This window comes from Roseibium sp. AWQ4_290 (assembly GCF_056160985.1).
The window spans coordinates 1-226299 of record NZ_JBSWYG010000008.1; the positions used below are offsets into that span (position 1 = coordinate 1).

Sequence of the window (226299 nt, forward strand, 5' to 3'; positions counted from 1 at the left end):
GCTCGCAACGGCCTTGCCGAAGGCGGTCCCGGTGCAAATGACGACGACAATGATGATGGCTCCGATGATGGTTCATCATTTACGCAGCGCTTCCGAAGCGTGGACCTGGATGCTTTCGCGGTCGATAGCACGATCGATGATGATACCGATGGCGGTGACAGCAATATCTCTGCTGAGCTGGATGAGTGGCTGGACCGCGATATTGGGGGTGCCGACCAGCAGGCAGGTGCCAATCAACAGGCAAATGCTGGTCCGCGAGATGCGCAACCTCAAAATCCGGCCCAAAACCCGCCGCCTCCTCCGCCAGGGCCCAATGCCGGCAGATCCGAGTTGGCACGGCTGATCAAGAATGCACGGCACCTGCAAGGCAACCCGGTCGTTCCGAATCTAATGCGTGACGTTCGCAATGCCTTGATGGAAGGAGACAAAGATACGGCAACAGCGCGTGCACGGGAGCTTGCAGAGGCGCTTTTGGGTGGAATGCCCGAGGAAACGCATTTACGTAGGAATTTCCAAAACGAGGTCAGGGAAGTTACCGAAATGATCTTGCGGGAATTGCGGGCGGCGCTCGGGGAGGATCTGAGAGAAGCGGATGCGGCCCGAAAGGGTAATGACAAGGGCCCTGATCGCGATCCTGAAGGCGGTACACCGGGTGGCGCTGATGCCGATAATTCCGATGGAGAATACGACAGGTTCACCCTTGATCGCATTGATCGCGAACGGGAACAGGATCGCAATTCCGACAACCTGTGGCCAGATGGCGCTCATCCGGCACGTTATGTTGCCGATGAAATCAGAGCGACCACAAGATTGATTGTTGAAGGAGAGCTCAAGGCGGCGCAGGCGCGTGCCGTTGCCCTTTCAAAACTCATGCAGAAGTCCAATGGTGAAGTTCCGAAGATGTCTGCTGCGGATATCCTTAAACTTGCCCATGGAAAGGCAAAGCCGAAGCTCATGTCGGAGGTGAAGGAGCGGTCTGATGCTCGTGCTGCGGGCGAGACGGTTGAACCTGTGACGGCCAATGGACAGCCACTGGATGCCCGGCTGATCAAACTGGTGAAGTGGGATCAATTCTGCGAGGTCTATGAGATCGATGAGGAAGAGATCGATGCGATCAAATTGGCTGCCCGTAAAGCGATCCAGAATCCGGACAAGGCGCGCGCCAACTGCCGGGACATTCTCTCCCGTCGGTCAAAGAAGACCAAGGTCAAGATCAAGAATGATCTCTATCTGGCAGAGGCGATCCTGCATGCCATGCGCAAGAGAGCCGAGAAGCAACCTTTGAAGAAGCCATTGAAGCTTTCCGAGGTTCCGGACGAAGTCTAGGTTCTGCAATTCGAAACAAGACAAACCCGCCGCCTGGCGGGTTTGTCATAAGCGCAGGCCTCTTTCGCCTTTTTAGCCGTTTCAATGAACCTTTCTCAAGTGTGCGGGCACTAAAGAACAGGAAAGGCCAGTCGGGCAGATCGATCCGTTTGATTGTCTGGCCTCTGATTTACCGCATCGTAGGAGATGATTTATGGCGAAGGAAATCGACGGCGTTAAGTATCGGACAAGCGTCCTCAAAATCGTGACGAATAAGAAGGACACTTTCTGCAAGGCCTATTGCGCCTTTGCATCGGCAAAGGGCCAAAAGCTGGGCATGGATTTCCTTAAGGACACCGGCAAGGTCGATCCAAAGTCTCAGTTTGAAATCTATTTCTCGCCCAAACCGAAGAAGAAAATTTCGGCAATTCCTTCCAGTGTTCGTCAAAAGGCGGACACACTGGCCACGTTGGGTGAGTGGAAAGACAAGGACTGGAAGAAGATCTATGAAGATGCCCGCGAGGCTGTTGCCAAGGACATCGAAAAGACCATCACCGACAAGTTCTTCAAGTCCGAGGTCTTTGAAGCTGTTCACAAGCGCTATGCAAAGAAGAAGGGTGAGAAAATGGCCGCGAAGCGCAAGGAAATGGAGGAAATGGCCGCGAAGCGCGAGGAAATGGCCGCGAAGCGCAAGGGTGTTCGCTTTGTCGGCAATCCGATTAAAAAACTTGCAAACACTCCGCCGCGCCATGGTGTTCGGTTGACAAAGGGTAGGTGACGTCTGGATCTGGCTCCAAGCCATTTCATTAAAACGAACTGGTCTGAAAGATGTGCTGTTGAAGCTGCATTTTTCAGATCATCTGCCATGATTTTCTGCCGCGCCACGTCGGCTTTCCCTCAAGCCGGGATCGCTCGTGTTTTTGAGTATGAGGCGGCGACGCATTTTTGAGTATGAGGCGGCGACGCATTTTTGAGTATGAGGCGGCGACGCATATGGCCGAGACTGCCAAGGGATCAAAGGTCGAGCCCGGCAGCGACTACGTCTAACCAACGGAATCCAATATGCGCAATTCTATAGAAACAAATCCGCCGGCCAGCGTGGCAAGTCCCGTCCAGACGATGATCCGCGTTGAACGTTATCCGGCGACGTCACGCATTCTTCATTGGGCGATCGCCGCACTCGTCCTTGCAACATGGCCGCTCGGCTTTGTGATCCATCTTGTCAAAGGCGACTCTCAACCGATCTTTTATGCATTGCATGAGGGATTCGGCTTTCTCGTGATCTGGTTGATGCTGATACGTGTCGGCAACAAGATCCTGACACGCAGCCCTCAAGCGGACGGACCAAGACTTGAAACGATAGCCGCTCATACAGTGCACGGGCTTCTTTACGTGTTCTTGATCATACAGCCTGTCAGCGGATTCCTGGCCACGAATGCGCACGGCTTCCCTCTTAAATGGTTTGGTCTTGTTTCCGTCTGGAGCCCGATTGGAAAGAGCCCGGATATCGCATGGACCCTCTCGGCTATCCACACGTGGTCCGGGTGGATTCTTTTAGGCTTGCTTGCATTGCATGTCGGCGCCGTTTTGATGCATCACGTCTTCAAGCAGGATGAAACCCTCTATAAAATTCTTTAGTGAATTGCCTGGAAACGCTTAGCATTTTCCGGACGTTTTCTGGTTCTGTTCGAATTCGAAGGAACACAACGTTTCGATCCAGGCGCGTATAAGCTTCGGGCTTTTGAAAATTTCAATGTAACCTAGCGTAATCGGCCATCAGCCTTCGTGTTTTGTGGTTCGCTGGTGCAACCTCCCTTCCGGACAGGTTGAAGGCATTTTAAGCATCTTTGTTGTCGACTGCGATGCTGACCTGCCACACGTGGGTGATACGATTTGATTGTTTGTGCATGACTGGGCCGCGGTCCATCTGGACGATGGTCTCCTCAGCGGTGTGGTTTGTGCAAAACCACTGTTGAGACCTGTGACCGGTTATGGCCATCCGCTGCACTATGTGCAGGGCTGCGCTGGAGGCCATAACCTATCAACAGCGTATATTCCCGCCGTGCTATGGCCCTAAGTTCGTGGCTGTGCCTGTCCAGGACTGGATCAAGGCCGTCGGTGCAAAAATAGCCTACACTGAGCCACGCTTACCTTGGAAGAACGGATACTGCGAGAGCCTCAATACCCGGTTCCGGGATGAACTGCTGGACGGTGAGATCTTCTGTAGCCTGAAGGAAGCACAAATCCTGATCGAAAAATGGAGGAAACACGACAACACCAAATGTCCGCTAAGCGCATTGGGCTGCTGCCCACCGGCACTGGAAACCAACGTCCCGATGGACCAACCGTCGGCCCTGCACTAACAATCAAATTGGACCGCTCAAGCCAGGCTGATCACGGGTAGAGCAGATTAAACGAGGCCTTGAGCGGTATAGGCAGTTACACTTTGAAAAATCGAGCCAAATGCTTCACATATTACATCAACTGGCAGCGTCAGTCCGTCCAATCTCGATGAGGTTTGTGAAGTTCTTGTAAATGTTTGAAAATAATAAGATATTTTCCGTCGCGCCGATGATGGAGTGGACGGACCGCCATTGCCGGGCATTTCACCGGCAATTGTCGCGCCATGCGCTGCTCTATACGGAAATGGTGACCACGGGCGCGGTTATTCACGGCGACAGGGACCATCTGCTCGGCTTTTCGCCCCAGGAACATCCGATTGCCTGCCAGCTGGGCGGGTCGGACCCGCAGGAGATGGCAGCGGCGGCGCAGATCGTGGCGGATTATGGCTATGACGAGGTCAATATCAATGTCGGCTGCCCGTCTGACCGGGTCCAGTCCGGCCGCTTCGGCGCCTGCCTGATGCAGGAGCCGGACCTTGTGGCCGCTTGCGTTGGGGCCATGAAGGCGGCCGTGGACAGTCCTGTGACCGTCAAATGCCGGATCGGTGTCGATGATCAGGACCCGGAAGAAGCGCTTGACCGGATGGCCGAAGCTGTCTTTGCCGCTGGCGCGGATGCGCTTTGGGTGCATGCGCGCAAAGCCTGGTTGAAGGGGCTGAGCCCGAAGGAAAACCGGGACATTCCGCCGCTTGATTATGACCGGGTGCTGCGGCTGAAACAGCGTTGGCCGGACCGGTTCATCGGTCTGAATGGCGGGCTGCAGAGCCTGGATCAGGCCGAGCCCTTTCTGGAGACCCTCGACGGGTTGATGATCGGCCGGGCGGCCTATCACACGCCCCAGATGCTGGGAGAGGTGGACCGGCGGCTTTATGGGAGCGGGGCAGGAGATGTCTCACCCTGGCAGGCGGTCCGCGCCCATAAGGCCTATCTGGAAGCCCAGCTGTCGAAAGGCGTCAAACTGGCGCATATGACCCGCCACATGCTGGGGCTCTTTCATGGCCGCCCCGGAGCCCGGTCCTGGCGGCGGATACTCACCGTGGACGCCATCAAGCCCGGTGCAGGGCTTGAGGTGGTCGACCGGGCCCTGGCTGCAGTCAGCCCCGCTGGAGCGGACATGGCCGCAGCCGAGTAGGCAGCGCTTGCCCGAAAGAGCACCAAACCGGTTAGATGAGTTTCTATCAATCGCGCTAGGTATTATGACCGCCTGCGACATTCAACTGGTCTGATGCCGTGAAAATTTTGGCCGTGCCGGCTGCCTTGCTTGGGTTGACCGGCAAGCCAAACGACAGAAAGCTTGCCTTGTTTGGACTTTGTGAAACCGGATTTTTTTCTGCTTAAGGTTCAGGTTTGGAGAAATGCAGTAAAGAACTGTGTTCACAGCCGAGAGCGTGGCGCATTCAGTGGGGGGGTGACCGTTTTTCCTTTGCGTCGGCATCTTTGATGTCAGACCGGGAAAGACAAATCCCATCAAGCGCGATGTGTTCCAGATCATATCATGCCCGTTCAAGGGGTCATGAAAAGCTTGTCGCCTTCTATGCGCCAGCTCTTCAACTGGTCGAGGGCGGTGAGGCCAAAAAGGCTGCCCTCAAGAGATCCTGGGCGGGCGACAAAGCCGCGAATATCGTGAAGGGTGTGAGAGCCCACGCTGATTTCGTCAATGCGTACCGGCGCGACCATGGTGCGGCCATTTGCGGTGGAGACCGGCGCTGTGAACGACAGATCATTCGGGTGAAATCCGGCACGTCTGGCATCTTCCGCTGTCAGGACAACGGCGCTGGCGCCTGTGTCGAGCAGAAAGTGTGTGTTTGCCCCGTTGACCCTGGCATCAAGCACAAAATGCCCGCTGGCATCGCGGACAATCAGGATCGAGCCATCCGGCTGCGAGACCGCCATGCCCGGAGCGAGCGCGCCCAGAACCCGGTAGCCTGCTTGAACCAGATCGGTCCGGAAGGTGTAGCCGGTCACCAGCAGCGCGCACAGGCCGCCCCAGAACACGGTGCCCTGCAGGATATCCCGGACCTTCGGTTGCCCGAACACAAAGCTTGCAATAAAAACAAAGGCAATGGCGGACAGGGCGACAACCCGGGGGCCGGAATCGTCAAAATGGATATTGTCCGGATCTGTAGGATTGCCAAAGAAGTAATAGAACGCCATGCCCCCCATGAGGATCACGAGGGCGGCCAGGACCAGCCCCCGGATCTGGCTTGGTCCACCCATCACGAGGCCTCCTTTGCGGCGGCGTTCAGGCGGCGCAGAGGCAACTCGGACAGGATGCGGGTCCGGTCCGTGGCGCTATAGGACGCCCAGCCGGCAATCTCTTCCAAGGTCCTGAAGCAGCCGATGCACAGGCTGCTTTCCCGGTCGATCTGACATACTTTTGTACAAGGGGACTGCATAAGGGCGGATATGGCTTTAATTTGTGGCTTTTCCAAGTGCGTAGTGCGGCACACGGCACCGCCTGACCCGCAGACGTCAGCCGCCGCCTGCATGAAACGGCGCCGTGATGATGTTGATCGGCAGGGCGACCGTATTGCCGACAAAGCTTCCGAGACTGTCCCCGAGTTTCGCCCCTCTCGCCGCATCTGACGTTGACCGCAGACCGGACTGGCCAAGGGTTTGCCGGAACTTTGGACTGAGCTGGGCCAGTTGGGCAAACTTGGAATGGTTGGAGGCATCAAGGGAATCGAGGTCGGTCACATCGATCACGATGGCCCCAAGTTCTGCCAGTTCCTTGTCATTGGAATAGGCCCCGACCCGTTCCTTGCCCCCGGCAATGGCCCGGGAAAGGCGCAAGGCCCGGTCATCCCGGGACACGACCACGACATATGGATTCCGCATGCGGCCAATTTTTTTAAGCTGCGCCTTGAAGAGGTCAATATCGATGTCCGGTGCGGCCAGAATGACAACATCTATCTTGCGGGCCAGATCCTTACGTTTTGCAGGGGACGATTGCGCCGCAGTTTCCATCAGCAGCCAATTGCCCATGGAGTGGGCCATGATGGTGACCTTCTCCGCCTTGGAATGGGCAATCAGCTCAAGGGTCTGGGCCAGAGCCTGCCGCGCAATTGCCGCACTGTTGAGGTCGTAGATATAGTCCTGAACCTTGCCACGCGATGCCCAGGTGAACAGCACCGGCACAGCCTCGATATCACCGTCATGAGCCACCTGGACAAACCGGTAAAGAGCTTCCGGAAACAGGGTGTTGTAGCCGTGGATGAACAGGAACACTTCCCGCTTGCCTTTCGGCAGCTTTGACAGGCGGCTGTTGAGTTGTGCCTTGAAGGCCGTTTGGGTTTCGAGATAGCCCGCACTTCTGGCCACAAAGTCCGTTTCCGGATTTCCGGGCAAGGATTTTGGCCACTCGATCTCACTTGCCTTATGGCTCGGAGGGACGGAGATATCCGCATAGGCGTAGCTGATTTGTTCGGACCGCTCGCCATTGAAATAGGTGTCCGGGCGGGCGTCCCGCGCCCGGGTGGTGACCACCAGAATGTCGTGGGTCTTTGCGCCGGGGGCGGGCACATTTGTCAACGCCAGTGCGCCGGCTTCCGGACGGCTGGCGCAGGACGCCAGGCAGAAAAACAGGACAATCAACACTGCCGGGTGGACGATCCGGGCCATTGCCGATGCTGAAGTCATGGAAAACTGCGTTGTCATGAAGTGTGCCCGCATCTACCCTTGTCAGGGCACCATAAGCATCCCGGTCAGGAATCCAAGCCCAGAAATCTGTTGGATGGCACCGAGAACATCGCCCGTGACCCCGCCGATTTTGATGCGTCCAAGGGAGCCGATCGCATAAGCTGCTGTGGTTGCGATGAAAAGCGCCAGAAACAGGGCGGGCAGGGGCAGGAGCAGCCAGGCTGGAAGAAGAAACGGCAGCGTCAGGAGCGCGGCGTGTCCAGCCACTCGGGCATTCGGTTTGCCGAAGCGGGCGGCCAGTCCATCAGGGCTTGCAAGCTGGCGCTGCTGCCATTGCCAGACCATCAGACAGCGGCTCACCGCTTCTGCGGCAAGGAACAGAAGCGCGGCATCCGCCGGACTGAACCGGTGCCAGAGCGCTGCAAGCAATGAGACCCGTAAAACAACGCTAAGAGACAGGGCCAGCGCACCAAAGGCCCCAATGCGGCTGTCTTTCATGATCTCCAGCCGTTTTTCGCGGGTTGCACCGCCAAAAAAACCATCCGCCACATCGCTCAGCCCGTCCTCGTGAAGTGCACCGGTTGCCGCGCTGAGGACGGCGGCGGTCAGAGCTGCCGCGGCAAGCGCGGGAAGGGCCGTATACCCGAGCATCGTGCCAAGGGCGGCAGCGGGCAGGGCAATCGCGGCCCCTGCCAGCGGAGCCGCACGGGCAATCCGGGAAAAGTCGGGCGGTGCGGCGGGCGTGTCAGCGTTGTTGACCCTGGCAATTGGGAGTCTGGACAAGAAACGGATACAGGCCGCTGTGTCAGCTGCCAGGCAAGACAAAGACTTCTTGAGCCGGGGGAGGTGGGCCGAAAGAGAGCGAGAGCGCTCCTGCGGCCGGTAATCTGGGGGTTGCTCGGTTTCGCGGCTCATAAATCCGGTCCTGTGCTTGTCTTTTCGCAGGCCGCCGTTATAGATCAGGCCTTTAACAGGACCAAGTGCCGGGTCGAAGACCTGCCGAATGACCGGAAAACCAGCATGTCCCTCTCAGAAACCGCGCTTCCCTTTGACGATATCCGCAATCTGGTGAAATCCATGCCGGGACCGGATGAAGACGCGGCCGCGAAAGTGAGAGAACGGGACTGTCAGCTGACCAAACCGGCCGGATCCCTTGGCAAGCTGGAAGAGATTGCCGAATGGCTGGCGGCCTGGTCCGGCAAGGCGCCACCGAAAGTGACCCGGCCTCTGGTCGCAATTTTTGCGACCGCCCATGGGGTTGCCGATGAAGGCGTGTCCGCGTTCCCGCCAGAGGTCAACAAGCAGATGGTCGAGAACTTTGCAGCGGGCGGCGCTGCCATCAATCAGGTGTGCCGGGCCTATGATATCGGTTTGAAAGTGTTCGATCTGGCTGTGGATCTGCCGACCCCCAGTATCACGTCAGAAGACGCCATGGACGAGGCCAATTGTGCGGCGACCATGGCCTATGGCATGGAGGCGCTGGCCGGCGGCATTGATCTGATCTGCCTTGGAGAAATGGGCATCGGCAACACCACGGTCGCAGCTGCTGTCCTGAACGCCCTGTTTGGCGGCGCGGCGGGAGACTGGGCGGGGCGTGGCACCGGAGTGGATGAAGACGGGCTTGCCCGCAAGACGGCGGCCATTGAAAAGGCAGTCGCACGGCTTGGCACAGAGAAGGATCCGCTGGAAATCCTGCACAAGGTGGGTGGCCGCGAGATCGCGGCCATGGCCGGTCTGATCATCGCTGCCCGGCTGCAACGGGTGCCGGTAATTGTCGATGGCTTCGTGACCACCGCGGCTGCGGCCGTGGTCTATGCTATGGACCCTGAGGGGCTGGACCACTGCCTGTTTGCCCATGTGTCGGCAGAACAGGCCCATGCAAAAGCGCTGCAACAAATGGGCAAGACCGCTTTGATTGACCTTGGGATGCGCCTTGGCGAGGGTACGGGGGCGGCAATTGCCGCCGGGATCGTCAAGGCTGCTGCCGAGACCCATTCAGGCATGGCAACCTTTGCGGATGCCGGGGTTGCGGAAAAGGGCTGAGGCCCCTGAAAAGCCCAAGACCCTTGAAGGCTCTTTGTTTTGGGACCCGCTAAGGCCGGACAGTCTGACCTATGCGCTTTGGGCGACCGGCCCTTTGACTGCTTGGGCAGAGAGATCCGGGTCTGAATAGTTCATGTTCCGCGACGGCGGCAGACTGACGGTCACTTCAGTGCCTTCCCCAAGTGTGGACCTGATGGCAAAAGCGCCGTCATGCATGGAGACGAGTGCCTGCACGATGGACAGACCCAGGCCGGTGCCGGGCTCTGCGCTTTTGATTGCATGCGAACCCTGACCGAACGCTTCCAGAACTGTCGGAATTTCCTCATCAGGAATGCCCGGACCTGTGTCCCGGATGGAAACATACTGGCCGCCATCGGAGGTCGGCCCCAGATGGATCCGCACATCCCCGCCCGCCGGGGTGAATTTGACCGCATTGGACAGCAAGTTCAAAATGACCTGGCGCAGCGCGCGCTCATCTGCCCAGACTTTCGGCAGGTCGGACTGGTGGGCATGGTGCAAGGTGATCGCCTTGGCGGTGGCCCGGACCTTCATCATGGTGCCGCACTCGGCAACGATGTCTTCCAGGTGGACCGGTTCTTCATGCAGCTCATGACGGCCCGCTTCGATCCGCGACAGATCCAGGATTTCGTTGATCAGATTGAGGAGATGCTCGCCCGAGCCATGAATATCCTCCGCATAGGAGCGGTAATTCTCGTTGTGCATCGGGCCCAGAACCTCATCCTTCATAATCTCTGAGAAGCCGAGGATGGCGTTGAGCGGGGTCCGCAGTTCATGGCTCATGGTGGCCAGGAAGCGGGACTTTGCCAGGTTCGCGGCTTCTGCCCGGCGGCGGGCCTCATCGGACATGGAATTGGCCGTTTCCAACTCAGCGATCAGGTGATCCTTTTCTGCCCGGTATTCCAGCATGGTGTTGGCGTTTTTCAAAAGCTGGTTGCCCAGGATCAGAAAGAACCCCTGCGCACCGATGGCCATGGCTGCCAGCGTGTAGTGAATGGCGCTGGATTGCTGGAGAAAAATAAAGGTGACGACAAGCGTGCTGGGCAGTGTGCTGGCCAGAAGGCATTTGGGCAGATTGGCCGATTGCATCGTGTTCATGGCGATCACGATCAACAAAGTGGCAAAGTGAAAGATCACAAAGCCGTCGCCGGTGCCGCTTGTTTGCGGCGCAAAGAAAAAGAGGGCCCAGCTGCTGCCATAGATCAGGTCGCCAATCATGAAGCGGCGCCACCAGATGATCCTGACCTTCTGTTCGGTTGGGGCCTTTTGATAATTCTGACTGATGACAACCATCAGGAAGTGGGTGCAGACCGTCACCACGAACCAGGCTCCCATCAACTGGGGGCTGATCCAGACGGAGGAAATGGCTGCAACAATCAACGCCAGGAGTGGTGCTGCGAAGGCCGCATTGATGCGGGTATCGGCAAAAAGATGCTGGCGTTCATGCTCAAACGTCGATTGACGGGCCTCAGGGGCCCCCAGGCGGCTGCGGATGGGCGCAGCAGAGCGTACCATCTCACGGCGCCTCAGGGCGCGTTGCCTGTCCATCGAGAGCGTGTCAGTGCTCTTCACTCGTGACGCATGCGACTTCATTGCCCGCCCACACAGTTTTGATTTCATTATTGTGATATTGCGTGTTTCCTCACACTGACTCACCATTCCTTAAGGCCGTCCTCAAGAACGTGGTAAGGAATGTGTTAAGTGGTTGTTTCAAGGTGCAACTCTTTGTCAGAAAAACCGGATTCAGACAGTTCAGCCCCTGACCGGCCAGCCCCGGACCGGCTGGAGACACTCGCAAAGCGCATTCGCGCCTGCCGGGAGTGCGTGGATCAGCCTCAAGGCGTGCCTTTGCCCCATGCCCCCCGTCCGGTTCTTCAGGTCTCCTCAACGGCCCGGCTGTGCATTTGCGGCCAGGCGCCTGGAACACGGGTGCACGCAAGCGGCAGACCTTTTACCGATCCGTCCGGCGACCGGCTCCGGGCCTGGATGGGAGTAGACGAAACCGTCTTTTATGACGCAACCCGGGTTGCCATCATTCCCATGGGCTTCTGTTTTCCGGGACTGGATGCAAAAGGAGGTGATCTGCCGCCGCGCAAGGAATGCCGGACGCTTTGGCATGACCAGCTCTTTCAAAACCTGCCCGGGCTCGAACTGATCCTGGTGATTGGTCAATATGCGCAAGCCTATCACCTTGGGCCGGCGCGCAAGGCATCGCTGACAGACACGGTCGCGCACTGGCAGGACTATCTGGGGCAGACGGGTTTGAGCGAACCGCCGGCACCGTCCGGCCCTCCGATAATCCCGCTGCCGCATCCCTCCTGGCGGAACAATGCCTGGCTCAAGAAGAACACCTGGTTTGAGCGGGAGCTGCTTCCGGTTCTCAGAGCCATGGTCGCGCAGTTGGTTTGACGACAAACGCTCTGGACGTGTGAATGATTTTCTTCCGAATAGCCATGTGAGGGGTGATTGCGAAAAAAATTCTGGCCCAATATATGGAAAGTTAGAAATGATTTCCATTTAGGGTGAGCGCTGGCGACATTGACAGGCGCTGCCAGGAGCTGAACCATGATTGACAAGATTGACCGCCGCATCCTCTCCATCCTGCAGGAAGACTGCACGGTGCCCGTGGCTGAGATCGGCCGCAGGGTTGGTCTGTCGACGACCCCTTGCTGGCGGCGGATCCAGAAAATGGAAGAAGACGGGGTGATCACGGGTCGCGTCGCTTTGCTGGACCCAACCAAAGTGAATGCGAAAGTGACGGCCTTTGTGGCGATCACCACCAATCAGCATTCCGAAGACTGGCTCAAGAAATTTGCTGATGTGATCCGGGAGTTTCCTGAAGTGGTTGAGTTTTACCGCATGGCGGGACAGGTTGACTATCTGCTGCGGGTCGCCGTTCCGGACATTGAAGCCTATGACGCCTTTTACAAAAAGCTGATCGCAAAGATCGATATTTCAGACGTTTCGACCACCTTTGCCATGGAGCAGATCAAAAACACCACTGCTTTGCCGCTGGCGTATGTCGCGACAGAGAAATCCAGATCTGACAGCTGAGGACTTCAGGGCGACGGAACTGCGCAGACCTTGGATGTTTCCGGTACAAATGTCAGGATGTACGGGGTGTGAAACAGGCCGTTTAACCGCAATTTCACCTCGGAAGGGTAGGCTTTTGCTCCTGCATTTTGATTTCTTGATGGGGTTGGTTTGGAAAACACCGCATTCCCGTTGCGTTCGGCGGCTGCAAAAGGGGCCGAAAGGGGAAGAAGCTGGATTGCCAGCTCTCTGAAGACGGGCGACCTGAGCGAGAAGCTTGGAGGCCCCGTCTTTGTCTTCGTGCTGATCTTTTCATGCGCTTTTTTTGTCTTGTCTTGCTTTTTGGGCAATTGGGGAGACCTGTTCCACTTTCCAATGGATACGTCTCAGGTCAAGCGGGAGGACTTTCTTGCATTTTACAGGGCCGGAGAGCTGGCCCATGCGGGCCGGGCCGCTGAAGCCTATGACCCGGCAATCTTCGGCCGGGGCTTTTCTGAAGACAACAAAGACCTGCTGTTCCTGAACCCGCCCCATGCTTTGCTGTTCTTTGAGCCCTTGGCTGTACTCAGCTATCCGTTCGCCAAACTGACCGGTATGGCGGTGTTGTTCGCAAGCTTCGTGTTCATGGTCAAAATGGTGCGCATGGGGCTTGGGGCTTGGCCGTATATTTTCATGATCGCCTCTCCCGGGGCGATGTATGCTTTCCAGTTGTTACAGTTGTCCCCCCTGACCGTTGCGTTGCTTCTGTTCGTTCTGCTTCACAGCCGAGACAAGCCGGTGCTGAGTGGACTTGCTCTCACGCTTTTGACGATCAAGCCGCAATATGGCCTTCTCATGCCTTTGTTTCTGATCTTGAACCGAGACTGGCGTTGCTTTTTCTACGCATCCTTGGGAACGGTCGTGATCCTTGGGCTATCGGTTGCGGTCCACGGGTGGGGCGTTTGGGAGAGCTTTTTTTCTTCCATCCAGCATGGCGCGCATGCCCTTCAGTTTTCTGCGAATTTCGGGATCATGTCGACATTCGCCAGTTCGATGGGCAAGTGGGGATTTTCTGAAACGGGGAAGATGACCGCGCAGCTTGTTGCGGTCGGCCTCGGGGCTTTGGTTCTTATCGCAGGTGTCCGCCGCTTGCCGCGCAGCAGAGCGGTGCCGGTTTCGCTTCTGGCCATGGGGGTCGCCGCACCGTCCTTCATGTTCTACGACTGGCTTTTGTTTTCCGTTGTTCTTCTTCTTGTGGCGAAAGAAGTTCCGCATTGGCCGCTGGCCCTGCAAATCTCGGCAAGTGTTCTCTGGATTGCACCCGCCTTGCTGGGGGTGATCTGGGCCATAGATACCTCTGCGGCCATGCTCTTCTCCAGCCTGTTTCCTTTAATTTCAGTGCTTGTTCTGCTCCAGATTTTTGTCCTGTTTTTACAAGACAGGTCTGTGGGCGCTGAGGCCAGGCAGGCGTGAGCTGGAACAGCAGTTCGGAAAAAAGAGGAATCCGGATCCCGTTTGAAATTGTCACTGAAGTTGCCCGTGCCCAGTATGGCCTCCTTGGCACTGAATGAGGGAAGAAGGCGTCTTATAAATCCATGGGCTATTCAGTCTGCCTTCTGGATCTTCGGCAAAACGATACGATGTGCCTGATCTCCCACTGTCTTCTGGAGTGAGAACCGCGCAAGTCTGATCGCGTTCATAAGACGCGGCGCAGAACTGACGCTATTTGATCTTTGACCATGCTCGTTCGTTCCAAGTTGGACCAACAGAGTGGTTTTGGACAGTGTATTTTTTTGAAGATAAAAAGTGCGATTCGAAACTGTATTGAAGGAAATTCCAATAAAACTCAGTGGAAAATTAAGGGTCAGGCAATTATAGTTTCAACCAATGATAGAGTTTTTTGATATTTTTGTTTTTGAAAGTGTTCTCGGTTATTATTTAAATATAAAAAGAAACTTGAATTTGATGTGGCGTCCGTTAAACATGTTGTCAATCCCGTTGGGGAAGAAATTCTTTCGGAGGTGATGGTATTGCGGGTGTCTCAGGATGATGAGCAGAGGTCGCTGAAACAGCGGCTGAACGATCTGGCATTCCGTTCCAATCTGGCCTCGATCGCAGTATCTGCTTTATCCGGATTTGTTCTCGTCGCGGTTCTCTGGCAGTTCCAGTCCATCCGGCCGTTTCTGTTCATTTGGGCTGGTGCATTGACCCTGGTGTCAATCGCTCGTGTCGCTGCGCATTTTTATTGCGCGGCGGGCGCCAGGAAAACCGTTCGTCTTGATTCCAGAAAAAGCGATTTTTGGAGCGCACAGATTTCAGCTTCTCTGGCGATTTCCGCAGGCTTATGGTCGTGCTTGACCATCGGACTGGCCAACCGGATCCCGGTAGAATTTCTGTTTTCAATTGTTCTGGTGATATTCTGTCTGTCGACCGGGGCCACTGGCACGCTGGCGCCGCTCAAACGCCCCGCCAGGCTGTATTTTGTTTTTATGCTGATCCCCACAAGCCTTGCCCTGATCCTGAAATCCGATCCCCACTATGTTCTGGGTGCGGCAGGCTTTGTCTTTCTTCTTTTGAATGTGCTGTTTCATAACGCAAATCACCAGCGGGTGGTCGAATTTGAAGAGTTGCAGGCGGTCAATGGCACCTTGCTGAAGCATTTGGCCAGGGAGCAGTCGAGCCTGGCCAGTCTCAATGAGCATCTGGAAGAGCAGGTGAAGGAGCGCACGGCTTCCTTGCGGTTCCTGGCGCATCATGATGCACTGACCGGATTGTACAACCGGGCGGGTCTGATGAGCTGGGTAAAAAAAGCAGCCGATGGGGCAGCGGAAACCGGCTGGCTGGCAGTGCTCTTTATCGATCTGGACCGGTTCAAGCAGATCAATGATGCACTTGGCCATGAACCGGGAGACCTGGTGCTGAAAGAAGTTGCCCGCCGCCTTTCCGTCAGCGCACCGGACGGTGCCGCGATCAGCCGCTGGGGCGGGGACGAATTTGTGGTGTTGCTGCCCCAGTCGGCGGACACCGCCATGATTGCCGGGCGGGAGGTGGCCGATGATCTGCGCAAACACACCGAGCAACCAATCTCGATTCAGGGCCGGGAGCTGCATGTGAGTTTCAGTGCAGGCGTGTCTGTGTCCACGCGCACGGTTGAAGCCGTCACGGCCTCCATCAAGTCAGCCGATTTGGCGATGGGGGAGGTCAAGCGCAGCCACCGGGGCGTGACGCGCATCTATTCAGACGAATTGGCAACCAAGCAGGAACGTCTGCTGAGCATCGCCCAGGCCTTGAAAGAGGCGGTGCCCGAAAAGGAATTCCACATTGTGGCCCAGCCGATTGTGGACGCAAGGACCTTGCGGCCCGGATCGCTTGAGGTTCTGCTCAGGTGGAAGAATCCATTGCTTGGCCCGGTCGGGCCGGACGAATTCGTGCCGATTGCCGAAGACACGGGCAGCATCGTCCGGATCGGGGAATTTGTTCTGGAACAGGCCTTGAAGGAGTTGTCTGCTTCCGACTATGGCCGGTCTGGTGGCCGGATCGCAATCAATGTCTCGGTACGCCAGCTTGTCGACGACCGGTTTGCCCCCTCCCTGCTGACGGCGCTTCAAAAACACGGAGTTGATCCGGGCAAACTGGTGGTAGAGGTTACGGAAACTGCCCTGGACAGCTATGACCTTACCGATATCACCGCCTCTCTGCGGACCCTGGCCGATCAGGGCATTGAGATCCAGGTGGATGATTTCGGCACAGGCTATTCGTCCCTGTCACGGCTTCACCGCCTGCCGGTTTCAGCGCTCAAGATCGACCGGTCCTTTGTCAGGAACATGGACAAGAGCAGCCTTGCAGTGATTGAGGGCAGTGTTCTGATCGCCCGCAAGAGCGGGTTGAAGGTGATCGCCGAAGGAGTTGAGACGGGCCGCCAGGCTGACATTATGCGCGATCTCGGGGTCGATTATCTTCAAGGGTATTATTTTGGAAGGCCTGAGGCGGGCCTTGATGTCAGTGTCACCAAGGCTGCCATTGCAGCGCCGGACGCCGTTTCCTGAAAAGGAATGAGGGCGCTTGAGGTGGTGCCTTCCGTTAAGGAGCAATCAGCTGAACTTGCGATTTGATGTTCAGGCCTTTTCTTCCGTGTTCAGCCGGGCGATCAGGCTGGACGTGTCCCAGCGGCTGCCACCCATAGCCTGCACGTCGGCATAGAACTGATCCACCAGAGCCGTGACCGGAAGACGGGCGCCGGTCTGGTTGGCCGTCTGCAGGCAGATCCCGAGATCCTTGCGCATCCAGTCAACGGCAAAGCCGAAATCGAATTGACCGGCCTGCATGGTCTCCCAGCGGTTTTCCATCTGCCAGGACTGGGCGGCTCCGCCGCTGATCGCAGCGATAACCTTGGCAATGTCCAGATCGGCTTTTCCGGCAAAATGGATTGCTTCTGACAGGCCCTGAACAAGACCGGCAATGCAGATCTGGTTGACCATCTTTGTCAGCTGGCCGGCGCCGCTTTCCCCCATGAGACCGGCGAATTTCGCAAAACACTCGATCACGGGCCTGGCAGCCTCGAACTGGTCTGCATCGCCGCCGCACATCACTGTCAGAACACCATTCTCAGCTCCGGCCTGACCGCCGGAAACAGGAGCGTCAATAAAGCCGCAGCCTTTGTGCCTGGCTGCCGCATAAAGCTCACGGGCGACTTCGGCGGACGCCGTTGTGTTGTCGATAAAGATGGCCCCTTGCTTGAGGCCGTGAAAGGCACCGTTTTCGCCGGTGGTGACGGCGCGCAGGTCATCATCATTGCCAACACAGGAAAAGACAAAGTCGCAGCCTTCGGCCGCTTCTTTGGGGGTGGCGGCAAACGTTCCGCCAAACTCCTTGGCCCATTGTTCTGCCTTGGCAGCGGTGCGGTTATAGACCGTAACGTCATGACCGCCCTTTGTCTTGAGGTGCCCGGCCATTGGATACCCCATGACGCCCAAACCGATGAATGCAACCTTTGCCATGACGATGCTCCCTTTTCAGACCAAGGCCCGGCGCGAAGAGCCGGGCCTTTATTTGATAATGTTGATCATGGTTCTAGGGCATTTGCCTGTGGCTGTCAGCCGGGGCGGGAAAAGAGTTTCAGCTCACACCCAATACGGGCGTCGCCACCAGACACGTTCAGCCTGTTCTTTGTAAAGCGCATTGGCTGCCGCGCGTTTACGGATGTCTGGTGGGGTATGAGACTTGGAGGAGCGTGTGGCTTCCAGAAGGCTGTTGGCATAAATATGTAACATCTCGTTTCACTCCATGCGTTGCTATGAAGCGGAATATGGCGAATAGTGTCTGTTGATGCGAGTCAGGAAGATTTTCAGTCTGTAAGGAAAAGTAACATATGAATTGGCGTTCGCTGCCTCCGGTCAACAGTTTGAAAGTCTTTGCCGTTGTGGCCGAAAGCCGCAGCCTGTCAGCCGCTGGACGGGAATTGAATGTGACCCATGCGGCCGTCAGTCAGCAGATCCGGAATCTTGAGAAATTCCTGGGAAAGGAGCTGGTTGTCCGGGAGGGGCGCGGTGTCGGGCTGACGGCGGATGGGGAGCTCCTGTTCAAGGGGCTCCGGGACGGTTTCTCGGTCATCATGGACGCGGTCGAAACGCTGCAGCAGGAGGACAAGTCACGGCCGCTTCACATCACGATGACCCCGTCCTTTGCGGTCAGTTGGCTGATGCCGCGGATCAATGATTTCCGCCTACAAAACCCGGATATCGAGCTGGTTCTGGACCCGACCGCTCAAGTGGTGGACATGAAGCCGGGCGGTGTGGATCTGGCCATCCGCTTTGGCAACGGGGACTGGGCCGGGCTTGAGTCTGAATTGCTCCTGCCGACGAATTTTGCCGTTGTCGGTGCCAGCTGTCTGATCGGCGACAAGGTCATCGCCAGTCCCGAGGACATTCTGGAATTTCACTGGCTGCAGGAGTTCGGCACCAATGAACTGGCGATCTGGCTGGAACGCCAGGGCGTGGTGCCGACCAACAAACTGAATGTGACCCATCTGCCGGGCTATATGGTGCTGGAAGGGCTTCGCCGGGGTGACGGCATATCTGCCACCGCCAAGGCCTTTATCGAGGCGGATATTGCCTCAGGCACGTTGCAGGTGCTGTTTGAGGATGGCTATTATCCCGGCACCGGCTATCACATGGTGACCCGCCCCGGGTTGAAAAGGCCACCCTTGAAAGCATTCATGCGCTGGCTGCGCGTCATGCAGGCGGAAAACGGGCAGGGCTGAGGCACGCGTCACCGGGAGGAGCGCGGTCAGATCGTTGCCAGAGCCTGGTCAAAATCGGCTGTCAGGTCGGCGGCGTGTTCGATGCCAACGGACAGCCGCAGCAGGGTCTCCGGTATGCCGGAGCTATCACCTTCGATCGAATAGCGGTGCTCGACCAGGCTTTCCGTGCCGCCAAGAGAGGTTGCCCGCTGGAACACGTTCAATGCTCCGGCGGCTTTCAGCGCGTCTTTTCTGGTGCCTTTCACGCAGACCGACAGAAGTGAACCGAACCCTTCCGTCATCAGACGTTTGGCAACCTCATGGCCTGGATGGCTTTCCAGACCGGGATAGAGAACCGTTTCGATCTTGGGATGGGCGGCCAGAAATGTAGCCAATGTCATGGCATTGGCATTCATCCGGGCAACCCGCAATGCCAAGGTCCTAAGGCCGCGCAGCAGCAGCCAGGTTTCAAAAGAGCCGAGCACCGCACCTGCAATTTGACGTTCCTCACAGATAAAGGCCCAGGTGCTGCTGTCCGCATCCGCTGTGGTGACGACACCGCCCAGAAGATCCGAATGGCCATTGAGGGCCTTTGTGGCCGAGTGCATAACGAGGTCGGCCCCCCAGGAAAGCGGTTTGAGGATCAGCGGTGTCGCGGCTGTTGCATCCACGGCCAGAACGGCTGAAGCCTGTTTGCACACCTTTGAAATTTCCGCGATGTCCGCGACTCTCAGGAACGGATTGCTGGGCACCTCCAGCCAGACCATCGCCGGTTTGGTAATGGCAATCTCCTCCTTCAAGGTCGGCAGATCGGCCGCATCGGTTTCGACCAGAACGATGTTGTTCTGAGCGCAGTGTTTGCGCAGGAACAGGGTCGTGCCCCAATAGATGCCCGACTGGGCAATCAGGGTCGCACCGGGGGCGAGACTGCGCACAACCGCTGCAATGGCAGCCATGCCGGAGGCAAACAATCGGCTGTCCGCGCCGCCCTCAAGGCTTGCGATCAGGGCCTCGGTCTTTTTATACAGCGCGTTGCTGTCCCGGCTGTAGATGTGGCCAGGCAGAACCGGGTCATAGTCTTCGTCGCGCACGAAGGTGGTTGCGGTCTGGATCGGCGGCACGATGGCGCCGGTCGCCGGGTCGAACCCGCCCCCCGCATGGGCCAGAAGACTGTCAGTGTGGAGGTCTTTGGGCTTTTCGGGAGACTGTGACATGACAAACGGTCCGGGCAGGGCGGCCAACGGGACTGCAGGCCGAAGGGGAGGGGTCAGCGCTTCAGGTGACGGGTGAGGCGCTGTTCAATCTTATCCCAGACCCGGCGCAGGGTTTCAACGATGAAGAGATACATCACGGCTGCCCAGATATAGGCCTGAAAGTCATAGGACCGGGAATAGGCCCGCCGGGTTTCGCCCATCAGGTCATAGATCGTCACAATCGAAGCAATCGCCGACCCCTTGATCATCAAAATGATCTCATTGCCATAGGGCCTGAGGGCAACCACCAGAGCCTGGGGCAGGATGACCTTGAAAAAGGTGACGGGTCTCGACAGTCCGAGGGCCTGAGCCCCTTCCCACTGACCGCGAGGCACGTTCAAGATCGATCCGCGAAGAATTTCAGCCTGATAGGCGGCCGTGTTCAGAGAAAATGCAAAGATCACGCAATACCAAGCTTCGCGAAAGAATGTCCAAAGCCCCAAGTCCGTCAACTCCTCTCTGAAGGCCCCGGCGCCGTAATAAATCAGGAATGTCTGGGCCAGCAGAGGGGTGCCCCGGAAGAAATAGACATAGGCATAGGCAGGCCAGGAAAGCAGCTTCCACCTTGACCCTCGCGCCACGGCAATTGGCAGGCTGAGCAAAGCTCCGATGAGCAGCGAGACGCTGACAATTTGAATCGTAACGAGAAAACCATCGGCGAATTTGGGCCAGTATTTGGCAACAAACGGGCTCGCAAGATTGTTGCCGAGATAATAGAGCAAGGAAACGCCGGACACGAGCCACAGAGACATCAGAACATGGCCGAGAATGCGCGCATTGGTCCAGGCACGTGGCGGCAGAGGCGGCGGCGTGGCGCCGGTTTCAGGATTTGCAGCAATCATCTCGCAGCATCTCCTTTTTTGGTCCAGCGGTCTATCCATGTCAGTCCGGCGGAGGACACCATGGCCAGCACAAGATAAATCAGACAGGCAACACCGAAGAACAGAAACGGTTCCTTGGTCACCCTGGCAGCGATACCTGCTTCGCGCATGAGGTCAGGCAGGCCGATCACGGACACAAGAGAGGTCTCTTTCAGCAGGATGAGCCAAAGGTTCGCGAGCGCGGGAAGCGCGAGGCGGATCAACTGGGGCAGGATCACGAGTGTTAGGGTTTGAAACCGGGACAGGCCAAGCGCATGACCGCCTTCATATTGTCCCTGTGGAATGCCCTTGAAGGCAGACAAAAAGGCTTCTGACGCGTAGGAGGAAAACACAAGGGAAAGTGCGACCATCCCTGCGACAAAGGAATTCACTTCGAAATAGAAATCAAAACCGGCGAGTTTCAGGGCAGCCTGGAGGCCTATCTGGACTCCGAAATAGACGAGAAACAGCGTGAGAAGTTCCGGAAGCCCCCGGAAGATGGTCGTGTAAATATCTGCCGCGAGCTTGAGGCTGGCTTCGCTTGAGTTTTTGGCAACTGCCAGCAGAAAACCAAGCAGTAGCCCAATCGGCAAGGACGCCAGGGCGAGGGCCACTGTGACAAGCGTACCGTACGCGATCTCGTCACCATAGCCTTCCCCTCCGAAGGACAGCAGCGTCAGAGCGTCATTCATGAGCTGGCGCTTCTTTCCGTTTTGTTTGAAGCTCCGCCCGATGGGGCGCGCCCACCGGTGAAGTTTTGTCCCCTTTGGCAAAGCGCGGCGCTGATGAGCGCCACGCTTCCTCGCGTTTCAACGGAAGAGAAATCAGCCGCCGTAAACGTCGAACGAGAAATACTTGTCGTTGATCTCTTTGTATTTTCCGTTCGCCAGAATGGCTTCGATGGCTTTGTTGAACATCTCTTTCAGCTCGCCGTCATCCTTACGGATCGCAATGCCGGCGCCCTCGCCGTTGATGACTGGATCGGGGGTCAAGGTGCCGAGCAGCTTGCAGCAGGCACCATCTTCCGTGGCCAGCCAGTCGGACAGAACCACGACATCGTCGATCACCCCGTCGATCCGGCCGCTGGCCACATCAAGCTTGTACTCATCCGGGGTCGGATAGAGCTTCAGTTCCGCAGAGGGAAGTTTTTCCTCCGCATAGTTGGAATGGGTCGTGGAGGACTGGGCGCCAAGAGTAAAGCCCTTCAAATCCGCATCAGCGGTTCCGGCAATCTTGGAATCCTTCGGCACGGCGATCGCCGGCGGGGTGTTGTAGTATTTGTTGGTGAAATCCACCTTTTGCTTACGCTCTTCGGTGATCGACATGGAGGCGATGATCGCGTCGAACTTCCCGGCTTGCAGGCCAGGAATGATACCGTCCCAGTCAGAGGTGACGAATTCGCACTCCACCTTCATTTCCTCGCAAAGAGCTTTTGCGATATCGATGTCGAAGCCGACCAGCTGACCGTCAGCGGTCAGGGAATTGAACGGAGGGTAGGCGCCTTCGGTTCCGATTCGAACCTTGGACCAGTCTTTCGCCTCAGCGGCACCAACGGCAGCCAGAACAGCAACAGCAGCGGCAGCCATACGCAAAACACGCATTTATTTTCCCCTTGATTATGTTTGCGGCGCAGGAAAAACAGTACTCCTTTGCCAGAAGGCTCTATTCCATACACTTCCGCCCAGATTTCAAGCATGCACAGAAAAAAAACACAGCCTAATTCATGCCGCTACAACGTTTGGGAGGTGTTCTTTCAGGAAGGACATGCTCAGGGCTGTATTCGTGTGCGCGTTTGAGGGGACATATTTCAACAATGCAGACCGGCACGGATCGAAAACCCTTATGAATTGGATGAAATGATTGAATTGGAGCAGGCGCGCGCGCCGGGCTAACAAACGTTTGAGGAATTTGTTGAAGGGCCTCACGGGGATGTCCCGTGGCGCCTTGTCCTGAAACCGGAGGCCCCATGGCACAATTTGAACTCTTCATCGGCAACAAGAACTATTCGTCCTGGTCCTTCCGGCCCTGGATCGCTCTTCGGCAAAAGGCCATTCCCTTCACCGAAACGCTGATTCCATTTGATTTTGACAACGGCAATCCTGAGTTCAAGGCTTTCTCGCCGAGCATGAAGGTGCCGGTTCTGAGGGACGGCGACCTGACGGTTTGGGATAGTCTGGCGATCCTCGAATATGCCGCCGAGTGTTGTCCCGAAAAGCGGCTTTGGCCGGAAGACCAAAAGCTCCGCGCCCATGCCCGCGCCATAAGTGCGGAAATGCATTCCGGCTTCGGCGCCTTGCGGGGAGCATGTCCGATGAACATGAAGCGTCCGGTTGAAGTCTTGTCCGTCAATGAGGGCGTCAAAGCCGATGTGAACAGGATCCTCGACATCTGGGGCGAATGCCTGGACGTGTCGGGCGGGCCGTTCCTCTTTGGCGATTTCACCATTGCCGATGCCATGTATGCCCCGGTCGTCAGCCGGTTTGCCACTTACAGCCTGAGCGTTTCGCCGGTGTTTACGGCCTATCACGCGGCCATGACGGCCACTGGCGCCTGGCAGGAGTGGGAGGCGGCCGCTCTGAAAGAAACCTGGTATGTCGCGGTCGATGAAATCTGATCAACCCGCGCGCTTGACCGGGGCATGGCCGAGCGCTTCCAGCGCGCCCCGGTCTTCAAAATAGCTCCGCAAACGGTCCACAAACCGGCGCACTTTCAACGGGATGAACCGGTTGGACGGATAGACTGCATGGATGGGATGCGGCGGGTAGCGCCAGTCCGGCAGCACCAGCTCCAGCTCCCCGGACTGGAGCTGCGGCTCCACCATCCAGCGGTTGGCAATGGTGATGCCGAGCCCGGCAAGCGCCGCGCGGCGCAAGGTCGCCGAGTTGTTGATTTTCATGGACGGGCAGATCTTGATGGACAGTTTTTCGCCCAGGGTGCTGAGGAACGGCACCCGGTCGCCGGTCGAGATGTTCTTGTAGAGAAGATAGTCGTGATCGGGTAGATCCGCCGGATGCTGGGGCCGTCCGCGCCGGTTGAGATAGTCCGGTGAGGCGATCAGGCAGCGCTGCGCCACGCCCAGCCGTTTGACGATGAGCCGGTCATCCTTGATGTCTCCCATGCGAATGGCAATGTCGAGTCGTTCCTGGATCACGTCGACAAATTCATCCGAAAGCGAAATATCCAGCAGCAGGCAGGGGTGTTCTTTCTTGAAGGCAATCAGGAATTCCGACAGGATGCTCTCGGCAAAGCCAAGTGGCAGGCCGATTGAGAGCGGACCGGACATTTGCGCGTCTTCGCTCTGCACGGACCGGTCGGCCTCCTCCAGACGCTCCAGAATGTCGCGTGCATAGCTGAAATAGCGCTCACCGGCCTCCGTCAGGTGCAGCTGGCGGGTGGTGCGGTTCAACAGGCGCACGCCAAGATCGGTCTCCAGACCCCTAACCTGCTGGCTGACCGCAGGCTGCGAGATGCCGAGATGCTTTGCGGCTGCGGAAAAACTGCCGAGATTGACAGACTGAACAAAGCTGGCGAGGGCACTGAACCGATCCACTAGAGGCTCCATTTATCGCAAAGACGCTTTAGATATAAGCGTAGATTATGAGTTTTATAAGTTAGGGTCCTCTTCAAAAATAATTTGAATGAAACATTTTCTAAAAAGCCCGGCCGGGTCACCGGTCAGGCCAGTCAAATCGACCATTCTCAAGGACTAAGCAGGAGGCAGACTTATGACCTTGTCCAACATTTCCTTTTCCCGACGCTCTTTCCTTGGAAGCTCCGCCGCTGCCGGGGCCCTGTCCGCAGCGGGGGGGCTGGCGCTGATTTCCAGCCAGGCCCACGCATCGGCACCCCAGTCGGGCGCGCCGATGGCTGGCGCCTTGCGCTACAAGGTTGGCAGCATGGAGGTCACCGCACTTTTGGATGGCTATCTGGATGTCACGCCGGAGATTGTTGTCGGCTATGACGACGCCGAGGGCCAGCGCTTGCGAGACAAGGCGCTGATTGACGGTAACGCGCTCCGCATTCCCGTCAACGCCTTTCTGGTGAACACCGGAGAGCGTCTTGTTATGGTTGATGCGGGGACATCCGATGCCCTGGGGCCGACCATGGGGCGGTTGCCGCAGGCTCTGGCGGCTGCGGGCGTGTCTCCAGCCCAGATTGATGCGCTTCTGATCACCCATATGCACCCGGACCATCTGTTCGGGGCGGTTGACGGAGACGGCAAGAAGGTCTTTGCCAATGCGGAATTGATCCTGCCGGAGACCGACCATGCCTTCTGGCATGATGATGCGATGATGAATGGCGCTCCGGAGGAGTTCAAACCCTTCTTTGAGGGCGCGCGCCGGGCCGCGGCTGCCTATGAGGGCAGTACGACGCTTGTCTCAGGTGACGAAGAGGTGCTTCCCGGCTTCCGGACGATGGCGCTGCCGGGTCACACACCCGGTCACACCGGTTTCCTCATCGAAAGCGATGGCGAAACGCTGGCGGTTGCCGGGGACATTTTGCATATGAGTGCGTATCAGTTCGACAGGCCGGACTGGGGGATCGGCTTCGACATCGATGCCGCTCAGGCGGCGGCGACCCGCAAGGCCTTCTTCGATCAGGCTGCCAGCGAAAAGCTGCTGTTTGCCGGCGCCCATGTTCCGTTTCCCGGACTTGGCCATGTGGCTAAGGAAAAGGACAGCTACCGGTTCGTGGCCGCCAGTTGGCCCTATGCCTATTAAGGCCATGCTGGTCTTGTTGACCAGTGCCTGACGAGAGCCCGGCGGACCGCCGCCGGGCTCCTTATCGGATCCCAAATCCGGAAAAGGGCAGATAGCGGACCATGTCACCTGCCTTGATGCTTGTGACCTCTTCCGGGATCTCGATCAAGCCATCGGCTTGGCGTAGTCCCGTGATCAGCCCGGACCCGTCTCGCATGAACTTGTAGGCGGCTGGGCGTCCCGCCGCATCAAGGCCGGTATAGCCACGGTAAAACTCCCGCCGATCGGGCTTTTTCTTTGCAATCTCGAAGGCTGCCGGCATCTCGAAGCGTTGCGGCTCCAGAAATGGCCCGCCGGACAGACGGCTGATAACGGGCCGAACATAGAGCAGGAAACAGACCATCGCGGCCACCGGGTTGCCTGGCAGTCCAAGAAACACGCAGGATTTAATCGTGCCAAACATCATCGGCCGGCCGGGCTTGATGGCCAGTTGCCACATATGACGCTGCCCCAGCGCATCCAGCGTTGACAGGATATGGTCCTCTTCGCCCCGGCTGGCGCCTCCGGTGGTCAGAATCACGTCAAATCTTTCAGCGGCCTCCGACAGCACCGCCTGCACATGCGCTGCGTCGTCCTTCAAGATCCCCAGATCCTCGATCTCAAGGGGGAGGGTGGCGCTCAGGCCGCGCAGCAGAAAATGGTTGGAATCATAGACATCGCCGAGCGAAATCAGCTGGCCGGGGCGGCGCAACTCGTCCCCGGTCGAAACCAATGCCACCTTGAGCTTCTTGCGCACGGAAACAGCCGCCTGGCCTGTGGAGGCGATCGCGGCAAGATCCTGCGGGCGCAGCAGCAGGCCGGGGGACAGCAGCGTACTTCCCGCCATCACATCCTCTCCCGCTTTCCGGCAATTGGCCCCCGGTCTGAGGCCTTGCGGAACGATCACGAACTCCTGACCGTCCTGCTGATGACGCTCACAATCCTCCTGCATGGCCACCGTGTCCGCGCCCGGCGGCATTACAGCGCCGGTGAAAATCCGGGCGGCAGCCCAGGGGCCAAGCAGACCGCCGGTGCCCTGTCCGGCGGCAATGCGCTGCTCAAGGCGGAAGAAGCCCCCGGCCTCGTCAAAATCCGCGTGGCGGAAAGCATAACCGTCCACCGCTGAATTGTCGGCCAGAGGCACGTCTCTTGGAGCGGTAACCGTTTCCGCCAGAATGCGCTCCAGCGCGCTCTCCAGGGGAACAGTTTCGGTGTCCGCAACTGGCGTCAGCCGGTCTTTGAGGATCGCAAGCGCCTCGTGGTGACGCAGCCGGTCCTTGTCATGCAGAAAGCAATCATCAAGCAGGGACTTCCCGGTCATGTTGCGGCCTTCCTCAGGTCAAGGCGGGACGCAATGAAGTCGGCCATGGCCGGGACATCGTCCAGGTGGAAAACAGGCAAGGTTTCTGCCGGAAGATCATGATCGGACGCGACCGCCAAAATGTTCGGATCACGAGGGGCCAAGGCTCCCCGATCCGCGCTTTCGGCCCGCCGGGCCTCGATCTTCGGATGGCTTTCCCGCTTGTAGCCCTCGATCAGGATCAGGTCACAGGGGGCAAGCCGGGCAAGGATCTCATTGAGCGGCGGTTCCTCATCGCCGTTCAATTCATGCATCAAGGCCCATCTGCGCCCGGACACTAGCGCCACTTGCTGCGCGCCCGCCTCCCGGTGGCGGAAACTGTCCGTTCCGGGATGGTCGATATCGAAACTGTGATGGGCATGCTTGACCGTAGACACTTTCAAGCCGCGTGCGGTGAATTCGGCCACAAGCCGGGTGACAAGCCGGGTCTTGCCCGAATTCTTCCAGCCGGTGATGCCAAAAACTGGGGGGTGGGTCATGGGGCAAGCGCGCTCAGGGTTTGGCGCACGGTTGTCAGGTCATCCGGACGATTGGCGTTGAAAAACGGGTCCAGCCCTGTTGCTGGGTCAGGGTCAAAGGACACCTCGACACTGTCATGCCGGTCGACAAAGGCCAGCACCTTGCCGCTTTGCCCCGTGGAAAGCCACGTATGGAGATCGTCATGCAGGGCCACGGGCCAGAGCCCGAATACCGGATGAAGCTTGCTGGAGGAGGAGGCAAGGGCAATGACGGGCCGGTCAGCAGGCACAGCCGCCCGCAACCGGTCTACAAGGTTTTCGGGAAAGAACGGCGTGTCGCCGGCAACCGATACCACATGGGTTGTTTCAGGGTGATGGCCGCGGGCATGGGTAAGCCCGGCCAGAACCCCGGCCAGCGGTCCGGCAAATTCCCCGACGGGGTCGTGCGCGACCGGCAGGCCAAACTCCGCAAAGCGCGCAGGGTCACCATTTGCATTCAGCACAGTGGCGGGGACCTGAGGGGCGAGCCGGGCAAGGATGATTTCCAGCATGGAGGTTCCGCCAATATCCATCAGGCTCTTGTCACCTCCACCCATGCGCCGCGATTGCCCGCCGGCCAGGACGCAGCCCATGATCCTGTCTGCAGCCAAGCCCGAATGCCCTGCTGTCATTGCGCTGCAAAGCTCCCTTTCCGTTTCACTTTCTCCGGCTCGTCATCGGCAAAGTCCGGGTCCATGTCAAATTCGATCCGTTCTGTGCCCGACAGTGCAACAAAGCGCTTGCCCCGCGCGCGGCCGATCAGGGTCAGACCGGCCTTGCGTGCCAGTTCCACACCCCAGGCGGTGAAGCCGGAGCGGGACACCAGAATCGGAATGCCCATCATCACCGTCTTGATCACCATCTCGGAGGTGAGGCGTCCGGTCGTGTAAAAGATCTTGTCGCTGGCGGGAATTCCGTTCAGCACCATCCAGCCGGCAATCTTGTCAACGGCGTTGTGGCGGCCGACATCTTCCATATAGACCAGGGGCCGGTCCTCCCGGCACAGAACACAGCCATGGATGGCCCCAGCTTCCAGATAAAGAGACGGAGTGGTGTTGATGGTTTTGGTGAGCCCGTAAAGCCAGGAAGTCTTAAGCGTTGCCTCCGGCCTCAAGGTCACGTCCTCAAAGCCTTCCATCACATCGCCGAATACCGTGCCCTGGGCGCAGCCGGAGGTGCGAACCTTCTTCTTCAGTTTTTCTTCGAAATTTGTTTCGGTTTCCGTGCGCACCACAACCACATCCAGATCGTCGTCATGGTCGATGGCGGTGATCACGTCCTCCGGCGCCAGCATGTTCTGATTCTTCAGATAGCCGACGGCCAGAAGGTCAGGATGATCGCCAATCGTCATCATCGTGACCACTTCCTGGGAATTCAGATAAAGGGTCAGCGGTTTTTCAGTCACAACCCGGGTTTCAACCGGTGCCCCGGTCTGGTCGATGCCGTTGACGGTGGTTGACAGTCCGGGCTGCTCCGGATCGGGCTTCAGCATGTAAGGGCCTGGCAAAGGCGCGCAACTCCCAATGTGATCTTTTCCGGAACACTATGGGACGCCAAAGGGCAAGGGCAAGATCTTAGTTGATCCTGTTGGTTGGTGGCGGATGGGAACAGACCAGCCCGGCGAAGAGAAATCGGACACATAAATTCGCAGGGCTCCGGCCACCACCAAACCTCCTCAGATCTTTCCGTCCCTTCAGGGCGGGGCGTCTAGAGGCACGCCGGTGCAGAGTAATCCGGACGGGCGGCGCCCGTCAGATCATCAGCATGTCATTTGTCAGGCGGCCCTGCTGCAGTTCCATCGCAAAATGGCTGAAAGCAAGATAGGCTTCATCGCGGGTCACGGCGCTCGGATGATCCAGAAGCGGCCGCAGCACCGGATGCTGCGACGCAGCCACGCCGTCGGTCAGGTCCCGGAAAAACATGAGCGAATTCGGGAACAGGCGGAAATCCACCGGTTCATGGATGAGTCCTTCTATATCATGCAGGCGCGGGTCGTTCATGACACAATAGACGGTGTCAAGAACCTGGCCGGTCTGGCCTTCCAGAACCTGAATGATGTGCTGATCCACCAGGAGCAGGGCGCCGGTGACCCCGGCCTTGCGGTTGATACGGCGGATACGCAGCAAGGTTCTGTCGATTTCGTCGGGCAGGGGCAAGCGCATGTTGTCCCATTTGATTTTGCTGCGATAGCAGGCGCGGTAGAGCTCCATTGCGTGTCCGATCTTTTGAATTCCGATACCACCAGCCTGCGCCTCAATTCCTCACAATTTCTTAAAATTTGAATCAAACTGTAAGAAGAACGTGGATACCGATCTCCGGCATACAAAGATCTGAGGAAAAAAGTGCTTGAGGCTTGAAAGCAGATGCCTTGGTGGATGGTCAAAACAACGTCAGATTATCTTTATGTGGAAAATCAGCCCCTCTGTGTTGAGGTGGCCTGGTGGAAGTCAATCCTTAAGAATTGACGGTCCGGTCCATTCGGCGACTCACTGCCGTGGAACTGGCCAGGCAGCCCTTATTAACCTCAAAACGGGCGCTCTTCCCCCGTCCACTTAAAGAACTTCCCCGTGCTGTCCATGGCAAGGGAGGCTGCGATGGCCAGGATTCCTTCGGCAACATCTTTCGGGTCATTGTCCGCGTGCGGCCCGCCCATGGATGTTCTGACCCAGCCCGGATCAATCAACGCGACCGCAATTCCCTCCGGTTCCAGATCGGTGGCGAGAGCCTGCATGACCTTGTTCACCGCAGCCTTGGATGCCCGGTAGGCGAGGGTGTCTGATTTCCGGTAGCCCATCCATGACATCTGGCTGGAAACGGTCAGGATCTTGGCGGTGGGGGCTTTTCGTAGCTGCGGCAGAAAGGCCTGGGAGACGGCGAGCGGCGCCAGGGTGTTGATCTCCAGTGTGCGGGCAAAGCCTTGAAAGTCCATATCCTCGGTGGTCTGCCGATCAGGGCCGATGATGCCCGCATTGTTGATCAGAAGATCAAGAGGCTGTGCCAGCCCGGCCGCGGCCCTGTGAACTGCCGTGTGATCGGTGACGTCGAAGACCAGCGAATGATAGTCCGGTCCCAGCAGGGCGGCGGTGTCCCTTGCGGCCTCGTCGCTGCGCACAGATCCGTAAACGGTCCAGCCGGAGGAAAGGGCGGTCCGGGCGAGATCGAAACCGATCCCGCGATTGGTCGCGGTGATAAGGCAAGCGGGCATCGTGGGGTCCTGAAATGTCGGAGGGTGGCGAGAAAGGTACTTCCAGGAAAATGGGGGCGGATGGCAGGCAAACCGGTTTCCCTTTGGGACACCGAATCTGTTTATGGGAACGCATTGAAGGCTGCACCGCACCGCGAACGCTTTCAAGAGGGCACGACCTTCCAGGAAAGTGCTTATTGGGAGAGTGTGGCAATAGCAGGTTGTTTTTGTCGCTACGCAAATTAGATTTCCGGTCAGCCCTCCGGCAGAGCGAGCCGCCGGATATCAGACAGGACAGACTATGAGCGAACCAATCAAAAAAGCCGTCATGGACCGGTTACGGCAGATCAAGGGACCGGATCTTGAAGGAGACATTGTGTCCTTGGGGTTGGTCTCCGATGTGTTTGTCTCTGATGGCCGGGTCGCGTTTTCCATCACTGTTCCGGCAGAGCGGGCCCAGGAACTGGAGCCCTTGCGCCAGGCGGCAGAAAAGGTCGTCCGGGACGTCGAGGGGGTTGAAAACGCCATGGTGGCGCTGACCGCCGAGCGCACACCGGGCAGTGCAAGCAGCGCGCCACCCAAACCCGCAGCGCGCCCGGCCTCAGCGCCACAGGGCCGCGCTCCGCAAGGGGCTGACGAGCAGGCCACATCGAAGCCGGGTGTTCCCGGCATCCGGCACATTGTGGCGGTTGCCTCGGGCAAGGGCGGGGTCGGCAAGTCGACGACAACCGCCAATCTTGCGCTTGGAATGGCGGCGAATGGCCTGAAAGTCGGTGTTCTGGATGCGGATATCTACGGCCCGTCCGTGCCCCGTCTCTTCAACGTTTCTGGACGTCCGGAAGCCGTCTCCGGCCGGGTGCTGAAACCTCTGGAAGGCTATGGCATCAAGGTCATGTCGATGGGCTTCATGGTGGAAGAGGAAACGCCTATGATCTGGCGCGGGCCAATGGTGATTTCCGCCCTGACCCAGATGCTGCGCGAAGTAGCCTGGGGAGAACTGGATGTTCTGGTTGTCGACATGCCGCCGGGAACCGGGGACGCACAGCTCACAATGGCCCAGCAAGTGCCGCTCGCCGGTGCCGTGATCGTCTCCACCCCTCAGGACCTTGCCCTGATTGATGCCCGCAAGGGGTTAAACATGTTCAAGCGTGTGGATGTGCCGGTGCTCGGTATTGTCGAGAATATGAGCTATTTCCTGTGCCCGGATTGCGGCAGCCGCCACGATATTTTCGGTCATGGCGGGGCGCGGGCCGAAGCTGCAAGGCTAGGTGTGCCGTTTCTGGGTGAAGTGCCGCTCACCATGAAAATCCGCGAGACGTCCGACGCGGGAACGCCGATTGTGGTCAGTGATCCTGAGGGCCCGGTCGCAGCCATTTACAAATCCATTGCCGGAAAAGTGGTGGCCTCAATCGAGCAGCCGGAGGGCGCAGCCGGGAAGGCGGCACCGAAAATCGTCTTTGATTGATGTCCAAAGGGGGCGCCGGGCCGGTTGATCAGCGGCCCGGACCGTTCCGGGATGCAAATGGTCAGCTTGCAGCCATTTTCACTTGTACTTTCAATGTTTCACAGCCTGTTCACGCCTTCGGTCTATAACGTATCATCCGTTGAGTCTGTCTCAGATTTCAATTTTTTGTAGAGGGTGTATCTGCAGGCATGATGTCCAGCCAATCCGAGCCGTCCCGTCTTCGGAAAAAACCGTCCATTGGTATCCTGATTGCGATTTCAACGGTCAGTCCGTTGGCCATGCAGATCTATTTACCCTCCCTTGCTGGCATGATGATCGTGTTCGCCGCAACGCCTGACGAGATCCAGCTGTCCATGTCGGCTTATTTCATTGCCGTGGCCGTGTCGCAGCTGTTCTGGGGGCCCCTGTCCGACCGGTTTGGCCGCCGTCCGATCATTATTCTAGGCATGGCGCTTTTTGTGGTTGGCACGGTTTTGTGCATGATAGCGCCAACGATTGAGGCGTTGATTGCTGCCCGGGTGCTGCAGGCGGCCGGAGGCTGCACCGGAATGGTCCTGAGCCGCGCCATCGTGCGCGACCTTTATGGTTCAAGACAGGCGGCCAGCATGATTGGTTATGTCACCATGGGCATGGCCGTGATGCCGACCATTGCCCCGGCCATTGGCGGGCTCATGGACGAGTTCTATGGCTGGGAAGGCGGCTTTATTCTTCTGCTCCTGATTGGGATCGCCATCCTTTATGCAAGCGTCTCCCACCTGCCGGAAACCAATCTTCAGCGGGAAAAGACCTCCACAAGACAGGTCCTGCGCGCCTATACGGCCCTGTTGCGCGAGCCGCTTTTCTGGAGCTATGCCCTAACCGCAGCCTTCTCCGCCCTGACCTATTGCGCCTATCTTGGCGGGGCGCCCTTCATCGCGGCCCAGATCCTGAAGATGAGCGCTGCTGAAATGGGTTTCTATTTCATGTTTGTGGCCCTTGGGTACATTGTCGGAAATTTCATTTCGGGCAAATTCGCCGAGCGGGCCGGGCTCTATCCGATGATCCTGAGCGGCACAGTGATCGGGGCGCTGTCCGTGGCGCTGATTGCCGGGTTCGCTTATTTTGGAATTGTCACCGGACCCAGCCTGTTTCTGCCCATGTTCGTCCTTGGTCTTGGCAACGGGGTCTGTCTGCCCAGTGCAATTTCCGGAGCGGTCAGCGTCCGTCCGGAGCTGGCCGGGTCCGCCTCCGGTCTGGTTGCATCCCTGCAAGTGGGGATGGGGGCTGTGGCAGGCTCTTTGGTGGCTTGGCTGTTCGCCCACAGTTTCCTGGCCGGGTCCCCATGGAGCATGATCTGGATCATGGCACTCGGGATTACCGCCAGCCTGATTACGGCCCTGTCAATCAAACCGGTTGCCGAAGCAAGCGGTTTCATGCCCGCCGAATAAGTCCGGCGGGCTTTTCTCGAAAAGAGCTGGTATTTTGAAGACTGCCACCTGGGCCGGAGCTGTGATCAGCCTCCGGTGACGCTCATGTGGCGGGACACGGCCGGCTGGCGGGACCGCCGGTCGATCACAAAGTCATGGCCCTTGGGTTTGCGGCCAATAGCCTCATCGATTGCGGCATTCAACAGCTCATTGCCCTCGGACGCCCGCAAGGGCGCTCGAAGATCGGACATGTCGTCCTGGCCGAGGCACATATAAAGCTGACCGGTGCATGTGACCCGGACCCGGTTGCAGCTTTCGCAGAAATTGTGGGTGAGGGGCGTGATAAAGCCGAGCCGCCCCCCCGTTTCCTCAATCGTCACATAGCGCGCCGGCCCCCCGGTCTTGTAGGGGATATCCGTCAGGGTGAACTGGCTGGAGAGACGGCTGCGCACGGTCGACAGGGGCAGATACTGGTCGGTGCGGTCGCCATCAATCTCGCCAAGCGGCATGGTCTCGATCAGTGTCAGGTCATGTCCATGGCCGTGGCACCATTCCAGCATCGGCACGATCTCGTGCTCGTTTACATCCTTGAGGGCAACCATGTTGATCTTTATCTTCAGTCCGGCCGCGCTTGCCGCGCGAATGCCGTCCATCACCTTTTCCAGATCGCCCCAGCGCGTGACAGCCTGGAATTTTTGTGGATCAAGAGTGTCGATGGACACATTGATGCGCCGGACACCGCAGTCATGGAGCTCTTGCGCATAGCGGGCTAGCTGGGAGCCGTTGGTTGTGACGGTCAGTTCCTCCAAAGCCCCGCTGTCCAGATGGCGTCCAAGGCTGCGGATCAGGCTCATGATATTCTTGCGCACCAGCGGTTCGCCGCCGGTCAGGCGCAACTTGCGCACGCCTTTTTCAATGAAGGCGCTGCACAGACGGTCCAGTTCTTCCAGGCTGAGCACTTCCCGTTTGGGCAGAAAGGTCATGTCTTCAGCCATGCAATAGACACAACGGAAATCGCACCGATCGGTGACGGAAACGCGCAAATAGGTCACTGCACGTCCGAACGGATCAATCATGGAAGCCGCTCCACTGGTCTGTCCTCCCGTTCCAGAAGGAACGACAATGCTGCCGTCGGTCACGTTTCGTCTCCCTCACTCATTCTTGTTGCAGCCATCATATGGCGTGCCCGGCACCAAGATCAATCGAAACAGCATGGCTGCATCCTCTCTTCGACCGGCAGGTAAACTTTACAGTGTAGACTTGTCAATCTGCAGCCCGCAGGTCCCGAGACAGTCAGTCCCGGCTTGCGTCGAGTATGGCGCGGATTTCGGCCAGGACAGGAACCAGATCCCGGATCCTGTCGTCCGGGCAGTGCTGACGAAAGGCATGGATATCCGGGTCGATCGCCCCGATGGCCTCGTCACGGAAGCGTTGACCGGCCTCTGTCAGCCAGACGGTTTTGCTGCGCCTGTCCTCCGGATTGGGCCGGATCTCGACAAAACCATGTGTCTCCAGCCCATTCAGCGTATGGGTCATCGTGGTCTTCGGAACCTGGAAGGCCCGGGCGAGCGCGAGCGGGGTCTGGCCGTTTTTCACACGGACCAGGTGGTTGACCACACTGAAATGCGGCAAAGTCATCCCCTTGGGCAGCCGGGCCTCCAGCGCGGTGCGGCTGAGCTGGGCGATGATCCCGATTTCGTTGAAAAAGGCAAAGAAGAGCGTCCGGGTCTCGTTATCCATTCATGATCCGTGTGTTGAGCGGCCAGCGGGGCGAGGGCGGCGTGATCGGGCCGTATCCCAATCTCCCCAGCATCTGAACCGTTTCTCCCGGTTTGGCAAGCAGGTCATGGGCTTTCATGTGGTGGGGCTGCATTTCCTCAAATTCCTGAAGGGCCTGGCTGACCGGGTGCAGCGCGAGCCCGAGCCGCGACGTTTCAAGGTTCAGCCGTAGCCAGCGCCGGCCGGCAGCGATCTGGTCCGCTCGTGTGTTCGAAGGACTGGTCAGGACGGCATAGGCCGGTGTCGCCGCAAGCATCTCCCGGTAGATTTTGACCCCTTCCTGAAATCCCGTCGAGGTCGTGTCGAGCTGGTCCTCGCGGCTCAGGACACCGGCCAGCATGAGCGTTTCAAGAAAAGGGCCGCCGAGATCAATGCCGTCAGGATTGGCATTGATCTCGGCCTTGCCGAAGCGCATCAGATCAAAGCTTTCCTTGAGCGTCCGGTGGGTATGCATTTCCGTGAGCCAGGCCTGCCAGGTCAGTTCCCGGATCTTTGCGACCGTGCCTGCATCCGTGAGGATGGTGGCGAAGGCGCTGAGGGCGTGAGCCGTCCGGTCCGGCACTGGCTTATCCAGAAACGGTTCCTTGCAGGTGCGCCTGAGAAGGATCTGCGCGGCCAGGGGATCGGGTTCCTGACCCGGGCGCAGGGTGACGTGGGCAACCGGACCGGCTTCCCCATCGGGAAACAGTGTGATGTCGGCCGTATGGTTTTTCATTGACGCAGCGACGGACATCAATTCCAGAAAGCACCCCAGCCCAATGAAGATCTGCCGGTGAAACGGGTCGGTCTGCGGCAGGTCCCGGGCCTCGTCCCGGTGCAGCAAAAACTGGTCGCCTCCCTTAAGCTCCAGAAGCCAGGGCTGTCTGTTATGCGGATTGGGAGCGAGCAGCGCATGGGACAGGGCAAACAGTCTCGGATCTTCATAAGACCCGGCCGTTTGCCAGGGAGCCAGGGCTTTTTCCGGTGTGCGGGTCATCAGGAAGGAACCGGCCGATGCTCCGGCTGCAACAACGGCGCCCCCACCAAGAATTGCAAGGGTCTTTCTGCGTGTCAGGGCCATGTGGATCTCCTCTAGTGCGATATCGCATTAAATAGTACGAAGTCGCATCAAAATCAACAGGCGCGCAATTTTCCGGGTAATGCACATGTTGAGTCTTGACATAACACCAAAAGGTGTTATTTAATATAACACCAAAAAGTGTCACAAAGGAGAGGGCAATGATTTCGATGAAAGTCCGGAGCACGCTGGACAGGACCGGAGGGGAAGGCTGACCATGAACACGGGCCCTCAACCGGTCTTCCGGGCGCTGTCAGACCCGACCCGGCGGGAGATCCTGCTGCTTTTGTGCAAGGAAAGCCTGGCGATCTCTGAAATCTCGGATCGGTTCGGCATCACCCGGACCGCGATCAACAAGCATCTGGCCATTCTTGAAGAAGGCGGCCTCGTCAAAAGCGAGACGATCGGACGGGAACGGCGCAAAAGCCTTTCCCCCGACCCCTTGAAATCCGCTTTCGAATGGCTTGGCGTCTTTGAACAGTTCTGGGACGCAAAGCTATCCAACTTGCAGCGTGAAATTGCCAAAGACACGAAGGACCGGGAAGGAGATATGACATGACTGCCACAACGATGACCAAGACCATTTTCTTGAAAGCCCCGCGTGAAACTGTCTGGGCTTTCTTGACTGAGAAAGACAAGCTCGCCCGCTGGTTTCATCCGGCCGAAGAAGACCTTAAGGAAGGCGCCGACTACACGCTGCTCGACCAGCATGGCAACATGGACAGGATCTGCTGGGGCAAGGTTCTGGAAATGAGACCCCATGGAAGCCTCGTCTATACGTTCACCGTGAAGCCTTTGAACGGGGCCATGACAACGGTGCGCTGGACGCTGGAAGAGGCTGCTGGCGGCACGCGTCTGACGCTTGTCCATGAAGGGATCGAGCAGGCTGCAGGAGAAGCGGCGTTCCGGATGTTGACGGCGCTTGATGCTGGCTGGGATGAACATTTCGGGCGGTTCCGCAGGGAAGTTCTTGCGCCCGTCCCGGCGTAGCACAGATGCCTCGGCGGTGGGCCGGCAGGAAATTGCAGGCCAATCGGTTGATCCAGTTCCTGGCCGGAGCGTATCTGGAACAGTCAAAAACGTTGAGGCATCATGACGACACTTGTCTGGTTCCGCCAGGACCTCAGAATAGCAGACAATCCAGCGCTTTTTGAAGCCGCAAGGAAAGGTCCGGTCCTGCCCGTCTTCGTGCTGGAAGATCCGGCCCACAGCGGAGAAACCCATCCGCTGGGCGGGGCCAGCAAGTGGTGGCTGCATTTCAGTCTGAAGTCCCTTCAAAAGACCCTGCCGGGTCTGATCATTTGCCGCGGGGATGCAAGGCACCTCATCCCGCAGATCGCACGGGACGCAGGCGTGCGCGCGGTGCACTGGAACCGCTGCTATGAGCCGAATGCGATTGAGCGGGACACGGAGATCAAGACCCTCCTGAAGGCGGACGGCTTTGAGGTGACCAGCTTCAAGGCGTCCTTGCTGTTTGAGCCCTGGGAACTCACCAATAAGACGGGCGGCTCCTTCAAGGTCTATTCCCCGTTCTGGAAGACGGCACAACAAAGGGAAATTGCAGCGCCTTTGCCTGCTCCCCAGACCTTGACGTGTTTGGACTGCGCGCATGGCGAAGAACTGGATGTTCTTGGCCTTTTGCCGGAGAAACCGGATTGGGCCAAGGGATGGGACAGGCTCTGGCAGCCGGGTGAAGACGGCGCCTTGAAGCGGTTGCAGGGGTTTCTCACAGCCGGGCTGATAGGATACGGGGACCTTAGAAACCGTCCGGATCTGCCCAATGTCTCGCGGCTTTCGCCTCATCTTCACTTTGGGGAGCTGTCACCGCGCCAGATATGGAAGAGGACTTGGGATGCGATTGAGGCCAACGAGGCTTGCCGTAAAGACGGGCTGAAGTTTCTGTCGGAGATCGCCTGGCGCGAATTTTCCTATCATCTCCTTTATCATTTTCCGAAGCTGCCTGAGGCGAACTGGCGCCCGGCCTTTGATGTCTATCCCTGGCGCGACAGCGCAACCGACCTGGAACGCTGGCAAAAGGGCGAAACCGGGTATCCGATCGTCGATGCGGGCATGCGGGAGCTATGGCAGACCGGGTATATGCACAACCGTGTGCGCATGATCGTTGCCAGCTTTCTGGTCAAACATCTCCGGCTGCACTGGCATCATGGCGAAGCCTGGTTCCGGGATACGCTGCTGGATGCAGACCTTGCGAACAATTCCGCAAGCTGGCAATGGGTGGCCGGCTCAGGGGCGGATGCCGCCCCGTATTTCCGGGTGTTCAATCCCATTAGCCAGGGACAGAAATTTGATCCGGACGGCACCTATGTCAAACGCTGGGTGCCGGAACTGAAAGACCTCGACAAAACCTATCTTTTCGCCCCCTTTGAGGCCCCGCCCGCTGTGCTCAAGGCCGCGGGGGTGATCTTGGGTGTGCACTATCCTCAGCCGATTGTGGATCACGCAGCAGCCCGCCAGGCGGCGCTGGAGGGGTATGAAGCGGTCAAGGCCGCCGGACGGGAACAGGCGGCTTGACGGGAAGAGGGCGGCCGCTATCGTCCCGCCCGCAACCTGATCAAGACCGGAAATGGATGTGATGACTGAGACAAGCGCGCCCTGGCCAACCGAATTGCGGGTGTCGGCGGATAAAAAAACGCTGACGGTGGCGTTTGATGATGGTGGCCGCCATGACCTGTCTGCCGAATATTTGCGGGTCTGTTCCCCATCTGCGGAAGTCAAGGGCCATGCCCCCTCCCAGAAACAGACCGTGCCGGGCAAACGGCAGGTGGAGATCATGAAGATGGAGCCGGTCGGCAATTATGCCGTGCGCATTCATTTTGACGACATGCACAATTCCGGGATTTTTTCCTGGCGCTACCTTTTGGAACTGGCGCTGGAGCCGGAAAAGCATTGGGACGTCTATCTTCAAGAGCTTGCGGCCAAGGGTTTGAGCCGGGACCGCTAGACGCCAGCTATGCGCCACATGGTCCCATCTGGTGTGCTATGGGCAGAATCAGCTATACGGCGTGTCCCGGCGTGGCCCGCGCCGTCCCCCTCCATCCGGAGCAGCAGTTGACCTGCAGGGCCTATGGATTGGCACCACTTCAGGCCCCGTGCGTGTGCAGAAGGAGGGAATGCGACAGACGCAGGTGGCTTTCTGGAGACTGCGCATGAAACTGTCCGTTCCCATTTTCCGTTTGAAACGTGCTGCCCGGCTCATGGCCCGGCGGGACAATATTGCTCTAAGTGCCGCACTCGACCGGATTGCGGCCGGGGAAGGGTTTTCAAGCTGGGGGCTGCTCGCCGCCCATCACAAGAAGCTGCGGGCCAGTCAGGTGACACCTGAAGCAAATGTTCTTCACCGGCTGAAAAACGGCGAATTGCTGATCCTTGCGGCCAGGCCGGGTCACGGGAAAACCCTCTTTGGCGTTCAGTTGCTTGTCGAAGCCGTCCGGTCCGGCTGGCAGGCCGCCTTCTTTTCAGCCGAAATTTCAATGAATGAGCTTGAGCAGCGTCTTGCTGACGCCGCTGAGACGGAAACCAAGGGCCACACCGGCCTGGAAATTGATTTGTCAGACACCCTGTGTGCAGATCAGATCGAAAGAGGACTGTCTGGCTGCGCCCCGGGAACGCTGGCGGTCATCGACTATTTGCAGCTTCTTGACCAGCGCAGAACCGAGCCGGAGCTTGGGGTGCAGATCGCGCAGTTGAAGCGGTTTGCCCAGGACAAAGGCGTGAGGTTTGTGTTTCTGTCCCAGGTGCACCGGTCCTTTGATCCCGGCAACAAGCCGTTGCCGGATTTCTCAGACCTGCGCCTGCCCAACCCTGTGGACTTATCTCATTTTTCCAAGGGCTGTTTTCTGCATGACGGCGAGATGGGCCTATGGTCCCAATGAGCAGAAAGCATGAAAAAAGCCGGGCAGCTTGCCCGGCTTTTCTTTGAACATCGAAATTGCTCAGATCAACGCTTCACGATGATCTTAGCACCCACATTCACATTCTTATAGAGGTGAATGATGTCTTCATTGGCAAGGCGGATGCAGCCGGACGAGACTTCGGAGCCGATGGTCCACGGCTCCGTTGTGCCGTGAATGCGGTAGAGGGTCGAACCGATGTAAAGCGCGCGGGCCCCCATCGGGTTGTTCGGTCCGCCGGGCATATAGGTCGGCAGAATGCGGCCTTTCTTGCGCTCGCGGGCCCGCATCTGCGCCGGTGGTGTCCAGCTCGGCCATTCTGCCTTGCGTGTCACGCGGTGGGTTCCGGCCCACTGGAAGCCCTGTTTGCCGACGCCGACGCCATATTTCATGGCCTTGCCGCCCGGAAGCACGTGGTAAAGGCGCCGCTCTGACGTGTCGATGACAATGGTGCCCGGAGAATACGGACCGTCGTAACTGACCTTCTTGCGCCGCACCGGCGACTTGCCGCCCGGATGGTATTTGGGCGTCACCCAGGTATTGGTGTTGTGATCGAAATAGCCGGCGCGGGCCGTAGCTTCTGCAGGCAACAGGAAACTTCCCGCGAGCACTGCAATGACTGCATAAAATAATGACTTCATTTAGGTCCCCCTTCAGCGCCTGCCCATTTCAAGGCACGCTCGATTTCGAAGGTTACGTTAGGAAATTCTCCTTGCCGCACTGTTAACGATGATGGCCCAAAACACAGGCGAAAGGAATCTCACGTTGATGTGAGCAGACAGGACATTGATCAATTGTGCCGAAATTGCAACGGAATTTCCCTTGAGGCGTGTTCCGTAACGGAGTGCGCTTTCAAGTTGCTGCATTTGTTTCGTTTTTGGAGGGAAAGCGGACGGATTTTATCCGCATAGAGACACCAGGGAGAATCACTTGGCGTGCAAAGGCGGCGGGTGAAGGATGGTCAGCAGCAGATGGCTTTCACTTTGCTGAAGTCACGATTCGACACATCGGGTCCGGCGATTGCAAAATCAAACTCGCCTCCATCTCCAATGGTGAATTCCGCACCCAGATCACTGAAAAGCTGGAACAGCAGCAGATCCGGCCCATCCAATGGCAGGCTGGCCTCCCGGGAGGCCAGGTGCCCGAAGAGCTGGTGATAACAAAGGGCTGCCCGGGCATCCGGCATCTGCGGCATCTTGAGCCCGTCCGCGTCCCGCAGCAGCACCGGGTGACGGTCGGAAGCGGCCAGATAGAGCCAGTCGGGCAGCTTGGCGGCCAGCGCCGGGCTGGAACCGGCCTCAGTGACGAGCCGGTAGAGCGCGCGTTCCAGATCGGCTTTCAGATAGGGACCGTAGCGCTTGTCGGCGGACTTCATCAAAAAGTCGTTCATGTCCTCGACAAAGGCATTGGCCATATTGGCGTCGAGCGCGGTCTCACCTGCCGCGTCGGCCTGCAGCTGCCAGTCCTCGAAACAGGTGTCGAACATGGTCTCCTGCAGCTTTTCCGCGTGCCGGTTGCGCAAGATCCGGCAGACCAGGGAAATGCCCCTGGGCGCGAACGGGAAACCGGTGTCCGCAAATGGCCGCAGCGCCAGGGCCGGGCTCTCATCGCCGTCGCCCCCGGTCAGCTCTTCAAACATCTGGAACCCGCAAGCCTTTGTGTCCTTTACGGACCAGACCCCGAGAACGCCTTGCAATTGCGCGGTCAGGTGCTCTTTCAGCGAGATGTTATAGCCTTCAGGGGCTTGGAATGGCAGGTCCTCGCCTTCGGGCATGGTTTCGACTTCAGCGAATTTGAGCGGCCATTCCGGGAAGGTCCGGCTCTTTTCGTCGCCCGGCAGGCCGAAGAGCAGATCAAACTGATATTTGCCGCTGCCGAGGGGGGGCAGATTTTTTGGTGGCGTGGTGGGAACGCCTGAACAGTCCGGATCAAAAATCACACGCATGTCATTGTCCGGGTCCACCTCACTGGCTGCCCAGTCCAGCATCTCATCGAAGCGGCCAAAAAACAGTAGCCTGCCGGTTTCCGGAAATCCCTTTGGGCGCCAGGCAAGTTCGCTCAGATCCAGCTGCGCCAGAAAGTGCAAGGGCAGGCCTTCCTTGACCTGATCCAGATGTCCGGGGGCCGTCGGCCATGCGACGCCTTTGGGCAAGTCCGGGCATCCGCCGATCTTGCTGCGGCCGTGGCTCTCCCGGTGTGGCGGATACGCCCGGAATGCATAGACCGCATTGCGGGAAAACTGTTTTATCAGTTCCTCAAAGCCTTCGCCCATGGCCTCGTCCGGGGGCGTCTGAAACGCGGGAACAACCGGCTCGGCGGGGGCAATGACGGGACTGGCTGTGGCAACTGCGAATTTGGCTGGCTCCCGGGTCAAGATGTCCTGGATGCGCTCCGGATTGACTTCCTCGGGTTCTTTCTCCGGTCCGTAGCGGGCTCTGGAGCGGACGCCGCCCACCACCGATTCCGCCAGCGGCTGGACTGCGGGAAAGAGCAGCATTCCGGCAACGCTGAAGAGAATGGCCAGCAGTGTGGTGATATAGAGCCCGGACTGATCCAGCCTGCGGCTGACGATAGCAACAATGACCAGAACCAGAATGTAGGCAGCGAATTTGACCATCAAGACGTCTTGCGTTTGCTTTTGCGTCCAACCTTCTTGCCTTTTTCAGCTAAAAAACCGGTTAAGGAGGATCCTCATGTTGAAAGTAAATGCAAAAAAGACGGCAAAAGCCGCCTTTTCCAAGATCTCTTGAGGAATAAGTTTCTCAGGCGGGGCGTCTAGCCGAGGTTCAATTCCTTGAAGAAGTCGTTGCCCTTGTCATCAACCACGATGAAGGCCGGAAAATCTTCAACCTCGATTTTCCAGATGGCTTCCATGCCGAGTTCTTCAAACTCGACCACCTCCACCTTCTTGATGCAGTCCTGGGCGAGACGGGCGGCCGGGCCACCAATGGATCCCAGGTAAAACCCGCCATGGGCCTGACAGGCGCGGCGCACCTGGGCCGAGCGGTTGCCCTTTGCCAGCATCACCATGGAGCCGCCAGCGGCCTGGAACTGGTCTACATATGCGTCCATGCGCCCCGCGGTGGTCGGGCCGAAGGAGCCGGACGGCATGCCATCCGGGGTCTTCGCCGGTCCGGCATAATAGATCGGATGGTTCTTGAAATACTCCGGCAGCGGCTCGCCGCTTTCCAGGCGGTCGCGCAGTTTCGAATGGGCCAAATCCCGGGCGACAATCAAGGGGCCGCTCAGCGACAGGCGTGTCTTGATCGGATGCTTGGTCAGCTCGGCCAGGATCTCAGGCATTGGCCGTGTCAGGTCGATCTTGACTACATTGTCAGACAGGGTCTCGTCGGTCACTTCCGGAAGATATTTTTCCGGCTGCATTTCCAGCTGTTCCAGAAAGATGCCGTCCCTGGTGATCTTGCCAACAGCCTGGCGGTCAGCGGAACAGGAGACCGCAAGACCGATCGGCAGGGAGGCGCCATGGCGGGGCAGGCGGATGACACGCACATCGTGGCAGAAATACTTGCCCCCAAACTGGGCGCCGACGCCGGTTGCCTGGGTCAGTTTGTGGATCTCTTCTTCCATCTGGGTGTCGCGGAAGGCGTGGCCCAGTTCCGAACCTTCTGTCGGCAGGCCATCCAGATAGCGGGCGGAGGCCAGCTTGGCGGTTTTCAGGTTCAGTTCCGCCGAGGTGCCGCCAATGACGATGGCCAAATGATAGGGCGGGCAGGCGGCGGTTCCGAGAGTCAGGATCTTTTCTTTGAGGAACTCAACCATCCGGTCGTGGGTCAGAAGGGACGGGGTACCCTGGTACAGGAAGGTCTTGTTGGCAGATCCGCCGCCCTTGGCCATGAACAGGAACTTGTATGCATCTTCCCCTTCCGCATAGAGCTCGATCTGGGCGGGCATGTTATTGCGGGTGTTCTTTTCCTCGAACATGGAAAGGGGCGCGAGTTGGGAATAGCGCAGGTTTTTCTTGAAATAGGCATCGCGTGCGCCCTCGCCGAGGGCGGCTTCATCGGTGCCGCTGGTCCAGACCCGTCGACCCTTTTTGCCCATGATGATCGCGGTGCCGGTGTCCTGGCACATGGGTAGCACGCCATGAGAGGCGATATTGGCGTTCTTCAGAAGGTCGAACGCGACAAACTTGTCGTTTTCAGTTGCGTCTGGATCGTCGAGAATGCGTTTGAGCTGTTCCAGATGGCCCGGGCGCAGGAAATGGTTGATGTCCTTGAACGCTTCTTCTGCCAGAAGACGCAGTCCTTCCGGTTCGACCACCAGCACCTCTTCTCCGTTGAAGGTAGCGGTGGAGACAAACTCCTGAGTCAGCTTGCGGTAGGGGGTCTTGTCTTCGCCCTGCGGAAACAGCGCGCTGTGCTGATAGTCGGGCGTGGTGACGGGAGCGTTCATGAGACGTCTTTCCTGGTCTGGCTGGCACCGGTGCTGCGGCCACCGGTCTCGCTGGAGCGTTGTGTGATGTTCTCATACGGCAAAAAGGCTGCAGACGCCAAGTCCCGCAGCCTTCTCACTTTGGTTGGGGCGTGCCGCGTTCATCCCGATTTGAACGGCTTTGGCCTTTGTGTTCACATCTCTGAATTCAGGCAGAGACAGACAAATCCAATGAAACGCTGCTTGGTCCTGGTGTGTTGGAACTGAAATCCGCCTCAAATGTGCAGCGCGCGCCGTAGCGTATTTCAATTCCGAAAACCAAAATCGAAACATAGACTTGCTAGTCACCCTCATGAATTTGAAGTTCGTGCTGAACGCGCTGGAAAATGAGACGAACTTCAGATCAGGGTGACAAGGGTGAAGAGCGCTGAGTGCGCTCAGCGGGTAGCCGTCAGGTCCAGGGTGACGGTCACCGCATCGCCAACCGTGTCCTTGCCGACACTGGAGCCCAGTTTGTAGTCCAGGCGGTTGAGTGAGGCTGTTCCCTTGGCCTGGGCTGTGTCGCCGGTGATGTCGAGAGTAAAGTCCAGCGTGACCGGCTGGGAAATGCCCTTGATTGTCAGCGTGCCGTCGGCCTTGTAGACGTTGCCGTCCACATGCGAAACGCTGTCCGCCGTGAATTCTGCCTTCGGAAATCCGGATGCATCAAACCAGTCCGGAGCGGGCAGGGTGCTGTCGAATTGCGGATTGCCCGTCGAGGCGCTGGCCGGTTCGATCTCGGCCGAGATCTTGGAGGCACCCGGATTGTCCGTATCGAAATCGATGTTTGCGGTCCAGGATGTGAAGGTGCCTTTGAGCGGCTGACCGGCCTGCTGGACTTCAAATCCAAGCGAGCTCTGGGCCGGATCCACGGTCCAGGTGTCGGCAAAGACCGGGGCGGATGCCGTAATCGCAGACACCGCGACAAAGGCATAAGACAGCTTTTTCAGATGCATGTGAACATTTCCTGATTGAGCACATTAGGAGCTGGAACGGGCGGGGCCCGTGGAGATCATCCGCTTCAACGTGTCGTCCCGGGCGATGAAATGGTGTTTCAGCGCGGCGGCCAAGTGGGCGGCGATCAGCGCCATCAATAGATAGGCGCCATATTCATGCAGGATCTTGAACACCGTTTCCGCTTCGGCCTTGGAGCCGAGGACGCCGGGCACGGGAAGATGCGGCACCGGCACGATGTTGAAGATGAAAGTCGGAATGCCATAGGGAGAGGCGGATGCGACCATCCAGCCAGTGAGCGGCAAGGCAAACAAGAACGCATAGAGACCGGCATGGCCAAGATGTGCGGCCAGCTTCTCTAGAGGATGCATGCCGTCTGGCAGTTTCGGCGCCGGGTTCACCAGGCGCCACAAAAGCCGCAGAACCGCAAGCGCTAAAACCACGAAACCGATGGACTTATGCAGCTGAAACAGCGGAAAGGTTGCCGGATCGGTCAGAGGTAGCGATGTCATGTAAAGCCCGAGGGCCAGCATGGCGAAGATCAGCGCGGCCATTGTCCAATGAAAGGCAATTGCAATGCGTCCATAGCCTGAAGAGGTGTTGCGCAGCATGGCCGCCTCCCTGAAAAGAAGGAGGCCGGATGTTCCGGCCTCCGAATATTTTCTTATTCTGCGTCAGCTTTCAGCGCTTCCGCGTCGAAGGAAATGCTGATCTCGTCGCCGACATAAGGCACAAATTTGTCCATTCCGTAATCGGAGCGTTTGATCACGGTGGAGACGGCAAAACCGGCGGCCGGTTTCTTTTTCATCGGATGTTCACCCAGGTTCAGCACGTCCACGGTCAGGGTGGCCGGCTTGGTGATGCCTTTGATCGTCAGGTCACCGGTCACAGCAAGCTGTTTCTCGCCGGTCTGTTCAACCTTCGTGCTTTTGAAGGTTGCCGTCGGAAATTTGGCAGCGTCGAAGAAATCCGCGCTCTTCAGGTGCGTGTCGCGGTCCGGCCAGAACGTGTCGAGGCTGTCGATCTTGATGGTGAATTCAATGGTCGAATCGGCCGGATTGTCCTGGTCGATCATCAGTTTGCCATCCCAGTCGGCAAAACGGCCGTCTGTGGTGGAATAGCCAAGGTGGTTATAAGAGAAAGCCAGGTTGGAGTGGGACTTGTCGAACGCGTAGGAAACCGGGTCTGCGAGGGCAGGACCTGCCAGGAGCGTAAGGGCCAGTGCGGAAGCGGCGAGACGGATCATGATCAAACCTCATATCATATTTTGAAAGAGCGTTCGCTCATGAACGCTGCAGAGGGGAAGATAGGCCAGAAATCCGGTTGCGCAATTTAACTGACCGTTCGGCATGACTGAACAATACCCGGAAAAGAATCGGGGCCAGCGCAGCCAACCCGAAAAACCATCTGCCAACCGGACTGAGCATCGGAATCAAATGCGTCGCATGAGGTGCAAACTGTGCGTTTTTGATCACAGATCCTGTATGACTTCTTTGCCTAAGTGGTTGAATACGCTAAACAAGAAAAACTGTCATCATTCCATCAAGAATTTCAGGCACCACTTTATTCAACTTCCCTCACAGGGGGCATGATGGAAGCCCTTTCGCTCCAGACAATCTGTTTGGAGACACAGGAGTATTTAACGTGAACCACGCGGTCATAGTGTGTCATCGGGGAGCAAGCCTCAAGGCGCCGGAAAATACGTTCGCTTCCCTGGAAAAGGCGATCGAGCAGGGTGCGGAAGTGGTGGAGCTGGATGTGCGTCCCTCCAAAGATGGTGTTTTGTATGTGCTGCACGACGCCACCTTGGACCGCACGTCGAACGGAACCGGGCATATTGCCGACATGGTGTCCGCCGATGTGGACATGCTTGATGCGGGCAGCTGGTTCGGGCCGGACTACAAGGGAGAGTGTATTCCCCGTCTCGGCGCGTTTTTGGATGCCTGCAAAGCGCGGATCGGAACCTATGTGGAGATCAAGGAAGGAGACCCGGCCGAAATTCGAGACATGCTGGCGGTTCGCGGCATGTTGAACGATGCCTGGACCTTTTCCTTTGATCAGGCCATTCGGGCTGAAGCGCGGGCCAAGGTTCCCGATCTCAGGCGCATGGTTCTGTTTGCCCATGTCGGGTCGGTGGAGCGGGCTGTCGCCCAGGATGCGCATATCCTGGAGTTTGATGCGGATACTCTGGAACAGCAACTTGTCGAGGAAGCCAAGGCAGCCAACCTGATCACCCAGATGTTTTATGGCGGGGAGGACCGGGCGGTGTTTGAAAAGGCCGTTCGTTGCGGGGTGGAACAGATGAATATCGATCACGTGGATCTCTTCCGCGACATTGAACGCAGTCTTCTGTCTCCGGCTGCTTAAGGCTGGTGACACCGAAGAAGTTTTAATCTTCGTATTCACATTTGCGTAACCGTATCATCGAAATATCTCAGATAAACATCTGAATTCACGAAAGGTTAAATAGCTGAAGATGGCTATGAATTGGTTGCACCTGCGGAATTTGGATGTATGACTGTAAAAAATAGCAATTATCGCCAGAGATGTCGGGTTCTGAACTCGGGTGCAAATTCCTTTTACTGGTGCAGCCGGTACAAAATACGAATTTTTGCTGCCCTTTTTTTTAATAGTCTCGATGGTCGCTGGGGCCTTTCAGAGCGCTGCCGCCACTGAATGGGTCGTGAAGCGGGTTTCCGGCCCTGTTTATTTCGTTGCGCCTGGCTTGGAGGCATTCCGGGCCAGGAAGGGAATGGTCTTTCAAAAGGGCTTCACACTGGCGACCAGGTCCCGAGCCCGGGCGCTGATCGCCCGGGGAACGGAAACCATTACGGTTGGTCCTGAAACAACGGTTGCTCTGTCCAAACGGTTCAGCAACCGGGGAAAGACAACCCTTTTGCAACGTAAGGGCAAAGTAACTGTCGACGTCGCCAAACGGAACCGCCCGCATTTTTATGTCGAAACCCCGTTTCTGGCTGCGGTGGTGAAGGGAACCAAATTTGATGTTTCCGTCGATAGCCGCCGGGCCCGGGTGTCTGTGCAACGGGGGGTGGTCGGGGTCGAGGACTTCGCCTCCGGGGACCGCGCGGATCTTGGAGCCGGCCAGAATGCGTCAAGTGCTTCCAGTGGCGGCCGTGGGCTTGATGTCGGCGGCCGGACGAAGCCATCGGTGCGCCAAGGGCGCCCAAGGAAACCGAAGGTCAGCGCGCCGAGCCCTCCTGGCCAGTCGAAAAAAGCCAGACATGCGAACCGTGTCGAACCTGCCATCAAAGAAAAACGTGGCTGGTTTGAGGCCCTCTTTTCCAGATCTGACGCTGCTGGCAGTTCAGGAACCTCCGACGCTGGTGGCGTAGGCAAAGGGAGTGAAAAGGGCAACAACGGGGACGGCAATGGTGGTGGCAACGGCAACGGTGGTGGCAACGGCGGCGGCAATGGCAATGACGGCGGCAACGGCGGCGGCAATGGCAATGGCAATGGCGGTGGCAATGGCAATGGCAATGGCGGTGGCAATGGCAACGGCAACGGCAATGGCAATGGAAACCGCTAGAGCCGACATGACGAAACCGGCGAATTGCGCGCGCCGCGCTGGACGTTAGGACACCTGAGCGGGGGCGGATGGTGCTGATTTGGCGGGACAATATCGGTGGGCGTTTGCTCAATGCCGCTCTGGTTGCTTTGGTGGTTCTTGTCTCAGTTGCGGGCTTGCGCGTTTTCGGTGTGACGGCGGCCCTTGACAGGCTGTTATGGGAGACCCGTTTTGCCCTCGACCAGCGGCCGGTCTCCGGGGACATCGTTTTTGTCGACATTGATGCCAGCAGCCTGGCTGAAATTGGTCATTGGCCGCTCCCCCGCAGGATCTATGCGCGACTGATCGACCAGCTGATTGCGGGCGGTGCTCAGGACATGGTCTTTGACATCGACTTCAGCGCAGAATCCAATGCTTTGGACGACATGCTTCTGGCGCAAGCCCTGAAAAAGGCCGGCAATGCCAGCCTGGCGGTCTTCACCCAGGCCGCGTCAGGGGCTGGCGCGGAGGGGACTGTTCTCAACATGCCCCATGAACAGTTTATCGAGCATGCCTGGCCGGTTGTTGTGATGGTGCCTATGGAGGCGGACAGCCGGATCTGGCGCAACCTTTATGGCCATGAGATCAACGGCACGACGGAACTGTCCGTCGCCAGCCTGATCGGAGAGCATACAGGCGGCGTGAACGGCAGCTTTTTTCTCGATTACAGCATTTCGATTGACCAAATCGCGCGCATTTCCCTGGTGGACGTCCTCGACGGCACCTCCGATCCGTCTTTGTTTGATGGCAAAAAGATCATTATTGGTGCGAGTGCGCTTGAATTGCGTGATCTTTTTCCAGTGCCCGTTCACGGCATCTTGCCCGGGGCGCTCATTCAGGCACTGGGGGCCGAGACGCTTTTGCAGAAGCGGGCTCTGGAGCCCAAGGGCGAAGGCGTGGCGCTGCTCGTTGCAGCCTTGATCTGTGGGCTTTTGTTCATGACCAAGATTGACGGCTGGTCCATCAAGCTTGTGATTCTGGGTCTCGCAGCTTTTGCGATCGAGGCAGCTGCCATTAGCGTGCAGAGCACTGAGCCCATTCTGGTGCCGGCTGCAAGCGCCTATATCCTCCTGTTTCTGGTTGCTGGCGTGATTGTCCTGCGCGAACTTGGCTTCCACAAACTTCTGGCTCAGGTGGCCAATATCAACCAGCGCAACAGCGAGCGTATGCTCGGTCAGGTCTTTGACGACAGCTTCGATGCCATTCTTGTTCTGGACAGGGACTGCCTGATCACCGCAGCCAACCGCACTGCGCGGCAACTTTTCGACAATGAAAAACTCGCAGGCTGCCGCGCTCAGGCCGTTTTGCCCAATGCCCTGGTGGAAGAGGCGCTGGCTGTTCTGGGAGCTGTGAAAGACTGCATTCCGGTGCCGCAACTGCTGGTGCTGACCCAGGAGGGCGCAAGGCGCCGGCTGATCGAATATGTTGTTACAAAAACCGAAAAGACAATCGCGCCAAACGGGCGGTCTGGCAAGACGAAAAAGACGGCCCTGGCATGCGTGACTTGCCGGGATGTGACGGATGAACGGGAATCGGCCGCCCGTCTGGACTATCTTGCCCGGTTTGATCCGATTACCGGGCTTTTGAACCGTAGCGGCTTTGAGAGTGATCTGGCTGAGCGGACAAAGTCCGCCTGTGTTTCCGCAAACAGGGTTCTGCTGCTTCAGTTTGCGATTTCGAATCTGGACCAGATCGTCGCAACGCTTGGATTTTCATATGGGGACCGGTTGCGGCAATCCATCGCCGCCCGTCTGAAAACCCAGTTGGCTGAGGACATCAGCTGGGCAGCTGTCACCGCTGATGTCTTTGCCGGTGTTCGGCTGCTGGCAGCTGATCAGGACAGCGTCTTGCAGCTTGTGGAGGACATTCAAAAGACAATTGGCGGTGATCATGTCATTGACGGTGCCCATGTCTCCGCGCGTCTCAATATCGGCTATGTGATTGCCGACGGCGATATGGCTCCGGACAGTATCTTGAAACGTGCTGGCAACGCCCTGTCGCTGGCGCGCCGGGACAGCCAGAACCAGGTAGTGTGCTTTCAAAATGAGATGGATACAGCTCTCCAGCGGCGCCGGAGCCTGGAAGGGGAGCTGTTCAAGGCGATTGTCCGCGATGAGTTGCGGCTCGACTATCAGCCACTCGTCAATCTGATCGACGGGTCCATCTTCGGGGTTGAGGCATTGCTGCGCTGGGACAGCCGGTCCTTCGGGCCGGTGTCACCAGCTGAATTCATTCCGATTGCCGAAGAGACAGGCTACATCGTCGAGCTGGGATCCTGGGCGCTGAACCGGGGTATGAAGGAAGTCCAGTCCTTGCCGGGGGCGCTCCGGCTTTCGGTAAACGTGTCACCGCTCCAATTCTTCCGGGGCAATCTGCTGGAAACCGTGGCGGAAGCCCTCGAGCGCTCGGGGTTTGCGGCCAACCGGCTTGATCTCGAAGTTACCGAGACCCTGTTCGTGGATGAGAGCCCGGATTTGAAACGGAAGATGGAAGAGCTTCAGGCGCTGGGATGCCGTTTTTCGCTGGATGATTTCGGGACGGGCTACTCTTCGCTGGCCTATATCACCGACTATCCGTTCTCCAAGATCAAACTGGACAAGTCCTTTGTCCGGGACACCCTGGAGCGGGAGGAGGACACTGCGGTGATCGAAGCGGTGCTTCTGCTCGCGCAAGGCTACGGAATGACAGTGCTGGTGGAAGGCGTGGAAACGGCGGAACAGGCTCTCCGTCTTCATGAACTCGGCTGCCGCTGCGGCCAGGGCTATTATTTTGGCCGCCCGACAGGGGCGGCCGATATGGCGGCCCAGCTTGTGCAGGCCGCCTGATACATGGCGCAATTCCGGCGGCCACAATCCTTAAATGCCTCTTGGGTCGTGTAATGCGACCCCGCATCAGAGGCTTCGGAGAGTGGCCGCCGGAATTGCGCCATGTGTGACATCCTGTGACCTGAGCTTAAAGCCCCAAGCCGCCGAGGCAGCTGTATTTGATGTTCAGATAGTCATCGAGCCCATATTTGGAGCCCTCATTGCCGATGCCGCTTTCCTTGAAGCCGCCAAAGGGGGCGACTTCCGTGGTTATGACACCTTCGTTGACGCCGACAAGACCATATTGCAGCGCTTCCATGACCCGGAAGCAGCGACCGAGATTCTGGGAGTAAAAATAGCAGGCCAGGCCATATTCCGTGTCATTGGCGACCTGAATTGCCTCTTCTTCCGTCTCAAAGCGGAAGAGAGCAGCCAGAGGCCCAAAGGTTTCCTCACGGGCGACCTTCATGTCGGAGGTGGCGCCGGTGATCAGCGTCGGCTCATAGAACGATCCGGGGCCGTCCGGTTTCTTGCCTCCAGCCTCAAGGGTCCCGCCTTTGCGCAGGGCATCCTCGACATGTTCGGCGACCTTGTCGGCGGCGGCATCATTGATCAGCGGTCCCTGGGTAACCCCGGCCTCAAGCCCGTTGCCGACTTTGAGCTGGTCCGCCATGGCTTGCTTCAGCTTCGCAGCAAAGGCCTCATAGACGCCGGACTGGACATAAAGCCGGTTGGCGCAGACGCAGGTCTGGCCGGAATTGCGGAACTTGCTGGCAATCGCCCCTTCCACCGCCCGGTCTAGATCCGCGTCGTCAAACACGATGAAGGGGGCGTTGCCGCCAAGTTCCATGGAGACCTTCTTCATGTTCTTGCCGGCATTGGACGCCAGCAGCTTGCCGACCCGGGTGGAGCCGGTAAAGGTGATCTTGCGCACGGCGGGGTTCTCGCACATTTCCTCGCCAATTGCGGGGGCGTCCCCGGTGACAATATTGAGCACCCCGGCTGGCAGGCCGATCCTGTCGGCCATGACACCGTAGATCAAAGCGGAATAGGGCGTGAATTCGGCCGGTTTCATCACCATGGTGCAGCCGGCGGCCAGGGCAGCGCCCAGTTTGCGGGCAATCATGGAATTCGGAAAGTTCCACGGAGTGATCGAGGCCGCGACGCCAACCGGTTCCTTGGTGACCAACAGGCGCCGGTCGGCCCAGGGGGAGGGGATCGTGTCGCCATAGATCCGTTTGCCTTCTTCGGCAAAGAACCGGATGTACTTCACACCAAGCGTGATCTCGCCCTTGGCTTCGGCAAGCGGTTTGCCCATTTCAGTGGTGAGGATCGCGGCGAGATCGTCCAGATCCGCCATCAGTGCATCGCATAATTTGTGCAGGTAGATGGCGCGCGCTTCCGCAGTCAGCGCTTTCCAGGCGGGCAGGGCTGCCTCGGCCGCAGCGATTGCCCGTGCGGTCTCCGGGCGTCCGCAATAGGGAATGCTGCCGATGCTTTCGCTGGTCGCCGGATTGGCAACGGCAATCGTCTGGCCGCTGTCAGCGTCACCCCAGGCGCCGTTGATATAGACCTGTTGCTTGAGAAGCGCAGCGTTCAAAGTCATAGAAAACTCCGTGAAATGTCGCAAAGGAAGCAGTGGGAAGGCGTGTCCCTGTTAAGTTCCCCTGACATAGTGTGCGGGCAGGGGCGCTGGCAAGGTCTTTGAGATAAATGGCCTGTTGCCGTCACCTGGAAGGGCTGAGCTGGAGAGAACTTCGCCAGGGCCCCATGGAAAGAAAGCTGATCTGAAGAAGATCAGGCGCTGTTCAGGCGGTCTTGCAGCGCAGCAATGTCATCGGCAAGGTTCTGGGCCTGGCGTTGAAGACGGTCCAGCGCAACTTTCATACTGTCGAGATCAGCAGTTGCAGGTTCATCGGAAATGGGGGGCGTGCCCCGGCCCACCAGCAGCCAGGTCGGGCTCACATTCAAGATGCCGGCCAAAAGAACAAGTTTGTTGGAGCGGGGTTCGGACCGGTCACTTTCCCAGCTGTGCAGGGTTGAGGTTTTGATGCCAAGGCGCCGCGCCAGCTGTGCGGTTGACAATCCGGAGGCGTCTCTGGCCTTGCAGATGCGTTCTCCCAACGTGTAGTCGCTGCTGCGTGTGGACATGACTGAACTCCCGCCGGCTTCTTCGGAATCCGCCACCAGTTGAATGGTTCCGACCGGCCGGGCCGGAAGATTGCTGTTGTAAGGATTGGTCATGGCGCGCACCCTTGCATGTTCGCCCTTTGAGGCGCAACAGCTGCACGGGAATTTGTCGCATTATGAGGGTCCGGTGGCGGGTTTGCGGCAAAAACCTGCTAAAACTAACAAGATACCCGCTTTGTCAGTATTCTCTTTCGAAGAAAATCCCCGCCTTTGAGGAGCCGTCGGCGCCCACTTCGCCGCGCACTTTCAGGCCCCGGTCCAGGTCAATATCCACCTTGACCCTGCTGGAGTTGGACCCGGTGCCCTGTTCGACACCAAGATAGATATTGTCATTGATGTATTTCCCGACCGCAACGGATGGGCCGTCTTCGCCGTCCGTATTGATGTCGATGGCATCAAGACCAAGGGACTTGCGGATCGAGGCCAGCGGCCCGCTGTCGCTGCCACCGGTCAGCGTCGAGATCGCCGCAGCCAGACTGGCGACCTGGGTGGCGGAGAGGTTGCCGACGCTTTTGCCGAACAGCAACAGGGCCAGAACTTCGTCCTGGGGGAGCTCCGGAGAGGAACTGAAGGCGATCTGGGGATCATCTGCCTCGCCGCTCACAGTGACCGTGATGGTCGTGCTGTTGACCGATGTGGTTGCGACAAAGTCAATCAGCGGGGTCAGCGAGCCGTCAAAGGTCGCACTGCCCCGGGAGAAGACCAGACGTCTGTTCAGAATATCAAGCTGGCCGCGTTTCAGCGAAAAAGCGCCGATTGCCTGCGGATCGGCTGTTGTTCCGGCGACTTTCAGACTACCTTGCAGCTCGGTGTCGAGACCACGCCCGCGGATGAAAATCCGCCCTGGCGCTGACAGAAGAATGTCGAGGCGCGGCGGCACCGATTTTTGCTGGGCCTGACTTTGCTTGGGCTCGCCCCCGAGATCCGCCACCTGTTGACGCACAGCAGCCGACGCATTCACATGCTGAACATCGACCGGCGGGATGGCGCCGGGCAGATATTCGGGGATGGAGACATCGGCCTTGTTGATGGTGACAGTGCCACCAATAAGAGCGGAGTTTGAGGGCGAGGCGAGTGGCCCGGTGATCTTGATATCCGCCGTGACGTCCGCTGTGACGAGGCCAGGGTCCACATAGCGGCCATTGTTGAGCTTCAGACTGAGATCCGCGGGAAAGCCGTCTTTCATGCCAACTGTGCCGCTGGCTGCAAGGGAGCCGCCGGTGGCAAGATCTCCGGAGATCCCGTTGAGGGACGCCTGATCCTGGGTGACGGACGCAGTGCCCTGAATGTTTTTCAGTGTCAGCCCGGTGGACAGGCTCGTGACTTGCAGTCCGGTAGGCGTTGCGGTGATCTGATAGACTGGTGCAGTGGCCGAACCGCTCACCTTTCCGGACAAGGAGACTACGCCGTCGCCGTGCAGGCCTGCCTCGAGCAGTGGACGGCGCAGGGTCGCAACGGGAACGGTCCCGTTCAAAGTGACCGCAAGCATATTGGGCTGGGCCAGTCCCACTGTGCCCACCGCCGTCAGCTTCAGCCCGTTTTGAGTGCTGATCACCGTGTCCTGGGTAATCGTGTTGTCCTTCAAAGACCCGGAACTCTTCAGGCTGAGCGCGGCAAGGCCGTTTTTCTTCAACTCACTTGCGGTGAGGCCCGCGCCCGAGATCGTCCATTGTGCCTGCGGTGCGGCAGCACTGCCAGTGGCCGAGACTGTGCCCGACAGGGCGCCGCCGAGCCCGAGCGATGGAACAAAGGCGTTGGCCAGATCAAGCGGAACGTCCGTGAGTTTCGCGGTGAGGTCAAGCGTGTATCCGGCCGATCCTGAGACGGCCAAAGATCCGCCGCCAAGTTGCAGATCCAGCGGCGTTAGGACCGCGGTCCCGTCCGCATAGGACAGGGTGGCCGGTGCTTTCAGCTGGCTTGCGAGGCCGAGATAGGTCATGGAAAGCTTGGACAGGTCCACCCGATAGGCGCTAGCCGAGGGCTGGGTCACGAAGGCGGCAAGAGACAGGCCGTCCTGGTTGTCTGGGTCGACCCGGACATCCGCCGTAAACGAGGTGCCGTTGCGCTCGGGCGTGGCAAGCAGTTTGACTTCATGAACCGGCGTAGCGTCGGTCACAAGGCTGGACAGGGCGATATTTGCGGACACGGTCTGCGGCGTATAGGGAGCTGTGATATCGGCTTTCAGCGTCAGGCTGCCGATCTTGACAGACGGCACGGCGATGCCGCCGCCCGACAGGTCAATCACGAGTTTCTTCGCATCCGGATCGGCAAAGACGGAGCCTTGCAACTGGCCGTCAATCTCTGTCAGCAGCAGTGGTGACAGGGAGGCCAGATCCGGTGCGTCGATTTTCAAAGTTCCGGCGAGGGTTTCCAGAGCATTGTCTAGACGGCCTACCTTGAGGGCGCCCTGAACGGTATTCCCGGCCAGTTTCACTGACAAAGGGTCAATATCCGCGCCGCCGTTCTGGCTTTTCAGGTCGACGTCAACGGAAATCGGCTGGCCATTGAGGCGCGCTGTCGTGGTCACAGTGGCGCTTGGAGCAGCCGGATTCGATATGGCCTTGACCGAAAACTCAAGCCCATCGAGCGGGGTTCCGGCAAGCAGGATCTGCTTTGAGGTGGCCTTGGCCTCAACCTGCAGCGCTCCGACCGGTCCTGCGGTCTTTGCAGTCAGGTCCAGCGTCCCGTCCAGTTGCGGATCGATGCGGGCCAGATCCTCAAGTGCCGCCGTCAGGCTGGAGGTCAAAGCGCCGGATTGATAGCGGGCGGTGCCAGACAGGGTGAGCGCGTCGTTCTTGAGGGCCAGGCTCTTCAGGGTGATGTCGCTGGTCCCTTTCAGGTCCAGAACCGCATCGAGGCGTGTGTTCTGCGACAAAAGCCCGTCGGCCTGAGGAAGACCGGTTTTCAGAGCGTCGGCAACCAGCGCAACCGTTGTGGACCCGGCAAGGGACTGCGGATCAAGATCCACGGAAAAGGACGTCGAGACGGCTCCGCCCAGATCCCGTCCGGCCAGGTTCGAAAAGACCTTTAGGTCAGGCACGGACAGCCGGCCCTGGCCTGAGACCTTGTTGGGGGAGGCAAGCGTGTCGCTCAGCGAGAGGGAAGCTGCAGAAGAGGCGAGGGCAAGATCAGAGACTTCCAGGGTCTGGGCCTTGCCGTCGAGTGTCCCGGCCCCTTTTAGCGACAGCGGGCCGGTGAGGGGCTCTGTCGCAGGAATCAATCCCTGAAGGTCTGACACGGTCAGATCAAGGTCAAAGGGTGAAGACAGGGCGTCGGGGGTTAGATTGGCGTCCTTGCCTGAGAGGTTCAGGGAGAGGCCTTCTATCTTTGCCTCATCGGCTTGGAGGGAGGCGAGCGTCAGGCGGGTTGTCCAGCTTGCTTGAGACAGCGCGCCTGACACCGAGACATCCGCGCTGAGCGGCCCAAGGGCAACCCGTTTGTCGCCCAGGTCAAGCGCAATCAGCTGGGCATCCCCGCCGGTGACCGAAAGGGTCCCTTTGGCGCTGATCTCTCCATTTGTCAGCGCGCCGGAGCCTTCAAGGGACACCGTCTGCGTTTTGAGGGAGAGTTTGGCCGAAAGCGGTTCGAACACCAGGCTGAACCGCGCGGCGCCGGAGGCCTTGGTGGAGCCGAGTACAAATGCCCGGGCCTGCGGAGGCACCAGCGGCGCAAGGTCGCCGTCCAGATCAAAGGTGAGGTTGCTGCCGCCGCCGGTGTCTTGAAGCTTGGCAGAGCCTGTCACGGTCCGGTGGCCGTCAAGGGCGACGGCAAGGTTTGCTCCCCAGTCGCTCAGAGGGCCCTGGCCTTCGAGATCCACGGACAAGGCCGGAAGATTGGGGACGTCCAGAAGGCGGGCCGCCAGGCCGCCCCGGGGCTCGCTCAAGGCCACCTGAAAGGTCAAGGTTTCGGCGGCTGGTTCAAATTCGGCCCTTGCGGTTAGCTCTGCTGCCACCCCATCCACTCTGCGGACGTCAAGATAGGCGCGCAGCAGCGCCGGGTCAGGCGCAAAGGATCCGTCCCCCGAGGCGGTCAGAGACACCGGCTCTCCGATCAACGCCGCGCCGAGATTGACCTCCTCAAGCTTCAAGCCGCGCACGGTGATATCGACGGGGACGGAAAATCCGCTTTCAGTGGGTGTGGCCGTTTCGGAACCGGGTGCATCCGAAGCTGCGTTCGGGGCCGGTCGTCGGTTCAGGTCTATCCGCCGGGCTGAAACGCCGGTGATCTCAAGATGACCGGCCAACAGCTGCAGCGGATGCCAGGACAGTTTAAGCGTTTCAGCGTCAAACCAGGGGCCTTTGGTGTCCGTGATCCGGACTGCGTCGATTTGGGCATTCAGGCCGAAACTGACATAGAGGCCTTCAACCGTGATGGTTTGAGTGTCACTGGAGGCCAGAGAACTGACGAGCGAGGAGACGAAGTCCCGGCCCGGCTGAACGTGTAAACAGGCAATCAGCACGACGGGCAAGGCGGCCAAAAGGGCCACCAGAGCGCCAAAAATCCGTAAGGTCAGTTTCATCAAACGCATTTGGTTCCAGCTCTGCCGGTCTCCAGCCGTTCTGCAACCCCAAAGTGCCGGACGGCTGACTTTTTCACAAGCATTTGGCCTTGCCGGGGCCTTGAGACAATAGCTGATAAGAAATTGGAAACGTTCCGTCCAGTTGCCGGGGCGCGGGCGTGTGGCCCGCAGCGCGGCAAAACGCCTAAAATGCCTGGCTCAATCCCACATAGAGCGCAAAATCAGGGTCGTCTTTCTCCGGTTCCAGCGGTATTGCAGCATCAATGCGTAAGGGGCCTATGGGAGTGAAATAGCGCAGTCCAGCCCCAACGCCCACTTTCAGCTCTTCTGAAAAATCGGGGAAACTGTCTTCATAGGCATTGCCAGCATCGACGAAGCCGACCAAGCCAATGGTCTCGGTGATGCGCACGCGCACTTCCCCCGACAGTTCGATGAGGGAACGGCCGCCGACAACGTCATCGCCAATCCTCGGCCCGACATTGCGGTAGGCGTAGCCCCGGATGGAACCGCCGCCACCGGCAATGAACCGGCGGCTGGCGGGAACCGCTTCGATGGAGGGCGCGAAGATCGACCCGGCGGTGATCTTGGCTGCAAGAATAAAGCGTTTGGACTTATCAAGCGCGTAGTAGCTGGACACCGTGCCCTTTACGAAGCCCATCGCGTTGGAATTGAGCGTGTCATAGGCAGGCTCTGCAAACAGGGCGGCAAAAACGCCCTTGGAAGGGTTGAGCTTGTCGTCCCGGTTGTCGAACAAGAGATCCGCGGGGAGACCCACCAGAAGATACCGGTCATCCCCGAAGGCATCTTCTTCATCTGCATAAAACAGTTCGGCCCCGGCGCTGCCTTTCAGCGTGTCCGAGAAGTCCCGGTTGAGGCGCGCATCATAGGTGAGCGTCTTGCTCTTGTAAGCATCCGGGTTTTCCTGGCGGGCCTCAAGGCTGGTGGAAAAACTGGTCAGGGGTCCAAAAACACCTGGCTTTTCAAACGCGATCCGGGCCGAATATTCCTGGTTCTCAAAGCTTTCCGTACCGATCCGGCCGATGGAGCCTTCAACAGACAGAAGTTCACCTCGGCCAAAGAGGTTCCGTCGCCGCCAATAGGCTTCCACACCAAAGCCTTCGGTGCTGGACCAGGACGCTCCCGCACCGATGACATGGCGTTTGCGCTCGCTGACTTCGATGGTGATTGGCATGACGCCGTCCGGACCGGCAATGTCGCCTTCCACGAATCGGATCGACGAAAAGATGCCAAGGTCGTTCAGCCGTTTGCGCGCCCTTGCAATGTCTGCAGGTGAATAGGTGCCGCCTTGCGGCAGCATGGCCTGCTGCCTGACAAAATCCGGGTCTGTGACCTCTGTGCCGCTGACCGAAACAGCGCCGAACTGGGCGCGCGGGCCTGCATCCGCCACAAGGGTTACATCCAGTGTGTTCCGGCTGTGATCGGCCGTGATCCGCCGTTCGGCGATTGAAGCCTTGGGATAGCCGCGGCCGCGAAGCACGGACACGATTTTGCTTTCTGCTGTGAGAATCTTGCCTGATCCGGCAGTTTCGCCGGGAACAAGCCCCCAGAAGGACGGATCGGTCGACAGTTCGCTGCCTGTCGCAGAGACCGCAACGTTACCGAAAATGAACGTGGGGCCGGGATCGACCAGAATGGCAACTTTGACCGGACGGGTGTCCGGCAGGTTGTCCTGTTCCAGTGCTGTCTCGAGAGGGATACCGGCCAATGTGATGGAAACCGTGCCCCCGTAGCGGCCATCCGCATAGAGCTTGGCGATCAGGCGTTCCCGGTCCGAAAGCGCCCGGGCTATCAGGCCCGGTTCTCCGGAGGGGCGCTTTTTCTGCTGCTGAAGCAAAAGGGAGGCGGATTTCAGGCCTGCTGTCAGCTCTTCATGGCCATCGGTTACCGACAACTCGGTCTCATAGGAGATCGGATCAGGCACCGCCTCCGTTTCCTCTTCCTTTGCACCGCCGAACGGGGTCCAGCCAAAAAGGTCAAAGGCATTGGCAGGCGAGACTGGCAGGCAAAGCGCAAGGGCGACGCAAGTGCCTGGCACCAGCCGGTTTGGAAACACAAAAAGGGCGGTCACCTTGCAGGCAACCAACCGGCCAAAAGCAGTTCGAACCGTGTTCCAGGCATCGCCGGAACCCGAAGACGGTAGACCCTTCACTTACTGCCGCCTGACGGTTGAGCCGGCCCACAAAGGCCAGGCTGTCGAATAAGCTGTCTCAATTGTGTTTACGCAGTCCCTACACAATTGAACGTAGAACTTCGTCATTAATGTTTGCTGAACAAGGGTAGACCATGCTGCCCTGCCGGTTTCAAGAGCCGAAGCCCATCAATGGATTTATCAGAACAACTTAGGAGAAGACTTCTCTGTTGGTGAAGTATTTTTGACACGGGGCCCACAGTAAAAATCGCGAGCCCCGATTTTGAAACGGAAACAGATTTAAAAAAGCGGCTCTTCTTCAGGAAGGCCCATGAGCCGGCGGGCAGCGGTCAGGGTGTTGACCATAAGCATCGCAATGGTCATCGGGCCGACGCCGCCTGGAACCGGCGTGATGGCCCCCGCATGTCCGGCGGCTTCTTCAAAGGCGACATCACCCACCAGACGGGTTTTGCCGTCGCCCCGTTCCGGAGCCGGAACACGGTTGATTCCAACGTCAATAACGGTTGCCCCCGGTTTGATCCAGTCTCCCTTGACCATTTCCGGGCGCCCGACGGCTGCCACGACAATGTCGGCTGCCCGCACCACATCCGGCAGGTCTCTGGTACGGCTGTGGGCAATGGTGACCGTGCAGCTTTCCTGCAGCAGCAGGCTGGCCATGGGTTTGCCGACAATGTTGGAGCGGCCGACAACCACAGCACTCTTGCCAGAGAGCGTGTCTCCCAGAGTGCGTTTCAACAGGACCAGACTGCCGGCCGGTGTGCACGGCACCAAAGCGCTGTCCCGTTCACCGGCGGTTAGAAGTCCTACATTGACCGGGTGAAAGCCGTCCACATCCTTCTCCGGGCGGATCAGGCGCAGGACCTTGCTTTCGTCAATGTGCGCGGGCAGGGGCAGTTGGACGAGAATGCCATGAATATCGGGATCATCGTTGAGCTGCCGGACGAGGCCGAGCACTTCGTCTTCGCTCACCGTTTCGGCAAGCGTGTGTTTGACGGAATGGAAGCCGCAGGCTTCTGCCGCCCGGTCCTTGTTGCGCACATAGACTTGGCTGGCCGGGTCTTCCCCCACAAGCACAACCGCGAGTCCGGGACGCTGTCCGCTGGTTTCCAGAAGCTTGGCAGCGCGGCGGGTGATTTCTTCGCGAACCGATTCAGCAATCGCCTTGCCATCGATGAGTTGAGCCTGAGACATGCGGCCTTCCTGTCGCCTTTCGGGAGTTTCAATGAGATCCGGCGACAAGCTATAGAGCGCGCAGCGCAGGAGAAAAAGGCCGAATACGTCTTATGTGACCCTGTCAGCGCCAATTGGACACGGGGCGAGGCCGTGTTTCAGAGTCTAAGAAGGCTTCAAAGTCCCGGTGACCCGGTCCAGTTCCGAAAGGGCGCACACGATATGATAGAGTGAACTTGCCGGGGCCGGTTCCACGGCAAAGCGTCCATCCGGGCTCTGCTTGTCACGCCATAGACCGGCGGGAGCCGTCTCCAGAAAATGCCGGAGGGCTGCAACAGCGTCCGGAACATCCGACAGATAGGCCTCCCGCTCCGGGCCGCCCGACACTTCGGCCAGCGCGAGAGCGGCCTTGATCCATTCGGTCTGGCCCCAGAGGCGGGCGAGAGGATCGTGAACGGTGAAATCGTCCTTCAAGGCCATGAAAGTCACGCCGCGCGTCTCATCGATCCCGTAGGTCCAACCAATGTCATAGAGGCGCCGAGCGGCAATCAGAGCGCCCGCATCTCCCCGGGAGGTGCCCCATTTGCACAGGAGCCAGGCCCATTCGAACTGGTGCCCGGGTTCCATGATCCGGCCGCTGTCTCCTTCGAGCGGGGACCAGTCCAGATCGAAGTATTCGCGCAGGCCGCCGCTGACCGGGTCGATGAAACGGGTGAGCGCCAGCTCGGCAATTTCGTCGGCGAGATTCTGCCAGACCGGATCGTCCGAAACCGCTTCCCAGGCCAGACAAGCCTCAAACAGATGCATATGCGGATTGGAGCGCAGCGGGCGTGTGTCCGGATTGGCCTCCCGGAACCCGGTCTGCGGGTGGCGGTACCGGTCCATGAGATTTTTGAGCACATTGTTGGCCTTGTCCGCGGCCTGCCGCTTGCGCTCCGGCACCTGGCCAGCCACATGGGCAAAGGCGAACAGCGCAAAAGCCTGATTGTAGAGATCAAAGCGGTCATCGGTGACCGCATTGTCCAGATCAACGGCGGCCACGCATGTGCCCGAGCCGGTCAGATAGGTGTTTGAAAACCAGTCGAACAGGCCGGTCGCGATGCCGTTTGCCTGGTCCTCCCAGCCAAGCCGGCCGCCTTCCAGAAAGGAATAGATCTGCCGGGCCACAACACGGGCTCGCCGGGATTGGTCCGTTGGAGTGAGCGTTTCAAGATCTATGGCTTCGAAACATTCGCCCGTGGATAGATCCGCACCGGTTTCCAGCCAAAGAGGAAGCGCCTTTGAGGTCAACCAGCGCAACATGTCCTGCGACAGGAGGCGCAAGCCTGCAAGGTCCTGGGGTCTGGACTGGGATTCCATGAGGGTCCTTTCGGCCTTGGATGTCTGACGGGATGCGCGGATGCGGACCGGCCCGCGGACAATAGCCCGCTTCGCCGTCAGGTCACGCAAAAAAATGCCGGCCCACGTCAGGCCCGGCGGTTTTTACAAAAGCCTGTCAGGAGGGAGCCTGCCGGAGACGGCGCTTGGCTCAGACATTGCTGTCGGGGAACGAAGCCTTGCGCTCGGCCATAAAGGCCATCAGAGCCTCGTCAATCGCTGGATCCAGCTCCGGTCCGCTATAGGCGCGCAGCATTTCTTTCCATTGGGCATTGGCCCGCCGGGCCGCGTCCAGTTCGCCGTCGGTCAGCCATTGCTCATAGGAATTGTTGTCGGCAATCGGAGAGCGGTAGAAAGCGGATTCGAAATTGCGCTGGGTGTGCGCCGCCCCGAGGAAATGACCTCCCGGGCCGACTTCCTGAAGCGCATCGAACGCCAGGGTCTCGTCCGAAACGTCAATGCCTTTGGCCAGAACATGCATCATGCCGAGCTGGTCCGCATCCAGAATGAATTTTTCATAAGAAGAACACAGCCCCCCCTCCAGCCATCCGGCTGCGTGAAGGGCGAAATTCACGCCTGACTGTACCGTTGCAAGGATGGTCTGGGCGGATTCCTGCGCCGATTGCGCGTCCGGAAGTTTGGAGGCGGTGAACGATCCGCCGGAGCGGAAGGGGAGATTGAGACGGCGGGCCAGTTTGGCGGCACCGTTCAAAAGCAGCGAGCCTTCCGGACTGCCGAAGGTTGGCGCTCCGGACTGCATTGAAATTGAGCTGACAAATGCGCCGAAGACAACAGGCGCGCCGGGGCGGACCAACTGGGTCAGTGCGCAGCCCGCAAGTGCTTCGGCCAGTACCTGCGACAAGGTGCCAGCCACGGTGACCGGGCTCATGGCGCCAGCCAGAATGAAGGGAGAGACAATGCAGGCTTGATTGTGCTTGGCATAGACTTTCAGGGCCCCGAGCATGGTCGCATCAAAAACAAGCGGGGAATTGGCATTGATCAACTGGATCAAGACGCAGTTCTGATCGACGAACGCGTCTCCAAAAGCGATTTGCGCCATGCTGACCGAATCTTCCGCCCGCTCGGGGGCCGTCACAGAGCCCATGAACGGCTTGTCTGAATATTTGATATGGGAATAGACCATATCGAAATGGCGCTTGTTGACCGGCAGATCGACCGGTTCGCACACAGTTCCGCCCGAATGATGAATCCAGGGCGACAGATAGGCGAGCTTCACGAAATTGCGGAAGTCTTCAATGGTGCCATAGCGGCGGCCCTGATCCAGGTCTGTGACAAAGGGCGGGCCGTAGACAGGCGCAAACACCAGATTGTTGCCGCCGATTTCCACATTGCGGGCTGGGTTACGCGCATGCTGGGTGAACTGGCGCGGCGCGGTCTTGAGGATTTCGCGCAGCATGCCTTTTTCAAAGCGCACCCGCTCGCCCTCGACCTCGGCACCTGCCGCTTTCCATAAGGCCAGCACTTCGGGATCTTCCCGGAATTCCAGTCCGATCTCCGCCAGAAGACGGTCCGCATTGGCCTCGATCTTTTCCGCACCCTCATCGCTCAGCACATCATAGACGGGGATTTTGCGGGAAATATAGGGAACGGCCTGGCTGCCCGGACCGGATTGCCGGCGCTCCCGGCGGGCGGATCGTCCACGGCGGCCTGAAGGAGCGGCGTCTGACATGTTGTGCCTCCACATGTGCTTTCTTGTTTGACCCAGTCTTGAACAAACCGTCTGGCGGGCGGGGCCCAGATCCGGCGCTCACTGCCCTGAATGCGTCATTTCAGGGCGGGGGGACTCTATCGCAGCCGGCTGTCCCGCGCCATGGGGCAAGGCCAATGGGAGGCGGGAAGCGCTTGGAGGCCTTTGGGAAAAAGCCGTTTGCAGCGGCCTTTGTGCAGCAGGTCATTTTGGGGCTGCGTGTCGCGGTCAGTATGCCGCCGTGACGCAATCAGACTATTTCGCGCAAGAGGCTGCCGCGATACTGCGGCCCGAACGAATTGAAGAGGACGCAAACATGTCAGCCTTTCCTGACAAAGCCAGGGTCGTCATTGTCGGCCTCGGCGGTATTGTCGGCGCATCTGTCGCCCATCACCTGATCGAACGCGGCTGGGATGATATTGTTGGCATCGACAAGTCTGGCATTCCGACAGATATCGGCTCCACCGCCCACGCTTCCGACTTCTGCTACACCACCAGCCACGACTACCTGTCGGTCTGGACAACCCAGTACTCCATCGAGTTTTTCGACAAGATGGGACACTATGCGCGGGTCGGCGGGCTGGAAATTGCCCGTAAGGGCGACGATGCCTGGATGGAGGAAATCAAGCGCAAGGTCACCTCGGGCAAGGCGTTCGGAACCAATGTGCGTCTGGTAGAGCCCGACGAAATCAAGAGCCTCTTTCCCCTGATTGAAGAGAACATGGTGCAGGGGGGCATGTTCGATCCCGATGCCGGTCTTGTTGTTCCGCGTTCACAGACCGTTGCGGGCAAGCTGGTGGATGAAGGGGAAAAGACCGGCAAGCTGAAAGCCTTTGCCAACACGCCCGCTCAGTCACTGATCGTGGAAGGTGGCCGCATCAAGGGGGTTGTGACCCATCGCGGCACTATTCTGGCCGATCATGTGATTGTCTGTGCCGGCCTGTGGGGACGCCAGATCGCGGAAATGGTCGGTGAAGACCTTCCGGTGATGCCGGTGGACCATCCGCTGACCTTCTTCGGTCCTTATAATGAGTTTGAAGGCACCGGCAAGGATATCGGCTTTCCGCTGCTGCGCGACCAGGGCAATTCGGCCTATATGCGCGACACGGGCGATCCGAAAACCGCTGAAGGCGGGCAGATCGAGTGGGGCTATTATGAGACCACTCATCCGCGCATGTGCCATCCCCGGGATCTGCAGGAAAAGCTTGAAGCGCGCCTGTCGCCCTCCCAGCGGGATCTGGAGATGGAACAAGTCATCGAGCCCCTGGAGCGGGCGATGGAACTGACCCCGATCCTGGGCGAGCTCGGCTATAATGAAAGCCATTCTTTCAACGGTCTGCTTCAGGTCTCCGCCGCAGGTGGTCCCTCCTGCGGGGAAAGCCAGAAAGTACGCGGGCTTTGGTATTGTGTTGCCATCTGGGTCAAGGACGGTCCGGGCTACGGTAAGCTGATTGCCGACTGGATGACCGACGGGCGCACCGAAATCGACCATGCGTCAATCGACTATTCCCGGTTCTACCAGCACCAGCTGAGTGAAGAGTTCATTGAAGGGCGCTGTTATGAGGCGGCCCAGAAGATCTATTTCCCGGCGATCCACCCGCGCGAGCCCTATGCCTCCGGGCGCAACATCAAGCGCTCGCCCTTCTATGAGCGGGAAGTTGAACTCGGTGGCTACTTCATGGAACTGGGCGGCTGGGAGCGGGCGCATGGTTATGCGGCCAATGAGCATCTCTTGGAGAAATATGCCGACCGGGTGCCGGAGCGGGCAGCGGAATGGGACAACCGCCACTTCTGGCGTGTCTCCAATGCGGAACAGCTGGCCATGAGCGAGGATTGCGGCCTCATCAACCTGTCGCATTTTTATATGTTCGATGTGGAAGGGCCGGATCATGTGGCCCTGATGGAATGGCTCTGTGCGGCCCGCATTGGCGGCGATGCCAATATCGGCAAGGGCATTTACACCCACTTCCTGGATGACGGGGGCAATATCCGCGCCGATCTGACCGTGTTCCGCATGGAAGACCGTTGCCGCATCGTTGACGGGGCCGATGCCGGGCCGCGTGATCTGCACTATGTGAAGCGCGTTGCCGAGGACAAGGGCTTTGATGTCACGGTCACAGATGTGAGCGAACGCTTCACCACGATCGGGATCTGGGGGCCAAATGCCCGTGAGAACCTGAAAAAGGTGGTTTCCGATCCGGCTGCGCTCGATCCGCAAGCCTTCCCCTTCGCTGCGATCCGTCCCCTGGAGATCGCCGGACGCGGGGTCTCGGCTCTGCGCCTGTCCTATGTGGGGGAACAGGGATGGGAACTTCACATGGCCTATGAGGATGGCCTGGCGGTCTGGGACGCCTTGCGCAGCCTCGGTGTCACGGCGGTTGGCGTGGAGACCTATGCCAATTCCCGCCGTATGGAAAAGAGCCTGCGCCTGCAAAATGCGGATCTCTTGACCCAGTATAACCTCTATGAAGCCGATTTGGCCCGGCCCAAGGTCAAGGATGCGGATTTCCGCGGCAAGGCCAAACATCTGGAATACCGGGCGCGGGCCCATCAGCCAGCGACGCTGTGTACTCTTGTTATGACCGAAAATACCGATGCCAGCGGGATCAAACGCTATCCGGTCGGCGCCATGCCGGTCATGGATCCGGAGACCGGCAAAACCCTGGTCGACAGTCTCGGCCGTCTATCCTACACGACGTCGGTCGCTTTTGGCCCGACGATCGGCAAGAATATCGCGCTCGCGTATCTGCCCCAGGGCTATTGCGAAGTGGGCCGGAAACTGACGGTCGAATATATGTCGGAGACCTATCCGGTCGAAGTGGCCGGGGTTGGCTATCAGCCGCTTTATGATCCTGACAACCTGAAGCCGAAAAGCTGATTCTTAAAGACAAGGCAGGGGCTGACACCGGGCTCAGTCCTTGAACATGCGCAGTTGGGGCGCTTTGAGCCGACGGCCCAGAAGGAATGAAAGACCATTTGATGTCGAAATTGGAAGACCTTCTGGCCCAAAAGGGTGCGCTCCTGGCGGATGGGGCAACAGGGACAAATCTTTTTGAGATGGGGCTTGTCTCGGGGGACGCGCCGGAATTGTGGAACGTGGAGGCACCGGAAAAGATCAAGGCCTTGCACCAGTCTTTTATCGATGCCGGGTCTGACATCATCCTGACCAATACTTTTGGCTGCAACCGTCACCGCCTGAAGCTTCATGGCGCGGAAGGCCGGGTAAAGGAACTGAACAGGGCGGGAGTGCAGCTGGCCCGGGACGTGGCCGCAGGCGCTGGGCGTGAGGTTCTCATTGGCGGGTCCATCGGCCCGACAGGCGAGCTGTTTCAGCCGTTGGGTGCGCTTAGCTATCAGGAGGGTGTTGCGGCATTCCGGGAACAGATCGAAGGTCTGGTAGCAGGCGGTGCTGACATCCTTTGGGTCGAGACCATGTCAGCGGTTGAAGAGATGAAGGCAGCCGCCGAAGCGGCCCAAGGGGCCGGATTGCCGCTCGTGATCACCGCCAGTTTCGATACGGCAGGCAAGACCATGATGGGGCTGGCTCCGAAGGGGCTTGGTGATCTGCAAGCGCAGTTTGCCTGCATGCCCGTTGCCATCGGTTCAAATTGCGGGGTTGGTGCGTCCGATCTTCTGGCTGCGGTCATGGAAATGACCGAGGCCTATCCGGAGGCGATTGTGGTGGCCAAGGCCAATTGCGGTATTCCCCAGATCCGCGGCGATGAAGTTGTCTATACGGGCACGCCTGACCTGATGGCCAAATATGCCCATATGGCCCTCAATGCCGGTGCCCGGATTATCGGAGGCTGCTGCGGCACGTCTCCCACCCATCTTGCGGCCATGCGTCAGGCACTGGATGCCCATGAGCCAGGCCCCCGGCCGGATCTGGAAGATGTTCTGGCGAAGATCGGCCCGCTGATATCCCCGCCAAACAAGGAAGCCGATGCGGTCCGCGCGGCGGGAGACAGTGGCTCAGGAGGGCGGCGGCGGGGCCGCCGCCGGGGGTAGCTCTTTTCGCGACCAGAGACACTCCTTCAGCAGGGGCCGGGCTGTGCGTCCATGTAAGGCGTTTTGGTTTCCGTGAGCGAGGCCGAGACAATACCCATCGGCTGGTAGGGCGGATCCACCTGCATGCCCGGATTTGTCATATGGATCTTGTAGCAGCCCGTATAGGTTTTGCGTGTGCCGTTGGTCTGAAGCGACAGCAGCGCAACGGGAAGAGCCCAGTAGATTTGCCCTGCTCCAGGGTCAGGCTGCGTGCTGCCGAATTTCACCTCAACTGATTTCGTGCCGGCATAACCCTTGACCCAGATATTGAAATCCTCCGGTGCTGACTGGGCCTCAAAGTAACCATAGGCCTGGGCGTATGAGCGGGTGCTGATGGCAAAATAATAGCTCTCGATCAACCTCTGCGGGCTCGACCGGTCATCCAAATAGGTCCAGTCCTGCGCATAGGTTTCATCTGGCGCAAGGCCGGCCAGAAGGGGCAGGGAGGCTGAAAGGATGGCAATGCGTGCAAGTCGGATGGGCTGCATGTCTTTCTCCTTTTCCTGAAAGGCCAAAACCCATCGCGTTTTATCGGACTTGGTTTTCGCCGTCTGACATCAAAGAGGCCACAACTCAAGACAAACCACTTTGAAACTGCATAAATGCGACAGGCTCCAGATGAGTGTCCGGTGAGTGGTGTTGTGACGCAAGAAGGGTAGTTTTTGCACGTCCATTGTCCGGAAATACCCCGTGAACTCCCGCAGTTTGGGCAAGGTCCGTGCCGGACAAACTTAAGTTTATTGATTTTACGTCTTCAGCTGCTACGTCAACGCGGATTTGGCCGTCAGGATAGCCGTGATGGCTGGCACAGGAGGGGTGACGTTGCGGATTTTCGGTCTTTTGGTGATTGGAGCGACTTGTCTTGTGCCGCTGGTCTGGTTTTTTCAGATCGCGGCGGCGCGTGATCCGGTGGCTGCCTTCAGCCAGTATCTGGGAGCGGCCGCCCTCATTGTGATGGGCATCAATCAGGCTCTGGCCACCCGGGCGCCCGGTCTGGAGATGATTTTTGGACCGCTCGACCGGATCTATGTCCTTCACAAGTGGCTGGGCGTTGGCGCGATGGCAGCCCTCGGACTGCATGACATCATTGATGCGGATATGCGTGGCCTGAACGGGGGGGCTCTGTCCGGGATCGCCGAGGATATAGGTGAAATAAGCCTCTATGGTCTCCTTATTCTGGTTCTGGCATCGGTGATCACTTTCATTCCCTATCATTTGTGGAAATGGAGCCACCGTCTGATCGGGGTCTTTTTCCTGATGGGCGCCTTTCATTTCTTCTTCATCGAGAAGCCTTTTTCCAACACGGACCCTGTTGGGCTCTATATCTCCGCCTTCTGCCTGCTCGGGCTGGCCAGCTATGCCTGGATGTCCGTTATCCGGCCAATGGCGCCCCGTGGACACCGCTACAAGGTGATGTCGGTCTGCCACTTGGATGGTGTGACAGAACTGGCGCTTGCCCCGGAAGGGCGAGGGCTGAAACACAGGGCCGGGCAGTTTGCCTTCTTGAGCCTTGCAGGCCATGGCCTGTCGGAAGCTCATCCTTTCACCTTGAGTGATGCGCCGCGGCCGGACAGGAGCCTGCGGTTTTCCATCAAGGATCTGGGCGATTACACCAGCCGGTTGCGCCGCAAGGCCGAAGAGGGCATGGAGGTCCGGGTGTCCGGCCCATTCGGGCATTTTTCCATGCCCGCAGGCCGCGACCCGCAGATCTGGATCGGGGCCGGGATCGGGATCACACCCTTCCTGGCTTTTGCTGAAAGCCTGAAGTCTCGCGAAACCGGGCCGGTGAAACTGTATTATTGTGTACGCGGGCGCGAAGATATTCCCTATGCGCTGGAACTAGAAAAGCGTGCGGAAGAGGCGGGAACCCTGGAGGTGGTCATCGTCAATTCCGCGGAAGGTGTCCGGTTGACGCCGGAGCGGATTGCGGCGGACCTGAACGGGGACCTCAGCCGCGCACATGTGTTTTTCTGCGGGCCGAAAGCCATGCGTAGGTCCCTGAGGCGTGGCCTGGTGTTGCAGGGGCTGCGGGCATCCCGGTTCCATTTTGAAGAGTTCCAAATGCGTACGGGCATTGGCCTTGGCACGCTCGCCGCCTGGCTCTGGGACAGTGGCATTTATGCCCTGGAAAAACGGCGCGCCGGAAACCGCTTGCCGGCGGAATAGGGTCTCCTGCACTGCTGGTCTGCAATTGCACTTGCCCTCCGGCCGCTTTGACGTTTACGTAAAAGAGAGCCGGGAAGCCGGCGCCGAGGTGCAGATTGGGGGAGGCCGCATGCAGCCAGTGATGTCAGTTGGGGAGATCGAGCAATTTCTGGACAGGGAGTTTCCCCAGATTCACGCTGGCGGGCGGGCCTATTGGGCGGAAAGTCTGAAGCCCGGGGTGGCCGTTGTGCGTTTGAGCGCGACGGAGCAGCATCTACGCCCCGGTGGAACCGTCTCCGGGCCGTCTATGATGGCACTCGCGGATCTGGCGGCCTATGTGGTGATTCTGGGCCATATCGGCCCGGTGGCGCTGGCGGTGACCACCAGTTTCAACATCAATTTCCTGCGCAAGCCACCGCCGGGAGATCTCCTGGCCTCGTGCCGGATTTTGAAACTTGGAAAACGGCTTGCCGTTGTTGACTGCGCCATTTCAGGGAGGGGCAGCGAGGATCTGGTTGCTCATGCCACTGCTACCTATTCGGTGCCGCCCCGCTGATCACCGGCCCGCGCGCAAGACGATTGAAACTTAGGCTGGCCTTGCACCTCAGGCGGTTTGCCGGGGCCTGTCCTGCGTGAACAGGCCTTCCAGATCCCGTGAATATTCGATCACCTGGCCGCGGCCGCTGCGTTTGGCGGCATAGACGGCCAGATCGGCCCGGTGCAGAGCTGTTTTGGCCGTATCCCCGTCAACGGCAATATAGGCGCCGGTGCTCAGGCTGGGCACGTAGCTGCGGCTTTCGTGATAGAAAGTCTTGCGCGCATCTTCCATGATCCGGCCATAGAGGCTGCGGAACTCGATCAAACCGATATCCGGGCACAGCACCACGAATTCATCCCCGCCGAACCGGCCCACATAATCCCCCTTGCCGCGCAGGTTGGCCTTAAGGATCCGCGCGGTATGCTGCAACAGGCTGTCACCATAGGCGTGTCCGAACTGGTCATTTACCTGTTTGAAATGATCGAGATCGACAAACAGAATTCCAAGACTGAGCGGAACCTGGGGTGCGTCGAAAAGATCTGCAAGAATTTCCGTCGTGCTGTTGCGGTTGAAGGTGCCGGTCAACTGGTCGTAGCGCGTATATTCCAGAAGCGTCCGGTCTTGCCGTATCATTTGCCGGGTCTTGTGGATATAGGCCGCAGCCGGAACAAGCAGGATCAGGATAGTGCCTGCAATCAGATAGCCGCTGATTTGACGAAAGGAGACTTCAAGGGCTTCTTCAAGGTCGCCGACATTGACCGAGACTTCAACAGTTCCGATCCGCTCGCCCGAGGGGTGGAATGCGGGCATGAGAACTTCCACATAAGTCTGAAGATGTTCGGGAAGGCCGATGCGTACTTCTGGTTCGTGCAGCGTTACGATGCTTTGGCCGGTTTGAAAAGTCTGCAGCGCCTGTTCACTGAAGAACTGTGTGGGCGCGAGCACTCCATTGTCTGACAGGAAGGTCAGCATGCCCTGATCGTCAAACAGCTTAAACCGCATGACCCCTGTGAGTGCAAAGGAATTTTCCAGCCGGGCGAAGTCATCTTCGGGGGCGACGCCGGTTTCGATCATCTGCACGGCGGAAGGTGTTGTCTGAAAAAAGTTGTCGCTCCAGTTGCGTGCCCGGATTTCAGCATCCTTGCGTATGGCAACGTGGACCTGCCAGTCAATCAGGGCTTCGAGCGAAATATAAACAATACCGACAAGAAAGAGCGTTCCGAGTAGCGCGAAAAGCAACGGATACCGTTTTACTCGCTTCAGGTTGTCGCGACTCATTCTCGCTCTTTCCGATGTTCGCTGAGGGAAATTAGGACTCAGGACTTAAGACTAGGTAAAATCGACGGGAACGCCGGGCAAGACGGACTCGGTCCGCTGAAGGAGGAGGGAAAACATTAGATCGGAAAGCTGGAAAAATTGTGGTAATATGATACCGTTTTTGTAAGTAATTGAAATTATTAATATAAAATAGCAACCGGCCCCAAAAAGGCTGTTGACGGCTGTTTTGGCTGCGCGTATAAGCACCCTCGAACGAATTCAGGGTCCGTTCGCTGGCTCATTTGCAGCCGCGCGGGCCCTTTCCTTAACCGACCAAGTTGGATCAAACTCATGAAGACCTTCTCTGCCAAGCCGGCTGAGGTCGAGAAAAAGTGGATCTTGATCGACGCAGAAGGCATGGTTGTCGGCCGCCTGGCCGCTTTCATTGCCAACCACCTGCGCGGCAAGCATCTGCCGACCTACACCCCCCATGTCGACACCGGCGACAATGTCATCGTTATCAACGCTGACAAGGTGGTGTTCACTGGCCGTAAATACGACAACAAGAAATACTACTGGCACACCGGTCACCCGGGCGGCATCAAGGAGCGCACCGCGCGTGGCATCCTGGAAGGCCGGTTTCCCGAGCGTGTTCTGGAAAAGGCCGTTCAGCGCATGATGCCGGGCGGTCCGCTGTCCAACAAGCAGCTGAAGAACCTGAAAGTTTACGCTGGTCCGACCCACCCGCACGAAGCTCAGTCGCCGGAACTCGTCGACGTGAAGGGCCTGAATGCAAAAAATGACGGCAAGAGGGCTTAAGAATGGCTGAGCTGCAATCCCTGGAAGAACTGGGCGGTGCGGTCGAAACCGCTGCCCCTGAAGCTCCGGTCCATGTCCAGAAGCTGGACGCTCAGGGCCGTGCCTATGCAACCGGCAAGCGGAAAGACGCCATTGCGCGCGTCTGGATCAAACCGGGCACTGGCAAAATTGTCGTCAACGGCAAGGACTTCACCGAATATTTCGCACGTCCGGTGCTGCAGATGATCCTGCGCCAGCCGGTCATGCTGACCGAACGCGATGGCCAGTATGACGTGGTTGCAACCGTCACCGGCGGTGGCCTGTCCGGTCAGGCGGGTGCCGTGCGCCACGGTCTGTCCAAGGCCCTGACACATTACGAGCCGGAGCTGCGGTCCATTCTGAAGAAGAATGGCTTCCTCACCCGCGACTCCCGTGTGGTTGAGCGTAAGAAATTCGGCCGCCGCAAGGCCCGCCGGTCCTTCCAGTTCTCCAAGCGTTAATCGCCGGACAAACTGGTTCCGATCTTTTAAAGAACCCGCTGGAGCGATCCAGCGGGTTTTTGTGTTTTGGGACCTGTGTACGTTTTGCAAAGCGCAGTGCGGGTAAAGAACGCGCTTCAAGATTTTCTATCCTTAAGGAAAGACTGCATCTCCTCTTTGCGTTTTTTCTGAATAGACAGAGTTTGTTTGTTTTTCTTAGGTGGAATGTTTTATGCCAGAATTTGTTTTGTTGCGGCGGGGAGATACCATGCCTGCGGTTTCCGTTGCCCAATTGCTGTTGAACCGGACGGGCGCGAGCCTGACAGCCGATTTGATTTTCGGGTCCCGGACGCAGCAGGAAGTGCGCGAGTTTCAAAGGCCCAGAAGCCTGGCGCCCGATGGTGTGATCGGTCAGCGGACCTGGCCCCGGTTTGAAGGCAATGAGCGTCGGCAGATTATTGATCGTATCGATGTGTTTGATCAGAGCCTTTGTGGGATGGAAGTGCGTGATCAACAGCGCTTTGTATCAGGCCTCAAGCGGTGATGCCCGCAGCCTGAGAAGATCTTTGTTTGGAATAGAGGCATCTTGCCATAAAGAAACAATATCCCGCTGCGCGTTGCCGGGGGACTTTTGAAACCGTCAGGGACTGCATGACCCAAGCGAAATTTCTGGAAGGCAGTCTCTTCCGCCATGTGATGGTCATGTCCTTGACCGCCTCGGCCGGATTGATGGCCATATTCGCAGTCGATTTTGTCGACATGATCTTCATTTCCATGCTGGGCAAGGAAGAACTGGCTGCAGCCATCGGCTATGCCGGAGCGATCCTGTTCTTCACCACCTCGTTCAATATCGGCGTGGCCATTGCTGCAGGAGCCCTTGTGGCCCGGGCACTTGGCCAGGGGGATTCTGAACGGGCGGGCGAGCAGGCCTCCAATGCGCTTGCCGCCGGGGTTCTGTTTTCTTCCCTTTTTGCGGGACTTGTCTGGTTTCTGCTGGACGATCTGGTCACGCTGATCGGCGCGCGCGGTGTGACGCACACTTTGGCGGTCCATTATCTGGCGATCATCGTGCCGACCCTGCCGGTTCTGCTTCTGGGCATGGCGGGGGGAGCCATACTGCGCGCCCATGGGGATGCACGGCGGGCGATGACGTCGTCCATTGTCGGCGGCCTGGTCAATGCCGTGCTCGACCCGATCCTGATTTTCGGGCTGGACCTTGACCTGACGGGCGCAGCCATAGCCAGTGCCGTGTCACGGTTTGCGATTGCAGCCTATGTGCTGCCCCCCATCATCAAGGTCCATGGGGGGCTGAAACTGCCGAAGCCAGTGCTTTTGATGAGGGATCTGCCGCCAATTTGCGCTATCGCGCTTCCGGCGATCCTCACCCAGTTGGCGACCCCGGTCGGCCAGGCCTGGGTAACCCGGTCCATGGCGGAGTATGGGGAGGAGGCCGTGGCCGGCATGGCTGTCGTCGCACGAATGACACCGCTGGCCTTTGCAACGATCTTTGCTCTGTCTGGCGCCGTTGGACCGATCATCGGGCAGAATTTCGGGGCGGGGCGCTTTGACCGGGTCCGGGGAACCTTGCGCGATGCGCTGATCTTTACCGCGCTTGTGGTTGGTCTGGCTGCGCTTGTGCTGTTTTTGCTGCGCGAGCCCATTGTGTGGCTGTTCAATGCTCAGGGCATGGCGCTGACCCTGATCTACCTGTTCTGCGGGCCGCTTGCCCTTATGTTCTTCTTCAACGGGGCCCTCTTTGTCACCAATGCCTGTTTCAACAATCTGGGGCGGCCCTTCTATTCCACCTTGATGAACTGGGGCCGCCATACGCTCGGCACCATTCCGTTCGTCTGGCTGGGAAGCGTCTGGTTCGGCGCGCCGGGTGTCCTGATTGGCCAAGCGGCGGGCGGTGTTGTGTTCGGCCTTCTGGCCCTCTTTCTGGCCAGCCGGGTGATTGCCAGCGTGGAAACAGGCGCCGACAGTCCGGCCGCTCCCGGCCTCTTCCAGCGTCAAGCCCGTCAGGTGATCCTGTTTTTTGCAAGACGCTGATTCATTTTCGTTTTTCGAGGGTATCTTCTTTCAACTTCTTCAGGACCTCTATTGCGGCCATGTCCCCCAAAGGGGTCGCAGCATCCGGATCAGAGTTTCCTGTCAGAGCACTCATCCCTATAAAAACGGGATGCCGATATCGGAACCAAGGCGGTTTTTGCGTAACGGTTTGCTCACTCAACACGTTTCTTGAGGCTATATCGAGCAAATAACCTGTCACGGTGATTGACGGACGGATCGCAATGGGCAGACAGAGTTCATTCATGTCGAGAAGACTAAACCTGCCTTGATGCAGATCGGTAATGGCCAAGTGCAGCAGATGTCCACCGGAGGGACGGTCGGGATCTTCGGCCTCATAGTCCGGTAGTTCCAAAGTTTGAGAAAAGTAGCGCTTCAGGTCACTGGAGCTTGGCGGGTTGAAACGTCCGGCTGGCCTGCCGCAGAACTGGGAGGTGATGTTCCAGTCGAGTTTCATCTGAACATCGCCCAGATAAACCACGGGTGGCTTTCTGAAACCGAAGAGCCGCGTTCGAAAGGACATTAAATTGCTGCCTCCTGCAATCAATGAGCGTCTTACATTTGCCCGAGCAGTTACGCCAATGCTCTTTCCTGGTGGCGCAAACACTAAAGCCTTTTTGGGAAGAGTATGGGTCAGTTTCGGTTTCTGTCATTCTATCAGCATGCGAAATGTGGCTGCTCCCAACAGAGGCGCGCACGTTGCAGTGGAGCTTGCCATTTGTGGAACGCCCAAGCCTCCATCAAGCAGGTCAATTGTCGAGTTGGTGACCGGAGGCTTGAGGCACAAGTCCTCTCAGCCTAGAAAGCGCGTATTCGTCTGGTCGCGGAATTTGCCAGCCAGCCGCAACAGCTTCCGGAACCTTGGGCACTCCATGTGAGACGGGGCGGTACAGTCCGCCACGTGGCGGATCATGTCCCTGAGGCTGGACAAGCGCTGGATCTGGGTGTCAAGCGCATCCGCCTTGTCCTGCAGGGTCTGGCGGGAGATCGCAGGCCGGCCATCCGGGCCGAACATGCCCTTGATGTCCTCCAGGGAAAACCCAGCCGTTTTGCCCAGAGTGATCACGGCCAGCTGGTCCAGAACATCCGGAGAGAACAGGCGCTTTAACCCCCTGCGGCCGATCGAGGTGATCAGCCCTTTTTCCTCATAGTGGCGGATCGCGGAGGCGGCCAGTCCGGTCTGATGGGAGACTTCTGAAATATCGAGTAATTTCATCTATTGACCTCAAGTCGACTTGAACTTGTAAGGTGGCGTCCGGATCTCAATTTTGCAAGGACATTTCCCGTGCCAGACCCAAATCAGATGCAGGCCCGCCCGCTTTGGAGGGATACTGCAGCGATTGCGCTTTTGTTCACCGCGACCTTGAAAATCATGGCCAATGCCACGATCAGCCCGGCCTTGCCGGGGCTTGAGGCCAGTTTTGCAGATGTACCGGGGGCCGCTTATCTGGTGCGCTTTCTGGTGTCTGCCCCGTCCTTGACCGTCGTTCTTGTGGCCCCTTTTGCCGGTCTGTTCGCCGACCGCTATGGCAAGGGCCGCTTGATGGCTGCCGGGGTGGTTCTGTTTGTTCTTTCAGGCAGTGCCGGGGCTTATCTGCCGGATCTTCACGCCCTGATTGCCAGTCGGCTCTTGCTCGGTGTTGCGGTGGCCATGACCATGACAGCCCAGGTGGCGCTGGTTGGGGACCTTTTTGGAGACGCGCGGCGAAGTGCTTTCCTGGGCTGGCAGACCGTGGCCATCAATTTTAGCGGCTTTGGGTTCATTGCCCTGTCAGGTGCTCTGGCTGATCAGTCAGCCCGGCTGCCGTTTCTGGTCTATGCGCTGCCCGTTGTGCTGCTGCCGCTGCTGACCGGGCTTTGCCGTTTGCAGCCGGATCAACACAAAATGGAGGCGCAAACGGCCTCAATGGCGGATGCCGTGCCACCTGGTGCAAGCGCCTGGTGGCCTGCAGCGCTCGGCACCGGCGCTCTGATGTTTGTCACAGTGCTGCTGTTTTTCCAAATGCCAAGCCAGTTGCCATTCTTCCTGGCCGCACACGGCTTTGAAAAAGCCTCTGCCACAGCCCATGGGCTGGGCGTCCTGATGATCAGCGGTGGGGTCACCGCGCTGATGTTCAACCGTCTCAGAATCCGTTTCGGTCTGGCGGCTACGCTCTCCATCGGATTTGCAGCCATGGGCGCCGGATTTGCAGGTCTGACCCTTGGGGCAAGCTGGGCGCATGTTCTGACAGGCGCTGGTCTGGTTGGCGCAGGCTATGCCCTGGTGCAGCCCGCCTGCCTGTTCCTGGCTCTGGAGATCGCACCGGACGAGAAAAGGGGAAGGGTGTCAGGGGTGGTGACGACGGCCCTGTTCGCAGGTCAGGTCGTCTCGCCGCTGGTGCTGACCTATCCCATTGCCGAGGCCGGGTTCGAAGCTGTGTTCCTGTCAACAGCCATAGCCTTTTGGGGACTTGCCGCGTCTGGACTTGTCTTTGGCGTGATGCGCCGGGTACGGGCCGCGCGGGCGGTCACGTCTTCTCTGGTCTAAGGCCCGAAAGCACTTTTAAGGGGTTTCCGGGCATTGGGCCTGCGTCTTGGACAGTCTTGACCGCGCGGCCGGCGACATAGGTTTGCGCAACTGCGCGGTCATCTCCGAGGGTCTGGAGCAGGAACAGCTCTTCGGAAAGAGTTTCAACCGTTTCCATGCGCAGCGCCATCGGCTGGGTGGCGGCGGCGTTCAGCACCACCAGATCGGCATCGGTGCCCGGTTCAAGCGTGCCGACGCGGTCCGCGAGTGAAAGCGCCTCCGCATTGCCCCGTGTGGCCCAGTAGAAGCTGGTCAGCGGATGCAGGCGCTGCCGCTGTAATTGCAGGATCTTGTAGCCTTCATCCAGGGTGCGCAGCATGGAATAGCTGGTGCCGCCGCCCACATCCGTTGCAATCGCGGTGCGGATGCCCGCGCGCTCCAGCCGGGCCTTGTCAAACAGGCCGCTGCCAAGAAAAAGATTGGAGGTGGGGCAGAAAACGGCGACCGATCCAGTGGCCCGGGTTATCTCCAGTTCCGCGTCGCTCATATGGATGCAGTGGCCGAGCAGCGTCTTCGGGCCAAGCAGGCCGAACCGGTCATAGACACCCAGGTAATGGTCTGCGTCGGGGTAGAGCTCCCGGGTGAACGCGATCTCGTCATGGTTTTCGTTGATATGGGTCTGGAGATGACAGTCCGGATGCTCCTTCAACAGTGCCCCGGCGGCTTCCAGCTGCTCCGGTGTAGAGGTGATTGCAAAACGCGGGGTGATGACATAATGCGCACGGCCCCGCCCATGCCACTTCTTCAAAAGCGCCTTGCTGTCTTCGTAGCTGCTTTGGGCCGTATCGCACAGATCCGCCGGAGCGTTGCGGTCCATCATAGTCTTGCCGCCCAGCATCAGCATGTTCCGGCGCTCTGCCTCTTCGAAATAGGCCTCAACGGAGGCCGGATGGCTGGAGCAATAGGCGGCTGCCGTTGTGGTGCCATGGGCCGTCAGCGCGTCATAGAAGCCCGCCGCTATCCTTGCCGCATGAGAGGGGTCGGAGAAGGTCAGTTCGGCCGGAAAAGTGTAGTCGTTCAGCCAGTCCAGCAACTGGTCCGCCCAGGAGGCAATCACCTGGGCCTGCGGGAAATGGATATGGGTGTCGATCAGGCCAGGCAGGATCAGATGCGGGCGGTGATCTACGACCTGAGTTCCTGCCGGCGCCGTAGCCTCAATCTCCGCAAAAGGACCTGCAAGCTCGATCTTGCCCCCAACAATCAAAAGCCCGCCGTCTTCCTCATAATGATAGGACTCGGTATCTTCCGGTCCGGCCGGGGCCGCATGGAAGGAAAGCAGTCTGCCGCGCAGGAGTGTTCTGGTCTGGTCTGCCACAGCCTCAGATCCTTGGGTCGTTTGGAGGAATGTCAGGGAAAGCTCTGCCGTCCACTCTTAATCCCCACGGCAGGTTCGGACAATGGTCAGTCTTTCGCATGTTGAAAAAACGGGCAGGGGCGGGGCGCGCGGCAACACCCATCCGTCAACAGCCATGCGCCGGGTTTGTCGTAGCGGCACGCCTGGGCCTCTGCTAAGACCATCTCAATGGATGTAAGCCGGATTTGAGGGACTGCCCGTAGTCTGCCCGCGCCCGGCCAGAACAGGACCCGCCAGATGTCAGCAGATCTTCCGCGCCCGACCGACAATGCATTTTTGGGAGCGTCCCTCAAGGGAGGCTCTCACGAGGCAACCTATGCCGGGGCCTTGTCCTTCATGCGCCGCCGCTACAGCCGGGACTTGAGGGATGTGGATCTGGCCGTCTGGGGCATCCCGTTCGATGCGTCGGTCTCCAACCGGCCGGGCGCCAGGTTTGGTCCCCAAGGGGTGCGCCGTGCCTCTGCCATTTTCGACGGCGATCCGCAATATCCGTTTCAGATGGACCCGTTTGAAGTCCTTGCCTGTGTCGATTATGGCGACTGTGTCTTTGACTATGCCAAGGTGACCGACACGCCAGGTCACATCCAGGCACAGGCAGCGGATATCCTGGCGACGGACACACATCTGTTTTCGATCGGCGGAGATCACTTTGTAACCTATCCGCTCTTGAAGGCCCATGTTGCCAAACACGGTCCGCTGGCTCTGGTACAGTTCGATGCCCATCAGGACACCTGGTCTGACGAAGGCGACCGCATTGACCATGGAACCTTCACTGGGCGGGCGGTGCGAGAGGGGCTGATTGACCCGGACCGGTCCATCCAGATCGGCATCCGCACCCACGCCCCGGAAACCTGCGGCCTGGAGATTATTTTCGGTCATGAGATGGATGACCTCGGCATCAAGGGGGTGATCGGCCGCATTCAGGACCGGGTCGGACCGGGGCCAGCCTATATGACCTTTGATATTGATTGCCTCGATCCGGCCTTTGCACCGGGCACGGGAACGCCGGTCTCAGGAGGACTGTCTTCCCGCGAGGCGCTGTCCATACTGCGGGGGCTGGGCGGTTTGAATTTTGTCGGAGGGGATGTGGTGGAAGTTGCACCAGCCTATGACCATGCGGACATCACCTCCATTGCCGGGGCCAGTGTCGCACTCACCTATATCGGCCTGCTCGCTGAACGCAAAGCGGGGGAACGGGCGTAAAACTTTAAAAGGGGCTCTCACGGCAGTAGGCTTGGATGTGTGCCGCGTTCATACAGGAGTAAACCGCTTTGTCTTTGGCGCTGGCATGTCTGATTTTCTGGCGGAAATAGACAAACTCAAGCGAACGCGCTTTGCTTTAGAGTTTCAAATTGTCGTTGCCGGGCAGGGAGGACCAGAACCTGTATAGCGGGGTGACGCCTTTCATCCGCTCATAAAGCTGGATCAGGTTCTGAAAGCATACGACCTGGGCACAGTAAGCCACCAGAAGGCCGGACACCGTCAAAAGGTGAGAGGCGGTACCACCACCGATCAGGGCCACAATCGTTCCGAACCAGAACACGAGATACAGCGCCGTTATCCTGGAGCTGGTGCGGGCTGGAACGGGAATCTGCTGCCGGTTGAGCCAGACGCGTTCACCAAAACTGACCGCCCGGGCCCAGCTGTCTGCCTCCCTCGCAAAAACCGGCAGACGCTGCAGGACGAGGGTCGCGGCTGCGACCAGAAAGGCCACCGCTACGGCAACGGCAAGCCCGAGCCAGACATGAAGCCAGAGCGCTGCAGTCGCCAGAACCGGGGCGGCGAGCTTGGCATAGGCCGACAAGGCCCCTGCAGGCATGCCTGCGACCGGGTTCACATTGGGCAGGACAGGAATCGCCCGGTAGGCACTCTTGCGGGTGTGATGGGCGGGTTGGAGCCGACGGTTTTGTCTGGGTTGCATGGTTGTTGCTGCACTGTCAGATGTTGCCCGATAGTACTCCTAGTTCCCCTTGCTTGGCAATCACGAGCCCGTCATTGCCGAATTTTTCTACCCTAACGGAAACTTGGGGTGACTGTTGTCGGAAAGCCACATATTCACACCCTCTGCATCACATAGGAACCGGGGGCATCTTCCAGGATCTTGACCCTGTTCGCGCCCGGTTTGCGGGCTTTGGCTTTTGTATTGTCGTGGGTGCGGATCCACTCATCCCAGTAAGGCCACCAGGAGCCAGGATGCTCCTGTGCGTTCTTCAGCCAGTTCTCCAACGTGCCTTTGGCCTCGCGTCCCGTCCAGAACTGGTACTTGTTCTTGAGGGGCGGATTGACGACGCCGGCAATGTGGCCGGACCCGGCGAGCACATAGTCTACGGGCCCGCCAAAACAGCCGGAACCAAGGAAAACAGACTTGGGGGGAGCGATATGATCCTCCCGGGTTGCCAGGTTGAAGATGGGGATTGTGACCTGTGACAGATCCAGCGCCTCGCCGCCGATTTCCATCTCGCCTTTGGACAGTTTGTTGTCGAGATAACAGTTGCGCAGATAGAAGGAGTGGTTAGCCGCCGGCATGCGGGTGGAGTCGGAATTCCAGAACAGCAGGTCAAACGGGAAGGGTTCCTTGCCCTTAAGGTAGTTGTTGACCACATAGGACCAGATCAGATCGTTGGACCGCAGCATGTTGAAGGCAGAGGACATTTTCGAACCGTCCAGATAACCGTGTTCGGCCATGCGCTTTTCCAGCACAGAAATCTGTTCTTCATCCACAAAAACTTTCAGATCTCCGGCAAAGGTGAAGTCTACCTGAGTGGTGAAGAATGTGGCGGTCTTGATTCGCGCGTCGCCAATCCGGGCCATATAGGCCAGAGTGACGGCCAGCAGGGTGCCGCCGACGCAATAGCCAATGGCATTGACCTCCTGTTGCCGCGTGGCGCGCTTGATCACATCAAGCGTTTTGAGGATTCCCTCTTTCATATAGTGCTCGAAGCTCTTGGTGGCTTGCCGCTCATCGGGGTTCACCCAGGAGATGACAAACACCGTATGGCCCTGGTCAACGGCCCATTTGATGAACGATTTGTCCGCGTTCAGATCGAGAATGTAGAATTTGTTGATCCAGGGCGGCACGATCAGCAGCGGGCGTTTCAGTACCTCTGCCGTGGTCGGCGTATATTGAATGACCTGACACACATCGTTCTGGGCGATCACCTTGCCCGGTGTGTTGCCCAGATTGACGCCCAGCTTGAATTTGGACGGATCGGTCTGGCGGATCTTCAAATCGCCCTTGCCGGTTTTCAGGTCCTCGACAAGGTGCTGCATGCCCTTGACCAGGTTCTCACCATTGCTCTCCAGCGTCAGGCGGAGCAGTTCGGGATTGGTCAGAAGGAAATTGGACGGGGAGACCGCATTGGCAATCTGGGTGACATAGAACTCGGCCTTGTGCCGCGTATGCTCGTCGAGGCCGTCGGCCTCCTGCACCATGTCTTCGGCCCATTTGCTGGTGATCAGATAAAGCTGACGGATAAAGTCGAAGAACTGGTTGTCCTCCCAGTCCGGATCGGCAAAACGCTTGTCCTTGGGCGGCGTGGTCACGGCCGGTTCGGAGGGTTCGCCCATCATGCGTTTGAGCGACGAATTCCAAAGCTCGATATAGCCGTTCCACAGCCGTGACTGGGCTTCGATCGCCCGTTGCGGATCCGAAATCCAGTATTCCCCCACCTGGGCCAGCGTTTTGACGACACCTGTCAGCTCATCTGTCGACTCGTGGGTGATTTTGCCCTGTTCCCGCGGCTCGATATAGGCGGCCATGGCCTTGCCGGCCTGTTCCAGGGTCTTTGCTAAATTTTGGGCAAAAGCCTCCGGATTGTTGATGATGTAGTGCAGCATGGGATGGGGTTTGTCGTCAGACATGGGCAAAGGGTCCTCCGGTCTCTCGCGCCCGCCGGCTCCGGTTGGTCCGGAGCACTGATTTTATGCCGCGCTATCCAGTTATAAACATGCGGCTATTTCAGGCTTTCTTTTCGTTATGGCACAAGGGGCCTGCAGCGTCGAATGGTACGGCTCAACGAAATTTCTGCGCTTGCCTGGCGCCTGTCCGCTGGACATCACAAGGGCCTCCCGTGTGCCTCACTTGCTGTAAAAAACGTTTGTGACGGTCACGTGATAGGGGGACTTTAGGGAGATCGTTCCCGCCGTATCATGATTTTTGTCAAATTCCGCCTTAAGCAAAGGCCCTGGCGGCAGAGCCGTTCCGGATCTGCTAACATGCAGCCAGGGAGATTCGAGGATCCTCCCGCGATTGAAGAGGATGACATCACCCATGTCTGTGGTCTCCGTGACAAGAGGAGGTTCAGCCTTTCTGCTGGCCATGGTGCTTGCAAGTTGCAGCGTAGGCCCGGGAACTCCGCTTCTTGATGCCATGCGGTCAGACGGGCGTAATTCTGGCGGCAATGTTCCGGCCCCAACAGGCTACGGGCAGGCTGGCACGGGGGAAGCGTCCGGATTGATCAATCCGAAAGACCGCAAGGCCACCGCAGACTATCTGGAGTCTCTCGCCTCCGAGTGACACCGGCGTTGCGGTGGGCGCCCGCCGGGCTGATGTGGGCCACAAGCCTATGCTTTTTCCAGACACCGACCCTAATCGGTTTAACACCTTACATCTTCTGACTTTGGGTCAGTCCTTTTGTTGCACCGCACTTGAATTTAGGCGGCTAGGCCCTCAAAGACGGGTGCGCAATTGGTTTCAGGCTGCTAAAAGAGCCCCGCTGCGCCCGAGTTCAGCGCGGCTATGACGTTCATTTGCAAGGAACCGCGCCATGGAGGAATTCCACAAAATCAAAAGGCTGCCGCCTTATGTTTTTGAACAAGTCAACCGGCTGAAAGCAAAGGCGCGGGCAGCCGGTGCGGATATTATCGATCTGGGCATGGGCAATCCGGATCTGCCGACGCCCCAGCATATTGTCGACAAGCTGACAGAAGTTGTTCAGGATCCACGGTCCCACCGCTATTCCGCGTCCAAGGGAATTCATGGTTTGCGCAAGGCCCAGGCGGCCTATTACGGGCGCCGGTTCGGGGTCAAACTCGACCCGGACACGCAGGTCATTGCCACGCTCGGCTCCAAGGAAGGCTTTGCCAACATGGCTCAGGCCATTTCTGCGCCCGGTGACGTGATCCTGAGCCCGAATCCGAGCTACCCGATCCACACATTCGGCTTTCTGATGGCCGGGGCCTCGATCCGGAACATTCCCGCAGAGCCGGGACCTGCGTTTTTTGACGCGCTGGAGCGCGCGGTGATTCATTCCGTGCCCAAACCGATCGCCATCATCCTGTGCTATCCGGCAAATCCGACCGCCTATTGCGCGGATCTGGATTTCTACAAGGACGTGGTTGCGTTTGCGCGCAAGCACAACATTTTCATCCTGTCGGACCTGGCCTATTCGGAGATCTATTTCGGCGACACGCCGCCGCCCTCCGTGCTGCAGGTTCCCGGCGCCATGGATATCACCGTGGAATTCACGTCGCTCTCCAAAACGTTTTCCATGCCTGGTTGGCGCATGGGGTTTGCAGTTGGCAATGAGCGGCTGATTGCGGCCCTGTCCCGGGTAAAATCCTATCTGGACTACGGTGCATTCACCCCGATCCAGGTGGCGGCCACTGCGGCCCTGAATGGTTCGGCGGACTGTATCGAGGAAACCCGGGAGGTTTATAAGCGCCGCCGGGACACGGTGGTGGACAGTTTCGGCCGGGCCGGGTGGGTGGTGCCGCCGCCTGAAGCCAGCATGTTCTGCTGGGTGCCGATCCCGGAGAAGTTCAAAGCTCTGGGCAGCCTGGAATATTCCAAACTGCTGCTAGAGCGGGCGGATGTCGCAGTCGCACCGGGAATCGGGTTTGGCGAACATGGCGATGACTATGTGCGCATCGGTCTGGTGGAAAACGAACAGCGCTTGCGCCAGGCCGCGAGAAATATTCGCCGCTTCCTTGAAACTGCGGATCAAAAGCTGCACAACGTCATCCCGCTCGGGACCTCTGGCTGATTAGAAGTGGACTGAATACTCAATGGCTGAAGCATTGAAAGTTGGCGTAGCTGGCCTTGGCACAGTAGGTGCCTCCCTCGTACAGCTTCTGGAAAAACATGGCGGGCAGATCGCCCGCAAGTCCGGCCGGAGTGTAACCGTCACGTCCGTCAGCGCCCGGGACCGCTCCAAGGACCGGGGCTTTGATGTCAGCGGCTTTGAATGGTTCACTGATCCGGTCGAGATGGCGCAGACCGCAGAGATCGATATCTTTGTTGAACTGATCGGCGGCGAAGACGGCCCTGCGGAAGACAGTGTGCGCGCAGCGCTTGGCCGGGGGATCCATGTGGTGACGGCGAACAAGGCGCTTCTGGCCCGTCACGGGGTTGATCTGGCGGCGCTGGCGGAGGCCCATCAGGCCAGCCTGAATTATGAGGCGGCCGTTGCCGGGGGCATCCCAATCGTCAAGACCTTGCGCGAATCCATGTCCGGAAATGATGTCAGCCGGGTCTATGGCATTTTGAACGGTACTTGCAATTACATCCTGACTCGCATGGAAGCGGAGGGCATCAGTTTCGAAGACTGTCTTGCCGACGCACAACGTCTCGGTTATGCGGAGGCGGATCCTACCTTTGACATTGAGGGAAATGACACGGCCCACAAGCTGGCGATCCTGACCAGCCTTGCCTTTGGCACGCAGATTTCCAGCGATGACATATATATGGAAGGGATCACCTCCATCACGACGGCGGATATTGAGGCGGCCGACGAATTGGGGTTCCGGATCAAGCTTCTGGGCGTCGCCCAGCGGACGGAGACCGGCATCGAGCAGCGGGTCCATCCTACCATGGTTCCCAAATCCTCTGCGATTGCGCGCATTGACGGCGTCTTGAATGCGGTGGCAGTTGACGGGGATTATGTGGGCGCAATCGTTCTGGTCGGCCCAGGCGCAGGCGGCAATGCCACAGCCTCCTCGGTTGTCGCCGACATTTGCGATGTGGCCCGGGGAGACCAGACGCCGGTACTGGCCATGCCCGCTGCCGATCTGGCGCCGTATGAACGCGCGCGCATGCGCCTTCATGAAGGCGGCTATTACATCCGCCTGTCCGTGTTTGACCGGCCGGGTGCGTTTGGTGAAATTGCGCGCTGCATGGGCGAAGCCGGCATTTCTCTGGAATCAATTGTGCAGAAACGGCGCGCTGTGGCAGAGGCCCGTCAGCCCAATGAGGGGGACCTGCCTCAACCTGTCATCTTGATCACGTATGAAACAACGGAAGTTGCGATCAAGGAAGCTCTGGACGTCATCATGTCCAAGGGGGTTGTTGCCGAAGAGCCGCAAATGATCCGGATTGAGAAATTGAATTGATGATTAAGTGCCCACCCATGCGTTCTGCGGGGAGAGACTGGAGATGTTGATGTCCAATACTGAAAATCAGCCGTCGAGCGGACTGGACCGTATTCTGACCCTTGAATTGGCCCGGGTCAGTGAACGGGCAGCCGTTTCGGCTGCACGCCTGCGTGGCCACGGGGACGAGATGGCTGCCGATCAGGCCGCTGTGGATGCTATGCGCCGCGAACTCAACCGGCTGCCGATTGATGGCACCGTTGTGATTGGCGAAGGCGAGCGGGACGAAGCGCCGATGCTTTATATCGGCGAGAATGTGGGCACCAAACAGGGCCCCAAGGTGGATATTGCCCTTGACCCGCTGGAAGGCACAACGATCTGTGCGAAAAACCTGCCGAACTCCCTGGCGGTGATTGCCCTGGCGCCGGAAGGCGACCTGCTCAACGCACCGGACAGCTACATGGACAAGATAGCCATCGGGCCGGGCTATCCCGAAGGGCTGATCGATCTGGACGCGCCGATTTCCGACAATATTGCTGCTGTCGCCAAGGAGAAAGGCGTTTCGGTCCCGGAAGTGACCGCCTGTGTTCTGGACCGCCCGCGCCACGCCCGCCTCATTGAAGATATCCGCGCAACCGGCGCGGCAATCCGCCTGATCGGTGATGGCGATGTGGCCGGTGTAATCCACACGACCGATTCCGATGAAACGGGTATTGATATCTATGCCGGGATCGGCGGGGCGCCGGAGGGCGTTCTGGCGGCGGCGGCCTTGCGCTGTATCGGCGGTCAGATGCAATCCCGTCTGGTGATCACCCGCGACGAGCAGGTCGAACGGGCGCACCGTATGGGCATCGAAGACATCAAGAAGAAATACACGCTAGAGGAAATGGCCGGACCGGATGTGCTGTTTGCAGCCACCGGCGTAACGGACGGCAATTTCCTGCAAGGGGTCCGTTTTGGCCGGACACACATCACCACCCACACAGTGGTCATGCGCTCGTCCACAGGCACGGTGCGCTATATCAAGGCCCAGCATACGGATCTGGAAAAGTTCCATCTGGATTGAGGCCTGGACAAGTGCGGCACTGAATGCTCGAGAATTCTGGCGGGGAAGAGAGGCGGCTCGTTCTTGGGGTCGCCCGGTCGGCAAATGACAATGCATGGCGGGAGCGGCTGAACGCGGATGAAGCGCGCTCGGCCATGGCCATTGCCCAGGTTCAGGGTCTGCCTGACGTCCTGGCCCGGGTTCTGGCGGCGCGCGGGGTCGCGCCGGAGGCTGCAATTGCCTTTCTGGATCCATCCCTGAAGACCCTGATGCCGGACCCCTCCAGTCTTCAGGACATGGATGCGGCCGTGAGCCGGGTGGCCGATGCGGTGGTCAGGCGCCGCAGGATTGCGATTTTTGGCGACTATGATGTGGACGGAGCAACCTCTTCCGCCATCTTCGCCAAATATCTGCAAGGGCTCGGGCTCGATCCCGTCATTCATATTCCCGACAGGATTATTGAAGGCTATGGCCCCAACGGGCCGGCCATTGAACAGTTGCGGGCAAATGGGGCGGAACTGCTGGTCACGCTGGATTGCGGCAGCACATCGTTTGACGCCTTTGAAACCGCTCGCAAGTTGGATCTGGATGTGGTGGTCATTGATCATCACCAGGTGGGCGAGCGCCTGCCGGACGTCTGTGCACTGGTCAATCCGAACCGGCAGGACGATTTGTCTGCGCAAGGGCATCTGGCGGCCGTGGGCGTCACCTTTCTGTTTCTTGTTGGTTTGAACCGGGAGCTGCGCCGCCGGGGGACGTTTTCCGGTACTGCCCAGCCGGATCTGATGGCACTGTTGGATCTGGTCGCACTTGGAACCGTCTGTGATGTGGTTCCGCTGCAGGGCCTGAACCGGGCCTACGTAACCCGGGGGCTGACCGTCATGCATCAGCGCCGGAACTACGGGCTGACGGCCCTTGCGGATGCAGCCAGGGTCAGCGGCAAGCCGGCACCGTATCACCTTGGCTTTCTGGTGGGCCCGCGCATCAATGCGGGCGGACGCATCGGGGACGCGGCCCTGGGAGCCCGGCTGCTGACAACCGAAGACCCGCATGAGGCCCGTGCCATTGCCGAACGGCTCGACCAGCTCAACAGCGAGCGTCAGGCGATGGAAGCGGTGATGCTGGAACAGGCCGGCGCGGAAGCCGCGCTTGCCATCGACACAAGGGACCCGGCTGTGCTTCTGACCGGATCGGAGGATTGGCATCCGGGAATTGTCGGCCTGATCGCCTCGCGGCTCAAAGAGACGCACCGCCGCCCGGCTTTTGCCATTGCCTATGATGAAACGGGCAAGGGCACGGGCTCCGGCCGGTCCATCCCCGGGGTGGATCTGGGCAAGGCTGTCCGCCAGGCGGTCGAGATGGGCTTGCTGGAAAAAGGCGGCGGCCATGCCATGGCGGCCGGTCTAACGGTGCAGCGGGACAAAGCCGGTGAGCTGGAAACCTTCTTCAATCAATCATTGAAGGAAGACGTGGAAGAGGCGACAAAGACTCGCGAAATCAAGATCGATGCGGCCCTGACAGCGACCGGGGCGACGCTTGATCTTTTGGAGCTTTTGGAAAAAGCCGGCCCTTATGGGGCAGGCCATTCTGAACCTGTCTTTGCTTTTCCTGCTCACCGGATCAGTTTTGCCGATGTGGTTGGCAAGGGGCATGTGCGGGCGACGCTGGCCTCCGGGGACGGGTCCACGGTGAAGGCCATTGGGTTCAAGGCGGAAGACCGGCCCCACGGCAAGATGCTGCTGGAGGGCAGGGGGCGCAATCTGCATGTGGCCGGAAGCCTGTCCATCGACACCTGGCAGGGATCGCCAAAAGTGCAGCTGCGTATTCTGGATGTGGCCGATCCGCAGAAGACCCGTCTTTAGCGCACGATGCACTAGGCCCGCAGGGCCCGACCCCTTGCCGGATGAACTAAAGTATCCGTTAACCAAACTCTAAGGGGCTCAGCCTAACTTGGTCCAACGAAGGAATCGTGAGGATCGGGTATGCACGCTCAGAATGAGCTTTCTCCCTATTTTACGGAAATCGACAAGCGCACCGATGCCGCTCTGAAAGGCATTCGCAAGGTGCGACGGTCTGCAAAGTTCAACGGGCTTCCGAGAGATCCCGGCGGCGCGGTGGTCGGCACCGGGTTTCTGGTCGCGCTTGCTGCCTTCGTGGGCTTGTTTCTCGGCTAGAGCCGGGGCATTCTCTGCGCTCATTTCTCAAAATAGATCCAGCGCCTTTCGCCTGGATGATCGATTTCTCCAGCATTGATGCTGCCTGACTTCGTGGAGGCCTTCGCCGTCATGACCGACTATTCCGTTGCCTTGTGGTCTTTTAATGTGGGCCGCGCACCGTCCTCTGTGGAAGCTCTTGCCGCCGAGATCGACTTGGGAATGGCCCGGTCTTCGGCGTCTGGTGCCCGGCTCCTGATGCTGCCCGAATATTTTATCGAATGCTGCCTTGCCTATAAACCGGCGGACCTGAGACCCGATCAGGAGATGGGCTTTCTGGCAGATCAGGGCAGGGCGCTGCTTCCGCTTTTAAAAGAGTTGCCGGAAAAACACGGCCTGTCGCTTCTGTGCGGCACGGTCCCGGTCCGGCAGAGCGGCGGTCTCACCAACACGGCCATACTTCTGACGGCGGATGGACGGGAGATCCAGCAGGACAAGCTCTGCCTGACCCCGTCCGAACAGGATGCGGAGGCCTGGTCGCTAGCGCCTGGCCAGACCCTCAAAGTGTTTGACCTTGACGGCCTCAAGATGGCGATCCTGATTTGCCTGGATGTTGAAGTGCCTGCCCTCAGCAGTCTGCTGGCGCAACAGGATCTCGACCTGTTGCTGGTGCCGTCCATGACGGAAAAGCTCTCCGGGTACCATCGGGTCTATGGCTGTGCCAAGGCGCGGGCGGTGGAGCTGATGTGTGCTGTTGCTGTGTGCGGTGTGGTTGGAACGGCCATTGGCACAACCCAGAACGAGACCAATGTCTCCGGAGCGTCGCTCTATCTGCCCTGTGAAGAGGAACTGGGATTCAAAGGTCTCGCCGCTAAATATCCCCCAACCGATGGGTTGGAGGGGCAGGAGCCGTTTGTGGTCGCAGAGGTGCCATTTGCGCGAATCAGGCAACTCAAATCAGGTGCTGCGGAAGTCTGGCCGGGCGCCTGGAACGCAGCCCATGTCCGGATTGATTTGCACTAGCGGGACACAAAACAGACAAGTTCTGCAGCCATAGTGCACAAAGTGCACTTTTTTCTAGACTTTATCATCTTACGCATTTATACGAATGCCTATTCATACAGAAGGTGAATGAATGTTTTTAGCTAGGTCGATGACCGCAAAAGGGGATCTGTCTTGGCTGCAAGGGGTCAGTGGTTTGTTTGTCAAACCGGCTCGTTTGCAGATTGCGGCCCTGTGCGTCCGGCCCGGAAAAGCGGAAAATGAAATTCTCCTGGTCACGACCCGCGACACTGGCCGTTTGATCCTCCCCAAAGGCTGGCCGGAAAAAGACAAACCTGCCTTCAGGACCGCAACACTTGAGGCGTATGAAGAAGCCGGCATTGTGGGCGAGACGGAAACCCGGCCGATGGGCAGTTTCCGTTCGTTCAAGGGACTGTCAAACGGGCTGAAGATCCGGACCAAGGTTCTGGTTTTCAGAATAGATTTTGAAAAGCAGCTGAAATCCTTTCCCGAAAAAGGGCAGCGTAAAGCCATGTGGGTGCCGCTGTCGGAGGCCATTGTCCATGCGGACGAACCCGCCTTGAAGCGCTTCTTGCACCGGCACAGGGCAAAGATCGGCTGACACTATTCCACTTCAAAAAACTCAGGGTGTTGACGTTGTGCCGTCACACCATCCTGCGATCTTAAGTATCATACAACCGCACGCCGATAGAGGCGTGGGGCGCTTACTTAAAAGTGCCTGCCAGAGGACGCAGCTTGCCAACAAGCAAACATCTGGGAAACCAGGTTCTGGACAAGGATCTGGAAAAAATTGGGTTTTTGAGCGATGCCGCCGAGGCCATGGGCCGGCGTCTCGCTGGGCCTGCACTCGCTTTGCTCTTTCTTGTCCTGTGTGCAGTGGTGGCGGCGTTTCAGGTCGTCTCAGAAGACATGGCAGACATTGTCCTTCTTGTCGCGGCCAGCGCCATTGGTGGCTACATGGCTCTGAATATCGGGGCGAATGACGTTGCCAATAATGTGAGCCCCGCCGTCGGCGCGCGCGTGGTCAGCCTGACCGGCGCACTTTTGATTGCCGCCATATGCGAAAGCGCCGGTGCCTTTCTGGCCGGGAGGGAAGTGATCACCACCGTGTCGCGCACGATCTTCAGCCCGGCTGACGTTCCAGATACGTTTTCCTTTGTTCAGGCCATGATCATGGCCATGGTCGCAGCGGCGCTCTGGATCAATTTTGCCACCTATGTCGGGGCGCCGGTGTCCACCACACATTCGATCATTGGCGGGGTTGTTGGTGCTGGCATTGCCGCCAGCAGTTTTGCGGCCATTGACTGGCAAGTTCTTTCGGCCATTGCGGCGACCTGGGTGGCATCTCCCTTTCTGGGTGGCGTGGCCGCGGCAGGCCTGATGGCATTCATCAGCAAGGTTATGATCTACAGGACGGACAGACTGGCGGCGGCCCGGTTCTGGCTGCCCGTTCTGATCGCGGTCATGGGCGGCGTGTTTGCGGCCTATATCTCTTTCAAGACGACCGACCATGCGTCGGTTCTGTCCAACAGGCAGGCCCTGGCTCTGTCGCTCTTTCTGGGCGCGGGGATCTGGCTGGGCTACCGTTATCTGGTCAGTGTCCAGATAACGGAGCTTGAGAACTCTTCCCAGGCGATGCGCGCGCTCTTCGCTGTCCCGCTCATGGTTGCCGCAGCGCTTTTGTCCTTCGCCCATGGGGCCAATGATGTCGCCAATGCCATCGGTCCGCTGGCGGCGATTGTCTACGGTCAGGCTAATGACTATCAGGATATGCGGTTCTGGATGCTCGGATTTGAAGGAGCCTCGGTGCCGGTCTGGGTGACAGCTGTTGGCGCGTTCGGGATCTCGGCCGGATTGCTGCTATTCGGCCGGAGGCTTGTGACCGTGGTGGGCAAGAAAATCACCAAACTCAGCCCCATACGCGCCTTTTGCATCACCCTTTCAACGGCGGCGACCGTTCTGACCGCCTCCAGCCTGGGCCTGCCGGTCTCCACCACCCATATCGCGGTGGGGGCCGTTTTTGGGGTCGGGTTTTACCGGGAATGGCAGCGGAACAAGTATCTCAGCGAAGGCGGCGTCCTCAAGCCCCGCAAAATATTGAAAAACCGGGAAGAACGCCGCCGCCGACTGCTGGTGCGCCGGTCTTCGCTTTTGGCGATTGTGGCTGCCTGGGGGATTACGGTGCCTGCAACAGCGCTGCTTGCTGCCGCACTCTTCCACCTCGCCAGCCTGGCGGGGCTCTAAAGCCGGGCCTTCGGCGGCTCAGGACAGTCCGGATTGGGCCGCCAGCTGACCGGATGCTTCCAGGGAAAGTCTTGCCCAGACGGGCAGATGGTCCGAGGCAATCCGGGCGGTCCGGGACTTGTGTACGCCAGCCTCTTCGACTGTAAATTCCGGACTGGTGATAATCCGGTCCAGACTGCCTACCGGCAGTGGGCTCGGAAAGCTCCGGCCTGGTGTGGTGACTTCATAATGCTCTTTCAGAAGTTTCAGGCTGCCGGCCGTGTCGCGCCACTCATTGAGATCACCAATCAGGACGGTTGGCAGATAGGTGAGATGTTCGTGCAACTGGTGCATAACGGACATGACCTGCTTCTTGCGAAAATGTCCCACAAGGCTCAGATGCATGGCGGCGATCCGGATAGGACGGCCTTCGACCGCCAGATCCACGGCCACGGCGCCCCGGGGTTCCAGTTTCGGCAAATCCAGGCAGCGGAAATCCAGAATGCCGATGGTCTTGCGCACCAAAATGGCGTTGCCATGCCAGCCGAGGCTTTCGTCGCCCTTGGCGAAGGGCACCGGCCGGTAGTCAGTCTCCGACAGGATGCTCGCCCTGTCGAGCGTGCTGGCCCGGGCGCCAAAACGCTTGTCGGCTTCCTGAAGTGCCAGAATGTCGCAGTCGAGTTCCTGAATGACCTTTAGAGTCCGTTCCGGTTTGCGGCGGGCGTCAACGCCGATGGCCTTCTGAATATTGTAGGAACCAATTTTGAGCATGTCCGGAACTTTGACGTTTTTTTTGGCGCTTTTTGTAAGCCGCAGGCGGTAAGGTGACAAAAGGACCGCTTCAAGGCAAAGAATATCCCTGTGAAGGTCTCCACAGGGATTTGAAAGTATCGGCGATGAATGTTGCGAAACGTTTGACGTTTTGACCGTCCTGACCGTGTCTTTGAGAGCGGCCTAAGGATCCTCAGGCCACCGTCATGCAGCTTCCAGTTCCCGTGCAGCCTGAACCAGCAGGCCCGGCACATAGTCCATGAAGGAGCCCCAAGCCTCCACAAAGAAGGTGTCTTCACCGATGCGCCAGATCAGGACAGGCGCCTTGTGAAAGAGCGTCCGGGTGACAGTCCCGACGGGAAAGGCACCGGGCGTAAAGTCGATGAAAATCCCTGTGTTCAGCAACCAGATGGCCTTTTCGCCGCTGACAATGATGGCTTCCGATCGGTCCGAAATGTCAACCAGTGCATGCGGCTGGCCGGACAGCTGTTCGGAAAAGGTGTCCTGAAGAAGCTGAAGGTCTTCTTCGGGCGCCAGCAATGTCCATTCGTCCGGCCCCATCCAGAGCGCTGCCCGTTTCGGAGCGGTTGTGCTGGTCAAAGCCGCGCGCGGCAGCCCGGCCCCGAAGGCGGTGTCAGCTGCTTCCAGTGCACCTTCCCGGGCCCGGAAGGACAGGCGGGCCAGTGGGGCGGATTTCAAGATGGACACCTCGGACTGGCTCAATAACGGAGCTGCCCCCGCGTCCGGGGTGATCAGGTCGCTTGCCAGTAACTCAGACATTGATCCGTGCTCCTTCCTTGTCATAGAAGACCGGACTGGTCACCTCGACCGGAAGACTGCCATCTGGCATGGGCACATAGAGCGTCTGACCTTCCAGCGCATGGCCGTTTTTCAGGACGGCGAGGGCGATGGTCCTGCCAAGGGCCGGGCTGAAATAGGACGAGGTGACATGGCCTTCGGCCGGGGTTCCGGTCGCTGGATTTTCAGCAGTGGTGATCTGCGCGCCTTCTTCCAGTTTGACGGACGGGTCCTTGGTCAGGAGGCCGACGAACTGCTTACGATTGTCTGCCACAAGGTCGGTTCGCTCAAGGCCGCGCTTGCCGACAAAGTCATGCTTTTTCTTGCCGATAGCCCAGCTCATGCCTGCGTCGTACGGGGTCACCGTGCCATCGGTGTCCTGCCCGACGATGATGTAGCCCTTTTCCGCGCGCAGCACATGCATGGTTTCCGTACCGTAGACCGTGCCGCCCTGTTTGCTGGTTTCCCCGGCGAGGGTCTCCCACATCATCTTGCCGGCCCGGCGCGGCACATTGATTTCAAAGCCGAGCTCACCGGTGAAGGAAATCCGGAAGAGGCGGCACGGGACACCGCAGAACCGGCCCTCGCGCAGGCTCATATGGGGAAAGGCCTCGTTTGACAGATCAATGCCTTCAATAAATGGCGCGATCACGTCCCGCGCCCGTGGACCCTGTACGGCCGCGACGGCATATTGCTCCGTGGTGGAGGTGATCCAGACATCCAGATCCGGCCATTCGGTCTGAAGGTAATCTTCCATGGTGGCAAACACGCTTGGCGCGCCGCCGGTGGTGGTGGTCACATGGAAGCGGTCCTCGGCCAGTCGGCCAATGACGCCATCGTCGGTGATGAACCCGGCATCGTTCAGGAGCAGCCCATAGCGGCACCGTCCCGGCGCCAGCTTCTTCCAGGGATTGGTGTACATGCGTTCCAGGAATTCGGCCGCATCCGGGCCAACCACCTCGATCTTGCCCAATGTTGATGCATCAAAGAGGCCCACTGTCTCGCGCACGGTTTTGCATTCCCGGGCAACAGCGGCATGCATGTCTTCGCCCGGTTCAGGCAGATACCAGGCGCGTTTCCACTGGCCGACATCTTCAAACACACCGCCCTGGTCCACAATCCAGTCATGGGAGGGCGTCTTGCGCACCGGATCGAAAAAATCCCCCCGTGCCACTCCGGCAAAAACGCCGAAGGTGGTGGGTGTATAGGGGAGGCGGAACGTGGTCAGGCCCACATCGGTCACCGGCCGTTCCAGCGCGCCGGAGGCAATATCCAGAGCGTTCATGTTGGACAGGCGCCCCTGATCGGTGGCCATGCCCGTGGTGGTGTAGCGCTTGATGTGTTCGATGGAGTGCATGCCCTCGCGCACGGCCAGTTTCACGTCCTTCGCGGTCACGTCATTCTGGTAATCCACGAAGGCTTTGACCCGTGACGCATTGCGGTCATGGGGCAGGGCGCCAAGAATGCCGCCGCCTCCGGCGTCGCCGCCGCCGGCTGATGCGTAGGTCAGTTTTTGGACCTTGCCGGTGGCCGACTTCGCAGCGTCCTCTCCGGCAGCATAGCCGTCTTCCAGAGTGGCCTGCAGACCGTAAAGCCCTTTGGCCGCGCCCGCAGACCGCTCGTTCTGCACCGAAATTCCAGGCACATATGCGCCCTTGTCCCCATCCCAGACGACTTTGCCGCGCGATTGGGAATAGAGGCTGACGGTCGGGGTCCAGCCGCCGGACATGAGCAGCGCATCGCAATCCACCTGACCGCCGGAGGCCACTTGGCCGGAGGTCATCAACCGTCCGAGCAATGCCGATTTGATGCGTTTGCGCCCCAGGGTGCCGGTCACGACGCAGCCCGCTTCCACCCGGATACCCCGGGCCTTTGCGATTGACATCAGGTTTTCCGGCGGCTGCTCACGCAGATCGACAATGGCCGTGATGTCTACGCCCTGATCCACCAGATCAAAAGCCGCCTGCCAGGCGGTGTCGCAGGCGGTTGCGACCGCCACCTTGTGCCCCACCTTGACCCCATAGCGGTTCAGATAGGTCCGTCCGGCCTCTGCCAGCAGAATGCCCGGACGGTCATTTTCCGGAAACACCATCGGACGCTCGATGGAGCCGGTGGCAATCACCACTTCCTTGGTGCGGACCTGCCACAGGCGCTCACGTGGCAGCCGGGTGTCGGGTGCTGCAAGATGGTCCGTGACCCGTTCCACAAGGGCCAGGTAGTTATGGGCGAAATAGCCGAAAGCGGTTGTCCGTGAGAGCAGGGTGACATTGTCCATCGCCGACAGCTGCGCAATCTTGTCCTGAACCCAGTCTGAGGGGCTCTTGCCGTCGAGCGTGGCATTGGCTTCGGTCAGGAGCGAGCCGCCAAATTCGGCTTGTTCGTCGCACAGGATGACCCGGGCCCCGGTTTCTGCGGCCGCCAGTGCTGCGGCAAGACCGGCAGGGCCTGACCCGGCCACCAGGACATCGCAATGGGCATAGAGGTTGCCGTAATGGTCCGGATCGGCGGTTTTCGGCGGTTTTCCAAGACCGGCTGCTGCCCGGATAACCGGTTCATAGACCTTGTCCCAGAAGGATTTCGGCCACATGAAGGTCTTGTAGTAGAAGCCTGCAGGAAACAGCGGCGACAGAAGGTCGTTGACGGCCCCGACATCAAAGCCCAGCGAGGGGAACCTGTTCTGGGAAATGGCGTCCAGCCCCTCATAGAGTTCGACCTGGGTGGCCCGGAGATTCGGGGTCTGGTCGCCATGGCGGTAAACACCGACCAGAGCATTGGGTTCTTCCGATCCAGCGGTCACAACGCCGCGCGGCCGGTGGTATTTGAAGGACCGTCCGACCAAATGCATGCCATTGGCCAGGAGCGCTGAGGCGAGCGTGTCGCCCTGATAGCCGTGCAATTGTTCCCCGTCAAAGGTGAAGGTGAGGGCCTTGGCACGCTCGATCCGTCCACCTTTTTCGGTGCGGTAGGGCTGGGTCATTTGCCTGCCTCCTTGGCAAGCGCCTCAAGATCCGGCAGTGGTTCCCCGGTCTTGTACACGGCAAGGAACTTGTCGCTCACCGTGTCGCGCACGGCGTTGAAGAAGCGCCCGCAGCCGTGAATATGGCGCCAGCGCTCCGCATATATGCCTTTTGTGTTGGAGCGCATATAGAGGAAGTTGGCCCAGTCCTCTTCTGTGGCCTGGGCCGGATCGGCAGGGCGGGCTATATGGGCTTCGCCCCGGCAGGCAAATTCAGTTTCCGCCCGTTCAACGCCGCAATAGGGGCAATAGACCAGCAACATCCGATAAAGTCTCCCTGGATCAACGAGGTCCTGGCTGCTCTGGGGCGAAAGCCGGGATGTTGATCGGTTCAAAAAGTGAAGAGAGCCTCTGATCCGGGCCGGAGGCCGGGCTGAACGCTCTCAGGTCCTTGCCCCTAGTGGGCCACAGCAGCAGCGGCTGCTTCGTCGATCAGGCGTCCGGTGCGGAACCGGTCAATCGTGAACGGCGCGTTGATCGGGTGGGGCTCGTCCTTAGCGATGGTGTGGGCGAACACATGGCCTGAGCCGGGAGTCGCCTTGAAACCTCCCGTGCCCCAGCCGCAATTGACGTAAAGCCCCTGTACCGGCGTCTTCGACAGGATCGGCGAGCGGTCCGGGGTCACATCCACGATGCCGCCCCAGTTGCGCAGCATCCGCATGCGCCGGAAGTGGGGAAAGAGCTCGCAGATCGCGTCAATCGTATGGGTGCTGATGTGAATGCCGCCGGTCTGCGAATAGGAAATGAACTGGTCGGTGCCCGCCCCGATCACCAATTCTCCCTTGTCGGATTGGGATATATAGGCATGGATCGTGTTGGACATGACCACACAGGGGAAGGCCGGTTTGACCGGCTCGGACACCAGAGCCTGAAGCGGATAGGATTCCAGCGGCATGCGCACACCGGCCATCTCCATAACGGTCGAGGTGTGCCCGGCTGCCACGACGCCGATCTTCTTGGCCTTGATGAAACCTTTGGCCGTCTCCACTCCTTCAACGGTCCCGTCCGGGCTCCGCCGGATGCCGGTGACGGCACAGTTCTGGAGAATGTCGACGCCAAGCGCATCGGCGCCGCGGGCATAGCCCCAGGCAACAGCATCATGGCGGGCCGTGCCGCCAACCCGCTGCAACGCCCCGCCCATGACCGGATAGCGGATGTTCTTTGAGATGTTGAGCGGGGGGCAATAGTCCTTGGCCTGTTCCGGTGTCAGCCACTCGTTCTGTACCCCGGCCAGACGGTTCGCGTGAATGTGCCGCTGCGCCACCTGAACGTCATGCACGGTGTGGGCGAGCATCAGAACACCGCGTGCAGAATACATCACATTGTAGTTCAGCTCCTGGGACAGGCCCTGCCACAGGCCGATGGCATGATTGTAAAGCGCAGCACTCTCTTCCCAGAGATAGTTGGAGCGCACAATGGTCGTGTTGCGGCCAGTATTGCCACCGCCAAGCCAGCCTTTTTCAACGACCGCCACATTGCGGATACCATGTTCCTTGGCAAGATAGTAGGCGGTTGCCAGGCCATGGCCGCCAGCGCCGATGATGACAACATCATATTCGGCCTTGGGTTCCGGCGCACGCCATTGCCGCCCCCAATTCTGGTGCGCGGTAAAGGCATTCTTGGCCAGTTCCAGAAAGGAAAATCGCTTCATTCAGCAGCGGCTCCGCACGTTTCAGGCTGCGTTCTGCCGGTCTGGCCGGTAGGGGAGCCCGTTTAAAAGGTGATCAGGCACGGGACCATAGCGAGGTGGTCAGGTTCCGTCCATTGCCGGGCATCTTCCCGATTGGGCACGAGTTTGCATATCAGGTTTCAGTCGCCTGTTTGTCAGAAAGCGACATTGCCGTGTGTGGGCCAATTGCGGTTCAGCCGGCAGTCGAGTTTCGGTTTTTGACTATGGGCTTCGTTTCTTGTCCAGAGGCGGGTTTGAAACAAAACTGGCAACGGCTTCAAGATGCGTTTTCCAAATAAAGCGCGTCGTTTCGGTCCTTGCTTTTCAGGATGCAGGCAGTAACTCTGCGCGAAACAGCCGATGAGGGAGACAGATCAATGGAAGTTCGTGCAGCTGTGGCGGTGGGCGCTGGCAAGCCCCTGGAAGTGACAACCGTCAATCTTGAAGGGCCACGGGCCTTTGAAGTTCTGGTTGAGGTAAAGGCAACAGGGATCTGCCACACCGATGAATTCACTCTATCCGGTGCTGATCCGGAAGGCCTGTTTCCGGCGATTCTAGGCCATGAAGGGGCAGGGGTCGTGGTAGAGGTCGGGCCCGGCGTGACCACGCTGAAGCCGGGCGATCATGTCATTCCCCTCTATACGCCCGAATGCCGCAATTGTGAATATTGCCTCAACCCAAAAACCAATCTGTGTCAGGCGATCCGCTCCACCCAGGGGCAGGGGTTGATGCCGGACGGTTCGTCCCGTTTCTCGACCCTCGATGGGCAACCGATCCTGCACTATATGGGCACCTCGACCTTCGCCAACTATACGGTCGTGCCGGAGATTGCCTTGGCCAAGATCCGTCCGGACGCGCCTTTTGACAAGGTTTGCTACATTGGCTGCGGCGTCACGACCGGCATCGGCGCGGTGATCAACACGGCCAAGGTGGAAATCGGCTCCCGGGCCATTGTGTTCGGTCTTGGCGGGATTGGCCTCAATGTGATCCAGGGCCTGCGTCTTGCTGGAGCAGATCAGATTGTCGGTGTCGATCTTAATCCGGACAAGATCGAGATGGCCAAGCGATTCGGGATGACGGATTTTGTCAATCCGAACGAGGTGGAAGAGGATCTGGTGCCCTATCTGGTCAATCTGACCAAGGGCGGGGCGGACTACACTTTCGATGCGACCGGCAATGTCAATGTCATGCGGGCGGCGCTAGAGAGCGCTCACAAGGGCTGGGGTGAAAGCATCATCATCGGAGTGGCAGCCGCGGGCGCTGAAATTTCCACCCGGCCGTTCCAGCTGGTCACCGGCCGGACCTGGAAAGGCACCGCCTTTGGCGGGGCGCGGGGCCGCACCGATGTGCCGCAGATTGTCGACTGGTACATGGATGGCAAAATCGAGATCGATCCGATGATCACCCACACCATGCCGCTGGACGACATCAACAAGGGCTTCGATCTCATGCACAAAGGCGAGTCGATCCGCTCCGTCGTGCTCTACTGATCCTGAAGCACCGCCGCTTGCGCGGCGGTGGGCAGTCTGCTCCGGGACGCAAGCCTCTTGTGTGAACGCTGCGCCCCGGCCTTTTCCTTTTGAATGCGGCAGCCGCCTCCGGTGAGCCGCTCATTCTTCCAGTCTCCAACAGGCGTCTTCAGATGAAAACTCTTTCCGAAAACAAGGCTTTTGGTGGTGTCCAGGGTGTTTATAGCCACGCCTCGCAGGCGTGCGGTTGTGACATGACCTTTGCGGTCTATATGCCGCCTCAGGCTCAGGTCGGTCCTGTGCCGGTGCTCTGGTATCTGTCCGGACTGACCTGCACACACGAAAACGCCATGACCAAGGCTGGTCTTCAGGCCCACGCGGCTGAGTTCGGGCTGGCCCTGGTCTTTCCGGACACGAGCCCGAGGGGAGAAGGCATTGCGGATGATGAGGCTTATGATCTCGGCCAGGGCGCGGGGTTTTACGTCAATGCGACGGAAGCGCCCTGGCATCCGCACTTCCAGATGGAGACCTATATCGCCAGCGAATTGCGTGATCTGGTCACCGAGAAATTTGCGGTGTCCGTGCATCACGGCATCACCGGCCATTCCATGGGAGGGCACGGGGCGCTGACCCTTGCCATGAAATATCCCGGCCACTACCAGTCCCTGTCAGCCTTTGCGCCGATTTCCAACCCGTCCGACTCGGACTGGGGCCGTAAACAGCTTGGCGCCTATCTGGGGGCAAATGAAAGCCTTTGGCCCGCCCATGATGCGTCTTTGCTTTTACGGGAAAAGGGCTGGTCCGGGGATGTTCTGGTGGACCAGGGCGCCGATGACCAGTTTTTTGATCTCCTGAAACCGGCGGCTCTCGCCGGGGCCCTGGTCGAAACAAAAACAGCTCATTGCTACCGTTTGCAGGAAGGTTATGACCATTCCTATTTTTTCGTTGCGACCTTCGCGCGCGATCATATTGCCTGGCATGCGGAGCGGTTGAAAGGCTGAGTCGTGAGGCCGCAAGGCGTTCACGAGAGGAGCTTTTTTGCAACATCGCGTTCATGCAGGTAAGCCCGTTTGAACGCGATATGGCTGAACGACTGAACTTATTCGTGTCGTGGTGTCACGCCGAAAGCGCCCAGCACCAGAAAGAACCAGCCGGCAATCAGCAGCATGCCACCCGTGGGGGCTGCCATGGGAAAGAGACCGTCCCCAAGAAAGGTCTTCAGGTACAGATCGCCTGAGAACAGCCCCAGGCCAGCCGTCAACAAAATACAGGTCAGCGGCAGCAGCATCACTCTGCGCAGCTGGGCCAGAAGACCGATCGCCAGCAGGATCGGGGCATGCAGCATCAGCATCTGGGCGGCCGTGATCAATTGGCCGCCATTTCCTGCAAACGCGTGTGACGCCAACGCCAGACCCGCGACACCCGCCGCGCCCGCTAGGCCGCTCAGCATGATGGACAAGCGTAAAAACGCCGTGGTTGGTTCGGGCGGAGGCATCATCGGTTTTATCATTCGCAAGGTCCCAAATATGTGTGAGGCGCTGGCTCCTTCACCAGCGGCCCATATTCAGGCTGCAAATCCGCGTTTTTGCAAGAGGGCATCTATTTTTGGGGCACGTCCCCGGAAGGCTTTGTAGGTTTCTTCCGGATCAGGGCGGCCTCCGGCCGCATAAATATGCCGCAAAAGCCGGTCCGCCGTCTGCGGATCGAAGATGTCGCCCGCCTCTTCAAAGGCTCCGAAGGCATCCGCATCCATGACTTCTGACCACATGTAGCTGTAATAGCCCGCCGAATAGCCGTCCCCGGAAAACACATGCTGGAAATGGGGAATGCGGTGGCGCATGGTGATGGCGCTTGGCATGCCGATCCGCTCGAGCGTATCCCTTTCAAAGGCTTCAATATCGAGATCACCGGGATCCTTGAGCAGATGCAGGTTCAGATCGACCAGGGCCGATGAGGTGTATTCGACCGTGGCAAAGCCCTGATTGAAGTTGGCTGCCGCAAGGAGCCGGTCAAGGAGGGCTTCGGGCATGGGCTCGCCGGTCTTGTAGTGAACCGCGAAGCGTGAGAGGACCTCAGGTTCCGACAGCCAGTGCTCATAGAGCTGTGAGGGCAGCTCGACAAAGTCGCGAGCGACACTTGTGCCGGAAATCATAGGATAGGTCACATCCGAAAGCAGGCCATGCAGGCCGTGGCCGAATTCATGAAAGAGGGTGCGCGCATCATCGAAGGTGAGCAGGGTGGCTTCCCCCGGTGCACCTTTTGCGAAATTCATCACATTGACGATGACCGGAGACACGGCCCCGTCCAGCCGGTGCTGCAGACGGAAGGCGCTCATCCAGGCACCGGACCGTTTTGAGGGGCGGGCAAAATAGTCCCCGAGAAAAAGGCCAATGTGCTCGCCCTTGCGGTCCAGCACCTCATAGGCCTTCACATCCGGATGATAGAGCGTCAGGCCCTGGCATGACCGGAAAGTGACCCCAAAAAGACGGGTGGCCGTATCGAAGGCAGCCGCGATCATCTTGTCGAGCTGGAAATAGGGTTTGAGCTCAGCCTCATCGAGGTCATGCTCTGCCTTGCGCAGCTTTTCGGCATAAAACCGCCAGTCCCAAGCTTCGATCTTGTGGTTTTCACCGGAGTGGGCGGCAAGATCTGCAAGCTTTTGCTGTTCGTCCCGTGCCTGGGCAACGGCCGGTTCCCAGACCCGCGTCAAGAGGGAGCGGACATTTTCCGGGGTCTTTGCCATCGTGTCATCAAGCTTGAAGTCGGCAAAGGTGTCGAAACCGAGCAACTGGGCGCGTTCCGCACGAAGTTTCAAGGTCTCGGTGATGATGGCTTTGTTGTTGGTGTTCCCGTCGCCGTCTCCCCGCGCACTCCAGGCTTTGAAGGCTTCTTCGCGCAAGGGCCGGTTGGTGGAAAACTGAAGGAACGGCTCAATGCTGGAGCGCGACAGGGTGATGACATATCTGCCCTCCAGCCCGCGGCTGCGGGCGGCTTCGGCCGCAGCCGTCACCAGAAATTCCGGCAGACCGGCCAGATCCTCTTCCGTTTCCAGAACCAGCTGATAGTCGGACTCGTCCTTCAGGACATTTTGGGAAAAATGTGTGCCCAGGCTCGCCAGCCGCTGGGAAATCTCTGCAATCCGGGACTTGCCGCCTTCATCAAGGCCCGCACCGGCGCGCTGAAACATCTTGAAGTACCGTTCCAGAACCTTTTCTTCTTCTGCCGCCAGACCCAAACTGCCACGGTTTTCCCACAAGGTGGTGACCCGGGCCGCAAGATGCGCGTTCAGCAGCATGTCGGAGGAATGTTTGGCAAGTTTGGGCGCTATGTCCCGTTCGATCTTCTGAAGAACCTCGTTCGTATCGGCCCCGGTGAGGTTGAAGAAGGTGCGCGCGACCTTGGTCAGCGACTTGCCCGAGGTCTCAAGCGCCAGAATGGTGTTTTCAAATGTGGGTGCGTCGGTCTGCCCGGCAATGGCATCGCTGTCTGCACGTGCCTCGGCCATGGCCGTCTCAAAGGCCTCTTCAAAATGGTCCGGCTTGATCAGGTCAAACGGGGGCAGCTCAAACGGTGTGGTCCAGTCGGCGAGAAGAGGATTGCTGGTCATGAAAGGGTCTCGAAGATCATATATCGGGTTGGTCTTGGGCTGATATGGCGTTTGTTTTCCTGAGGTCCAGCCGCAGGTGGAGGGCTGGTCAGGATTGCCAGCAGCTTTCAACAAGTCTGCCCGCTTTGTAACAGAGCCCTTGGGCAGGTCATAGAGGGTGAATTCGCGGCTCACATAGCTCCGGTGCAAATGTGTGTATTCCAGAACCGCTGTGCTGAAGAGTGTTTTCCGCTCCGCACACGTTTTCCGCTCGGCACACGTGGAGAAAATGTCCCTCCAGGGCAGCACCATGAACACAAGCGGGGCGAATCTTGGCTCTTGCAAAAGCGCTGTAAGGTCCTCAGGCAAGGGCAGTTCACGCACCGAAAGATATGTGATGACCTCAACGAGGCTCCTGTCGATAGAGACCGGGCCTTCCTGACCGGCGAGGCCGTCAAGATCACTCAGATGAAGACAGACACAGGCGCGGGCAAGGGCCATGGGGACGACCAGGGCGCTGCGCTTGTTCCTTCGGCTTGAGCCTGGGGAACAACGCGCCCGCCGGCATCCGGAACCAGCATGTGCCCGCGCGATTGAAGTTCCGAAAGGAGTGTGGTCTTGCCCCAGCCCGAACATCCAGACAGGACAATCAAAGGCGTGGTGGTGGCGGGCTCAAAGCGCTGAGTGTCGTTGTTCCTGTCTCTGTCCGGCGTGAAGCGGTTACCACATGCTTTTGGCAGCCCGGCCCGGCCATTCCCGATCATAGGTTGCGCCGTCGAAGCTGGCCTTGATCTCCTGAAGAATCTGGCCCGGCGTCGGCAGATCGCCTTTGGAGATCTTCTTGGCATCCTGCCAAAGGCCTGCCCTCATGATGGCGCGGGCGCACTGGAAGTAGACGGCGTCAATGGTGATCACGATCACGCTGCGCGGCAAATGCCCTTCCTTTTCGAAAGAGGCAAGCATCTCAGGGTCGACCGAGACGACCGCTTTGCCGTTCACCCGGAGTACATTGTCCCAGCCCGGGATCATGAACATGAGCGAGACCCGTGGATCGCGCACAATGTTGCGCAAGGAGTCGATCCGGTTGTTGCCACGGCGGTCCGGCAGCAGAAGCGTTTCGTCATTTTCGACCCGGACAACTTCACCGTCATCCCCACGCGGTGAACAGTCCAGGCCTTCAGGGCCACAGGTCGACAGGGCGCAGAAGGAAGACGCCTCCACAATGCTGCGATAGGCAGGGCTTAGCTTGCCGATTTCCTTCGTAGAGGAGCTTTCGCCGGAGGCGCCGTATATGTCATGCAGCTGGTCTATGGATGTCAGAATCGTCAAGGGTCCGTTTCCTTCATGCAAAGCGCGCGCGCTCGCGCAGGCCCGAGCAGTTTTTTCGCCGGTGATTGGTACAAGAGGTGGCAAAAGTGCAGCCACTGAGGGAGATCGGCTGCGACTTTCGTATAGGCAGGCTCAGATATTGCGTGAAACCGGCTGAGCGTCAATCTCGTTTTGCGCTGCCAGATGGCCGTAGAGTAACTATTTGATCGTATATGGGGAAAAATCATGTTGCATCGCAATATAATAATCAGATTAGCTGCGAAAATAGCGCGTATTTACTTCAAAAGTCTAATGAGGGGAAAATATTAGCGGTCCGATAGTCGTATTGCTGATCCAAAGTAAGTGTTTTTACAGTTTCGGTAGCTTGCGGTTTTGGGGGTGAGGAGCTGGGAGACCGGCCGGGGAACAGTCCAGAATTGCTAGCGGCTGTACAGCTATCGCCGATGCGTCCGACGGGGGCGCGTTGTCCTTTCTGGGAGGAAAGTATGAGCTTAATTCGTAAACCCCTCAATCGCCGGTCTCTTTTGCGTGCCGGTGCGATGGGCGGGGCCGCCTTGGCTACGCCGACTATTTTTACCGGCCGGGCCTGGTCGCAGGGATATTTGAACGAGCCGACCGGCGGCACCGTTACCCTCGGGTTTAACGTACCGCAAACCGGCCCCTATGCGGACGAAGGGGCCGATGAGTTGCGGGCCTATCAGCTCGCCGTCAAGCATCTGAACGGGGAAGGCGACGGTGGCATGCTGAACACCTTCTCGTCCAAGGCCCTCAAAGGGGCTGGCATTCTGGGCAAGAAGGTCGAGTTTGTGACCGGGGACACGCAGACCAAGTCGGATGCGGCCCGCGCCTCGGCGAAATCCATGATCGAAAAAGATGGTGCGATCATGATCACCGGCGGCTCGTCCTCCGGTGTGGCCGTGGCCGTGCAGGCACTTTGTCAGGAAGCGGGCGTGATCTTCATGGCGGGCCTGACCCATTCCAACGACACCACGGGCAAGGACAAGAAGGCCAATGGCTTCCGCCACTTCTTCAACTCCTATATGTCCGGCGCGGCGCTCGCCCCGGTGCTCAAAAACGCCTATGGCAGTGACCGCAAGGCCTATCATCTGACCGCAGACTACAACTGGGGCTATACGACCGAACAGGCCGTACGTGAATCCACCGAGGCTCTGGGCTGGGAGACGGTGGAAACCGTCAAGACCCCACTCGCGGCAACGGATTTCTCGGCCTATATCACTCCGGTCCTGCAATCCGATGCGGATGTTCTGGTGTTGAACCACTATGGCGGCAACATGGTGAACTCGCTCACCAATGCGGTCCAGTTCGGCCTGCGCGACAAGGTCGTGAACGGCAAGAATTTCGAGATCATCGTTCCGCTTTATTCCCGCCTGATGGCCAAGGGTGCCGGTGCGAACGTCAAGGGCATTTTCGGGTCCACCAACTGGCATTGGTCGCTGCAGGATGAAGGCTCCAAGGCATTCGTGAAATCCTTCGGCCAGGAATACGGCTTCCCGCCCAGCCAGGCAGCCCATACCTGCTATGTGCAGACGCTGCTTTACGCTGATGCCGTGGAGCGGGCCGGATCCTTCAACCCGTGTTCGGTTGTCGAGGCCCTGGAAGGTGATAGCGCCCTGCCGGGTGTCAGCTCACCGTCCAACAAGGGGTACCTGTTCGACGGTCTTGGCAATGGTCCGACCCTCTACCGGGCAGCCGATCATCAGTGCTTCAAGGATGTCCTTGTGGTGAAGGGGAAGGAAAACCCGAGCTCCCAGTTCGACCTTCTGGAGATCGTCGAAGTCACGCCGGCCTCGCAGGTCTGGTACGAGCCGGACAATCCGCAATTCGCCGGCGGCGCTCTGGGCACCTGCAACCCCGGCGCCTGATACGCATGCAAGCAAGGGGCAGGGCGGTCCTACCGTCCTGTCCCTTTTCCATGAATTGATGCGGGGACCGGTCAAGAGCCCCGGATGATCTTCCGAGCTGAGAGCGATGGACGCGATACTTCTGCAAATTCTGAACGGTTTGGACAAGGGCTCCGCCTATGCGCTGATTGCTCTGGGGCTGACACTCATCTTCGGAACGCTGGGGGTGGTGAATTTTGCCCATGGCGCGCTGTTCATGATCGGCGCCTTTTGTGCGGTGACCTTAAGCCGCTTTCTGTCCTTGTCTTTTGTCACGATCGATGAAAGCAGGACCGACTTTCTCGGCAATCCGCTGAAGGTGGAAACGCCCTATGTGGAAGCCTGGTTCGGGCCGGAGGCCGGTGCAGCGATCATCGACTGGTCGGTGCCGCTCGCCATCCTGTTTTCCATACCCATCATGGCTCTGGTCGGACTGTTCATGGAACGGGGGCTGATCAAGTATTTCTACAAGCGCCCCCATGCGGACCAGATCCTCGTGACCTTCGGACTGGCCATCGTGCTGCAGGAGATCATCAAATACTTCTTCGGCGCGAACCCGATCCCGACACCGGCGCCGGAAGTCTTTTCCGGAAGTTTCGATTTCGGCGCGATGATCGGCATGGACCCGAATGTGATCATCTATCCCTATTGGCGGATCGTCTATTTCCTCTTCGCAGCCGCAATTGTCGGCGCGGTGTTCGCTTTCCTGCAATTCACCACCTTCGGCATGGTGGTTCGGGCCGGTATGGCTGACCGGCAGACGGTCGGGCTTCTTGGCATCAATATCGACAAGCGCTTCACGATCATGTTCGCGCTGGCTGCTGTGGTCGCCGGTCTGGCCGGAGTGATGTATGCGCCGATCAATTCTCCCAACTATCACATGGGCATGGATTTCCTCGTGCTCAGTTTCGTTGTGGTGGTTGTCGGTGGCATGGGGTCGCTTCCGGGCGCTGTTCTTGCAGGCTTCCTGCTTGGCATCCTGGAAAGCTTTGCCTCCATGGCCCAGGTCGTTGCCCTTCTGCCCGGCATCAATCAGATCATCATCTATCTCGTCGCGATCGTGATCCTCCTGACCCGCCCGCGGGGTCTGATGGGCCGCAAGGGTGTTATGGAGAATTAATTCATGCTTGGACTTAGCAAAAAAGACACGTCCCTGTTTGTCCTGGTGCTGATACTCGTGGTCTTCGCGCCGTTTCTCCTGAACCCGTTTCCGGAAAACTCCGAACTGGCCCAGTTCAATGCAGGCTATCCCGATCTGATGCAGAGGTTTCTGATCTTCGGCATCTTTGCCATCGGCTTCAACATCCTCTTTGGACTGACCGGGTATCTCAGCTTCGGCCATGCGGCCTTCCTGGGTGTCGGCTCCTATGCAGGAGTGTGGATGATGAAGCTTTTGACCATGAATGTGATCCCGGCGATCATGATGTCGGTTGTCTTTGCAGGATTGTTCTCACTGCTGGTTGGCTACATCTCACTGCGCCGCTCCGGCATCTATTTCTCTATTCTGACCCTGGCGTTTGCCCAGATGTCGTTCTCGCTGGCCTATTCTGTCCTGACCCCGATCACAAATGGGGAAACAGGTTTGCAGCTCGCGCTGGATGATCCGCGCATTCTTGGAGTAAGCCAGGTGGACGGCGCGATCCCGGCCGCCAACCTGTTCGGGCTCACCATGCGGGAGAGTTATGAACTCAGCCTGGGCGGCTGGCTGTTCACCTTCAATGCCGGCTATTACCTGTGTGCCGTCGTGATGATGATTGCCTTTTATGTGGCTATCCGCATCTTCCGCTCGCCGTTCGGCATGATGCTGCGCGCGGTCAAGTCCAACCAGGAGCGCATGAATTTTACCGGGCTCAACAGCAAGCCCTATACGCTGGCCGCCTTTGTGATTTCCGGCATGTATGCCGGTCTCGCAGGCGGTCTGATGGTGGCCATGGACCCGCTTGCGGGGGCTGAACGCATGCAGTGGACGGCATCGGGCGAGGTGGTTCTGATGACCATTCTGGGCGGCGCAGGAACCCTGATCGGGCCGGTGCTGGGCGCAGGCTTCATCAAATACTGCGAGAACATCTTCTCTAAGATCAACGACAACATCCTTTATGGCTGGTTCTCCGGTCTGCCGGAGGGCGTCGCCGATTTCCTGGTTTTTGTCATTCATCCCTTTATCGGCAAAGGGTGGCACCTGACGCTCGGCATCATGTTCATGCTGATCGTTATCTTCCTGCCGGGGGGCATCATGGAAGGGGTTGATCGGATCGGGCGTCTCTTCAAGCGCAAGCCTGCGGCTGGCAAGGATGCGTCGGCCCGCACCAAAACCGCCCCGGCTGAATAAGGGAAGACAGAATGGATATCCTGAGAGTTGAGGGCGTGAACAAGTCCTTCGGTGGCCTGCGGGCGCTCAACGAGGTCAATTTCAAGGTTGAGGAAGGCACGGTTCACGCCATTATCGGCCCGAACGGCGCTGGAAAATCGACCTTTCTCAACTGCCTGATCGGGCGTCTTGTTCCCGATACGGGCACCGTGATGTTCGGCGAGACCTCGCTGACTGGGATGAAACCCTATGAGATCAATCAGATCGGCGTGTCCCGAGTGTTTCAGACCCCGGAGATTTTCGGCGATCTGACCTTGCTGGAAAACATCATGATCCCGGCCCTGGCAAAGCGGGACGGGGAATTCACCCTGCAGGCCTTTGCCCGTGTCGACAAGGATGCGGAGATCCGGGACAAGGCCCTGCACATGCTGGAGGATGTGGGGCTGGCGGAAAAGCGCGACAGTATTGCGGGCTCCCTGTCTCGGGGCGACAAGCGGCGCCTGGAACTGGCCATGTGCCTCTCCCAGGACCCCAAGCTGCTTTTGCTTGACGAGCCGACGGCCGGTATGTCCCGGGCCGATACCAACAATACGATCGATCTTCTGAAGCGCATTGGCGACCGTGGGATCACCAAAGTGGTCATTGAACATGACATGCACGTCGTCTTTTCCCTGGCCGAAAAGGTGACCGTTCTGGCGCAGGGCGCCATCATCGCCGAAGGCAAGCCCGAAGAGATCAAGGGCGATCCACGCGTTCAGGAAGCCTATCTCGGAGGAGCGCATCTATGACTATTCTGGAAGATCAGTTCTCCGGCAAAACCGCGCCAGGCGTGAAACCGCAAAAGGCCAGAGGCACGGCACCGGCCTTCTTCTCCGCCTGGGACCTGCATTCCTATTACGGGGAAAGCTATATCGTTCAGGGCATCAGCTTTGATGTTCGGGAAGGGGAGATTCTGGCGCTTTTGGGCCGCAACGGTGCGGGCAAGACCTCGACTTTGAGAACCATTGCCCGAATGGACGATCCCCATCTCACCCGCGGGGAGATCTGGCTTGATCACAAGGCACTGCATGAAATGCGAAGCCATCAGGCCGCCCGGGTCGGGGTAGGGCTGGTGCCGGAAGACCGGCGGATCATTCCGGGGTTGACCGTTCAAGAAAACCTGGAACTGTCCCAGATCGCCGAACCCAAAGGCTGGTCCATCGAGCGCATTTACGACCATTTCCCCCGCCTTGCGGAACGCCGGGCCCAAGAGGCCGTGACCATGTCCGGCGGTGAACAGCAGATGCTGGCGGTGGCCCGCATTCTGGCGCGGGATATCAAGCTGCTGCTGCTGGATGAGCCCTATGAAGGGCTGGCCCCGGTGATCGTTCAGGAAATCGAGCGCATTCTGGAAGGGGTCAAGGATCTGGGAATCACGACCATTATCGTTGAACAGAACGCGATTGCGGCTTTGCATCTGGCGGACCGCGCGGTCATCCTGGATATGGGAGAGGTCGTCTTTGACGGCTCCGCTCAGGATGTCCTCGACAATGCGGAGTTGCGCCAGGAATATCTGGCGATCTGAGGTTCGAGATCCGGGGGAAGGGGCGGCCGCCCATCTGTCTCAAAGACAGCCTTTGATGGTGCGTTTGAGCAAAGATAGATGTTGATGGCCGCAGGACCTTGGTAAACTTGCGGTCGCTAACCGTGGCGCTTTGACGGACCGTCGATTACTCTTCGGCGCGTTTACAGTTGTTCCAAGCCCGGCGGTGACCTCCTGTGTCCATTTTGAGAAGTGAATTTCCGAGCCTCTTCGGTTTTGCAGTCTTCGCAGCGTTTCTGGCCGCCGGGGATCTGTTGAAACCAGCGGTAATCGGGGTGGCCCCGTCGCTTGGCCTGCTGGCCGTGATCTTTCTCACCGTCATGTGGTGCGCGTTTTCAGTTGTGCGCCATGCGGAATGTTTGGCGTCGATCCTGGGCGAACCTTTTGGAACGCTGGTTCTGACCATCGCCGTTGTGGGCATCGAAGTGGCGCTTATTGTTGCGATCATGATTTCGGGGGATGCGGCGCCTACCATGGCCCGGGACACGATGTTTTCAGTGATCATGATTGTTCTTAACGGCCTTATTGGCCTGTGCCTTCTGGCCGGGGGACTGAAACACAAGAACCAGACCTATAATCTGCAGGGCGCCAACGCTTTTCTGTCCATCCTGGTGCCGCTCGCCATTTTCGCTCTAGTGCTGCCAAGGGTCACCAATTCGGCCCCGGGCGGGGAGCTGTCCCACTTGCAGGCGGGGTTTGAGATTGTCATGTCGCTGATGCTCTATGGTGTGTTCCTGGCCATGCAGACTCTGACCCACAGCGACTTCTTCCGTCAGCCCGATGCGGGAGACGACGAGGATGCCCATCACGGCGGACCGGTGCGGTCTATTCCGTTTCATGTGGCCGGGCTGCTATGTGCCCTGGTGCCGATCATTCTTCTGTCAAAGAAACTCGCGCTTTATGTGGAGTTCGGCATTGATGGCATCGGCGCCCCCATTGCCCTCAGCGGCTTCATTGTTGCGGCGCTGGTGCTGATGCCCGAAGGCATGAGCGGCTTTCATGCAGCACTGGAAAACAAGCTTCAACGGGCCGTCAATATCTGTCTGGGAGCCGCCGTTTCCACCATCGGATTGACGGTCCCAGCCGTCCTGATCGTCAGTTGGGTCACAGGGCACCGAATTGAACTGGCCCTGGACTATTCGGAAATGATCCTGCTCGCCCTGACGCTGTTTGTCAGCCTGCTGACCTTCAGCACCAGGGTTACCAATTATCTCCAAGGGGCCGTACATCTGGCACTGTTTGCCGCTTATGTAATGATGATCTTCGATCTGTCGTAAAAACTACCGCTGCGAGTAAATATTTTCAGGCGCGCGGGTTGGTTCACTGGCGCTTCTGTGGTTTTGTCGCGCCTTGAGGAACGCACTTGTGCCAAAGAGGCGCGAGCACCGTGTGACTGAATCCCGCCTGAATGATCCGCTCGGCATTCCACAGTGATAGGGCCATGTGTCCAGTACAAAAATCTGAATGAGTTGACATGCTTCTCTTGTCCGAAGACCAAACCCGCCAAGCCCTGCCGTTTCCGGATCTGATTGACGCACTGGCGGAGATGTTCCGCTCCGGCTGTGTGATGCCGACCCGCCACCATCATGATTTTGACATTCCCGGAGAACCTCCCGGGACCGTCCTGCTGATGCCCGCCTGGGTGCCTGGCGGCTATGCGGGGGTGAAGGTCGTCAATGTGGTGCCGGGAAACTCGGAGCGCAATCTCCCCGCCGTCCACGGGCAGTATCTGCTCTCCGATGCCAGAACCGGTGAGATGCTGGCCATGGTCGATGGCGGCGAATTGACCGCCCGGCGCACGGCAGCAGCCTCCGCTCTGGCCGCGCGCTATCTGGCCCGTTCAGATGCCCGTCACCTTCTGGTCCTTGGTACAGGCCGCCTTGCGCCCAATCTGGTTGCCGCCCATATGGCGATCCGGTCCATCGACACCGTGACCATCTGGGGCCGTTCGGCAGAAAAGGCCGCAGAACTTGCCGGGGAGTTGACCGCGCAGCTTCCTGTTGAGGTCCGCCCGGCGGGAAGTTTGCGTCAGGCTCTGGGCGATGCGGATATTGTCAGTGCGGCAACCCTTTCCTCCGAACCGCTGATCAAGGGCGATGTGCTGAAACCGGGCACTCATGTGGATCTGGTTGGAGCCTTCAAACCGGCCATGCGGGAGAGCGACGATGCGTTGATTGAACGCGCCGAGATCTTTGTCGACACGCGGGACGGCTGCCTGTCGGAAGGGGGAGACATTGTGCAGCCGCTGCAGTCGGGCCTGATTTCGCCGGACGATATCCGCGCAGACTTATATGACCTGTGCCGGGGCAGCCATCCGGGGCGCCAGTCGGAAGACGCTGTGACCCTGTTCAAGTCCGTTGGGGCGGCGTTGGAAGATCTTGCCGGCGCCATGCTCGCCTACAAGAATGTGGAGCATTGAGATTTGATGAGCTGCGTCAGCCCAGTTCGAACGTGGTAATGCCGTAGATCTGATCGAGCGGAAGGTCCGGAGCCGGACCGCGATACATGCGGAAGGTCTCGAACTCCGGCGAAAGCTCATAGGTCTCGGCCAGAAGCAGGGCCGCCGCATTCGGTTCCGGTGTGTCCAGCACGATGAATTGCCCTTTGACCTGACCCGCCAGAGCCCGGAACAGGGTGTCGGCAATTTCCGGCGTGTCGGCAAACAGCGGACCGATCTTGTAGCCGTCATCGCATTGGCGCAGCACGCCATATCCCTTCATGTCGCCATTTTCGACGAAGGCAAAGCCGCGCCGGGTCTCCAGCATGGGGGCTGCCCACACGCTCAGAAACGTTTCGCGGGGCACCGGGAAAAACCGCCGGTCATAGTCCCGCAAGGACGGGAACAGACCCTGGCCTAGGGGCGTAATCCTTGGGTCCATCGGTGTGTCGCACAAGGCCAGGCCGGTCTGGCGGATGTTGCGGTAGACCGGCTTGAAGCCATGTTCGGCATAGCTTGAGACCTGTTCCTTCACCGCGTCCAGACCCAGTGTGCGCTGTCCGAGATACGCCAGAGCGTGCTGCCAGATCTGGTGGCCGAAGCCCTTGGAGCGGAACTCGGGTTTGCAGATGTAAAAACCGATAAAGCCGAAGGTCTCACCATAGCGCACGGCGGAAATGACTGTCACAAGCTCTCCGTCGAGCTCTCCGGCCAGAAATCCTGTCGGATCGGCGGCAAAGAAAGCCGGGCCATCTTCCACACCCGGATTCCAGCCTTCGAGCCGAGCCATCTCAAGCAGAATGGAAAGGTCATTTTCTTGCAAGGTCCGGAAGGAGAGGGCGGAAGACATTGGGCGGCTCAGCTTCATCTAGAGGCGGGAACACCCTATGGTAGATAGATTGGCCGCGAATTCAAACCGCGGCACTGTTTCCCCTGTGGAGGGAGCCGGCAATGCGTCTGAGCGCTTGCGAACCAGGCGCAAGTATGCACACTTTACGATACGTTACTTTATGGATTGACAGACGGAGGGAGCCGGAAAAACGCCCTCTTTGTGAATAACATCACACACTGGATTTGAGTTCCGCCGCAGTATTTTAGGTGCCGAAACGCGCTGAGGATGACATGCCAACAGGAAAAAACAGGCTTTCACGACCAAACTTTCCCTCTTTGAAGGCCCGTCAACCGGTTTCCAGACTGCGGCGGGCGCTTCGAAGCGGTTGCGCCGCCATGCCCGTGTGCCTGGCCCTTTTGAGTGCGCCTGCTTTTGCTGCCGCGCCGGAGGAGGTGGGCCGCCGGGTGGCGCTGGTGATCGGCAATCAGGACTATCAATATGTCGATCCGCTGGAAAACCCGCTTAATGACACACGCGAAGTGTCCAAGATGCTGCGGGATGCGGATTTTGACGTCACCGTTGGCACCAATTTGGCCAAAAAGGAGCTGGAACAGGTCGTCCGGAGGTTCTTGCGGGAACTGAACGATGGCGATGTGGCACTGTTTTATTATTCTGGCCACGCCCTTCAGGTTGGCGATGCCAATTTCATTCTGCCCGTGGATGCCAAACTGGCCTCGCAATATGACCTGGAGTTTGAAAGCCTCAAGGTCTCCCATCTTCTGGATTACATGAAGGCGGCTTCCAGCCTTCAGATCGTGATGCTGGATGCCTGCCGGGACAATCCGTTTGAAATCGGCAGCCTGTTCTGGGGCGAAGAGGAATATGCCCTTGGCAAGACACGCGGCCTGCGCCGGATTCCCAACAAGCTGGGCAGCTTCATCTCTTACGCGACCCGCCCGGGGCAGGTGGCTTATGACGGTACAGGCCCGTTGAGCCCGTTCACATCCTCCGTGGTGGGCAATGCCCTGGATCCGTCGCTTGAAATCAAGGACCTGATGACCAAGGTGCGCGACGAGGTCGTGCGCAAGACCGGCGGACAGCAGATCCCGTATGAAGATTCCACCCTGGTCACCAGCTTCTATTTCGTGCCTCCCAAGCCTGAACCAATCGTCACGGCCCATCACAGGGTGAGCGTGCCTATGGGCGATGCGCCGATGGCCCTGGCTATTCCAGAGCCGGTGCAGCCGGAAGGCGGTTCGATCACGGCCACCTTGACCCTGGCCCCGGAAAAAGGCGCCTTGCGGTTGCCCGATGGGCGGGCGGTCGAGGAAGGGGATGTCCTGAGCGCTGTTGAACTGGCCAGCCTCGAATTCGTCCCGGCAGGAGCCTCGGCCGGGGACGTAGAGCTGATCGGATATGACGTGGCCGATGAGTGGGGCGGGTCTGCTTCTGCGATTGCGTCGATCACCGTGGCCCAGTCCGGACCGGACGAACCGGCCGCTTTGCCCTTAGAAGAGCGCAACAAACGTCTGGAAGAGCTGCTGGCCTGGGTCGCGCAAACCGCCAAGGGGCAAGCTGCGGAAGCGGATATCGGGGTTGGTCCGGTTCCGGTTTATCCGCAAGCGCCGGTGTCCGGCTTGCCTGCTACAGATGACTGGCTGGAAGTCGTGTCCGTCGACAGCGATCTTCAATTGTCGTCAGATGGCCGGTTGCTGCGCCCGGGGGACCGGTTTCCCGTATCCAGCCTGGCGTCGCTGACCGTGCGCCCGCAAATCGGGTCTGAGAGCGAGGCGCGCCGGTTTTCGCTGGATCTGCCCGTCAAAGCCGGTGAACCGGCCCGGACCATCACTCAGATCGTGCAGCCGCGCGTGACTCAATGCGACCGGCTGGCAACCCAGCCCTTCGATCTTCAGGCGGTCACCGAGGGCCATCTGGCCAATGAAATTGACCCGGCCGCGACGGACAAAGCCTGCGCAGACGCAATGGCCAGTTATCCGGAAATCGGCCGGTTTGTGTTCCAGCGGGGCCGCGGTGCCTTTGCGGCCGGTGACCTGAAGGCAGCTGGCGGCTATTTCGCGCAGGCCTACCAGATGGGCCATGTCCGGGCCGGTCAGGTTCTGGGGCGCATGTATTACCTGGGTGCTGGCATCGACCGGGACAGGGACAAGGCGGTTGAACTTTACCGCAAGGCGGCCGAACGCGGCGATGCCTATGCGCTGCATTCCCTCGGAATGGCCGAAATCAGAGGCATTGGCACAAGGCAGGACAAGGAGGCAGGGCTGAAGAAGCTGCTGCAATCAGTGGAGGCGGGACACACCTTTTCCTTCAACGCCATCGGCGACTTTTATCTGCGCGGCGAGCATGTTCAAGAGAATGTCGACAGGGCGGTCTATTATTTCAACCGTTCAGCCGCGCGTGAGGACATTTACGGCTATCTCAACATGGGTGTTCTTTACCGGGACGGGAAGGGCACCGCACAGGACTATAAGGCTGCTCTCGGCTGGTTCACCAAGGCCCATGAGGGTGGCCATCCGGCTGCCGGAACCGCCTTGGGCCTGATGTATTTCAATGGCCAGGGTGTGGACAAGAACCCCGGCGAGGCCACCAGGTGGTTCCGCGCCAGTGCAGAGCGCGGCGACGCCTGGGGCGCTTACAACACGGCCTGGATGCTGTCTCAGCAATCCGGGGAAGCTGCGGGCCGGGACCGGGTGAAAATGCTGTCCATGGCGGCGGCAGTCGATCCTTCGTCTCCGGCGGCCGAAAAGGGGCGCAATGATCTGAAAGCAGCCAACAAAGCCCTGAAGGCCAAGGTTCTGCAGCAGACCTTGACCGATCTGGGCTACGAGCCTGGTCCTGTGGACGGACAGCCCGGCCGCAAGACGCGCGAGGCGCTGGCCCAGTTTTTTGACAAGGCGGGCCTGCCACCGGTTCAAGGCGATGAAGCGTTGATCTCTCTCGTCAAGTTTCAGTGGGAGCAAAGCCGCCCACGCTATGATTTGTTTTAACCTTCCATGGAGAAAAGACTTATGCGGACATACCCTTCTGCGACGGCAGGAATAAGCCTTCTGGCGCTTGTGATGGCTGGCTGTGCAATGCAGCCCAAACCGGCCCCCCAGCCGGCGCCCGCCGCAGCGGCACCGGCTGCGCCCGCCAAGGCGAAAGTTATCGATCCGATCAACGATCCTGCTCTCCGCGACAATGACAATGGTGGCGGCGGTCCTGGCGGGGGCGGCGGTGGCAGTTGGGGCTGAGCCTGAAACACTGCGGGTGATCCGATGTTTGCTTTGTTCCGAAACGTACTGGCCCGGTGCACTTGTGTGCCGGGTTTGATCCTGATCCCGTTTCTGGCGATGTTGCTGTTTTCCGGCGGACCGGCCGCCGCCGCCGAGTGGCGGGCGCTTGTCATCGGGATTGATGCGTATCAGCATGTGTCGCCCCTCAAAGGGGCGGTCAATGACGCCCGGGACATTGCCAGGACTTTGCGTGCGGCAGGCGTCTCGGACCTTCAGACACTGTTTGATGCCGAGGCCTCGCGGGAGCGCATTCTGAGCGCGTGGCAGGACTTGATCGAACGCTCGTCGGAAGAAGACATTCTGGTCCTGTCCTATGCCGGGCACGGTGCGCAGGAACAAGAATGGGTGAAAGGCTCTGAAGCAGACGGGCTGGACGAAGTCTTTCTGCTTGCCGGATTTGCGACAACCGCCCCTGGCAATGGGGAACGGTTGCGCGACGATGATCTGGCCGCCATGCTTCGGGCGGCGGGCGGCCGCAGCGTGCTGGTGCTGGCCGACAGTTGCCATTCTGGCACCATGACCCGGTCGATCGACCCGCGTATCCGGCGCCTTGGGACCCGTCTTGTTGGTTTGCCGCCTTTTGAAAATGATCTTTTGCGCAGCCAGCCGCCGCATCCTCTGCTCAAGGGCAAAGACGCTGCGGCGGAAGATCTTCAGGACCTTGCCAATGTGATCTATGTCGGGGCAACGGTCGACGGCCAGGTCATTCCGGAATTGATGATCGCCGGAGAGCCACGCGGCGCCCTGAGCTGGTCATTTGCACGCGGCGTCGAGGGGCGGGCGGATCTCAACCGGGATGGCGGGATTTCAATGCTTGAGCTGACCCGGTTCTTGAAGGAGACGGTCCGCGTGGCCACGGAAGGGCGCCAGACCCCGAGCCTGACCGTCGGCGGCGCCTCCCGGGCCGCCGTTCTGCCCAGGGTCCAGGACAATATTCTGGAGCGCAGTGGCGCGGCTTTGACAATCTCGGCCAGCACAAAGACTGCGGGGCCTGTTCTGGACGCGCTCACGCAAAAGCGTCCGGGGCAACTCAAGGCCGTGGAGGATGGCAGCGCGGATCTCTACTGGGATGTCGAAGAAGGCGATGTGCTCACCAAATTTGGTGATGTCGTATTGCGGCAAAAGGCTCTAAACGCCGACCGGTTTGAAGACGTTGTGACCAAATGGCTCTTCTTGAGCGATCTCTATGCGCTCTCGCGCAACCGCCAGCCTATTGAAGGGACTCTCAAACCCTCGGTTGGCCACATACCAGAAGGCTCCGCCTTGAAAGTCGGCCTGACGTCTGACCGGAGCGGGTATATGGCGGCGTTCGCGCTGGAAGCGGACGGGACGCTGCGCCTGCTGGCGCCGGACCGGAAGGCAGATCCGCTTGGGACAGACACCCGGATGGCTGCCGATACCCCTTATGTTCTCAATCTGCGCGCTGCGCTGCCCTTCGGTGCGGATCATATTGTTCTGGTGCGCGCGCAGGAGCCCATGCCGCAACTGGTTGGGATCCTGTCGGCCATGGATGGCCGCCCGCTTGATGGCGCTCTTGCGCCCAGGCTTCTTGAGCTTCTCGGCCGGGCTGGAGACGGGGTTGGCATCACCGGCGTCTATACGGTGCCTGCCGGATGACGGCGGACGGGGTATACAAAGCGTGATGGATCGCGACCTGTTTGACCGCACGCGGAGGGACTTCGCACACTGTCGCATGTCTGGCGCGATACCCGGCCGGGCAAGCGGCGTGATACAGTCCGGCGGGCCTGAGAAAGCCACCAGAGGCCCCGGCATAAGAGCGTTCCGCCGCGTTGCATGTCCTGGACAATCTCCCAGATTGCCCCATGATATGCTTCGCGCTGAACGCACTCATGTCACGGTCGAACCGACATTCATTGGGTGAGGTTGGTCTTGCAAGGACCTGAAAAGCTAACAGATGTGACCATGGCCACATTCAAATCGCCATTTTCTGCTATGAAAGACAAAAATTTGGCGCCCGACTCAAAAGAAGAGTGCGAAGTGCGCAAAGACACGTGATGCAGGAGACCGCCATGACCGAATTGTTTCGACGTTTTGCGCCGCAGAGTTTCAGGAAAACCGGACTTCTCGCCGCCTTTCTATTGGGCGCTGCCTCTGCGGGATCTGCTTATGCCGATCCGGTGGCTCTTGTGCTCGACAAATCCGAAGATGTGGATGTAGCGGCCTTTTCCGAATTGATGCCGGGGGACGTGGTTGACCTGGGCGGCGCCGGGCATGTCGATCTCCTGGATTATTCGGCCTGTCAGGAAGTTCGCATCACTTCTGGAACGCTGAATGTCTCCTCCGAAGGCTTTGAGCTGGTGGGGGGCAAGGAAAAGGTGCTTCGTGCTGGCAATTGCCTCCAGGCCGATAGCGGTTCGAGCACGCAAACCGCCGACAAGGGGCTGACGGTCACCTTGCGCGGTCTGACGCTGGAGAACAAGAAAGCCGCATCGCTTATGTTGCGGTTCGATGACAAGGCTAAAGAGGAGTACGGGTCGGTCTTTGTCTCCTTTGCAGGCGGTGAACCCAAGCGCTTTGATGTGCTCGACCATATCGTGACTGACATGCCTGCGCGCGACAGCGATGACGAAGCGATTGAAGTTGAGCTGTTTCTTCAGGGAAAAGCCCCCGATTTCGGCGTTGAAATGCGCAAGATCATCATTGATCCGGCTCAGGTCGGACGCAAGACTGCGGTCGTCCTTGTGAAATGACCGCTGCGGGCCGGTTACAGGAGACTGGCTTGGGACGGAAGCAACTCGTCCTGCTGATTGCGCTTCTGGCCGTCAGCACAGGTTTTGTGTTCGGCCTTTCGGCGCAAAAGGCCATTTGGGAAGGCTGGGTGATCGACCGGATGTTTCAGGTCCGGGCGCTTCTGGAACCCGGCCGCCAGACGGCTTCCGAGCCGGTGGCGGTGGTTGGTCTGGATCAGGTGTCGTTGGACTCCGAGCGCCTGTCGCGTATTCCCCGCGTTCTGATGACACCGGTGCTGGCGGAAGCCGGGCAGGCCTTGCTGGATGCGGGCGCCGTTGCCCTTGGATATGACTTTGTTTTTGCCTACAGCGCCGATTCCTTCTTGGACCCGAGCACGGGCGAGGCCCGGCTGAAGGGCTTTGACCGGCCGTTTCAGAGTTTTGTTTACAGGAACCGGGGCAGGGTCTTTATCGCCCATACGGAAATCGGCGTTCCGCACAGCCGCTTTTCCGCCGCCATCGGCGAAGGTGGTGTACGTTCCGTCATTGTGTCGACCGATACGGACGGGGTGGTGCGCCAGCATGTGCCGGACCTGCCCTTGAAAGCGTCGCCGCATCTGGTCGATGCCCTGCTCGGCAAGGCAAGGTCCGGTGTGGAAGAAACCTATACGGCTATTCCACCGGCAAGACTTGCAACCTCCTTGCCCTACTTTTCCCTGATTGACGTTCTGGCCTTGAGCGGAACTGAAGAGGGGCGCCTGCGCCTCAAGGAGTTCGCCCAGGGCCGGATTGTGCTTCTCGGCGGGTTGCTGCCGTTTGAAGACGAGCATCTTTATTCCGACCGGTTTCTGCCCCATGTGCCTGCGGTGGCGGCCGAGACCGGACCCAGCGGACGGCCACGGGTTCAACCGCAGACGGCAGGTGTGTTCATTCTGGCGGATCTTATCGGCGCGGCCCTGTCCGGGCGCTATGCGGTCGATGTCGGGCTGGCAGCCCTTGCAGCATTGTCCCTCCTGTTTGCGGTTGCCGGTGCGCTGGCCGGATTGTGGCTTCCATTGATGGTTCTTCCGTTTCTGGCAGTACTTGGAACATGTCTCGGCTTTGGTCTCAGCCTGCTGGGACTGGAGGCCGGACTTCTGGTCTCTCCGGGCGTGGCCCCGGTGGGGCTTGTCAGCGCCATGGTCGCGTCAGCGGTCGGGAAAGTGATCCTGCTGCAGCGGCGCCAGCGGTCTCTGGTCCGGCTCTTTGGACATTATCTTGCGCCCGATGTCATCAAGCAGATGGCGTCTTCAGAGCAATTGCCGGAACTGGGCGGTGACACCCGCAAGGTAGTGGTCGCCTTCATCGACATTGTCGGCTTCACCAAAATGTCCGAGAAACTCGCGGACCGGGATGTGGTGCGCGTGGTCAATGCCTCTTTCGATGCCATCGGCCAGACCATCACCCGTCATCAGGGCTATATCGACAAGTATATCGGCGATGCTATCATGGCAGTCTGGAACGCGCCGAACACGGTGGCGGCTCCGGAACAGGCGGCAGTGGATGCGTCGAGGGAGATTGTCGGCCTGCTCGATCATATCCGCAACATCACCGGTCAGAGTGAACTGGACCTGCGCATTGCGCTGAATGCGGGGCCGGTTCTGGTCGGGGACATCGGCGGAGAACACCGGCGCTCCTTCACGGTCATGGGCACCACCGTGAACACTGCCAGCCGGATCGAATCCGTTGCCAAGGACAAGAAGGTTCGTCTGGCCATAAGCCGCTCTGTCGCTGAAGAACTGCCGGAGACCTATCCGCTGAAAGAAATCTGGGCCGGTCATCTCAGGGGGCTGAGCACGGAAATGGCCGTCTTCACGCTGGATGTACCGGACATGTATATGCAGCCACAGGCCTTGGGACCCGCTGGCGAAGGACAGCAGCAAGGCGCCAGTTTGCTAAAATTTCCTGGATAGAAGATCTCATGAACAAAGCTGGAATTTTTTCCGTGTCCGGTTTTGCTTCTTTGGCCGTCCTCCGGCATGATTTCCAAGCTATGACAATGATCTGCAACGCCCCTCATATGGCGTCCGGGGGTCTTGATGGTTCAAAGGCCTGACAATCCTTCCTCCGGTGCGCAGCGCCCGGAATTCGACCGGACGGTGATCCGTCCTGCGGCACAGCCTGCCAGGGCCGGTGGCGGTGCCGGGACCGGTCCTGGTCCTTCCAATGGGTCTCCCGAACCTGCACCGGCGGGGACAGATCGCGCCGGGCTGAGGTCGTCTCCGGTTCTTGTCTATGCAGGGTTCGCCGCGCTGTTTCTGGCGGTGGGCGCGGGCGTTGGCGGCCTTGCCCATCTTGTGGCGTCCGGTGCTGTTTCTTTCTCCGCTCCTGACACGGACGGAAGCGAGCAGCCGTCAGCCGCCCAGCTTGTTGCCGGTCAGCCCGCCGCCAGCCAGGACGGAGCGCAGAAGCAGCCTGATATCGAGGCGGCAGACTTGGCGCAGACGGCCCCGTCAGATCCGCCGGATCCGCTGGCTCAGCAAGCGTCCCTCGACGAGTTGGATGAGCCGGCCGACCCCTTTTTCGACATGGCGCTCTCGGCGGTGATCCCGCTTGCCGGAGATCCGGTTCTGCTGAAGAGCGGCAGTGCGGCCCAGAGGCTCGATCTGTCCGAACGGCCTGTGCCCGAGAAGGCCAGCAGCAGCGGCGTCTCCGCCCTGCCAACCCTCACGGCCTATGTGCTGGACAGCCGCATGCTGAACGCGGATGGCGATCTGGTCATCCGGGCGCCTGGGAGCGAAGCGGATTTCCAGTTCGGCAATTTTGGCGGCGGCGAAGAGACGGACAGTCTGGAGGTGGAAGACGGGGCCGGTACGGTGGATGCGGGCAAGCCGGATCTGCCCGTGTTCTTGAAGCCGCCGACCGACACGCTCAACCTGTTTCTGACTGAACGGCCCATCGGACAGGGCCCCAGCCGGATTGAGCTCACACAGGAAATTGCAGCCCCGGTCACGCTGAGCGCCTTTTTGAAGGACAACGGATTTGATGAGGAGGCCTCCAGGGGACTCGTCGCCTTTGCAAAAGAAGAGTTCAAGAAGACTGATCTTGTCGCAGGCGATAGGATCGCCCTGAGGGGTGCCAGAATGGCGAATAGGGTCGGGCGAATCGGTGACTATTACCGACCGGTGCAAATGTCGGTTTATAGCGCTGACGGCTATCTTGGCACGGCGGCCTACTCGGTGAGCCGTGACGGGGAGGCTTATGTGAATGGGGCTGATCCGTGGTTCGGAAAGACCATCGCAGGCGAAAAAGACGCGGACGATAGTCACGCATCCGGTGGCAGGAGCCATCGTCTGATTGACGGGCTCTATGCGACCGCCGTACGCAACGCGGTGCCCGCGTCAATTGTCGGAGAGGCGATTGCCTATCTGGCCCCGTCTACGGATCTGAAACGGCCTATCAAGCCGGACGAGCGCTTCACGCTGGTCTTTACCGACCAGCCCCGGGACGAAAAGCGCGGCGGCGGCCGGGTGTTGTTTGCCGGTGTACGGCGGGGGGATGACTGGTCGGTACGCTGCTATGTGCTCAAAGCACCCGGCAACCGGGGCTTTGCCTGTGTCAGTGAAGGCGGCAAGATCAGCCTGTCCGGGGCGATGCTGGTGCCAGTCAAAGGGGTTCTCACCTCCAAATTCGGCATGCGCTTTCACCCGATCAAGAAAACCGAGCGTCTCCATGCGGGTGTCGATTGGGCAGCACCGACCGGAACCCCGATCCGGGCGGCCTTTTCCGGCAAGGTGACCTACAAGGATGTGCGCGGCGGCTATGGCAATTTCATTGAGCTCACCCACAAGGACGGCATCACCAGCCGCTATGCGCATATGCACGAATATGCGGACGGTATCGAATTGGGGTCAGTGGTCCAGGCGGGGGATCTGATCGGTTATGTGGGCACGACAGGCCTGTCCACCGGGCCGCACCTTCACTTTGAAATCCGGCAAAGGGGCGAGCCGACGGACCCGCTGGCCTTTGAGATGGAAACCGGCACGGCTGCCCCGCAATCGGTTGCCAGCAAAGACCTGAAAACCTACCGCACAACCATTGGCGAAATCCTGACCACGCACTGACAGGCTTTTGGCCGCCACCGGGTGTCCGGTAGCGGTTCGAGACGTGCGGTGATTTGTCAGCCTGCCGTTTCCGGGGCGATGGTCAAACCGTCATCCCCGGCGGTGATCGCCACCTTGGCAATCTCGTCCCCGTTCATCTGGGCGGTCAGGAAGGCCCGCGACAGTTTCGGCAGGAGATCGTTGGTCAGAATGTTATCGATCATCCGGCCGCCGCTGTCCGGGTCCCGGCACAGGGAGACGATATGGGCAATCACATCGTCGCCGAAGCTCAGCTCCGCATTCCGGTTTTCCTTCACCCGTTTTACGATCCGGTTGAGCTGAAGGCGGATGATGAATCCGAGCATGGATGGTGACAGCGGATAATAGGGAATCGTCACGATCCGCCCGAGCAGGGCAGGTGGGAACACATCCAGCAGCGCGGGCCGCAGGGCCTCGGCAAGGGCTTCGGCCTCCGGGGCGTTCGGGTCGGTGGCTGCAAGGTCCGGATTGCTGGAAACAGGGGAATCCAGCATATGGCTGGCGGCCTTCATGATGATGTCGGTGCCCACATTCGAAGTCAGCAGGATCAGCGTGTTGCGGAAGTCGATCTTTCGGCCCATGCCGTCTTCCATCCAGCCCTTGTCAAACACCTGGAAGAAGATTTCATGCACATCAGGGTGGGCCTTTTCCACTTCATCCAGCAGGACCACTGAATAGGGTTTGCGCCGCACTGCTTCCGTCAACCGTCCACCTTCGCCATAGCCAACATAGCCTGGAGGGGCGCCTTTGAGGCCGGAGACCGAATGGGCTTCCTGGAATTCGGACATGTTGATGGTGATCAGGCTGTCCTCGCCCCCATAAAGGGATTCGGCCAGGGCGAGTGCCGTTTCGGTCTTGCCGACGCCGGACGGGCCGCACAACATGAAGACGCCGATGGGCTTGTCCGGATTGCCGAGCTGCGCACGGCTGGTCTCAATGCGCTTGGCGATCATGGCCAAGCCATGGGCCTGGCCGATCACCCGCTTGTTGAGGCTTTCCGTCAGATTGAGAATGGTGGCCATTTCATCCTGAACCATGCGGCCGACCGGAATGCCGGTCCAGTCGGAGATGATGCTGGCCACGGCCTCGTCATCCACATAGGCATAGACCATACGGTCATCTTCGGGGATCTTGGCCAGTTCCGCCCGTTTCTCGTGCAGCGCGGCGCGGATCGCATCTTCATCTTCCAGATCAACATCCAGATCCAGCTCGATGTCATCAATGGGCATGAGTGCGGGCGCGTCACTGTCCGGATCGGCGATCTCACCACCTTCGGGATGCGGTGCGGGCTCGCCGCCCTTCAGGCTTGTGAGCGCGGCGTTCAACCGGCGTATAGCGGCAACGAGCTGGCGTTCGTTTTCCCACTCGGTGCGCAGGGTGCCGATGCTGGCCTCTGTCTCGGCGATGGCTGCGTTCAACGCGTCGAGTTGCTCTTGATGTTCCATGCCCAGTTCGCTGTCATTTGTCAGCGCTTGCTTTTCCGTTTCCAGAAAGCCTTTTCTGGCGGCCAGATCCGACAGCCGGGCCGGTTGGGCTGCCTGGGAAATATTGACCCTGGCAGAGGCCGTATCGAGCACGCTAACCGCCTTGTCAGGCAACTGACGGGCCGGGATATAGCGGTGGGAGAGTGAGACAGCGGCTTTCACGGCGCTGTCGAGAATACGCACCTCGTGGTGCTCTTCCATGGGGCCCAGCAGGCCACGAACCATGGCAAAGCACTTTTCTTCATCCGGCTCGTCAACCTGAACCGGCTGGAAACGCCGGGTCAGGGCCGGGTCTTTTTCAAAATGCTGCCGGTATTCCGACCAGGTCGTGGCGGCGACCGTGCGCAAGGTGCCGCGGGCGAGGGCCGGTTTGAGCAGGTTGGCCGCATCCCCGGTCCCGGCGGCGCCGCCAGCGCCCACCAATGTGTGGGCTTCGTCAATAAACAAAATGGTCGGCACGATAGAGGCGTGGACCGCGTCGATGACTGCGCGCAACCGTTTTTCAAATTCCCCCTTCATGGAGGCCCCGGCCTGCAACAGGCCAAGATCCAGCGCGCAGAGCCGCGTGCCGAGAAGGGCGGGTGGAACGTCTCCGGCGACGATCTTCTGGGCAAAGCCCTCCACAATGGCAGTTTTGCCGACACCGGCTTCCCCGGTCAGGATCGGATTGTTCTGGCGGCGGCGCATGAGCACGTCGATCACCTGCCGGATTTCCTCGTCGCGGCCAACAATGGGGTCGAATTCCGCAGCGCGGGCGCGGGCGGTGAAATCCACGGTGAACTGGCTGAGGGCATCTTCGCCGGCCCCGCTTCCAGGTCCTGCCTCTGCAGCCTCCGCACCGGGGGCGCCAGCCGCGGCTTTCGGTCCGGACCCGTCAATCGGCCGTGCGCCGGTTTCTGCGGACGCCCCGGCGATCTTGTCCAGATCGCGCACGATGATATCGCGGCTTAGTCCTTCAAGGGCCGGGGAATAACTGCGGAACTGGCGCCAGGCGGTTTTGTCGCCCATGGCGGCAATCAGCACATAGGCCGAGCGGATCTTGTAGTCGCCATAGCGCAGCGTGCCCTCGAACCAGGCCCGTTCGAGTGCCTCCTGAAAGGGGGCAGCCATGGAGGGTAATTCGGTCTGATTGATTTTCAGGTCCGCGATTGCTTTTTGCAGGTCCCCATGAACAGCACCGACATCAATGCCGAAATGGCGCAGAATATGGACAAAATCAGTGTTTTCATCGCGGGCGAGATAATAGAGCCAGTGGAGGGTCTCCAGATGGCGGTGGCCAGAGCTCTTTGTGAGCCGCATGGCTTTTTCCAGGCAGTCATAGCTGACTGTCGTAAGCTTGTTGGCAACTGTTTCAACCAGAATGTCGCTCATGGCATCGGCCTTTCAAATTTGAGACCTATTGAAAAACGGCGGTGTGCCGGCGCACGGGCCGGAAGCGGGTATCTGTCAGCATCTCGTCGTCGTCATCGGCCAACGGATCTGTTTCCGCAGGTTCACCGGCGGGCTTGAGCCAGCCGATATGGCCGAGCGTTGCGGATTGCTTGGCATCCATCCGAACCGCAGACGCGCAGCGTTTCGGCAAGGCGAGTTCGATTTCGTATTCGATCTCAAGTCCGAGATAGAAATCGATCAGATCAAAGAGCTTTTCGGTCCAAATATTGGGTCTGGCCCGGGTCGGGGGCAGGAAGGTCCGGTACTGTTCCAGCGATCTGGTAAAAATCCGGATGCGGATCTTGTCGCTGACGCTATAGACCTTGGAGCCAACGATTGTGTCCTGGCCAAGCTGGCCGGCACCACCGGTGCCCAGGCCGCCGAGGCTGAGCTGATCATCCGGGTCCAGGTGCAGCCAGGTGCCAACGCATTGATCAATCTCTACCCGGACGCCGAAAATGCCCGTGATCAGCGCAGACAGGCGTGCGGCGCTCTTGGTTTTAGGGGAGGTCAGACCGGCGTAGAGCAGCTTCAGCCGGTCGTCGATCCTGTCAAGGTTCTGGTAGGCCGGGCCGCCCAGGCCGATGGAGGAGCCCAGATAGGACAGGAAGCGGTCGTCATCCGGCCGGTCGTGCTGAACAATCGGCCGGGCATCCGCCCACGCCCGGAAAAACAGTTGCACAAACCGGTTGTTGAACAGATCCAGAAATCTGGGAAAGCTGTCGTCACCGCGCAATCCGCGCATCAGGGCTTCATCTGTGAGGGCAGAGGGCAGCGCCCCTTGGGGGCCCAGGAGCCCGAGAAAGCGCTCCAGCAGCACAAGCCCGTCATCGGCATCGCGTGTTGCACGTTCAATGGTCGAAGTGGGAAATTCACCGGAAGGATCCTGGCCGAAGCGGACAATGTCCTCCATGGGGCGGCGGCTCTTGCCGATCCTGGGCGGCGCCGGTTCGTCAGCTATCTCCGGATGAAGTCCGGGGGGGGAAAAGCCCGGAGCCGTCTGGCCTTCCAGCATGCGCAGGACGGCCAGAAGGTCGTGGCCGCCAGGATGTTTTTGTACCTGCTCGCTGAGGGCGGCCAGAAGAGAGGCGTATTGCTGCTGGACCGGAACCTCGATCCGGGCCGCATGCGGCGGCTCCTGGTCTTCAGAGGGCTCTTTTTCTGGGACAGCCGCCTTCTGGTCTTGTTTTTTCTCACTCCTCTCTCCAGTGGGCGGTGCAGTGCCTTCGCTGGCGGGCGAAGCTTCAACGATCTCATCGTTTGCGATAAAATCGTGTGGCGTTGTGTCCGGGGTTTTCGTGTGATCCGATCTTTGCCCAGGCGATGAAGTCGTACCCGGCTCTTCATGGAGCGGCGTTGAGGACGTATCTCTTCCGTTGAAATCGTCAGAGGTCTTATCGGGCGATCCAGCAGATTCCATGTCCTGATCTTCAGGCCACGGGGCAGCCCTGCCGCCAAATTGAATGACAGTCTTGTCGTCCCGGGCAGCTTGTCTGTCCAGGATGACTTTGGTCGTGCCGTCCTTGTCGCCGTGCTCGCTCATAGGATGCCTTTTGCGCCGATCCTGGGCGGCCATTTCATGATTGTTCCGCGTTCCGTGGTGGCAATCACGCATTGGGTGAAATGGTTCATTGACGCGTATTCGGCGATGAACCGGTCAAGGACGGCTCCGAGCAGAAAGGCGCTTGCCCCTTCAAAGGCCTTGTCGTCGAGGGTCACGGTCACTTCCAGGCCACGGGCCACGCCGGTTCCAGATTTTTGCTGTAGCCGCCGCACAACGGGACGGGTGGAGACCGCCCGAACGGACTGGGCCTGGCGGTCGGAGGCATTGTCTGATAGGGGCGCAAACAGGCTCAAAATGTCCCGGAAAGAGCGGCCGTCCTGCCCGGCGGCATCATGCACCAAGCCGGTGTGATTGAGGGCGAGAATGTTGATCAGCCGCCAGGCAATGGCGCCGGCATGGCCCTCTTCGCCCAGTCTTTCATTGTAGGACAGGAGCGGCGGGCGCGGGGCGGTCGGTCCTGCTGCGCAGTCTACCTTGAGGCCGACATCATCCAGAAGGCGGAAGTCGCCGATTTCTGCCTTGTCCTGATGGCTGCCGACGGGAAGGTCGGCCGCAAGGGCGCGATTGGACGCCATGACTTTGAGTGAGAGTTCCGCCAGCCTCTTGTCACCGCTCTGAAGCAATGCGGCGGCCTGAGCCCCGCTGGAAATGGTGATGAAGGTTTCTGTCCCCACATAAGAGCTCGGCTGCATCCGCCGCATCTCGCTGGAAGACTGGCGCCGGGGCAGGCGGCGGATGGTGTAGAACCATTCGTGACCAGCCTTTTCCGTATCCGGTGCAACGCTGTAGAGCGGTTCAACCGCTCTTTTTTCGCCGCCGGAAAAATGCGCGTTCACCTCCGTGACCGAATGGACCTCATAGTCCAGCGGACGAGTGCGGTCCGTGATGACGGCGAATTCGTGCTGGCCCTTCTTGATCGGTACCCGGTCGGTCGCCCGCTCGAACAGATTGACGGCCGGGGCCGTGTGCAAGGAGAAGATGCTGGCGTCCACATGGGAGGGCAGGCGCGGGTCCGCTTCATCGAAGACAAAGACCACTTCGAACGATTTGGCCTTGACCCGGTCGATATAGTGCCTGAGGCCGGTCAGGCGGAAGCCGAGAAAACTGCGCGGGAAATTGAAATAGTCGCGCAGATAATCAAAGCCGATAAAGAGCCGCTGGTCATTGCGCAGCAGCGCATCTTCTTCATCAAAGCCGACCTGCTCGAGGCATGTGCCGGGAAGCCTCTGAAGGGAGGCCTGGCCGAACGCGTCTTCGGTTCTCAAATAGACAGAGATCGTATGGCCAAAGATCTGTTCATAGACCTTTGCCGCCAGATCCAGAGGGCCGGTCAGGCGGACGGGCAGGTCGTCAATCTTGCAGCCGGCAACCTGATATTCCGGTTTCTTGAGCGCGTCCTCCGCAGAGACTTCATTGTCTGGGTCCTCGGCCATACGATGGGTGAGGGTGAACGCCAACCCGGCACGTACCCGGCGGTCCTCGGCCATGTCGGCCCCAAGCCCTGAGACCTGGGCCGCTGAACTCAAATACCGCGCTCCGGTGATCTGCAAGGGGGTCAGCACGACCGGCGCCGTCAGGGTGAACCGGCAGCGGACTTCGCCCTGGCGTTCCCGGAACACAGCTTCCATGGGCGCGTGGCGCTCAATACGGATGCCGGATCTGAGATTGGCGTCGCCATATTTCGGGGTGACTTGGGCCAGCACCATCGAGGGGATCGGCGCAAGGGCAGAAGGGTAGAGCTGTTCGAAGAGGTTGGAGGTGAATTCGGAGAACTCATGTTTCATCTTGAGCTGCACGCGGGCCGCCAGAAAGGCGGTGCCTTCAAGCAGGCCGGATAGCATCGGGTCTGAGCGGTCTTCCAGCAGTCCGCCGAGCCGTTCGGCTACAGCCGGATAGGTTTCCGCAAATGCTGCGCCCTGTTCCCGCAGGTAGGTCAGTTCCTGATTGTAGAGATCGAGAAATTCCCGGTTCATACGGTTGCCCCGATTATCTTGATCCTGCCAAAGGCCGGGTCCACATCGGCAATGAACTCGCTTCCGATCCGTACCGGATCACAGCGGATGTCCGCCTTGATCACAAAGCGGACTTTGAATGTGTCGCTTTCCACACTGTCGTCCCGGGTCACCTGGAGCGTGCGCGGGTCCATGCGCGGTTCAAAGCGGATCAGAGCCTGCCGGATGTCATCGGCGAGCCGTTCGATGCGGATCGTGTCGACCACGTGAACGGAGAGGTCCGGCAGCCCGAAATTCAGGATTGATGTCTGGACTTCCGGAAAGTCGGAAAGGTCCTGGGTGGAGTGCAAATTCACCGTGTTCAGGAGCGCCTGCAGGTCCCGCCGCACTTCGGACAGGAGTGTCTGCTCGGAAATACCATAAGAGCGGGACAGCCGGCGGCCCGACTTGAGCGCGCTCCCTTCTGCTTCCTGCTTCTGGCGATCCTGCGCGGCTCTGTAGTCCGGATCATCCATGGCCCGGAACGCCCACATGAGCGGCGAGTGCATCTTTGCGTCAGACTTTGCCATCCCAATGCCCACGCGGACCCGGTGCATGTTGGTGAAAAAGAACGGCAGCGTGCGGGGTCACGAGCAACTGCCGTTCCTCAAAAATGAACCGGCTGCCACCTTTTCGGGGAGGCAGCCGGTGAAGGGCTGGATCAGACCACCGTGTTCGCGGCGATATCGAATGCGCTTTCCGGTGCAGCGCCCTTGGAACCGTCCGGCTTTTGTTCGGTGTAGATGATCTTGTACTCACCGAAGTTCAGCGTGATATTCGCAGTGATGCGGTCTTCCGAGCCGCTGCCACCGGTGGAATAGCTGGTCACGATGATGTCTTTCATCTCGAGCTTTACATATTCAAGCGGGTTGTCTCCGGCGGCCTTGCGGCAATAGAACCAGCCGCTTTTGATGTGCTTGCCGGTGGCCAGGTTGTTCAACAGCGGAGGCGTCGACTTGTCCACATACATAGTGAAGCTGAGGTCCTGAAAGTGGGCTTTGCCGGAGCCGGATCCGGAACCCATATGAGTGGTGCCGGATTGCGAGGCTCCCCAGGACCAGGACAGAACGTCAATTTCGTCCTTGTGGGTTTTGTCTTGGCTTTCGCCTTTGATACCTTCAAGTTTCAGAAAAAAATCAACAGCCATTTTAAAAATTCCTCTTGCTAGACACGGCCGGCCGAAATGTCCGGCATGGTGCTTTCAATTTTCGACATCTCTTGGACTCGCAAGCCCAAACCCCTTGACGCTTCTGCGTCACGTGCACCTCCACCCGGTTAGCCCGGGTTTGCATCCTGAGAGGGATGCCTGCCGCGCGGGGGAAACCTCCGCCCGGCAATTTTTAAAACTATCAGTTGCCGTCCTGCGGAATGCGAGAGGCGAGGCTCATGCCGATATCCATGCCTTCCAGCTGGTAATGCGGGCGCAGGAAGAACTGGGCCCGGTAGTAGCCCGGGTTTTCCTCGTCATCGATGATGGTGACTTTCGCCTCGCGCAGCGGCTTTCGGGCCTTGGTCTCTTCGCTCGAATTGTCCGGATCGCCGTCGACATAATCCATGATCCAGTCGTTCAGCCAGCGCTGCAGCTGAGCCGATTCCTTGGTGGAGCCAATCTTGTTGCGCACCATCACTTTCAGGTAATGGGCGAACCGGGTGGTGGCGAACATGTAGGGCAGCCGGGCGGACAGATTGTCCGAGGCGGTTGCGTCCTTGCCGTCCGGGCCGGAGAACTGGCGCGGTTTGAAAACCGACTGGGCCCCAAGGAAGGCGGCCTGATCGGTGTTCTTGCGGTGGATCAGCGGGATCAGGCCGAGGCGCGAGATCTCGTGTTCGCGGCGGTCGGAAATCGCGATTTCCGCCGGGCATTTCTGATCGACGCCGCCGTCATCGGTTTCAAACACATGGGTCGGCAGGTCTTCCACCAGGCCGCCGCTTTCCACGCCGCGGATGCGAACGGTCCAGCCATATTCCTTGTAGGCCTTGTTGATATTCGAGGCCATCGTATAGGCGGAATTCATCCAGGCATAATTGTCGTGGCTGTCGTCGCCGAATTCTTCTTCAAAGGCGAATTCTTCCACCGGGTCGGACTTGGCACCATACGGCTGGCGGGCCAGAACCCGGGGCAGGGACAGGCCGAGATAGCGGGCATCTTCAGATTCCCGCAAGGTCCGCCACTGGGCATGGATCTCCGTATCGAACACCTTGGACAGATCACGTTTGGACGGCAGTTCTGTCCAGCTTTCCATCTGCATGAGCTGCGGGTTTGCCGCAGCCAGGAACGGAGCATGGGCGGCGGATGCGATCTTCGCCATGCCACGCAAAACAGTGATGTCCTGCGGATCGTAGGAGAATTCATAGTCGCCGACGAGGCAGCCATAGGGCTGGCCGCCCAACTGGCCGAACTCTGCCTCATAGATCTGTTTGAACAGCGGGCTCTGGTCCCACTTGGCGCCCCGGTAACTCTTGAAGACACCTGCCAGTTCCTTCTTGGAAATATTCAGGAACTGCAGCTTCAAGCTGGCATCGGTTTCCGAGTTGTGCACCAGATAGTCAATGCCGCGCCACGCGCTTTCCAGGGTCTGGAATTGCGGCGCGTGGATGATCTCGTTGACCTGCGCAGACAGTTTTTCGTCCAGCTTAGCGATCATTTCGTCGATCGTGTCGTAGACATCATCCTTGATCAGCGCCTGATCGGACAGGGCCTCGGCCAGGAACGTCGTCATGGCGTTGTCGACCAGTTCATTGGCCGTGTCGTTTTCACTCTTGATGCGGAAATTCTGCTTCAAAATGGAAGCAAATTCTTCCGGGCTCTTTTCACCTGCCGCTTCGCCGGCGGTTGCACCGGCCGTTTGAGCACTGGTATCGGTGTTGCTCATTTACGCCTCCTCTTTATCGCCGTCTTCCGAAGACGCCGCGCCGTCTGCTTCCATCTTCTGGGCCAGGGCCTGCATAAGCGCCGGGTCACGGGTCAGCTCCTCCAGCTGACTGATCGCCTGAACGCGCCCGTCCATCATGGTTCTGAGGGCGGCAAGGCTGTTGCGCGCATCCAGCAGCTTTTTCAGCGCCGGTACTTGCTCGGCGACCTTGCCAGGGGTGAAGTCGTCCATGTTCTTGAAGCGCAGCTGAACACTCATCTTGGAGTTTTCGTCACCTGACAATTTGTCTTCCACGGTGAAAGACGTGCCAGGCTCGATAGCCTCCATGCGCTTGGAGAAGTTGTCCATGTCGATATCAAGGAACTTGCGCTCGTCCACATCGGCCTTTTCGACCCCGGGGGAGTCCCCGGACAGGTCGGCCATGATGCCCATCACAAAGGGCAGCTCGACCTTCTGTTCCGCGTCAAAGGGGTCTTCATAAAAGATATGGACCCGAGGCGGTCTGTTTCGCTTGATAAAGCTCTGCCCGCTACTTGATGCCATGGTACTTTCCTTTCGTATTCTTGATCTAAAAAAGTATCAAATTCAGTCAAATATTTGCGCAGGCATTTTGAAAACTGTTTTTATTTAATCTGCGCTTCGGTTTGTTGAGATTTATGTACTCCAGTTACACTGTCCATAAAGTGATCGCAGTCACATGATGCGCGCTTTACAATTTTTCTCCAAAGTATTGAGGACCTTATGGGCCTGCGTGTCAAGGTGGAGAATCAGAACTCTAGGGAAAGTAATTTGTTTTGACGAAAATGACGGTCCTACTCATCCTCGGGTCTCAGGAAGAGATTGAGAAGGCCGGTGAACGATCCTGAACTCATGTTCTGAGCTTCGTCCAGAAGCATTGGAATAGGGCTAGTCGGTTCATTGGCGGAAAAATAGCCTTTGACGGCGGAAATGCCCTTGATGGCATCGTTGCGCTCTTCGATCACCATGACGGAAAAATCGTCAATGCTGCCCAGATCACGGTCTTCGCCCTCGTTGAGTTCCAGCAGTCTGTCATTGGACAGCTGCAGGCCGCTCGCGCCGAGCAGCAGGGCGACCTCATCAAATCGGCGCGGCATCAGGATCTTAAGGGCGTCGAGATAGGATTTGCCGACAAGACCGCGTGCTTCGCGCACCAGAAAGAGGGCCGGGTGGGAAGGTTCCCGCGACGCAAAATATTCTTCCACCGCGTCCAGAATCAGCTTGGCCTGCGCGGCATTCTGAATCTCCAGCGGGCTGGACGGCGCTGTGTTTGCCGAAGCCGTGGTTGTCTCGCCGGGCTCATCGCCTGTCTCTTCCGGCGCGTCCGTTGTCTGGCGGCCAAGCCTGATCTTCAACTCGGCGCCCATTTCCGTCAAAAGCTGGGCCAGCGCCTCATAATTGGGTGGCGACGCTTTGGCACTGGCTGCGGACAGTTTTTCCGCGCAGATCGTGCAGATGGCTGACAGCTCCCCGGGCAAATCTGAGAGATCCTTCATGACCTCGTCAATGACGTCCTGTTCCAGTTCGCCGGAAGTGAGGGCGGCTTCAATCGCGCCGAGGGAAATCGTATGCTCGTCCTCGCGCGGGCTAACCTCGCCGGTTGCGATCCGGATGGCCCGGTAGCTGATCGGCCCGCTTCTGCGGGTTTTCAGGAGCGGGGCAGCTTCCAAAGGCAAGGTAACTGTTGGCCGATTGTTGAGCGCTTCCAGTGCGCCGATCCGTTCCATGAAGCCAAAATCCGCGTCCTGGGGATGGACCTCGTCCCAATGGTTTTCAGCCAGCTTGCGGATGGTTCTGACCACATTGGCAAACAGGCCCACCTGGCCGCTCAAAAGCGCAAATTGCGCGAGCATCACCAGAAGGCGAAGATCGCGGGACTGCTTCAGAAAGCCTTCCATTTGCTTGAAAATATCGGTGAAATCAATTTCGGACCGGTCAAAGTCGCCAAACCGTTCCGGCAGCAGCTCCTCACATGAATCCATCATGGCGGCAAAGGCCGGCTCCGTATCGTAAAGATCCGGACCGCATCCAATTCCAGGCGAAAGTTCCACACCATAGGTGTCCGGATCGAGGTTCATATGCCTGTTTCCTGCCCACATCATTGTCCCGTGCCGAACCCATTGGGCCCGGCACGGGGTCATCCAGAAATGTCTTATTGTTCAAAGACCAGCTTGCTTTCGACGCGGCGGTTGACCGGGTCATTGATGTCGGCAACCTTCGGCCGCGTCTTGCCATATCCAATGGTTTTGAGCCGGTTTCTGTCGACGCCCAGCGACACCAGATATTCGGAAACAGCCAGGGCCCGGTCCTCGGAGAGGCGCTGATTGTAGTTCAGTGAGCCGATGCCGTCGGTATGGCCTTCAATCACGAAGACGGCGCTCGCCAGATCCGGGTCGGCAATGCCCTTGGCAAACTCCCGCAAATTCGACCTTGCGGTCGGGCTCAGGCGCGCAGACGCATATTCAAACGAGACGAGAAGATTGAACCCTTCGCTGATCGCCTTTGTATCCGGGTCGACAACAAGCGTTTCCGCCGCCTGCTGGCCGTCGGCTGCAGCGTCCGGGGTCTCCGGAGTGACAGCCACCTGGCCACCTTCTGCCTTGGCGCCTGCCGGATTGCACTCATCCCGGGTGCCGATACACAGGGCCCGGGTCTTGCCGGTGGGTTTCAGCGAACGGGTCTTGAGCTGCTTGAAGTGGCGGCTCACCTCTTCGGCTGAATAGGTTGCATCCTGTGCCAGGGCAAGGGAGGTACCAGCGGCCGGAAGTGCGAGCGTCGCAGCCAGAACAGCCGCAGCCAAAGCGGTTCTGTACTTCAGGTGTGGTGCCTTGAAGCCTGCGCGGGCGGGGCTGGGGGTAAGGGGATGATGGGTCACGATGTCAATCCTCCCGGATGCGGGTGTTTCGGGGTGTTCGCAATAAGCGTTGAAATGGATCGTGCCAGAACCGAAAATTTTTTATGTGGTGCAAGTCACTAAAATAGCTTTCAGCGTTAGTATGTCTAATTGCTTCGAATAAGCAAGAGGAGAAGAGTGTGAGATTTTAGTGAGTTGGTTAAGAGCGTGCCGTTAAAAGCTTGTAGAGAAAAAACCCTAGGGCAATCGAAATTATAACGCTTGGTAATTTTTGAAATCGCCGTTTAGATTATCTGCATGATTTGTGTTCCTGAGCACATCCTTTCTGGCTGAAGCGTCATAGGTAATTGTCAGGCGGCCGCATTTGGCAGTCATCGCCGAACAGATTTTTTCCGAGGAGATTTCCGTGGCCACAGGACAACTCAAGCAAAAAGACCGGATGGCCGAGCTTAAGACGGTCTTCGGGCAAGATGAGCTTTCCCTTGTCACTCTGGAATGTGACGAGGCGGTCAGTGACGAGTTCGAAATCCGGCTGGAAGTTATCAGCCAGCAGGAGGATCTCGATTTCGACCGGGCGCTTGCAACCCACATGACGGTCAAGGTGGTCACCAACAATGGGGACAACCGCTATTTTGACGGGCTGCTAACAGACAGCAAATGGATCGGCCACACGGGGGGCTACTACCGCTACCGTCTCACCTTGCGCCCCTGGTTCTGGCTGTTGACCAAAACGGCGAATTGCCGGATTTTCAAGGATAAGTCGGCACCGGACATTATTTCAGAAGTGCTGGGTGCCCATGATTTTTCCGATTTCCAGCAGAAGCTGACGGAGAGCTACGATCCGATCCATTATTGCGTGCAGTACCGGGAGTCGGACTATGACTTTTGCTGCCGGCTGATGGAGGAATTCGGGATCTCCTATTGCTTTGAACATTCCGACGGCAAGCACAAGATGGTGCTGGCTGATGCCAAATCCTCCTACAGCCCGATTGAAGGCGATGCGAATATTCCCTTCATTGCCCTTGGCGGCGATAGCCAGAGGGATGAAGAGCATCTTTATCACTGGGTTCCGGGCCGCAAGTTCCGGATCGGTAAATTTGCCGTCAACGACTATGATTTTAAAAAACCGGGCGCTTCTCTGGAAGCGGACAAGGATGCTGGATCTTCTTACCGGGCCGGCTCTCTGGAACATTACGACTATCCGGGCCGCTACACGGAAAAGGACAAGGGCACAAAATACAGCAATATCCGCCTGGAGGCGGAGCAGGCGGCCGACAACCGCGTGGATGCGGCTGGCGAAGTGCCGCGGCTTTTTGCGGGCGGTTTGTTCACTCTGAAGGATCATCCGCACGGACCGCAGAACAAGGAATATCTGGTTGTGCGCGCGAGCCACCAGATCATCGCCGAAAGCTACAGGTCTGGCGAAAGTGGCAGCCAGGGGGAAGCCTATACCGGCACCTATGATGTGCTGTCGTCCGATATTCCCTTCCGCACCCCTGCCAGAACGCCGAAACCGCGCATTCCCGGCCCACAGACCGCCAAGGTCGTCGGCCAGGGGGAGATCGATGTCGATGAATACGGGCAGATCATGGTCGAGTTCCACTGGGACCGGGACAAGACCCAGTCCCGCCGTGTGCGCGTTGCGCAGGTGTGGTCCGGCAAGAAATGGGGTGGCATCTACATTCCCCGGGTCGGCCAGGAGGTCATCATTCAATTTCTTGAGGGCGACCCGGACCAGCCGATCGTGATCGGCACAGTTTACAACGCCGATAATATGCCGCCTTACGACTTGCCGGGTGAGAAAAACAAGGCCGGTATCAAGTCGGATTCGACAACAGGCGGCGGCGGCTACAACGAATTTGTGCTGGACGATACCAAGGGCCAGGAGAAAATCGGTGTGCATGCCCAAAAGGATATGGAGACCGTGATCGAAAACGATGAGTCCCTCCATGTCAAAAACAACCGGGACACCAAGATCGACGTCAACCGGACCGAGAAGGTTGGCCGTAATGTGACAGAAGATATCGGGATTAAGTGGACTGTTGAGGCCGGCACCAAGATCGAATTCAAATGCGGGCAGAGCAAGATCGTTATGACACCAACGTCAATTGATATAGAATCGCTGATGATTAGCGTTAAGGCCTCAGCAACCTTGAATGCGAAGGGTACTATGACGACGGTAGAAGGATCAGCCACGCATATTGTGAAAGGCGGAATTGTTCTGATTAATTGACGCAAGGGTAGTCGCGTAACACGGTCTGACCAGGGAGCAAGAGGAATGGGATCCCGTATCCGCTTTACCAAGGCAATTCAGGTCTTTGAAACGTTTCCGGAGTTGGCCGAAACCGTCCGCCCGGCCACAGGTCATGTCACAGCGCAGGAATATACGCGGGAACTGGCCCGTGGCGAGAATCCGGTTACGGCCATCCCGTTCTTCGCCCACGCTTTGCCCAAACCGGAAGCCGTCTGGTGGGGGATGAAATGTGTCGAAGGGCTCGACCGGACCAAAAGCGCGGCGGATCTCGACCTGCTGAAACTGAGCGAGGCCTGGGTGCGCGAGGGCGACGAAGACGCCCGGCTTGCGGTCTATCACGCGGCGGAGGACAGCATGGGCGACAGTGCTTCACTGTGGATCGGGCGGGCGGCGAGCTGGTCCGGTGGGTCGTTGTCTCCCAATCCGGAATACCGTGTCGATGCGCCGCCGGACCTGACCGCAAAGGCAGTCAATGCAGCGGTTCAGATCACCGTGGCAGCCTATGATCCCCCGGAGCGGCAAGCTGCCTTGGAGGCCTGCCTGACCGCAGGGCTCTCCTTTGCCGAGGGCGGTGTCATGCCTGTTGTCACCCTTCAGCCTCAGGCCCAGATCTGACCAACACGGGAGAGAAGCTGGAATGCGGATCACGCTCCAGATTGAGAATGTGGACCGGCTCGAGAGCGGGGGGCAGGTGTCTTACTCCTGTTCCGACCGGGGGTTTGACATCGGCAGGCACGATCATCTGGACTGGAGCTTGCCGGACCCTCAGCGTGTGGTCTCAGGAAAACACTGCGAAGTCCGGTATGAAGGAGGCCAGTTTGTCCTCTATGACGTGTCGACCAACGGCACTTTCGTGAATGGCAGCCCCAACCGGATGGATAAGGCGCATGCCTTGCGCAGCGGCGACCGGCTCATGATTGGCGATTACATCATCGCGGTCACGCTTGATACGGTGGAAGCGTCAAGCGCCGGGGTGGTCCCTTCGGCCAGCGCGGCGGCTCCGGCACCGTCTGCACCATGGCAGTCTCCGGTGTCCAGCGCGCCCGCGCCGGTGGCACACCCATCTGCAGCTGTTCCGCCAGCACCTCCCTCCCAATGGCCGGCGAGCCAGCCAGCCGCACCTGCGCCGTATCCTGGGCAGGGGGCGCCGAGCCCCTGGGACACACCGTCTGCAGGCATGGAAGGCCGCCATGCACCGCCGTCCCAGACACCCGGTATTGGCACCCCGGCCGATGATGTCTGGAACCAGAAGAGCCATGGCTGGGGCAGCGCGGACCCCGCGCTTTATGATCCTCAGGCACAGCCCCAGGAGCGGGAGCCGGTGCGGCCCGCCCAGGCAGATCCGATGGACCATCTGGCGCCGCAGCCGAATTTGCACCCGCAGTCTGATTTTCCGCCGCCGCCGCAGGACCCTGTTCAACCCCAGCCGCAAGCGGCACCCCTCGCGGAGGCACCGCCAGCGCCTTTGTTCCAGATGCCGGATTTTGCGGACACACCAGGTGAGGCCTCCGCAGGAGCGCGCGCCGCAGATGCACAACCCTCACAAGAGCCGGAACCGCCTCTGCCTGCAGCTTCGTCCGATGTGCCCTTGGGAGCTCAGGCCAGTCCGTTTCCTGAGAGCGTAGCCGCACCCTCTGCCCCCTTCGAAGCGGAGGACACACCTTTTCCGTACGGGCCGGGGTCCACTGGTCAGCAGGAAAAAGACGCCGCTTCTGACGCGCAGCCGACTTCGCAACAGGACGCAACTGCACCGGTTCTAGCCATTGAAACCACCGCGGCTGCGGAGCCTGCAAGCCCGTCGGACGTCAAAGCCGAAAACGCATCTTTGCTCCAGGCGCAAACGGCCGCGGACCCGGTTCCTGAGGCTTCTGTGAACCAGGGACCAGCGCCGGCCGGGGAAGTCGATTTCCTCAAAGCATTTGCCGAAGGTGCCGGAATTCCCGATACCGTTCTGGCGGGACGAGATGCGCAAGACTTTGCGCGGGAGCTGGGCGCCCTGCTGCAAGGCGTGACTGGGGACATGATGGGCCTTCTGCAGGCGCGCAGCCAGGTCAAGGCTATGACCCGTAACACTAACCGAACCTTGATCGGGCGGTCGGGCAACAATGCCCTTAAGTTTTCTCCGACCCCGCAAATGGCCCTGCAGACCATGCTGTCCGCCAATGTGGAAGAAAACGGTTATCTGACCATGTCCAAGGCCATGTCGGCGGCCTTCAAGGACATTCAAAAGCACCATGTGTGGACCTATGCGGCCATGCAGAAGGCGGCAGGGCGGTTTGACGACACCTTGTCACCAAAGGCTATCGAGGCGGAGGCGCAGGCACCCAAAAGCACGTTTGGCAATCAGAAAGCCAAGTTGTGGGAGCGGATGCAGGAACGCTGGAGCGCGTTGTCCGGAGCCTATGACGACGGGCTTGTCGGCGTTTTCACCCAGTATTTCACCGAAAGTTATGAAGAATTGTCGAGCGAAGATCCGGAAGCGTGATCTCGGTATTTGAAGTGATTTTTTGAAGGTTCAGACGCGCGCAGGCGCCGCATCAGGCAAGGGAGCAATGCCTTTATGTCGTGGTATAGCAAGGTAGCATGGACCGAGGGCCTGTTTTTGAGGCCGCACCATTTGCAGCAGAGCGACCGCTATGCGGAACATCTGCTGGATGAACGGGTCCGGCTCGCATCTCCCTATCCCTGGGGGTTTTCAGACATTGAAATCGACCAGGATGTCGGCCAGCAGTGCCGGTTTGCCCTGCGCACGGGGCGCGGCATTTTCCCTGACGGAACGGTGTTCAACTTTCCGGCGGACGGCACCCCGCCGCCTGCCATAGATGTGCCGGAAGATGCCGCTGGGCAAATTGTCTGGCTCGGCCTTCCGGAGACCACGGTCAATGCTGTTGAGGTGGCCGATGGCCGGGAGGATGCCGCAACCCGGTATATTCAGGGCCGTGAAACGATTATTGATTCCACCTCCGCCATTCGTCAGGAGGAGGAAATCGATGTCGCCCATCCGAGGCTGACCTACTCCATCCGGTCCACGCCCCATCCGGGCCATGTCTGCCTGCCGGTGGCGCGTATCACGGAGATCAAGGACCGGATCGTGATCACAGATGGCACATTTGCGCCGCCGGTGCTGGCCTGCCATGTGCATCCGGTGGTGACGGGGTGGATCGATTCCGTGGTCGGCTGGGTGGAACGGAAGCTGAGCGAACTGGCACGCTATGCCGCCGACACGTCGGCCGGGGGCGGGCTGCAGAATTTCGACTACCTGACTTTGCAAATGCTGAACCGTCTGCATCCGCAACTGATGCATTTGCGCAAATCCGCCTATGTGCATCCCGAACGGCTTTATTCAGAATTTCTACAGCTTGCCGGAGAACTGGCCACCTTTGCGACCGAGGAGCGGCGGGCGCGAAATTACCCTGTCTATGACCACGACCGGCTGCATGACATCTTCAAACCGGTTCTGGCCGACATTCAGGCCTTCCTGTCGGCCGGATATGACCGCCGGGCCATCCGTCTGCCCCTGGAACAACTGGCACCGAATGCGTTTAAGTCAACGATTGTCGACCGCAACCTGTTTTCCCAGGCGAGCTTCGTCCTCGAAGTGGCCGCACGGCGTCCGCTTACCGAAATCCAGAACGAATTTCCGCGCCTCTTTAAAGTTGGTCCTTTCGGCCAAATGCGCCAGATCGTTTATTCCAACCTGCCGGGCATTCCACTGATCCACATGCCGGTGCCACCGGCACAGATCCGCGCGCTGACCGACAGGGTTTATTTCCGTCTCGACAAGACGACACCGCTTTGGCGCGAATTCAGTCAGGATTCGGCCGTCGGCCTGCAGTTCTCGGGCAACTGGCCGGATCTGCAGCTTGAGTTCTACGCCATTCGGGAGGGCCGTTGATGCCCGACAGCGACGATCCTTTCGGCGTCTCCAAGCGCAAGGGTAAAACCATCGTCCGGCCAAATCCGGGCGGACGATGGAGCGAAACGGCCCAGCCGCAGCCGCCACATCCGCAGCAACCGCCCGGGAATCCGGCGCCGCCGCCGCACGCCCAACCTCCGGGCGCCCCGGATCCTTGGCAGGGCGGGCCAGGCTCCGGACCGGACCCCTATGCGCCGACACCGGCCGGCTATGAATATGGTCAGCAACAGGCTCCCGATATCAGAACACCACCGCCGGCATCGCCTCCTCCTGGCGCCCCGACGCCTGTTCCAGCGGCCACGGCTGCGCCCCAAGCCGCCGGTCAACTCGCGCAGACCCCGGATATCAACCAGATCAAGGTGGCGAACCGCAATCCGGTGTCCCGGGCCGCCGCTCCCTTGCTCCTGCTTCTGGGGCGTTTGCATCTGACCATGACGGATGCGCAGTTCGATGCACTGATGCGCGATGTCTACAACGCCATCAAGACCTTCGAAAAGGACTTGCGGAGCGCAGGGATCACCGACGATCAGATCCAATCCGCCGCCTATGCGCTCTGCGCAACGTCCGATGACATCGTTCAGAACCTGCCCTCGTCCGGCCGCCATCAATGGACCCAATATTCCATGCTGACCCAATTTTTCGGTCAGGCCACCGGCGGTGTGGAATTCTTTCAGGTTCTGGAAAAAGCCAAGCAGGACCCGGGCCGCAATTACGGTGTGCTTGAAGTGATGCATGCCTGCCTGTCGCTTGGGTTCTATGGAAAATACCGGGCCATCCAGGGCGGGCAGCAGGGGCTGGAGCGGGAGCGCCGGGATCTTCATGAGATCCTGAGGCGGATCCGGCCGCGTCCGGGGGATGACCTCTCCCCCCATTGGCGCGGGCTGGACCTGATCCAGAAACGCACCCGTTTTTCTGTTCCGGTCTGGTCCGTGGCCGCAGTCGCCGGGGCCTTGCTTCTGGGGGGCTATGTCACCTTGATGCTGTTGCTGGCCAGCGGCAGCGAAGTTGTCGCCAGCCGCGCTTCCGCACTGTATCCCACCGGCCCGATCGAGTTGGCACGGGAAGGCTATCAGCCCAAACCTCCCCCGGCACCGGAGCCGCCCGCCAATGCGCCGATTGAAGCGGTGTCGGACCAGCTGGCCGGTCTCGACGGGCTGGAGATTTCCCAGGAAGGCCCGGCGATCATGCTGCGCATGCGGGCGCAATTTGACGTGGCCGCCGCAACGCTCCGGCCCGAATTCCAGCTTCTGGTCGAACAGGTCAGCCGAACGCTTGATCAGGTGGACGGAGACATTCTGGTCGTCGGTCACACGGACAGCGACCCCATTCGCAACAATCCCCGGTTCCCGACCAATTGGCACCTGTCAGTCGAACGGGCGAAATCCGTTGCCGCCGTGATGCAAGGGCTTTTGAAGGCACCGGACCGGGTTTCGGTGGAAGGGCGGGGCGCCGATGAGCCGATTGCCCCAAACACCAACCGGGAAGGCAAGGCGCTGAACCGCCGGGTTGAAGTGTTTTTGAAACCGCCCGCCAAAGGGCTGGTGATCAACAATTGAGCGTGACCTCCGGGGCATAGAGAGAACAAGGCGAATTTTATGAAATTCTGGCTCGGAACAACGGCAATTCTGATCGGCATTCTTGCCCTGATTGCGCTTATCTGGTTCGGAGGCCCGTTTCTGGCCATCGCCGGAGTGAGGCCTTTTGAGCCGCTTTGGGTGCGTCTGCTGCTGTCGAGCCTCGTGCTCCTGTCGATCGGCGGCTGGACGGTTTACCGGATTTACAGGCGCATTCAGGCCAACCGGGCTCTGGAGCAGGAAATCCTGCAGCCCAAGGCAAGTGAAGAAGATCTGCAGATCCTGTCGGAGCGCATGAAAGATGCACTGAAGACGCTGAAATCCTCCAGCGGCAACGCGCGCACCTATCTCTATGATCTGCCCTGGTATCTGATGATTGGCCCACCCGGATCGGGCAAGACCACGGCGCTCATGCATTCCGGGCTGAAGTTCGCAAACGCGCGGGGCAAGGGCGAGGCGCAGAAACTCGAAGGCCTCGGTGGCACCCGGTATTGCGACTGGTGGTTTGCGGAAAATGCCGTTCTGATCGATACGGCCGGGCGCTATACGACCCAGGATTCCGACGAAGACCATGACCGCGAGGCCTGGCTCGGCTTTTTGAACATCCTGCGCAAGGCGCGCCCGCGCCAGCCGGTCAATGGCGTCATGATCTCCATAAGTCTGGAAGATCTGATGACCCTGTCCGATGCGGATCTGAAACAGCATACGGACGCTATCCGTGCGCGTCTGATCGAGCTCTACAAGACCTTGAAAATTGATTTCCCGGTCTATGTGGTCTTCACCAAGGCCGACACAATTGCCGGTTTCATGGAGTTTTTCGGCTCCTACCCGGAGAGCCGCCGCAACCTTGTGTGGGGCGCCACGTTTCAGACCCGTGAGAAAACCAAGAACATGGTGGCCGAAACCCCTGCGGAATTCGATCTCCTGATCGAACGGCTAAATGAGGAACTGGCGGACCGGCTGCAGGAAGAACCGGATCCGCGCGCGCGTCTGATGCTTTATGGGTTCCCGACCCAGGTGGCGGCCCTGCGCGACCGGGTGACCGGCTTTCTGAACGCTATTTTCGAGCCGAGCCGTTACTATCCGAATGCGGTGCTGCGCGGCTTTTATTTTACCTCCGGAACCCAGACAGGTACGGCCATTGACCGGGTGATCGGGTCCATGAGCCAGGCGTTTGGAACCTCTTATCAGGCGGCGGCCCTGTCCGGGCAGGGCAAGAGCTATTTCCTGCGGGATCTGCTGACCAAGGTCATCATCGGTGAAGCGGGCTGGGTGACCCACAACCGGCAGGCCGTGCGCATGGCGACTGCGGCCCGTATCGCCGCCTATGCGGCCATCGTGCTGGTGACCGTCGGGCTTGGCAGCCTCTGGACACTTAGCTATCTCAACAACCGGGCCTTGATCGAGGACACCGCCAAGGCAGTCGCGGCCGTGCGCGCCGAAGGGGAAGGGGTTCTTGAGCAAAGGGTCGTGCGCGATGACAGCTTGCGCGATTCTGCCTATATCCTGTCTCTGCTGCGCAGCTTGCCCGCCGGGTATGACAGCCGCAATGACCCAACGCCCTTCCTGGAAAAATTCGGGCTCAGCCAGCGGGAGCGCCTGGAAGCGGCCGGGATCACCTCATACCGCAGCGGGCTTGAGCGGCTGTTGCGCCCGCGACTGCTTTTGCGCATTGAAGAGCAGATGACCGACGTGCTCGACAACCGCACGGGTCCGGGCGGGCAGGATATTGAAAAGCTCTACAACCTGATCAAGCTCTACCGGATGGTCGCAGGCGATGCGCCGGAAATCGACAAGGACCAGATCAAGAACTCCTTCCGGGCGGACTTTCTGCAAAGTTTCCCGGGCCCTCAGGGGCAGGTGCTGCGCAATGAGCTCAACACTCATATCGCGGCCATGCTTGATCTCGACTTTGGCGGCAACGTGCTGACCGACCAGCTGGACGGGGTGCTGGTGGCTGAAGTGCAGCGCGAACTCGCCCGTGTCAGTCTTGCCGAGCGCGGCTATGCGCTTTTGAAATCCCGGTCAAAGGGCATTGCAGCTGAAGACTGGGTTGCGGCACAGCGCGGCGGTCCGGATATGGAAACCGTTTTTGAAACCGAGAATGGTGACACGCTCGACACGGTTCTGGTGGACCGGTTCTACACCTATCCCGGGTTCCATCTGTCGGTGCTGCCGAACCTTGCCGGAATCCGGGAAGAGCTGGAGCGGGACAAATGGGTGTTTGGCGATATCGGAGAGGCGGACGCCTTTGCCGATCAATACCAGTCGTTGCCTGGAGAGATCCTCGGGCTTTATACGCGCGATTTCATCGCGGCGTGGGAAGAGGCGCTTGGCAACCTGAAATTCAAGTCCATGCGCAATGACAAGCCGCTTTACACGACCTTGCAGGCGGTTTCAGCGCCCACCTCTCCGGTGGTCCTGCTGCTGGAAAGCATCCGCCGGGAAACGCTCCTGACCCAGGACCTTGCTGAGGACAGTCTGGCGGGGGCGCTGCAAGGGGGCAATGCGAAGGAAGCGGGCAAGGATGCGGTCCAGAAGGTCTTTCAGCAATATGTGCTGGACCGGGCAGGTGGTTTGAAACGCATCGGCATCGAGGCGGGTCTGAAAGCCCTGGCGCCGGGCGGAGTTTCCAATGCTCTCGGCGCCGCAACGGGCAGCGGAGGGCCGGTGATCATACCCGGAAAGGCGATTGAAGATCACTTCCGGCCGTATCATGTCCTGGTCGAAGGCGGGACCAGCCGCAAGATCGATGCCTTGCTGGTCAATTTCAAGAACATCCTCGACAACCTTCTTGTTGTGGCCAACAACCCGTTGCAGAGCGAAACCGCCAATTCGAATGTGCAGATCCAGGCATCGCTCCTGCGCAGCAACGCAACCCGGTTTCCGCAGCCCTTCGACAAGTTGATCCAGCAGGCGGCGAAGGAGTTTGATGAGGAGTTCAAAGAAACCTCGATCACACAGCTGAACGAGAAGCTCAAGTCCCAGGTGGTGGACCAGTGCCGCCGCATTGTCGCACGCAATTACCCGTTTACAAACGGGCGCTCGGAAGTGCCGATGACGGAATTTGCCAAGCTGTTTTCCCCTAACGGGATCATGCAGCAGTTTTTCGATCAGAACCTGAAAGCCCTGGTGGATACGTCCTCGAGGCCCTGGAACTGGAAGCCGGAGGTGGCTCAGGCCGACCGGCTGTCCAACGCAACCTTGCGCCAGTTTGAACGGGCGGACCTGATCAAACAGGCCTTTTTCCCGACCGGGAATGCCTTTCCTTCCGTCGGTCTGCAAGTGGTGCCGCGTGCCTTGTCCCAGCAGGCGGATGCAGCAAGCCTGGAGGTCAATGGCAATCTGGTGCTGGTCACGCGCGGCCCCGGGTTCAATGCGGATATCGAGCCGCTTCCGGCCAGCTTCGACTGGCCCAGCAACACGGCGACCCCTCGGGTCGTGCTGGTCATACAGCCGGAAGTGCCCGGATACAGGTCCCGCCAGGAAGTGCATGGCGACTGGGCCTTTTACCGGTTCATCCGGGCCAACAGGGTCAGTTCCGGCCAGAACAAATTCGTGATCCGCAAGACCTTGGGCGGCCGTCAGGTGGCTTTCACCGTAACGTTGCGCACCAAACCGAACCCGTTTTTCCTGTCTGCGGTCAGCGATTTCAGCTGTCCCACCAGCTTTTGAATGGGCTCGGTATGCCGGAAGGGGTCGGATATTTCGGAAAACTGCCCGACCGGGCAGATTTTATCACCGGACAATGCCCAAGCGGGTTCCTGCGGCTTTGGGAGCCGTTTTTGATGGCGGGTCTGGCGCAATCGCGGGACGATTTGGGCACCAGCTGGGACGAGGCCTATCTGACAATGCCAGTCTGGCGATTTGCTCTTTGGCCCGTCTGCGGGAATGCCCCGGTTTCCAAGCCTGTGGCTGGTGCCTTTATGCCGAGTGTTGACAGGGTGGGACGTCTGTTTCCGCTGACCTTGGCCGGGTCGATGTCGGGCCCTCCTGCGGGAGGGCCGGTGGGCTCTGTCCCGGAAGAAGACTGGTATGAGGGGGTTGAAGCCGTTCTTCTGGGCACGCTGGAGGATGACTCCACCCTGGAGGGGTTTCAGAAGGCGGTCACAGAGCTGAAAGGGGCGGACCAGGGCTTTCATGCGCACCCGGGCGTTGCTGCGAAAACGCTGCTTGGTGCCGGGGACCGCACCAGACATGTTGTCAAATCCCGGTTCTGGTGCCGGGCGGGCGCTTCCGGGTTTGACTTCAGCTGCTCCGGCCTTCCGGCAGCAGTATCTTTTCGCTGGCTGATCCTGCCTGAGACGTTCCAGGAGCAGGATACCGGCGAGGACAGGGCAGGGCAGGACCATGGGCGATATCAGCGGGAGGATGATCGAACATGACGCAGCCAGACACGATGGCATTGCGCGCATTTTCTACGGGACTGACGCATGTCGGCCGGGTACGGGAGGAAAATCAGGACACGTATTTCTGTGACGAGGACAAGGGTATTTTTGCAGTCATGGATGGGGCCGGCGGCTTGAGTGCTGGCGCTTTGGCCTCCGGTCTGGTGAAGGACGCGCTGTCGGATATTTCCGGGCCGCAAAGTGCGGAAGATCTTCTGGACCAGTTCGAAAGCCGGGTCATAGACGCCAAAAAGGCAATCGAGAAGGCGGCGGCAGATGCGCATTCGGGTGCCATGGGCACCACCATTGCAGCCCTTTTGACCTTTGGAGCAGACTTCGCCTGTCTTTGGGCCGGGGACAGCCGGGTGTACCGGTTCCGGAACGGCGAACTGGAACAGCTGACCACCGATCACACGGAGGCCCAGGAACTGGTCGATCAGAATGTCCTGACGGTAGAAGAGGCCCGGACTTTTTCCAGACGGCACGTGATCACCCGGGCAATTGGTTCTGGACTGAATCTGGAGCTGGAGATGGTGGCCGGAAACCTGAGGCGCGGGGACCGTTTCCTGTTATGTTCGGACGGGCTGACAGGTCATCTCGAAGACGCTGTGATTGCGAATACGCTTTTGGACGGTGCGCAGCAAACGGTGGCCCGGGACCTTTTGAATGGGGCGCTGGCGCGGGGTGGTTCCGATAATGTAACCGTTGTCCTGGTGGATATTGATCAGGCTGCCTTTGGGAAAGGAGAGACCGGTCAATGAAACCGGAAGACCATTTGCTGCCCGCCGGAACGCGGCTCAACAATCTTTACGAGATTGAAGAGCATATTGCCGATGGTGGGATTGGGACTGTTTACCGGGCGCGCGACGTGGAGAGCGGCGATCCGGTGGCCATTAAGGTGCTTCTCGCCAGATTTGCGAAAGACTCGCTGATCCTGGACCTGTTCAAGCGCGAAGCCAAGATCCTGCGCAAATTGAAACATGATGCGATGACGCAGTATTTCGTCTTCGCCCGGGAACCGGAGCTGGGTGTCTATTACCTGGCAATGGAATTTGTCGGCGGACCCTCGCTGAAATCGCGGCTTGAATCCGGCCCGTTGGAACCTGAAGCGGTCTACCGCCTTGTTGTGCGGGTGGCGGCTGCCCTGCAAGCAGTCCATGACCGGGACATAATCCATCGGGACCTTTCCCCGGACAATATTATTCTGCAAAACGGGGATGTAGGACAGGCCAAGATCATCGATTTCGGAATTTCGCGGGCCAATACCGGTGGGCCCACCATCATAGGCGACGGCTTTGCAGGCAAGGTGAACTATGTGTCGCCGGAACAGGTCGGCTTGCATGAAGGCAAGGTAACACCCAGAAGTGATATCTATTCCCTTGGGCTCGTGATCGCTGAGTGCCTGACCGGCAAACAGCCTGACATGGGCGGCACCCAGGTGGAAATGATCGAAAAACGCCGGGTCGTGCCGCCTCTGGAGGGGATAGACAACCGGTTCCGCCCGTTGCTTGAGGCAATGCTCCAGCCCGATCCGGCAAACCGGCCCGGCTCCATGGCCGAGATCGCTGGCTGGACCCTGGGGGCACCGATGCTGCCGCCGGTCCAGGACCAAACCATCATCCGGCCTGCCAGCCCGCCGCCCCAGACAGCAACGCCAGATCACCCCGCAGCCCCTGTCCGCTGGGGACGGCGCATACTGGTAGGCCTGTCCTTGCTCGGATTTGCGGGCGTAGGCGCTGCGGGGGTATTTTTTCTGGTCGGGCAGACCGTTCCCGATCAGGATCAAAAACCGGTTCTGGTGGCCCAGCCGCGCGAAAATGCGCCTGATGCACCAATCCAGTCCCCCATGCAGGATCAGGATCCGGATGCGCAGGACGGCGGGACTTCCGGCGGTGGCGGTTTGGCAGGCAGCAGTGCAAGTGATAGTGGCCTTCCAGCGCTGCCTGATCAGATTGAATTGCCGTCTCTGCCGGAGGAAAAGGCAACCTTGTCTCAAGATGGAGGCAGGGACGGAGACGGGGCGGGCGATCCAGCCGATCTGGCGGTTCTGACACCGGACCTTACGGACCCAAAAGACATCGATACCGGCTTGAATACTGGACCAGACACAAACGCGCAGACGGGGCCGCAAGAGACAGGCGTGCCCGTGGTGCCAGCGACGCCGGAACAGAGCGTGCGCAATTTCGTCCAGACGTATAAATCCGGTGACTGCATGTATCTGCAACCGGTTCAAATTGCGGCCAACGCCGCCGAGATTGAGGGGTTTGCTTCCAGAACACCGCCTTTCATTGCGTTTGACAGCGAGTTCACCCGCTCTCAGGGCTTTGAGGCCAAGATCCAGGTCAATCTCATCAGCGATGCGCAATGTCCAGCGATCGCCTTTTTGCGGGCGACCCCGCAGGGCAATGAAAAGACCGAATTGCGGCTGGACATGCAGCGCACTCTCATTCCTAACGGGGAAAACATGGCCGGGCGCATTTCCGGTTTTGACCCGTCAACCGGCGATCTCGGGCTGTTGTTTGTGTCGAGCAGCGGCGAGGTGGTCAACCTGTCGCCGTATCTGAAACAGGACGACGGCGGGGCAGGGTTTGTTGTGCCCTTGACCCTGAATTCGCCGGCTGAGGAAACCGGTTTGATTATTTCGCTGGTGGGTCCGGATCTTGTTGCCAGCCTCGCAAAACGGCGAGAAGCGAAAGCAGGTGCCTATTTTGACGCCTTGATGCAGGATCTGCCGGTCTTGCGGGCCACGGCAACGACGGTCAAAGTGGTGCCGTGATCTTTTCTGCGGTTGGGGTCAGGGGGCGGAGCGGCCATGAAGCGCTACACAAAACCGATCCATCTGCCGAAGCCGCTCGCCAACCGGCGCGCCGACAGCTCTCTGGCTTTGATCAACGTGGTGTTTCTGCTGCTCCTGTTCCTGATAATCTCCGGCACTTTGCGCCCGCCCTTGCCGGAGCGTTTTGAGTGGGCCAGCACGCGGTCAATGGAGGGCCGGGGCGATATTGCCAACAGTCTGGTTCTGGCCCGGTCTGGCGCGATCTGGAGCCAGGGAGCACCTGTTGAAGAGGGCGAGCTGGACGGTGTTCTCCAGGCCCTTGCCGCGCGCACAGACCGTTTGTCGCTTCAGGTCGACAAAGGCGCCAGGGTTGGCGCGATTGCGGCCTTTGCCGCCCGTTTGAAGCAGGCGGGCGTCACCCAGATAACCTTCGTAACCGTTGAAGCGGAGCGGCCGTGACCTCTGCTTATTATGATGAGCCGCGTGAGGCGGCTATCCCGGTTTTTGTCTGGCCCCTCGTGCTGGCGCTCTCCCTCGCGGTCCACCTGGCTTTGGTGGTTTTTGGCCTTGCAGATTTGCACCATACACAAACACAGCCATCAAAGGGCGCTCAGACAGAGATCATTCTGGAGCGTGAAACGCTGGTTTTTGAAAAAGCCCAGCTGGTGGGGACAGGGACAGCAGCATACGTGCAACCAGACAAGGTGCCCACCGCTGGTGTGGCAAAGAGCGCTGCCTCGAAAGCGGCGGTGACCGGGGCCGACCATGTTGCGCGGCCCGCTGCAGATAGACCACCCGCGCAAACGCAAATACCCCCGCAAAGGGAGGCGATCCGACCGGCTGCTGTGGCCTCAGCCGTTGTGCCTCCAAAGACCATCGTTCAAACCATCCGGCCTTCTCAGAACGAAGCCGGACCGATCACTCCGAAGAGACCTTCCCCAAGCCCAATTATCCCAGCCCTAGCAACTGCCCCAACAGGGGGAGGGGGAATAGAAAGAGTTCAGGAGGCGATCGAAAAGGTCCGGCCCCAAAAGCAACCAAAAACAGAAAAAATAATAAAACCCTCCAATGTGGTTCCCAACAAGTCCGCCGTCCGTGTGTCCGGCTCCAAACCCCTTGCAAACAAGCCGGTGCGCGCGGACAGGGCCAAGGTTGCACCGGGGACCTTACAGGCTGGCCGGCTGTCATCCATGCCGGTGGTCAAAACAAGCCCCCTGCAGCAGACACCGGTAAGCAGTGTGTCGCGCCCGCCTTCAGCGCCAAAGGCGGAGGTTAAACCAACCGGGAACGCTCTGATACCGGTGCACACTGTGCAACGGGTCACCAGCAGCACCAGTGTTGCGGCTGTATCTGTCCAGTCAGCCAGAGAGACGGCCTCGACGGGCAGTTCAGGCGGAGCAGGCAGTCCGAATGCAGGCGCAGATGCACAACCCGTGCGCCCTGAACGTGTGAGCAGGCCCGCACCGGCCGCAATTGCACCGGTGGAAAATGGTCTCACCATCAAACCTGTTGTGCCCGTTGAGGAGCGTCTGGCGGCCCTTCAGCCATCTGAACATGGGGGAACGGTGATCAGTCCAAGTGCGCCGGAACTGGTGGCGGTTCCAGACAGTGCGGTCACACCGGAGCCGGCTGAAACGGTTGCGCCGGATCATCTGGAGGGCATTGACCCGCTTGCAAAGGTGACTGGCTATGTTGCAAGCCACGATGCGGGAGAGTGCACGCATCTGTCTGTCATGTCTGCAGGTGCAAAGAGCGCACGGGTCACCGCTTTTGGCACGGCGATTGATCCGTTTCTGGCCTTTGACCGAAAATTTGCGGCCGACCACGGCTATGAAGCGGATATCGAGCTGCGCCTGATTACGCAGAACCAATGTTCTTTGCTGGCCGCGATGGCTGCGGCGGCGGGGATCGAGGCACCCGGTCTCCTGGAGCTGGACCGCACGGAAGTGGTCAGCGGGACCAGGCTTGGCGGCGTCATCCAGCGGGATTTGCCGCTGGCACGCATTGCACAGGCGGAGGTCCATGGCGCTGACTTGAGCGGCCGGGGCGCGCCTGAACTCTATCTGATTGATGATGCCGGTCAGATCCATGACGGGCGGAGCTTCGTCCGTGCAGAAACCAGCACCGGTCCAATTGGCGGCTGGCGGTTTTCCATCCCGGTGACACTGGTCTCGGAGCGGTCAGAGGAAACGGCGCTGGTGCTTGCGGTCTGGAACAGGCCCTCCGGCAAGCAACCGGCTGCTTTCGGCACCTTGCCTGCCGCGCGCATCGCCGATGTTCTGGAGCAGCCGGGTGTCTATACGCTGACTGCTTTCAAGGTGTTACGCTGACGTGGGTCGTCCCGTCGCCGATGCGGTAAAGACGCCGGTCAGCATCACTTCAAGGGCAGCCCGTTCCTTTTCCAGCCGGGTCTCGAACCAGGTGACCGCCACGGAGACTGGAATGGCAACAGCAAGGCCACAGGCCGTGGTCAAAAGCGCGACCCAGATTCCGCCTGCAAGGGCGCCTGGGCTGGCGGATGCGCCAGCATCCTGAAGGGTCTGAAAGGTTTCGATCATACCGAGAACCGTGCCGAACAGGCCCAGAAGAGGCGCAATCTGAGCGACCAGATCAAGGGCTTTCAGCCAGCTGGCCAGCGCAAACAGCCTGTCTGCGGCCCGGGCGGAGATCTCCTCCCTGAGGCGTTCCTCCCGGATATCGCGCTCCTGCGGTCCCAGGGGCTGCTGATCCAGAAACTGGAGAGACTCCATTGCGCTGCGCAGAAGGGCGGCCGACAGAGATGTGTCCTTGAGCAGAAGCTGGGTTGCCTTGGTGCGTTCGCCGCTGCGCCATTGGGAAACAGCCTGGCGCACCAGATTGTGACGGCCGACCCGGGAGGTGGAGAACTGGACCATTTTGGCCAGAATGACGGCCAGGGCAGCAACCGAAAGGGCAAGAAGGACCAGAACAACCGGCCCTCCAAGCTCCAGCAAGGACGAGGAACTTTCCATCAATCAGCCCATGATCCTGTTGAAGTCCACGGCAGAACGCCCCCGTCAGTCGCTAAAGGCTACGCCGGAACGGTTGCTCAGCTTCAAAAGATCCGGGCAATAGACATCCTCCACCGAAGGCGGCACGCAATTCTGCACATCATTGACATGCAGCCTAGAGAGGTCGTTGCAGGCCTCATCGAGATCGAATTGCAGGACTTTTGTCTTGCCGGCGGAAATGCGCGAAAATTCAAGGCTCAGGAACCGGTTGACCAGCCCGTTCTTGTCGAAGATGACGACTTCAAGTTCCAGGGCATTCATCGGACGCTCCAGTCCGTTGGTTGCTACAACGGCCAGCCGGCAGCCGCCGGTCTCAATCGGTTCCGCCTGATTGAGTTCAAGGCTGATCTCGCCGGACAGGTCCTGCGCTGCGGCCTGAGCGGCCAGAACGGTGCTAAGTGCCGCCAATATGGCAAACAAGCTTGAAAAACGCATTCAAAAATCCCTCAAGAAAACCTGCCCATGCGGACTGCCGGACCATCAGACACAAATTTCAGTCATAAGACAACAAGACTGTCCAATCCGGCGCCCCTTCTGTTTCAATCTTGAAAAAATCAGCCTCGATCAGACCGCGTTGCCAGCATTGGTCTCCGTCGAACAGGACGAATTTTTCCTCGCGGATGCAGAGGGTCACATCGCCGCCAAGGCGGCTTTCCCCGAACCCGTCGGCCACATGCAGATAGTAGCTGGCCGCGTTGAGCGGCTCCTGAAGTACCTGGCTGCAGGCATTGGCCGTGATGGTCCACCAGCCCTCGGTTCTCAGGCCTTCGTCGGTCTCATAGCCGATGGCAATGTTTACCAGATCGACAGAGCCGTTGCAGACCCTGAGCCCGGCTTCGGCAGAGGCCATGAAGGCGAAAAAACACCAGCCCCCGGCAATGGCAGCCCGAGCCGGCCATTTGTACAAAAGTCCTTTGACGGAAAAAATGCCGCGGTCGTGACTGGCTTTTGCCATGGGGCTCCCTGGAAGTTCTTGTGTGAGTTACGCTAAGGAAGAAGAACGGGCACGTCAATTTGGCATTCACCATTGTGCTTTTGGCTGTTCTCGGTGAAGTTACAGGGGATGGACGAGGAGAAGTGCCAAGAACATGATCCGGATCGGCCCCCCGCTTGCAAGGCGCAAACGCATTCCGGTGACGCCACTGATCGACGTCATCTTCATTCTGGTCATGTTCTTTCTGCTGTCTTCTTCCTTCGGCATCTGGAGGCCGCTGGAAGTGGCATTGGGCGTGAACGCAGGCCAAGACCCGGCTCAGGAGCCGCGTCAGGAATTCGGTGGGGTCCAGGTCCCGGCGGTTCTGATCAGCCTCAAGGGGCAGGGGGGCACGGGCTCTGTCCGGATGACTGTCAATGGCCAGCCTGTTTCCTTGAACGGTTTGCAGGCGGAACTGAACCGTCTGGCGGGTCTTGGCGCGGGGTCAGCGGTGCTGGTCCCTTCTGCCGATGTGGAATTCCAGCAGGTGGTCGATGTTCTGGACGCGGCCCGGGCCTCGGACATCCACAAGGTCAGCCTTACGCTCGATTGATTGTTGTTCCAATGAGTGAACATAAAAACGGCCCGGACGAAGTCCGGGCCGCTGATGTCTTGGCAATAGCTGCGGATCAGCGGCCGATAGCGCCGCCAATGATGCCGCCGACAACGCCGCCGATAAACGCGGCACCTGCCGGGTTCATGCTGCCGCCATTGTTGGCGGGGGCACGGCGGTTGTTGGTCGTGCGCTGCGGACTATTGGTGTTCGTGCGCCGTGTGGTGCTGCGAGATGCCGCTGCAGCCTGTTGCTTGCGTTTGACCTCGGCCTGATAGGCTGTGTATTGCACCGCAGTCTGCGTGGTTAAGAGCGCATACTGGGCGGCGGTGAAATACCCGGTCGGCACGATGCCATTGGCTGTCTGCCAGGCGGTGACACCAGCCCTGGTTCTGGGGCCGAAGGCGCCGTCCGGACGGCCGACATCATGACCTGACAGGTTAAGGCGGGTCTGGACTTCCCGGCGTGCCGTGCGGTTCCAGCCCATGGAGGCTTCGGTCTGGGGCGTGCCCGGGATCGCCTTTTGGGGATCCGGCAGGGTCGCCACAACTCCGGCGGATGCAGCCGTCTGACCAGTGGACTGGCCCGCCGTGCCAGCCGGGTTCACCGCCGCGACCTGGGGCGTTTCCGTTTTGCGCTTGATCGCATTGCGGGCGAAGTCGGCAAAGGTGCCATTCGGATAGGCCGACAGATAGGATTCATAATCGGCAGCCGTATCGCTGGATTTGGCAGCTTCCCAGATCAGCTTTTCCCGTTCCCAGTCAAGATTGGGCTGGGCAGAAGTGCTGGCTGCAGCAGCGGTTACCGCGTTCTGAACGGCCTGATCCGGAACGGTGGTCGCGGTTGTTCCCAGTGAGGCCACTTCGGTGCTGGCCTGGGTCTCAGCTTTCTTGTTGAGAAAGACTTCCCCGATCAGCGAGGCATTCACCCAGGGGCGCTGCCGCTTTTCCGTTGCATCATAGACATCGCCGGTGACACGGGTCATGACTGTCTGGATCGACGCATTGGGGGTGTCGATGTGCCGGATAAGGGCGGAGGTGAAGGGCGAATTCTGACCTTCTCCGTCAAGCGCGACGTCGCCGGGGGAAGTGGCGAAAGCAATCACGGAGCCTTCCCCGCCGGTTTCCTGGACCTTGATTTCCGCCAGACCTGCGCCGAGGCTACCGGACCGGCTCGGTCCCATGCGGCGGGCCAGGGTCCGTGCCAGAGGGTTGTCTCGGCAGGCATCCAGGAACACCATCTGCACTTTCACGTCTTTCGACATCTGGCGCATGATGAAGTCCACGGAAATGGTTTCAAAATCGAGAGAGGTTTCGTCTTCGATTTTCGCGTCAATCGGCACCAGCAGGTTCTGGCCTGCCACCTGCATGCCATGTCCCGCATAGAAGAGCAGAGCAATCTCTGCCCCATAGGCCTTTTTCGCAAATTCCATCACAGACCGGCGCATGTCCGTGTAGGTCTGATCCTGACCGGCGACAACCTCGAAGCCGAGGCTGCGCAGCTTGGTTGCCATCAGCTCTGCGTCATTGGCCGGATTGGGAAGGGGGACGGTGTGCTCATAGGCTCCGTTGCCGATGACAAGCGCAATACGCTTGGCAAGGGCCGGTGCTGTCCCTGTTAAAAGTATTGCCAGCACGGCGATCATTCGTTTGAACATGCCCTGTCCTCTCGTCGATCAATTTTGCCTGTCGGGTTGACCCGATCTCGCTGTGGGTTTGGGTCCTGTATGAGAGAACGCTACCCTAGCGGCATTAAATGATATGTAATTCGTGTCACAACAATTCGTTTTGGTGAAAGTGATCTTAAATTCAAATGCCCAGACCCACCTTGATGAAACCTGTTGCTAAACGGTTCCAGCCCTGAATTATAGCGAGAAAAGCCTTGGAGTGCACGGCTTTTTGAAAGAGGTGACGTTGTTTTGACGGAACGTGCCGACCGGTTTTGTTGGGGCGCTTCGCGTTTGAAAGGCTTTGCCCGCCGCTATCTGACATCAGGGAAGACAGCGCAAAAGACAAGCTGGTCTGAAAGCTGAGGACTGGAGCGCGCGTGAGATGGGAACAGCTTGCAGTCAACCGGTCAGGTCAGTGTCTACGGCTGAACCCGCAAAGTGCAATTGTATGCGAGCAGGTAGAATTGCCGTAAAGAACCTGCTCCCACGGTCAAGACAAGCTGCCTTGAAGTGCGTCACAGAATGCCATTTTTCAAGGAGAAATTGGCACGCCCAACGGGACTCGAACCCGTGTTTCCGCCGTGAAAGGGCGGCGTCCTAGACCGCTAGACGATGGGCGCGCGGTCGACGCGGCTGCGTCGTGGGGAGGCTTATAGGCGGGAATGGTCTGGCCCGCAAGAGCCTTTGAAACAATTTTTTGCAGGCCCGGTGTTCCGGGCCCGCATATATTGAAATCCGGTCAGACTTACCACTCGCCGGTATTGCCCATGGACGCCCAGGGCTCTTTGATTTCAAGAGCTTCGCCTTTTTGAAGCAGTTCAATGGAAATATTGTCCGGCGAACGAACAAACGCCATGCGGCCGTCGCGCGGGGGACGGTTGATCGTCACGCCTTTCGACTGAAGATCCGCACAGACTTGATAGATGTCATCGACCTCAAAAGCGAGGTGGCCGAAGTTGCGGCCGCCGGAATAGCTTTCCGGATCCCAGTTGTAAGTCAGCTCCAGAAGCGGGGCGGCCTGAGCCTTGCCGGACTCAATGTCGTCGGCGCCTGCCAGAAAGATCAGGGTGAAACGCCCCTTTTCGCTTTCGGTGCGGCGGATCTCCGTCATACCCATCTTGTTGCAATAGAAGTCGAGCGATTCTTCAATATCGGTTACACGAACCATCGTGTGCAAATATCGCATGTTATGTCCTTTGTCCTCGAACGAGGGATCGGTCGGAAGGTGCCGGAGCGGCTCATGACACTTATCACCAAGCTTTCAGAAGCTCGAGACTATGTGGCACGATTTCAGGAGGAGCCGGACCGATGCATTGCGGCCCTGACCGGGGCCGGGATCTCGACAGAGTCCGGAATTCCTGATTTCCGCTCCCCGGGTGGCATATGGTCCAAACGCAATCCGGTTCAATATCAGGACTTTCTGGTGTCGGAAGAAAGCCGCCTGGAAGACTGGGGCCGCCGGTTCGAGATGCTGGAATTCTTTCAGGCGGCACAGCCCAATGCGGCCCATCTGGCGCTGACGGAGATGGCCCTAGCGGGGCAGATAAGCTGTCTGGTGACCCAGAATGTGGATGGTCTCCATCAGGCCGCCGGGTTTCCGCAGGACCGGCTGATCGAAATTCATGGCAATTCGACCTATGCAACCTGTCTGGACTGCGGCCGCTACGCGGAGCTTGAGGCACAACGCGAGGCGGTCAGCGCGGGAGACAGCCCCCGGTGTGAGGCCTGTGGCGGGATGCTGAAGGCGGCGGTGATCAGTTTTGGCCAGCAGATGCCGGAAGCTGCGCTGGGGCGCGCAGTTGACGCGGTGCGCCGCTGTGACCTTTTTCTGGTTCTGGACTCGTCCCTTCTTGTGCATCCGGCCGCCCATTTGCCGGTGCTGGCGGTTCAGTCGGGCGCCGAACTGGTGATTCTCAACGGACAAGAAACACCGCTTGATTCATTGGCTTCTACTGTCCTGCGCACCCCTCTGGCACAAACATTTGCGGGTTTCGGTAGAAAAATGCCTCAAACTTCGTAAATGGCCTGTGGTTAGTTCCACAATTTCGCTTCTCGTCATTATGCGCAATGTTATCCTTTTATTAGGAATCGGCCGTCAGGTGAGTCGCAGCTCGTCTTCGGCCTTATGATGCGGACCAAAGACGGGACACAATCGCTATGGGGGTTAAGACCGCTCGGGAACCCCGCGCGCTCGATACGGTGGCAGAAGACGTTGCTGTCGACGTATTCGAGATTGCCGGAACAATTAAATGGTTCGATGTGGGCAAGGGCTATGGCTTCATCGTGCCGGACAGCGGAGACGGCGACATATTGTTGCACGTGACCTGTTTGCGGCGCGACGGATATCAGACAGCTTATGAAGGCGCCCGCGTTGTTTGCGAAGTGCTGGACCGGCCGCGCGGCCTCCAGGCCTTCCGGATTCTGTCGATGGACGAAACCACGGCGACGCATCCCTCGCAGCTGCCGCCCTCGCGCACCCATGTGCAGGTGGTGCCGGAAGGCGGGTTTGAAAAAGCGACCGTCAAATGGTTCAACCGTGTCAAGGGCTTTGGTTTCCTGACCCAGGGCGAAGGCACTGAAGATATCTTCATTCACATGGAAACCCTGCGCCGATTCGGGATCACTGAATTGCGGCCGGGGCAGGATGTGATGGTCCGCTTCGGAGACGGCCCGAAGGGCCGCATGGCCGCCGAAATCCGGCCCGTGGGCAGCGGCACGCATATTCCGGCGTCGCATTGACGCCACAGACAGATGTTTTCTTTTGCAGGCCGGATTTTTCCGGCCTTTTTCTTAAGTGAGGGTTGAGCCGCTCCGCACACTTTTGAACAAAAACCGCCTGTCCAGGGACAGAGCGGGGGGCAAAGGCAGCAGGCTTCAGTCTTCAACGGCCATGCAGCAGGTCAGAGCAGGGCCAAAAACGGGTTCAGGTGCCATGAGCGTGCGTTTTCTTACGACATTTGCCAAAGTGCTTATGATTGCCGCTGCCTGTCTTGGGGCAGGGGCTGCGGTTGGGGCTGGCGCTGAAACCACGCAAACTTCGCTGGTGCAGGAAAGTCTCGTTGTGCGGGCGCAAGGCGCGGATCACCGCTTCAGGGTGGAGGTAGCCGCAACAGCCCAGGAGCGGGCCCGGGGACTGATGTTCCGCAATCAAATGGCCGCAGATCATGGGATGTTGTTCGTATTCGACACTGAGGGCGAACGGTATTTCTGGATGAAGAACACACCGCTTCCTCTCGATATCATCTTTATCGCCACCAATGGCGAGATTGTCAGTATTGCTGCCGATACGAGCCCTTATTCGGAAGACACCATTCCCTCCAATGGACCGGCCCGCTATGTGCTGGAACTGAATGCGGGCACGGCGGCAAAACTGGGCTTTGGCCCGGGCGACCTTGTGTCCAGCCCGTCCATGGGCGGAGAATAGGGCAAAAAGCGAAACGGGGCGGGGAGACCGGGCTCTTCTTCTGAATTCCAGTCTGTGGCCTCTTGACCTCAAAGACGAACGCAGTTACATCCGCAAAATCAAACGTTCGGGGTATAGCGCAGCCTGGTAGCGCATCTGGTTTGGGACCAGAGGGTCGCAAGTTCGAATCTTGCTGCCCCGACCATTTTCCTCAAAATTTGACCGGTTTGGCTGACAACTGGCCGCACACGCGCTGCGCTTGTCATGCAGGACGAGGAGAACCGCCCATGCGATCACTGTTCCATCTGGCCTATCATGTTACCGATCTTGACGAGGCACGACAGTTCTATGGAAATGTGCTGGGGTGCCAGGAAGGGCGCAGCACGGACACTTGGGTCGATTTTGACTTTTTCGGCCACCAGATCTCGCTTCATATCGGCAAGCCATTCGAGGTTACCCGCACGGGCAAGGTCGGCGATCACAAGGTAATGATGCCGCATCTGGGAGTGGTCCTGCCGCTGGAAGACTGGGTCACCCTGGCGGACCGGCTGGCACATGCCGGTATTCAGTTCGACATTCCCCCGGTGGTCCGCTTTGAAGGAGAGACGGGCGAGCAGCGCACCATGTTTTTCTTTGATCCAAGTGGCAACCCGATCGAGGTCAAAGGCTTCAGGGATTTTGACGGCGTCTTCGCTGCTTAGGATTCTGCTTCCGGAAAGACAAAGCGGGGGGCTGCACGGGGCAGGCTGGAGCGGTGGCCATGGTTAAAAGGGGTGCCGTTACGGGATTTTATGCAGAAGGCCTGTGCCCTATTCTGGCACGGGCTTCCCTGTTGAGCGGCGCTGGCCTGGTCAGGTTGCTGCGTCCCATAGCCCAGCGCGCCATGTAAATAGCTGGAAAACAAACGGAAAATATGCTGAGCGCCATTAAGCATAAACTGGCCATATCTTTGCACATACCGGCTCCAGAGCCAAAATTTGAGGAGTGTGCATATGTTTTTCAGTGCAAAGCTTTTTCCGGCCGGATCGATTTCGGAAGCCCCTTCGGTCAGCACAGTTCAGGACGTTTTTCTGTTTGATCTTGATGCGGTCGCGAAGGGTACATGTGGCCCGGTGGACAATGAATTTGCAGCCTATTTGCGGGACTTTGCCACCAGCCGTCCGAGCTATTTGCTCACCAGCGTGAATTACAACGACCTGATGAGCCGGGTCCCGTCCAGTGTCAGGCGGGCTTTTCAGGGTATTTTTGCCTCTTGCGGCGCGGAACTTTGGGCCGGAGACGACTTGCTCGAGTGCCGGAAGCACACCTTTTCAGACGACCTTTATGAGTATCTGGTCAAGACGCTGCGCAACAGCCGTTATCAAGCGAAACTGGCCCCCATGATTGAAAACGGGCCCGCTACTTTGCGGATCTGCCTGGCTGGAACCCGGGCACCCTTGAGTGCCTTGAAAGCCTATGCGGACTGGGAGGAGAAGGAGCTGGAGCTTCCGGTCATCATTGGGGAGCTGGAAGCCAATTTCCCGGATCACCGCATTTGCCAGGACACGCGGACCAGTTTTCTAATCATGGCAGAGGCGTTTTCAACGGCGGCTCTCCGGGACCGGATCAAGGACAGGCATGGGCGCACGCGGGTGCTTGCCTATTTGACCCGCCGGGCGGCTGAGGGCTTTGCCGGACCTTTCTGCGAGGCCCTTTTTGAGGAGGATCTTGTTTCTGAGGTGGGCGGTCCGAGCGATCTTAGTCAGCTTTTGAGCTACGACCTGCGCAGGGACAGCAGCAGCCTCATGTCGCCTGCTGCCGGTCCCGTCCGGCTTCGGTGACTTGCGCACCAGGCAGCGGCTCGTCAAATGGGCCGGTTCAAATCAGTCAGGCGCACCGCTTGAAATTGACGCGTGCCAAAAGGATCAAAGACCGGAGGGACTACCGGTCAAAAGCCTGGAGGAGAAGCGACATGACATTGAGAAATTCGTCCTGCCGACCATGGGGCAGGTCGTCCACTTTGGCGACGCCATAGTCGAGAGTCAGAATCATGTCCCACATTTCGGTGAGATTGGCCGCATCGACGGCCGATTTCAGCTTGCGCGGAGACAGTGTATCAGGTGTTGCCGCCATGGTGCCGGAGCCCGGACTGGCATGTTCGGGCAGGTAGGGCCCGAACCTCTTATGAATGTTGTGATGCATGCGTCCTGCTCAGTAAAGTCTGGTTATAAAATAATGTGTCGGCGCCAAATGCCGGCATCAAAACGAAGCAATTGCACGAACCGGAAAGGTCCCGCCCAATCGAGCCGCGCTCTCGCTAAAGTGGCTAACTAGCACACTGCACAGTTAAATGCCATCTCGATAGTTTATCTATTGTTGCAACTCTAAATATTAATCAGGCGGTTTTAGGACGTAAGATTTGAATTGGGTTTCATACTTTTCTGTCAGAAAACTATCACACCTTGATTTGCCATCTGATTCAACGGGAAAGGCGCAGACCTGGGGCTACCGGTTTGCACGACCCTGGGCATGCGGGAACCTCTTGCCTTCAAGAACGGAGTTGACTTCGCATGCAAAGGCGGGAAAAAGCAAAGGATGGGCCGAGAGGCCCAACGCTCTGTTGAAAGGCAGCGAAATGGTTGCGCGCATTTACCGACCGGCGAAGACCGCCATGCAATCCGGCAAGGCCAAGACCCAGCGCTGGGTTCTGGATTATGAGCCGGAAACGGCCAAATCCGTTGAACCGTTGATGGGCTATACGTCCTCTTCGGATATGAAACAGCAGGTCAGGCTGTCTTTCGACACGCAGGAAGAGGCTGTGGCCTATGCCAAACGCCATGGCATTGCCCACCGGGTGGAAAAAGCCCATGAGCGCAAGGTCAAGGGTACGGCCTATGCGGATAATTTCAAGTTCAACCGGGTCGCTCCCTGGACCCACTAAGAATTGACCCGATAGCGTGTCATGAAGCAAAAATCCGGATTTGTCTGTTGAAACTGGCGCAAACGGATCGACAGGCCGGGTAAAACCGATTTTAAGGGTCACAGTCGGCCTGAAGGCAGAGTACTTAGAGATCAGGCCCCGTAGCTCAGCTGGATAGAGCACTCGCCTTCTAAGCGAATGGTCGCAGGTTCGAATCCTGCCGGGGTCGCCACTCTCTTAAGTGTCCGATCCGGAGACATAGGTCACAGTTTGTACCGGAGACATGGGTTACAACCTCGTGCCGCACCGGGGGCGCGCCTCGTCTGCCCCGAATGGACGTCCGGCGGCGGCGTTAGGCAACGCAGGTCTGTGTCTGGGACGTTTTCGGCAGCATGGTTCTCGCACGCGGAGTGAGTGCGGTGATCAGCTCCGTTAATGTGATTGAGGGGCGTAAAACGTTCGGTAAATCAGAGCGTGAGCGCGCACTGCAATATGCGCGCACACCTTTGGGCGGACCTGCAGATCAAGACGCTGCCTGTTCCCGCATGGGCACGAAATATGCGCCGACGCGGTGCGTCTTGTCTGTGCCGGTCAGTGCGCCGGTATCAGGACTTGCGCTGTTCCGCGCCTGCCTGGCCAACCATGAGCGGTGTGATCTTGGTCTTCAGGATCATGTCCAGTTCTTCCGAGCCGTCTTCAAGAGACTGAAGCGCCATATCGAGGCAGTAAGAACAGAAGGTGCGGCCATCTTTGTCGGCTTCCTTCTTCGTATACCGAATCATGCGTTTGATTGCTTCGACCGCCGGTTCCTGTTCGGCGGCCGAACGATCCGCTTTGTTGACTGTCTTTGACATGACACTACCCACCAATATTCGATTTGCTGTTTGCAGCGCGGCTGCTGTAACCATCCAAAAGTAGCATGCTGTTGCAGCGTGACAAGAGCGTGATAAGGTGCTGTTGTACATAGTAGTTGTGTGGCATTGGAAGCAGCGCTGTCAAGCACCCTTGCACATGCGGCCAAAAACGGGGAGTCAATGGCAAACGCGTCCTGCCTTGCATGTCTTGGGCGTCCTTTGCTTCTTGATAAGCGAGGAGAGCCCGTTCCGGTAAAAACTCGTAAGGCCTTGGCTATTATGGGGTATCTGAGCCGGATTAGCGGCATGACCGCGCACCGGGAGGTCCTTGCAGACCTTCTGTGGAGCAATGCTGAACGGACTAAGGCCATGCAGTCGCTGCGGCAGGCGCTGCGCCAGTTGAAAAGTGCCGAAGAGCAGGCCGGTTTCGATGTGCTTCAAACCTCCGCAGGGCACGTCAAACTGGATGCCGAAGAGTTTTCCTCAGATTTAACGCAGCTCCTCAAACTGCTTGAGCGGGGGCGGGCTGAAGACTTCCGGAAGGCCGAAGACCTGTGGCGGGGGGAGTTCCTCACCGGATTTGAGGAAATTGATCCGGAGTTTTCAGACTGGCTGCATATCGAGCGTGAACGGGTGCGCTCGGAAGTTATGACGGCGGCCTTCAAGCACCTCAATCAGATCTCCACGACGGATGGCGGTGTTCAGGTGGAAGCGGGCGGCCGGTTTTTGCTCAAGCTGGACCCTGCGCTTGAATCGGCCCACAGGGTGCTCATCAGATTGTATCTGAAACTTGGACAGCGGGACCGGGCGGAGCAGCAGCTCAAGACCTGCGAACGGGAGATGAAACTGCATCTGGATGCAGCGCCCGACAGGGAGACCCGGGCGCTGCTGGCCGAGCCGGAGGATGGAAGCTGGCAGGAAAAGGAATTCCGGCGTCCGGGCGAGGTGCAGACCATGCTGACGGCCTTGCCGAATTCGGACACGGTGGTCACCCTCCCGGAAGTCTACGTGGTCTCTGCTTCGCTGGCAAAGTCCAATCTGAACGATGCGATCTATCTGCGCGAGGAGATTGTGTCCGGCCTGTCATCCTTCCGTTCCTTTGACCTTTATCATTCAGAATATTTCGGCGAGGAAAACGCGCCTGATCCAACGCTTGTGGAAGGGCATGAACTGGGCAGCTATCTGCTGCGGTTCCGCCATGATGAGCGCTCGGGCAAGGTTGTCGTACAGTTTGAGGACCGGGCCACAGGCCAGATCGTCTTCAACGAAATTGTCGACCTTGCTTTCTGGAACGGCATTCTTCCAGCTGCGAGCCATATCGTCAGCCGGGTCCATACCCATGCGACCGACAAACTCCGTAATCCGGCCAACACATCCGTGTTCGCCCGCTGGTGCCAAGCAGAGGCGCTGTTATGGGATTTTACCCCCCAGTCCGATGAAAAGGCGATGCGCCTTTTGAATGAGCTGGAGCGGACCAACCGGAATTTTTCCCGCACCTATGCGGGCAAGGCTTCGATCATCATGAAGCAGGCCCTGCATTTTCCGCTGCATGATCGCACAACCGCGGACGGGATGAGCGATCTTTTGGATCTTGCCGAACAGGCCATCGTTCTGGATCCCTGGCAAGCGGTGAACCAGCGGGTCTACGGCTGGGCCCTGATCCTGTCCAATATGCCCCAGGAAGCGCGGCGTGCCTTTCAAAATGCGGGCCGGTTAAGCTCGTCTGATCCGTCCAATCTCATGTCGGTTGCCGAAGGGCTGGCCTTTTCGGGGGATGTGGACGAGGCCCGGTTGACTGCGGACAAGGCCTTCAACCTGTTCGCGTTTGTTCCTCGCGTCTTTTATGAATATCTGGCCAATATCTACTTTGCGTCGGAAGACTATGAAGGGGCGATCACGCATATCGAACGCGGGGCTGGCGTCAGCATCGGCGGATTGACCACCCGGATAGCCGCCCTGTTATGCGCCGGGCGCCATGAAGAGGCCATCCAAACGCTGCAGCGATTTGGTGAGCATCGGATTTCTTTGCTGAGACAGTCGCCTGGAGACCTGCATGACCCGAATGACTGGCGCCAGCGGGTGAACTTCTTTCAGGACAAGCGAATTCGTGCCAATTTCGATAAGGGCGCGGAGATGGTCCAAAAGTTTCTTTTGACCGGCGACAGCTCAGTTTAAGCAGGCTTTTGGAAACAGGTCTGACAGCTCAGCCAGATAGTTCGGGTCTTTGCGTGTCAGTTTGTCTTTGTTCAGCTTGAAGGGCAGAGCAACCGTCTTCCGGTCCTTGCTCTCTGACACCACCTGGAAAGTGAGCAGGTCTGTTGTCACCTTTGGCAATCCGAGCTGTTCCAGAACCCGCTTGGGGTCCTTTTCCAGCTCCGTGCGCACCGTCTCGTCGACAGCCGCTTGCGCAAGCAACCGGCCCAGAGCTTTGATATTGCTTTTGTGATAGGGAAAGCGGGCCATTTGGTTCCGTCCTGCAGAAGGTTAGGCCGCCTGGACCCAAGGGTCCAGGCGGAATGACGGGCGGGAGCGGCTTACTCCGGCAGGTCTTCGTAGAAGCAGCTGCCCAGAGCAGCCAGGCCGAGTTCTTCAAAATAGCTTTCGTCGCCAGCCTGGACGCGGTCGGCATCAACCTGTGCCGGTACAACCAGGTGAACGAGATCAGCTGTGTCAGCAAGGATGTCGACATCGGCTTTTGCACCAACGGAGGTCAGAACCTGCGAAGGGTTGTCGATGAGATCCTGACGGGCAGAGGCGTTCTGGATAATGTCACCAAGTTTAGCACCGATTTCCATTTCGGTCTTAGAGTTCGTTTTAGCGTGCATAACAAGCCTCGTGTAGTGAAAGTTGTACAGTTGATTGGCGCGTGGTTGGATGGTCACTAGGCCAAAAAGAAAAGTGTTCTTGGTAAAGTAAAAACTTTCTGTGGGTAAGCGTTTACTTTGATTTGAACCTTTTCGTGTTAAATAGTGAACTAGCAAAAAAAATTGCTCAATAGAGGAAAACTAGAAAGTCAACTGTTGCAATTGTTGCGCGAAAACTAGTAATTTCGAACTGATTTGCCGGCGTTTTTAGGGTGACTCAAGGCCAAGCGCGAAGTGGGGCAGGGTGCGTATAAACGGGTCTTTACAAGACAAGATTGTAGGCGATCTCTGTGCTCTCGGACTTCTGTCCCAAAGTCAGGAGAACGACCCAGGCGAACTCACACTTTTGTGCGAAGATTTGCGCCTCTTTCTGCCGTTTATATCCAAATTTGAGTTCCGCCTTGTTCCGCTCGAGCGGCGCGGGTGTCCTATTCAGTTTTGCACCGGTTTGATCCAGCCTCCTGCAGACGGCGCAGCCAGTCCGGGCGGCTTGTACCGTCCTATCCCAGCCGGAGGCCAGGGGGCCACACTAAAGAAAGCATCTTTAAGTTGTATAGGAGAACTTGCTGAGAGAGTGAGTCTTTGTTCTCAAGGGGCTGGAGATACCAGGGTAAAGATCACATCTCAAAAACAATCACTGGTAGAAATTGGACGTTTGCTTGGCTTTAGCAAGCAGCAGTGGAAAGCGCGTCTGGCGGTGGAGGGCGAGGCTGCTGAGAATGCGACCGCTGGGGTGTCCGACGATGCTGTAATGACCTTAAGGCAAGTAGAGGTCGTTCGTCTTGGAGGGGGTGAGCGAAAGCTGCTTCCAGCTATCGCGTTTTTGTTCGGTGAAGCGACTTCCGATGGGGCGGTGGGGCAGGGACTTGCCTCATCTGTCGGGTGTGCGGTTTGGCAGGATGTGCAGGGCGCTCGGGAGCGCGCTCTTCTGGAACTTGTGGAGCGGGATGCCGTGGCTCAGGCGTGGTACAACCGCCTGGGGATAACTAGGTTGCATTTTACTCAAATTCGACCGGTTTTGCCCAAAATGCTTGTCGAATTTCTCGATGAACAACCACGGTCCTGGGGTGTCTATCATGTCGATACGGATTTACCGGTTCATGTGGTGATTGCGGTCTCTTACGGCGACGGTGGATATCATGCAGCTTTTGGAGCGTCAGCGGGCTGGAACCTTGAATCTGCGTGTTTTTCGGCGGTGACTGAGCTGCTCCAATCTGAAAATTCCCTGTCATTGATGGAACAGGCCTATCGCAGACAGGAGGCTGAAACTGGCCGGTCCGGTCCACTGCCAACGCATCTTGCCTATGCCCGTACATCCTCGATTTTGGAGGATTTACCCCTGAAACGGGTCCCGCAAGCGGACCCGAAGGGGCTGGCAGATGAATTTTGCTACAACCAGCTTTTACGGGCCTGCCAGGAAAAGGGCATGGAAATCTGGGAATTCGAGGCCACCCGGTCCGATCTGAACATTCCGTGCATTAAGCTTCTGTCGAAGGATCTTTGCAGCTGGGAGCCCCGCTTCGGCAAGGAGCGGCTCTACCAGGGGGTTGTCGACAGGGGGCTTCGTAAGACACCTGGAACCGAAGCGGAATTCGCCGCGCGGCCGTTTCCCTTTTGAGCTGCTTCCCTTTGGGACCCATTTGAAACCGGGAGTGGGCGAGCATTGGTGACACTTGCGGCAGCTCTGGAATGACATGTCCTGAGATTGACAGGGGCCTGCGCGGGAGATATTAAAACATGACTCTTGCACTCAACAATTGAGGGCGGGTGTCCGGATGGCGATTGGGTCGTCCGATCTCTGGAAGAAACTGGGCGGGGATTTCCCGCCCTTTTTTATCTGTCCTTTTGCCTGAGATCCGGGCGCCCGTCTGCGACTGGCCGGGACAGGGTCATAACCCAAAAATTGCGCCATTTGCCTGTGTTGCGATTGGTTCTTGCGATGCCGACCCGGGTGACATAGGGATTGAGCAGATTTTTGTTGTGCCCTTGCGAGCCTTGCCAGCCCCGGAAGGCGGCCGGCAGGTCGGCATAGCCAGCGCCCAGATTCTCCGCTGCCGCGTAATTGGCATATCCGGCCTTGTCGAGCCTTTGGGAAAGGCCGAACGCGCTATGCGCCCAGGTGTCCATGCTATCCCGGCCGGCAATGTGCCGGGCCATCTTCTGGGAAACGGCGTCAAGAGAGGGATCGTGTTGCAGCGGCGGCTGGCCGTTTTGTGCCCGGTAAGCGTTGATCATGGACAGCATCTGAGCTGTGTCAACATTCTGATCCGTCAAGATGGTCCTGTTTTCCAGCTCACCGGACCCGGGCAGGGCGCCGCAGGCAGCAAGGCCCAGAAGGGCGAGCACCACCAGCGCCGCTTTCAAGCTTATACTGTGACCTATGGGGTTCATGAGGGTTCGTCTCCAGGCCAGACTACCCCGTCATCGGCAAAAAAATGAAACGGTCCCGGATAGCGTTCCACATAGGCCATGTGGGTGACCACGCCAGCTTTGTCCGTATGGTAGTGCAGAAAATAGGCAGGCGGTTCAAAGGTGAACAGGGCATCGCCCTTACCGGTCAGATCCAGGTCCACCTGATGCCCGGTGCTCGGCGCCAGCGTCATAACGGTTCCGGCAAAGCTGCTGATGATCGGCCGGTGCAGGTGGCCGCACAAAATCCGCTCCACGTGACTGTAAGGGGTAAGAACCTCAGCCAGAGCCGCCGCATCCTGTAGCCCCATGGCATCCATATGGGCAATCCCGGACAGGGCTGGTGGATGGTGCAGGGCAATCAACGTTGGCTCGGAACTGGCGTTGAGTTCCCTGTCAAGCCAGCTGAGCTGCGCCGTGCCAAGTTCTCCGGACGGTTTGCCGGGCAAATGCGAATCGAGCGCAATCAAGCGCAGACCACCAATGGTGGCTGCATAGTGAATTTTTCCGCCAGTGGTCTCGCAGAGACCGGGAAAGTCCCGCATCTCCCGGCGCATGGTGTCGCTGCTGTCGTGGTTGCCCGGAAGCAGATAGACCGGCAGCTCCAGCTGCGCCAGAATTTGCCGGGCCAGGGCATATTCGCGCGGGTCGTCCCGGTCCGTCAGGTCCCCGGTCACAACAACCGCGTCTGCGGCCGGGGTCAGGGCTTTCAGGGAACGGACCGCCCGCTCGGCCATCATGTTGGTGTCGGAAACCCGGTAGCAGGCCAGCCCCCGCGGGCGAAGATGCAAGTCCGTAATCTGCGCGATCAAAGTCATGTGGAAACCTGGTGACTCGGTGTGTAGACAAGGTGAGCGAACGATAGCCAAGTGCTTCAAGAGGGCAAGCTCTTGTTTCCCTTTTTGGAAAGCTCATGTAGGAGAAGCTGCAACGGTGGGGGCTTTTGAGAAGGCACCAGGCGGTTTTGACATTGGAAACGGTGTTTATGGCAAATGAGAGCGGCAGCCCGGATGGGCAGGGACTGAACCGGACAGGGGCCGGCGGGACAAGCGGGCCCGCCGATGTTGATCTGGCTGAGGAGGCTGTGCCGGTGTCTCCAGACCGCTCGAATGGCATAGAGACCGGCTCTGAAAAACATCCATTCCCGAAACCTTTCTGGTTGAAATTGACCGGGCATGACATCACGGCCCCGTTCATACTGCTCTTTCTTGCGTTGGTCCTGTTCGTTCCGGGGCAATGGACTGTGCCGCCTCTGGACCGGGATGAACCCCGTTTTACCCAGGCGACCAAGCAGATGCTGGAACGCGGGGACTACATTGACATAAGGTTCCAGGACCAGCCCCGCCACAAGAAGCCGGTTGGCATCTATTGGCTTCAGGCGGGCGCCGTGAAGCTGACCGGCCTTGGGCCCGACGCTCCGCTCTGGACGTACCGTTTGCCGTCTTTGCTCGGGGCTGTGCTCAGTGTGCTTGCAGCCTTCTGGATGGCGCGGGCGTTTTTGGGGCCTGCTGGGGCGCTTATCGTGGGCATGTTCGTTGCGCTGGCGATTATTGTCGGGGTGGAGGCGCGCCTTGCAAAAACAGATGCGGTTCTGCTTGCGACGGTTCTGATCGCGCAAGGGGCCCTGGCTCGGATCTGGTTGAAGGACCCGGGAAAACGATTATGGGGTCTCAGCCTTGTCTTTTGGACAGCGCTTGCCGGCAGCGTTCTCATCAAGGGGCCGGTTGGCCCGATGGTCGTCGGTCTGACGGTGGTGGCCCTGATCGCCCTGACGCGGAAAGCGAAATGGTTCAAGGCCGCCTCACCGCTGCTCGGACTGGTTTGGTTCCTGCTTCTTGTCTCCCCCTGGTTCGTCGCCATCTGGATTGCGACGGACGGGACCTTCTTTACCGAGGCCATCGGCAAGGATCTTCTTGGCAAGGTGGGCCAAGGCCAGGAAGGACATGGCGCGCCACCGCTGACACATCTGGTGGCCATGCTCGGTGTGTTCTGGCCGCTCCCTGCCTTTTTCGTCCTGTCGCTGCCGCTGGTCTGGAAAGAGCGGGCCAGCCCTCTGGTTGTCTTTTCCCTTTGCTGGTTCGTGCCCAGTTGGGTTGTCTTCGAGCTGGTGGCAACAAAATTGCCGCACTATACCATGCCGCTCCTGCCTGCGCTGGCGCTGCCGGTGGCCGCCGCCCTGCTGGAGGGAGCTGGGGAGAGCGCCAAAAGATGGGCGCGGATCCTGGCTGCGGTCCTCCTGGCACTGCCCCCTGTTGGCCTTGCGGCTGCGGCCTTTGCCGGACCGTTTGTGTTGAAGACCTGGCCATCGCCTCCGGGCGTGGTGCTGGTGGGTATTGGGGCCGGATTCGCGCTGGCTGCCGCGTCCCGTCTCCTGCGTGGGCCCGCGCTCAAGGCGCTGCCGTCGGCGGCCCTGTGCGGGATCAGCGTGGCCATCGGTGTCTGGGGATTTGTTGGCCCGGCCCTGACCCCGATCTGGGTCAGCCCCAGACTTGTGGCCGCTCTTGATGAGATCCCTGGATGCGGCGAAAAATCCGCGCGGCAGGTCGTGACCGCCGGGTTCCACGAACCGAGTTTTATTTTCCTGGAAGGGACCGGAACGAAGATTATTTCACCGAAAGGGGCGGCAGACTTCCTGGCGGAGCCGGAGGCGGGGCAGACGCATTCCTGCCGGGTTGCCGTCATAGAAAGCCGGGATGAAGCGGCGTTTTTGGCTGCTGCAAAGGAGAATGGTCTTGTGCCCGTGGTCCGAAAAAGGGTAGACGGCCTGAATATTAATGGTGGAGATGACCTCGACATCGCGCTTTACCAAACGGCCGCAGCGGGAACCACGGGTGCACAAAACGGAAATGACAAGCAGCAATAGCGGTACAGGCCGGATTCTGGCGCGGATGCGCGGGAATGTCCGCCGGGCCGGGATGCTTTTTTCCGGCCGCAGGGACCGGGTCCGACACAATCTGGATCCGCTGCCTCCGGGGCAAAGACCGCAGGACATCCTGGCCATCCTGCTCCTGACGGTAGGGGTGGCCGTTGTTGTGTTTGATGTGCCGACCTATCCCTGGCTCCGGTCCTTGCCCAATGAATATCGCAACGCCTTCCGCGCTTTCACCGATTTTGGCAAGGCAGACTGGATTCTGATCTCGACTGGCCTCGTGTGCCTGTTTCTTTTGGCGCAGGATGCAAGCCGGTTCGCGTTCCGTCTGCGCATGGCGGTCGGCTCTGTCTTCACCTATGCGGCCTTTATCTTCTATTCAGTCGCTGCAACCGGATTGTTGGCGATCGCCTTCAAATGGTCCCTTGGCCGGGCCCGGCCGAAGCTCTATGAGCAAGTCGGTCCGGTCCGCTTCGACTTTCTGGCTTTTGATGGCACCTATACCAGCTTTCCGTCGGGACATTCGACCACGGTTGCAGCCCTTGCCACTGCGCTGGCCTTTATCTTTCCCGCCTATCGCTGGCTGATCATTGTGGCCGGGTTCTGGCTCGCGTTCAGCCGTGTCATGGTCGGCGCCCATTACCCCAGTGATGTGATTGCCGGAACCCTGCTCGGGATGACCTTCACTTTCTTCACAGTCCGCGCCATGGCCAGCCGCCGGATCGGATTTCATCTCAATGCCTCTGGCAAGATCGAGCCGAACATGAATGCGCGCTCTGCCAAGGCATGTGGCCGCAGAGCGTGGCAGGTGCTGCGTGGCCAGCGCGGCTTGACGCGGGTCTTGAACGAAACCGCGCCTGCGGATGAAACGGAACGGACAGTTTCATGACACAAAGCTATCTTGAAGGTCTTGCGGCCAGCAAGGGAACCCTGGCCGTGACGGTTGTCGTTCCGGCAAAGGATGAGGCACAGAACCTGCCCATTTTGCTGGACGAGATCGAAACGGCCCTCTCGGGCCGGACGTTTGAGGTGATCGTTGTGGATGACGGTTCTTCCGACGGGACCGATATCGTGCTTCAGGATTACGCGGCCACCCATGACTGGCTGCGCCCGGTGCGCCACGAAAGCTCCTGCGGGCAAAGCTGTGCCGTGCGGACCGGCGTGCAGCATGCGCGCGGGGACGTGGTTGCCACCATTGACGGCGATGGCGAAAACAATCCGGCTTATATCCCGCAGCTGCTCGATGCGCTGCAGGCAGCGGGGCCTGACATCGCGCTTGCGGCCGGGCAGCGGCTGGGGCGCAAGGCGAGCCTGGCCAAGCGGTATGCGTCGAAATTTGCGAACAAGATCCGAGGCGCGATCTTGAAGGACAAGACCCGTGACAGCGGCTGTGGTCTGAAGGCTCTGCGCCGGGAAGTCTTTCTGCAGTTGCCCTATTTCGACAGCTGGCACCGCTTCCTGCCTGCCCTCGTGATCCGCGAAGGCTTTGATGTTGTCCATATCGATGTTCAGGACCGCCAGCGCCGTCATGGAACCTCGAAATACGGTATTTTTGACCGGGCCCTCGTTGGCATACTGGATCTGGTGGGGGTCTGGTGGCTGCGGCGCCGCAGAAAAAAGAGACCGTCCGTGCGGCCGCTTACCTGACTGGCGCTGGACCCGCCTTGATAAAAACAACGGGTGTTAACCCGACTGGACCGAATGGACCTGCCAAATGAGTGCTCTTTACGACTGGCTGCATACCGTCTTTGTTGAACAGTTCGACTTCTGGATCATCCTGGGATTTTTCGCGCAAGGCATGTTCATGATGCGCTTTGTGATCCAGTGGATCGCGTCGGAACGGGTTGGCCGGTCGATTGTGCCGGTGGCGTTCTGGTTCTTTTCCATCGCCGGCGGATCTCTGCTTTTGATCTATGCGATCCAGCGTCAGGACCCGGTCTTTATCGCCGGGCAGGGGCTCGGGCTGGTGATCTATTTCCGGAACTTGTGGCTTATCTTCAAGGAAAAGCGGCAGGATCCAACTATCTGATCCTGCCGCTGTTGAACCTTGCTATGCTTCGCCCTGGCCGGGAGGTCCTGTGTCAGCCGAAGGCTTTCTCCAGCGCCTGACGCATGTCGGTGATCAGGTCCTGCGGATCTTCCAGGCCGATATGAAGGCGCACGGACTGAAGGTTATCATCAGGGCGGAACACGGAGCGTGCGCCCTTGAGCTTGACCGGGATCGCAAGGCTTTCGAATCCGCCCCATGAATAGCCAAGGCCAAACAAACACAGGCTGTTCAGAAATTTGGACGCCTGAGCCGCCGATGTGCCATCGGCAAAATCAAACCCGCACAGGCCAGAGGCGCCGGAAAAGTCACGTTTCCAGATTGCGTGACCGGGATCGGATTCAAGGGCTGGATATCTGAGGCGGCTGATTTGTGGCTGGTCTTTGAGCCAGTTGAGTACGGCGAGGGTGTTTTTCTGGTGCCGCTCCAGCCGGACCGACAGGGTGCGCAACCCACGCAGACCAAGATATACGTCATCGGGCCCAACATGGCTGCCCATAGCCCCGTGCACGGCGTCAAGGCTTGCCCAGGCCCGCTCACTGGCAGCAATTGTACCCAGCATCACGTCGGAATGACCGACAATATATTTTGTGCCGGCCTGGATGGAGAGATCCACGCCGAGGGCAATTGGCTGGCAGTGCAGGGGGCTTGCCCAAGTGTTGTCCATCAAAACAAGCGCACCGGCTGCATGGGCCGCATCAGATATGGCCGGAATGTCCTGCATCTCAAAGGTGAGGGAGCCTGGAGCCTCGGTAAAGACGGCCTTTGTTTCCGGGCGGAACAGGGATTTGATCTCACCGGCGAGCGCCGGATCATAATAGTCAACTGACACACCACAGCGGCTCAGAACTATGTCGGCAAAATGCCGTGTTGGATGATACGCCGTATCATTGATCAGGATGTGGTCGCCGGATTTGACGCAGGTCAGGATCGCCAGCGCCACCGCATTCAGTCCCGAATTGGCGAGCTTTACCCCTTTTGCGCCTTCAATCTCCGCCAGCGCCCCTTCCAGGGAATCGGTCGTCGGGTTGCCCCTGCGCGCATAGGTGTAGGTCTGGCCGCCGCTTGCCATGGTCTCCACATCCGGAAACAGTACGGTCGATGCGTGCACGACGGGTGGGTTGACAAAACCGTGGAAGGCGCTTGGGTCACGCCCTGAATGGGTCAATCTGGTGTCAGGTTTCAGGGGGGGCTTCGAATCTGAATTCGGCATGGCAGATCTTAATGGGCTGGTGGTGAAAAGAGGGCCGCAAAAGCCCTGTTGGATGCCATCATCCTAGGCCTAGGCATGCGGCCGCAACAAGCGCAATTCACCGGTGCGGAGGTGTTATTTTCGCGGGCAAGTTTTTTTTAAGGTTAATACCTCGAACCGGACGGCTGGATTAGGATGAACTCATTTTAGGCATTGAATGATTTCGATTTAGCCATGTTCGCTATTTGTGCATAGGGCCGTGGCTAAAACCTGCCAGAGGCTCCGAAATTTGACGAGATAGTGACAGCAAGTACTTGACCCGCACAGCCAAATGCCATCGTATGAACATGTTGGGTAGAGCGGGAGATTTCTGGAGGACGCCGCTGCAACAGCTGGCGCTCGTTCGGGAACGGACGTTGAGGATTTCACTCGTTCAGCCACAGCAAAAAAATAAAGTATGGGTAACAAATAAAGGCTGCATATCCATGACTAAAAAAATCCTTCCACTCGTACTCGGCGCTGCAATGGGCGTCGCCGCCTCTTCGGCTGCGAGTGCGACAACCCTGGAAGATGTCAAGGCAAAGGGCTTCATCCAGTGTGGTGTGAGCCAGGGTCTGCCGGGCTTCTCCAATCCGGACGCACAGGGGAACTGGACCGGTCTTGACGTTGACGTCTGCCGCGCCATGGCCGCTGCCGTATTCGGTGATGCGACTGCCGTAAAGTTCACGCCGCTGTCTGCCAAGGAGCGTTTCACCGCGCTGCAGTCCGGTGAAGTGGACGTCCTGTCCCGTAATACCACCTGGACCATGTCCCGGGACACCCAGCTGGGCTTGAACTTCGCTGGCGTCAACTATTATGACGGTCAGGGTTTCATGGTCCGTAAGGACCTGGGTGTGACCTCTGCACTTGAACTGTCCGGCGCTTCTGTCTGCACCAACACCGGCACCACCACCGAGCTGAACGTTGCCGACTATTTCCGCGCCAACAACATGCCCTACGAAATCGTGGCCTTCGAAAAGGCCGATGAGGTTGTGGCTGCATATGACGCTGGCCGTTGCGACGTCTACACCACGGACGCTTCCGGTCTTTATGCCCAGCGCCTGAAGCTGACCAACCCGGGAGACCACATGGTTCTGCCGGAAATCATCTCCAAAGAGCCGCTTGGACCGGTTGTTCGTCAGGGCGACGATGAGTGGTTCAACATTGCGAAATGGACCCTCAATGCGATGATCAACGCTGAAGAGCTCGGCGTTACATCCGAAAACGTTGACAACATGAAGTCTTCCGACAATCCGGCCGTCAAGCGTCTGCTCGGCGTTGAAGGTGCTTACGGTGAAGGCATTGGTCTGTCCAACGACTGGGCGTACAACATCATCAAGAGCGTCGGCAACTACGAAGAATCCTTCAATGCCAATGTCGGTCCGGACACTCCGCTCGGCATTTCCCGCGGTGTGAACGCACTGTGGAGCAATGGTGGTTTCCTCTACGCTCCGCCGATCCGCTAACACCTCTCTTTTGAGGTTCCGGGGTTCCGGCGGCCTTCCGCCGGAACCCTCAACAAAACAAGTCCACGTAATAAGACTGGCGCAAAGCCGGACACACGTGGGGACCAAGCTGCTTCGCGACCGATAGGGGAATTGCGCAAAAGCGCGTAGGGATGAAGCAGTTGTGACGCGAAAGAGGAGAGGCTTCGGGCCGGGCTCTTTCCGTGAACTTGGGCGAGGTTCTATGGCAGTAATGGAGCAGGAATCGGCGGAGGCGCCGGCGCGTGCTTCGTTGGTGAATGATCCCAAAGTGCGCGGCTTTTTTTATCAGGCTCTCCTGATCGCTGCGCTGATTGGCTTTGGGTGGTTTATCGTAACGAACACAATCGCCAATCTGGAAAGGCAGAATATTTCCTCAGGCTGGGGTTTCTTGGACATCACAGCTGGTTTTGGCATCATTCAGTCGCTTATACCCTATTCGGAAACGTCGAGTTATGGTCGGGCCCTTCTTGTTGGGGTGCTGAACACAATACTAGTCGCCGCAGTAGGTATTTTCCTTGCGACGATCATTGGATTTGTCGTTGGAATCGCCAGACTATCAAACAATTGGGTCATCAGCAGGATAGCCTACTGTTACGTTGAGCTTGTTAGAAACGTACCGCTGCTGCTTCAGATCTTTTTCTGGTACTTTGCAGTTTTGCGTGCTGTTCCAGGAAAACGTGACAAATGGTCCTTCTTCTTTGACAGTTTCCACCTGAATATTGCCGGTCTCCGCGGACCCAAACCGATTTGGGAGACGGGCTCAGAGTTCATCGGATATGCTCTGATAGTGGGGATCATTGCTTCGTTTGTGGTCTCCAGTTGGGCCCGCAAACGTCAGGAAACAACCGGCCAGCAATTCCCGGTCTTCTGGGCCGGCCTCGGGCTGATTTTGGGCCTGCCTGTGATCACGTATTTCGTGACCGGAATGCCAATGTATCTTGAGTATCCTAACTTCATTGAAACCGGTCCGATTTTACGGCGTGGTTTCGAATTGGGCGTTGGTTTCAATCTCATTCCGGAATTCCTGGCGCTAACGGCCGCGTTGTCGATTTACACGGCGGCGTTTATTGCGGAGATTGTTAGGGCTGGGATTCAGGCTGTCAGCCACGGGCAAACCGAGGCGGCCCATGCGCTCGGACTGCGTCAGGGACCGACACTTCGTCTTGTGATCATCCCGCAGGCAATGCGCGTCATTATTCCTCCTCTCACGAGTCAGTATCTGAACTTAACCAAGAACTCATCTCTGGCAGTTGGCATCGCTTTCCCTGATCTGGTGTCTGTGGGCGGAACGGTGCTGAACCAAACAGGTCAAGCTATTGAGATCATCGCAATCTGGATGGCGGTCTATCTGTCGCTCAGCCTGATCACCTCCGCCTTTATGAACTGGTACAACCAGCGCATGGCGCTCGTGGAAAGATAAGGGGCGCCTAATATGACCAATTCTGAAATGTTTCAGATCCGCACGGAGGAGGCGCCACGTTTACCGGCGCCGGTCTCCACCACCGGTCCGATCGGCTGGATGCGGCAAAACCTGTTCTCGTCCATCGGGAACACTATTCTTACCATGTTTGGGCTGCTGCTTGCCTATTCAATCATCCAGCCATTTGTGCAGTTCGCATTGATCGACGCGGTCTGGACGGGCGATAACCGTGAAGCTTGCCTTCCCCAGGATGGCGGTCATAGTGGTGCTTGTTGGGCTTATGTGGAGGCTTATTTCAAGCAGTTTATTTATGGCCGGTATCCGTCTGACCAGATCTGGCGCGTTGACATTGTGTTTACATTATTTGCGGCCCTACTGATTCCGCTGGCAATTCCGAGTGCACCGTTCAAGCGCACAAACGCGGTCCTGTTCCTGGGCGTGTTTCCCTTCGTGGCTTTGATCCTGTTAACCGGCGGTCATTTCGATATCGGGTTCTGGACATGGTTCCTGGTCGCGATGATTGCAATTGCCGGGATTGGCTTTGCGCTCCTGCAAATGCTTGTTTTTGGCAACAGCTTTTCAGAGGCAACTCCGACGCTGGCCGGGTTTGTCGGGACCGCTGCTGTCATTGGAGCCGTGCTGTTGGCCTGCTCGGTCGATTTTGGCCTGACGGATGTTGAAACTGCCGTCTGGGGCGGGCTGCTGGTGACGCTGGTGATTGCGGTGACAGGGATTGTTGCGTCGCTGCCGCTGGGAATTGCACTGGCGCTCGGCCGCAGGTCGCAGATGCCGATCATCAAGCTGGTTTCGGTGATCTTCATCGAATTCTGGCGCGGCGTGCCGCTGATCACAGTGTTGTTCATGGCGTCGGTCATGTTGCCGCTGTTCCTTCCAGAAGGTGTAACGTTCGACAAGCTGCTCCGGGTTCTGATCGGTGTAACCCTGTTCTCTGCTGCCTATATGGCGGAAGTGGTGCGCGGTGGGCTTCAGGCCATTCCGAAAGGGCAGTATGAGGGCGCCATGGCGTTGGGGCTGCGCTTCTGGCCGATGATGTATCTCATCATTCTGCCTCAAGCTCTGAAACTTGTGATCCCCGGAATCGTGAACACGTTTATCGGCCTCTTCAAGGATACAACCCTGGTGCTGATTGTCGGTATGTTCGATCTCCTTGGGCAGATCCAGTCTTCCTTCACGGATCCAACTTGGTCGACGCCCAGTCAGGGGCATACCGGCTATCTTTTCGCCGCGATGGTATTCTTTGTCTTCTGCTTTGGCATGTCGCGATACTCCATCTTTATGGAGAAGAAGCTGCACACAGGACACAAACGCTAGCGATGTCGTCCGGAGCGCGCGGGGGAACGCGGCGCGCCGGCTCAAGAAATTTTGGAGTAACACTCATGAGCGAGAATGCAGTCAACGCGGAAAGTCTCTCCGCCGACCGGTCGAAAATGCAGATTTCCGAAACGGATGTCGCTATTGAAATCAAGAGCATGAACAAGTGGTACGGCGATTTTCATGTGCTGCGTGACATCAATCTGAAGGTCATGCGCGGGGAGCGGATCGTGATCTGTGGACCCTCCGGCTCCGGCAAATCGACCATGATCCGCTGCATCAACCGTCTGGAAGAGCACCAGGCCGGTCAGATCATCGTGGACGGGATCGAACTGACCAACGACCTTAAAAAGATCGACGAGATCCGCCGGGAAGTCGGAATGTGCTTCCAGCACTTCAACCTGTTTCCGCATCTGACCATTCTGGAAAACTGCACCCTGGCACCAATCTGGGTGCGGAAGATGCCCAAGAAGGAAGCCGAAGAGATCGCGATGCACTATCTGGAGCGCGTCAAGATCCCCGAGCAGGCCATGAAATATCCGGGGCAGCTTTCCGGTGGCCAGCAGCAGCGTGTGGCGATCGCCCGATCACTGTGCATGAGCCCGAAAATCATGCTGTTCGATGAGCCGACATCGGCGCTCGATCCGGAAATGATCAAGGAAGTGCTGGACGTGATGGTCGGTCTTGCGGAAGAAGGTATGACCATGCTCTGCGTGACGCACGAAATGGGTTTCGCCCGCAAGGTGGCGAACCGGGTGATCTTCATGGATGCAGGGCAGATTGTTGAGCAGAATGAACCGGAAGAGTTCTTCGTCAACCCGCAGCACGAACGCACCAAACTGTTCCTGAGTCAGATTCTACACCACTGAACGGCTGCGTCCCATGCGTTTTGGACGGATAGCCCGCCGCCTTGCTGGCGGGCTCTTCTTTATGGGGCTGGCGGTCATCACGGCTCTGGGCCTTGGGGTGGTGATCCCGTGGCCCTTTTTGCCATCCGCACCTTCCGGTAAGATGGACCAAGAGGCGAAACGGCAGGTCCTGGTGCTCGCCAACCCGATTCATACCGATATTGCGCTGCCTGCAGAGCCTGATGTTCTTGGGGCGTTGTCTTTTGTATCCGAAGCGGGACTTGACCTGGAATTTCCGGGTGTGCAATGGGTCATTGTCGGCTGGGGAAGCCGCTCCTTTTATATCGGGACACCGTCCTGGGCGGACCTGAAGCCGGGACCGGTACTGCGGGCTCTCACTTGGGATGCCTCCGTAATGCATGTGCGCCGGGCCGGACCGATTTCAACGGACCATGAGGACGTTCTGGTACTTGATCTTTCAAGGGCCGAATTCGACTCGTTGCTTTTGGGCATTACCGAAAGCTTTCAGAGGGAGGACCGTCAGCTGCCGGCGGCGATTGCCGGTGCCAGCTATGATGATCACGACCTCTTCTTTCCGGCGCAGGGCGGGTTCAATGCCCTGATGGGATGCAATACCTGGACAGCGCGCATGTTGAGGCGCGCGGGTCTGCAAACCGGGATATGGACCCCTTTGCCCTGGTCGTTGGACTGGTCGCTCCATCTGCACAACCGTCTTGGCCGGCCCGTGTCCTAGCCGGCCGTAAGGGCTGTCATTTGAAGCGTGTGCAGGCGTCCCAATGTTGAAAAAGGGGGGGGGCGAAAGCGTGTGGAATCGCCAGAAAAGCCGTCAAACACATAGTTTGAACGCATGAATTTAAACTGATTGCGAATATTGCCGGTGGCCAACGGGACGATGCCCTCAAAAGGGGTGTCTATATTATCAATACAGCTAGCGGTTTAGAATTTGTTTATTGGCATCAGGTGACGTATTGGCAGTTCTTATGGGGGAATTGTCATGCGGGAACCGGACCATGACTTCGTTACACGGCTGAGATTCGCCGAGATAGACACAGAGACGATTGAGGGGCTGCGCCAGCTTTGGCCGGTGGTGCTGCCTGCGCTGGATCATGTTCTGGAGGCATTTTACACCCACTTGAAGAGCGTCGACAGTCTGTCGCACATGGTAGGCGACATGCAGCCAAGGCTCGTGTCTGCGCAAAGGGCCCATTGGGAAAAACTGTTCAATAGCGGCTTTGATGCTGACTACCGCGAGAGCATCAACCGGATTGGGCATGTGCATTGCCGGATCGGTCTTGAGCCCCGGTGGTATATTGCCGGGTACCAATTTGTGCTGGCGCGGCTCCATGCTCATATTGTTTCCAAATACCGGCATTCCTTCAAGGATTTGAGCGGGTTGCTCTCTCACCTGACCGCCGCTGTCTTCTTTGACATGGACCTGGCCATCTCCACCTATGAAGAACGGCTTCTGGAAGAGCGGGAAGAACAGACCCGGCAGCTAAACCTTGCAATCGAAGACTTTCAAAGCAAGGTGCAGACACCGCTTCAGGATGCGGATGAAGGCGCCAGTGCGGTCAACCGGGAAGCGGCACAATTGTCCGATGTCTCGCGAACGGCCAAGTCGGAAGTGGATGTGGCCGGTGGCATTTCCAAGGAATCGAGCCTGAATGTTCAGACCGTGGCGTCGGCCACGGAGGAATTGTTCAGTTCCATTCAGGAAATCTCCAAACAGATCGCGGGAGCGTCCCAAATTGCAAGTCAGGCCGCAGGCAGTGCAGAAGATTCGACTGCTCAGGTGGCAAGCCTTTCCGGGTCTGCCCAGAAGATCGGCGATGTGGTCGGGCTCATTCAGGCAATTGCGGAACAAACCAATCTTCTGGCACTTAACGCAACCATCGAGGCAGCCCGCGCTGGTGACGCGGGACGGGGCTTTGCGGTGGTTGCGAGTGAGGTCAAGACACTTGCCGAACAGACCGCAAAAGCGACAGAGGAAATCAGTGAGCAGGTCTCGGAAATTCAGGATTCCACCGGCGCTGCAGTCGGCTCCATCCGTACGATCGCCGAAGTGGTGAAACAACTCGATGAAATGACCGGGTCGATTGCTGCTGCGGTTGAAGAGCAGGGCGCTGCGACCCAGGAGATTTCAGAAAGCGTGCAGAAAGTTGCAGACGGGGCCCATACGCTGGACGAGAACATCACCGGCGTTGGCCAGGCCATTGAGGCAACGGATACAGCGGCCGGCAATTTTTCGGCCGCTGCGCGCCAATTGAATGCCAGCGCCAAGACGATCTCCGAGGAAATCAGGACCTTCTTTGACATCCTGCAGAAAACGGCCTGACGGGGTTCTTTCGCCTTTGGACGCGCGGTCCTTAGGGACGCCCCTGTTCGATGTCTGTGTCCTCGCGGCTGCCCCATTCGGACCAGGAGCCGTCATAAAGCGCAAGGTCGCGAACCCCGAGCAGTGTCAGCCCCAGCGTGAGGATGGCCGCTGTAACGCCTGAGCCGCATGTTGTGGTGATTGGTTTGCTGAGGTCGATCCCGGCTTCCTGGAAAGCGGCCTCAAGACATGAACCGGTCTTGAACGTGCCGTCTTCGGAAATCAGCTGCGTAAATGGAAGGTTGAAGGCTGACGGCATATGGCCGCCGCGCAGACCCTCCCGGGGCTCCGGGGCGATACCTGCAAACCGGTCTGCGGATCTTGCGTCCAGAACCTGCCGCACGCCGGAGCGGATGTCGGCTGTCATCTGCGCCAGATCGGCGACGGCCGCATGATTGAGCCGGGAGGCGAAATGGGTCGGGGTCCGGCGAGGCGTGTCGTCCTCGACAGGCTGGTCCTCTGCCTGCCATTTTGGAAAGCCGCCATCCAGCACATGGACATGGTCTGCGCCCATTGTGCGCAAGGTCCACCAAACCCGGGGGGCGGAATAGAACCCGAAATCGTCATAGACAACAATTGTCTGGCTGTTGCCGATGCCAAGTTTGCGCATTGCGGAGGAGAACACATGCGGCGCAGGCAGCATATGCGGCAGGTCCGAGGTTGTGTCGCATATGGCATTGATGTCGAAATGGACCGCTCCGGGAATATGGGCCCGGGGATAGACGGGCAGGGCGTCCGGCTGGTGGACTGGCGGCATCCATGCATTCACGACCACAACATCTGGTGACTCCAGATGGTCTGCGAGCCACTGGGTGCTGACGAGAGGATTGTCCGGCATTCTTGCTCCTGTTGTTCAGCCCCATCATAGGAGCCTCTATGGACGGCTGCGACCCGTAAAATTGCGATTGGGAGAATTGAGCTGGAGGCCCGAGCGCGTCTTCTGTCAGCTTTCGTCGAAAAGGCCCTTGGACTTGTGCCAGTCCTCAATGCTCCGGTCAGGATAGCGCGGGAAATGGACGTGTCCGGGGCCCTGTGGAACAGGGACCCAGTCCGGTTTGAAGTCCAGCATGATATGGACCGTTTCGGGTGGCGTGGGAAGCGCTGTGTCCATGGTGCCCGCATGGGGATGAACGAGCTCCGGCCAGCGCGGGTCCCAGAGCCACAAATGTGCGCCACAGGTCCTGCAAAAATGCCGCTCCGCCGGGCTGGGTGTGCCGTCAATAACAGCATGATAGACCGCTTTGGCGCCTGCGCCCCGGACGTTCAGGCTTCCGGCTTCACCCATGAGATTGATTGCAAAGCCTCCGCTGCCACCAACCTTGCGGCAGATGGAACAGTAGCAGCGCATAAAAGGGTATGGGGTCCTGCTGTTCACTTCAAAGACGACAGATTTGCAATGGCAGCTGCCTTCAAGCCTCATGAGAGCCTCCCTGGTTCTTTCACTCCGCCAGTTTGATCCGGACGCGCCGGTTCTGTTTGCCCTTTTTCTCGATCTTGCCGAGGGACAGAGTTCCGATCTCCGATGTTCTGGCCACGTGGGTGCCGCCGCAAGGCTGAAGGTCAATATCGGCACCGATCCGGACCAGCCGGACCCGGCCGGAGCCGCGTGGCGGTTTGACCGACATGGTCTTGACGAGACCGGGATTGGCATCCAGCTCTGCGTCGGTAATCCACTCGGTGGTGACCTCGTGGTCGCCGCTGCTCAGCGCCGTGAGCTTTTCCAGAAGCGCCTCCTTGTCGACTGGCGTATCACCCATATCAAAATCTAGACGGCCTTCCAGCTCCCCAATCTGCCCGCCTGTGACCGAAAAAGGGAGCGCGACCGATAGAAGATGCAGGGCGGTGTGGACGCGCATCAGGCGATAGCGCCGGGCCCAGTCAATATGGGCGGTGACGGTGCTGCCGCTGTCCGGAAGGGGCTGGCCCTCTGCCGGGACATGCACAATCCTGGTTCTATCTTCGTCATAAACGGTTGCCGCAATTCCGATACGTTCGCCGTCCGCACCTTCCAGAAAGCCGCAATCCCCCGGCTGCCCGCCGCCGGCCGGGTAGAACACGGTCCTGTCGAGCAGGATGCCGCCGCATTCGTTCACCCCAACAACCTTGGCCTCGCTGGTGCGAAGATAGGCATCGTCTCGAAAAAGAGGAGTGGTCATGAAGGGCTCCTGAAAAGAATCTGAGGGCCTATGCATAGGACATTTTTAGGCCGTTGGGACAGGGGGCACACCCGGCAGCATGGTAATGTGCACGCACCTGAGCCCGGTTTACAGAATTGGGGAAAGCAGCCGCGCCCCTTGCGCGAAAACCTGGAACCCATAGCTGCGGGAACGGAACGCATCCGGCCAGGTGAGGCGGGCACGTTCAAAATCTTCTGTCAGCATGGTTTCAACGTTGCGGATCATACGCTCGTGGGTGAACCAGAGGGTCAACTCGAAATTGATCTGGAAGGAGCGGTTATCGAAATTCACTGTACCCACCGAGACAAGGTCGTCATCCATCAGCGTGACCTTCTGATGCAGAAAGCCATCGGTATAGCGGTAGACCTTGACGCCGCGTTGTACCAGCGTGTCCTCATAGGCATGGCTGGCCAGCCAGACGGTCCAGTGGTCGCGCTTCTCCGGAAGCAGGATGCGCACATCGACCCCGCGCATGGCAGCTGTTGCCAGAGCGGTCTGCACATCAAGCGAGGGAACCAGATAGGGCGTGGTGATCCAGAGGCGTTTTCTGGCCCGCGCAGCCGCTTCCACAAAGGCGAGCGCACATTCTTCCAGTTCATCCGCAGGGCCGGTTGGCATCACCAGAACGGATTCGTCGCCAGGCATCGGCACCTGGCTGACAGCTGGCAGGGTGATCTGCTCGCCGCTCGCCCACAGCCAGTCCTCAACGAAGGACAGCGCACAGGCAACCGCTGCGGGTCCTGCGACCCGCACATGGGTGTCGCGCCAATGGCCGAACCATTTGTCGCGGCCGATATACTGATCGGCGACATTGTGCCCGCCGACAAAGGCCTGGCTAAAATCGGTGACAACAAGTTTGCGGTGATTGCGGTAGTTGAGCCGCATCGGGCCAAGTAGCCTCAGAAATTTGTGGTTCTCGTTGAACCCGCACACACGTACACCCGCTTCCTTGAGCCGGATAAGGAATGCGTTGGACAGGGAATGGCAGCCGACATCATCATAGAGAAAATAAACCTGCACTCCATCTTGGGCACGGGTGATCAGGGCCTCCGCCATTTCCCGGCCGAGCCTGTCATCGTTTATCGCAAAAAACTGAAAGAAAATATTGTTTTGGGCCTCGGCGATCGCCGTCTTGATGGCACTGAAGGTGGCCTCACCATCAATCAGAAGCTCCGCGCGGTTGCCCGCCAGAAAGGGCACACCAGCGACGCGGGTCAGGACGGGCCAGTCTCTCGTTTCGTCGTGGTCGGTCAGTCCCAGCTCGTCCGCCCGTCGGGCCCGTTCTGCCCGGCCGAGCGTTGCCTGGATCCGGGCATAGTCGGCAAAGGACTTCCAGCCGAAGATGAAGTAGAGCGGGACGGTCAGATAGGGCAGAAAGAAGAGCGACAGCAGCCAGGCGACCGATCCCTGGGAGGTGCGTGAATTCATCACCTCGCGCACGGCGCACAGCGACGCGGTCAGGTACATGACCGCAACGAAGGCGGCCACAAGACCCAGATTGTTGGCCATCACGTCCAGCATTCCGGCATCCGTCACCGCGTCCTGAATCACTGCCTTTGCGTCTGCGCCGTCCAGAACTGCGGAGGGGACTGCCTGTGCCATGGGCTAAACCCTGCTCATTTGCGCGTCAGAGGAGGGGCGCCTGAAGCGAAACCGTCTTTTCCAGCCAAGCCGGGACTGGAAGCCCCTTCGATTTCAGGAAAGCCGGATTGTAGAGCTTGGACTGGGAGCGGGTGCCGTGGTCGCACAGGATGGTGACAATGGTCTTGCCCGGCCCGATCTCCCTGGCAAGCTGCCGGGCCCCGGCAAGGTTGATCGCCGAAGAGCCTCCCAGCAGCAGGCCTTCCTTTTGTGCAAGGTCGAACACAAGCGGCAGGGCGTCTTCATCGGCAATTGTGTAGGCGTAGTCGGCCGTCACATCCTGGACAATCGGCGTGCTGCGGCCGAGGCCAATGCCTTCTGCAATGGAGCCGCCTTCGGAGGCGACGGCTTCCCCGGTGGTGAACAGCGACTGCATGGCGGCGCCGCGCGGGTCTGCACAGCCGATGATCACACCAGGCTTCTGCCCCCGCAGATAGGTTGAGACACCCGCGAGCGTTCCTCCGGAGCCAACGGCGCAGATGAATGCATCCACCTTGCCGCCGGTCTGGTGGAAGATTTCAGGCCCGGTCGTGACATAATGGGCCTTGCGGTTGTCCAGATTGTTCCACTGGTCCGCAAACAGAACCCCGCTTGGCTCGGTCTCCGCGAGGCTTTCCGCCAGACGCCGGGCCACATGCTGATAGTTGTTGGGGTCCTTGAATGGCTTGGCCGGAACTTCCAGAAGCTCTGCACCGCACAGGCGCAGCATGTCCTTTTTCTCCTGGGTCTGGGTTTCCGGAATGACGATGATCGTACGGTAGCCTCGGGCGCTTGCTACCAGGGCAAGGCCGATTCCGGTATTGCCGGCGGTGCCTTCAACGATCACCCCGCCCGGTTTCAGGTCGCCCCGTGCCTCGGCCTCGAGAATCATCTGCCGGGCCGGGCGGTCCTTGACCGATTGGCCCGGGTTCATGAACTCGGCCTTGCCCAAAATCTCGCATCCGGTTTCTTCGGAAAGGGCATTCAGGCGGATCAAGGGCGTGTTGCCGATGGCATCGACAACGGAAGCGGACACAGTCATTTTTCCATCCCGGCTGTTCCGGCTGGAGCCTTCACTCAGCCGGATTTTGTCATTTGGCTCCAAACGCTAAGGGGCATGAACATTCGGATCAAGGACGCAATTTAAGCGTTCGTACGGGGAAAGCCAGAGACCGTCTTCAATTTCAGTCGGATTTTCCGCCAATCCATTGAAAGTGAGCATGGAGTTGTTCTTGAAACCCTCTAGATGAAATTTCAAACATCAATATTTTGGTGTATGACATGATCCGGTGAACGTTGCATGGCGTACCGGCCATAGGACAACGTGGGTTTATAAGGTCGATGAGAGCGGTAATGGAAAAAAACGTGACGGGAATGGACGAGTTGCTGGCCGGTTATGCGGCCGGAACGCTCTCCTATCCTGCACAGGCGCTGGTCGGTGCTCATCTGGAATTGAGCGACCGGAACCGGGGCTATGTGTCGTCGCTTGAGAGCCTGGCAGGCATCGGGTTGAACGATGCTGCTCCGGTCGCGTTCCAAAACCGGGATGACGTGCTGGACGCAATCTTTTCCGGAACCGCTGTCGTTACCAACGACAACACGCCGACACCAGTCAACGAGGCTGATCTTCCCTTGTCCTTGCAGACCATTGTCGGCTCCTCTCTGGAGGGGCTTCCCTGGAAGACGCTTCTTCCGGGAGTGAAGGAATGTAAGTTCGGGGAACTGGACGGCTGCACCAGCAGCCTTCTGTGGGTGCGTGCCGGACGGGCCATGCCTTCTCACACCCACCACGGTACCGAACTGACCCTTGTACTCAAGGGAGGCTTTCAGGATGAAGACGGTCATTTTGTGGCCGGAGATGTCGCCTTCGCTGATGGCGACGTAGACCACAAACCGATTGCCGATGATGGCGAGGACTGCATCTGTTTTGCGGTGACCGCCGGCCGTCTTGAGTTGACCGGCCCCGTTGGCCGCTGGTTCGCGCCTTTTATGCGCTGACAACAAATCCGGTCTCGGGGCGCTTTGCGTAGACTGTAGCAAAGCCCTCAGGAGACGACTTTGCCCCCAAAAAAAGATGTTGCCCGCCCCGGCGATGGTCCGGCCTGGATTACAGGGGCCAGCTCCGGCATTGGCCGCGCACTGGCTCTCAAACTGGCTGAAAACGGTTGGACCGTGGCCGCAACCGCCCGTTCCGAAGACGCCTTGCAGGATCTGGCCGCGCAAAGTGATCCGCTGGCGGGCACAATTTGGGCCTATCCGGGAGATGTGCGGGAGACGGACACGATGGCGCGCCAGTGCCGGCAGATTGCTGAGGATCTGGGGCCCATTGCCCTGCTTGTTGCCAATGCAGGCGTTTATTTGCCCCAGGACGGCCTGAAAGCGGACCCTGAAGCGTTCCGGACAAGTTTTGATGTGAACCTCATGGGCACCGTGAACGTGCTGCTGCCGGCCATAGAGCAAATGAGGCAGGCGGGCAGGGGGCAGATTGGGGTCGTCTCTTCCGTCGCCGGGTATCGCGGACTGCCCACATCTGCGGCCTATGGCGCCTCGAAAGCCGGATTGATCAACATGGTGGAGTCGCTGAAATTTGATCTGGATCGGGCGGGCATCCGGATTCAACTAATCAATCCAGGGTTTGTGGATACGCCTGCGACCCGGTCCAACCCGTTCCCGATGCCCGACATTCTGTCGGCAGACGAAGCGGCCCGGGAGATCGTCAGGGGGCTGAGCCATCCAGCGCAGTTTGAGATTAGCTTTCCCAAGAGCTTTGTCAGGAAGCTCAAAGCCCTGAGCCTGTTGCCCTATTCGGCCTATTTTGCGCTTGTGGCCCGTTCGACCGGTTGGGATCAGAAGACCAGGTCCGGCCGGGACCTTTAGCGCAAACCGTGTTTCATCGGATTTGGCTTTCATGGCCTGCCATCTGCGATATCACAGAAAAAGACAAACGGTCTGGTTCCAAGTGAAGGCGACATGCGCAAAGGACCAGTGGCTCAAAACCACTGGTCTCTGCCGCTTTCAAGGTGTTTCTGAAGGGGTCAGGACGCCTTCACATAGACCATCTGGCGCACATCGATGTTCCCGGCCCGGAACCCGGCCTCGCAATAGTGCAAATAAAATTCCCAAAGGCGTTTGAACCGGTCATCGAACCCAAGGGGGCTGATTTGCGGCCATGCGTCCCGGAAGCGTTGCCGCCATTCGGCGAGGGTCCGTGCATAGTCCTGACCGAAAATCTTCTGTTCGGTCAGATCAAGACCGAGTGATTTGCCGATATCCGCAAGGCGCCCCGGAGGCGGCAGCATGCCGCCTGGAAAGATATAGCGCTGGATGAAATCGGTGCCGCTGCGGTAGTCTTCGAACATCTTGTCCTGGATCGTGATGATCTGCAGCCCGGCTTTGCCGCCCGGTTTCAGGCAGCGGGACAACTGGCCAAAATAGGTCGCCCAGTATTTTTCGCCGACCGCCTCGAACATTTCGATGGAAGCGATCCTGTCGTAGACACCGCGCTCGTCCCGGTAGTCCTGAAACACAACATCGACCTTCTCGCTCAGCCCGGCCTTGAAGATGCGCTCTCTGGCATAGTCGAACTGTTCGCGCGAGATGGTCAGGGCCCGCACCTTCGCTCCGACGGTTTTGGCAACATGTTCGGCAAAGCCGCCCCAGCCGCAGCCGATCTCCAGCACCGAGTGGTCCGGTCCAATATCTGCCTGCCGCACCAGGGAGGCATATTTTTCTGCCTGAGCCTGTTCCAGATTGTTGGTCCCGTTGCTGTAGATGGCTGAGGAATAGGTCATGGAGGGGTCAAGCCATTCCTTGTAAAAAGCGTTTCCAAGGTCGTAATGGGCGGAAATGTTGCGCTTGGACCCCCGGCGTGTGTTGGAATTCAGCCAGTGGCGCAAGGACAGAAGCAGCCGTGTCAGCGGACGGCCCTGAATGGCCTCAAGGGTGGATTCCTGATTGATGCAGAACACCTCCAGGAACGTGGTCACGTCAGGAGATGACCAGTAGCCGGCCATGAAGGCTTCACCGACACCGACATCGCCGGCCTTCACGACCATGGCAAAAAAACGCCAGTCGTGAATGTTGAGGACACCGCAGGGGCCGGGCTCCCGGCCGTGAATTTCGAAGGCCCGGCCGTCCGGAAAAGAAATCTCCAGAGTGCCGTAGCGGATCTGGAGTGCCAGGCTTGCCGCCATGCGGGCAAGCCGCGGCGTGCCTCTCAGCTCCCTATTCATGTTATCGCGGGTGAGAACGACAGGTTCACTCATCATATAAACCCCTGAAACTTAACGATCGGTCGAAATGGGCAAAGGCCGGTCACGCAACCGGCCGCTGGGTGGGGTTTCGGCCGGACGCGGATGAAAGGGTACACGCTTCAGCCAGATTTTAAAGGCTTCCCAATGGATCGCCGTGATCACCTTCATGGAGAGGAAGGGCACGCGCAGGCAGGCTCTTAGTAAGCTGGCTGTGGTCAACGGGGCGCCGGTTCCCGAAAAGGTGGCCGATAGAAGCGGGCCGTCCTGATCCGTTTCCAGAATGCGCACCCGGACCTCTTGGCCAGGGGGGAGCATGCGGAAATGATAGCGCTGCTCCATGCTGATGAAGGGGGAGACATAGAAGGCCTTTGCCTGGGTCTGGCGCACCCCGGCCGCGCTGTGCTGGCCGGGCAGAATGGGCAGGGCATAGGTGTGAAGTCCGCCAAACGTGTTGCGCACTTCATAGACGATCGCCGTCAACTGATCCTGCGCATCGAACGTGTAATAGACGCTTAAGGGGTTGAAGCCGTAGCCGAGCAACCTCGGATAGGCAAGCAGCAGGATCCGGGCGGGCCTGGCAACAGCCTTGTCCGCCAGCAGCGCCTCCACATGGCCGCGCAGACTGGTGCCGTCGCATGGACCGTGGTCCTTGAGGTGAAAGGACAGAAGGTTGAAGCGGTTGAGCGAAAACAACGGGCTCGTAGCCGCCGCCGCCTGCAGTTGATCCAGGTCCAGAAGCAGGGAAAATACCGAATAGCTGAACCGGTGTTCCTTCGGTTTCATCCGGTGGTGCATGACCTTGCCGGAAAAGAGCGTCGCGGGCCGCCCGGGCGGTGGACCGTTTTCCGCTCTGGTACTGGCCGTCCTTCGCCTCATTCGGCAGCATCCAGAAAGGAGGTGGTCTCAGCGGACGTTTCCCAGGGCAGGCGGGCCCCCAGGCGTTTGGCAACGGCCAGGCCGGACGAAAGGCCATCTTCGTGGAAGCCATGTCCGGTCCAGGCACCGCAATACCAGGTGTTGTTTACGCCCTGGATGGTTTCGAGCCGGGTCTTTGCGGCGAGCGCCGCGGCATCGAATTGCGGGTGGTCATAGACGAATTTGGCAAATGTCTTTCCGGGCCGAGGGGCTTCAAAGGGGTTAAGCGTGACAAAGACAGGTTTGCTGCGGTCGAAATTCTGCAGCCGGTTCATCCAATAGCTGACTGTCACATCGCGCGTTTCGCCAGCGTCCCGGTCGGACATGTAGTTCCAGGACGCCCAGGCAATTTTGCGCTTTGGCATCAGAGCGTGATCCCGGTGCAGGAAGACTTCGTTGGGACGGTAGCGGATCGCTGCCAGGATCGCGCGTTCGTCTGCAGACGGATCGCCAAGCATCTTCAGGCTCTGATCCGTATGGCTCGCCATAATGACCTGATCGAAACGGTCGATTGCGCCGCTCTCGTCGCGGATTTCGACATGCCCATCCTTGCGCAGAACCTCTACCACAGCCTTGCCAAGCCGCATTTTGTCCTTGAACGGCGCGATCAGCTGGGTGACATAGGACCGGCAGCCCCCTGATACGGTGCGCCATGGCGTGCGGTCAAAGGACAGAAGCTGGTGATTTTCGAAGAAAGCCACAAAGCTCTCTGCCGGATAGGCGCGCATCTCGTTGATCGGGGTAGACCAGATGGCTGCCCCCATGGCCAGCAGATAATCATTGATAAAGCCCTGGGAATACTGGTTCTTATCCAGATAACCACCAAGGGTCTCGCCGGTCAGCCGTCCGGAATGGAGGTCGGCGACGGAGTGTTTGTTGAAGCGGAAAATATCGCGCAGCATTTTCAAAAAGCGCGGCGACAGCAGATTTGATTTCTGCGCAAAGACAGATCTCAAGGAGTCGCCGCTCCATTCCAGCCTTCCATTGTCTGCGGACAGGGAAAAGCTCATGTCGCTGACTTCGGTGGCGACGTCAAGATGGCCTAACAGCGCAGTGAAGTTGGGGTAGTTGCGTTCATTATAGACAATAAAACCGGTGTCGACGCTGATTGGCGTGCCGTCATAATCGATGTCGGCGGTCGCACTGTGTCCACCTGGACGATCCCGTTTTTCGTAAAGGACTACATCATGGTCTTGGCTAAGCGCCCAAGCTGCACTGTTTCCGGAAATACCGGAGCCGATGACGGCAATCCGCATGATCAATCCTTTTGTCAGTCTGGTCGGGCTGCGGACACTGCAGCCAGAGGAAACGTCTTGGTATCTGAAGCAGATACGGCTTCAAAAACAGAGCGGATCACGCAGGGCGATGAATTTTATCAATAATTTTAACGCGTCTGGAGAGAGTTGGCTGAAGCGGACCTGGGGCTGGCCGGTGTCGGAACGCCAGGGACAGCCTTGATGAACCTGTCACGCGTTCGTGTGGTTTCTATTAGGCGCCCTGTTGTGGAAAGAGAGCGTTTCAAAGTCAGGATCAAAAAGCAGACAGGTAAAAATGAGCTGGCTAAAAATAACCCGGTCGCGTGGAAACGCGCGCCCGGGTTCAAGCGGATAGACACTTTGAAGAGATCGGCCCCAGTCAGGCTTGCAGCGTATCCACAAGCCAGTTCCAGGCCACGGCGACCTGGCTACGGGCGGCATCGAAAAAGGCGACAATGCTGTTCCAGACGGCTTGACCAAAATCGGCCACATGAAGCATGGTGCCCCGTTTGGCAGGTTCGTTTTCGGTTTCGATCAACTCAACGGTGGTTGCCTCGCTGCCGTCATTGACCACCCGCCGGGTCACCATGAGAGCGCCTTCTGTGATCAGCCGGGATTCATCTTTCCCCGCAACAACGGTTTCCTGGTCGATCGACCGGACCACAACGGCTCGGCCATCGGGCAAAAGATGGGTCTCGTTGGTATTGACTTCAGAATCGTAGATCACTTCGCCGTAGCTGTCGATAAGCTCAACCCAAACAGCGTTGCGTCCGTTGAGCTCGATCTCGCCGACCCAGATCGTTAATTCGCTTTCCAGCGGATCCGGCTGATCCACGGTGGCCGAAGCGACGGTCACGGCGAGGCTGTCCTCAGGCAACGTAATGGTTTCCTGAGGCAGCTTGTCGGCGGCTGCGCCCGTGGTCAGGGCGAGGATGAGGCCAAGTGCGAAAAGTCCTGCTCTGCTATTCCGTTGCATGTACGCCTCCCAAGGCTAATACAACTTTGTCATTCAACCGCGTTTGGGGCACTTTTTGAAAACGGCTCTTTGAGCTCTTTTTCCAAATGATTTTATGCAGTTACGCTTTTTGTGCCCCAAGGGCGCGGTCACGATTTCGCCATTATCGCACCACATTCTGGGTTTTGGGTGTAATCAACATCACATTTTTGGGTGATATCAGTTACTTTTTATTAATAAATGTGGCGAGGTGCCGTTGATTCAAGATCAATCACCGCGACGTGACTGAAAATGTGGTGTCAAAAGTACCTAAATAATAGCCAGTTCCGAAAATTGGAAAGCTTTCCTTTAAAACAAGGTCAACTCTACGCCTTTTTTAACTCTCAAACAATCTAAATGGAATCTTAACGTAAATCGCAGGGTCGGGCGCGAAAGGCTCTGCCGCAATCCCTTCCAGCAAGCGCGCTATTCAGATGACCTGGGCAAAGACAATCAGCCTGTCATGTCTTGCGCATTCAGGATGGCACGTAAGGCGCAAAGTGCATCTGCGGAGAGCGTCTTGCGGCCTTCTGAGGACACAAACCCAAGACGCCGGGCGGCGGCACTATCAGGCTCTGGCTCGGCTGGGCCAGCGCAGGAAGCGTGAAGCTCATCGACGCCAGTTGCCTGAAGGATTTTTTGCGCAGTCTTCGAGGTGATGCCGGACCCGGCCATGATGGCGAGGCGCCCCTGCGCCAAGCGCACTGTCTCTGCAAGCGCTTCCAGGCCGTTTTGCGCCTTTAGGGCCTGGCCTGATGTCAAGATCCGCTCGAATCCGAGGCGGACGGCGTCTTCGACACCAGTTTGAAGATCCGGCAAGGTGTCAAACGCCCGGTGCAAGGTTGCGGGCAGGCGGGTGCCGGACAGGATCTTTGACAAAAAACCGTGGTCAAGCCGCCCTGAGGGATCAACGGCGCCGGTCACGATCCCGTCCAGTCCGGCTGCTTCGGCTGTGGCAACATCCCGGATCATCACCGACTTGTCCGCGTCCGAATAAACAAATCCACCGGACCTTGGCCGGATCATCGCATAGACCGGGACGGGCAGCAGGGCAGCCTCTTGCATGAGGCCGGCGCTCGGGGTCAGTCCGCCCTCTGAAAGCGCTGAGCACAGCTCAATGCGGTCGGCGCCCAGAGCCGCTGCGATCTCGGCGCTTTCAAGGGTGTCAACACAGATTTCCAGCGGCACCGGCATCAGGATGAGGTCCCGTCAAAGCGCTGCCGTGCAAAAAGTCCGGCCCCCTGCAGGCCGCCGTTTTCAGCAAACCGCCCTTTGACAACAAGCGGCCGGTCGTAGCTGGCAAGCACCAGATCCCGGGTCTTGCGGTCGATCAGGTCTATTAGCTTGCCGTCATTGGACAGTCCCCCGCTGACCGGAATGATATCCGGGCCGAGCGTGTTGACCAGAATTGACAGGGCCCGGGACAATAGGGTCGTGTATGTGTCCACCGTCCGGGTGGCGGCGGCATCGCATTCATGCCAGGCGGCGGTGATGGCGCGGCTGGAACAGGACTGGCCGCACAAGTCCCCGTGAAGGCGTTCCATGCCCCTGGCTGAGCAGGTGGCATCAACGCAGCCGGTGAGACCGCAGCCACAGGCATAGGCGGTCAGGCCGGCGAAACGCCCTCCGGCGGCCGGGTCAATGACGGGGCCGTGGCCCCATTCCCCGGCAATCCCCCCGTATCCGGTCACCAAGTGGCCGTTGACCACGAGCCCGCCGCCGACACCGGAGCCCAGAATAATGCCAAAGACGACTGGTTTGCCGTAGCCGGTCCCGTCAACCGCTTCGGCCAGCGCAAAGGCGTTGGCGTCATTGATGATGGCGACGGGCCGCTTGAGCGCCGTGCGCAGATCCTGCTCAACGGTCCGCTTGTGCAGACACGGAATGTTGGCAACATCGGCTATTCCGGTGCGTGTGTCATAGGCACCTGCTAGGGAAATGGCGATGGGGGACGCACCCAGGCCCGCCGCCTCCTCAAGAGCCGTTGCAAAATCGGGCCAACTGTCGCGCGGTGTTGCCCGGCGGCCCTCTTCGCGCACCAGCCCATCCGGATGAAGTGTCCCGTGGCGGATGAAGGACCCGCCAATATCGAAACAGGTGATCATAGCCTGCCTATTTCAACGGAGCCCGGCGGCAAGCCGGACACATTTAGAGTAAGTCGTGTTGGATCGGATTTGTCTTTCGCTGCCTGAAATCAAAGATTTCAACGCAAAAGACAACGCAGTTTGAAATCGGAAGAACGCGACACGATTTAATACCAATATGCAACCAATGAAGCGAAGAGTAAACCCATCCTCCAGTCTGCTTTGGTGGGGCTCGGGGGAGGGGATTGGCCCGCACTGCGCGGGGGGCTTTTAAAGAAAGGGCCTGAGATTGCCGTTATTCAAGATCAGCACCTGTTTTGCGGCCTCCACATCCAGGCCTTCGCGCAGGATGAGAACGGCGATTTTCACGCGCCCGCCTGCGGCTTCCAGTGCGTTTACGGCAGCTTCCGGCGGGCATCCGGTCAGATCCTGCAGGATTCGGCGGGCCCGCTGGCGGAGCTTTTCATTGTCGGCAACCAGATTAACCATATGCCCGCGCACCGCGTGGCCGAGCCGCAAGGCGACCAGGGTTGAAAGCATGTTAAGCGCCGCCTTTTGCGCGCTGGCAGCCCCAAGCCGGGTGGACCCGGCTATGATTTCCGGTGGCGTTTTCAACAGGATCGGGTGGTCGGCCAGGGTGAGCAGCGGCGTGCCGGGATTGTTGGCAATGCCGATGGTAAGGGTTCCGGCGGAGTGCGCGGCCTGAAATGTTCCGAGCGTATAAGGAGTGGAGCCACTGGCGGAGACGCCGATCAGAATGTCGCCGGACCCGAGGCCGGACCTTTCAAAATCCTCTATACCTGCCTGCTGATTGTCCTCGTGGGTCCCTTGCAGGTGCAGAAGGTTTGCGGCCCCACCGGCAAAAAGGATCGACATTTTCTCGGGTGGAAACCCGAAGGTGCCGGGCAGTTCCAGGCAATCGGCAAGGGCAGTCAGTCCGGCGCTGCCCGCGCCCGCATAGCCGATTCCGCCCTGGGTTTGGGCGACCTGCTGCAAGGCACCGGCTGCTGCCGTGATCTGGGGGATGGCGTCTGCTGCCGCCTTCAAGGCGTCAAATTGCCGGTCCAGCAGTATGGCCAGCACCTCTTCATCGCTTTTGCGGGACAGGCCAATCGATTGCGGATCGCGATCTTCGGTCGTCGGAAGGGGCATGGTCCGGTTACTTAAACGCTCGAAGGCCGTGCCGGACACCGGCAGAGCTATAGTGGAGTGGTCATCTGAAAAGGCCGGTCCCGCCCGGAGCGGGGACAGGGTAGATCCCTTTTATCACTTGATTTTCGGTTTCGATAGAGTTTAAATTGGTATTTGAAAGGTATTATTTTAGCCAGGGCGCTGCCAACTGTGACTGACTTCATTTCCATGTTGGAACAGCGTGATTGGCTGACGGGCGCCAGCGGGCCGCGATATCTGCTGCTTCGGCGGCGCATTCTGCAAGCCATTGATGACGGGGTTCTGAAAGAGAACGAGCCCTTGCCGTCTGAGCGGGACATTGCCGCTCTGACGGAGCTGTCCCGCGTCACCGTGCGCAAGGCGGTGGCTGGGCTGGTGGAGGACCAGGTTGTCGTGCAAAAGCGCGGCAGCGGGTCGTTTGTGGCACCCAAGGTGCAAAAGGTGGAGCAGCGCCTCAGCAGCTTGACGTCTTTCACCGAGGATATGGCCCGGCGGGGACTGGAAGCCAGCAGCGAATGGCTGCAACGGGGGGTGTTTAACGCGTCGCCGGAAGAAATGTTCACGTTGGGCTTGTCCTCCGGAGAGCGGGTTGCGCGCGTCGACCGGCTGCGTAAGGCCGATGGCACCGCGATGGCGATCGAACGGGCGTCCCTGTCGGAAAAGGTGCTGCCACGGCCCGAAGAGGTGACCAGTTCCCTTTATGACGTTTTGAAGCACAAGGGCATGCAACCGGTACGCGCCATTCAGCGCATTTCCGCCCGCAATCTTGAGCCGGTGGATGCCGAGATCCTGGGCGTTCCGGCCGGGTCTGCCGGGCTCAAGATTGAGCGGGTTTCCTACCATGCGTCCGGGCATGTGGTGGAATTCACCCGGTCCGTCTATCGCGGTGATGCCTATGACTTCATCGCCGAACTTCAGATATCGGACGACTGACACTATGGCAGATGCCTTGACTGACACCCAGATGACCCATATGCGCCGGGAGGTTCTGGAAATCCCAGAGGCTGCGCGGCGGCTTCTCGCAGAGGGCCGCCCGCAGATCAAAGACATTGCGGCGCGTGCTGGCGCCCCGGTCTTTTTGGCAAGCGTTGCCCGGGGCTCCTCCGATCATGCAGCCTCTTTTCTGAAATATGCCTCTGAAACCTATCTCGGTCTTGCCATGGCATCGCTCGGGCCTTCGGTCTCATCCGTTTATGGCAGCGCGGTGCGTCTTGATCAGGCTCTGGTGATCGGCGTGTCCCAATCCGGCGCAAGCCCCGACATCCTCTCCGTTGTGGAGAGTGCAAACCGCCAGGGGGCGATGACGGTGGGGCTGACCAACACGCCCGAAAGCCCGCTGGCGGGGCTGGCCCGTGCGGCCATCGACATCCGGGCCGGGCAGGAGCTCAGTGTTGCCGCGACCAAGACTTTTGTGAATTCAATCCTGGCGGGGCTGTTGCTTCTTGGCGAGTTGGGGCGCAATCAGGCGCTGCTATCGGCGCTGGAGGCGTTGCCCGGACATCTGGAAAGAGCGGCGGACAAGGACTGGAGTGCGGTTGCGGCTCCGGTGGCCGAGCGGGGCTCCCTTTATGTGATCGGCCGGGGTCCCGGATTTGCCATCGCCCATGAAGCGGCGCTTAAATTCAAGGAAACCTGCCAGATCCACGCGGAGGCTTATTCGTCGGCCGAAGTGATGCATGGGCCTGTTTCCATTGTCGAAAACGGCTACCCGGTTCTGGCGCTTGGGGTGCGTGATGCGGCCGAAGACGGGCTGGCGGAGGCCGCTGACCGCATGGCCCGGCAAGGCGGGCAGGTCTTTGCCTCGACGGACAAGGTTCAGGCCGCAACGCGCCTTGCCTATGAAGCGGCCGGGCATCCGCTCACCGATTCGCTGGTTCAGATCGTGTCGTTTTACAGCTTCATTGAATGGTTCGCCCGTCAGCGGGGTTTCGATCCCGACGTTCCAAGGCATCTCAACAAGGTCACGCAGACAGTATGACGGATCTTATTGCCCATGGCTGCGCCCTTGTGTTTGACGGCCGCACGCTCCACCGGGATGCGGCGCTGCTGACGCGGGACGGGATGGTTGAAGGCATTTGTCCGCACAAGAAGGTCCCGGCGGGCTATCAGATCGATGCCCATGGGGATGGCATTCTGTCGCCCGGATTTGTCGATCTTCAGGTCAATGGCGGTGGTGGCCTGATGCTGGGCGAGGCGGCCAGCGTTGCGGATATTGCCCGCATTTGTGCCGCCCATCTGGCTCTGGGCACAACGGCGCTCACGCCCACCTTGATCACCGACACACCTGAGGTGACCCGCAAGATCGTGGCTCTGGCCGTTGCGGCCTGGGAGCAGGGCGTGCCGGGATTTCACGGGCTGCATCTGGAGGGACCGCATCTTTTTGCAGGCAGGAAGGGCGCCCATGATGCCCGTCTGATCCGGCCGCTCACCGAGGCGGATATGGCGCTTTATCTGGAGGCGGCGGCGAAGCTCCCCAGCCTGATGATCACGCTGGCCCCGGAAACGGTCCCGGTGGAGCAGATCGCGCAGCTGTCAGCGGCCGGCATTCATGTCAGCCTGGGCCACAGCAATGCGAGCTTTGAAGCCGGAGGTAAGGCCGTTGAGGCTGGCGCGCGCTGCGTCACCCATCTCTTCAACGCCATGAGCCCTTTGCAGCACCGCGATCCGGGACTGGTGGGGGCCGCACTGGAGCTTGGTGCTCTGAATGCCGGTCTGATCGCAGATGGGGTGCATGTGGATCCGGTGGCCCTGAAAATTGCGCTGAGGGCCAAAACCGGACCGGGGCAGATTTTTCTGGTGACCGATGCCATGTCGCAAACAGGCACGGATGTGGAGTGTTTTGAACTGGGCGGCCGGGAGATTTTCCGTAAAGATGGCCGCCTCACGCTGGAAGACGGCACGCTCGCCGGGGCCGATATCGACCTGCCCACCTCAATCCGGTTTCTGACCGGGGCGGTCGGAATCGATTTGGAAGCGGCCTTGAAAATGGCAACCAGCATCCCGGCGGATGTGATCGGGCGGCCTCTTGGCCGGCTGGTGAAGGGCCGGGCCGCCGATGCCGTTCATCTCGGCCCGGATCTGAGTGTCAAAACCGTCTGGCTCCACGGCGTGCCGCAGAGCCTTGCGGCCTGACACCCAACTCTGTTTCAGCCCCGGATGGGCGGCTCGACCACAGACAGCCCGCCAGCGACAATCTCGCTGGGGGTGAGGGTGATCTCCGGATTGTGGGCCTTGACCCAGTCGGCGGCAACCGCATTGCTGTCTTCGGCCATGGCGGCGGTTGAAAAGACGCTGATGGTGGTCAGTGCCGCTTCGTGGTCCTCTTCCACCGCATAATAGGCGACAAAGCCGGGCAGCGCTTTCAGTTTCGGCACAAAATCGATCTTCACATCGCGCACGAACCCTGCAAGATCCGGCACATTCTTGTAACGCCTGACACTGACATACATGAGGATCTCCTCAGCGTTTTTCGTAATGGAAAAAGCCCCGTCCGGTCTTGCGGCCGAGATAGCCCGCATCCACCATCTGTTTCAAAAGCGGGCTCGGGCGGTATTTCGGATCGTCAAACCCGTCATAAAGAGTTTCCATGATGTCGAGAACCACGTCGAGGCCGATCAGATCGCCAAGGGACAGCGGACCCATGGGATGGTTGGCGCCAAGCGTCATCATGCCGTCCACATCTTCCGGTGACGCCAGGCCTTCGTAGACGCAGTTGATGCCCTCGTTGATCATGGGAACCAGCACCCGGTTGACCACAAAACCATAGCTGTCCTTGGACACCCGGGGCGCCTTGCCGATGGTCTTGGTGAGAGCGGTGATCCGTTCACAGGTCTCGTCGCTGGTCTGAAGGGCGCGGATGATCTCCACCAGCTTCATCACCGGAACCGGGTTGAAGAAATGCATGCCGATGACCCGTTCGGGATGTTTGGAGGCCGCCGCGAGCCGGGTCAGGGAGATGGAGGAGGTGTTGGAGGCAATGATCGTCTCCGGCCCGCAAATTTCGTCGAGCTGGGAAATTACCTTGGATTTGATGCCGATATTCTCCACAATTGCCTCGACCACCAGCTGACAGCTCGAAAGGGCAGTCACATCAGTCGTTGTGGTCACGCGTGCCAGAGAGTTTGCGGCCTCGTCCGCCGAGATTTTCTCTTTCGCCTGCAGCCGGGACAGGCTGTGGCCGATGGTGCCCTTGCCGTGCTCCAGCGACGCCTCGGAAATATCCTGCATGATCACTTGGAGCCCGGCCATCGCAAAGGTCTGCGCAATGCCATTGCCCATCGTTCCAGCGCCAATCACGCCAACTTTCTGAATGTCCATGTGTCACCATTGCCGGTTCGGGAAAGGAGGAAGGCCGGAGGGAAGGGCTCAGATGATACCTCCCGCCTGATGGCGCCTTCATGACACCCAAACACTGGCCGCGCAATTGCTTGGGGCGGGATGCCTGAAAATAAATCGGCGTCAGGCCGTAAGGGCAGGGCACATGTGTGGCGCCGTCATCGGCGTAGCACATAAGGTTCGCGCCGGGCCGGCCGCAGCCCCGTTCAGGATGACTGAATTTTTAAGAGAGACAAAAGTGGTGATGGCTCCCCAGGCCGGACTCGAACCAGCGACCCAGCGATTAACAGTCGCTTGCTCTACCAACTGAGCTACTGGGGATCACCACGCTCGGGGCCGCTGCGTCGCTGCCCCGTCGATGGAGATGCGTATAACAAAGGCATGATCCGTTTGCCAAGCCCTCGATCGCGTTTTTTTCATCCCGCTGTCATTTTTTTATCCAGCATGTGGAAAACCGTAAGGATTCCAGAAAGGTAGAAAGGGACGGTCCTGGTGAAAACCCGGGCGGATTTAGCCTCAAGACCGGCTGGAGCTGCTCCCCTTGCGCGGAGCCCCGGCCAGGCGATGCGGGAGCCATAGCTCAATTGGGCAAGGGGCGCTGCCTGGTTATCTGCTTGTCACATACCGGGAATGCAGGTACGAAAGGTTGAAACGGTTCCGGATCGGGCTTGCTGATCCGGATGAAACGGGAATCCGGTGCATCGCCTCTGGCGCCATTCCGGAGCTGCCCCCGCAACTGTAAACGGTGAACGAGCGCACAAGAACCACTGGCCGGAGAGGGCCGGGAAGGGGTGCGGGAGGCCAGACACCGTGAGCCAGGAGACCGGCCGTTGATCCAGCAACCCAGAACGCTGTCGGGTGGACGGCCGGGAGACAGATGTGAGTGCAGCTTCCGGACCAAGGTCCACGCTTGTTTTTGGCGGTGCCCGCTCCGGGAAAAGCCGCTTTGCCGAACAGCTTGCGGTCACCTCCGGCCTTGAAAAAATCTATGTGGCCACCGGCGCGGCCTTTGATGCCGAAATGGCGGACCGTATTGCAGCACACCGGCAACAGCGCGGCGCAGGCTGGCACACGATTGAAGAACAGACCGATCTCAAACGGGTGCTTGAAGACATCTGCCGGCCGGACCGGGTGGTTCTGGTCGATTGTCTGACCCTCTGGCTCTCCAACCTGATCTTTGCGGACAAGGATGCCGCTGCCGAGACGGACGCGCTGTGCAGGACGGTTGAGGGACTGCCGGGCCCGGTGGTCTTTGTTTCCAATGAAGTCGGCCAGGGCATCGTGCCGGACAATCAACTGTCCAGAGCGTTCCGGGATGCGCAAGGACGGCTCAATCAGGACATGGCCAGGGTCTGTGCCCAGGTCGTTCTGGTGGCGGCCGGACTGCCCCTTTTGCTGAAACCCGCCAACCAACCGGACATTACCCTATGACACAGAGCAATATGACACAGACCCTTCAAACACCGGGGCAGAAGATCCCGGCGACAATTGTGACGGGCTTTCTGGGGGCGGGCAAAACCACCTTGATCCGCAATCTCCTGCAAAATGCCAACGGCAAGAAAATCGCGCTGATTGTCAATGAGTTCGGGGATATGGGCTTTGACGGGTCGCTTGTGAATGGCTGCGCTGATCCGGACTGCGCGGCGGAAGAGGTGGTCGAGCTGACCAATGGTTGCATTTGCTGCACGGTGGCCGATGACTTCCTGCCGACCATGGAAATGCTGCTCGGCCGGGATACTCCGCCGGAGCATATTGTCATTGAAACGTCCGGGCTGGCGCTGCCGCAGCCGCTTGTGCGCGCCTTTTCCTGGCCAAGTGTCAAAACAAGAGTGACGGTCGACGGCGTCGTGACCGTGCTGGACGCTGCTGCGCTGGCCGAGGGCCGGATTGCGCTGGATGAAGCCGCGCTTGAGGCGCAGCGCGCGGCGGATGAGGCGCTGGACCATGACAGCCCGGTGGAAGAACTGTTTCACGACCAGCTGCGCTGCGCCGATCTGGTGGTTCTGAACAAGGCGGATCTGGTTGCGGACGCGGCGCTGAAAGCGGTTGAAAGCCGGATTGGGGCAGATATCCGCCCGGCGGTTCAGGTGATTGCCTCGGAAAAGGGCACCTTGCCGATCGAGGTCCTGCTCGGGCGTCAGTCCGCTGCCGAAGACGATATGGCCGCCCGCCATGAGCATCACCATCATCACCATGACGATGCGCCGTCCCATGGCGGGGATGATCATCACCATGATCACCAACATGACCATCACCACCATGATGATTTTGAAAGCCATGTGTTCGACTGCCCGGAATTTGACAGTCTCGCCTCTCTTGAAGCCAGGGTGCTGGAGGCCATGGCCTTGAAAGGTGTCTTAAGGATCAAGGGTGCGGTCCGGATCCATGGCAAGGCAACGCCCGCTATGGTGCAGGCGGTGGGCCCCCGGGTGGAGACCTGGTTTGCAGCGGGGGCGGAAAGCGCAGGCCGTCTGGTGGTCATCGGCCTGAAAGGCTTTGACCTTGACGCCGTGCGCGGCCTTTTGGGCCGCGTCCGCGAAGCCGCTTGAGCGGCGCTCTTAAAAGCCTTGCCACATGGCCCCGTTTTGGGGCGCTCTGCTTGAAGCGGGCGCCCCGGTTGACCCTGAAGAAAGCTCCACCCGCCCATGCATATTCTTGCCAGCCAGACACGCCGGATCGATGACGGCGGCGATGCTGTCGATCTGGGGCAGGCGCCGGCCGATATTCTGTTCCTGTCGGCTGCAGATACGGAACTTGGCGGCCTTGCCGCGGCCCATGCGGGACTTGGAAGAGACCGCGCCAGTTTGCGCCTGGCCAATCTGATGGCGTTGACCCACCCCTATTCGGCAGATCTTTATGCCGAACAGACGGTGCGCGGCTCCAAACTGGTGATTTTGAGGCTTCTGGGCGGCATTGAATACTGGCGCTACGGACTGGAACGGTTTGAGGAAGAAGCCCGGGCCGCCGCGCTGGATCTCATTGTCCTGCCGGGGGACGACAAGTGGGATGCGGATCTGGCGGCCCGCTCCACCCGGCCTGTGGAAGAGGTCCGCCGGATCTGGCGCTATTGTGTGGAAGGGGGCGCTGCCAACTACGCCAATGCGCTGGCCTATGCGGCCCACCTTATCGGGGCTGGGGAGGAGCCGCCCCAGCCTGTGCCGCTGCCCCGGGCCGGTCTTTATCTCAAAGGCCAGTCCGCGCCGGATCTGGCTGCTATCAAGGCGCTCTGGCGTGATCCGGGGCGCCCGGTGGCGGCCATCACCTTCTATCGGGCGCTGGTGCAAGGCGCGCAGACCGCGCCGGTTGATGCGCTTGTCACAGCGCTCGAGGCGGAAGGCCTCAATGTGTTGCCGGTTTTTGTCTCCAGCTTGAAGGATGCGGAAGCCGTTGCCGTGCTGGAGCACCTGTTTGATCAGGCCGCCCCCGATGTGGTGCTGAACGCGACCGCCTTTGCCGTTTCCAAGGCGGGCCTTGCCCACACGCCGACGCCGCTGGACCGGACCGGCAAGCCTGTGCTGCAGTTGGTGTTCTCCTCCTCATCAAAAGAGGGCTGGCAGGACAGCGATCAGGGCTTGTCGATCCGCGATCTTGCCATGCATGTGGTCCTGCCGGAGGTCGATGGCAGGCTTCTGACCCGCGCCGTCTCGTTCAAGGAAGAAGGCATCTTTGACCCCGAAACCCAGTCGGTCCCGGTCCGTTTCACGCCGGTGCCGGACAGGATACGGTTCGTGGCTGCGCTGGCCGCCAACTGGGCCCGTCTCGGCAAGACGCCTGCGGGCGCCAAAAAAACCGCTTTGATCCTGGCCAATTATCCGAACAGGGATGGACGGCTGGCCAACGGGGTGGGGCTGGATACGCCCGCCTCCTGCACAGGTCTTTTGAAGGCCATGAAGGCGGCAGGCTACGAGGTTGGAGACGCACCGGAAACAGCCACAGATCTGATGGCCGTGCTGACCTCCGGCGTGACCAATGCGCTTGATGGACGCTCTGACCGAAAGGCGCATGAGGCGTTGCCGCTGGCGGACTATCACCGGGCGTTCGCCAAACTGACCGATCCGGTCAGGTCCGCCGTTGTTGCGCGCTGGGGCGCGCCGGACGACGATCCTCATGTGGTGGAGGGCGCGTTCCGTCTGGCATTGCACCGGTTTGGCAACCAGATTGTCGGCATTCAGCCCGCACGGGGCTACAATATTGATCCGAAAGAGACCTATCACGATCCGGATCTGGTGCCACCGCACCACTATTTCGCATTTTACATCTGGCTGCGGGAGGTCTTTGGCGCCGATGCCGTGGTTCATCTTGGCAAACACGGCAATCTGGAATGGCTGCCCGGCAAGGCGCTGGCGTTGTCGGAAAACTGTTTTCCCGAAACCGTGCTGGGTCCGGTGCCGAATATCTATCCCTTTATCGTCAATGATCCGGGCGAGGGGGCACAGGCCAAGCGCAGGACCTCGGCCGTTATTGTCGACCATCTGACACCGCCCTTAACGCGGGCGGAAAGCTATGGGGTTGGAGAAGAGCTGGAAACCTTGCTGGATGAATATTACCTCGCCGCCGGGGTCGATCCGCGCCGCTTGAAGGCCCTGACACGGGACATTCTGGACGTGGCCACGCGCCACGGGCTCGACAAGGATATCGGTCTGGACGAGCACCAGGATCAGGAGACCCGCCTTGCCCGGCTCGATGCCCATTTATGCGATCTGAAAGAGCTGCAGATCCGGGATGGCCTGCATATTCTGGGAGAAAGCCCGGATGGGGAGCAGCTGACGGACCTGCTATGTGCTCTGGTCCGGGTGCCAAGAGGTGAAGCTGCGGATGAGGATAGCCTGCAAAGAGCCATCGTACACGATCTTCTGCTGGGCGATTTTGACCCGCTCGACTGTGACTTTTCTCAAACCTGGACAGGTAAAAAACCGAGTGGTCTTGCGGATCTTTCAGACGCGCCGTGGCGCTCTGCGGGGGATACGGTTGAGCGGATCGAGCTGCTGAGCCGCGATCTTGTCGCAGGCGATCAAAAGCCGCGCGAGGCCTGGGCGCGCACGAAAGCGGTTCTGGAGAGCATCGAGACCCGCCTGCGCCCGGCAGTTACGGGATCCGGGCAGGCGGAACGCGCTGCCGTTCTGACGGCTCTGGGGGGCGGGTTTGTCGCGCCGGGCCCCTCTGGCGCGCCCTCCCGGGGGCGGCCGGATGTTCTGCCAACGGGCAAGAATTTCTATTCGGTTGATGTGCGCGCCGTGCCAACTGAAACCGCCTGGCGCCTTGGCTGGCAATCGGCCGGGCTGGTCGCGGAACGGTATTTTCAAGAAGAAGGCGAATGGCCCAAATCGCTGGTGCTGACCTGCTGGGGCACAGCGAATATGCGCACGGGCGGCGATGACATTGCCCAGGCTTTGGCGTTGATCGGCGCCAGGCCCGTCTGGGAGAGGGGATCAGGCCGGGTGACCGGTTTTGAGCTTCTGAAACTGTCTGAGCTGGGGCGGCCCCGGATCGACGTGACCCTGAGAGTGTCCGGCTTTTTCCGCGACGCCTTTCCCCATCAGATGGATCTATTTGACAGCGCGGTGCGCGCTGTGGGCGCGCTTGAGGAACCAGAAGAGGCCAATCCTGTGGCCGCCCGCATGAACAACGAGGCGGGGCGGCTGCGGGCTGGTGGTCTCAGTGCTGAAGAGGCGGCTCACCGGGCCGGGTTCCGGGTGTTCGGCTCCAAGCCCGGTGCCTATGGCGCCGGGCTGCAGGCCCTGATTGACGAAGGGATCTGGGACGAGCGCGGCGACTTCGCCGATGCGTTCCTCAGCTGGGGCGGGTATGCCTATGGCGGCGGGACGGCGGGCCAGGGCGCGCGCGCTGAACTGGAAACCCGGCTCCGCTCCGTCGATGCGGTTCTGCACAACCAGGACAACCGCGAGCATGACCTTCTCGACAGTGATGACTATTACCAGTTCGAGGGAGGGCTTGCGGCAACGGTCGAACAGCTCAAAGGCTCGGCACCGAAGGTCTTTCACAATGACCATTCCCGGCCCGAGCGTCCGGTCGTCCGGTCCCTGTCGGAGGAAATCGGCCGGGTCGTGCGCGGCCGGGCGGCCAATCCGAAATGGATCGCAGGGGTCATGCGACATGGTTACAAGGGCGCGTTTGAAATGGTGGCAACGCTGGATTACCTGTTTGCTTTTGCAGCGACCACCCGGGCGGTGCAGAACCATCATTTCGATCAGCTCTTTGACGCTTATATCGCGGACAACACAGTCCGCCGGTTTCTGGAAGAGGCCAATCCGTCCGGTTATGGCGAGATGCTGGCGCGGTTTTTGGAAGCGCTTGAGCGAAGCCTCTGGACGCCAAGGCGCAATTCGACCCATTCTGTGCTGACTGATTTGAAATCCAGGCTGGAAGGACCTGCCACCCCGTGACTGCTGAAAGTGACAAGCCAGACCTTAGTGAAGAGGACCTCAACGCCCGCCATGCGGAAAAGATGCGCAAGAAAAAGGCCGCGCGCGACAAGATCATGGCGACCAAGACCATCGAAAAGGGGCTTTTGATCGTTCACACCGGCAAGGGCAAGGGCAAGTCGACCGCCGGTTTCGGCATGGTGTTCCGCTCCCTCGGCCATGGACACAAGGTCGGCGTGGTGCAGTTCGTCAAGGGCCGGATCGAAACCGGGGAGCGCATGGCGCTGGACCGGTTTTCCGACCTCGTGACCATCAAGCGCATGGGCGAGGGCTTTACCTGGGAAACCCAGGACCGGCAGCGGGACATTGAGGCGGCAAACCAGGCGTGGGACGCGGCGAAGGAGATGATCCTGTCCGGCGAGTACCGTCTGGTTCTATGCGACGAACTCAACATCGTGCTGCGTTACGATTATCTGGACATCGCCGATGTGGTCAATTTTCTGAAGACCCAAAAACCGGATGATGTGCATGTGGTCATCACAGGCCGCAACGCCAAGGACGAGCTGATTGACATTGCCGACCTTGTCACCGACATGACCCAGGTCAAACATCCGTTCCGCTCCGGGGTGAAACCCCAGGAAGGGATCGAGTTTTAAGGGGGGCCGTGACAGAGCCGGCTTTCATAATCAGGTCCGCTGAAAGGCCGGATGCACCTCAGATCGCGTCTTTGCTGCGCCGGTCCATCACCGAGCTGTGCCGAGCGGATTATGAAGGGGCGCCGGGCAGGCTGGATGGCTGGCTTGCCAACAAGACCGCAGACACCGCGCTGGCCTGGATGGCGGGGCCCGGAGTGGTGCTGGTTGCTGGCAGTCCATGGAACGAAGACACTCTGCAAGGAGTTGGAATGGGGCTGCCTGACGCTGAAATTGTTCTGAACTATGTGCATCCGGACGCCCGGTTCAAAGGCGTCAGCAAGGCGATTGTCACTGCGCTTGAAGACTATTTTTCTGCCAGGGGGCAGATGAAGGTGCATCTTCAGAGCACGCGCACGGCAGAGCGCTTTTACCGGTCGATGGGCTATCGTCCGGTCGCCGGGACGGATGCGCCGGGCCCCCTGTTTTTTGAGAAAGAGCTTCAGCCATGACCAGACTTTTCGACACAACAAGCCGGGATGCCACCTTTGAGCACGCCGAGCTGGTCCGCAAATACGAGCTGTATAGAACCCTGGTAGAATTTCTGGCGGCGCTGACCTTTGTGGTTGGCAGCGTCTTCTTTTTCTATCCCGGTCTGACCTATGCCGGAACGTGGCTGTTCCTTATCGGGTCTGTGCTGTTTGGCGTGCGCCCATCCATCCGTCTGTTGCTGGAACTGAAGCTCGCCAATCTGCCGGTGCCGGCCGAATTCCGGCCCTATGGGGCCGCGCCTGTTGACCAAGAACCGGGCGCATGACGGTCACACCACCAAAGCCAGGACCCCCGGCGGTCATGGTCCAGGGCACCGGGTCCAACGTGGGCAAGAGCCTGATCGTTGCCGGTCTCTGCCGACTCTATGCCAATCAAGGCCTCTCGGTCCGTCCGTTCAAGCCCCAAAACATGTCCAACAATGCGGCGGTGACTGCAGATGGCGGCGAAATTGGCCGCGCCCAGGCGCTTCAGGCCATGGCCTGCCGAGTGCCCTTGTCCGTGCACATGAACCCGGTTCTTCTAAAACCGGAGACCGAGACCGGCGCGCAGGTGATTGTTCAGGGCAAGCGCTTTGGCACCATGCGTGCGCGTGACTATGGCCAGCACAAAGCAGCGCTTCTGCCAAAGGTTCTGGAAAGTTTTGCAAAGACGGCCGCGCATGCGGATCTCGTGATCGTGGAAGGGGCGGGCAGCCCGGCAGAAATTAATCTGCGCGCCGGGGATATCGCCAATATGGGCTTTGCAGAGGCGGCGGATCTGCCGGTGCTCCTGTGCGCGGATATTGACCGGGGCGGGGTGATCGCCTCCGTGGTTGGCACCTGTCAGGTGCTGACCGCGGAGGAGCAAAGGCGCGTCCAGGGCTTTTTCATCAACCGGTTTCGGGGCGATCCGAGCCTTTTTGACGATGGCTTGCGTGAGATTGAAGCACGGACCGGCTGGCACGGGCTGGGCGTTGTGCCCTGGTTTCAGGACGCAGGAAAGCTTCCGGCTGAAGATGCGCTTGGCCTGGAAAGCGGCTTCGGCCAGGGAGATCTCAAAATCGCGGTGCCTGTGATCTCCCGGATCGCCAATTTTGATGATCTCGATCCCTTGCGGCTGGAGCCGGGCGTCACGCTTGAGCTTGTTCCGCCTGGCAAGGCACTTCCGGGGGATGTGGATCTCGTGCTCTTGCCGGGGTCCAAATCCACCATTGGCGACCTGGCCTTTTTCCGCAAACAGGGCTGGGACATCGACCTTGCCGCCCATCACCGCCGGGGCGGGCATATTTTAGGGATCTGCGGTGGCTATCAGATGCTGGGCAAAACCATCTCTGATCCGCAAGGTATCGAAGGGCCCCCGGGAACGGTGGAAGGGCTTGGCTTTCTGGACGTGGCCACCGAACTCACTCCGCACAAGTCCACCGACCCGGCTAGGGGCGTTCATGTGGACACCGGCGCGGAGATATCCGGTTATGAAATTCACATCGGAAGGACGTCAGGACCTGACTGCGCTCGGCCCACGGTTCATCTGGACGGCGGGCGTCCCGATGGGGCCAAGTCTCCGGATGGACAGGTTCACGGCACCTATGTGCACGGCCTTTTTACCCAGGATGCGTTCCGGTCCGCCTGGCTGCATCGTTTCGGGGCCGCCTCGGACATCGCCTACGACCAGCGCATTGATGAGGTTCTGGATGAGCTGGCAGAGCATTTGCGGCTCTCTATGCACACCGAGGAGGTGCTCAAGGTGGCGCGGGCACGCTGATCTGGTGCCCTCCGGCTCTTGTCAGGCTGCGGGGAAACTCACGACCAGCGCCAGAAGCGCAACCAGCAAGGCCTGACAGCCACAAGCGGCAATCAAAATCCGCAAGGACCGGTCAATATCTTCTGCATCCGTATTCCGGCGGCCGGTGCCGTTGAGATAAGGGTCCTCCACCCGGTAGCCCGGATAGATCCTCGGCCCGGCAAGCGCGACATCAAGCGCGCCCGCCATGGCCGCCTCCGGCCAGCCCGCATTGGGGGAGCGGTGCTTGGGCGCGTCCTCAAAGACAGAGCGCAGGCTCTTTTGAAAGGTGCCTCCGGCAAGCGGTGCCGCAAGGGCGATAAACAGCCCGGAAAGCCGGGAGGCGGGCAGATTGATCAGGTCATCGAACCGGGCGCAGGCCCAGCCGAAGTCGAGATAGGTCTTATTTTTGTGGCCGATCATGCTGTCGGCCGTGTTGACCGCCTTGTAGGCCAGCAGCCCAGGTAGCCCGAGTATGGCGAACCAAAGAGCCGGGGCCACGACCCCGTCGGAAAAATTCTCGGCGCAGGATTCAATTGCGGCACGGGAAACGCCGGCTTCATCAAGGGCGTCCGGATCACGTCCGACAATCATGGCGACCGCCTTGCGGCCGCCGGAAAGGCCGCTTTGCTGGAGCCCGTCGCGGACGGCGGCCACATGCTGATAAAGGCTGTTCTGGGCCAGAAACACTGCGGCGATGAGAATGATCAGACCATCTCCAAAGGGGATGTCGCGCGCGGCCGTTTGAATGGCCCAGCCCAGGACAAAGGCCCCGGCCACCAGTCCAATCAGCGTGACAGATCCGCCCAACCGGCGTTGTTGGGCGCTGAACTCCGGACGGTTGAGGGCTGTGTCCAACACGGAAATGCCTTTGCCGATCCAGACAACTGGATGGGGCAGGCGGCGCCACAGCCAGTCCGGATCGCCCAAAAGAGCGTCCAGGCAAAGCGCCGCCAGAAGCAGCCAGAGCGCGGAACAATCCATCAACATGAGCTCTCGTTAGATCTCCTGTTGGGCCTCTGCAAGGGCAGTCTTGAGCCGTGCAAGATTTTCTGCGCTGCCCGGCAGGCCGAAGCGGATCCAGGTTGGGGCATAATCGAAAATGCGTGTCCAGATATGCCGTCGGGCCAGGGCTGCATGCAAGGCTGCGGCCTGCCGGTGTCCGGCGAGTGCATAAAGCGGAGTGCCACCGAAGACGCTCAAATGCTGCTCGGACAGGGCGAGGGTCAGATCCGCCATGTCATCCGCCAGACGCCGCAAGGTGGCTTCCTGCCAGTCCAGGTCGCGCAGGGCTTTGACGCCGATTTCCAGGGCCGGGCCGCTGACGCTCCAGCTTTCCAGACGCGCGTTCAGTGCGTTGATCAGTGAATGCGGTCCTGCCAGAAAGCCAAGCCTGAGCCCGGCCAGACCAAAGAACTTCCCGAAAGAGCGCAGCACGGCCACATTTTCTTCGCCCAGATGGGGCAGCACGCTGGCACCGGGCACCGCATCGGCGAAGGCTTCATCAAGCACCAGAAACCCGCCCCGGGCCGTCAGGGTCCGGGCGATGTCAAGCAGACTTTTCACGTCCACCAGACGGCCGTCCGGATTGTTCGGATTGACCAGCAGCACGATCTTCGCATCAGAGGGCAGGGCATAGACGCTGGACAGTTCAACAGGGCACCGTCCTTCCCGCTGCCAGACAACCTTGTGGCTGGAATAGGTGGGGGCGGCCAGGGCAACAGGCCCGTCCGGGAGAAGGGAGGGCAGCAGGGAGAGAAGGATCTGGGTGCCGGGCGTGGCCGCAAGCCCCAGATGGCCGCGCACCCGATAGGCCTTGCGCGCGGCGGCTGTCAGTTGTTCCGTTGCCGCGCGTCTGGGGAGCCCGGTCCAGGCTTCAGGGGAGAGGTCTGGCAGGGGGTAACTGTGCGGATTGATGCCGGTCGATAGATCCAGCCAGTCACTGGCCGCGCCTCCGAACCGCTCTGCCGCCTGAGACAGATCGCCGCCATGTTCCAAAATCAAGTCCTTCCTGTCTTGCTGTGTCCGCCCTGTCTTGCGTGAGAGGGGCAGGCGCGTTGCCAATGACTTAGCCGATTTGGAGCGTTTGGTCAGTGCCGGAAACACCCGCCCCTTGTCAGAAATGCAAATTGACGGGATCTGTATTCAGGAAATAAGAACAAAGAAAGAACAAATTGAAAGGAAGCTCCATGTCCACCGAACGGCGGAGCCCGGTGCCGAAGTCATTTGACCGGGTGCGCTTGTTGACCGTTCTGGCCGAGGCGCGCCGGGAACTGGTGGCCGCGCAACGGGCCATGCGGCCAAAGTCAGGCCTGTCCCGTTCTGCTGACGCAGTGATTTCGGAGATCGACGAATTCGCCTTTGTTGTGACGGGTGACCGAGAGACATTTCACGCAAACGCCCATGGAACGCCACCGGCAGTCCCCGGAAAGAGGGAGTGAAACAAATTTTACAGGAAAAGGTGGAGGCCCCGACCGGAATCGAACCGGTGTACACGGATTTGCAATCCGCTGCGTCACCACTCCGCCACAGGGCCGCCGCGTGGTGTGCCGCGCCTTATCAATCAGTTGGGCGCTCCGGTCAAGTGCTGAAATTGCGTGCTTTGATATTTCCACCGGATCTCATAGTGGGACCGAAAGGCCAAGGGGCACAAGAACGGCGGCGATGTGCCACAGAGAACGAGGCGTCGGAGGTCGGAAGGCTTGTCAGGCCGCGTCCGCAGCGGTAAGGATCAACGGCACGAGGCGCTGGGAAACCGGCAGAACCAGGTGAGGGCCGAAATGACGGACTTTGTTCAGTCCCGGCGCAAGATGGTGGACAACCAGTTGCGCACAAATGACGTGACCGATCACCGGATTCTGGATGCCATGGAAGCCATTCCGCGTGAGCGGTTCGTGCCTGCCTCGAAAAAAGCGATCGCCTATATTGATGAAGACCTGCCAGTCGGGTCCGGCGACAGTGGCCGCGTTCTGATGAAGCCGCATATTTTCGGAAAACTGGTGCAACTGGCCAATATTCGCGCAGACCAGGTGGTCCTGATTGTGGGCACCGCAACCGGCTACAGCGCGGCTGTTCTGTCCAAGCTGGCCGCCTCGGTTGTGGCCCTTGAGGAAGACGCGGATCTTGCAAAAACGGCCTCTGACCTTCTTGTCGATCTGGGCATTGAAAATGCCGTTGTCGTAGAAGGCCCGCTGGCGGAGGGATATCCGTCGGAAGGGCCATATGATGCGATCTTTGTTGATGGTGCCGTGGAAGTTCTGCCCAACGCGTTGACGGAGCAGTTGAAGCCGGAAGGCTGCCTTGCCGTCGTGGAAGGGCTTGGAGGCGCTGGGGAAGCCCGCCTGTATCAGAAATCTGGAGATGCGGTCAGTGCCCGATTCGGCTTCAACGCTTCTGTCGGTGTGCTGCCCGGGTTTTCCAAGGCTGAAGAGTTTGTCTTTTAAGACACAGGCAGACGCAAGAGGCTGAAATTTTGCCGGGGGCGGCGGATTTCCTTAAATTGAGCAATATTTTAATGATTCTTCTGGCTTGTTGCCCGAAAGCCGCACTCGTAGAAATTCCGATTTTATGGACCGTAAACGGTTGAAGTATAAAATCCTTCAGTTTACTCAACACACTGATGTGTTGTGATCCGGAAGGAGCGTTGAGTGTTTTGTCGTTCAACAAAAAAGGCGGTGTCTGTCAGGCTCGCGCTGATGGCGGGTGTAACAGCCGCTGCGTTGGCTGGTGCTGCGGTTTCACCAGCGAACGCTGAAACGATTTGGCAAGCGCTTGCTCTCGCTTATGAAAACAACCCGAGCCTCAATGCCGCCAGGGCGGGGTTGCGCAGCACCGATGAAGGTGTGCCGCAGGCTTTGTCGGGCTGGCGTCCGTCGGTCTCCGCAAGCGCGAATGCGGGGCGGAATTTTTCCGAAACGGGCAGCACCGGGTCTGTCCGCAACAACGCTTCGATCTCCTTGTCGATCAGCCAGACCTTGTTCAAGGGCTTTCAAACGATCAATTCCGTCCGTCAGGCCGAGGCGATTGTGCGCGCGCAGCGCGAAAGCGTTTCGTCCACCGAGCAGGACACGCTTCTTTCTGCGGCGACTGCGTATGTGGATGTGATTCGTGATACCGCGCTCGTGTCATTGCAGCGCAGCGATCTTGAATTCCTTCAGGAGCAGGTCAGGGCAGCGCGGGACCGGTTTGATGTAGGCGAGGGCACCCGGACCGATGTCAGCCAGGCGGAAGCCCGTGCTGCCGAAGCCCAGGCGAGCCTGAACTCCGCCTTGGCCAACCTGAATGCCAGCCGCGCCGTTTACCGGCAGCAGATCGGCATCGAGGCCCGCAACCTGTCCGCTGACACAAGGATTAGCAAATACGTACCGACCTCTCTGGATGATGCGCTAAAGACAAGTGAGAGCAGTCAGCCGCTCATTTTGCAGGCGCAGCATCTGGTCGATTCCGCGATATTTAATGTGAAGGCGGTCGAAGGACAGCTGCTGCCGACGGTCTCCTTGTCCGGAAGCGTGTCTCGCAGCTGGTCGAGCGATTCATTTGCGACAGATGCCGCTTCTGTTTCCGGTACGGTCAGCATTCCGATCTATCAGGCTGGCAGCGTCTCATCCAGCATCCGTGCGGCCAAGGAGTCGCTTGGCCAGACCCGTCTTCAGCTGGATGTGACGCGGGATCAGGTTCGCGCCAACGTGATTTCAGCCTGGGGCAATTTTCAGGCTGCAGAAGCGTCAATCGTCGCGGCTCAGGCCGCTGTGGAAGCTCAAAAACTTGCCCTGGAAGGTGTGATTGAAGAGCAGCGCGTTGGTCAGCGCACCACATTGGATGTTCTGGACGCGCAGCGGGAACTGGTCAGCCAGCAATCAAGCCTTGTGACGGCTCAGCGCAACCGGATCGTGAGCGGGTATCAGCTCGTTTCTGCTGTGGGGCGGCTGGATGCAAGCAATATCGGCCTGAAAGTGCGCCACTACGATCCGAAGCAGCACTACAACGCTGTCCGCAACAAGTGGTACGGCTGGACAACGCCAGACGGACGCTAGAGCGATCTGGATGATCCAGGAAAAGAAACCGGCTGAAACGGTTGTTTCGGCCGGTTTTTTTTGGCTTTATTCGGAAATGTGCCTGCTGGTCTGGACCCGGTTCAGAGCCGTCACGCTGGTCCAGGATCAGGATATGGGCCGTGTCCGGGTCCACATGAATGGTCTCATTCGGGACTTAAGAGGGGATAAGACCATGGCACGGGGCCCGGTCGCTTTGCTGCTATGGTGTTGATCCGCATAATTTCCGTTAACGAATCACCCGGAAAGGGCTGGGCGGTTCGCAGCGTGGCCCACAGTTACGGGGGAAGTCATGGCAGAGGCGAAAAAGGCTGAAGAGCCGTCGATGGAGGAGATCCTCGCATCGATACGCCGGATCATATCCGACGAAGACGCCCAGGGTGCCGAGGCCGAAACGGGTGAAGCTGAAACTCCAGTAGAAGAATCGGTTGATGATATGGGCGACGCCTCTGAAATGTCCCAGGACGACCTCGACAAGCTGTTCGACATGGAGGACAGCGGAGGAGACGATGCAGCTCCTGCCGAAGAGGTCGATGAAATGGCAGCTGCCATGGAGGCTGATGCTGCAGAAGATGAAGTCGTCGCCGAGGAGCCAGAAGACGATATTCTGGAACTGACGGAAGAGCTCGCCGTTCCCGAAGACGATATGGAAATGGTTGAAGGCCTCGCGGAGGATTTCGACAGTCCGGCTGGCGACTTGTCCTTCGCCGAAGACGACAGCCCGGAGATGATGCCGAAAGCGGCGCCCGAACCATTTCCGGCCTCGACCCTGGATACTTTGCCGGTTCCCGACGACCTTCCAAATGTTGCCGACGATGACCCGTTGACCTCCAACAACACCGGCGAAGCCGTCCATGCGGCTTTCGACAATCTGGCCAATATGTTTGTCGGCACCCAGGCCCAGACGGTGGAAGAATTGGTCAAGGAAATGCTCCGTCCCATGCTGAAAGCATGGCTGGACCAGAATTTGCCCGGAATGGTGGAGCAAATGGTTCAAAAGGAAATTCAAAGGGTCACCCGCCGGCGCTGACTTAGCCCCCACGGCGTATCCGGTGCGGCGGTTCAGGCGCCTGGGGACAGGTGACAGCCTTTGAAGCCCCGGGTTGCAATGGCAGAGCACATGGCTTGCCATTCACAGCCTCTACAGGCTGTTCGGATCTGCCCCTTGGCGAAAGCACCTCTTAATGTGGCAATATGCTCCGGCCCAAGACGCAGGGGCTGGCCGGGGGCTATATCGGTTTGCAAAAGCCTGCCGATGTCCCGGGCTGCGGCAGCGTCCCGGTTCAAAACGCTGTCATTGTGGCAGTGGCAGCCGTCATCCAACAGCCAGCCCTGGCATATGTCGTCAGGTCCTGAGACAATCTCGACGCTCGCCCCGGCATTCAGCCGGGCCATCACCCGATCATAGGTTCGCACAAAATCCGGCGTATAGCCTTTGCCAAGATAGGTGAGCATGCACAGGAGATGGTGTGGGCGGAGCGAAACAATCATCAAGTCCTTATGCCAGCAAAATGTCCTCATCCCAAGAGGCCGGGCGTATTGCCGGGCATTTCGCAGGGCATGGCCGTGTGGCGGGCGGAACAGTGCGGTTTAACAGGTTGACTTGCACCTGCGCTTCCGATTTACACGGGGGCTCACGATTTTGATCAAACTCTCCCATTGAGTGACCCTGATGCTGGATAAGACCTACGATGCGGCCAGCGTTGAGCCGCGGATTTACGAAACCTGGGAAAAGGCTGAGGCCTTCAAGGCCGGGGCAGGTGCCAAGGATGGCGCCCCGGCCTTTTCCATCGTAATTCCGCCGCCCAATGTGACCGGGTCCCTGCATATGGGCCACGCGCTCAACAACACGCTTCAGGACATTTTGATCCGCTGGAAGCGGATGCAAGGCTTTGATGTTCTCTGGCAGCCGGGCACGGACCATGCGGGCATCGCGACGCAGATGGTCGTGGAACGGGAATTGATGGAGAGACAGCAGCCTGGCCGCCGTGAAATGGGCCGCGAGGCCTTTGTCGAGCGGGTCTGGGAGCAGAAGCGCAAGTCTGAAGGCACGATCCTCGGGCAGCTCAAGCGTCTCGGTGCGTCCTGCGATTGGAGCCGGACAGAATTCACCATGTCGCCGAACCTGTCGGATGCGGTTCTGAAGGTGTTTGTCTCCCTTTACAGGGAAGGCCTGATCTACAAGTCCAAACGGCTGGTGAACTGGGACCCGAAGTTCGAGACTGCGATCTCTGATCTTGAGGTCGAGAATGTCGAGACCGACGGCCATATGTGGCATTTCAAATACCCGCTGGCCGGCGGTGAAACCTATGAGTATGTCGAGAAGGATGAGGACGGTAACGTCACGCTGCGCGAGACCCGCGACTATATCTCGATTGCCACGACCCGACCGGAAACCATGCTTGGGGACGGCGCTGTTGCCGTTCATCCGTCCGATGAGCGTTATGCGCCGATTGTCGGAAAACTCTGTGAAATTCCGGTTGGACCCAAGGAACACCGCCGCCTGATCCCGATCATCACGGATGATTATCCGGACCCGGATTTCGGCTCCGGTGCGGTGAAGATAACCGGTGCGCATGACTTCAACGACTATGGCGTTGCGCAGCGCAACAAGATTCCCATGTACCGGCTGATGGACACGACCGGCGCCATGCGGGCCGACGGCGCGCCCTACGCGGAAGAAGCGGCCAAGGCGCAGGCGATCATTGACGGCGCGCAAATGACCGTCAACGAAGTCGATCTCATCAACATCGTTCCGGACGAGCTGCGCGGTCTCGACCGTTATGAGGCCCGCAAGAAAGTCATTGAACAAATCACGGCCGAAGGTCTGGCGGTCATGGTTCCGGCCGACCATCCGGAGGTGGCCTGGATGAAGGGCCAGGCCCCGGACTGGCATCCTCAAGGCCGGGCGGTTTTGCGTCCGCTTGATGAGGGGGCGGAAGCGCCTGTCCAGCTGCCAATGATCGAAGCCAAAAAGATCATGCAGCCGTTTGGGGACCGCTCCAAAGTGGTCATCGAACCGATGCTGACGGATCAGTGGTTTGTCGATGCAAAGACATTGGCTGCCCCGGCGTTGGAGGCAGTCAGGAATGGCACCACAAAGCTGATTCCGGGCAATGCGGACAAGATCTACTACAACTGGCTGGACGACATTCAGCCCTGGTGTATCTCCCGCCAGCTCTGGTGGGGGCACCAGATACCGGTCTGGTATGATGAAGACGGAACCGAATACTGCGCCCATTCCGAAGAAGAAGCCGTTGAGATGGCTGGGGGCAAGGCCCTGACGCGGGATGAAGACGTGCTCGACACCTGGTTTTCGTCCGCGCTCTGGCCGTTTTCCACGCTTGGGTGGCCGAACAAGACCCCGGAACTTGAACGCTATTACAAGACCGACGTTCTGATCACCGGCCTCGACATCATCTTCTTCTGGGTGGCCCGGATGATGATGCAGGGGCTTCACTTCATGGACGAAGTGCCGTTCCACACGGTCTATTTCAATTCGATTGTGGTCGATGGCAAGGGCAAGAAAATGTCCAAGTCGACCGGGAATGTCATTGATCCGCTGGATCTGATTGACCGGTTTGGAGCTGATGCAACCCGCTTTGCCCTGGCCAGCCAGGAAGTTCAGGCGCGCAGAATGCTGCGCATGTCGGATCAGGCCGCCGAAGGCGGCCAGCGCTTTGCCACAAAGCTCTGGAATGCGGCACGTTTTGCGGAAATGAACGGTTGCGCACGGGTGGCGGGCTTTGATCCGGCCACCGCTCAGCAAAGCCTGAACCGCTGGATTGCAACGGAAATGGGCCGATGCATTTCCGATGTGACGGCGGCTCTTGAGGAGTACCGGTTCAACGATGCGGCCGGAGCGGTTTACCGCTTTACCTGGAACACCTTCTGCGACTGGTTCCTGGAACTGGCAAAACCCATCTTCAACGGGGACGATGAGGCCGCCAAGGCGGAAACCCGGGCAACCACGGCCTGGGCGATTGACGAGATCCTCAAGGTTCTGCACCCGTTCATGCCGTTCCTGACCGAGGAATTGTGGGAGCGTTTGGGGCATGAAGGGGCACAGGCCGGCACGCTCTTGATGCTGAGCGACTGGCCAAAGGTTCAACTGGCCGACGAACAGGTCGCAGAGGAAATCAACTGGCTGGTGTCCGTGATTTCGGAGATCCGCTCGGTTCGGGCGGAAATGAACGTTCCGGCCGGGGCCAAGGTGGCTCTGGTGGTCACCGGCGCCTCTGCAGCGACCCGGGAGCGTTTCAAGACCCATGAAGCGGCACTTTTCCGTCTCGGGCGGGCAGAGAGCATTGCTCTGGCTGAAGTTGCCCCCGCTGGCGCGGCCCAGATCATTGTTGGAGAGGCAACGGTGTGCATGCCGCTGGCCGGGATCATCGATCTGGCTGCTGAAAAGGCCCGCCTGGAAAAAGAGGCAGGCAAACTGGAGGGCGAGATCTCCAAGGTCGAGAAGAAACTCGCCAACCCGAAATTTGTCGAGAAGGCGCCCGATGACGTGGTCGCTGGCGAGCGGGAGAAGGTGGCCGAGGCCAAGGAAAAGCTGGACAAGGTTCAGGTGGCCTTGAACCGGTTAGCGGAAATCGGCTGATCAGGAGGCCTGCCCTGAGAAGCACCCTGTCTTTTCCGGGCCGCAATTCGGTGCTAGCGCCACACGAACGAAAGCCACTACTTTAAGCATCAGCGACTCACAACTCCAATGGCACACGTGTTGAAGACAAAGCAGACAGCAAGGCGGATCCTCAAGAGCGCGGCGTTTTCAGCGTGTGCGGTTCTGGTCTCCGTTGCTGCCCAGCCGGATGCGGTCAGGGCGGAAAAGATCGACAATCCGGTGGCCGTCTTTTCGGGTCTCGACAAGATCACTGGCCGGATCATTTCGTTTGATGTTTATATCGGAGAAACCGTTCAGTTTGGCGCGTTGCAAGTGACCCCGAGGGTTTGCCACACACGGCCTCAGACGGAATCGCCGCTGACAACAGGCTTTGTCCAGGTGGATGAAATTACCTTGAACAACGAAGTCAGACGGATTTTTTCCGGTTGGATGTATGCCGGCAGTCCCGGCCTGCATGCTGTCGAGCATCCCGTTTATGATATCTGGCTGACCGGCTGCAAGCTGGCTTCCAAGGTTCCGCCACCGGAGGATTATTCCGGCCCGCCAATCACAGGTGTCGTTCCGGAGGACGAAGACCCGCTCGCGGGCCCTGATGACGGTGTTGCCAAAGGTCCGGGTATTCCGAAAAAGAAACCCTTCCAAGGCTGAGTTGTGCAGTCAGGACACGTATTGAGAAATTTCTATCGGAGAACAACAGCCGTGCGATTATGCCCAGTATTGACCTCATCAAATTATAACATATCAAAGTACGGCAGGTTTCTGTGCGAGAAGTCCTAGTATAGATTGCTTCTTGTCGTAATAGTTTCTCGAAAAACCCAAGAGAACGGTTCTCTGTCTAGAAGACGCAGAAAAATAAGTGGTAAGGCCAATGTGCGGAATTTCAGGTATTATTAGCAGAAACCGGCCGACAGATCTCGATGACTTGCTGCAACTCCAAAATAGCCTGGCGCATCGGGGGCCGGACGCAAGCTCTCACTTTTGCAATGGTCCGGTAGGTTTGTCGCACAATCGCCTGAGTATAATCGACATTGATACCGCCAACCAGCCGTTTTTCGATCCGGACAAATCTCTCTGTTTAATTGCTAACGGAGAAATTTACAATTTCAGTGATATTCGCAAACACTATAAAAAAAACGGATACAGCTTTACTTCGCGCAATTCTGATTGCGAAGTCATAGTGCCATTGTATCTCGAACATGGCATCAATTGTCTGGAAAAACTGCGTGGTATGTTCGCGTTTGCAATTTGGGATGCAAAACGCCAGAAATTGATTTTGGCGCGCGACAGAATGGGCGAAAAACCGCTTTACTTCTATCACTCGCGAGACAACTTTATATTTTCTTCGGAACTTCGATCAATAGCATCTTCACGCCTCGTAGATACAACAGTAAGTCACAAACAGATTGCCCGGTACTTTAGATACAAGTACGTGCCTGAACCCTTCACACCGTTTGAGCAAATTCAAAAATTGCCAGCCGGCTCCTACCTTGAATTGGACGTCATCTCCTATACTTACGAAATCAAGCAATACTGGAGCGCCTGGCAGGCAAAACCCAATGCTGGGAGCCAGGTAGAGGCTATTAGGCATTCGCTCGAAGATGCCATAAGAACCTGTATCGTCTCCGACGTTCCGATGGGATTGAGTTTGAGCGGAGGAATAGACTCCTCGATCCTCGCATGCATGTTGAGCGAGTATAGTCCAAAGCCCTTCCAAATTTTTTCCGTCGGATACCCAGGTGCCCCGGAGGTTGACGAACGCGCACAGGCTAAGCAATTGGCGGATCGGCTGTCACAACCGTTTCACGAGATTGAAATTACCAATGACTATGTCGTCGAAACTTTCGAAGACCTCATTTTCAGTCGTAACGATCCGATTTCAGACATCTCCGGTTTCAGCTATTTGGCTATCATGCGAAAAGCTCACGAACTGGGAGTCAAGGTCATTTTCCAAGGGCACGGGCTCGACGAATTGTGCTGGGGCTATGGGTGGACAAAGGATGCTGTCCTAGTCAATGAGGGTAGGTGGTACAAAAAAGGCAATGGAACTGGATTCCGCGAGACAAGAAAGCGAATTGTGTCCGAAATGATGGGTTTTCTCAAAAGGAACTTTTCAAGCGACAGACGCATCCACATGTTTGAACAGACGGCCCCCACGCAATTCGTTGACCAGAGTTATCCGGTGATCTTCAGGTCAGAATTTATTGAACAGTCGGGCTGGCCAGCAACTAGTCCCATCGCCGAGTATGGTGAGGCAACAAAACGAACGGATATAGACGTTACTAGACTCATTACGGATTATTATCTTTTAGAAAATGGAATTGCCCAAGGAGATCGCATATCAATGGCAAGTTCGATCGAAATGCGCTTGCCTTTTGTTGATTATAAGTTGGTTGAGACGATTGTCGGTCTCAGAAAATCTGCTCGTGACGACCATTTGCCACCAAAGCATCACCTAAAAGAGAGCGTACGCGATTTGCTCGGTGATGAGATCATAAACAGACCGAAACGGGGCTTCGAACCGCCAGTACATGTCTGGTACAATTCACTGATCAATTCGCACAAAGAGATTTTCGACGGAGGCTATCTTGAGGACAAGAAAATTATTCGGGGTGACTTTCTGCAAAGAGCCAATAAGCCTGAGAGTTTGAGTAAACGCGAACGCGAAGTGGCTTGGGATGCGCTCAATCTTGAGATGTGGTTTCGCTCGTTGGAATGTTCAAACCGGATTGGAGCTGATCGAAAGCATATCGTCACCTGACCCAGGTACAAACGATTGAAAAGCACAACACCCGAAATTTTAGAGTTGTTTCGCCCGTCGGCAAACATGAGCTGTAGAAGTTGAGACTTGATCTGACAACTCGGTCTTCGAGCTGATGGTTACCGGCTTTTATGGTTGTGATGACCTGAGACCCGATCGTCATCCGGTTTGGGGCGGAGTCCTTGGGTTGATTTTTGACCTCATGCGGCCCGTGTTTGCAATGTCATTTTCAACGCGAATTCATAGGGCTGGACCTGTCCCGGATTTGTACCGCTCCTTTGACTTGGTATTTTGCCACAAAGGAGAATGTTCATGGCATCACGTCACGGCGCGGAGTTTCGCGCAGAAGCAGTCCGGATAGCGCTGACCAGCGGCTTGTCGCGTAAGCAGATCGCCAGAGATCTTGGTGTTGGTTTCTCGACCTTGAACCGTTGGATACAGCAGGACCGGCGCGATCCGGAGAAACCGGCC

Annotated in this window: 196 protein-coding genes, 5 tRNA genes, 2 pseudogenes and 1 riboswitch; of the genes and pseudogenes, 109 read left to right on the plus strand and 94 right to left on the minus strand. The window is 58.8% G+C overall.

The genetic code is table 11. From position 1 onward, the window contains the following. From ACXAH0_RS09515 to dusA, 5 genes and pseudogenes are all read left to right on the plus strand, one after another. Positions 1–1326 (plus strand): hypothetical protein (locus ACXAH0_RS09515; RefSeq protein ID WP_475190647.1); only part of this gene is annotated, 1326 nt, incomplete at its 5' end. A 193-nt stretch (positions 1327–1519) separates the two neighbouring features. Next, the gene (locus tag ACXAH0_RS09520; protein ID WP_475190648.1) at positions 1520–2083 is read left to right on the plus strand and encodes a hypothetical protein; all 564 of its coding nucleotides are present in this window, start codon (positions 1520–1522) and stop codon (positions 2081–2083) included. Between the two features lie 284 nt (positions 2084–2367). Beyond that, complete coding sequence (locus ACXAH0_RS09525; protein ID WP_475184195.1) at positions 2368–2943, plus strand: cytochrome b; 576 nt, start codon at positions 2368–2370, stop codon at positions 2941–2943. Positions 2944–3374: 431 nt separating this feature from the next. Further along, positions 3375–3668, plus strand: a pseudogene (locus ACXAH0_RS09530) (integrase core domain-containing protein); the annotation flags it as partial. A gap of 172 nt (positions 3669–3840) precedes the next feature. Further along, complete coding sequence (gene dusA / locus ACXAH0_RS09535; protein WP_475190650.1) at positions 3841–4839, plus strand: tRNA dihydrouridine(20/20a) synthase DusA; 999 nt, start codon at positions 3841–3843, stop codon at positions 4837–4839. A 371-nt stretch (positions 4840–5210) separates the two neighbouring features. On the opposite strand, the gene ACXAH0_RS09540 is transcribed toward dusA, so the two are convergent. From ACXAH0_RS09540 to ACXAH0_RS09555, 4 genes are read right to left on the minus strand one after another with little or no spacing between them, the layout of a single operon-like run. Further along, the gene (locus tag ACXAH0_RS09540; protein WP_475184190.1) at positions 5211–5924 is read right to left on the minus strand and encodes a retropepsin-like aspartic protease family protein; all 714 of its coding nucleotides are present in this window, start codon (positions 5922–5924) and stop codon (positions 5211–5213) included. Beyond that, on the minus strand, positions 5924–6289 hold the full coding sequence (locus ACXAH0_RS09545) for a DUF1289 domain-containing protein (protein WP_475190652.1): 366 nt from the start codon (positions 6287–6289) through the stop codon (positions 5924–5926). The genes ACXAH0_RS09540 and ACXAH0_RS09545 overlap by 1 nt, the downstream gene beginning before the upstream one ends. Beyond that, a complete protein-coding gene (locus ACXAH0_RS09550; RefSeq protein WP_475190653.1) occupies positions 6180–7364 on the minus strand; it encodes an alpha/beta hydrolase in 1185 nt (394 codons plus the stop codon). The genes ACXAH0_RS09545 and ACXAH0_RS09550 overlap by 110 nt, the downstream gene beginning before the upstream one ends. Before the next feature lie 24 nt (positions 7365–7388). After that, positions 7389–8129 (minus strand): adenosylcobinamide-GDP ribazoletransferase, encoded by a 741-nt coding sequence (locus tag ACXAH0_RS09555; RefSeq protein ID WP_475190655.1) that lies wholly within the window; start codon positions 8127–8129, stop codon positions 7389–7391. A gap of 237 nt (positions 8130–8366) precedes the next feature. Here ACXAH0_RS09555 and cobT point away from each other — a divergent pair, with 237 nt between their 5' ends. Next, a complete protein-coding gene (gene cobT, locus ACXAH0_RS09560; RefSeq protein WP_475190657.1) occupies positions 8367–9389 on the plus strand; it encodes a nicotinate-nucleotide--dimethylbenzimidazole phosphoribosyltransferase in 1023 nt (340 codons plus the stop codon). 69 nt (positions 9390–9458) lie between these two features. Here the strand turns inward: cobT and ACXAH0_RS09565 are convergent, their stop codons facing one another. Then, positions 9459–10922 carry a sensor histidine kinase gene (locus ACXAH0_RS09565; RefSeq protein ID WP_475184178.1) on the minus strand — a complete coding sequence of 488 codons (1464 nt, stop codon included), beginning with the start codon at positions 10920–10922 and terminating at the stop codon, positions 9459–9461. 210 nt (positions 10923–11132) lie between these two features. Between ACXAH0_RS09565 and ACXAH0_RS09570 the strand changes: the two genes are divergently transcribed. Together ACXAH0_RS09570 and ACXAH0_RS09575 are read left to right on the plus strand one after the other, a co-directional pair. Beyond that, positions 11133–11816, plus strand: a complete 684-nt coding sequence (locus ACXAH0_RS09570; RefSeq protein ID WP_475190661.1) for a uracil-DNA glycosylase family protein — start codon at positions 11133–11135, stop codon at positions 11814–11816. 159 nt (positions 11817–11975) lie between these two features. Beyond that, on the plus strand, positions 11976–12461 hold the full coding sequence (locus tag ACXAH0_RS09575) for an Lrp/AsnC family transcriptional regulator (RefSeq protein ID WP_475184202.1): 486 nt from the start codon (positions 11976–11978) through the stop codon (positions 12459–12461). Between the two features lie 5 nt (positions 12462–12466). On the opposite strand, the gene ACXAH0_RS09580 is transcribed toward ACXAH0_RS09575, so the two are convergent. After that, positions 12467–12790 (minus strand): hypothetical protein, encoded by a 324-nt coding sequence (locus tag ACXAH0_RS09580; RefSeq protein WP_475184174.1) that lies wholly within the window; start codon positions 12788–12790, stop codon positions 12467–12469. Between the two features lie 25 nt (positions 12791–12815). On the opposite strand from ACXAH0_RS09580, the gene ACXAH0_RS09585 reads away from it, so the two are divergent. Both ACXAH0_RS09585 and ACXAH0_RS09590 read left to right on the plus strand, forming a co-directional pair. Next, on the plus strand, positions 12816–13892 hold the full coding sequence (locus ACXAH0_RS09585; RefSeq protein WP_475190663.1) for a glycosyltransferase family 87 protein: 1077 nt from the start codon (positions 12816–12818) through the stop codon (positions 13890–13892). 881 nt (positions 13893–14773) lie between these two features. Beyond that, a complete protein-coding gene (locus ACXAH0_RS09590) occupies positions 14774–16465 on the plus strand; it encodes a putative bifunctional diguanylate cyclase/phosphodiesterase (RefSeq protein WP_475190667.1) in 1692 nt (563 codons plus the stop codon). Between the two features lie 69 nt (positions 16466–16534). On the opposite strand, the gene ACXAH0_RS09595 is transcribed toward ACXAH0_RS09590, so the two are convergent. Next, positions 16535–17416, minus strand: a complete 882-nt coding sequence (locus tag ACXAH0_RS09595; RefSeq protein ID WP_475184169.1) for an NAD(P)-dependent oxidoreductase — start codon at positions 17414–17416, stop codon at positions 16535–16537. A gap of 123 nt (positions 17417–17539) precedes the next feature. Beyond that, complete coding sequence (locus tag ACXAH0_RS09600) at positions 17540–17689, minus strand: hypothetical protein (RefSeq protein ID WP_475190669.1); 150 nt, start codon at positions 17687–17689, stop codon at positions 17540–17542. Between the two features lie 98 nt (positions 17690–17787). Here ACXAH0_RS09600 and ACXAH0_RS09605 point away from each other — a divergent pair, with 98 nt between their 5' ends. Continuing rightward, the gene (locus ACXAH0_RS09605) at positions 17788–18678 is read left to right on the plus strand and encodes a LysR family transcriptional regulator (RefSeq protein ID WP_475190671.1); all 891 of its coding nucleotides are present in this window, start codon (positions 17788–17790) and stop codon (positions 18676–18678) included. Between the two features lie 26 nt (positions 18679–18704). On the opposite strand, the gene ACXAH0_RS09610 is transcribed toward ACXAH0_RS09605, so the two are convergent. From ACXAH0_RS09610 to ACXAH0_RS09625, 4 genes are all read right to left on the minus strand, one after another. Continuing rightward, positions 18705–19871 (minus strand): trans-sulfuration enzyme family protein, encoded by a 1167-nt coding sequence (locus tag ACXAH0_RS09610; RefSeq protein WP_475190673.1) that lies wholly within the window; start codon positions 19869–19871, stop codon positions 18705–18707. 53 nt (positions 19872–19924) lie between these two features. Next, a complete protein-coding gene (locus ACXAH0_RS09615) occupies positions 19925–20752 on the minus strand; it encodes an ABC transporter permease (RefSeq protein ID WP_475184162.1) in 828 nt (275 codons plus the stop codon). Beyond that, positions 20749–21462 carry an ABC transporter permease gene (locus ACXAH0_RS09620; protein ID WP_475184158.1) on the minus strand — a complete coding sequence of 238 codons (714 nt, stop codon included), beginning with the start codon at positions 21460–21462 and terminating at the stop codon, positions 20749–20751. Before ACXAH0_RS09620 ends, ACXAH0_RS09615 begins: the two co-directional genes overlap by 4 nt. A gap of 132 nt (positions 21463–21594) precedes the next feature. Beyond that, positions 21595–22371, minus strand: a complete 777-nt coding sequence (locus tag ACXAH0_RS09625; RefSeq protein WP_475184155.1) for an ABC transporter substrate-binding protein — start codon at positions 22369–22371, stop codon at positions 21595–21597. Positions 22372–22736: 365 nt separating this feature from the next. Here ACXAH0_RS09625 and ACXAH0_RS09630 point away from each other — a divergent pair, with 365 nt between their 5' ends. After that, entirely contained in the window at positions 22737–23384 is a 648-nt protein-coding gene (locus ACXAH0_RS09630; RefSeq protein WP_475190674.1) for a glutathione S-transferase family protein, read from the plus strand. Here the strand turns inward: ACXAH0_RS09630 and ACXAH0_RS09635 are convergent, their stop codons facing one another. Further along, on the minus strand, positions 23385–24320 hold the full coding sequence (locus ACXAH0_RS09635; protein ID WP_475184151.1) for a LysR family transcriptional regulator: 936 nt from the start codon (positions 24318–24320) through the stop codon (positions 23385–23387). A 175-nt stretch (positions 24321–24495) separates the two neighbouring features. Between ACXAH0_RS09635 and ACXAH0_RS09640 the strand changes: the two genes are divergently transcribed. Further along, positions 24496–25491, plus strand: a complete 996-nt coding sequence (locus tag ACXAH0_RS09640) for an MBL fold metallo-hydrolase (RefSeq protein WP_475190677.1) — start codon at positions 24496–24498, stop codon at positions 25489–25491. Positions 25492–25552: 61 nt separating this feature from the next. On the opposite strand, the gene ACXAH0_RS09645 is transcribed toward ACXAH0_RS09640, so the two are convergent. From ACXAH0_RS09645 to ACXAH0_RS09670, 6 genes are all read right to left on the minus strand, one after another. Further along, on the minus strand, positions 25553–26830 hold the full coding sequence (locus tag ACXAH0_RS09645) for a molybdopterin molybdotransferase MoeA (protein ID WP_475184146.1): 1278 nt from the start codon (positions 26828–26830) through the stop codon (positions 25553–25555). After that, on the minus strand, positions 26827–27348 hold the full coding sequence (gene mobB, locus ACXAH0_RS09650) for a molybdopterin-guanine dinucleotide biosynthesis protein B (RefSeq protein ID WP_475190681.1): 522 nt from the start codon (positions 27346–27348) through the stop codon (positions 26827–26829). Before mobB ends, ACXAH0_RS09645 begins: the two co-directional genes overlap by 4 nt. Then, positions 27345–27998, minus strand: a complete 654-nt coding sequence (gene mobA, locus ACXAH0_RS09655) for a molybdenum cofactor guanylyltransferase MobA (protein ID WP_475190684.1) — start codon at positions 27996–27998, stop codon at positions 27345–27347. Before mobA ends, mobB begins: the two co-directional genes overlap by 4 nt. Next, the gene (gene fdhD / locus ACXAH0_RS09660; protein ID WP_475184139.1) at positions 27995–28858 is read right to left on the minus strand and encodes a formate dehydrogenase accessory sulfurtransferase FdhD; all 864 of its coding nucleotides are present in this window, start codon (positions 28856–28858) and stop codon (positions 27995–27997) included. Before fdhD ends, mobA begins: the two co-directional genes overlap by 4 nt. A 259-nt stretch (positions 28859–29117) precedes the next feature. After that, positions 29118–29576 (minus strand): BLUF domain-containing protein, encoded by a 459-nt coding sequence (locus ACXAH0_RS09665; RefSeq protein WP_475184137.1) that lies wholly within the window; start codon positions 29574–29576, stop codon positions 29118–29120. Positions 29577–29890: 314 nt separating this feature from the next. Next, positions 29891–30571, minus strand: a complete 681-nt coding sequence (locus ACXAH0_RS09670; protein ID WP_475190686.1) for an SDR family oxidoreductase — start codon at positions 30569–30571, stop codon at positions 29891–29893. Positions 30572–30851: 280 nt separating this feature from the next. Between ACXAH0_RS09670 and ACXAH0_RS09675 the strand changes: the two genes are divergently transcribed. Beyond that, positions 30852–32015 carry an Mrp/NBP35 family ATP-binding protein gene (locus tag ACXAH0_RS09675; RefSeq protein WP_475190688.1) on the plus strand — a complete coding sequence of 388 codons (1164 nt, stop codon included), beginning with the start codon at positions 30852–30854 and terminating at the stop codon, positions 32013–32015. A gap of 188 nt (positions 32016–32203) precedes the next feature. Beyond that, positions 32204–33442, plus strand: coding sequence for a multidrug effflux MFS transporter (locus ACXAH0_RS09680; RefSeq protein ID WP_475184131.1), 1239 nt, complete (start codon positions 32204–32206; stop codon positions 33440–33442). A 65-nt stretch (positions 33443–33507) separates the two neighbouring features. On the opposite strand, the gene moaA is transcribed toward ACXAH0_RS09680, so the two are convergent. From moaA to ACXAH0_RS09695, 3 genes are all read right to left on the minus strand, one after another. Further along, entirely contained in the window at positions 33508–34497 is a 990-nt protein-coding gene (moaA, locus tag ACXAH0_RS09685; protein WP_475184200.1) for a GTP 3',8-cyclase MoaA, read from the minus strand. Between the two features lie 217 nt (positions 34498–34714). After that, on the minus strand, positions 34715–35161 hold the full coding sequence (locus ACXAH0_RS09690; protein WP_475190691.1) for a MarR family winged helix-turn-helix transcriptional regulator: 447 nt from the start codon (positions 35159–35161) through the stop codon (positions 34715–34717). After that, positions 35154–36260 carry an Acg family FMN-binding oxidoreductase gene (locus tag ACXAH0_RS09695; RefSeq protein WP_475190693.1) on the minus strand — a complete coding sequence of 369 codons (1107 nt, stop codon included), beginning with the start codon at positions 36258–36260 and terminating at the stop codon, positions 35154–35156. The genes ACXAH0_RS09690 and ACXAH0_RS09695 overlap by 8 nt, the downstream gene beginning before the upstream one ends. A 214-nt stretch (positions 36261–36474) precedes the next feature. Here ACXAH0_RS09695 and ACXAH0_RS09700 point away from each other — a divergent pair, with 214 nt between their 5' ends. From ACXAH0_RS09700 to ACXAH0_RS09720, 5 genes are all read left to right on the plus strand, one after another. Beyond that, positions 36475–36816, plus strand: a complete 342-nt coding sequence (locus tag ACXAH0_RS09700; protein ID WP_475190696.1) for an ArsR/SmtB family transcription factor — start codon at positions 36475–36477, stop codon at positions 36814–36816. After that, the gene (locus tag ACXAH0_RS09705; protein WP_475184122.1) at positions 36813–37247 is read left to right on the plus strand and encodes an SRPBCC family protein; all 435 of its coding nucleotides are present in this window, start codon (positions 36813–36815) and stop codon (positions 37245–37247) included. The genes ACXAH0_RS09700 and ACXAH0_RS09705 overlap by 4 nt, the downstream gene beginning before the upstream one ends. A 102-nt stretch (positions 37248–37349) precedes the next feature. Next, complete coding sequence (locus tag ACXAH0_RS09710; protein ID WP_475190699.1) at positions 37350–38789, plus strand: cryptochrome/photolyase family protein; 1440 nt, start codon at positions 37350–37352, stop codon at positions 38787–38789. 61 nt (positions 38790–38850) lie between these two features. Continuing rightward, positions 38851–39219: a gamma-butyrobetaine hydroxylase family protein gene (locus ACXAH0_RS09715; RefSeq protein WP_475184119.1), complete on the plus strand. Its 369-nt coding sequence runs from the start codon at positions 38851–38853 to the stop codon at positions 39217–39219. A 205-nt stretch (positions 39220–39424) separates the two neighbouring features. Continuing rightward, positions 39425–40150 (plus strand): DNA helicase, encoded by a 726-nt coding sequence (locus ACXAH0_RS09720; RefSeq protein ID WP_475184117.1) that lies wholly within the window; start codon positions 39425–39427, stop codon positions 40148–40150. Positions 40151–40215: 65 nt separating this feature from the next. Here the strand turns inward: ACXAH0_RS09720 and ACXAH0_RS09725 are convergent, their stop codons facing one another. The 6 genes from ACXAH0_RS09725 to ACXAH0_RS09750 all read right to left on the minus strand — a co-directional run bounded on the left by ACXAH0_RS09725 (position 40216) and on the right by ACXAH0_RS09750 (position 46799). Next, entirely contained in the window at positions 40216–40809 is a 594-nt protein-coding gene (locus ACXAH0_RS09725; protein ID WP_475190703.1) for a L,D-transpeptidase, read from the minus strand. A gap of 320 nt (positions 40810–41129) precedes the next feature. Beyond that, positions 41130–42785 carry a DUF1963 domain-containing protein gene (locus ACXAH0_RS09730; protein WP_475184112.1) on the minus strand — a complete coding sequence of 552 codons (1656 nt, stop codon included), beginning with the start codon at positions 42783–42785 and terminating at the stop codon, positions 41130–41132. 158 nt (positions 42786–42943) lie between these two features. Further along, on the minus strand, positions 42944–44581 hold the full coding sequence (locus ACXAH0_RS09735; RefSeq protein WP_475190706.1) for a fumarate hydratase: 1638 nt from the start codon (positions 44579–44581) through the stop codon (positions 42944–42946). A 416-nt stretch (positions 44582–44997) separates the two neighbouring features. Next, complete coding sequence (locus tag ACXAH0_RS09740) at positions 44998–45555, minus strand: YceI family protein (protein ID WP_475190709.1); 558 nt, start codon at positions 45553–45555, stop codon at positions 44998–45000. A gap of 24 nt (positions 45556–45579) precedes the next feature. Continuing rightward, on the minus strand, positions 45580–46164 hold the full coding sequence (locus ACXAH0_RS09745; protein WP_475190713.1) for a cytochrome b: 585 nt from the start codon (positions 46162–46164) through the stop codon (positions 45580–45582). Between the two features lie 53 nt (positions 46165–46217). After that, positions 46218–46799, minus strand: a complete 582-nt coding sequence (locus ACXAH0_RS09750; protein ID WP_475184103.1) for a YceI family protein — start codon at positions 46797–46799, stop codon at positions 46218–46220. Positions 46800–47197: 398 nt separating this feature from the next. Here ACXAH0_RS09750 and ACXAH0_RS09755 point away from each other — a divergent pair, with 398 nt between their 5' ends. Together ACXAH0_RS09755 and ACXAH0_RS09760 are read left to right on the plus strand one after the other, a co-directional pair. Next, entirely contained in the window at positions 47198–47920 is a 723-nt protein-coding gene (locus tag ACXAH0_RS09755) for a glycerophosphodiester phosphodiesterase (protein ID WP_475184101.1), read from the plus strand. Between the two features lie 385 nt (positions 47921–48305). Next, positions 48306–48596: pseudogene (locus ACXAH0_RS09760) on the plus strand (FecR domain-containing protein); the annotation flags it as partial. 282 nt (positions 48597–48878) lie between these two features. On the opposite strand, the gene ACXAH0_RS09765 reads toward ACXAH0_RS09760, so the two are convergent. Beyond that, the gene (locus tag ACXAH0_RS09765; protein ID WP_475190985.1) at positions 48879–49109 is read right to left on the minus strand and encodes a hypothetical protein; all 231 of its coding nucleotides are present in this window, start codon (positions 49107–49109) and stop codon (positions 48879–48881) included. 59 nt (positions 49110–49168) lie between these two features. On the opposite strand from ACXAH0_RS09765, the gene ACXAH0_RS09770 reads away from it, so the two are divergent. After that, positions 49169–51943 (plus strand): EAL domain-containing protein, encoded by a 2775-nt coding sequence (locus ACXAH0_RS09770; protein WP_475190716.1) that lies wholly within the window; start codon positions 49169–49171, stop codon positions 51941–51943. A gap of 127 nt (positions 51944–52070) precedes the next feature. On the opposite strand, the gene ACXAH0_RS09775 is transcribed toward ACXAH0_RS09770, so the two are convergent. The 7 genes from ACXAH0_RS09775 to ACXAH0_RS09805 form a co-directional block, all read right to left on the minus strand. Beyond that, the gene (locus ACXAH0_RS09775) at positions 52071–53528 is read right to left on the minus strand and encodes an NAD-dependent succinate-semialdehyde dehydrogenase (RefSeq protein ID WP_475190717.1); all 1458 of its coding nucleotides are present in this window, start codon (positions 53526–53528) and stop codon (positions 52071–52073) included. A 191-nt stretch (positions 53529–53719) separates the two neighbouring features. Next, positions 53720–54166 (minus strand): helix-turn-helix domain-containing protein, encoded by a 447-nt coding sequence (locus tag ACXAH0_RS09780; RefSeq protein ID WP_475184093.1) that lies wholly within the window; start codon positions 54164–54166, stop codon positions 53720–53722. 124 nt (positions 54167–54290) lie between these two features. Next, positions 54291–58631 (minus strand): translocation/assembly module TamB domain-containing protein, encoded by a 4341-nt coding sequence (locus tag ACXAH0_RS09785; protein WP_475190719.1) that lies wholly within the window; start codon positions 58629–58631, stop codon positions 54291–54293. Between the two features lie 184 nt (positions 58632–58815). Continuing rightward, a complete protein-coding gene (locus ACXAH0_RS09790) occupies positions 58816–60801 on the minus strand; it encodes an autotransporter assembly complex protein TamA (protein WP_475190720.1) in 1986 nt (661 codons plus the stop codon). Between the two features lie 279 nt (positions 60802–61080). Beyond that, the gene (gene folD, locus ACXAH0_RS09795; RefSeq protein ID WP_475184089.1) at positions 61081–61992 is read right to left on the minus strand and encodes a bifunctional methylenetetrahydrofolate dehydrogenase/methenyltetrahydrofolate cyclohydrolase FolD; all 912 of its coding nucleotides are present in this window, start codon (positions 61990–61992) and stop codon (positions 61081–61083) included. Positions 61993–62136: 144 nt separating this feature from the next. After that, positions 62137–63330 carry an AGE family epimerase/isomerase gene (locus ACXAH0_RS09800; protein ID WP_475190721.1) on the minus strand — a complete coding sequence of 398 codons (1194 nt, stop codon included), beginning with the start codon at positions 63328–63330 and terminating at the stop codon, positions 62137–62139. Positions 63331–63499: 169 nt separating this feature from the next. Further along, positions 63500–65038 (minus strand): trimethylamine methyltransferase family protein, encoded by a 1539-nt coding sequence (locus tag ACXAH0_RS09805; protein ID WP_475190725.1) that lies wholly within the window; start codon positions 65036–65038, stop codon positions 63500–63502. Between the two features lie 334 nt (positions 65039–65372). Between ACXAH0_RS09805 and ACXAH0_RS09810 the strand changes: the two genes are divergently transcribed. Continuing rightward, positions 65373–67934 carry a GcvT family protein gene (locus tag ACXAH0_RS09810; RefSeq protein WP_475190727.1) on the plus strand — a complete coding sequence of 854 codons (2562 nt, stop codon included), beginning with the start codon at positions 65373–65375 and terminating at the stop codon, positions 67932–67934. Between the two features lie 101 nt (positions 67935–68035). After that, positions 68036–69064 (plus strand): betaine--homocysteine S-methyltransferase, encoded by a 1029-nt coding sequence (gene bmt / locus ACXAH0_RS09815; RefSeq protein ID WP_475190729.1) that lies wholly within the window; start codon positions 68036–68038, stop codon positions 69062–69064. Between the two features lie 26 nt (positions 69065–69090). On the opposite strand, the gene ACXAH0_RS09820 is transcribed toward bmt, so the two are convergent. After that, the gene (locus ACXAH0_RS09820) at positions 69091–69591 is read right to left on the minus strand and encodes a hypothetical protein (protein ID WP_475184077.1); all 501 of its coding nucleotides are present in this window, start codon (positions 69589–69591) and stop codon (positions 69091–69093) included. 310 nt (positions 69592–69901) lie between these two features. Here ACXAH0_RS09820 and ACXAH0_RS09825 point away from each other — a divergent pair, with 310 nt between their 5' ends. Further along, positions 69902–71269, plus strand: a complete 1368-nt coding sequence (locus ACXAH0_RS09825) for a ferredoxin reductase family protein (protein WP_475184075.1) — start codon at positions 69902–69904, stop codon at positions 71267–71269. Between the two features lie 109 nt (positions 71270–71378). After that, positions 71379–71804: a PaaI family thioesterase gene (locus tag ACXAH0_RS09830; RefSeq protein ID WP_475190731.1), complete on the plus strand. Its 426-nt coding sequence runs from the start codon at positions 71379–71381 to the stop codon at positions 71802–71804. A gap of 48 nt (positions 71805–71852) precedes the next feature. Here the strand turns inward: ACXAH0_RS09830 and ACXAH0_RS09835 are convergent, their stop codons facing one another. Continuing rightward, a complete protein-coding gene (locus ACXAH0_RS09835; RefSeq protein WP_475190733.1) occupies positions 71853–73064 on the minus strand; it encodes a GGDEF domain-containing protein in 1212 nt (403 codons plus the stop codon). Positions 73065–73394: 330 nt separating this feature from the next. Here ACXAH0_RS09835 and rplM point away from each other — a divergent pair, with 330 nt between their 5' ends. The 4 genes from rplM to ACXAH0_RS09855 all read left to right on the plus strand — a co-directional run bounded on the left by rplM (position 73395) and on the right by ACXAH0_RS09855 (position 76369). Further along, positions 73395–73862 carry a 50S ribosomal protein L13 gene (gene rplM / locus ACXAH0_RS09840; protein WP_475184068.1) on the plus strand — a complete coding sequence of 156 codons (468 nt, stop codon included), beginning with the start codon at positions 73395–73397 and terminating at the stop codon, positions 73860–73862. 2 nt (positions 73863–73864) lie between these two features. Next, a complete protein-coding gene (gene rpsI / locus ACXAH0_RS09845; protein WP_475184066.1) occupies positions 73865–74341 on the plus strand; it encodes a 30S ribosomal protein S9 in 477 nt (158 codons plus the stop codon). A 247-nt stretch (positions 74342–74588) separates the two neighbouring features. After that, a complete protein-coding gene (locus ACXAH0_RS09850; RefSeq protein WP_475190735.1) occupies positions 74589–74864 on the plus strand; it encodes a peptidoglycan-binding domain-containing protein in 276 nt (91 codons plus the stop codon). Between the two features lie 107 nt (positions 74865–74971). Next, a complete protein-coding gene (locus ACXAH0_RS09855; RefSeq protein WP_475190740.1) occupies positions 74972–76369 on the plus strand; it encodes an MATE family efflux transporter in 1398 nt (465 codons plus the stop codon). Between the two features lies 1 nt (position 76370). Here the strand turns inward: ACXAH0_RS09855 and ACXAH0_RS09860 are convergent, their stop codons facing one another. Further along, positions 76371–76910 carry a hypothetical protein gene (locus ACXAH0_RS09860; RefSeq protein ID WP_475190743.1) on the minus strand — a complete coding sequence of 180 codons (540 nt, stop codon included), beginning with the start codon at positions 76908–76910 and terminating at the stop codon, positions 76371–76373. Positions 76911–77180: 270 nt separating this feature from the next. Next, complete coding sequence (locus ACXAH0_RS09865) at positions 77181–77603, minus strand: helix-turn-helix domain-containing protein (RefSeq protein ID WP_475173407.1); 423 nt, start codon at positions 77601–77603, stop codon at positions 77181–77183. Between the two features lie 69 nt (positions 77604–77672). Between ACXAH0_RS09865 and ACXAH0_RS09870 the strand changes: the two genes are divergently transcribed. Then, the gene (locus tag ACXAH0_RS09870; RefSeq protein ID WP_475190745.1) at positions 77673–78914 is read left to right on the plus strand and encodes an MFS transporter; all 1242 of its coding nucleotides are present in this window, start codon (positions 77673–77675) and stop codon (positions 78912–78914) included. Here ACXAH0_RS09870 and guaD read toward each other — a convergent pair. After that, positions 78895–80268, minus strand: coding sequence for a guanine deaminase (guaD, locus tag ACXAH0_RS09875; RefSeq protein ID WP_475190746.1), 1374 nt, complete (start codon positions 80266–80268; stop codon positions 78895–78897). The two genes, ACXAH0_RS09870 and guaD, sit on opposite strands and share 20 nt — an antisense overlap. 276 nt (positions 80269–80544) lie before the next feature. Between guaD and speB the strand changes: the two genes are divergently transcribed. Beyond that, the gene (gene speB, locus ACXAH0_RS09880) at positions 80545–81510 is read left to right on the plus strand and encodes an agmatinase (protein WP_475190747.1); all 966 of its coding nucleotides are present in this window, start codon (positions 80545–80547) and stop codon (positions 81508–81510) included. 136 nt (positions 81511–81646) lie between these two features. On the opposite strand, the gene ACXAH0_RS09885 is transcribed toward speB, so the two are convergent. Next, positions 81647–82228, minus strand: coding sequence for a DUF6653 family protein (locus ACXAH0_RS09885; RefSeq protein ID WP_475173398.1), 582 nt, complete (start codon positions 82226–82228; stop codon positions 81647–81649). Between the two features lie 134 nt (positions 82229–82362). Further along, positions 82363–84168, minus strand: coding sequence for a PHA/PHB synthase family protein (locus tag ACXAH0_RS09890; RefSeq protein ID WP_475190750.1), 1806 nt, complete (start codon positions 84166–84168; stop codon positions 82363–82365). A gap of 409 nt (positions 84169–84577) precedes the next feature. On the opposite strand from ACXAH0_RS09890, the gene ACXAH0_RS09895 reads away from it, so the two are divergent. The 9 genes from ACXAH0_RS09895 (at position 84578) to ACXAH0_RS09935 (ending at position 94080) form a co-directional block, all read left to right on the plus strand. Further along, positions 84578–84823: a hypothetical protein gene (locus ACXAH0_RS09895; RefSeq protein WP_475173394.1), complete on the plus strand. Its 246-nt coding sequence runs from the start codon at positions 84578–84580 to the stop codon at positions 84821–84823. A gap of 250 nt (positions 84824–85073) precedes the next feature. After that, positions 85074–86291, plus strand: coding sequence for an LL-diaminopimelate aminotransferase (locus ACXAH0_RS09900; RefSeq protein ID WP_475173392.1), 1218 nt, complete (start codon positions 85074–85076; stop codon positions 86289–86291). A gap of 22 nt (positions 86292–86313) precedes the next feature. After that, positions 86314–87636 (plus strand): homoserine dehydrogenase, encoded by a 1323-nt coding sequence (locus tag ACXAH0_RS09905; RefSeq protein WP_475190755.1) that lies wholly within the window; start codon positions 86314–86316, stop codon positions 87634–87636. 49 nt (positions 87637–87685) lie between these two features. Next, complete coding sequence (gene glpX, locus ACXAH0_RS09910) at positions 87686–88681, plus strand: class II fructose-bisphosphatase (RefSeq protein ID WP_475173387.1); 996 nt, start codon at positions 87686–87688, stop codon at positions 88679–88681. A 23-nt stretch (positions 88682–88704) separates the two neighbouring features. Beyond that, positions 88705–90522: a single-stranded-DNA-specific exonuclease RecJ gene (gene recJ, locus ACXAH0_RS09915; RefSeq protein ID WP_475173385.1), complete on the plus strand. Its 1818-nt coding sequence runs from the start codon at positions 88705–88707 to the stop codon at positions 90520–90522. Positions 90523–90642: 120 nt separating this feature from the next. Next, positions 90643–90834, plus strand: a complete 192-nt coding sequence (locus ACXAH0_RS09920; RefSeq protein WP_475173383.1) for a hypothetical protein — start codon at positions 90643–90645, stop codon at positions 90832–90834. A 111-nt stretch (positions 90835–90945) separates the two neighbouring features. Next, positions 90946–91836 (plus strand): nitrilase-related carbon-nitrogen hydrolase, encoded by an 891-nt coding sequence (locus tag ACXAH0_RS09925; RefSeq protein ID WP_475190757.1) that lies wholly within the window; start codon positions 90946–90948, stop codon positions 91834–91836. A gap of 130 nt (positions 91837–91966) precedes the next feature. After that, positions 91967–92437 carry an NUDIX hydrolase gene (locus ACXAH0_RS09930; protein ID WP_475190760.1) on the plus strand — a complete coding sequence of 157 codons (471 nt, stop codon included), beginning with the start codon at positions 91967–91969 and terminating at the stop codon, positions 92435–92437. Positions 92438–92571: 134 nt separating this feature from the next. Continuing rightward, positions 92572–94080: an inorganic phosphate transporter gene (locus ACXAH0_RS09935; protein ID WP_475190763.1), complete on the plus strand. Its 1509-nt coding sequence runs from the start codon at positions 92572–92574 to the stop codon at positions 94078–94080. A gap of 18 nt (positions 94081–94098) precedes the next feature. On the opposite strand, the gene ACXAH0_RS09940 is transcribed toward ACXAH0_RS09935, so the two are convergent. The 5 genes from ACXAH0_RS09940 to ACXAH0_RS09960 form a co-directional block, all read right to left on the minus strand. Then, the gene (locus tag ACXAH0_RS09940; RefSeq protein WP_475190766.1) at positions 94099–94830 is read right to left on the minus strand and encodes an endonuclease/exonuclease/phosphatase family protein; all 732 of its coding nucleotides are present in this window, start codon (positions 94828–94830) and stop codon (positions 94099–94101) included. A gap of 204 nt (positions 94831–95034) precedes the next feature. Next, entirely contained in the window at positions 95035–95610 is a 576-nt protein-coding gene (locus ACXAH0_RS09945) for a sarcosine oxidase subunit gamma (protein ID WP_475190768.1), read from the minus strand. Continuing rightward, positions 95603–98605, minus strand: coding sequence for a sarcosine oxidase subunit alpha family protein (locus ACXAH0_RS09950; protein ID WP_475190773.1), 3003 nt, complete (start codon positions 98603–98605; stop codon positions 95603–95605). Before ACXAH0_RS09950 ends, ACXAH0_RS09945 begins: the two co-directional genes overlap by 8 nt. After that, on the minus strand, positions 98602–98907 hold the full coding sequence (locus ACXAH0_RS09955) for a sarcosine oxidase subunit delta (RefSeq protein WP_475173368.1): 306 nt from the start codon (positions 98905–98907) through the stop codon (positions 98602–98604). The genes ACXAH0_RS09950 and ACXAH0_RS09955 overlap by 4 nt, the downstream gene beginning before the upstream one ends. A gap of 134 nt (positions 98908–99041) precedes the next feature. Further along, positions 99042–100295: a sarcosine oxidase subunit beta family protein gene (locus tag ACXAH0_RS09960; RefSeq protein WP_475190778.1), complete on the minus strand. Its 1254-nt coding sequence runs from the start codon at positions 100293–100295 to the stop codon at positions 99042–99044. Positions 100296–100690: 395 nt separating this feature from the next. Between ACXAH0_RS09960 and ACXAH0_RS09965 the strand changes: the two genes are divergently transcribed. Both ACXAH0_RS09965 and fghA read left to right on the plus strand, forming a co-directional pair. Then, positions 100691–101803 carry an S-(hydroxymethyl)glutathione dehydrogenase/class III alcohol dehydrogenase gene (locus tag ACXAH0_RS09965; protein ID WP_475173364.1) on the plus strand — a complete coding sequence of 371 codons (1113 nt, stop codon included), beginning with the start codon at positions 100691–100693 and terminating at the stop codon, positions 101801–101803. 152 nt (positions 101804–101955) lie between these two features. Beyond that, the gene (gene fghA / locus ACXAH0_RS09970) at positions 101956–102783 is read left to right on the plus strand and encodes an S-formylglutathione hydrolase (protein ID WP_475190781.1); all 828 of its coding nucleotides are present in this window, start codon (positions 101956–101958) and stop codon (positions 102781–102783) included. Positions 102784–102881: 98 nt separating this feature from the next. Here fghA and ACXAH0_RS09975 read toward each other — a convergent pair whose 3' ends face one another. The 4 genes from ACXAH0_RS09975 to ACXAH0_RS09990 all read right to left on the minus strand — a co-directional run bounded on the left by ACXAH0_RS09975 (position 102882) and on the right by ACXAH0_RS09990 (position 106697). After that, the gene (locus tag ACXAH0_RS09975) at positions 102882–103292 is read right to left on the minus strand and encodes a DUF423 domain-containing protein (RefSeq protein ID WP_475173360.1); all 411 of its coding nucleotides are present in this window, start codon (positions 103290–103292) and stop codon (positions 102882–102884) included. Between the two features lie 54 nt (positions 103293–103346). Next, positions 103347–105389: a M3 family metallopeptidase gene (locus ACXAH0_RS09980; RefSeq protein ID WP_475190980.1), complete on the minus strand. Its 2043-nt coding sequence runs from the start codon at positions 105387–105389 to the stop codon at positions 103347–103349. Between the two features lie 443 nt (positions 105390–105832). Further along, positions 105833–106132, minus strand: a complete 300-nt coding sequence (locus tag ACXAH0_RS09985; protein WP_475173358.1) for an AAA family ATPase — start codon at positions 106130–106132, stop codon at positions 105833–105835. Further along, entirely contained in the window at positions 106089–106697 is a 609-nt protein-coding gene (locus ACXAH0_RS09990; RefSeq protein WP_475173356.1) for a pyridoxamine 5'-phosphate oxidase family protein, read from the minus strand. The genes ACXAH0_RS09985 and ACXAH0_RS09990 overlap by 44 nt, the downstream gene beginning before the upstream one ends. 485 nt (positions 106698–107182) lie before the next feature. Here ACXAH0_RS09990 and ACXAH0_RS09995 point away from each other — a divergent pair, with 485 nt between their 5' ends. The 7 genes from ACXAH0_RS09995 (at position 107183) to lhpI (ending at position 114907) form a co-directional block, all read left to right on the plus strand. Then, positions 107183–108580, plus strand: coding sequence for a substrate-binding protein (locus tag ACXAH0_RS09995; RefSeq protein WP_475173355.1), 1398 nt, complete (start codon positions 107183–107185; stop codon positions 108578–108580). Between the two features lie 106 nt (positions 108581–108686). After that, entirely contained in the window at positions 108687–109718 is a 1032-nt protein-coding gene (locus tag ACXAH0_RS10000) for a branched-chain amino acid ABC transporter permease (RefSeq protein WP_475173352.1), read from the plus strand. 3 nt (positions 109719–109721) lie between these two features. Further along, entirely contained in the window at positions 109722–110927 is a 1206-nt protein-coding gene (locus tag ACXAH0_RS10005) for a branched-chain amino acid ABC transporter permease (protein ID WP_475190784.1), read from the plus strand. An 11-nt stretch (positions 110928–110938) separates the two neighbouring features. Next, positions 110939–111694, plus strand: a complete 756-nt coding sequence (locus ACXAH0_RS10010) for an ABC transporter ATP-binding protein (protein WP_475173348.1) — start codon at positions 110939–110941, stop codon at positions 111692–111694. Further along, on the plus strand, positions 111691–112470 hold the full coding sequence (locus tag ACXAH0_RS10015; RefSeq protein ID WP_475173346.1) for an ABC transporter ATP-binding protein: 780 nt from the start codon (positions 111691–111693) through the stop codon (positions 112468–112470). Before ACXAH0_RS10010 ends, ACXAH0_RS10015 begins: the two co-directional genes overlap by 4 nt. Before the next feature lie 194 nt (positions 112471–112664). Further along, positions 112665–113765, plus strand: coding sequence for a calcium:cation antiporter (locus tag ACXAH0_RS10020; protein ID WP_475190787.1), 1101 nt, complete (start codon positions 112665–112667; stop codon positions 113763–113765). 197 nt (positions 113766–113962) lie between these two features. Continuing rightward, positions 113963–114907, plus strand: a complete 945-nt coding sequence (gene lhpI, locus ACXAH0_RS10025; protein WP_475190789.1) for a bifunctional Delta(1)-pyrroline-2-carboxylate/Delta(1)-piperideine-2-carboxylate reductase — start codon at positions 113963–113965, stop codon at positions 114905–114907. Positions 114908–114923: 16 nt separating this feature from the next. Here the strand turns inward: lhpI and ACXAH0_RS10030 are convergent, their stop codons facing one another. Continuing rightward, the gene (locus tag ACXAH0_RS10030) at positions 114924–115775 is read right to left on the minus strand and encodes a GNAT family N-acetyltransferase (RefSeq protein ID WP_475190792.1); all 852 of its coding nucleotides are present in this window, start codon (positions 115773–115775) and stop codon (positions 114924–114926) included. A 377-nt stretch (positions 115776–116152) separates the two neighbouring features. Between ACXAH0_RS10030 and ACXAH0_RS10035 the strand changes: the two genes are divergently transcribed. The 6 genes from ACXAH0_RS10035 to ACXAH0_RS10060 all read left to right on the plus strand — a co-directional run bounded on the left by ACXAH0_RS10035 (position 116153) and on the right by ACXAH0_RS10060 (position 125843). Beyond that, entirely contained in the window at positions 116153–118762 is a 2610-nt protein-coding gene (locus tag ACXAH0_RS10035; protein WP_475173338.1) for a caspase family protein, read from the plus strand. 21 nt (positions 118763–118783) lie between these two features. Further along, a complete protein-coding gene (locus tag ACXAH0_RS10040; RefSeq protein ID WP_475190794.1) occupies positions 118784–119008 on the plus strand; it encodes a hypothetical protein in 225 nt (74 codons plus the stop codon). 66 nt (positions 119009–119074) lie between these two features. Next, positions 119075–120667: a caspase family protein gene (locus ACXAH0_RS10045; protein WP_475190798.1), complete on the plus strand. Its 1593-nt coding sequence runs from the start codon at positions 119075–119077 to the stop codon at positions 120665–120667. Between the two features lie 413 nt (positions 120668–121080). Next, positions 121081–121761 (plus strand): hypothetical protein, encoded by a 681-nt coding sequence (locus ACXAH0_RS10050; RefSeq protein ID WP_475190802.1) that lies wholly within the window; start codon positions 121081–121083, stop codon positions 121759–121761. Positions 121762–121790: 29 nt separating this feature from the next. Further along, positions 121791–123692: an adenylate/guanylate cyclase domain-containing protein gene (locus ACXAH0_RS10055; protein ID WP_475190804.1), complete on the plus strand. Its 1902-nt coding sequence runs from the start codon at positions 121791–121793 to the stop codon at positions 123690–123692. A gap of 126 nt (positions 123693–123818) precedes the next feature. Continuing rightward, a complete protein-coding gene (locus tag ACXAH0_RS10060; protein WP_475190807.1) occupies positions 123819–125843 on the plus strand; it encodes a peptidoglycan DD-metalloendopeptidase family protein in 2025 nt (674 codons plus the stop codon). 56 nt (positions 125844–125899) lie between these two features. On the opposite strand, the gene tssH is transcribed toward ACXAH0_RS10060, so the two are convergent. From tssH to ACXAH0_RS10105, 9 genes are all read right to left on the minus strand, one after another. Then, on the minus strand, positions 125900–128716 hold the full coding sequence (tssH, locus tag ACXAH0_RS10065; protein WP_475190811.1) for a type VI secretion system ATPase TssH: 2817 nt from the start codon (positions 128714–128716) through the stop codon (positions 125900–125902). Between the two features lie 25 nt (positions 128717–128741). Continuing rightward, positions 128742–130319, minus strand: coding sequence for a type VI secretion system baseplate subunit TssG (gene tssG / locus ACXAH0_RS10070; RefSeq protein ID WP_475190813.1), 1578 nt, complete (start codon positions 130317–130319; stop codon positions 128742–128744). Continuing rightward, a complete protein-coding gene (gene tssF / locus ACXAH0_RS10075) occupies positions 130316–132313 on the minus strand; it encodes a type VI secretion system baseplate subunit TssF (RefSeq protein ID WP_475190814.1) in 1998 nt (665 codons plus the stop codon). The genes tssG and tssF overlap by 4 nt, the downstream gene beginning before the upstream one ends. Then, positions 132310–132861 (minus strand): type VI secretion system baseplate subunit TssE, encoded by a 552-nt coding sequence (tssE, locus tag ACXAH0_RS10080; protein WP_475190816.1) that lies wholly within the window; start codon positions 132859–132861, stop codon positions 132310–132312. Before tssE ends, tssF begins: the two co-directional genes overlap by 4 nt. 131 nt (positions 132862–132992) lie before the next feature. After that, complete coding sequence (locus tag ACXAH0_RS10085) at positions 132993–133478, minus strand: Hcp family type VI secretion system effector (RefSeq protein ID WP_475173316.1); 486 nt, start codon at positions 133476–133478, stop codon at positions 132993–132995. A gap of 202 nt (positions 133479–133680) precedes the next feature. Then, complete coding sequence (gene tssC, locus ACXAH0_RS10090) at positions 133681–135204, minus strand: type VI secretion system contractile sheath large subunit (protein ID WP_475173315.1); 1524 nt, start codon at positions 135202–135204, stop codon at positions 133681–133683. After that, positions 135205–135747 (minus strand): type VI secretion system contractile sheath small subunit, encoded by a 543-nt coding sequence (tssB, locus tag ACXAH0_RS10095; protein ID WP_475173314.1) that lies wholly within the window; start codon positions 135745–135747, stop codon positions 135205–135207. Positions 135748–136016: 269 nt separating this feature from the next. Beyond that, positions 136017–137300 (minus strand): type VI secretion system protein TssA, encoded by a 1284-nt coding sequence (locus ACXAH0_RS10100; protein WP_475173312.1) that lies wholly within the window; start codon positions 137298–137300, stop codon positions 136017–136019. A gap of 74 nt (positions 137301–137374) precedes the next feature. Beyond that, the gene (locus ACXAH0_RS10105) at positions 137375–138097 is read right to left on the minus strand and encodes an OmpA family protein (RefSeq protein WP_475173310.1); all 723 of its coding nucleotides are present in this window, start codon (positions 138095–138097) and stop codon (positions 137375–137377) included. Between the two features lie 385 nt (positions 138098–138482). Between ACXAH0_RS10105 and ACXAH0_RS10110 the strand changes: the two genes are divergently transcribed. The 11 genes from ACXAH0_RS10110 to ACXAH0_RS10160 all read left to right on the plus strand — a co-directional run bounded on the left by ACXAH0_RS10110 (position 138483) and on the right by ACXAH0_RS10160 (position 155314). Further along, positions 138483–140309: a type VI secretion system Vgr family protein gene (locus tag ACXAH0_RS10110; RefSeq protein WP_475190818.1), complete on the plus strand. Its 1827-nt coding sequence runs from the start codon at positions 138483–138485 to the stop codon at positions 140307–140309. Between the two features lie 45 nt (positions 140310–140354). Beyond that, complete coding sequence (locus ACXAH0_RS10115) at positions 140355–140945, plus strand: DUF6931 family protein (RefSeq protein ID WP_475173307.1); 591 nt, start codon at positions 140355–140357, stop codon at positions 140943–140945. Between the two features lie 22 nt (positions 140946–140967). After that, positions 140968–142815, plus strand: coding sequence for a type VI secretion system-associated FHA domain protein TagH (gene tagH / locus ACXAH0_RS10120; RefSeq protein ID WP_475190823.1), 1848 nt, complete (start codon positions 140968–140970; stop codon positions 142813–142815). A gap of 75 nt (positions 142816–142890) precedes the next feature. Further along, positions 142891–144225: a type VI secretion system baseplate subunit TssK gene (tssK, locus tag ACXAH0_RS10125; RefSeq protein WP_475173302.1), complete on the plus strand. Its 1335-nt coding sequence runs from the start codon at positions 142891–142893 to the stop codon at positions 144223–144225. After that, positions 144225–145802 carry a type IVB secretion system protein IcmH/DotU gene (gene icmH / locus ACXAH0_RS10130; RefSeq protein WP_475190826.1) on the plus strand — a complete coding sequence of 526 codons (1578 nt, stop codon included), beginning with the start codon at positions 144225–144227 and terminating at the stop codon, positions 145800–145802. Before tssK ends, icmH begins: the two co-directional genes overlap by 1 nt. 39 nt (positions 145803–145841) lie before the next feature. Beyond that, positions 145842–149495 carry a type VI secretion system membrane subunit TssM gene (gene tssM, locus ACXAH0_RS10135; protein ID WP_475190828.1) on the plus strand — a complete coding sequence of 1218 codons (3654 nt, stop codon included), beginning with the start codon at positions 145842–145844 and terminating at the stop codon, positions 149493–149495. Between the two features lie 11 nt (positions 149496–149506). Then, the gene (gene tagF, locus ACXAH0_RS10140) at positions 149507–150205 is read left to right on the plus strand and encodes a type VI secretion system-associated protein TagF (RefSeq protein WP_475190831.1); all 699 of its coding nucleotides are present in this window, start codon (positions 149507–149509) and stop codon (positions 150203–150205) included. Then, on the plus strand, positions 150202–150969 hold the full coding sequence (locus tag ACXAH0_RS10145) for a PP2C family protein-serine/threonine phosphatase (protein ID WP_475190834.1): 768 nt from the start codon (positions 150202–150204) through the stop codon (positions 150967–150969). The genes tagF and ACXAH0_RS10145 overlap by 4 nt, the downstream gene beginning before the upstream one ends. Continuing rightward, complete coding sequence (locus ACXAH0_RS10150) at positions 150966–152984, plus strand: serine/threonine protein kinase (RefSeq protein WP_475190837.1); 2019 nt, start codon at positions 150966–150968, stop codon at positions 152982–152984. The genes ACXAH0_RS10145 and ACXAH0_RS10150 overlap by 4 nt, the downstream gene beginning before the upstream one ends. 36 nt (positions 152985–153020) lie before the next feature. Next, the gene (locus ACXAH0_RS10155) at positions 153021–153443 is read left to right on the plus strand and encodes an ExbD/TolR family protein (RefSeq protein WP_475190841.1); all 423 of its coding nucleotides are present in this window, start codon (positions 153021–153023) and stop codon (positions 153441–153443) included. A gap of 974 nt (positions 153444–154417) precedes the next feature. Then, positions 154418–155314, plus strand: coding sequence for a hypothetical protein (locus ACXAH0_RS10160; protein WP_475190844.1), 897 nt, complete (start codon positions 154418–154420; stop codon positions 155312–155314). Here the strand turns inward: ACXAH0_RS10160 and ACXAH0_RS10165 are convergent. Genes ACXAH0_RS10165 through ACXAH0_RS10175 form a run of 3 tightly spaced genes read right to left on the minus strand, consistent with a single transcriptional unit; the run spans position 155306 to position 156968 of the window. Beyond that, a complete protein-coding gene (locus ACXAH0_RS10165; protein WP_475173287.1) occupies positions 155306–155974 on the minus strand; it encodes a MotA/TolQ/ExbB proton channel family protein in 669 nt (222 codons plus the stop codon). The two genes, ACXAH0_RS10160 and ACXAH0_RS10165, sit on opposite strands and share 9 nt — an antisense overlap. A 45-nt stretch (positions 155975–156019) precedes the next feature. Continuing rightward, positions 156020–156448 carry a hypothetical protein gene (locus ACXAH0_RS10170; RefSeq protein ID WP_475190848.1) on the minus strand — a complete coding sequence of 143 codons (429 nt, stop codon included), beginning with the start codon at positions 156446–156448 and terminating at the stop codon, positions 156020–156022. A gap of 58 nt (positions 156449–156506) precedes the next feature. Next, the gene (locus ACXAH0_RS10175) at positions 156507–156968 is read right to left on the minus strand and encodes a DUF1036 domain-containing protein (protein ID WP_475173283.1); all 462 of its coding nucleotides are present in this window, start codon (positions 156966–156968) and stop codon (positions 156507–156509) included. A gap of 133 nt (positions 156969–157101) precedes the next feature. Between ACXAH0_RS10175 and ACXAH0_RS10180 the strand changes: the two genes are divergently transcribed. Then, a complete protein-coding gene (locus tag ACXAH0_RS10180; protein WP_475190852.1) occupies positions 157102–157539 on the plus strand; it encodes an ExbD/TolR family protein in 438 nt (145 codons plus the stop codon). Between the two features lie 76 nt (positions 157540–157615). Here ACXAH0_RS10180 and ACXAH0_RS10185 read toward each other — a convergent pair whose 3' ends face one another. The 3 genes from ACXAH0_RS10185 to gloA all read right to left on the minus strand — a co-directional run bounded on the left by ACXAH0_RS10185 (position 157616) and on the right by gloA (position 160394). After that, positions 157616–159196 carry a caspase family protein gene (locus ACXAH0_RS10185; RefSeq protein WP_475190855.1) on the minus strand — a complete coding sequence of 527 codons (1581 nt, stop codon included), beginning with the start codon at positions 159194–159196 and terminating at the stop codon, positions 157616–157618. Between the two features lie 556 nt (positions 159197–159752). After that, positions 159753–159828: transfer RNA gene (locus ACXAH0_RS10190), tRNA-Glu, on the minus strand. 125 nt (positions 159829–159953) lie between these two features. Beyond that, entirely contained in the window at positions 159954–160394 is a 441-nt protein-coding gene (gene gloA, locus ACXAH0_RS10195) for a lactoylglutathione lyase (RefSeq protein WP_475173279.1), read from the minus strand. Positions 160395–160448: 54 nt separating this feature from the next. On the opposite strand from gloA, the gene ACXAH0_RS10200 reads away from it, so the two are divergent. From ACXAH0_RS10200 to ACXAH0_RS10225, 6 genes are all read left to right on the plus strand, one after another. Then, entirely contained in the window at positions 160449–161228 is a 780-nt protein-coding gene (locus ACXAH0_RS10200) for an SIR2 family NAD-dependent protein deacylase (RefSeq protein WP_475190857.1), read from the plus strand. A gap of 137 nt (positions 161229–161365) precedes the next feature. Beyond that, positions 161366–161947 (plus strand): cold-shock protein, encoded by a 582-nt coding sequence (locus ACXAH0_RS10205; RefSeq protein WP_475173275.1) that lies wholly within the window; start codon positions 161366–161368, stop codon positions 161945–161947. Positions 161948–162140: 193 nt separating this feature from the next. Beyond that, entirely contained in the window at positions 162141–162632 is a 492-nt protein-coding gene (locus ACXAH0_RS10210) for a DUF192 domain-containing protein (protein WP_475173273.1), read from the plus strand. 107 nt (positions 162633–162739) lie between these two features. Then, positions 162740–162816, plus strand: a tRNA-Pro gene (locus tag ACXAH0_RS10215). Between the two features lie 82 nt (positions 162817–162898). Next, positions 162899–163312: a VOC family protein gene (locus ACXAH0_RS10220; protein ID WP_475173272.1), complete on the plus strand. Its 414-nt coding sequence runs from the start codon at positions 162899–162901 to the stop codon at positions 163310–163312. Between the two features lie 291 nt (positions 163313–163603). Next, positions 163604–164431, plus strand: a complete 828-nt coding sequence (locus ACXAH0_RS10225; protein ID WP_475190862.1) for a hypothetical protein — start codon at positions 163604–163606, stop codon at positions 164429–164431. Between the two features lie 100 nt (positions 164432–164531). On the opposite strand, the gene ACXAH0_RS10230 is transcribed toward ACXAH0_RS10225, so the two are convergent. Continuing rightward, complete coding sequence (locus ACXAH0_RS10230) at positions 164532–164792, minus strand: hypothetical protein (RefSeq protein WP_475190865.1); 261 nt, start codon at positions 164790–164792, stop codon at positions 164532–164534. A 433-nt stretch (positions 164793–165225) separates the two neighbouring features. Here ACXAH0_RS10230 and ACXAH0_RS10235 point away from each other — a divergent pair, with 433 nt between their 5' ends. Next, complete coding sequence (locus ACXAH0_RS10235) at positions 165226–165531, plus strand: ETC complex I subunit (protein ID WP_475173266.1); 306 nt, start codon at positions 165226–165228, stop codon at positions 165529–165531. Positions 165532–165665: 134 nt separating this feature from the next. Then, positions 165666–165742 (plus strand) — tRNA-Arg (locus ACXAH0_RS10240). Positions 165743–166115: 373 nt separating this feature from the next. Here the strand turns inward: ACXAH0_RS10240 and ACXAH0_RS10245 are convergent. Next, entirely contained in the window at positions 166116–166364 is a 249-nt protein-coding gene (locus ACXAH0_RS10245) for a hypothetical protein (RefSeq protein ID WP_475190870.1), read from the minus strand. A gap of 306 nt (positions 166365–166670) precedes the next feature. Between ACXAH0_RS10245 and ACXAH0_RS10250 the strand changes: the two genes are divergently transcribed. Then, positions 166671–168539 (plus strand): BTAD domain-containing putative transcriptional regulator, encoded by a 1869-nt coding sequence (locus ACXAH0_RS10250; RefSeq protein ID WP_475190873.1) that lies wholly within the window; start codon positions 166671–166673, stop codon positions 168537–168539. Here the strand turns inward: ACXAH0_RS10250 and ACXAH0_RS10255 are convergent. Then, positions 168531–168827, minus strand: a complete 297-nt coding sequence (locus ACXAH0_RS10255) for a hypothetical protein (protein ID WP_475173260.1) — start codon at positions 168825–168827, stop codon at positions 168531–168533. The genes ACXAH0_RS10250 and ACXAH0_RS10255 overlap by 9 nt on opposite strands. Positions 168828–168898: 71 nt before the next feature. Next, the gene (locus tag ACXAH0_RS10260) at positions 168899–169189 is read right to left on the minus strand and encodes a hypothetical protein (protein WP_475173258.1); all 291 of its coding nucleotides are present in this window, start codon (positions 169187–169189) and stop codon (positions 168899–168901) included. Positions 169190–169574: 385 nt separating this feature from the next. Between ACXAH0_RS10260 and ACXAH0_RS10265 the strand changes: the two genes are divergently transcribed. Continuing rightward, a complete protein-coding gene (locus ACXAH0_RS10265) occupies positions 169575–170846 on the plus strand; it encodes a YcaO-like family protein (protein ID WP_475190877.1) in 1272 nt (423 codons plus the stop codon). Between the two features lie 215 nt (positions 170847–171061). On the opposite strand, the gene ACXAH0_RS10270 is transcribed toward ACXAH0_RS10265, so the two are convergent. Continuing rightward, on the minus strand, positions 171062–171619 hold the full coding sequence (locus tag ACXAH0_RS10270; RefSeq protein ID WP_475190880.1) for a CAP domain-containing protein: 558 nt from the start codon (positions 171617–171619) through the stop codon (positions 171062–171064). Beyond that, positions 171616–172455: a phosphodiesterase gene (locus ACXAH0_RS10275; RefSeq protein ID WP_475173251.1), complete on the minus strand. Its 840-nt coding sequence runs from the start codon at positions 172453–172455 to the stop codon at positions 171616–171618. The genes ACXAH0_RS10270 and ACXAH0_RS10275 overlap by 4 nt, the downstream gene beginning before the upstream one ends. A gap of 167 nt (positions 172456–172622) precedes the next feature. On the opposite strand from ACXAH0_RS10275, the gene ACXAH0_RS10280 reads away from it, so the two are divergent. The 4 genes from ACXAH0_RS10280 to ACXAH0_RS10295 all read left to right on the plus strand — a co-directional run bounded on the left by ACXAH0_RS10280 (position 172623) and on the right by ACXAH0_RS10295 (position 176535). Further along, positions 172623–174500 (plus strand): glycosyltransferase family 39 protein, encoded by a 1878-nt coding sequence (locus ACXAH0_RS10280; protein ID WP_475173250.1) that lies wholly within the window; start codon positions 172623–172625, stop codon positions 174498–174500. Then, entirely contained in the window at positions 174484–175395 is a 912-nt protein-coding gene (locus tag ACXAH0_RS10285; protein WP_475190883.1) for a phosphatase PAP2 family protein, read from the plus strand. The genes ACXAH0_RS10280 and ACXAH0_RS10285 overlap by 17 nt, the downstream gene beginning before the upstream one ends. Then, the gene (locus ACXAH0_RS10290) at positions 175392–176153 is read left to right on the plus strand and encodes a glycosyltransferase family 2 protein (RefSeq protein WP_475173245.1); all 762 of its coding nucleotides are present in this window, start codon (positions 175392–175394) and stop codon (positions 176151–176153) included. Before ACXAH0_RS10285 ends, ACXAH0_RS10290 begins: the two co-directional genes overlap by 4 nt. Positions 176154–176220: 67 nt before the next feature. Then, positions 176221–176535 carry a lipid-A-disaccharide synthase N-terminal domain-containing protein gene (locus ACXAH0_RS10295; RefSeq protein WP_475173243.1) on the plus strand — a complete coding sequence of 105 codons (315 nt, stop codon included), beginning with the start codon at positions 176221–176223 and terminating at the stop codon, positions 176533–176535. A 52-nt stretch (positions 176536–176587) separates the two neighbouring features. Here the strand turns inward: ACXAH0_RS10295 and metC are convergent, their stop codons facing one another. Further along, complete coding sequence (metC, locus tag ACXAH0_RS10300) at positions 176588–177766, minus strand: cystathionine beta-lyase (protein WP_475190886.1); 1179 nt, start codon at positions 177764–177766, stop codon at positions 176588–176590. 464 nt (positions 177767–178230) lie between these two features. Here metC and ACXAH0_RS10305 point away from each other — a divergent pair, with 464 nt between their 5' ends. From ACXAH0_RS10305 to ACXAH0_RS10330, 6 genes are all read left to right on the plus strand, one after another. Then, complete coding sequence (locus ACXAH0_RS10305) at positions 178231–179250, plus strand: amino acid ABC transporter substrate-binding protein (RefSeq protein ID WP_475190889.1); 1020 nt, start codon at positions 178231–178233, stop codon at positions 179248–179250. A gap of 223 nt (positions 179251–179473) precedes the next feature. After that, on the plus strand, positions 179474–180691 hold the full coding sequence (locus tag ACXAH0_RS10310) for an amino acid ABC transporter permease (RefSeq protein WP_475190893.1): 1218 nt from the start codon (positions 179474–179476) through the stop codon (positions 180689–180691). A gap of 12 nt (positions 180692–180703) precedes the next feature. Then, on the plus strand, positions 180704–182023 hold the full coding sequence (locus tag ACXAH0_RS10315; protein ID WP_475190895.1) for an amino acid ABC transporter permease: 1320 nt from the start codon (positions 180704–180706) through the stop codon (positions 182021–182023). Between the two features lie 65 nt (positions 182024–182088). Further along, the gene (locus ACXAH0_RS10320) at positions 182089–182892 is read left to right on the plus strand and encodes an amino acid ABC transporter ATP-binding protein (RefSeq protein ID WP_475173231.1); all 804 of its coding nucleotides are present in this window, start codon (positions 182089–182091) and stop codon (positions 182890–182892) included. A 13-nt stretch (positions 182893–182905) separates the two neighbouring features. Continuing rightward, entirely contained in the window at positions 182906–183625 is a 720-nt protein-coding gene (locus ACXAH0_RS10325) for a TIGR02117 family protein (protein ID WP_475173230.1), read from the plus strand. Positions 183626–183886: 261 nt separating this feature from the next. Then, a complete protein-coding gene (locus ACXAH0_RS10330) occupies positions 183887–185227 on the plus strand; it encodes a protoglobin domain-containing protein (protein ID WP_475190897.1) in 1341 nt (446 codons plus the stop codon). A 31-nt stretch (positions 185228–185258) separates the two neighbouring features. Here the strand turns inward: ACXAH0_RS10330 and sseA are convergent, their stop codons facing one another. From sseA to ACXAH0_RS10355, 5 genes are all read right to left on the minus strand, one after another. Next, positions 185259–186104, minus strand: coding sequence for a 3-mercaptopyruvate sulfurtransferase (gene sseA / locus ACXAH0_RS10335; protein ID WP_475190901.1), 846 nt, complete (start codon positions 186102–186104; stop codon positions 185259–185261). Between the two features lie 105 nt (positions 186105–186209). Further along, entirely contained in the window at positions 186210–186686 is a 477-nt protein-coding gene (locus ACXAH0_RS10340; RefSeq protein WP_475173222.1) for a GFA family protein, read from the minus strand. Between the two features lie 19 nt (positions 186687–186705). Further along, positions 186706–187422 carry an alanyl-tRNA editing protein gene (locus tag ACXAH0_RS10345; protein WP_475190904.1) on the minus strand — a complete coding sequence of 239 codons (717 nt, stop codon included), beginning with the start codon at positions 187420–187422 and terminating at the stop codon, positions 186706–186708. Between the two features lie 108 nt (positions 187423–187530). Continuing rightward, the gene (gene cls / locus ACXAH0_RS10350; protein ID WP_475190906.1) at positions 187531–189045 is read right to left on the minus strand and encodes a cardiolipin synthase; all 1515 of its coding nucleotides are present in this window, start codon (positions 189043–189045) and stop codon (positions 187531–187533) included. Positions 189046–189070: 25 nt separating this feature from the next. Further along, on the minus strand, positions 189071–190105 hold the full coding sequence (locus tag ACXAH0_RS10355; protein ID WP_475190909.1) for a cysteine synthase A: 1035 nt from the start codon (positions 190103–190105) through the stop codon (positions 189071–189073). Between the two features lie 311 nt (positions 190106–190416). Between ACXAH0_RS10355 and ACXAH0_RS10360 the strand changes: the two genes are divergently transcribed. Together ACXAH0_RS10360 and ACXAH0_RS10365 are read left to right on the plus strand one after the other, a co-directional pair. Further along, positions 190417–191061, plus strand: a complete 645-nt coding sequence (locus tag ACXAH0_RS10360; protein WP_475173214.1) for a ChrR family anti-sigma-E factor — start codon at positions 190417–190419, stop codon at positions 191059–191061. 60 nt (positions 191062–191121) lie between these two features. Beyond that, positions 191122–191940 carry an SDR family NAD(P)-dependent oxidoreductase gene (locus ACXAH0_RS10365; protein ID WP_475190911.1) on the plus strand — a complete coding sequence of 273 codons (819 nt, stop codon included), beginning with the start codon at positions 191122–191124 and terminating at the stop codon, positions 191938–191940. A 158-nt stretch (positions 191941–192098) separates the two neighbouring features. On the opposite strand, the gene ACXAH0_RS10370 is transcribed toward ACXAH0_RS10365, so the two are convergent. The 7 genes from ACXAH0_RS10370 to ACXAH0_RS10400 all read right to left on the minus strand — a co-directional run bounded on the left by ACXAH0_RS10370 (position 192099) and on the right by ACXAH0_RS10400 (position 199717). Next, complete coding sequence (locus ACXAH0_RS10370; protein ID WP_475173211.1) at positions 192099–193328, minus strand: class I SAM-dependent methyltransferase; 1230 nt, start codon at positions 193326–193328, stop codon at positions 192099–192101. Between the two features lie 18 nt (positions 193329–193346). Beyond that, complete coding sequence (locus ACXAH0_RS10375; protein ID WP_475190913.1) at positions 193347–194192, minus strand: DUF1365 domain-containing protein; 846 nt, start codon at positions 194190–194192, stop codon at positions 193347–193349. After that, on the minus strand, positions 194189–195487 hold the full coding sequence (locus ACXAH0_RS10380) for an NAD(P)/FAD-dependent oxidoreductase (protein ID WP_475190916.1): 1299 nt from the start codon (positions 195485–195487) through the stop codon (positions 194189–194191). Before ACXAH0_RS10380 ends, ACXAH0_RS10375 begins: the two co-directional genes overlap by 4 nt. A 379-nt stretch (positions 195488–195866) precedes the next feature. Next, positions 195867–196463 carry a hypothetical protein gene (locus ACXAH0_RS10385; protein WP_475173207.1) on the minus strand — a complete coding sequence of 199 codons (597 nt, stop codon included), beginning with the start codon at positions 196461–196463 and terminating at the stop codon, positions 195867–195869. Between the two features lie 471 nt (positions 196464–196934). Then, the gene (locus tag ACXAH0_RS10390; protein ID WP_475173422.1) at positions 196935–197678 is read right to left on the minus strand and encodes a copper homeostasis protein CutC; all 744 of its coding nucleotides are present in this window, start codon (positions 197676–197678) and stop codon (positions 196935–196937) included. After that, positions 197675–198586 carry an ROK family protein gene (locus ACXAH0_RS10395; RefSeq protein ID WP_475173204.1) on the minus strand — a complete coding sequence of 304 codons (912 nt, stop codon included), beginning with the start codon at positions 198584–198586 and terminating at the stop codon, positions 197675–197677. Before ACXAH0_RS10395 ends, ACXAH0_RS10390 begins: the two co-directional genes overlap by 4 nt. A gap of 249 nt (positions 198587–198835) precedes the next feature. Beyond that, positions 198836–199717 (minus strand): N-acetylmuramic acid 6-phosphate etherase, encoded by an 882-nt coding sequence (locus ACXAH0_RS10400; RefSeq protein ID WP_475190919.1) that lies wholly within the window; start codon positions 199715–199717, stop codon positions 198836–198838. 189 nt (positions 199718–199906) lie between these two features. On the opposite strand from ACXAH0_RS10400, the gene ACXAH0_RS10405 reads away from it, so the two are divergent. The 3 genes from ACXAH0_RS10405 to nagA are packed head-to-tail and all read left to right on the plus strand — an operon-like array spanning position 199907 to position 202867. Further along, complete coding sequence (locus ACXAH0_RS10405) at positions 199907–200668, plus strand: GntR family transcriptional regulator (RefSeq protein ID WP_475173202.1); 762 nt, start codon at positions 199907–199909, stop codon at positions 200666–200668. A gap of 4 nt (positions 200669–200672) precedes the next feature. Further along, on the plus strand, positions 200673–201713 hold the full coding sequence (locus tag ACXAH0_RS10410) for an SIS domain-containing protein (protein ID WP_475190922.1): 1041 nt from the start codon (positions 200673–200675) through the stop codon (positions 201711–201713). Beyond that, positions 201710–202867: an N-acetylglucosamine-6-phosphate deacetylase gene (gene nagA, locus ACXAH0_RS10415; protein WP_475190925.1), complete on the plus strand. Its 1158-nt coding sequence runs from the start codon at positions 201710–201712 to the stop codon at positions 202865–202867. Before ACXAH0_RS10410 ends, nagA begins: the two co-directional genes overlap by 4 nt. A 14-nt stretch (positions 202868–202881) precedes the next feature. On the opposite strand, the gene ACXAH0_RS10420 is transcribed toward nagA, so the two are convergent. The 3 genes from ACXAH0_RS10420 to ACXAH0_RS10430 form a co-directional block, all read right to left on the minus strand. Next, the gene (locus tag ACXAH0_RS10420) at positions 202882–203184 is read right to left on the minus strand and encodes a hypothetical protein (protein WP_475190929.1); all 303 of its coding nucleotides are present in this window, start codon (positions 203182–203184) and stop codon (positions 202882–202884) included. Between the two features lie 10 nt (positions 203185–203194). Next, positions 203195–204052, minus strand: coding sequence for a 3-hydroxybutyryl-CoA dehydrogenase (locus tag ACXAH0_RS10425; RefSeq protein WP_475173195.1), 858 nt, complete (start codon positions 204050–204052; stop codon positions 203195–203197). A gap of 263 nt (positions 204053–204315) precedes the next feature. Beyond that, positions 204316–204391 (minus strand) — tRNA-Asn (locus ACXAH0_RS10430). A gap of 314 nt (positions 204392–204705) precedes the next feature. Then, a riboswitch (cobalamin riboswitch) is annotated at positions 204706–204916 on the plus strand. Between the two features lie 33 nt (positions 204917–204949). Here ACXAH0_RS10430 and cobU point away from each other — a divergent pair. The 7 genes from cobU to ACXAH0_RS10465 all read left to right on the plus strand — a co-directional run bounded on the left by cobU (position 204950) and on the right by ACXAH0_RS10465 (position 213377). Continuing rightward, positions 204950–205501 carry a bifunctional adenosylcobinamide kinase/adenosylcobinamide-phosphate guanylyltransferase gene (gene cobU / locus ACXAH0_RS10435; protein WP_475190935.1) on the plus strand — a complete coding sequence of 184 codons (552 nt, stop codon included), beginning with the start codon at positions 204950–204952 and terminating at the stop codon, positions 205499–205501. After that, positions 205498–206619, plus strand: a complete 1122-nt coding sequence (gene cobW / locus ACXAH0_RS10440) for a cobalamin biosynthesis protein CobW (protein WP_475190938.1) — start codon at positions 205498–205500, stop codon at positions 206617–206619. Before cobU ends, cobW begins: the two co-directional genes overlap by 4 nt. Before the next feature lie 96 nt (positions 206620–206715). Continuing rightward, positions 206716–210474 carry a cobaltochelatase subunit CobN gene (cobN, locus tag ACXAH0_RS10445; RefSeq protein WP_475190941.1) on the plus strand — a complete coding sequence of 1253 codons (3759 nt, stop codon included), beginning with the start codon at positions 206716–206718 and terminating at the stop codon, positions 210472–210474. After that, entirely contained in the window at positions 210471–211109 is a 639-nt protein-coding gene (gene cobO, locus ACXAH0_RS10450) for a cob(I)yrinic acid a,c-diamide adenosyltransferase (RefSeq protein WP_475173186.1), read from the plus strand. The genes cobN and cobO overlap by 4 nt, the downstream gene beginning before the upstream one ends. An 8-nt stretch (positions 211110–211117) precedes the next feature. Beyond that, complete coding sequence (locus ACXAH0_RS10455; RefSeq protein ID WP_475190943.1) at positions 211118–211597, plus strand: GNAT family N-acetyltransferase; 480 nt, start codon at positions 211118–211120, stop codon at positions 211595–211597. Further along, positions 211594–211902: a YrhK family protein gene (locus tag ACXAH0_RS10460; protein ID WP_475190946.1), complete on the plus strand. Its 309-nt coding sequence runs from the start codon at positions 211594–211596 to the stop codon at positions 211900–211902. Before ACXAH0_RS10455 ends, ACXAH0_RS10460 begins: the two co-directional genes overlap by 4 nt. A gap of 35 nt (positions 211903–211937) precedes the next feature. After that, a complete protein-coding gene (locus ACXAH0_RS10465) occupies positions 211938–213377 on the plus strand; it encodes a cobyric acid synthase (RefSeq protein WP_475173180.1) in 1440 nt (479 codons plus the stop codon). 21 nt (positions 213378–213398) lie between these two features. On the opposite strand, the gene cbiB is transcribed toward ACXAH0_RS10465, so the two are convergent. After that, entirely contained in the window at positions 213399–214385 is a 987-nt protein-coding gene (gene cbiB / locus ACXAH0_RS10470; protein ID WP_475173178.1) for an adenosylcobinamide-phosphate synthase CbiB, read from the minus strand. 9 nt (positions 214386–214394) lie between these two features. Then, positions 214395–215399, minus strand: a complete 1005-nt coding sequence (gene cobD / locus ACXAH0_RS10475) for a threonine-phosphate decarboxylase CobD (RefSeq protein WP_475190952.1) — start codon at positions 215397–215399, stop codon at positions 214395–214397. A 185-nt stretch (positions 215400–215584) separates the two neighbouring features. On the opposite strand from cobD, the gene ACXAH0_RS10480 reads away from it, so the two are divergent. Beyond that, positions 215585–215836, plus strand: a complete 252-nt coding sequence (locus ACXAH0_RS10480) for a hypothetical protein (RefSeq protein ID WP_475173174.1) — start codon at positions 215585–215587, stop codon at positions 215834–215836. A 21-nt stretch (positions 215837–215857) separates the two neighbouring features. Here ACXAH0_RS10480 and ACXAH0_RS10485 read toward each other — a convergent pair. After that, positions 215858–215931: transfer RNA gene (locus ACXAH0_RS10485), tRNA-Cys, on the minus strand. A 244-nt stretch (positions 215932–216175) separates the two neighbouring features. Between ACXAH0_RS10485 and ACXAH0_RS10490 the strand changes: the two genes are divergently transcribed. From ACXAH0_RS10490 to ACXAH0_RS10500, 3 genes are all read left to right on the plus strand, one after another. After that, positions 216176–216838: a protein-L-isoaspartate O-methyltransferase family protein gene (locus tag ACXAH0_RS10490; protein ID WP_475173172.1), complete on the plus strand. Its 663-nt coding sequence runs from the start codon at positions 216176–216178 to the stop codon at positions 216836–216838. A 204-nt stretch (positions 216839–217042) separates the two neighbouring features. Further along, positions 217043–218428 carry a TolC family outer membrane protein gene (locus ACXAH0_RS10495; RefSeq protein WP_475190956.1) on the plus strand — a complete coding sequence of 462 codons (1386 nt, stop codon included), beginning with the start codon at positions 217043–217045 and terminating at the stop codon, positions 218426–218428. A gap of 310 nt (positions 218429–218738) precedes the next feature. Beyond that, a complete protein-coding gene (locus ACXAH0_RS10500; RefSeq protein ID WP_475190959.1) occupies positions 218739–219476 on the plus strand; it encodes a PopZ family protein in 738 nt (245 codons plus the stop codon). Between the two features lie 32 nt (positions 219477–219508). Here ACXAH0_RS10500 and ACXAH0_RS10505 read toward each other — a convergent pair whose 3' ends face one another. Beyond that, positions 219509–219937, minus strand: a complete 429-nt coding sequence (locus tag ACXAH0_RS10505) for a DUF1284 domain-containing protein (RefSeq protein WP_475190965.1) — start codon at positions 219935–219937, stop codon at positions 219509–219511. Between the two features lie 181 nt (positions 219938–220118). Here ACXAH0_RS10505 and ACXAH0_RS10510 point away from each other — a divergent pair, with 181 nt between their 5' ends. The 4 genes from ACXAH0_RS10510 to ACXAH0_RS10525 form a co-directional block, all read left to right on the plus strand. Beyond that, the gene (locus tag ACXAH0_RS10510) at positions 220119–223049 is read left to right on the plus strand and encodes a valine--tRNA ligase (RefSeq protein ID WP_475190970.1); all 2931 of its coding nucleotides are present in this window, start codon (positions 220119–220121) and stop codon (positions 223047–223049) included. A gap of 108 nt (positions 223050–223157) precedes the next feature. Then, positions 223158–223718, plus strand: coding sequence for a DUF2155 domain-containing protein (locus tag ACXAH0_RS10515; RefSeq protein ID WP_475190975.1), 561 nt, complete (start codon positions 223158–223160; stop codon positions 223716–223718). Between the two features lie 220 nt (positions 223719–223938). After that, complete coding sequence (gene asnB / locus ACXAH0_RS10520) at positions 223939–225828, plus strand: asparagine synthase (glutamine-hydrolyzing) (RefSeq protein ID WP_475190977.1); 1890 nt, start codon at positions 223939–223941, stop codon at positions 225826–225828. 312 nt (positions 225829–226140) lie between these two features. After that, positions 226141–226299, plus strand: a 159-nt coding sequence (locus ACXAH0_RS10525; protein WP_475190982.1) for a transposase, incomplete at its 3' end; no start/stop codon positions are given.

Excerpts from the sequence above, each read along its gene's own strand:
- ACXAH0_RS09520 (WP_475190648.1), top strand. The coding sequence starts at position 1,520 with ATGGCGAAGGAAATCGACGGCGTTAAGTATCGGACAAGCGTCCTCAAA.
- ACXAH0_RS09525 (WP_475184195.1), top strand. The coding sequence starts at position 2,368 with ATGCGCAATTCTATAGAAACAAATCCGCCGGCCAGCGTGGCAAGTCCC.
- dusA (WP_475190650.1), top strand. The coding sequence starts at position 3,841 with ATGTTTGAAAATAATAAGATATTTTCCGTCGCGCCGATGATGGAGTGG.
- ACXAH0_RS09540 (WP_475184190.1), bottom strand. The coding sequence starts at position 5,924 with ATGGGTGGACCAAGCCAGATCCGGGGGCTGGTCCTGGCCGCCCTCGTG.
- ACXAH0_RS09545 (WP_475190652.1), bottom strand. The coding sequence starts at position 6,289 with ATGCGGCGAGAGGGGCGAAACTCGGGGACAGTCTCGGAAGCTTTGTCG.
- ACXAH0_RS09550 (WP_475190653.1), bottom strand. The coding sequence starts at position 7,364 with ATGACAACGCAGTTTTCCATGACTTCAGCATCGGCAATGGCCCGGATC.
- cobT (WP_475190657.1), top strand. The coding sequence starts at position 8,367 with ATGTCCCTCTCAGAAACCGCGCTTCCCTTTGACGATATCCGCAATCTG.
- ACXAH0_RS09565 (WP_475184178.1), bottom strand. The coding sequence starts at position 10,922 with ATGGTACGCTCTGCTGCGCCCATCCGCAGCCGCCTGGGGGCCCCTGAG.
- ACXAH0_RS09585 (WP_475190663.1), top strand. The coding sequence starts at position 12,816 with ATGGATACGTCTCAGGTCAAGCGGGAGGACTTTCTTGCATTTTACAGG.
- ACXAH0_RS09595 (WP_475184169.1), bottom strand. The coding sequence starts at position 17,416 with ATGGCAAAGGTTGCATTCATCGGTTTGGGCGTCATGGGGTATCCAATG.
- ACXAH0_RS09600 (WP_475190669.1), bottom strand. The coding sequence starts at position 17,689 with ATGTTACATATTTATGCCAACAGCCTTCTGGAAGCCACACGCTCCTCC.
- ACXAH0_RS09605 (WP_475190671.1), top strand. The coding sequence starts at position 17,788 with ATGAATTGGCGTTCGCTGCCTCCGGTCAACAGTTTGAAAGTCTTTGCC.
- ACXAH0_RS09610 (WP_475190673.1), bottom strand. The coding sequence starts at position 19,871 with ATGTCACAGTCTCCCGAAAAGCCCAAAGACCTCCACACTGACAGTCTT.
- ACXAH0_RS09615 (WP_475184162.1), bottom strand. The coding sequence starts at position 20,752 with ATGATTGCTGCAAATCCTGAAACCGGCGCCACGCCGCCGCCTCTGCCG.
- ACXAH0_RS09620 (WP_475184158.1), bottom strand. The coding sequence starts at position 21,462 with ATGAATGACGCTCTGACGCTGCTGTCCTTCGGAGGGGAAGGCTATGGT.
- ACXAH0_RS09625 (WP_475184155.1), bottom strand. The coding sequence starts at position 22,371 with ATGCGTGTTTTGCGTATGGCTGCCGCTGCTGTTGCTGTTCTGGCTGCC.
- ACXAH0_RS09630 (WP_475190674.1), top strand. The coding sequence starts at position 22,737 with ATGGCACAATTTGAACTCTTCATCGGCAACAAGAACTATTCGTCCTGG.
- ACXAH0_RS09640 (WP_475190677.1), top strand. The coding sequence starts at position 24,496 with ATGACCTTGTCCAACATTTCCTTTTCCCGACGCTCTTTCCTTGGAAGC.
- ACXAH0_RS09645 (WP_475184146.1), bottom strand. The coding sequence starts at position 26,830 with ATGACCGGGAAGTCCCTGCTTGATGATTGCTTTCTGCATGACAAGGAC.
- mobB (WP_475190681.1), bottom strand. The coding sequence starts at position 27,348 with ATGACCCACCCCCCAGTTTTTGGCATCACCGGCTGGAAGAATTCGGGC.
- mobA (WP_475190684.1), bottom strand. The coding sequence starts at position 27,998 with ATGACAGCAGGGCATTCGGGCTTGGCTGCAGACAGGATCATGGGCTGC.
- fdhD (WP_475184139.1), bottom strand. The coding sequence starts at position 28,858 with ATGCTGAAGCCCGATCCGGAGCAGCCCGGACTGTCAACCACCGTCAAC.
- ACXAH0_RS09665 (WP_475184137.1), bottom strand. The coding sequence starts at position 29,576 with ATGGAGCTCTACCGCGCCTGCTATCGCAGCAAAATCAAATGGGACAAC.
- ACXAH0_RS09670 (WP_475190686.1), bottom strand. The coding sequence starts at position 30,571 with ATGCCCGCTTGCCTTATCACCGCGACCAATCGCGGGATCGGTTTCGAT.
- ACXAH0_RS09675 (WP_475190688.1), top strand. The coding sequence starts at position 30,852 with ATGAGCGAACCAATCAAAAAAGCCGTCATGGACCGGTTACGGCAGATC.
- ACXAH0_RS09680 (WP_475184131.1), top strand. The coding sequence starts at position 32,204 with ATGATGTCCAGCCAATCCGAGCCGTCCCGTCTTCGGAAAAAACCGTCC.
- moaA (WP_475184200.1), bottom strand. The coding sequence starts at position 34,497 with ATGATTGATCCGTTCGGACGTGCAGTGACCTATTTGCGCGTTTCCGTC.
- ACXAH0_RS09690 (WP_475190691.1), bottom strand. The coding sequence starts at position 35,161 with ATGGATAACGAGACCCGGACGCTCTTCTTTGCCTTTTTCAACGAAATC.
- ACXAH0_RS09695 (WP_475190693.1), bottom strand. The coding sequence starts at position 36,260 with ATGGCCCTGACACGCAGAAAGACCCTTGCAATTCTTGGTGGGGGCGCC.
- ACXAH0_RS09700 (WP_475190696.1), top strand. The coding sequence starts at position 36,475 with ATGAACACGGGCCCTCAACCGGTCTTCCGGGCGCTGTCAGACCCGACC.
- ACXAH0_RS09705 (WP_475184122.1), top strand. The coding sequence starts at position 36,813 with ATGACTGCCACAACGATGACCAAGACCATTTTCTTGAAAGCCCCGCGT.
- ACXAH0_RS09710 (WP_475190699.1), top strand. The coding sequence starts at position 37,350 with ATGACGACACTTGTCTGGTTCCGCCAGGACCTCAGAATAGCAGACAAT.
- ACXAH0_RS09715 (WP_475184119.1), top strand. The coding sequence starts at position 38,851 with ATGACTGAGACAAGCGCGCCCTGGCCAACCGAATTGCGGGTGTCGGCG.
- ACXAH0_RS09720 (WP_475184117.1), top strand. The coding sequence starts at position 39,425 with ATGAAACTGTCCGTTCCCATTTTCCGTTTGAAACGTGCTGCCCGGCTC.
- ACXAH0_RS09725 (WP_475190703.1), bottom strand. The coding sequence starts at position 40,809 with ATGAAGTCATTATTTTATGCAGTCATTGCAGTGCTCGCGGGAAGTTTC.
- ACXAH0_RS09730 (WP_475184112.1), bottom strand. The coding sequence starts at position 42,785 with ATGGTCAAATTCGCTGCCTACATTCTGGTTCTGGTCATTGTTGCTATC.
- ACXAH0_RS09735 (WP_475190706.1), bottom strand. The coding sequence starts at position 44,581 with ATGAACGCTCCCGTCACCACGCCCGACTATCAGCACAGCGCGCTGTTT.
- ACXAH0_RS09740 (WP_475190709.1), bottom strand. The coding sequence starts at position 45,555 with ATGCATCTGAAAAAGCTGTCTTATGCCTTTGTCGCGGTGTCTGCGATT.
- ACXAH0_RS09745 (WP_475190713.1), bottom strand. The coding sequence starts at position 46,164 with ATGCTGCGCAACACCTCTTCAGGCTATGGACGCATTGCAATTGCCTTT.
- ACXAH0_RS09750 (WP_475184103.1), bottom strand. The coding sequence starts at position 46,799 with ATGATCCGTCTCGCCGCTTCCGCACTGGCCCTTACGCTCCTGGCAGGT.
- ACXAH0_RS09765 (WP_475190985.1), bottom strand. The coding sequence starts at position 49,109 with ATGTCGGCTCTAGCGGTTTCCATTGCCATTGCCGTTGCCGTTGCCATT.
- ACXAH0_RS09770 (WP_475190716.1), top strand. The coding sequence starts at position 49,169 with ATGGTGCTGATTTGGCGGGACAATATCGGTGGGCGTTTGCTCAATGCC.
- ACXAH0_RS09775 (WP_475190717.1), bottom strand. The coding sequence starts at position 53,528 with ATGACTTTGAACGCTGCGCTTCTCAAGCAACAGGTCTATATCAACGGC.
- ACXAH0_RS09780 (WP_475184093.1), bottom strand. The coding sequence starts at position 54,166 with ATGACCAATCCTTACAACAGCAATCTTCCGGCCCGGCCGGTCGGAACC.
- ACXAH0_RS09785 (WP_475190719.1), bottom strand. The coding sequence starts at position 58,631 with ATGAAACTGACCTTACGGATTTTTGGCGCTCTGGTGGCCCTTTTGGCC.
- folD (WP_475184089.1), bottom strand. The coding sequence starts at position 61,992 with ATGTCTCAGGCTCAACTCATCGATGGCAAGGCGATTGCTGAATCGGTT.
- ACXAH0_RS09800 (WP_475190721.1), bottom strand. The coding sequence starts at position 63,330 with ATGGAATCCCAGTCCAGACCCCAGGACCTTGCAGGCTTGCGCCTCCTG.
- ACXAH0_RS09805 (WP_475190725.1), bottom strand. The coding sequence starts at position 65,038 with ATGTCAGACGCCGCTCCTTCAGGCCGCCGTGGACGATCCGCCCGCCGG.
- ACXAH0_RS09810 (WP_475190727.1), top strand. The coding sequence starts at position 65,373 with ATGTCAGCCTTTCCTGACAAAGCCAGGGTCGTCATTGTCGGCCTCGGC.
- bmt (WP_475190729.1), top strand. The coding sequence starts at position 68,036 with ATGTCGAAATTGGAAGACCTTCTGGCCCAAAAGGGTGCGCTCCTGGCG.
- ACXAH0_RS09820 (WP_475184077.1), bottom strand. The coding sequence starts at position 69,591 with ATGCAGCCCATCCGACTTGCACGCATTGCCATCCTTTCAGCCTCCCTG.
- ACXAH0_RS09825 (WP_475184075.1), top strand. The coding sequence starts at position 69,902 with ATGGCTGGCACAGGAGGGGTGACGTTGCGGATTTTCGGTCTTTTGGTG.
- ACXAH0_RS09830 (WP_475190731.1), top strand. The coding sequence starts at position 71,379 with ATGCAGCCAGTGATGTCAGTTGGGGAGATCGAGCAATTTCTGGACAGG.
- ACXAH0_RS09835 (WP_475190733.1), bottom strand. The coding sequence starts at position 73,064 with ATGAGTCGCGACAACCTGAAGCGAGTAAAACGGTATCCGTTGCTTTTC.
- rplM (WP_475184068.1), top strand. The coding sequence starts at position 73,395 with ATGAAGACCTTCTCTGCCAAGCCGGCTGAGGTCGAGAAAAAGTGGATC.
- rpsI (WP_475184066.1), top strand. The coding sequence starts at position 73,865 with ATGGCTGAGCTGCAATCCCTGGAAGAACTGGGCGGTGCGGTCGAAACC.
- ACXAH0_RS09850 (WP_475190735.1), top strand. The coding sequence starts at position 74,589 with ATGCCTGCGGTTTCCGTTGCCCAATTGCTGTTGAACCGGACGGGCGCG.
- ACXAH0_RS09855 (WP_475190740.1), top strand. The coding sequence starts at position 74,972 with ATGACCCAAGCGAAATTTCTGGAAGGCAGTCTCTTCCGCCATGTGATG.
- ACXAH0_RS09860 (WP_475190743.1), bottom strand. The coding sequence starts at position 76,910 with ATGTCCTTTCGAACGCGGCTCTTCGGTTTCAGAAAGCCACCCGTGGTT.
- ACXAH0_RS09865 (WP_475173407.1), bottom strand. The coding sequence starts at position 77,603 with ATGAAATTACTCGATATTTCAGAAGTCTCCCATCAGACCGGACTGGCC.
- speB (WP_475190747.1), top strand. The coding sequence starts at position 80,545 with ATGTCAGCAGATCTTCCGCGCCCGACCGACAATGCATTTTTGGGAGCG.
- ACXAH0_RS09885 (WP_475173398.1), bottom strand. The coding sequence starts at position 82,228 with ATGCAACCCAGACAAAACCGTCGGCTCCAACCCGCCCATCACACCCGC.
- ACXAH0_RS09890 (WP_475190750.1), bottom strand. The coding sequence starts at position 84,168 with ATGTCTGACGACAAACCCCATCCCATGCTGCACTACATCATCAACAAT.
- ACXAH0_RS09895 (WP_475173394.1), top strand. The coding sequence starts at position 84,578 with ATGTCTGTGGTCTCCGTGACAAGAGGAGGTTCAGCCTTTCTGCTGGCC.
- ACXAH0_RS09900 (WP_475173392.1), top strand. The coding sequence starts at position 85,074 with ATGGAGGAATTCCACAAAATCAAAAGGCTGCCGCCTTATGTTTTTGAA.
- ACXAH0_RS09905 (WP_475190755.1), top strand. The coding sequence starts at position 86,314 with ATGGCTGAAGCATTGAAAGTTGGCGTAGCTGGCCTTGGCACAGTAGGT.
- glpX (WP_475173387.1), top strand. The coding sequence starts at position 87,686 with ATGTCCAATACTGAAAATCAGCCGTCGAGCGGACTGGACCGTATTCTG.
- recJ (WP_475173385.1), top strand. The coding sequence starts at position 88,705 with ATGCTCGAGAATTCTGGCGGGGAAGAGAGGCGGCTCGTTCTTGGGGTC.
- ACXAH0_RS09920 (WP_475173383.1), top strand. The coding sequence starts at position 90,643 with ATGCACGCTCAGAATGAGCTTTCTCCCTATTTTACGGAAATCGACAAG.
- ACXAH0_RS09925 (WP_475190757.1), top strand. The coding sequence starts at position 90,946 with ATGACCGACTATTCCGTTGCCTTGTGGTCTTTTAATGTGGGCCGCGCA.
- ACXAH0_RS09930 (WP_475190760.1), top strand. The coding sequence starts at position 91,967 with ATGACCGCAAAAGGGGATCTGTCTTGGCTGCAAGGGGTCAGTGGTTTG.
- ACXAH0_RS09940 (WP_475190766.1), bottom strand. The coding sequence starts at position 94,830 with ATGCTCAAAATTGGTTCCTACAATATTCAGAAGGCCATCGGCGTTGAC.
- ACXAH0_RS09945 (WP_475190768.1), bottom strand. The coding sequence starts at position 95,610 with ATGTCTGAGTTACTGGCAAGCGACCTGATCACCCCGGACGCGGGGGCA.
- ACXAH0_RS09950 (WP_475190773.1), bottom strand. The coding sequence starts at position 98,605 with ATGACCCAGCCCTACCGCACCGAAAAAGGTGGACGGATCGAGCGTGCC.
- ACXAH0_RS09955 (WP_475173368.1), bottom strand. The coding sequence starts at position 98,907 with ATGTTGCTGGTCTATTGCCCCTATTGCGGCGTTGAACGGGCGGAAACT.
- ACXAH0_RS09960 (WP_475190778.1), bottom strand. The coding sequence starts at position 100,295 with ATGAAGCGATTTTCCTTTCTGGAACTGGCCAAGAATGCCTTTACCGCG.
- ACXAH0_RS09965 (WP_475173364.1), top strand. The coding sequence starts at position 100,691 with ATGGAAGTTCGTGCAGCTGTGGCGGTGGGCGCTGGCAAGCCCCTGGAA.
- fghA (WP_475190781.1), top strand. The coding sequence starts at position 101,956 with ATGAAAACTCTTTCCGAAAACAAGGCTTTTGGTGGTGTCCAGGGTGTT.
- ACXAH0_RS09975 (WP_475173360.1), bottom strand. The coding sequence starts at position 103,292 with ATGATAAAACCGATGATGCCTCCGCCCGAACCAACCACGGCGTTTTTA.
- ACXAH0_RS09980 (WP_475190980.1), bottom strand. The coding sequence starts at position 105,389 with ATGACCAGCAATCCTCTTCTCGCCGACTGGACCACACCGTTTGAGCTG.
- ACXAH0_RS09985 (WP_475173358.1), bottom strand. The coding sequence starts at position 106,132 with ATGATCGGGAATGGCCGGGCCGGGCTGCCAAAAGCATGTGGTAACCGC.
- ACXAH0_RS09995 (WP_475173355.1), top strand. The coding sequence starts at position 107,183 with ATGAGCTTAATTCGTAAACCCCTCAATCGCCGGTCTCTTTTGCGTGCC.
- ACXAH0_RS10000 (WP_475173352.1), top strand. The coding sequence starts at position 108,687 with ATGGACGCGATACTTCTGCAAATTCTGAACGGTTTGGACAAGGGCTCC.
- ACXAH0_RS10005 (WP_475190784.1), top strand. The coding sequence starts at position 109,722 with ATGCTTGGACTTAGCAAAAAAGACACGTCCCTGTTTGTCCTGGTGCTG.
- ACXAH0_RS10010 (WP_475173348.1), top strand. The coding sequence starts at position 110,939 with ATGGATATCCTGAGAGTTGAGGGCGTGAACAAGTCCTTCGGTGGCCTG.
- ACXAH0_RS10015 (WP_475173346.1), top strand. The coding sequence starts at position 111,691 with ATGACTATTCTGGAAGATCAGTTCTCCGGCAAAACCGCGCCAGGCGTG.
- lhpI (WP_475190789.1), top strand. The coding sequence starts at position 113,963 with ATGCTTCTCTTGTCCGAAGACCAAACCCGCCAAGCCCTGCCGTTTCCG.
- ACXAH0_RS10030 (WP_475190792.1), bottom strand. The coding sequence starts at position 115,775 with ATGTCTTCCGCCCTCTCCTTCCGGACCTTGCAAGAAAATGACCTTTCC.
- ACXAH0_RS10035 (WP_475173338.1), top strand. The coding sequence starts at position 116,153 with ATGCCCGTGTGCCTGGCCCTTTTGAGTGCGCCTGCTTTTGCTGCCGCG.
- ACXAH0_RS10040 (WP_475190794.1), top strand. The coding sequence starts at position 118,784 with ATGCGGACATACCCTTCTGCGACGGCAGGAATAAGCCTTCTGGCGCTT.
- ACXAH0_RS10050 (WP_475190802.1), top strand. The coding sequence starts at position 121,081 with ATGACCGAATTGTTTCGACGTTTTGCGCCGCAGAGTTTCAGGAAAACC.
- ACXAH0_RS10060 (WP_475190807.1), top strand. The coding sequence starts at position 123,819 with ATGGTTCAAAGGCCTGACAATCCTTCCTCCGGTGCGCAGCGCCCGGAA.
- tssH (WP_475190811.1), bottom strand. The coding sequence starts at position 128,716 with ATGAGCGACATTCTGGTTGAAACAGTTGCCAACAAGCTTACGACAGTC.
- tssG (WP_475190813.1), bottom strand. The coding sequence starts at position 130,319 with ATGAGCGAGCACGGCGACAAGGACGGCACGACCAAAGTCATCCTGGAC.
- tssF (WP_475190814.1), bottom strand. The coding sequence starts at position 132,313 with ATGAACCGGGAATTTCTCGATCTCTACAATCAGGAACTGACCTACCTG.
- tssE (WP_475190816.1), bottom strand. The coding sequence starts at position 132,861 with ATGGCAAAGTCTGACGCAAAGATGCACTCGCCGCTCATGTGGGCGTTC.
- ACXAH0_RS10085 (WP_475173316.1), bottom strand. The coding sequence starts at position 133,478 with ATGGCTGTTGATTTTTTTCTGAAACTTGAAGGTATCAAAGGCGAAAGC.
- tssC (WP_475173315.1), bottom strand. The coding sequence starts at position 135,204 with ATGAGCAACACCGATACCAGTGCTCAAACGGCCGGTGCAACCGCCGGC.
- tssB (WP_475173314.1), bottom strand. The coding sequence starts at position 135,747 with ATGGCATCAAGTAGCGGGCAGAGCTTTATCAAGCGAAACAGACCGCCT.
- ACXAH0_RS10100 (WP_475173312.1), bottom strand. The coding sequence starts at position 137,300 with ATGAACCTCGATCCGGACACCTATGGTGTGGAACTTTCGCCTGGAATT.
- ACXAH0_RS10115 (WP_475173307.1), top strand. The coding sequence starts at position 140,355 with ATGGGATCCCGTATCCGCTTTACCAAGGCAATTCAGGTCTTTGAAACG.
- tagH (WP_475190823.1), top strand. The coding sequence starts at position 140,968 with ATGCGGATCACGCTCCAGATTGAGAATGTGGACCGGCTCGAGAGCGGG.
- tssK (WP_475173302.1), top strand. The coding sequence starts at position 142,891 with ATGTCGTGGTATAGCAAGGTAGCATGGACCGAGGGCCTGTTTTTGAGG.
- icmH (WP_475190826.1), top strand. The coding sequence starts at position 144,225 with ATGCCCGACAGCGACGATCCTTTCGGCGTCTCCAAGCGCAAGGGTAAA.
- tssM (WP_475190828.1), top strand. The coding sequence starts at position 145,842 with ATGAAATTCTGGCTCGGAACAACGGCAATTCTGATCGGCATTCTTGCC.
- tagF (WP_475190831.1), top strand. The coding sequence starts at position 149,507 with ATGCCGGAAGGGGTCGGATATTTCGGAAAACTGCCCGACCGGGCAGAT.
- ACXAH0_RS10145 (WP_475190834.1), top strand. The coding sequence starts at position 150,202 with ATGACGCAGCCAGACACGATGGCATTGCGCGCATTTTCTACGGGACTG.
- ACXAH0_RS10150 (WP_475190837.1), top strand. The coding sequence starts at position 150,966 with ATGAAACCGGAAGACCATTTGCTGCCCGCCGGAACGCGGCTCAACAAT.
- ACXAH0_RS10155 (WP_475190841.1), top strand. The coding sequence starts at position 153,021 with ATGAAGCGCTACACAAAACCGATCCATCTGCCGAAGCCGCTCGCCAAC.
- ACXAH0_RS10165 (WP_475173287.1), bottom strand. The coding sequence starts at position 155,974 with ATGGAAAGTTCCTCGTCCTTGCTGGAGCTTGGAGGGCCGGTTGTTCTG.
- ACXAH0_RS10170 (WP_475190848.1), bottom strand. The coding sequence starts at position 156,448 with ATGCGTTTTTCAAGCTTGTTTGCCATATTGGCGGCACTTAGCACCGTT.
- ACXAH0_RS10175 (WP_475173283.1), bottom strand. The coding sequence starts at position 156,968 with ATGGCAAAAGCCAGTCACGACCGCGGCATTTTTTCCGTCAAAGGACTT.
- ACXAH0_RS10180 (WP_475190852.1), top strand. The coding sequence starts at position 157,102 with ATGATCCGGATCGGCCCCCCGCTTGCAAGGCGCAAACGCATTCCGGTG.
- ACXAH0_RS10185 (WP_475190855.1), bottom strand. The coding sequence starts at position 159,196 with ATGTTCAAACGAATGATCGCCGTGCTGGCAATACTTTTAACAGGGACA.
- gloA (WP_475173279.1), bottom strand. The coding sequence starts at position 160,394 with ATGCGATATTTGCACACGATGGTTCGTGTAACCGATATTGAAGAATCG.
- ACXAH0_RS10200 (WP_475190857.1), top strand. The coding sequence starts at position 160,449 with ATGACACTTATCACCAAGCTTTCAGAAGCTCGAGACTATGTGGCACGA.
- ACXAH0_RS10205 (WP_475173275.1), top strand. The coding sequence starts at position 161,366 with ATGGGGGTTAAGACCGCTCGGGAACCCCGCGCGCTCGATACGGTGGCA.
- ACXAH0_RS10210 (WP_475173273.1), top strand. The coding sequence starts at position 162,141 with ATGAGCGTGCGTTTTCTTACGACATTTGCCAAAGTGCTTATGATTGCC.
- ACXAH0_RS10220 (WP_475173272.1), top strand. The coding sequence starts at position 162,899 with ATGCGATCACTGTTCCATCTGGCCTATCATGTTACCGATCTTGACGAG.
- ACXAH0_RS10225 (WP_475190862.1), top strand. The coding sequence starts at position 163,604 with ATGTTTTTCAGTGCAAAGCTTTTTCCGGCCGGATCGATTTCGGAAGCC.
- ACXAH0_RS10230 (WP_475190865.1), bottom strand. The coding sequence starts at position 164,792 with ATGCATCACAACATTCATAAGAGGTTCGGGCCCTACCTGCCCGAACAT.
- ACXAH0_RS10235 (WP_475173266.1), top strand. The coding sequence starts at position 165,226 with ATGGTTGCGCGCATTTACCGACCGGCGAAGACCGCCATGCAATCCGGC.
- ACXAH0_RS10245 (WP_475190870.1), bottom strand. The coding sequence starts at position 166,364 with ATGTCAAAGACAGTCAACAAAGCGGATCGTTCGGCCGCCGAACAGGAA.
- ACXAH0_RS10250 (WP_475190873.1), top strand. The coding sequence starts at position 166,671 with ATGACCGCGCACCGGGAGGTCCTTGCAGACCTTCTGTGGAGCAATGCT.
- ACXAH0_RS10255 (WP_475173260.1), bottom strand. The coding sequence starts at position 168,827 with ATGGCCCGCTTTCCCTATCACAAAAGCAATATCAAAGCTCTGGGCCGG.
- ACXAH0_RS10260 (WP_475173258.1), bottom strand. The coding sequence starts at position 169,189 with ATGCACGCTAAAACGAACTCTAAGACCGAAATGGAAATCGGTGCTAAA.
- ACXAH0_RS10270 (WP_475190880.1), bottom strand. The coding sequence starts at position 171,619 with ATGAACCCCATAGGTCACAGTATAAGCTTGAAAGCGGCGCTGGTGGTG.
- ACXAH0_RS10275 (WP_475173251.1), bottom strand. The coding sequence starts at position 172,455 with ATGACTTTGATCGCGCAGATTACGGACTTGCATCTTCGCCCGCGGGGG.
- ACXAH0_RS10280 (WP_475173250.1), top strand. The coding sequence starts at position 172,623 with ATGGCAAATGAGAGCGGCAGCCCGGATGGGCAGGGACTGAACCGGACA.
- ACXAH0_RS10285 (WP_475190883.1), top strand. The coding sequence starts at position 174,484 with ATGACAAGCAGCAATAGCGGTACAGGCCGGATTCTGGCGCGGATGCGC.
- ACXAH0_RS10290 (WP_475173245.1), top strand. The coding sequence starts at position 175,392 with ATGACACAAAGCTATCTTGAAGGTCTTGCGGCCAGCAAGGGAACCCTG.
- ACXAH0_RS10295 (WP_475173243.1), top strand. The coding sequence starts at position 176,221 with ATGAGTGCTCTTTACGACTGGCTGCATACCGTCTTTGTTGAACAGTTC.
- metC (WP_475190886.1), bottom strand. The coding sequence starts at position 177,766 with ATGCCGAATTCAGATTCGAAGCCCCCCCTGAAACCTGACACCAGATTG.
- ACXAH0_RS10305 (WP_475190889.1), top strand. The coding sequence starts at position 178,231 with ATGACTAAAAAAATCCTTCCACTCGTACTCGGCGCTGCAATGGGCGTC.
- ACXAH0_RS10310 (WP_475190893.1), top strand. The coding sequence starts at position 179,474 with ATGGCAGTAATGGAGCAGGAATCGGCGGAGGCGCCGGCGCGTGCTTCG.
- ACXAH0_RS10315 (WP_475190895.1), top strand. The coding sequence starts at position 180,704 with ATGACCAATTCTGAAATGTTTCAGATCCGCACGGAGGAGGCGCCACGT.
- ACXAH0_RS10320 (WP_475173231.1), top strand. The coding sequence starts at position 182,089 with ATGAGCGAGAATGCAGTCAACGCGGAAAGTCTCTCCGCCGACCGGTCG.
- ACXAH0_RS10325 (WP_475173230.1), top strand. The coding sequence starts at position 182,906 with ATGCGTTTTGGACGGATAGCCCGCCGCCTTGCTGGCGGGCTCTTCTTT.
- ACXAH0_RS10330 (WP_475190897.1), top strand. The coding sequence starts at position 183,887 with ATGCGGGAACCGGACCATGACTTCGTTACACGGCTGAGATTCGCCGAG.
- sseA (WP_475190901.1), bottom strand. The coding sequence starts at position 186,104 with ATGCCGGACAATCCTCTCGTCAGCACCCAGTGGCTCGCAGACCATCTG.
- ACXAH0_RS10340 (WP_475173222.1), bottom strand. The coding sequence starts at position 186,686 with ATGAGGCTTGAAGGCAGCTGCCATTGCAAATCTGTCGTCTTTGAAGTG.
- ACXAH0_RS10345 (WP_475190904.1), bottom strand. The coding sequence starts at position 187,422 with ATGACCACTCCTCTTTTTCGAGACGATGCCTATCTTCGCACCAGCGAG.
- cls (WP_475190906.1), bottom strand. The coding sequence starts at position 189,045 with ATGGCACAGGCAGTCCCCTCCGCAGTTCTGGACGGCGCAGACGCAAAG.
- ACXAH0_RS10355 (WP_475190909.1), bottom strand. The coding sequence starts at position 190,105 with ATGACTGTGTCCGCTTCCGTTGTCGATGCCATCGGCAACACGCCCTTG.
- ACXAH0_RS10360 (WP_475173214.1), top strand. The coding sequence starts at position 190,417 with ATGGAAAAAAACGTGACGGGAATGGACGAGTTGCTGGCCGGTTATGCG.
- ACXAH0_RS10370 (WP_475173211.1), bottom strand. The coding sequence starts at position 193,328 with ATGAGTGAACCTGTCGTTCTCACCCGCGATAACATGAATAGGGAGCTG.
- ACXAH0_RS10375 (WP_475190913.1), bottom strand. The coding sequence starts at position 194,192 with ATGAGGCGAAGGACGGCCAGTACCAGAGCGGAAAACGGTCCACCGCCC.
- ACXAH0_RS10380 (WP_475190916.1), bottom strand. The coding sequence starts at position 195,487 with ATGCGGATTGCCGTCATCGGCTCCGGTATTTCCGGAAACAGTGCAGCT.
- ACXAH0_RS10385 (WP_475173207.1), bottom strand. The coding sequence starts at position 196,463 with ATGCAACGGAATAGCAGAGCAGGACTTTTCGCACTTGGCCTCATCCTC.
- ACXAH0_RS10395 (WP_475173204.1), bottom strand. The coding sequence starts at position 198,586 with ATGATCACCTGTTTCGATATTGGCGGGTCCTTCATCCGCCACGGGACA.
- ACXAH0_RS10400 (WP_475190919.1), bottom strand. The coding sequence starts at position 199,717 with ATGCCCCTTCCGACGACCGAAGATCGCGATCCGCAATCGATTGGCCTG.
- ACXAH0_RS10410 (WP_475190922.1), top strand. The coding sequence starts at position 200,673 with ATGGCAGATGCCTTGACTGACACCCAGATGACCCATATGCGCCGGGAG.
- nagA (WP_475190925.1), top strand. The coding sequence starts at position 201,710 with ATGACGGATCTTATTGCCCATGGCTGCGCCCTTGTGTTTGACGGCCGC.
- ACXAH0_RS10420 (WP_475190929.1), bottom strand. The coding sequence starts at position 203,184 with ATGTATGTCAGTGTCAGGCGTTACAAGAATGTGCCGGATCTTGCAGGG.
- ACXAH0_RS10425 (WP_475173195.1), bottom strand. The coding sequence starts at position 204,052 with ATGGACATTCAGAAAGTTGGCGTGATTGGCGCTGGAACGATGGGCAAT.
- cobW (WP_475190938.1), top strand. The coding sequence starts at position 205,498 with ATGACACAGAGCAATATGACACAGACCCTTCAAACACCGGGGCAGAAG.
- cobN (WP_475190941.1), top strand. The coding sequence starts at position 206,716 with ATGCATATTCTTGCCAGCCAGACACGCCGGATCGATGACGGCGGCGAT.
- ACXAH0_RS10460 (WP_475190946.1), top strand. The coding sequence starts at position 211,594 with ATGACCAGACTTTTCGACACAACAAGCCGGGATGCCACCTTTGAGCAC.
- ACXAH0_RS10465 (WP_475173180.1), top strand. The coding sequence starts at position 211,938 with ATGGTCCAGGGCACCGGGTCCAACGTGGGCAAGAGCCTGATCGTTGCC.
- cbiB (WP_475173178.1), bottom strand. The coding sequence starts at position 214,385 with ATGTTGATGGATTGTTCCGCGCTCTGGCTGCTTCTGGCGGCGCTTTGC.
- ACXAH0_RS10480 (WP_475173174.1), top strand. The coding sequence starts at position 215,585 with ATGTCCACCGAACGGCGGAGCCCGGTGCCGAAGTCATTTGACCGGGTG.
- ACXAH0_RS10490 (WP_475173172.1), top strand. The coding sequence starts at position 216,176 with ATGACGGACTTTGTTCAGTCCCGGCGCAAGATGGTGGACAACCAGTTG.
- ACXAH0_RS10500 (WP_475190959.1), top strand. The coding sequence starts at position 218,739 with ATGGCAGAGGCGAAAAAGGCTGAAGAGCCGTCGATGGAGGAGATCCTC.
- ACXAH0_RS10505 (WP_475190965.1), bottom strand. The coding sequence starts at position 219,937 with ATGATTGTTTCGCTCCGCCCACACCATCTCCTGTGCATGCTCACCTAT.
- ACXAH0_RS10510 (WP_475190970.1), top strand. The coding sequence starts at position 220,119 with ATGCTGGATAAGACCTACGATGCGGCCAGCGTTGAGCCGCGGATTTAC.
- ACXAH0_RS10515 (WP_475190975.1), top strand. The coding sequence starts at position 223,158 with ATGGCACACGTGTTGAAGACAAAGCAGACAGCAAGGCGGATCCTCAAG.
- asnB (WP_475190977.1), top strand. The coding sequence starts at position 223,939 with ATGTGCGGAATTTCAGGTATTATTAGCAGAAACCGGCCGACAGATCTC.